216 protein-coding genes, 3 tRNA genes and 2 pseudogenes (1 of these 221 only partly in view) are annotated in these 226,596 nt (G+C 70.9%); 131 read left to right on the top strand and 90 right to left on the bottom strand.

Annotated elements, in window-relative coordinates; genetic code table 11:
* Together ABZ406_RS01105 and ABZ406_RS01100 are read left to right on the top strand one after the other, a co-directional pair.
* Positions 1 to 906: the 3' portion of a glycosyltransferase gene (locus tag ABZ406_RS01105; protein ID WP_357754954.1), read on the top strand. The gene continues 105 nt to the left of window position 1, outside the view; 906 of the gene's 1,011 nt are visible here — the last part of the coding sequence; its start codon lies beyond the left edge, outside the window; its stop codon occupies positions 904 to 906.
* A gap of 60 nt (positions 907 to 966) precedes the next feature.
* Positions 967 to 1,695, top strand: coding sequence for a Clp protease N-terminal domain-containing protein (locus ABZ406_RS01100; RefSeq protein WP_357754951.1), 729 nt, complete (start codon positions 967 to 969; stop codon positions 1,693 to 1,695).
* Between the two features lie 10 nt (positions 1,696 to 1,705).
* Here ABZ406_RS01100 and ABZ406_RS01095 read toward each other — a convergent pair whose 3' ends face one another.
* Both ABZ406_RS01095 and ABZ406_RS01090 read right to left on the bottom strand, forming a co-directional pair.
* Entirely contained in the window at positions 1,706 to 2,224 is a 519-nt protein-coding gene (locus ABZ406_RS01095) for a hypothetical protein (protein WP_357754948.1), read from the bottom strand.
* 120 nt (positions 2,225 to 2,344) lie between these two features.
* Positions 2,345 to 2,536 carry a DNA repair protein gene (locus tag ABZ406_RS01090; protein WP_357754945.1) on the bottom strand — a complete coding sequence of 64 codons (192 nt, stop codon included), beginning with the start codon at positions 2,534 to 2,536 and terminating at the stop codon, positions 2,345 to 2,347.
* A gap of 170 nt (positions 2,537 to 2,706) precedes the next feature.
* Between ABZ406_RS01090 and ABZ406_RS01085 the strand changes: the two genes are divergently transcribed.
* A complete protein-coding gene (locus tag ABZ406_RS01085; RefSeq protein ID WP_357754942.1) occupies positions 2,707 to 3,369 on the top strand; it encodes a GNAT family N-acetyltransferase in 663 nt (220 codons plus the stop codon).
* A gap of 364 nt (positions 3,370 to 3,733) precedes the next feature.
* Here ABZ406_RS01085 and ABZ406_RS01080 read toward each other — a convergent pair whose 3' ends face one another.
* From ABZ406_RS01080 to ABZ406_RS01065, 4 genes are all read right to left on the bottom strand, one after another.
* Positions 3,734 to 4,432 carry a TetR family transcriptional regulator gene (locus tag ABZ406_RS01080; RefSeq protein ID WP_357754939.1) on the bottom strand — a complete coding sequence of 233 codons (699 nt, stop codon included), beginning with the start codon at positions 4,430 to 4,432 and terminating at the stop codon, positions 3,734 to 3,736.
* Positions 4,395 to 4,889, bottom strand: coding sequence for a DCC1-like thiol-disulfide oxidoreductase family protein (locus ABZ406_RS01075; protein WP_357754936.1), 495 nt, complete (start codon positions 4,887 to 4,889; stop codon positions 4,395 to 4,397). Before ABZ406_RS01075 ends, ABZ406_RS01080 begins: the two co-directional genes overlap by 38 nt.
* The gene (locus tag ABZ406_RS01070) at positions 4,886 to 5,446 is read right to left on the bottom strand and encodes a hypothetical protein (protein WP_357754933.1); all 561 of its coding nucleotides are present in this window, start codon (positions 5,444 to 5,446) and stop codon (positions 4,886 to 4,888) included. Before ABZ406_RS01070 ends, ABZ406_RS01075 begins: the two co-directional genes overlap by 4 nt.
* Positions 5,447 to 5,602: 156 nt before the next feature.
* A complete protein-coding gene (locus tag ABZ406_RS01065; protein ID WP_357754930.1) occupies positions 5,603 to 7,057 on the bottom strand; it encodes a glycoside hydrolase family 3 N-terminal domain-containing protein in 1,455 nt (484 codons plus the stop codon).
* Between the two features lie 169 nt (positions 7,058 to 7,226).
* Here ABZ406_RS01065 and ABZ406_RS01060 point away from each other — a divergent pair, with 169 nt between their 5' ends.
* Positions 7,227 to 8,402 carry an ROK family transcriptional regulator gene (locus tag ABZ406_RS01060; protein ID WP_357754927.1) on the top strand — a complete coding sequence of 392 codons (1,176 nt, stop codon included), beginning with the start codon at positions 7,227 to 7,229 and terminating at the stop codon, positions 8,400 to 8,402.
* A 124-nt stretch (positions 8,403 to 8,526) separates the two neighbouring features.
* Here ABZ406_RS01060 and ABZ406_RS01055 read toward each other — a convergent pair whose 3' ends face one another.
* A complete protein-coding gene (locus ABZ406_RS01055) occupies positions 8,527 to 9,540 on the bottom strand; it encodes an ABC transporter permease subunit (RefSeq protein WP_357754924.1) in 1,014 nt (337 codons plus the stop codon).
* A complete protein-coding gene (locus ABZ406_RS01050) occupies positions 9,537 to 10,535 on the bottom strand; it encodes an ATP-binding cassette domain-containing protein (RefSeq protein WP_357754921.1) in 999 nt (332 codons plus the stop codon). The genes ABZ406_RS01055 and ABZ406_RS01050 overlap by 4 nt, the downstream gene beginning before the upstream one ends.
* 131 nt (positions 10,536 to 10,666) lie before the next feature.
* Here ABZ406_RS01050 and ABZ406_RS01045 point away from each other — a divergent pair, with 131 nt between their 5' ends.
* Positions 10,667 to 11,509, top strand: a complete 843-nt coding sequence (locus ABZ406_RS01045) for an ABC transporter ATP-binding protein (protein WP_357754918.1) — start codon at positions 10,667 to 10,669, stop codon at positions 11,507 to 11,509.
* 24 nt (positions 11,510 to 11,533) lie between these two features.
* Complete coding sequence (locus ABZ406_RS01040; RefSeq protein ID WP_357754915.1) at positions 11,534 to 12,430, top strand: ribokinase; 897 nt, start codon at positions 11,534 to 11,536, stop codon at positions 12,428 to 12,430.
* A 46-nt stretch (positions 12,431 to 12,476) separates the two neighbouring features.
* Here the strand turns inward: ABZ406_RS01040 and ftrA are convergent, their stop codons facing one another.
* Entirely contained in the window at positions 12,477 to 13,502 is a 1,026-nt protein-coding gene (gene ftrA / locus ABZ406_RS01035; RefSeq protein WP_357754912.1) for a transcriptional regulator FtrA, read from the bottom strand.
* Between the two features lie 70 nt (positions 13,503 to 13,572).
* Here ftrA and ABZ406_RS01030 point away from each other — a divergent pair, with 70 nt between their 5' ends.
* Positions 13,573 to 14,031: a rhodanese-like domain-containing protein gene (locus ABZ406_RS01030; RefSeq protein WP_357754908.1), complete on the top strand. Its 459-nt coding sequence runs from the start codon at positions 13,573 to 13,575 to the stop codon at positions 14,029 to 14,031.
* Between the two features lie 35 nt (positions 14,032 to 14,066).
* On the opposite strand, the gene ABZ406_RS01025 is transcribed toward ABZ406_RS01030, so the two are convergent.
* The 4 genes from ABZ406_RS01025 to ABZ406_RS01010 all read right to left on the bottom strand — a co-directional run bounded on the left by ABZ406_RS01025 (position 14,067) and on the right by ABZ406_RS01010 (position 17,049).
* Complete coding sequence (locus ABZ406_RS01025; protein WP_357754905.1) at positions 14,067 to 14,795, bottom strand: hypothetical protein; 729 nt, start codon at positions 14,793 to 14,795, stop codon at positions 14,067 to 14,069.
* Between the two features lie 46 nt (positions 14,796 to 14,841).
* On the bottom strand, positions 14,842 to 15,231 hold the full coding sequence (locus tag ABZ406_RS01020) for a hypothetical protein (protein ID WP_357754902.1): 390 nt from the start codon (positions 15,229 to 15,231) through the stop codon (positions 14,842 to 14,844).
* Positions 15,231 to 15,710: a DUF6232 family protein gene (locus tag ABZ406_RS01015; RefSeq protein WP_357754899.1), complete on the bottom strand. Its 480-nt coding sequence runs from the start codon at positions 15,708 to 15,710 to the stop codon at positions 15,231 to 15,233. Before ABZ406_RS01015 ends, ABZ406_RS01020 begins: the two co-directional genes overlap by 1 nt.
* An 859-nt stretch (positions 15,711 to 16,569) precedes the next feature.
* Positions 16,570 to 17,049: a DUF6232 family protein gene (locus ABZ406_RS01010; RefSeq protein WP_357754897.1), complete on the bottom strand. Its 480-nt coding sequence runs from the start codon at positions 17,047 to 17,049 to the stop codon at positions 16,570 to 16,572.
* Between the two features lie 98 nt (positions 17,050 to 17,147).
* On the opposite strand from ABZ406_RS01010, the gene ABZ406_RS01005 reads away from it, so the two are divergent.
* The gene (locus ABZ406_RS01005) at positions 17,148 to 17,921 is read left to right on the top strand and encodes an enoyl-CoA hydratase-related protein (protein ID WP_357754895.1); all 774 of its coding nucleotides are present in this window, start codon (positions 17,148 to 17,150) and stop codon (positions 17,919 to 17,921) included.
* Between the two features lie 82 nt (positions 17,922 to 18,003).
* Entirely contained in the window at positions 18,004 to 19,626 is a 1,623-nt protein-coding gene (locus ABZ406_RS01000) for an acetolactate synthase (protein ID WP_357754892.1), read from the top strand.
* Positions 19,627 to 19,677: 51 nt separating this feature from the next.
* Here the strand turns inward: ABZ406_RS01000 and ABZ406_RS00995 are convergent, their stop codons facing one another.
* Genes ABZ406_RS00995 through ABZ406_RS00985 form a run of 3 tightly spaced genes read right to left on the bottom strand, consistent with a single transcriptional unit; the run spans position 19,678 to position 20,804 of the window.
* On the bottom strand, positions 19,678 to 20,082 hold the full coding sequence (locus ABZ406_RS00995) for a PLD nuclease N-terminal domain-containing protein (protein ID WP_357754890.1): 405 nt from the start codon (positions 20,080 to 20,082) through the stop codon (positions 19,678 to 19,680).
* A gap of 27 nt (positions 20,083 to 20,109) precedes the next feature.
* Positions 20,110 to 20,415 (bottom strand): DUF202 domain-containing protein, encoded by a 306-nt coding sequence (locus tag ABZ406_RS00990; protein ID WP_357754887.1) that lies wholly within the window; start codon positions 20,413 to 20,415, stop codon positions 20,110 to 20,112.
* Positions 20,412 to 20,804 (bottom strand): DUF202 domain-containing protein, encoded by a 393-nt coding sequence (locus ABZ406_RS00985; protein ID WP_357754884.1) that lies wholly within the window; start codon positions 20,802 to 20,804, stop codon positions 20,412 to 20,414. The genes ABZ406_RS00990 and ABZ406_RS00985 overlap by 4 nt, the downstream gene beginning before the upstream one ends.
* Positions 20,805 to 20,846: 42 nt before the next feature.
* Here ABZ406_RS00985 and ABZ406_RS00980 point away from each other — a divergent pair, with 42 nt between their 5' ends.
* The 4 genes from ABZ406_RS00980 (at position 20,847) to ABZ406_RS00965 (ending at position 23,995) form a co-directional block, all read left to right on the top strand.
* Positions 20,847 to 21,644, top strand: coding sequence for a GNAT family N-acetyltransferase (locus tag ABZ406_RS00980; protein WP_357754881.1), 798 nt, complete (start codon positions 20,847 to 20,849; stop codon positions 21,642 to 21,644).
* On the top strand, positions 21,641 to 22,054 hold the full coding sequence (locus ABZ406_RS00975; protein WP_357754880.1) for a hypothetical protein: 414 nt from the start codon (positions 21,641 to 21,643) through the stop codon (positions 22,052 to 22,054). The genes ABZ406_RS00980 and ABZ406_RS00975 overlap by 4 nt, the downstream gene beginning before the upstream one ends.
* 187 nt (positions 22,055 to 22,241) lie before the next feature.
* Positions 22,242 to 23,021: an electron transfer flavoprotein subunit beta/FixA family protein gene (locus ABZ406_RS00970; RefSeq protein WP_357754878.1), complete on the top strand. Its 780-nt coding sequence runs from the start codon at positions 22,242 to 22,244 to the stop codon at positions 23,019 to 23,021.
* 14 nt (positions 23,022 to 23,035) lie between these two features.
* Positions 23,036 to 23,995 (top strand): electron transfer flavoprotein subunit alpha/FixB family protein, encoded by a 960-nt coding sequence (locus tag ABZ406_RS00965; RefSeq protein ID WP_357754875.1) that lies wholly within the window; start codon positions 23,036 to 23,038, stop codon positions 23,993 to 23,995.
* Positions 23,996 to 24,088: 93 nt separating this feature from the next.
* Here the strand turns inward: ABZ406_RS00965 and ABZ406_RS00960 are convergent, their stop codons facing one another.
* Together ABZ406_RS00960 and ABZ406_RS00955 are read right to left on the bottom strand one after the other, a co-directional pair.
* On the bottom strand, positions 24,089 to 24,946 hold the full coding sequence (locus ABZ406_RS00960) for an anti-sigma factor (RefSeq protein ID WP_357754872.1): 858 nt from the start codon (positions 24,944 to 24,946) through the stop codon (positions 24,089 to 24,091).
* The gene (locus tag ABZ406_RS00955) at positions 24,900 to 25,502 is read right to left on the bottom strand and encodes a sigma-70 family RNA polymerase sigma factor (protein ID WP_357754870.1); all 603 of its coding nucleotides are present in this window, start codon (positions 25,500 to 25,502) and stop codon (positions 24,900 to 24,902) included. Before ABZ406_RS00955 ends, ABZ406_RS00960 begins: the two co-directional genes overlap by 47 nt.
* A 230-nt stretch (positions 25,503 to 25,732) precedes the next feature.
* Here ABZ406_RS00955 and ABZ406_RS00950 point away from each other — a divergent pair, with 230 nt between their 5' ends.
* The 7 genes from ABZ406_RS00950 to ABZ406_RS00920 all read left to right on the top strand — a co-directional run bounded on the left by ABZ406_RS00950 (position 25,733) and on the right by ABZ406_RS00920 (position 32,279).
* A complete protein-coding gene (locus ABZ406_RS00950; RefSeq protein WP_357754868.1) occupies positions 25,733 to 26,563 on the top strand; it encodes a DUF4397 domain-containing protein in 831 nt (276 codons plus the stop codon).
* Positions 26,560 to 27,225: a class F sortase gene (locus ABZ406_RS00945; protein ID WP_357754866.1), complete on the top strand. Its 666-nt coding sequence runs from the start codon at positions 26,560 to 26,562 to the stop codon at positions 27,223 to 27,225. Before ABZ406_RS00950 ends, ABZ406_RS00945 begins: the two co-directional genes overlap by 4 nt.
* A gap of 104 nt (positions 27,226 to 27,329) precedes the next feature.
* Positions 27,330 to 28,505, top strand: coding sequence for a cysteine desulfurase family protein (locus ABZ406_RS00940; RefSeq protein WP_357754863.1), 1,176 nt, complete (start codon positions 27,330 to 27,332; stop codon positions 28,503 to 28,505).
* Between the two features lie 218 nt (positions 28,506 to 28,723).
* A complete protein-coding gene (mnmA, locus tag ABZ406_RS00935) occupies positions 28,724 to 29,794 on the top strand; it encodes a tRNA 2-thiouridine(34) synthase MnmA (RefSeq protein WP_357754860.1) in 1,071 nt (356 codons plus the stop codon).
* A gap of 37 nt (positions 29,795 to 29,831) precedes the next feature.
* Positions 29,832 to 30,836: a methionine synthase gene (locus tag ABZ406_RS00930; RefSeq protein ID WP_357754857.1), complete on the top strand. Its 1,005-nt coding sequence runs from the start codon at positions 29,832 to 29,834 to the stop codon at positions 30,834 to 30,836.
* A 36-nt stretch (positions 30,837 to 30,872) separates the two neighbouring features.
* Positions 30,873 to 31,238 carry a VOC family protein gene (locus ABZ406_RS00925; protein WP_357754855.1) on the top strand — a complete coding sequence of 122 codons (366 nt, stop codon included), beginning with the start codon at positions 30,873 to 30,875 and terminating at the stop codon, positions 31,236 to 31,238.
* Positions 31,239 to 31,265: 27 nt separating this feature from the next.
* Complete coding sequence (locus ABZ406_RS00920) at positions 31,266 to 32,279, top strand: ADP-ribosylglycohydrolase family protein (RefSeq protein ID WP_357754852.1); 1,014 nt, start codon at positions 31,266 to 31,268, stop codon at positions 32,277 to 32,279.
* A gap of 192 nt (positions 32,280 to 32,471) precedes the next feature.
* On the opposite strand, the gene ABZ406_RS00915 is transcribed toward ABZ406_RS00920, so the two are convergent.
* Positions 32,472 to 33,008, bottom strand: coding sequence for a type II toxin-antitoxin system PemK/MazF family toxin (locus tag ABZ406_RS00915; RefSeq protein WP_357754849.1), 537 nt, complete (start codon positions 33,006 to 33,008; stop codon positions 32,472 to 32,474).
* Positions 33,009 to 33,293: 285 nt separating this feature from the next.
* Between ABZ406_RS00915 and ligA the strand changes: the two genes are divergently transcribed.
* The 6 genes from ligA (at position 33,294) to ABZ406_RS00885 (ending at position 42,267) form a co-directional block, all read left to right on the top strand.
* On the top strand, positions 33,294 to 35,429 hold the full coding sequence (gene ligA / locus ABZ406_RS00910; protein ID WP_357754846.1) for an NAD-dependent DNA ligase LigA: 2,136 nt from the start codon (positions 33,294 to 33,296) through the stop codon (positions 35,427 to 35,429).
* Between the two features lie 157 nt (positions 35,430 to 35,586).
* The gene (locus ABZ406_RS00905) at positions 35,587 to 38,232 is read left to right on the top strand and encodes an EAL domain-containing protein (protein ID WP_357754843.1); all 2,646 of its coding nucleotides are present in this window, start codon (positions 35,587 to 35,589) and stop codon (positions 38,230 to 38,232) included.
* Between the two features lie 145 nt (positions 38,233 to 38,377).
* Complete coding sequence (gene gatC, locus ABZ406_RS00900; RefSeq protein ID WP_357754840.1) at positions 38,378 to 38,683, top strand: Asp-tRNA(Asn)/Glu-tRNA(Gln) amidotransferase subunit GatC; 306 nt, start codon at positions 38,378 to 38,380, stop codon at positions 38,681 to 38,683.
* Between the two features lie 76 nt (positions 38,684 to 38,759).
* Entirely contained in the window at positions 38,760 to 40,235 is a 1,476-nt protein-coding gene (gene gatA / locus ABZ406_RS00895; RefSeq protein ID WP_357754837.1) for an Asp-tRNA(Asn)/Glu-tRNA(Gln) amidotransferase subunit GatA, read from the top strand.
* 11 nt (positions 40,236 to 40,246) lie between these two features.
* Positions 40,247 to 41,638, top strand: a complete 1,392-nt coding sequence (locus tag ABZ406_RS00890; protein ID WP_357754835.1) for an AAA family ATPase — start codon at positions 40,247 to 40,249, stop codon at positions 41,636 to 41,638.
* Positions 41,638 to 42,267, top strand: a complete 630-nt coding sequence (locus tag ABZ406_RS00885) for a DUF4276 family protein (RefSeq protein ID WP_357754832.1) — start codon at positions 41,638 to 41,640, stop codon at positions 42,265 to 42,267. Before ABZ406_RS00890 ends, ABZ406_RS00885 begins: the two co-directional genes overlap by 1 nt.
* On the opposite strand, the gene ABZ406_RS00880 is transcribed toward ABZ406_RS00885, so the two are convergent.
* Positions 42,252 to 42,815 (bottom strand): hypothetical protein, encoded by a 564-nt coding sequence (locus tag ABZ406_RS00880; RefSeq protein WP_357754829.1) that lies wholly within the window; start codon positions 42,813 to 42,815, stop codon positions 42,252 to 42,254. The genes ABZ406_RS00885 and ABZ406_RS00880 overlap by 16 nt on opposite strands.
* A 153-nt stretch (positions 42,816 to 42,968) precedes the next feature.
* Between ABZ406_RS00880 and gatB the strand changes: the two genes are divergently transcribed.
* Both gatB and ABZ406_RS00870 read left to right on the top strand, forming a co-directional pair.
* Positions 42,969 to 44,468, top strand: coding sequence for an Asp-tRNA(Asn)/Glu-tRNA(Gln) amidotransferase subunit GatB (gene gatB / locus ABZ406_RS00875; protein ID WP_145785165.1), 1,500 nt, complete (start codon positions 42,969 to 42,971; stop codon positions 44,466 to 44,468).
* A gap of 127 nt (positions 44,469 to 44,595) precedes the next feature.
* Positions 44,596 to 46,953 (top strand): pyruvate dehydrogenase, encoded by a 2,358-nt coding sequence (locus ABZ406_RS00870; RefSeq protein WP_357754826.1) that lies wholly within the window; start codon positions 44,596 to 44,598, stop codon positions 46,951 to 46,953.
* A 48-nt stretch (positions 46,954 to 47,001) separates the two neighbouring features.
* Here the strand turns inward: ABZ406_RS00870 and ABZ406_RS00865 are convergent, their stop codons facing one another.
* The 3 genes from ABZ406_RS00865 to ABZ406_RS00855 form a co-directional block, all read right to left on the bottom strand.
* Positions 47,002 to 48,594 carry a metallophosphoesterase gene (locus tag ABZ406_RS00865; protein WP_357754823.1) on the bottom strand — a complete coding sequence of 531 codons (1,593 nt, stop codon included), beginning with the start codon at positions 48,592 to 48,594 and terminating at the stop codon, positions 47,002 to 47,004.
* A gap of 60 nt (positions 48,595 to 48,654) precedes the next feature.
* Positions 48,655 to 49,827 carry a PQQ-dependent sugar dehydrogenase gene (locus ABZ406_RS00860; RefSeq protein WP_357754821.1) on the bottom strand — a complete coding sequence of 391 codons (1,173 nt, stop codon included), beginning with the start codon at positions 49,825 to 49,827 and terminating at the stop codon, positions 48,655 to 48,657.
* Positions 49,828 to 49,918: 91 nt separating this feature from the next.
* On the bottom strand, positions 49,919 to 51,736 hold the full coding sequence (locus tag ABZ406_RS00855) for a GAF domain-containing SpoIIE family protein phosphatase (protein ID WP_357754818.1): 1,818 nt from the start codon (positions 51,734 to 51,736) through the stop codon (positions 49,919 to 49,921).
* A 185-nt stretch (positions 51,737 to 51,921) separates the two neighbouring features.
* Between ABZ406_RS00855 and ABZ406_RS00850 the strand changes: the two genes are divergently transcribed.
* Positions 51,922 to 52,848: a 2-hydroxyacid dehydrogenase gene (locus ABZ406_RS00850; RefSeq protein WP_357754815.1), complete on the top strand. Its 927-nt coding sequence runs from the start codon at positions 51,922 to 51,924 to the stop codon at positions 52,846 to 52,848.
* Here the strand turns inward: ABZ406_RS00850 and ABZ406_RS00845 are convergent.
* Positions 52,842 to 53,234, bottom strand: a complete 393-nt coding sequence (locus ABZ406_RS00845) for a PH domain-containing protein (RefSeq protein WP_357754812.1) — start codon at positions 53,232 to 53,234, stop codon at positions 52,842 to 52,844. The two genes, ABZ406_RS00850 and ABZ406_RS00845, sit on opposite strands and share 7 nt — an antisense overlap.
* A gap of 217 nt (positions 53,235 to 53,451) precedes the next feature.
* On the opposite strand from ABZ406_RS00845, the gene ABZ406_RS00840 reads away from it, so the two are divergent.
* Positions 53,452 to 55,788: a GGDEF domain-containing phosphodiesterase gene (locus ABZ406_RS00840; RefSeq protein WP_357754810.1), complete on the top strand. Its 2,337-nt coding sequence runs from the start codon at positions 53,452 to 53,454 to the stop codon at positions 55,786 to 55,788.
* A gap of 6 nt (positions 55,789 to 55,794) precedes the next feature.
* Here ABZ406_RS00840 and ABZ406_RS00835 read toward each other — a convergent pair whose 3' ends face one another.
* Positions 55,795 to 56,814, bottom strand: coding sequence for a LacI family DNA-binding transcriptional regulator (locus tag ABZ406_RS00835; RefSeq protein WP_357754808.1), 1,020 nt, complete (start codon positions 56,812 to 56,814; stop codon positions 55,795 to 55,797).
* 111 nt (positions 56,815 to 56,925) lie between these two features.
* Here ABZ406_RS00835 and ABZ406_RS00830 point away from each other — a divergent pair, with 111 nt between their 5' ends.
* Positions 56,926 to 59,376 carry a glycoside hydrolase family 2 protein gene (locus ABZ406_RS00830; protein ID WP_357754807.1) on the top strand — a complete coding sequence of 817 codons (2,451 nt, stop codon included), beginning with the start codon at positions 56,926 to 56,928 and terminating at the stop codon, positions 59,374 to 59,376.
* A gap of 152 nt (positions 59,377 to 59,528) precedes the next feature.
* Here the strand turns inward: ABZ406_RS00830 and ABZ406_RS00825 are convergent, their stop codons facing one another.
* A complete protein-coding gene (locus tag ABZ406_RS00825) occupies positions 59,529 to 60,920 on the bottom strand; it encodes a stress response protein (RefSeq protein WP_357754805.1) in 1,392 nt (463 codons plus the stop codon).
* Between the two features lie 348 nt (positions 60,921 to 61,268).
* Here ABZ406_RS00825 and ABZ406_RS00820 point away from each other — a divergent pair, with 348 nt between their 5' ends.
* Positions 61,269 to 61,826: a hypothetical protein gene (locus ABZ406_RS00820; protein ID WP_357754803.1), complete on the top strand. Its 558-nt coding sequence runs from the start codon at positions 61,269 to 61,271 to the stop codon at positions 61,824 to 61,826.
* A gap of 198 nt (positions 61,827 to 62,024) precedes the next feature.
* Here the strand turns inward: ABZ406_RS00820 and ABZ406_RS00815 are convergent, their stop codons facing one another.
* From ABZ406_RS00815 to ABZ406_RS00790, 6 genes are read right to left on the bottom strand one after another with little or no spacing between them, the layout of a single operon-like run.
* The gene (locus ABZ406_RS00815) at positions 62,025 to 62,768 is read right to left on the bottom strand and encodes a copper homeostasis protein CutC (RefSeq protein ID WP_357754801.1); all 744 of its coding nucleotides are present in this window, start codon (positions 62,766 to 62,768) and stop codon (positions 62,025 to 62,027) included.
* A gap of 53 nt (positions 62,769 to 62,821) precedes the next feature.
* Positions 62,822 to 63,805, bottom strand: coding sequence for an asparaginase (locus ABZ406_RS00810; RefSeq protein WP_357754799.1), 984 nt, complete (start codon positions 63,803 to 63,805; stop codon positions 62,822 to 62,824).
* On the bottom strand, positions 63,802 to 64,671 hold the full coding sequence (locus ABZ406_RS00805; protein WP_357754797.1) for an amino acid ABC transporter permease: 870 nt from the start codon (positions 64,669 to 64,671) through the stop codon (positions 63,802 to 63,804). Before ABZ406_RS00805 ends, ABZ406_RS00810 begins: the two co-directional genes overlap by 4 nt.
* Complete coding sequence (locus ABZ406_RS00800) at positions 64,668 to 65,312, bottom strand: amino acid ABC transporter permease (RefSeq protein ID WP_357754795.1); 645 nt, start codon at positions 65,310 to 65,312, stop codon at positions 64,668 to 64,670. Before ABZ406_RS00800 ends, ABZ406_RS00805 begins: the two co-directional genes overlap by 4 nt.
* A gap of 16 nt (positions 65,313 to 65,328) precedes the next feature.
* A complete protein-coding gene (locus tag ABZ406_RS00795) occupies positions 65,329 to 66,297 on the bottom strand; it encodes a glutamate ABC transporter substrate-binding protein (RefSeq protein ID WP_357754793.1) in 969 nt (322 codons plus the stop codon).
* Between the two features lie 19 nt (positions 66,298 to 66,316).
* Positions 66,317 to 67,045, bottom strand: coding sequence for an amino acid ABC transporter ATP-binding protein (locus ABZ406_RS00790; RefSeq protein ID WP_357754791.1), 729 nt, complete (start codon positions 67,043 to 67,045; stop codon positions 66,317 to 66,319).
* A gap of 163 nt (positions 67,046 to 67,208) precedes the next feature.
* Here ABZ406_RS00790 and ABZ406_RS00785 point away from each other — a divergent pair, with 163 nt between their 5' ends.
* The 4 genes from ABZ406_RS00785 (at position 67,209) to ABZ406_RS00770 (ending at position 73,069) form a co-directional block, all read left to right on the top strand.
* Entirely contained in the window at positions 67,209 to 68,393 is a 1,185-nt protein-coding gene (locus ABZ406_RS00785; RefSeq protein WP_357754789.1) for an ROK family transcriptional regulator, read from the top strand.
* A 154-nt stretch (positions 68,394 to 68,547) separates the two neighbouring features.
* Complete coding sequence (locus ABZ406_RS00780) at positions 68,548 to 68,931, top strand: nucleotide pyrophosphohydrolase (RefSeq protein WP_357754786.1); 384 nt, start codon at positions 68,548 to 68,550, stop codon at positions 68,929 to 68,931.
* A gap of 182 nt (positions 68,932 to 69,113) precedes the next feature.
* The gene (locus ABZ406_RS00775) at positions 69,114 to 70,952 is read left to right on the top strand and encodes a DUF2075 domain-containing protein (protein WP_357754784.1); all 1,839 of its coding nucleotides are present in this window, start codon (positions 69,114 to 69,116) and stop codon (positions 70,950 to 70,952) included.
* Positions 70,953 to 71,062: 110 nt separating this feature from the next.
* Positions 71,063 to 73,069, top strand: a complete 2,007-nt coding sequence (locus ABZ406_RS00770; RefSeq protein ID WP_357754782.1) for a DNA/RNA helicase domain-containing protein — start codon at positions 71,063 to 71,065, stop codon at positions 73,067 to 73,069.
* A gap of 129 nt (positions 73,070 to 73,198) precedes the next feature.
* Here the strand turns inward: ABZ406_RS00770 and ABZ406_RS00765 are convergent, their stop codons facing one another.
* From ABZ406_RS00765 to ABZ406_RS00720, 10 genes are all read right to left on the bottom strand, one after another.
* Positions 73,199 to 74,035 carry a hypothetical protein gene (locus ABZ406_RS00765; protein WP_357754779.1) on the bottom strand — a complete coding sequence of 279 codons (837 nt, stop codon included), beginning with the start codon at positions 74,033 to 74,035 and terminating at the stop codon, positions 73,199 to 73,201.
* A 220-nt stretch (positions 74,036 to 74,255) separates the two neighbouring features.
* A complete protein-coding gene (locus ABZ406_RS00760) occupies positions 74,256 to 74,681 on the bottom strand; it encodes a hypothetical protein (RefSeq protein ID WP_357754776.1) in 426 nt (141 codons plus the stop codon).
* Entirely contained in the window at positions 74,668 to 75,321 is a 654-nt protein-coding gene (locus ABZ406_RS00755) for a hypothetical protein (protein WP_357754774.1), read from the bottom strand. Before ABZ406_RS00755 ends, ABZ406_RS00760 begins: the two co-directional genes overlap by 14 nt.
* Positions 75,318 to 75,578, bottom strand: coding sequence for a hypothetical protein (locus tag ABZ406_RS00750; RefSeq protein WP_357754772.1), 261 nt, complete (start codon positions 75,576 to 75,578; stop codon positions 75,318 to 75,320). The genes ABZ406_RS00755 and ABZ406_RS00750 overlap by 4 nt, the downstream gene beginning before the upstream one ends.
* A 15-nt stretch (positions 75,579 to 75,593) precedes the next feature.
* Positions 75,594 to 75,857 (bottom strand): hypothetical protein, encoded by a 264-nt coding sequence (locus ABZ406_RS00745; protein ID WP_357754770.1) that lies wholly within the window; start codon positions 75,855 to 75,857, stop codon positions 75,594 to 75,596.
* Positions 75,858 to 75,949: 92 nt separating this feature from the next.
* On the bottom strand, positions 75,950 to 76,381 hold the full coding sequence (locus ABZ406_RS00740; protein ID WP_357754768.1) for a hypothetical protein: 432 nt from the start codon (positions 76,379 to 76,381) through the stop codon (positions 75,950 to 75,952).
* On the bottom strand, positions 76,329 to 77,039 hold the full coding sequence (locus tag ABZ406_RS00735; protein ID WP_357754765.1) for a hypothetical protein: 711 nt from the start codon (positions 77,037 to 77,039) through the stop codon (positions 76,329 to 76,331). Before ABZ406_RS00735 ends, ABZ406_RS00740 begins: the two co-directional genes overlap by 53 nt.
* The gene (locus tag ABZ406_RS00730; RefSeq protein ID WP_357754763.1) at positions 77,036 to 77,296 is read right to left on the bottom strand and encodes a hypothetical protein; all 261 of its coding nucleotides are present in this window, start codon (positions 77,294 to 77,296) and stop codon (positions 77,036 to 77,038) included. The genes ABZ406_RS00735 and ABZ406_RS00730 overlap by 4 nt, the downstream gene beginning before the upstream one ends.
* Positions 77,297 to 77,383: 87 nt before the next feature.
* Entirely contained in the window at positions 77,384 to 77,578 is a 195-nt protein-coding gene (locus ABZ406_RS00725; RefSeq protein WP_357754761.1) for a DUF397 domain-containing protein, read from the bottom strand.
* On the bottom strand, positions 77,571 to 78,455 hold the full coding sequence (locus ABZ406_RS00720) for a helix-turn-helix transcriptional regulator (RefSeq protein ID WP_357754759.1): 885 nt from the start codon (positions 78,453 to 78,455) through the stop codon (positions 77,571 to 77,573). Before ABZ406_RS00720 ends, ABZ406_RS00725 begins: the two co-directional genes overlap by 8 nt.
* Before the next feature lie 207 nt (positions 78,456 to 78,662).
* Here ABZ406_RS00720 and ABZ406_RS00715 point away from each other — a divergent pair, with 207 nt between their 5' ends.
* From ABZ406_RS00715 to ABZ406_RS00695, 5 genes are all read left to right on the top strand, one after another.
* Positions 78,663 to 78,956 carry a DivIVA domain-containing protein gene (locus ABZ406_RS00715; protein ID WP_357754757.1) on the top strand — a complete coding sequence of 98 codons (294 nt, stop codon included), beginning with the start codon at positions 78,663 to 78,665 and terminating at the stop codon, positions 78,954 to 78,956.
* The gene (locus ABZ406_RS00710; protein ID WP_357754755.1) at positions 78,953 to 79,204 is read left to right on the top strand and encodes a hypothetical protein; all 252 of its coding nucleotides are present in this window, start codon (positions 78,953 to 78,955) and stop codon (positions 79,202 to 79,204) included. The genes ABZ406_RS00715 and ABZ406_RS00710 overlap by 4 nt, the downstream gene beginning before the upstream one ends.
* The gene (locus ABZ406_RS00705) at positions 79,201 to 81,225 is read left to right on the top strand and encodes a hypothetical protein (protein WP_357754753.1); all 2,025 of its coding nucleotides are present in this window, start codon (positions 79,201 to 79,203) and stop codon (positions 81,223 to 81,225) included. The genes ABZ406_RS00710 and ABZ406_RS00705 overlap by 4 nt, the downstream gene beginning before the upstream one ends.
* A gap of 117 nt (positions 81,226 to 81,342) precedes the next feature.
* On the top strand, positions 81,343 to 82,257 hold the full coding sequence (locus tag ABZ406_RS00700; RefSeq protein ID WP_357754751.1) for a DNA-processing protein DprA: 915 nt from the start codon (positions 81,343 to 81,345) through the stop codon (positions 82,255 to 82,257).
* A 172-nt stretch (positions 82,258 to 82,429) separates the two neighbouring features.
* Complete coding sequence (locus tag ABZ406_RS00695) at positions 82,430 to 82,990, top strand: phosphoribosyltransferase (protein ID WP_357754749.1); 561 nt, start codon at positions 82,430 to 82,432, stop codon at positions 82,988 to 82,990.
* A 70-nt stretch (positions 82,991 to 83,060) separates the two neighbouring features.
* Here ABZ406_RS00695 and ilvD read toward each other — a convergent pair whose 3' ends face one another.
* Positions 83,061 to 84,908, bottom strand: a complete 1,848-nt coding sequence (gene ilvD, locus ABZ406_RS00690; protein WP_357754747.1) for a dihydroxy-acid dehydratase — start codon at positions 84,906 to 84,908, stop codon at positions 83,061 to 83,063.
* A gap of 110 nt (positions 84,909 to 85,018) precedes the next feature.
* Here ilvD and ABZ406_RS00685 point away from each other — a divergent pair, with 110 nt between their 5' ends.
* The 5 genes from ABZ406_RS00685 (at position 85,019) to serA (ending at position 92,963) form a co-directional block, all read left to right on the top strand.
* Positions 85,019 to 87,391, top strand: coding sequence for an EAL domain-containing protein (locus ABZ406_RS00685; RefSeq protein WP_357754745.1), 2,373 nt, complete (start codon positions 85,019 to 85,021; stop codon positions 87,389 to 87,391).
* A 188-nt stretch (positions 87,392 to 87,579) separates the two neighbouring features.
* Positions 87,580 to 89,460: an acetolactate synthase large subunit gene (locus tag ABZ406_RS00680; protein WP_357754742.1), complete on the top strand. Its 1,881-nt coding sequence runs from the start codon at positions 87,580 to 87,582 to the stop codon at positions 89,458 to 89,460.
* Positions 89,460 to 89,975 carry an acetolactate synthase small subunit gene (ilvN, locus tag ABZ406_RS00675; protein ID WP_124815780.1) on the top strand — a complete coding sequence of 172 codons (516 nt, stop codon included), beginning with the start codon at positions 89,460 to 89,462 and terminating at the stop codon, positions 89,973 to 89,975. The genes ABZ406_RS00680 and ilvN overlap by 1 nt, the downstream gene beginning before the upstream one ends.
* A 94-nt stretch (positions 89,976 to 90,069) precedes the next feature.
* The gene (gene ilvC, locus ABZ406_RS00670; protein WP_357754739.1) at positions 90,070 to 91,083 is read left to right on the top strand and encodes a ketol-acid reductoisomerase; all 1,014 of its coding nucleotides are present in this window, start codon (positions 90,070 to 90,072) and stop codon (positions 91,081 to 91,083) included.
* 281 nt (positions 91,084 to 91,364) lie between these two features.
* On the top strand, positions 91,365 to 92,963 hold the full coding sequence (gene serA, locus ABZ406_RS00665) for a phosphoglycerate dehydrogenase (protein ID WP_357754736.1): 1,599 nt from the start codon (positions 91,365 to 91,367) through the stop codon (positions 92,961 to 92,963).
* 75 nt (positions 92,964 to 93,038) lie between these two features.
* Here serA and ABZ406_RS00660 read toward each other — a convergent pair whose 3' ends face one another.
* Positions 93,039 to 93,395 carry a hypothetical protein gene (locus tag ABZ406_RS00660; protein ID WP_091393184.1) on the bottom strand — a complete coding sequence of 119 codons (357 nt, stop codon included), beginning with the start codon at positions 93,393 to 93,395 and terminating at the stop codon, positions 93,039 to 93,041.
* 328 nt (positions 93,396 to 93,723) lie between these two features.
* Positions 93,724 to 94,566 carry an FAD:protein FMN transferase gene (locus ABZ406_RS00655; RefSeq protein ID WP_357754734.1) on the bottom strand — a complete coding sequence of 281 codons (843 nt, stop codon included), beginning with the start codon at positions 94,564 to 94,566 and terminating at the stop codon, positions 93,724 to 93,726.
* 228 nt (positions 94,567 to 94,794) lie between these two features.
* Between ABZ406_RS00655 and ABZ406_RS00650 the strand changes: the two genes are divergently transcribed.
* Entirely contained in the window at positions 94,795 to 95,826 is a 1,032-nt protein-coding gene (locus ABZ406_RS00650; RefSeq protein ID WP_357754732.1) for a 3-isopropylmalate dehydrogenase, read from the top strand.
* Positions 95,827 to 95,979: 153 nt separating this feature from the next.
* Complete coding sequence (locus tag ABZ406_RS00645; protein ID WP_357754730.1) at positions 95,980 to 97,077, top strand: branched-chain amino acid aminotransferase; 1,098 nt, start codon at positions 95,980 to 95,982, stop codon at positions 97,075 to 97,077.
* A 51-nt stretch (positions 97,078 to 97,128) separates the two neighbouring features.
* On the opposite strand, the gene ABZ406_RS00640 is transcribed toward ABZ406_RS00645, so the two are convergent.
* The 3 genes from ABZ406_RS00640 to ABZ406_RS00630 form a co-directional block, all read right to left on the bottom strand.
* Positions 97,129 to 97,902, bottom strand: coding sequence for a tyrosine-protein phosphatase (locus tag ABZ406_RS00640; RefSeq protein WP_357754727.1), 774 nt, complete (start codon positions 97,900 to 97,902; stop codon positions 97,129 to 97,131).
* A gap of 55 nt (positions 97,903 to 97,957) precedes the next feature.
* Positions 97,958 to 98,416, bottom strand: a complete 459-nt coding sequence (locus ABZ406_RS00635; RefSeq protein WP_357754724.1) for a PRC-barrel domain containing protein — start codon at positions 98,414 to 98,416, stop codon at positions 97,958 to 97,960.
* 142 nt (positions 98,417 to 98,558) lie between these two features.
* Entirely contained in the window at positions 98,559 to 99,089 is a 531-nt protein-coding gene (locus ABZ406_RS00630) for a carboxymuconolactone decarboxylase family protein (protein WP_357754721.1), read from the bottom strand.
* A 375-nt stretch (positions 99,090 to 99,464) separates the two neighbouring features.
* On the opposite strand from ABZ406_RS00630, the gene cimA reads away from it, so the two are divergent.
* Positions 99,465 to 101,048 (top strand): citramalate synthase, encoded by a 1,584-nt coding sequence (gene cimA / locus ABZ406_RS00625; protein WP_357754719.1) that lies wholly within the window; start codon positions 99,465 to 99,467, stop codon positions 101,046 to 101,048.
* Positions 101,049 to 101,205: 157 nt separating this feature from the next.
* Here cimA and ABZ406_RS00620 read toward each other — a convergent pair whose 3' ends face one another.
* The gene (locus tag ABZ406_RS00620; protein ID WP_357755452.1) at positions 101,206 to 102,138 is read right to left on the bottom strand and encodes an endonuclease/exonuclease/phosphatase family protein; all 933 of its coding nucleotides are present in this window, start codon (positions 102,136 to 102,138) and stop codon (positions 101,206 to 101,208) included.
* Positions 102,139 to 102,524: 386 nt separating this feature from the next.
* On the opposite strand from ABZ406_RS00620, the gene ABZ406_RS00615 reads away from it, so the two are divergent.
* The 7 genes from ABZ406_RS00615 (at position 102,525) to arfB (ending at position 108,040) form a co-directional block, all read left to right on the top strand.
* Positions 102,525 to 103,034, top strand: a complete 510-nt coding sequence (locus ABZ406_RS00615; protein WP_357754716.1) for a hypothetical protein — start codon at positions 102,525 to 102,527, stop codon at positions 103,032 to 103,034.
* A gap of 210 nt (positions 103,035 to 103,244) precedes the next feature.
* Entirely contained in the window at positions 103,245 to 104,294 is a 1,050-nt protein-coding gene (locus ABZ406_RS00610) for a MoxR family ATPase (RefSeq protein WP_357754712.1), read from the top strand.
* Complete coding sequence (locus tag ABZ406_RS00605) at positions 104,291 to 105,304, top strand: DUF58 domain-containing protein (RefSeq protein WP_357754710.1); 1,014 nt, start codon at positions 104,291 to 104,293, stop codon at positions 105,302 to 105,304. Before ABZ406_RS00610 ends, ABZ406_RS00605 begins: the two co-directional genes overlap by 4 nt.
* On the top strand, positions 105,301 to 106,260 hold the full coding sequence (locus ABZ406_RS00600) for a VWA domain-containing protein (RefSeq protein ID WP_357754707.1): 960 nt from the start codon (positions 105,301 to 105,303) through the stop codon (positions 106,258 to 106,260). The genes ABZ406_RS00605 and ABZ406_RS00600 overlap by 4 nt, the downstream gene beginning before the upstream one ends.
* A gap of 39 nt (positions 106,261 to 106,299) precedes the next feature.
* Positions 106,300 to 107,184 carry a trypsin-like peptidase domain-containing protein gene (locus tag ABZ406_RS00595; RefSeq protein ID WP_357754703.1) on the top strand — a complete coding sequence of 295 codons (885 nt, stop codon included), beginning with the start codon at positions 106,300 to 106,302 and terminating at the stop codon, positions 107,182 to 107,184.
* Between the two features lie 219 nt (positions 107,185 to 107,403).
* Positions 107,404 to 107,580 carry a hypothetical protein gene (locus tag ABZ406_RS00590; RefSeq protein ID WP_357754700.1) on the top strand — a complete coding sequence of 59 codons (177 nt, stop codon included), beginning with the start codon at positions 107,404 to 107,406 and terminating at the stop codon, positions 107,578 to 107,580.
* Positions 107,581 to 107,614: 34 nt separating this feature from the next.
* On the top strand, positions 107,615 to 108,040 hold the full coding sequence (gene arfB / locus ABZ406_RS00585) for an alternative ribosome rescue aminoacyl-tRNA hydrolase ArfB (protein WP_357754697.1): 426 nt from the start codon (positions 107,615 to 107,617) through the stop codon (positions 108,038 to 108,040).
* Between the two features lie 6 nt (positions 108,041 to 108,046).
* On the opposite strand, the gene ABZ406_RS00580 is transcribed toward arfB, so the two are convergent.
* Both ABZ406_RS00580 and ABZ406_RS00575 read right to left on the bottom strand, forming a co-directional pair.
* Positions 108,047 to 108,913 carry a 3-methyladenine DNA glycosylase gene (locus ABZ406_RS00580; protein ID WP_357754695.1) on the bottom strand — a complete coding sequence of 289 codons (867 nt, stop codon included), beginning with the start codon at positions 108,911 to 108,913 and terminating at the stop codon, positions 108,047 to 108,049.
* A gap of 35 nt (positions 108,914 to 108,948) precedes the next feature.
* Entirely contained in the window at positions 108,949 to 110,391 is a 1,443-nt protein-coding gene (locus ABZ406_RS00575; protein ID WP_357754693.1) for a hypothetical protein, read from the bottom strand.
* A gap of 174 nt (positions 110,392 to 110,565) precedes the next feature.
* On the opposite strand from ABZ406_RS00575, the gene ABZ406_RS00570 reads away from it, so the two are divergent.
* From ABZ406_RS00570 to ABZ406_RS00555, 4 genes are all read left to right on the top strand, one after another.
* Positions 110,566 to 111,369, top strand: a complete 804-nt coding sequence (locus ABZ406_RS00570) for a fumarylacetoacetate hydrolase family protein (RefSeq protein WP_357754690.1) — start codon at positions 110,566 to 110,568, stop codon at positions 111,367 to 111,369.
* Between the two features lie 108 nt (positions 111,370 to 111,477).
* Positions 111,478 to 111,549 (top strand) — tRNA-Gln (locus tag ABZ406_RS00565).
* 132 nt (positions 111,550 to 111,681) lie between these two features.
* Positions 111,682 to 111,754 (top strand) — tRNA-Glu (locus ABZ406_RS00560).
* Positions 111,755 to 111,908: 154 nt separating this feature from the next.
* Positions 111,909 to 111,981 (top strand) — tRNA-Glu (locus ABZ406_RS00555).
* A 175-nt stretch (positions 111,982 to 112,156) separates the two neighbouring features.
* On the opposite strand, the gene ABZ406_RS00550 is transcribed toward ABZ406_RS00555, so the two are convergent.
* Positions 112,157 to 112,843, bottom strand: coding sequence for an IclR family transcriptional regulator (locus tag ABZ406_RS00550; protein ID WP_357754688.1), 687 nt, complete (start codon positions 112,841 to 112,843; stop codon positions 112,157 to 112,159).
* Between the two features lie 49 nt (positions 112,844 to 112,892).
* Between ABZ406_RS00550 and leuC the strand changes: the two genes are divergently transcribed.
* The 4 genes from leuC (at position 112,893) to ABZ406_RS00530 (ending at position 117,891) form a co-directional block, all read left to right on the top strand.
* Positions 112,893 to 114,338: a 3-isopropylmalate dehydratase large subunit gene (leuC, locus tag ABZ406_RS00545; protein ID WP_357754686.1), complete on the top strand. Its 1,446-nt coding sequence runs from the start codon at positions 112,893 to 112,895 to the stop codon at positions 114,336 to 114,338.
* Positions 114,339 to 114,352: 14 nt separating this feature from the next.
* Entirely contained in the window at positions 114,353 to 114,940 is a 588-nt protein-coding gene (leuD, locus tag ABZ406_RS00540) for a 3-isopropylmalate dehydratase small subunit (protein WP_357754684.1), read from the top strand.
* A gap of 172 nt (positions 114,941 to 115,112) precedes the next feature.
* On the top strand, positions 115,113 to 115,796 hold the full coding sequence (locus ABZ406_RS00535) for an HU family DNA-binding protein (RefSeq protein WP_357754681.1): 684 nt from the start codon (positions 115,113 to 115,115) through the stop codon (positions 115,794 to 115,796).
* A gap of 163 nt (positions 115,797 to 115,959) precedes the next feature.
* Positions 115,960 to 117,891 carry an endonuclease/exonuclease/phosphatase family protein gene (locus ABZ406_RS00530; RefSeq protein ID WP_357754679.1) on the top strand — a complete coding sequence of 644 codons (1,932 nt, stop codon included), beginning with the start codon at positions 115,960 to 115,962 and terminating at the stop codon, positions 117,889 to 117,891.
* Between the two features lie 28 nt (positions 117,892 to 117,919).
* Here the strand turns inward: ABZ406_RS00530 and ABZ406_RS00525 are convergent, their stop codons facing one another.
* From ABZ406_RS00525 to cofC, 5 genes and pseudogenes are all read right to left on the bottom strand, one after another.
* On the bottom strand, positions 117,920 to 118,798 hold the full coding sequence (locus tag ABZ406_RS00525) for an NUDIX hydrolase (RefSeq protein ID WP_357754677.1): 879 nt from the start codon (positions 118,796 to 118,798) through the stop codon (positions 117,920 to 117,922).
* The gene (locus ABZ406_RS00520) at positions 118,786 to 120,306 is read right to left on the bottom strand and encodes a CYTH and CHAD domain-containing protein (protein WP_357754675.1); all 1,521 of its coding nucleotides are present in this window, start codon (positions 120,304 to 120,306) and stop codon (positions 118,786 to 118,788) included. Before ABZ406_RS00520 ends, ABZ406_RS00525 begins: the two co-directional genes overlap by 13 nt.
* Before the next feature lie 24 nt (positions 120,307 to 120,330).
* Positions 120,331 to 122,646, bottom strand: a pseudogene (locus ABZ406_RS00515) (RNA degradosome polyphosphate kinase); the annotation flags it as partial.
* Positions 122,647 to 122,751: 105 nt separating this feature from the next.
* Positions 122,752 to 122,949, bottom strand: a complete 198-nt coding sequence (locus tag ABZ406_RS00510; protein ID WP_030335323.1) for a hypothetical protein — start codon at positions 122,947 to 122,949, stop codon at positions 122,752 to 122,754.
* Between the two features lie 52 nt (positions 122,950 to 123,001).
* On the bottom strand, positions 123,002 to 123,649 hold the full coding sequence (cofC, locus tag ABZ406_RS00505; RefSeq protein WP_357754673.1) for a 2-phospho-L-lactate guanylyltransferase: 648 nt from the start codon (positions 123,647 to 123,649) through the stop codon (positions 123,002 to 123,004).
* Positions 123,650 to 123,776: 127 nt separating this feature from the next.
* On the opposite strand from cofC, the gene ABZ406_RS00500 reads away from it, so the two are divergent.
* From ABZ406_RS00500 to ABZ406_RS00480, 5 genes are all read left to right on the top strand, one after another.
* Entirely contained in the window at positions 123,777 to 124,514 is a 738-nt protein-coding gene (locus tag ABZ406_RS00500) for a lysophospholipid acyltransferase family protein (protein WP_357754671.1), read from the top strand.
* A complete protein-coding gene (locus ABZ406_RS00495) occupies positions 124,511 to 125,518 on the top strand; it encodes an NAD(P)H-dependent glycerol-3-phosphate dehydrogenase (RefSeq protein ID WP_357754669.1) in 1,008 nt (335 codons plus the stop codon). Before ABZ406_RS00500 ends, ABZ406_RS00495 begins: the two co-directional genes overlap by 4 nt.
* An 8-nt stretch (positions 125,519 to 125,526) precedes the next feature.
* On the top strand, positions 125,527 to 126,645 hold the full coding sequence (locus ABZ406_RS00490) for a cystathionine gamma-lyase (protein ID WP_357754667.1): 1,119 nt from the start codon (positions 125,527 to 125,529) through the stop codon (positions 126,643 to 126,645).
* Positions 126,642 to 127,427 (top strand): putative protein N(5)-glutamine methyltransferase, encoded by a 786-nt coding sequence (locus ABZ406_RS00485; RefSeq protein WP_357754665.1) that lies wholly within the window; start codon positions 126,642 to 126,644, stop codon positions 127,425 to 127,427. Before ABZ406_RS00490 ends, ABZ406_RS00485 begins: the two co-directional genes overlap by 4 nt.
* Positions 127,428 to 127,654: 227 nt before the next feature.
* Positions 127,655 to 128,704, top strand: a complete 1,050-nt coding sequence (locus ABZ406_RS00480) for an ROK family protein (RefSeq protein WP_357754662.1) — start codon at positions 127,655 to 127,657, stop codon at positions 128,702 to 128,704.
* A gap of 42 nt (positions 128,705 to 128,746) precedes the next feature.
* Here the strand turns inward: ABZ406_RS00480 and ABZ406_RS00475 are convergent, their stop codons facing one another.
* Both ABZ406_RS00475 and ABZ406_RS00470 read right to left on the bottom strand, forming a co-directional pair.
* A complete protein-coding gene (locus ABZ406_RS00475) occupies positions 128,747 to 128,947 on the bottom strand; it encodes a DUF397 domain-containing protein (RefSeq protein ID WP_357754659.1) in 201 nt (66 codons plus the stop codon).
* A 5-nt stretch (positions 128,948 to 128,952) separates the two neighbouring features.
* Positions 128,953 to 129,798 (bottom strand): helix-turn-helix transcriptional regulator, encoded by an 846-nt coding sequence (locus ABZ406_RS00470; protein ID WP_357754657.1) that lies wholly within the window; start codon positions 129,796 to 129,798, stop codon positions 128,953 to 128,955.
* A gap of 278 nt (positions 129,799 to 130,076) precedes the next feature.
* Between ABZ406_RS00470 and ABZ406_RS00465 the strand changes: the two genes are divergently transcribed.
* The gene (locus tag ABZ406_RS00465; RefSeq protein WP_030335309.1) at positions 130,077 to 130,295 is read left to right on the top strand and encodes a hypothetical protein; all 219 of its coding nucleotides are present in this window, start codon (positions 130,077 to 130,079) and stop codon (positions 130,293 to 130,295) included.
* Positions 130,296 to 130,491: 196 nt separating this feature from the next.
* Positions 130,492 to 131,592 (top strand): D-alanine--D-alanine ligase family protein, encoded by a 1,101-nt coding sequence (locus ABZ406_RS00460; RefSeq protein WP_357754656.1) that lies wholly within the window; start codon positions 130,492 to 130,494, stop codon positions 131,590 to 131,592.
* A 54-nt stretch (positions 131,593 to 131,646) separates the two neighbouring features.
* Here the strand turns inward: ABZ406_RS00460 and ABZ406_RS00455 are convergent, their stop codons facing one another.
* Complete coding sequence (locus ABZ406_RS00455; RefSeq protein WP_357754653.1) at positions 131,647 to 132,339, bottom strand: DUF3515 family protein; 693 nt, start codon at positions 132,337 to 132,339, stop codon at positions 131,647 to 131,649.
* Positions 132,340 to 132,573 carry an Lrp/AsnC ligand binding domain-containing protein gene (locus ABZ406_RS00450; RefSeq protein WP_030335303.1) on the bottom strand — a complete coding sequence of 78 codons (234 nt, stop codon included), beginning with the start codon at positions 132,571 to 132,573 and terminating at the stop codon, positions 132,340 to 132,342.
* A 96-nt stretch (positions 132,574 to 132,669) separates the two neighbouring features.
* On the opposite strand from ABZ406_RS00450, the gene ABZ406_RS00445 reads away from it, so the two are divergent.
* Both ABZ406_RS00445 and ABZ406_RS00440 read left to right on the top strand, forming a co-directional pair.
* The gene (locus ABZ406_RS00445) at positions 132,670 to 133,659 is read left to right on the top strand and encodes a thiamine-phosphate kinase (protein ID WP_357754651.1); all 990 of its coding nucleotides are present in this window, start codon (positions 132,670 to 132,672) and stop codon (positions 133,657 to 133,659) included.
* Between the two features lie 29 nt (positions 133,660 to 133,688).
* Complete coding sequence (locus tag ABZ406_RS00440; protein WP_357754647.1) at positions 133,689 to 134,150, top strand: GNAT family N-acetyltransferase; 462 nt, start codon at positions 133,689 to 133,691, stop codon at positions 134,148 to 134,150.
* Between the two features lie 116 nt (positions 134,151 to 134,266).
* Here the strand turns inward: ABZ406_RS00440 and rpmB are convergent, their stop codons facing one another.
* Positions 134,267 to 134,458, bottom strand: coding sequence for a 50S ribosomal protein L28 (gene rpmB / locus ABZ406_RS00435; protein WP_007456456.1), 192 nt, complete (start codon positions 134,456 to 134,458; stop codon positions 134,267 to 134,269).
* 353 nt (positions 134,459 to 134,811) lie between these two features.
* Here rpmB and ABZ406_RS00430 point away from each other — a divergent pair, with 353 nt between their 5' ends.
* On the top strand, positions 134,812 to 136,425 hold the full coding sequence (locus tag ABZ406_RS00430) for a DAK2 domain-containing protein (RefSeq protein WP_357754644.1): 1,614 nt from the start codon (positions 134,812 to 134,814) through the stop codon (positions 136,423 to 136,425).
* Positions 136,422 to 138,620 (top strand): ATP-dependent DNA helicase RecG, encoded by a 2,199-nt coding sequence (gene recG, locus ABZ406_RS00425; RefSeq protein WP_357754641.1) that lies wholly within the window; start codon positions 136,422 to 136,424, stop codon positions 138,618 to 138,620. Before ABZ406_RS00430 ends, recG begins: the two co-directional genes overlap by 4 nt.
* A 603-nt stretch (positions 138,621 to 139,223) precedes the next feature.
* On the opposite strand, the gene ABZ406_RS00420 is transcribed toward recG, so the two are convergent.
* Positions 139,224 to 140,186 (bottom strand): LPXTG cell wall anchor domain-containing protein, encoded by a 963-nt coding sequence (locus ABZ406_RS00420; protein ID WP_357754638.1) that lies wholly within the window; start codon positions 140,184 to 140,186, stop codon positions 139,224 to 139,226.
* A 229-nt stretch (positions 140,187 to 140,415) separates the two neighbouring features.
* The gene (locus ABZ406_RS00415) at positions 140,416 to 140,547 is read right to left on the bottom strand and encodes a hypothetical protein (protein ID WP_357754636.1); all 132 of its coding nucleotides are present in this window, start codon (positions 140,545 to 140,547) and stop codon (positions 140,416 to 140,418) included.
* Between the two features lie 34 nt (positions 140,548 to 140,581).
* On the opposite strand from ABZ406_RS00415, the gene rsmD reads away from it, so the two are divergent.
* From rsmD to ABZ406_RS00370, 9 genes are all read left to right on the top strand, one after another.
* Entirely contained in the window at positions 140,582 to 141,145 is a 564-nt protein-coding gene (gene rsmD / locus ABZ406_RS00410; RefSeq protein ID WP_357754633.1) for a 16S rRNA (guanine(966)-N(2))-methyltransferase RsmD, read from the top strand.
* A complete protein-coding gene (gene coaD, locus ABZ406_RS00405) occupies positions 141,142 to 141,624 on the top strand; it encodes a pantetheine-phosphate adenylyltransferase (protein ID WP_110562457.1) in 483 nt (160 codons plus the stop codon). The genes rsmD and coaD overlap by 4 nt, the downstream gene beginning before the upstream one ends.
* A gap of 378 nt (positions 141,625 to 142,002) precedes the next feature.
* Positions 142,003 to 142,500, top strand: a complete 498-nt coding sequence (locus ABZ406_RS00400) for a hypothetical protein (RefSeq protein ID WP_196921503.1) — start codon at positions 142,003 to 142,005, stop codon at positions 142,498 to 142,500.
* Between the two features lie 109 nt (positions 142,501 to 142,609).
* Positions 142,610 to 143,173, top strand: coding sequence for a YceD family protein (locus ABZ406_RS00395; protein ID WP_110562455.1), 564 nt, complete (start codon positions 142,610 to 142,612; stop codon positions 143,171 to 143,173).
* Between the two features lie 5 nt (positions 143,174 to 143,178).
* Positions 143,179 to 143,352, top strand: coding sequence for a 50S ribosomal protein L32 (rpmF, locus tag ABZ406_RS00390; RefSeq protein WP_030335284.1), 174 nt, complete (start codon positions 143,179 to 143,181; stop codon positions 143,350 to 143,352).
* 114 nt (positions 143,353 to 143,466) lie between these two features.
* Positions 143,467 to 144,450 (top strand): phosphate acyltransferase PlsX, encoded by a 984-nt coding sequence (locus ABZ406_RS00385; RefSeq protein ID WP_357754630.1) that lies wholly within the window; start codon positions 143,467 to 143,469, stop codon positions 144,448 to 144,450.
* Positions 144,447 to 145,361 carry a ribonuclease III gene (gene rnc, locus ABZ406_RS00380; RefSeq protein WP_357754627.1) on the top strand — a complete coding sequence of 305 codons (915 nt, stop codon included), beginning with the start codon at positions 144,447 to 144,449 and terminating at the stop codon, positions 145,359 to 145,361. The genes ABZ406_RS00385 and rnc overlap by 4 nt, the downstream gene beginning before the upstream one ends.
* Positions 145,354 to 146,211: a bifunctional DNA-formamidopyrimidine glycosylase/DNA-(apurinic or apyrimidinic site) lyase gene (mutM, locus tag ABZ406_RS00375; protein WP_357754626.1), complete on the top strand. Its 858-nt coding sequence runs from the start codon at positions 145,354 to 145,356 to the stop codon at positions 146,209 to 146,211. The genes rnc and mutM overlap by 8 nt, the downstream gene beginning before the upstream one ends.
* Before the next feature lie 219 nt (positions 146,212 to 146,430).
* Positions 146,431 to 148,650: an MMPL family transporter gene (locus tag ABZ406_RS00370; RefSeq protein ID WP_357754624.1), complete on the top strand. Its 2,220-nt coding sequence runs from the start codon at positions 146,431 to 146,433 to the stop codon at positions 148,648 to 148,650.
* 206 nt (positions 148,651 to 148,856) lie between these two features.
* Here ABZ406_RS00370 and ABZ406_RS00365 read toward each other — a convergent pair whose 3' ends face one another.
* On the bottom strand, positions 148,857 to 149,699 hold the full coding sequence (locus ABZ406_RS00365; protein WP_357754622.1) for an endo alpha-1,4 polygalactosaminidase: 843 nt from the start codon (positions 149,697 to 149,699) through the stop codon (positions 148,857 to 148,859).
* 119 nt (positions 149,700 to 149,818) lie between these two features.
* A complete protein-coding gene (locus ABZ406_RS00360) occupies positions 149,819 to 151,051 on the bottom strand; it encodes a CAP domain-containing protein (protein ID WP_357754619.1) in 1,233 nt (410 codons plus the stop codon).
* Positions 151,052 to 151,425: 374 nt separating this feature from the next.
* Between ABZ406_RS00360 and ABZ406_RS00355 the strand changes: the two genes are divergently transcribed.
* From ABZ406_RS00355 to ABZ406_RS00345, 3 genes are all read left to right on the top strand, one after another.
* Entirely contained in the window at positions 151,426 to 151,620 is a 195-nt protein-coding gene (locus ABZ406_RS00355) for a hypothetical protein (protein WP_007456482.1), read from the top strand.
* 352 nt (positions 151,621 to 151,972) lie between these two features.
* On the top strand, positions 151,973 to 155,587 hold the full coding sequence (gene smc / locus ABZ406_RS00350) for a chromosome segregation protein SMC (RefSeq protein ID WP_357754616.1): 3,615 nt from the start codon (positions 151,973 to 151,975) through the stop codon (positions 155,585 to 155,587).
* Positions 155,587 to 156,207 (top strand): HAD-IA family hydrolase, encoded by a 621-nt coding sequence (locus ABZ406_RS00345; RefSeq protein WP_357754613.1) that lies wholly within the window; start codon positions 155,587 to 155,589, stop codon positions 156,205 to 156,207. The genes smc and ABZ406_RS00345 overlap by 1 nt, the downstream gene beginning before the upstream one ends.
* Positions 156,208 to 156,214: 7 nt before the next feature.
* Here the strand turns inward: ABZ406_RS00345 and ABZ406_RS00340 are convergent, their stop codons facing one another.
* From ABZ406_RS00340 to ABZ406_RS00320, 5 genes are all read right to left on the bottom strand, one after another.
* A complete protein-coding gene (locus ABZ406_RS00340; protein ID WP_357754610.1) occupies positions 156,215 to 156,736 on the bottom strand; it encodes a DinB family protein in 522 nt (173 codons plus the stop codon).
* Between the two features lie 44 nt (positions 156,737 to 156,780).
* Positions 156,781 to 157,275 (bottom strand): universal stress protein, encoded by a 495-nt coding sequence (locus ABZ406_RS00335; protein WP_357754607.1) that lies wholly within the window; start codon positions 157,273 to 157,275, stop codon positions 156,781 to 156,783.
* Between the two features lie 9 nt (positions 157,276 to 157,284).
* A complete protein-coding gene (locus ABZ406_RS00330; RefSeq protein WP_357754604.1) occupies positions 157,285 to 158,904 on the bottom strand; it encodes an MDR family MFS transporter in 1,620 nt (539 codons plus the stop codon).
* A 157-nt stretch (positions 158,905 to 159,061) separates the two neighbouring features.
* A complete protein-coding gene (locus ABZ406_RS00325) occupies positions 159,062 to 159,502 on the bottom strand; it encodes a MarR family transcriptional regulator (RefSeq protein WP_357754600.1) in 441 nt (146 codons plus the stop codon).
* A gap of 10 nt (positions 159,503 to 159,512) precedes the next feature.
* Positions 159,513 to 161,240, bottom strand: a complete 1,728-nt coding sequence (locus tag ABZ406_RS00320) for an alkaline phosphatase D family protein (RefSeq protein WP_357754597.1) — start codon at positions 161,238 to 161,240, stop codon at positions 159,513 to 159,515.
* Positions 161,241 to 161,423: 183 nt separating this feature from the next.
* On the opposite strand from ABZ406_RS00320, the gene ftsY reads away from it, so the two are divergent.
* The 21 genes from ftsY (at position 161,424) to ABZ406_RS00215 (ending at position 181,559) form a co-directional block, all read left to right on the top strand.
* A complete protein-coding gene (gene ftsY, locus ABZ406_RS00315) occupies positions 161,424 to 162,605 on the top strand; it encodes a signal recognition particle-docking protein FtsY (protein WP_357754594.1) in 1,182 nt (393 codons plus the stop codon).
* A 6-nt stretch (positions 162,606 to 162,611) separates the two neighbouring features.
* Positions 162,612 to 163,475 (top strand): aminoglycoside phosphotransferase family protein, encoded by an 864-nt coding sequence (locus ABZ406_RS00310; protein WP_181539524.1) that lies wholly within the window; start codon positions 162,612 to 162,614, stop codon positions 163,473 to 163,475.
* 275 nt (positions 163,476 to 163,750) lie between these two features.
* Positions 163,751 to 165,163 carry an ammonium transporter gene (locus ABZ406_RS00305; protein WP_357754591.1) on the top strand — a complete coding sequence of 471 codons (1,413 nt, stop codon included), beginning with the start codon at positions 163,751 to 163,753 and terminating at the stop codon, positions 165,161 to 165,163.
* 25 nt (positions 165,164 to 165,188) lie between these two features.
* The gene (locus tag ABZ406_RS00300) at positions 165,189 to 165,527 is read left to right on the top strand and encodes a P-II family nitrogen regulator (RefSeq protein WP_172862163.1); all 339 of its coding nucleotides are present in this window, start codon (positions 165,189 to 165,191) and stop codon (positions 165,525 to 165,527) included.
* 17 nt (positions 165,528 to 165,544) lie between these two features.
* Positions 165,545 to 167,875 (top strand): [protein-PII] uridylyltransferase, encoded by a 2,331-nt coding sequence (locus tag ABZ406_RS00295; RefSeq protein ID WP_357754588.1) that lies wholly within the window; start codon positions 165,545 to 165,547, stop codon positions 167,873 to 167,875.
* 316 nt (positions 167,876 to 168,191) lie between these two features.
* Positions 168,192 to 169,346 (top strand): sensor histidine kinase, encoded by a 1,155-nt coding sequence (locus ABZ406_RS00290; protein WP_357754585.1) that lies wholly within the window; start codon positions 168,192 to 168,194, stop codon positions 169,344 to 169,346.
* Positions 169,343 to 169,999, top strand: coding sequence for a response regulator transcription factor (locus tag ABZ406_RS00285; RefSeq protein WP_357754582.1), 657 nt, complete (start codon positions 169,343 to 169,345; stop codon positions 169,997 to 169,999). Before ABZ406_RS00290 ends, ABZ406_RS00285 begins: the two co-directional genes overlap by 4 nt.
* A gap of 110 nt (positions 170,000 to 170,109) precedes the next feature.
* Positions 170,110 to 171,669: a signal recognition particle protein gene (gene ffh / locus ABZ406_RS00280; RefSeq protein WP_357754578.1), complete on the top strand. Its 1,560-nt coding sequence runs from the start codon at positions 170,110 to 170,112 to the stop codon at positions 171,667 to 171,669.
* A 91-nt stretch (positions 171,670 to 171,760) separates the two neighbouring features.
* Positions 171,761 to 172,840, top strand: a complete 1,080-nt coding sequence (locus tag ABZ406_RS00275; RefSeq protein WP_357754575.1) for an amidohydrolase family protein — start codon at positions 171,761 to 171,763, stop codon at positions 172,838 to 172,840.
* A 307-nt stretch (positions 172,841 to 173,147) separates the two neighbouring features.
* Positions 173,148 to 174,554: a proline--tRNA ligase gene (gene proS, locus ABZ406_RS00270; protein ID WP_357754572.1), complete on the top strand. Its 1,407-nt coding sequence runs from the start codon at positions 173,148 to 173,150 to the stop codon at positions 174,552 to 174,554.
* A 49-nt stretch (positions 174,555 to 174,603) separates the two neighbouring features.
* Complete coding sequence (locus tag ABZ406_RS00265) at positions 174,604 to 175,224, top strand: DUF402 domain-containing protein (protein WP_357755451.1); 621 nt, start codon at positions 174,604 to 174,606, stop codon at positions 175,222 to 175,224.
* Between the two features lie 229 nt (positions 175,225 to 175,453).
* Positions 175,454 to 175,993 (top strand): 30S ribosomal protein S16, encoded by a 540-nt coding sequence (gene rpsP / locus ABZ406_RS00260; RefSeq protein ID WP_357754568.1) that lies wholly within the window; start codon positions 175,454 to 175,456, stop codon positions 175,991 to 175,993.
* The gene (locus ABZ406_RS00255; RefSeq protein ID WP_186718042.1) at positions 175,968 to 176,228 is read left to right on the top strand and encodes an RNA-binding protein; all 261 of its coding nucleotides are present in this window, start codon (positions 175,968 to 175,970) and stop codon (positions 176,226 to 176,228) included. Before rpsP ends, ABZ406_RS00255 begins: the two co-directional genes overlap by 26 nt.
* A complete protein-coding gene (gene rimM / locus ABZ406_RS00250) occupies positions 176,228 to 176,866 on the top strand; it encodes a ribosome maturation factor RimM (RefSeq protein ID WP_357754565.1) in 639 nt (212 codons plus the stop codon). The genes ABZ406_RS00255 and rimM overlap by 1 nt, the downstream gene beginning before the upstream one ends.
* Positions 176,867 to 176,877: 11 nt before the next feature.
* Entirely contained in the window at positions 176,878 to 177,651 is a 774-nt protein-coding gene (gene trmD / locus ABZ406_RS00245) for a tRNA (guanosine(37)-N1)-methyltransferase TrmD (protein ID WP_357754562.1), read from the top strand.
* Between the two features lie 143 nt (positions 177,652 to 177,794).
* Positions 177,795 to 178,151 (top strand): 50S ribosomal protein L19, encoded by a 357-nt coding sequence (gene rplS, locus ABZ406_RS00240; protein WP_357754559.1) that lies wholly within the window; start codon positions 177,795 to 177,797, stop codon positions 178,149 to 178,151.
* A gap of 181 nt (positions 178,152 to 178,332) precedes the next feature.
* Positions 178,333 to 179,202, top strand: a complete 870-nt coding sequence (gene lepB / locus ABZ406_RS00235; protein ID WP_357754556.1) for a signal peptidase I — start codon at positions 178,333 to 178,335, stop codon at positions 179,200 to 179,202.
* Between the two features lie 10 nt (positions 179,203 to 179,212).
* On the top strand, positions 179,213 to 179,848 hold the full coding sequence (gene lepB / locus ABZ406_RS00230; RefSeq protein WP_357754554.1) for a signal peptidase I: 636 nt from the start codon (positions 179,213 to 179,215) through the stop codon (positions 179,846 to 179,848).
* Between the two features lie 54 nt (positions 179,849 to 179,902).
* Positions 179,903 to 180,433: an NUDIX domain-containing protein gene (locus ABZ406_RS00225; RefSeq protein WP_357755448.1), complete on the top strand. Its 531-nt coding sequence runs from the start codon at positions 179,903 to 179,905 to the stop codon at positions 180,431 to 180,433.
* The gene (locus ABZ406_RS00220) at positions 180,427 to 181,239 is read left to right on the top strand and encodes a ribonuclease HII (protein ID WP_357754552.1); all 813 of its coding nucleotides are present in this window, start codon (positions 180,427 to 180,429) and stop codon (positions 181,237 to 181,239) included. Before ABZ406_RS00225 ends, ABZ406_RS00220 begins: the two co-directional genes overlap by 7 nt.
* Positions 181,236 to 181,559 (top strand): DUF2469 domain-containing protein, encoded by a 324-nt coding sequence (locus ABZ406_RS00215; RefSeq protein ID WP_007075222.1) that lies wholly within the window; start codon positions 181,236 to 181,238, stop codon positions 181,557 to 181,559. The genes ABZ406_RS00220 and ABZ406_RS00215 overlap by 4 nt, the downstream gene beginning before the upstream one ends.
* 62 nt (positions 181,560 to 181,621) lie before the next feature.
* Here the strand turns inward: ABZ406_RS00215 and ABZ406_RS00210 are convergent, their stop codons facing one another.
* Entirely contained in the window at positions 181,622 to 182,764 is a 1,143-nt protein-coding gene (locus ABZ406_RS00210) for a sulfite oxidase (protein ID WP_357754548.1), read from the bottom strand.
* Between the two features lie 150 nt (positions 182,765 to 182,914).
* Here ABZ406_RS00210 and ABZ406_RS00205 point away from each other — a divergent pair, with 150 nt between their 5' ends.
* Positions 182,915 to 183,358, top strand: a complete 444-nt coding sequence (locus ABZ406_RS00205; protein ID WP_357754546.1) for a DUF4240 domain-containing protein — start codon at positions 182,915 to 182,917, stop codon at positions 183,356 to 183,358.
* Positions 183,359 to 183,487: 129 nt separating this feature from the next.
* Positions 183,488 to 184,189, top strand: a complete 702-nt coding sequence (locus ABZ406_RS00200; protein WP_357754544.1) for a M23 family metallopeptidase — start codon at positions 183,488 to 183,490, stop codon at positions 184,187 to 184,189.
* Here ABZ406_RS00200 and ABZ406_RS00195 read toward each other — a convergent pair.
* Positions 184,110 to 185,300 (bottom strand): aminotransferase class V-fold PLP-dependent enzyme, encoded by a 1,191-nt coding sequence (locus ABZ406_RS00195; RefSeq protein WP_357754541.1) that lies wholly within the window; start codon positions 185,298 to 185,300, stop codon positions 184,110 to 184,112. The genes ABZ406_RS00200 and ABZ406_RS00195 overlap by 80 nt on opposite strands.
* On the opposite strand from ABZ406_RS00195, the gene ABZ406_RS00190 reads away from it, so the two are divergent.
* Genes ABZ406_RS00190 through ABZ406_RS00180 form a run of 3 tightly spaced genes read left to right on the top strand, consistent with a single transcriptional unit; the run spans position 185,208 to position 186,789 of the window.
* The gene (locus tag ABZ406_RS00190; RefSeq protein ID WP_357754538.1) at positions 185,208 to 185,966 is read left to right on the top strand and encodes a helix-turn-helix domain-containing protein; all 759 of its coding nucleotides are present in this window, start codon (positions 185,208 to 185,210) and stop codon (positions 185,964 to 185,966) included. The genes ABZ406_RS00195 and ABZ406_RS00190 overlap by 93 nt on opposite strands.
* Positions 185,963 to 186,595, top strand: coding sequence for a DUF2637 domain-containing protein (locus tag ABZ406_RS00185; RefSeq protein ID WP_357754534.1), 633 nt, complete (start codon positions 185,963 to 185,965; stop codon positions 186,593 to 186,595). Before ABZ406_RS00190 ends, ABZ406_RS00185 begins: the two co-directional genes overlap by 4 nt.
* Positions 186,596 to 186,606: 11 nt before the next feature.
* Entirely contained in the window at positions 186,607 to 186,789 is a 183-nt protein-coding gene (locus tag ABZ406_RS00180) for a hypothetical protein (protein ID WP_357754532.1), read from the top strand.
* 37 nt (positions 186,790 to 186,826) lie between these two features.
* Here the strand turns inward: ABZ406_RS00180 and ABZ406_RS00175 are convergent, their stop codons facing one another.
* The gene (locus tag ABZ406_RS00175) at positions 186,827 to 187,015 is read right to left on the bottom strand and encodes a hypothetical protein (RefSeq protein ID WP_357755473.1); all 189 of its coding nucleotides are present in this window, start codon (positions 187,013 to 187,015) and stop codon (positions 186,827 to 186,829) included.
* A gap of 89 nt (positions 187,016 to 187,104) precedes the next feature.
* Between ABZ406_RS00175 and ABZ406_RS00170 the strand changes: the two genes are divergently transcribed.
* The gene (locus ABZ406_RS00170; protein WP_357754530.1) at positions 187,105 to 187,458 is read left to right on the top strand and encodes a hypothetical protein; all 354 of its coding nucleotides are present in this window, start codon (positions 187,105 to 187,107) and stop codon (positions 187,456 to 187,458) included.
* Here the strand turns inward: ABZ406_RS00170 and ABZ406_RS00165 are convergent.
* The 11 genes from ABZ406_RS00165 to ABZ406_RS00115 form a co-directional block, all read right to left on the bottom strand.
* Positions 187,451 to 187,600, bottom strand: a complete 150-nt coding sequence (locus tag ABZ406_RS00165) for a hypothetical protein (protein WP_357754528.1) — start codon at positions 187,598 to 187,600, stop codon at positions 187,451 to 187,453. The two genes, ABZ406_RS00170 and ABZ406_RS00165, sit on opposite strands and share 8 nt — an antisense overlap.
* A gap of 617 nt (positions 187,601 to 188,217) precedes the next feature.
* Positions 188,218 to 189,360 carry a phage portal protein gene (locus ABZ406_RS00160; RefSeq protein WP_357754525.1) on the bottom strand — a complete coding sequence of 381 codons (1,143 nt, stop codon included), beginning with the start codon at positions 189,358 to 189,360 and terminating at the stop codon, positions 188,218 to 188,220.
* A gap of 65 nt (positions 189,361 to 189,425) precedes the next feature.
* Positions 189,426 to 190,607, bottom strand: a complete 1,182-nt coding sequence (locus ABZ406_RS00155; protein WP_357754522.1) for a phage major capsid protein — start codon at positions 190,605 to 190,607, stop codon at positions 189,426 to 189,428.
* A gap of 114 nt (positions 190,608 to 190,721) precedes the next feature.
* The gene (locus tag ABZ406_RS00150; RefSeq protein WP_357754520.1) at positions 190,722 to 190,892 is read right to left on the bottom strand and encodes a hypothetical protein; all 171 of its coding nucleotides are present in this window, start codon (positions 190,890 to 190,892) and stop codon (positions 190,722 to 190,724) included.
* A gap of 1,068 nt (positions 190,893 to 191,960) precedes the next feature.
* Positions 191,961 to 192,338 (bottom strand): hypothetical protein, encoded by a 378-nt coding sequence (locus ABZ406_RS00145; protein WP_357754517.1) that lies wholly within the window; start codon positions 192,336 to 192,338, stop codon positions 191,961 to 191,963.
* Positions 192,339 to 192,364: 26 nt separating this feature from the next.
* On the bottom strand, positions 192,365 to 192,517 hold the full coding sequence (locus tag ABZ406_RS00140; RefSeq protein ID WP_357755446.1) for an HNH endonuclease: 153 nt from the start codon (positions 192,515 to 192,517) through the stop codon (positions 192,365 to 192,367).
* 1,058 nt (positions 192,518 to 193,575) lie between these two features.
* Positions 193,576 to 195,069, bottom strand: a complete 1,494-nt coding sequence (locus tag ABZ406_RS00135; protein ID WP_357754514.1) for a recombinase family protein — start codon at positions 195,067 to 195,069, stop codon at positions 193,576 to 193,578.
* A gap of 180 nt (positions 195,070 to 195,249) precedes the next feature.
* The gene (locus tag ABZ406_RS00130; protein WP_357754512.1) at positions 195,250 to 196,275 is read right to left on the bottom strand and encodes a tyrosine recombinase XerC; all 1,026 of its coding nucleotides are present in this window, start codon (positions 196,273 to 196,275) and stop codon (positions 195,250 to 195,252) included.
* A 354-nt stretch (positions 196,276 to 196,629) separates the two neighbouring features.
* Positions 196,630 to 197,841, bottom strand: coding sequence for a DNA-processing protein DprA (dprA, locus tag ABZ406_RS00125; protein ID WP_357754510.1), 1,212 nt, complete (start codon positions 197,839 to 197,841; stop codon positions 196,630 to 196,632).
* Positions 197,838 to 199,358, bottom strand: coding sequence for a YifB family Mg chelatase-like AAA ATPase (locus ABZ406_RS00120; RefSeq protein ID WP_357754508.1), 1,521 nt, complete (start codon positions 199,356 to 199,358; stop codon positions 197,838 to 197,840). The genes dprA and ABZ406_RS00120 overlap by 4 nt, the downstream gene beginning before the upstream one ends.
* A 30-nt stretch (positions 199,359 to 199,388) precedes the next feature.
* Positions 199,389 to 199,748 (bottom strand): YraN family protein, encoded by a 360-nt coding sequence (locus ABZ406_RS00115; protein WP_357754506.1) that lies wholly within the window; start codon positions 199,746 to 199,748, stop codon positions 199,389 to 199,391.
* Between the two features lie 350 nt (positions 199,749 to 200,098).
* On the opposite strand from ABZ406_RS00115, the pseudogene ABZ406_RS00110 reads away from it, so the two are divergent.
* From ABZ406_RS00110 to ABZ406_RS00075, 8 genes and pseudogenes are all read left to right on the top strand, one after another.
* A pseudogene (locus ABZ406_RS00110) lies at positions 200,099 to 201,137 on the top strand (hypothetical protein).
* Between the two features lie 378 nt (positions 201,138 to 201,515).
* Positions 201,516 to 202,442 carry a 30S ribosomal protein S2 gene (gene rpsB / locus ABZ406_RS00105; RefSeq protein ID WP_357754504.1) on the top strand — a complete coding sequence of 309 codons (927 nt, stop codon included), beginning with the start codon at positions 201,516 to 201,518 and terminating at the stop codon, positions 202,440 to 202,442.
* Between the two features lie 134 nt (positions 202,443 to 202,576).
* Positions 202,577 to 203,404, top strand: coding sequence for a translation elongation factor Ts (tsf, locus tag ABZ406_RS00100; RefSeq protein ID WP_357754501.1), 828 nt, complete (start codon positions 202,577 to 202,579; stop codon positions 203,402 to 203,404).
* Between the two features lie 160 nt (positions 203,405 to 203,564).
* Positions 203,565 to 204,332: a UMP kinase gene (gene pyrH / locus ABZ406_RS00095; protein ID WP_030335195.1), complete on the top strand. Its 768-nt coding sequence runs from the start codon at positions 203,565 to 203,567 to the stop codon at positions 204,330 to 204,332.
* Between the two features lie 70 nt (positions 204,333 to 204,402).
* Positions 204,403 to 204,960: a ribosome recycling factor gene (frr, locus tag ABZ406_RS00090; RefSeq protein WP_357754498.1), complete on the top strand. Its 558-nt coding sequence runs from the start codon at positions 204,403 to 204,405 to the stop codon at positions 204,958 to 204,960.
* Positions 204,961 to 205,402: 442 nt separating this feature from the next.
* Entirely contained in the window at positions 205,403 to 206,785 is a 1,383-nt protein-coding gene (locus ABZ406_RS00085) for a phosphatidate cytidylyltransferase (RefSeq protein WP_357754496.1), read from the top strand.
* Positions 206,786 to 206,889: 104 nt separating this feature from the next.
* Positions 206,890 to 208,047 (top strand): 23S rRNA (adenine(2503)-C(2))-methyltransferase RlmN, encoded by a 1,158-nt coding sequence (gene rlmN, locus ABZ406_RS00080; protein ID WP_357754494.1) that lies wholly within the window; start codon positions 206,890 to 206,892, stop codon positions 208,045 to 208,047.
* Between the two features lie 31 nt (positions 208,048 to 208,078).
* Positions 208,079 to 209,242 (top strand): DivIVA domain-containing protein, encoded by a 1,164-nt coding sequence (locus tag ABZ406_RS00075; RefSeq protein WP_357754491.1) that lies wholly within the window; start codon positions 208,079 to 208,081, stop codon positions 209,240 to 209,242.
* A gap of 83 nt (positions 209,243 to 209,325) precedes the next feature.
* On the opposite strand, the gene ABZ406_RS00070 is transcribed toward ABZ406_RS00075, so the two are convergent.
* Positions 209,326 to 209,547: a DUF2631 domain-containing protein gene (locus ABZ406_RS00070; RefSeq protein WP_036412111.1), complete on the bottom strand. Its 222-nt coding sequence runs from the start codon at positions 209,545 to 209,547 to the stop codon at positions 209,326 to 209,328.
* Between the two features lie 197 nt (positions 209,548 to 209,744).
* Here ABZ406_RS00070 and ABZ406_RS00065 point away from each other — a divergent pair, with 197 nt between their 5' ends.
* On the top strand, positions 209,745 to 211,325 hold the full coding sequence (locus ABZ406_RS00065) for a Rieske 2Fe-2S domain-containing protein (protein ID WP_357754488.1): 1,581 nt from the start codon (positions 209,745 to 209,747) through the stop codon (positions 211,323 to 211,325).
* Positions 211,326 to 211,421: 96 nt separating this feature from the next.
* Here ABZ406_RS00065 and ABZ406_RS00060 read toward each other — a convergent pair whose 3' ends face one another.
* Both ABZ406_RS00060 and ABZ406_RS00055 read right to left on the bottom strand, forming a co-directional pair.
* The gene (locus tag ABZ406_RS00060) at positions 211,422 to 213,017 is read right to left on the bottom strand and encodes an NAD(P)/FAD-dependent oxidoreductase (protein ID WP_357754486.1); all 1,596 of its coding nucleotides are present in this window, start codon (positions 213,015 to 213,017) and stop codon (positions 211,422 to 211,424) included.
* A gap of 111 nt (positions 213,018 to 213,128) precedes the next feature.
* Positions 213,129 to 213,974 carry a YhjD/YihY/BrkB family envelope integrity protein gene (locus ABZ406_RS00055; protein WP_357754484.1) on the bottom strand — a complete coding sequence of 282 codons (846 nt, stop codon included), beginning with the start codon at positions 213,972 to 213,974 and terminating at the stop codon, positions 213,129 to 213,131.
* 51 nt (positions 213,975 to 214,025) lie between these two features.
* On the opposite strand from ABZ406_RS00055, the gene ABZ406_RS00050 reads away from it, so the two are divergent.
* Both ABZ406_RS00050 and ABZ406_RS00045 read left to right on the top strand, forming a co-directional pair.
* Positions 214,026 to 214,577, top strand: coding sequence for a GNAT family N-acetyltransferase (locus ABZ406_RS00050; RefSeq protein ID WP_357754481.1), 552 nt, complete (start codon positions 214,026 to 214,028; stop codon positions 214,575 to 214,577).
* A gap of 450 nt (positions 214,578 to 215,027) precedes the next feature.
* Entirely contained in the window at positions 215,028 to 218,999 is a 3,972-nt protein-coding gene (locus tag ABZ406_RS00045; RefSeq protein WP_357754478.1) for a CARDB domain-containing protein, read from the top strand.
* A gap of 177 nt (positions 219,000 to 219,176) precedes the next feature.
* Here the strand turns inward: ABZ406_RS00045 and ABZ406_RS00040 are convergent, their stop codons facing one another.
* Positions 219,177 to 219,620, bottom strand: a complete 444-nt coding sequence (locus ABZ406_RS00040) for a hypothetical protein (protein ID WP_357754476.1) — start codon at positions 219,618 to 219,620, stop codon at positions 219,177 to 219,179.
* A gap of 14 nt (positions 219,621 to 219,634) precedes the next feature.
* Between ABZ406_RS00040 and ABZ406_RS00035 the strand changes: the two genes are divergently transcribed.
* From ABZ406_RS00035 to ispG, 5 genes are read left to right on the top strand one after another with little or no spacing between them, the layout of a single operon-like run.
* Entirely contained in the window at positions 219,635 to 220,081 is a 447-nt protein-coding gene (locus ABZ406_RS00035; protein ID WP_357754474.1) for a hypothetical protein, read from the top strand.
* A 41-nt stretch (positions 220,082 to 220,122) separates the two neighbouring features.
* Entirely contained in the window at positions 220,123 to 220,785 is a 663-nt protein-coding gene (locus ABZ406_RS00030; RefSeq protein ID WP_357754472.1) for a Uma2 family endonuclease, read from the top strand.
* A 44-nt stretch (positions 220,786 to 220,829) separates the two neighbouring features.
* Entirely contained in the window at positions 220,830 to 222,041 is a 1,212-nt protein-coding gene (gene dxr, locus ABZ406_RS00025; protein ID WP_357754469.1) for a 1-deoxy-D-xylulose-5-phosphate reductoisomerase, read from the top strand.
* Positions 222,041 to 223,291, top strand: a complete 1,251-nt coding sequence (locus ABZ406_RS00020; protein ID WP_357754466.1) for a site-2 protease family protein — start codon at positions 222,041 to 222,043, stop codon at positions 223,289 to 223,291. Before dxr ends, ABZ406_RS00020 begins: the two co-directional genes overlap by 1 nt.
* Positions 223,292 to 223,300: 9 nt before the next feature.
* Complete coding sequence (gene ispG, locus ABZ406_RS00015) at positions 223,301 to 224,473, top strand: flavodoxin-dependent (E)-4-hydroxy-3-methylbut-2-enyl-diphosphate synthase (RefSeq protein ID WP_112588507.1); 1,173 nt, start codon at positions 223,301 to 223,303, stop codon at positions 224,471 to 224,473.
* Positions 224,474 to 224,552: 79 nt separating this feature from the next.
* Here ispG and ABZ406_RS00010 read toward each other — a convergent pair whose 3' ends face one another.
* A complete protein-coding gene (locus ABZ406_RS00010) occupies positions 224,553 to 225,140 on the bottom strand; it encodes a PadR family transcriptional regulator (RefSeq protein ID WP_357754464.1) in 588 nt (195 codons plus the stop codon).
* Positions 225,141 to 225,455: 315 nt separating this feature from the next.
* On the opposite strand from ABZ406_RS00010, the gene ABZ406_RS00005 reads away from it, so the two are divergent.
* Positions 225,456 to 226,295, top strand: a complete 840-nt coding sequence (locus ABZ406_RS00005; RefSeq protein WP_357754462.1) for a GNAT family N-acetyltransferase — start codon at positions 225,456 to 225,458, stop codon at positions 226,293 to 226,295.
* Positions 226,296 to 226,596: the final 301 nt, after the last annotated feature.

The following is a 226,596-nucleotide window of genomic DNA, read 5'->3' as shown; positions in this document are numbered from 1 at the left end:
GGCCCGGAGGTGCACGCGCCGCTCGCCGCGCACGGTCTGCGGCCGTTCCGTCCCGGCGACGCCTTCTACGAGGTGTACGCCGAGGATCTCGAACCGGAGTTGGCGCGGCTGCGGCCCGACCTGGTGGTGCACGAGTGGGGGCTGCCGGGAGCGGCAGTGGCGGCTCAGCGGGCCGGAATCCCGGGCCTCTGGCACGGGTTCGGCCGGATGCTTCCGGAGGGCATCGGCCTGGAACGTCCGACCGGGAACGCCGAGGTCGTCGGCCGGCCGCACCTGGACATCTGGCCGCCCTCGTTGCAGGACAAGGATTTCCTCGCCACGGAACGTCGGATCGAGCTGCGACCGGTCGCCTTCTCGACCCCGGCCCGGCCGCCGGTACGGGTGAGCCGTCGTACGTCCCGACCGTTTGTCTATCTGACTCTCGGCACCGCGTTCGGCACGCCGGAGCTGCTGCGCGCCGCCCTCGCCGGTCTGGCGGCGTTGGGCGCCGAGGTGGTGGTCGCGGCGGGCCGGGTGCCGGTGGAGCAGGTGGGTGAGGTCCCGGACCACGTCAGCGTCCACCAGTGGGTGCCGCAGGCGGAGCTGTTGCCGCTCGTCGACCTGGTGGTGCACCACGGAGGTAGCGGTACCACCCTCGGCGCGCTCGCGGTCGGCGTACCGCAGCTGCTGCTGCCGCAGGGTGCCGACCAGTTCGCCAACGCCGAGACGCTCGCCGTCGCCGGTGTCGCAGTGCGGCTCCTTCCCGGAGAGGCGGACGCGGGAGCCATCGCCGAGCAGGCAGACCGGCTGCTACCGCGGCATGGCAACCCCGAGCAGCGCGAGGCGGCTCGCCTGATTGCCGAGGAGATCGCCGGTATGCCCTCGCCGGCGGCCGTCGCCCGGCTCCTGCCGGAGTACGCCACCTGACCGCGAGGAGTTCGTCAACTCAAGGTTGACGAATCAGATGCGTCAACCTATGGTTGACGCATGACAGATCCTCTTCAGATCGGTAACACCGTCAAGCTCGACGACCTGATCCAGGCGATCAAGAAGGTGCACACCGACGCACTCGACCAGCTCACCGACGCGGTCATCGCCGCCGACCACCTCGGCGAGGTCGCCGACCACCTGATCGGGCACTTCGTCGACCAGGCCCGGCGCTCGGGCGCCTCCTGGACCGACATCGGCCGCAGCATGGGGGTCACCAAGCAGGCCGCGCAGAAGCGCTTCGTGCCGAAGGCGACCGACGCTGCCACGCTCGACCCGAACGCCGGCTTCGGTCGGTTCACCCCCCGCGCCCGCAACGTGGTGATGGCCTCGCAGGAGGAGGCCCGCGCCAGTGGCAACGCCGACATCGGCCCCGAACACCTGGTACTGGGCCTGCTGGCCGAGCCGGACGGGCTGGCCGCCAGGGTGATGGCTGGCCGTGGTGCCACCGCCGAGGTGGTACGGGAGGCGGTCGGTGCCGTCCTTCCACAGCGGGTCGAGCAGGTTCCGGCCCTCATCCCGTACGACGCGCGGGGCAAGAAGGCCCTCGAACTGACCTTCCGGGAAGCGCTGCGCCTCGGGCACAACTACGTCGGCACCGAGCACATCCTGCTCGCCCTGCTGGAGCAGGAGGACGGCGACGGCGTGCTCACCAACCTCGGCCTGGACAAGGCGACGGTCGAAGGCGACCTGGACGCCGCCCTCGCCGCCGCCGTCGGCAACAAGTGAGAACCCGAGGTCAGGAGACGTCGGGAAAGCCGTAACGCAGGGCGTGCTCCGGATCGGCCGGGTCGATCTGGCGTACGCCCGCGTCGGCGAGGCGCTTGTTGACCTCGTCGAGCTGCTCACGCACCAGGCGGGCCTCCTCCTCGGTGACCCGGCCCCGGTGCGGCCTGCCGGCATGCTCCAGCGTGCCGTAGTCGATCTTCTCGGTGGTCTTGCGGGCCTTGGGCGGGCGAACCCGCTCGGCCGTCCTCAACAGTTGCGCCATCGGCACGTCGGTGGCCATCGCGTCGAACTCACTGGCGGTCAACACCACCCGGCGGGGCTCGCCACCACCGTGCCGGTCGTGGACCTCCACCACCGCCACGTCCAGCGCGGCGTCGTCGATGTTCTCCACCTCGCCCGGGGTGGCGTCCAACTGCACGGGCCCGGCGACAAGGTCCGGGTGCTCCAGCACGACGATGCGGACCACCTCGTCGTCCTGCTGCAGAACCGTGCCGGTGAAGTCGGAGACGTGGATCGTCTTCTTGCCCATGCGGGGAGCTTCTCCTGTCGTGGGCCGGGATGGCGGACCACAAGAAATTACCCGACAGGTGTGCGAAAGCAGCCGCTGGACCTCCTCCGGTGTGTCGCCCCGAACGAGACCGTCAGCGCGTCAGTGGGTGTTCAGGCGGTGCCGACTGGAGCTGCCGATCGGTAGCTTGTTCAGCCCGGCCCACGACAGATTGCCGCCGAACGTCCGGGGATTGCGGTAACGCGGCTGGGGCGGATTGCCGCCGACGGCCTCTGCCGCCTGCCAGAGTCGCTCGGGGTCCTGCTGATAGTGGTCGCTCGGCTGAATCGGCATGCGTTCACCGTCCCAAATAAAGGTGTCCAGATATGGAAATACATATGACGGTCGATTTGTGTGGTTGGTCTCCGTACCCCTCGCCCGCCCAGCCCTGACGTATCCCACGCCCGGCCCGGCCGTTCGGGCGTACCGTGATCCACGACGGTTCGGGGTGACGGGAGGTACGCGTGCTCGACCGGCGGCTGCACCTGCACCTGGCCACCTGGCTCGGCCAGTGGCCGGCCGGGCCGGGGTTGCACGTGGTCGCCTCGCACCGGCGGGCCGAGCCGGCCTGGGATCGTCGGCTGCGCCCAGCGCTCGCCGTGGACACCGGGAAGAGCACCGTGCTCTCGGTGGCGCCGGCCCACGTGGCGGCGGTTCGTGCGCTGATCCGTCGTACGCCGTCTCGGCTGCTCGCCGCGCTGCCGGAGGCCGTCGGCCGGCCCGAGTTCTGCGTACACGACGGCGCCTTCCGGTGGAGCCTGGCGCCCGCGCCGCTGCCCGACGTGGGGGAGTGGACCGAGCCGACCGCCCCCGGGCTGCCGCCGTGGCTGCGACTCTTCGACCGGCCGGTGCTTGTGGTTCGTGACCCGGACGGCGCCTACCTGGCCGGAGCCGGGATCAAACGGCACGACGCGTACGGCAACGAGTTGGCCATCGGCACCGTGCCGGCCGCCCAGGGGCGCGGTCTCGCCCGCCGGCTGGTGGCCCAGGCGGCACGGCGGGTGCTCGACGAGGGGGCGGTCCCCACCTACCTGCACGAGCGCGGCAATCACGCCTCGGCCCGGGTCGCCGCAGCAGCGGGCTTTCCGGACCGTGGCTGGCGCGCGTTCGGCGTCTACCCACGCTGAGCGCCACCAGAGCCCCGCGATCTTGCACTTTCTGTCGCGACACAGCGGACATCCCACTCATCTCGACAACCGAAACTGCAAGATCCTCGAGCCGAGCCGAGCCGAGCCGAGCCGGGGCGGAGCGAGTCGGGGTGGGGCTGGGAGCGGTTTGGGCGCGGACCGTGGATCCCGGGCCGGATCCACGGTCCGCAACCTCCCCCCAGGCCCCCGGTTGCGGGTGTAACGAGCGCCGCTGTGGGCGGGCCGCTACGTGTCGATCACGCTACGTATCTAATCCGCTCGGGGCAAGGTGGAAGCTGTCGATTCGGAGTGTCGAAAAGTGGACTTGACCTGCTTGTTAGCTCGTCGAGGGGTGCCGGGACCGTTAGTGACGGAGCGTGCGAATCAGGTCGAGCACCTGTCGGGTCACCGGGCGGAGGACGCGGAGCCGGGACAGCGCCACGAGCCGGTCGACAAGTGGTACGGCCCCGTCGATCAGCTGGCGGGTCTTGGTCTGGCCCGGTGATCGGTCGTGTACCCAGTAGAGGATCACGCCCATGTACGCGAGCCAGAGCAACTCGGGCAGTTGTGGGCGCAGTTCGGCGTCGACAGTGGCAGTCGAGCCGGTCAACACCTCGCCGAAGAGGTCGATGGCGGCCTGCCGGGGCCCGGAGGACTCTGCCGAGAACGGGCTCAACGGCGAGGTGGGCTCGGCCGCCGTCTTGAAGAAGGTCGCCGCGAATCCGTGTGATGGTGTCAACACGTCGATCCCCGCGTGCAGCACCCCGGCGAACCGGGGGCCGAACGCCGCCTCCCGGTCGAGCACCGGCTGCGCGGCGGCCCGGTGCTCGACCTGGGACTGGGCGTAGAACTCCTGGATCAGGTGGTCCTTCGAACCGAAGTAGTAGTAGGCGTTGCCGACCGCCACCCCGGCTTCCTGCGCGATCGCCCGCATCGTGGTCTGGGCGTAGCCACGTTCGCGGAACAGCCGCATGGCGGTGTCCCGGATCAGCTGCCGGGTCTGCTCGCCCCGGGCCGTGGCGGGGTCACCCGCAGTGGTCGTCGGCGCAGGCTGCTCGGTCATCGGGGTCACCGTATCCCGCCGGTTCGTCGGTCGGCTCGGCCCGCGCGTCGCGGACCCGCTCCCGGATCGCCGAGGCGGCGGCCACCGTCTGCCGGGCGAGGGGAAGCAGGGCCGGTCGGGCCAACCGCTCGGCCGTCGACCGGTGGTCGGCGAGCGCCCAGAGGCAGGCGAACCAGGCGCCGTCGCCCGCGTACACCTCGCCGGTGTCGGCGATCACGGTGAGGTCGCGCAGCGTCGCGTCGTGGTCCAGGTCGGGGAAGCGCCGCCGGGCCTCGGCGGACCCGGCCGGCACGAACTCCAGGGGTACGAGTTGGGTGCGGGACGACAGCCAGCGGCGGGCGGCCCGGCACAGCGGGCAGGCCGCGTCGAACAGGACGGTGAACCCCCGGATCCCACCGCCGGATTGAGCGGTGGGATCCGGGAGCCGACCGACGCCACCGGCCGGGGGCACTGTCATCGGGTCGGCGGCTTGCTCGTCGGGCCGGCGCCCGGCTGCGGTCCGGTCTGCTGCGGTCCGGCGCCCGGCTGGGGGCCAGCCTGCTGTGGTCCGACCGGGTAAGTGCCGGCCTGCTGTGGTCCGCCCGGGTACGCGCCGACCAGCTGCGATCCGGGTGGGGTGGACGGCATGGGAAGTCGGCCGATCGGGGCGAGCGGGGGGTGCGTGGCGAACTGGCGGAGGCGGTTCCGGCGGTAGCGGCCGAGTGCGAAGACGTTGAAGAAGTGCAGCGCGCCGAGCACCAACAGCACCAAGCCGATTTTGAGCGACAACTCCTCCATGGCTCGGCTCGTCGACTCCACCGGGTCGGAGTGCTTCATCGCCACCGTGACGTACCCGAGGTTGAGCAGATAGAAGCCGACCACCAGGAGGCTGTTGACGGCTCGGGCGAGTCGTTCCTCGGCGAACACCTCCTCCAGGAAGACCTGCCCGTTGCGGGAGAGTGCTCGCGCCACCCAGATGGTCAGGCCGATGCTGACCGCGAGGTAGATCAGGTACATCCAGACCTTGATGTCCATGCGGACGCCCCTTCTTGAACGTGTTCAACTACCGACGTCGTCAGCCTAGGGCGGATATTGAACATGTTCAAGAAGGGGCGACAGGTGACTGTGGACACTGTGGCGCGACGAAGCGGTGTGTTCTCCGGCCGAGCCTGCGGCCCGGCCGGAGAACGCTCAGCCGGCCAGGCCCAGCACCTCGGCCGCCGCGCGACCGTTGGCGTGGCTCGCGCCGTAGGTGGTGACGAAGGCGCGCACGCCCGCTGGTCGCCACCGCGACGGCCAGCCCATCTCGACCACTGTCACCGGGTGCGCCGCCGCCAGGTCGGTGATCAGCTCCGGGCCACCGGGCAGCCGGTGCAGGTGTCGCCCGACCAGCACGATGGGACGCTCGCCGGCCAACCCGCGCAGCGTGGCCGGATCCGTCTCGGTGGCGATCACCCGAATCTCCGGGACCCCGTCCAGGTGCGGGCCGAGGCCCCACGGCACCCGCCCCTCGGCGATCGTCGACTCGGTGTGCAGGTGCACCACAAGGGGCTGGTCCAGGCCGGTGAGCAGACCGTCCACCCGGACCGCGCGGCGCGCTGCGGCGTACCCCAGTTCGGTGTCGGCGGTGGCCGGCGACCCGCCGGCGGCCCGGGTCCAGGCGGCGAGGTCGGCGGCGCGGCCGGCGGCCTCCTCGACCCGAGCCCTCGCCAGCCGGCCGTCGCTGAGCGCGTCGACGATCTCGGCGGCCACCCGCTCGACCAGTTCGGCGTCGACGGCCGCGCCGATGCAGAGCAGGTCGGCGCCCGCGCTCAGGGCCCGGACGGCGGCGGGCCCGACCCCGCCGGCAGCGACCGCGGCTCCCTTCATCTCCAGCGCGTCGGTGATGACGGTGCCGGTGAAGCCGTACTCGGTGCGCAGCAGGTCGACGAGGACGGCCCGGCTGAAGGTGGCCGGGTCGGCGCCGGTGAGCGCCGGCACCCGGATGTGCGCGGTCATCACGGCGCGCGCCCCGGCGGCGACGACGGCCGCGAACGGCGGTAGGTCCCGCTGGCGGAGCAGGCTCAGCGAGGCGTCCACTGTGGGCAGCTCGTGGTGGGAGTCGGTGACAGTGGCGCCGTGCCCGGGGAAGTGCTTGGCGCAGGCGGCCACACCGGCGGCCTGGAGGCCGGCCACGGCGGCGGCCGAGTGGGCGGCCACCCGCACCGGATCCGCCCCGAAGGACCGGGTGCCGATCACCGGATTGTCGTCGGCGGTGTTGACGTCGACGGTGGGGGCGAGATTGACGGTGATGCCGAGCGCTGCCAACTCCGCGCCGATCGCCTGGTAGACCCGTCGGGTGAGGGCCACGTCGCCGATCGCGCCCAAGGCGGCGTTTCCGGGGTACGGGCTACCGGTGGCGTGGGCCAGCCGGGTCACGTCGCCACCCTCCTCGTCGATGGCGATCAGCGCGTCCGGCCGGCCGGCGCGCAGTGCGGCGGTGCTCGCCGCCACCTGCGCGGGGTCGTGCACGTTGGTGCCGAACAGGGTGTGCCCGGCCAGCCCGTCGGCCAGCAGGTCGACAGCCCAGTCCGGTGGGACCGGGCCCGGGTACGCGGCGAGCAGTGTGCCGAACGCCAGCCGGCGCAGTCCTGGATCCAACCGCACGTGATCTCCCCCTTCGGTGCCCCACGGGTACGAGACGTCGTACCGGTTGGTGGTCTTGGCCCTGCCGACTCGGCCGAGCGTCCCACCGTCGGGTGACCGTTACGCTACGGCTACCCGTTCGCAGGTCGGTTTACAGTTAGCAAAGTTTACTAAAACTAGAGGACGTGTCATGAGTGCGACCCGGCTGCCCGGCACCCCCCGCCTGTTGCGGGCGCTCAACGACCGTGCCGCACTGGAACTGCTCCTCGAGCGAGGCCCGCTGACCCGGGCCCGGCTCGGCGAGCTGACCGGCCTGTCCAAGGTCACCGCCTCCCAACTGGTCGAGCGGTTGGAGGAGCGCGGCCTCGTCGCGCGGGTCGGCGAGCAGGCCGGCGGACGAGGGCCGAACGCCCAGCTCTACGCCGTCCGCCCCGGCAGCGCGCACGTGGTGGGCGTGGACGTCGGGCCGGACCGGGTGGTGGCCGCCTGCTCCGACATCACCGGTGCGGTCCTCGGCCGCGTGGAGCAGTCGACAAGGGACACCGACGACCCGGTGGGCGTGGTGCACAACGCCGTCGTGCAGGCGGCGAGCAGCGCCCAGGCGCAGCTCAGCAGCGTACGACGGATCGTCCTCGGCACGCCGGGTCTGGTCGATCCCGGCACCGGCGACATCACCTTCGCCTTCAACCTGCCCCGCTGGCACAGCGGTCTGCTCGCCGCGCTGCGGGACGACCTGCACACGCCGGTGGTCTTCGAGAACGACGTCAACCTGGCCGCCGTCGCCGAGGCGCAGTCCGGTGCCGCGCAGGGGTTGGCGGACTTCGTGCTGGTCTGGGTGGGCGCCGGCGTCGGCCTGGCGATCATGCTGGGCGGGCGGTTGCACCACGGCAGCAGCGGAGCGGCCGGTGAGATCGGCTACCTGCCGGTCCCCGGCGCGCCCATCCCGCGCGACGTCTCCCGTCGCGCCAAGCCGGCGTTCCAACAGTTGGTCGGCGCGGACTCGGTGCGCGCGGTGGCCCGCGAGCACGGCTACCCGGACGCCGACGCCGCCGAGGCGGTCCGCGCGGCCGTCGCCGCCGGCGCCGACGGGGGCCCGATGCTCGACGAGCTGGCCCGTCGGCTCGCGCTCGGTGTGGCAAGCACCTGCGTGGTGCTGGACCCGCCGCTCGTCGTGCTCGCCGGCGAGGTGGGGCAGGCAGGTGGCGCGGCGCTCGCCGACCGGGTGCAGCAGGAGGTGGCGGCGATCACCCTGGTCCAGCCGCGAGTGGTGCCGACCGGGCTGACCGAGGAGCCGATCCTGCACGGCGCGCTGCGTACCGCCCTGGACGCGGTGCGCGACGAGGTGTTCGGCTCCACCGTCGGCTGAGCCCGCTGCCTGGGACATGTGAAGGAATATTTCACCGCTCACCCACGGCTTGCAAGCTCTTGCCGGGCAGTGGTCCGGCCCGGTCCGTCGGGCCGCCCGGACCGGGCGACCCGACGGCCTCCACTCAGATCAGGTCACGGCGACGGAACACGGCGAACGCCGCAGCGGTCAGTCCGCCGGTGAGAACCAGCAGCACCAGCAGCGCCGTTGGCCAGTTCAGACTGTAGAAACTCTCGCAGTAGTCGGTGCCCGCGCTGCCCGCACACAATTCGGGGTCGAAGAATCGCGCCCCACCGCCGAGCCACGCGCCGATGTGGCTGGAGAGCATCAGCTGGTCCGGCCGCCGGGCGTCGACGATCTCCAACACCAGCCGACCGCCCAACTCCCACACCACCGCGTACGCCGCCACCGCCCCCAGCGCCGCCGAAGTGTGCCGACCCAACGTGGCGATCGCGAAGCCCGCGGCCGAAGCGAGCAGCACCAACACCACGCCACGCCCGTGCACCGCCGCGAGTGAACTCCAGAAGTCGTCGTCCAGTCGGCCCGGCAACCCGGCGGTCTGCCCGATCACCCAGAACGCGGTGAGGTAGGCCACCGACGCCAGCAGAGCCAGAACCAGCACCCCGCCGAGCAGGGTGCCCAACTTGGCCGCGAGCACCGTCAACCGGCGCGGTCGCCAGAGCAGCAGGTTCACCACGCCGCCCGAGGTCAGATCCGCGCCGATGTAGGAGGCGCCGACCAGGAACCCGAACAGCACCAGGAACGCGATGAGGAAGTACAGCAACGGCCGGGCCTGTTCGGCGAAGTTGAACACACCAGGCAGATAGTCGGCGGGAATCGGCAGCCGATCCTGCCGAATCGGGTCGATCGCCGAGCAGTCGCTCGGGAACATCTGCTCCGTGTCAGCCGGGACGGCCGACTCCTGGCGGGCCAGGCACTGCTGGTGCGTGATCTCCATGCTCCGCCGCGCCTCGGCGGCCTGCTCCCGCGCCGAGTTCAGTTCACTGGCTGTCGGCTTGTGGGAGCCGGCCATCGTGGTCGCCGCGGTGACGGCGAACGCCAACACCAACAGAACCACCATGAGCTGCACGAAGCGACGCGCGGACAGTCGCTCCAACTCGGCACGCACCAGGTTCACGCGTCCACTCCCCGATCGAGATCGATCACAGCTTCGCCCTGCGGCACCGACGAGTCGCCGACCTGCCGGGGCACCGACGGATGCTCGTACGCGCCGGTCAGCTCCAGGAAGACGCTCTCCAGATCCGGCCGCAGCGGTGTCAACTCGCCCACCCACAGACCCTGCTCACCCAGCGCCCGGCTGACCACAGTCGGGTCGCTCACCCCGCCCACCACCAACGCGTCGCCATCCACGACCGCCGTCAACCCGGCCGTGTGCAACACCTCGACGGCGCGCTCCGGCTCGGCCACCCGAACCAGGAACTCGTGCCGATCGTGACCCGCCAGCACCTCGTCCACCCGACCGGTCGCGACCCGCCGACCCTGCGAGATGATCGTGACGTGGTCGCAGATCAGCTGGATCTCGCCCAGGATGTGGCTGGACACCAGCACTGTCACCCCGCTGGCCGCCAGCGACCGCATCAGGTCCCGCATCTCCCGGATGCCCGCCGGGTCCAGCCCGTTCGCCGGCTCGTCCAGGATGAGCAACCGCGGGTCCTTCAGCAGCGCGGACGCCACCGCGAGGCGCTGCTTCATGCCCAGCGAGTAGCCCTTCACCCGATCGTCACCACGGTCGTCCAGGCCCACCAGCTCCAGCACCTCGTCCACCCGCGAGACCGGCACCCCACCCGCGCGGGCCAGCAACCGCAGCGTCCGGTAGCCAGTGAAGTTTCCGAAGAACTGCGGGCTCTCCACGATGGCGCCGACCTGACCGGCCACCCGGGTCAGCAACTCCGGCGACGGTTCACCGAGCACAGACATCCGGCCGCTGTCGGCGCGGACCAGCCCGAGCAGGGCCCGCAGCGTCGTGGTCTTGCCCGAGCCGTTCGGGCCCAGGAAGCCGTGCACCTGGCCCGCCTCGACAAGCATGTCGAACCCGTCCACCGCCACCCGTCGGCCGCTGCGCAGACTGTGGAAGGTCTTGCGCAGACCCTCGATCTCGATGACCGCGCTCATCCGCGCGGCTCCGTACGACGACGGGGCATGAGCCGTCCTTCTCGCTTGGTGATCAACGACACGGCGCCTAACCCTATGGCTGAGGTGCCGCCCATGGGGGGCGCCCCGGCGCTGCGTGGTTGGATGGAGCGGTGACTGGTGACCTGATCCCCGGCGCTGCCGGCGCCGCGCCTGCCGCCGCTCCCGTGGACCCGGATCTGGTGGTCAGCCTCGACGGCGTCGGTGTACGCCGCTCTGGCACCGCCCTCCTGGAGGACCTGACCTGGCGCGTCGAGTTGGACGAGCGGTGGGTGGTGCTCGGCTCCAACGGCGCCGGCAAGACCACACTGCTCAACCTCGCCGCCGGCCGGCTGCACCCCACGACCGGTGTCGCGCACGTGCTCGGCGAGCGGATCGGCCGCACCGACGTCAACGAGCTGCGTACCCGGATCGGGCTCACCACCGCAGCCATCGCCGAACGGCTCCCCGCCGACGAGCGGGTCAGCGACGTGGTGGTGACCGCCGCCTGGTCGGTGGTCGGCCGCTGGCGGGAGAACTACGACCGTGGCGACGAGACGCGGGCGCGGGCACTGCTGAGCCAACTCGGCGTCGGTGGCCTCGCCGAACGCCGCTACGGCACTCTCTCCGAGGGCGAGCGCAAGCGGGTGCAGATCGCCCGTGCCCTGATGACCGACCCGGAGCTGCTGCTCCTCGACGAGCCCGCCGCCGGGCTCGACCTGGGTGGTCGGGAAGACCTGGTCGCCCGGCTGGCCGAGCTGGCGTACGACCCGGACGCCCCGGCGATGGTGCTGGTCACCCACCACGTCGAGGAGATCCCGCCCGGGTTCACCCACGCGCTGCTGCTGCGCGAGGGCGGAGTGGTCGCCCAGGGTCTGCTCGCCGAGACGCTCACCGGTGACAACCTCTCCAAGACCTTCGGGTTACCCCTGGTGGTCGAGCGGTCCGGCGACCGCTTCACAGCTCGCGCCGCCTGAGCGTCGGACCGGCGGGAGACGACAGTGCCGCAGACCCGCGTCGCAGTGGTGGGCAGCGCCAACATGGATCTGGTCGCGATGGCACCCGCCCTGCCTCGGCAGGGTGAGACCATCCTCGGCACCGACTTCGTGATGGTGCCCGGCGGCAAGGGCGCCAACCAGGCAGTGGCCGCGGTCCGGGCCGGCGCCTCCTGCGTGTTCCTCGGTGCGATCGGCTCGGACGCCTTCGGCGTCACCCTCAAGGCCCGGATCACCGCGGCCGGCGTGGACACCAGTCAGCTTCGCGTGGTCTACGGAACCTCCGGGGTGGCGCTGGTGTTGGTCAACGCGCAGGGTGAGAACGCCATCGTGGTCACCCCGGGCGCGAACGACGCCCTGGTCGACCTCACCGAGGATGAGCTGGCCACGGTACGCGGGGCCGACGTCCTGGTCGCCCAACTGGAAATCCCGGTGCCGACGGTGACCGCCGCCGCGGTGGCCGCCCGCGAGGCCGGCACCACTGTCATCCTCAACGCCGCCCCGGCGCGGGACCTCCCACCCGAGCTGCTCGCCGCCGTGGACCTGCTCGTCGTCAACGAGGGCGAGGCGCAGGCACTGACCGGCCGAGGTCGGGACGAGCCCCGCGCGCTGCTCGACCTGACCCCCCGGGCCGTGCTCACTCTCGGCGATGCGGGCGCCTGGTACGTCGACCGAAACGGCGTCGAGGTGCACGTGCCAGCGGTGCCTGTCAACGTGGTCGACTCCACCGCCGCCGGTGACGCGTTCACCGCCGCGCTTGCCGTCGGCTGGGGCGAGGGGCGCGACGTCGTCGACGCGGTGCGCTGGGCGGCGGCCGCTGGCGCTGCCTGCGTCCGCAAGCTCGGCGCGTCGGTGGCGCTCCCGCGACGCGCCGAGATCGACGAGCTGTACGTACCGGCCTGAGCGCGTCCCGCGCTGCGTCTGCCCCAGCGCGTCCCGACGCTGACTGTTACCGCTGGCCCGCCCCGGTGCGGAAGGCTCGGCGGTACGCCGACGGTGAGGTCAGCATGACCCGGCCGAAGTGGTGCCGATAGGTGACCGGGGTGTCGAAGCCCACCGCGCGGGCGACCTGCTCGACCGGGACGTCGGTCTCCTCCAACAAGGTCAGGCTCGCGCGGACCCGCTGTTCGATCAGCCAACGGATCGGGCTGGTCCCGGTGGCGCGGGCGAAGTGCCGCAGGTAGGTGCGCGAGGACATGTGCGCCCGCCCGGCGAGCTGGGCCACGCTCAGCGGCTCGGCGAGACGGGCGAGAGCCCAGTCGATGCTGCTCGCGATACGGTCGTCGTCCGGGTCGGCGGACACCGGCGCCTCGACGAACTGGGCCTGCCCGCCGTCGCGGTGTGGGGGGATCACCAGCCGTCGGGCGACCGCGTTGGCGATCGCCGCGCCGTGGTCGCGCCGGATCACGTGCACGCAGAGGTCCAGCCCGGCCGCGCTGCCGGCACTGGTGAGCAGGTCACCGTCATCGAGGTAGAGCACATCGGCGTCCACATCGATCCGCGGATAACGCTGGGCCAGCAGGTCCGCGTACCGCCAGTGGGTCGTTGCCCGTCGACCGTCCAGCAGCCCCGCTCCGGCCAGCGCGAACGCGCCCGAGCAGATCGACATGATCCGCGCACCGCGCCGGTGCGCCTGACGGAGCGCGGTGACCAGCTCGGGTGACGGGTCAGCCGTGACGTCCGGCACGCCGGGCACGATCACCGTCCGCGCCGCCGCCAGCTCGACCAGGCCGTACGGGGTGTGCAGGCTGGCTCCACCGACCACCGGCACCGGCCCTGGCTGCTCCGCGCAGAGCACCAGGTCGTACCAGTCGACGTCGAACTCGGGTCGGGCCAGCCCGAAGACCTCGGTGACGATGCCGGTCTCGAACACCGACATTCCTGGGTACGCGAGCACGGCGACCCGGTGCGCGGCCGCCGGTCGTCGGGGCGCCGGCAGCGGGTGCGGACCGGTCGTCGTTGCCGCTGTCGACATGGCGGGATGTTAGCGCAGCACGTCGTTCGCGCCACTCGTCTCGAGGTGGCGTGCCGGCGACGATCGGTGCATGACCTTCGCCTTCGCCGTTCCACCGGCCGATCCGGCCACCGCCGCCGCCTACTTCCACACTCGGCTCAGCGTCGAGACCGACGTCAGTGACGTACACACCGACCTGTCGGTCCGTACCCCGGGCGTGGTGGTCGTCGACTCCCGGGGCGCGGCCGCCTGGGCGCAGGGGCACCTTCCCGGCGCGGTACACCTGCCGACCGCCGAGATCGCGACCCGGGCGGCGGACCTGGTCCCGCCGGGCTCGGCGGTGGTGACCTACTGCTGGGGTCCGGGCTGCAACGGCGCGACCCGGGCCGCGCTGGAATTCGCCCGGCTCGGCTATCGGGTGAAGGAGATGCTCGGCGGGTTCGAGTACTGGGCGCGAGAAGGGCTGCCGGTGGTGACGGAGGCCGGGCTGACCCGGCGACCGGTCGACGACCTGACCGCGCCCCGTACGACGATCACCTGCGACTGCTGAACCACAGCCGCGCGAGGGATCAGCCGGGCCGGGACTCAGCCGACCGGCTCGTCGGCGAGTTTCTCGCCGCGTCGGCGCAACATGCCCAGGCCGGGGATGCCGGCCACGGCAAGCTTGAGGTCGCGCGTCACGTCCAGCAGGTCGTGCAGGTCGGGGCCGACCCGGTCAAGCGTGGCCAGGATCGGCAGGATGTCCGCCGTCAGGTGTTCCTTGAGCTTGGGTAGCTCGTCGACCAGGTGGATCGCCGCGCTGATCTCCTCGTGACTCAGCTCCTCGACGAACCGCGCGGCCATCGGCGCGGCCCGGCGCAGCGCCGGCTCGTACGCGGCCAGCAGCTCGGCCGCCGTGGCGGCGGCCTCCGTCGCGGTGCCCACGGTGCCGGCGGCGCGGCTCGCGACCCGATCGGCCTCGGCGACCACGGTGCCCGCCGCCCGGGAGACCCGGTCGGCCTCGGCGACGACCACGGCGGCGACGGTGGCCACCTCGGTGGCCGTGTCGATGGCGGTGGTAGCGGCGGCGCTGATGACTGCCACCTCGCGGACCGCCGCCTCGGCGTCGGTGAGCACCTGGTCGGTCCGGTCCAGTGTCGTCTCGATCCGGTCGACGACGCCGTTGATCCGGGCCAGCAGCGCCTCCACCCCGTCCAGCACCGCGAACGCGCGGGCGGGCAGGGCGGCCATCGAGGCGGCCGAGCCGAGCGCCTGGTCGAGAGCGGAGCGGGTCAGGCCGACCACGGCGGTCGGGGTGGGGGGGGGAATCGCCATGGGTCAAGTGTGCGTCGGCCCTGCCACAACCGCCCGACGGAGCAGGTCAGCGTGATCGTCGATCGGCGCTGTCGGCGCTGGCCACCCGCAGCGCCCACCAGATCAGCGGCACCTGCAACGGCACCCGGCCGTAGGCGATGGCCCGCTTCGTCGGGCGTCGGTGCCGCCAGTCCACTGCCATCTTGACGTTCGCCGGCAGGACGGCCACGAAGAGCGCGGCGGCGGCCCGACCTCCGGCCCGCCGGGTGGCCGGGTGCGCCACCGCCGCCGCCACCGCAAGTTCGGCAACCCCGCTGGCGTACGTCCAGAACCGGGCCGGCCCGGGCAACGCGCGCGGCACGATCGGGTCGTAGACGCCGGGGCGTACCAGATGGGTGACGCCGGCCGTGGCGAGCAGGCCGGCCAGGGCGACGGCCTCGCCGCGTCGGGTGGTCATCAATGATCCCCTTGCTGTTCGACGGCGCGCTGCACGGCCCGGTAGATCTGCCCGAACCGTAGCGCGTCCGGAGTGCGCACCAGCAGGTCCTCCCGGCCGTGGTGTTGCACCCACAGTTCGTGCACGTGGCTGCCGCGCTCGTAGGAGCGGTCCAGCCAGCCGAGCGGGATCTCCAGGAACGGTGCCAAGGCCAACGCCCCCACCGCGCAGGCCGCCAGAATGATCAGCGCCAACTGCCAGTTGCCCCGGTCCTGGGCCGACCACGCCAGGGACAGCACGCAGACCACGGCGACCAACGGCGGCAGCGAGAGCAGCAGCACCAGGACACCGCGCCCCAGCACACGGCCCCGCACGGCGAGGGTCTTCTGCCCCCGCGCGTGCCAGACGAACGTCACGTCGGACAGGGCTATCACCTGCCCGCCCGCCCGGATCGACTCGGAGGTCACCTGCACCGCGTCGTCCCGGTAATAGAGGGTCATCACTAAGCCTAACCACCGACAGGCAACCCTCGCCCCGCTCGGACCACGGCACTTCGGCCGCCTTCCCAGCCGATCAGCCCCCGCCGGACGCGTCGACGACGGCGATCCGGCCGGTGGGGGCGGCGGCTGGCGGGTGGTGCGGCGGCGCGGCGGGTGGGGACGGCCGCGGCCCGGCTGGCGGGTGGTGCGGCGGCCCGGCCGGTGGGGGTGGCGGCAGCCCGGCGGGTGGTGCCGTGGCGCGGCGGGTGGAGGGCGGCCCGCCCGGCGGGGGCGTGGCGGGGGCGTGGCGGCCTGGCGGGTGGTGCCGCCGCGCGGCGGGTGGGGGGCGGAGGCGCGGCGGTTGGAGGTGACGGCGGCCGTCCGCTGGTAGAGGTAGTGGTGCGGTGGTCCTTTAGAGCTGAATCGTCTACGACATCACGCCCCACCCCTCTCCCACCCCCCACGCCTCGCCGCTGCGCCTGCCGGGCCGCTGCGCCATGCCGCGCCGCCTCGCCGCCGCCTCGCCGCCGCTTCGCCGACGTCCCGCTCGCGGTCCCGGTCTGATTCGTTGGCGCTATCAGCTCCAAAGGCGCTGCAGCAACAATGGCCACCGGCGACTCCGGGCGACCATCAGCAACGCCGGCAGCAGCAACAACCGCCCACGCTGCGCCCGGGGTCACCCTGCGCCCGGGGTCACCCTGCGCCCGGGCCACCCTGCGCCCGTGGGGGCATGCTGCGCCCGGGGCCTGTGCCGACGGACACGTTGCGTCGGGGGGCACGCCGCGCCTGGGAGGCGCGCTGGCGGGCGCATTCGTTGTGCAGGTCCGGTCGCGGACGACCGGCCCCGGTCAGGTCGGGACGTGAGGCGGAACCAGGTCGGCTAGCGGCGGACGCCGGGGCGGGCCGGTTGGCTGTGCTCCACGGCGCGCTGCACCGCCCGGTAGATCTGCCCGAAACGCAGCGCGTCACCAGTGCGGAGCAGCCGCACCGGTTGACCCCGCCAACGAGCCCAGATCTCCAGTTGGCGACTGCCCCGGGCGTAGGAGCGGTCCAGGTGTTCGAAGAGAAAATCGGCGACCGGCCCGACAGCCAGGCCGACCAGCACCGACGCACCGACGATCGCGATCGTCACGGTGGGGGAGCGGTGCAGCCAGACGGCCACGCCGATGCCGAGCACCGCCGCGACCAGCGGGCCGGCGAGCGCGGCCCCGATCGCGCCCCGACCCACCAGGACGCGCCAGGACCGGGTGCCACGGCGGTGCCAGATCATGGTGATGTCGGCGAGCGCGTAGCTGCGACCGTCGACGCGAAGAGTGGTGGAGGTGACCTGCACCGACCTGTCGTCGTAATAAGTGATCATGGCTGGACTCCCGCCCACGGGGCTGACACCACACTACTTACCCAAACGAGCCGGGTCGTAAGGTTGGCACGCGACTTCGACGAGGAAGTGAGGGCAGCGTGGGCGAGTTCGTTCGGCTGGAGACCACTGACGGCATCGGCACGATCCGGCTGGAGCGGCCGCCGATGAACGCGCTCAACACCCAGGTTCAGGAGGAGTTGCGCGCCGCCGCCACGGCGGCCACCGCCGATCCCGAGGTCCGCGCCGTCATCGTGTACGGCGGGGAGAAGGTCTTCGCGGCCGGCGCCGACATCAAGCAGATGGCCGAGATGTCCTACGTGGACATGGCCGACCGGGCAGCGAACCTGTCCAGCGCGCTCGGCGCGATCGCCCGGATCCCCAAGCCGGTTGTCGCCGCGATCACCGGGTACGCGCTCGGTGGTGGCTGTGAGCTGGCGTTGGCCTGTGACTGGCGGGTCGTCGCCGAGGACGCGAAGCTCGGCCAGCCGGAGATCAAATTGGGCATCATCCCGGGTGCGGGCGGCACCCAGCGGCTGGCCCGTCTGGTCGGCCCGGCCCGCGCCAAGGACCTGATCATGTCGGGGCGGATGGTGGACGCGCAGGAGGCGCTGCGGATCGGCCTGGCCGACCGGGTCGCCCCGGCCGCCGAGGTGTACGACACGGCCGTCGCGCTGATCACTCCGTACCTCAGCGGGCCGGTGCAGGCGCTGCGCGCGGCGAAGGTGGCTGTCGACGGCGGCCTCGACATGGATCTGAGCTCGGGTCTGGCCTGGGAGAGTCAGCTCTTCGCGGCGCTGTTCGCCACCGACGACCGGCGGGAGGGCATGGCCGCCTTCGTCGAGAAGCGCAAGCCGGACTTCACCGGCCGCTGACGATTAGTCGAGAACGGTTCACATTGTTCCTACCGGCCAGTAGCGTGAGGCCTCGGTCATGAGGAACGAAGGGGAGCGGCGAATGACGGAGCGGATCGAGGGTCACGGCGGCGAGTTGGCGCTCGCGGCCCTACGCGCGCACGGCGTACGGGAGATGTTCACGCTGTCCGGCGGGCACGTCTTTCCGCTGTACGACGCCGCGTACAAGACCGACTTTCCGATCTACGACGTCCGGCACGAGCAGTCCGCGGTGTTCGCCGCCGAGGCGGTGGCCAAGCTCCAGCGCCGCCCCGGCCTCGCGGTGCTCACCGCCGGGCCCGGTGTCACGAACGGCATCTCCGGCATGACGAGCGCGTTCTTCAACGCCTCGCCGGTGCTGGTGCTCGGGGGCCGGGCGCCCGCGTTCCGCTGGGGCTCCGGCAGCCTCCAGGAGATGGACCACCTGCCGCTCGTCGCCCCGGTCACCAAGCACGCCGAGACGGTGTTCAGCACCGACGACATTCCTCGTGCGGTTGGTGCCGCCCTGAACGCCGCGCTCACGCCGCACCGCGGCCCGGCCTTCCTCGACTTCCCGTTGGAGACGGTCTTCTCGGTCGCCGAGGCCGAGTTGCCCACCGTGACGGGAGTCGACCCGATCGCGCCGGATCCGGAGGAGGTGGGCCGCGCCGCACTGCTCATCGCCGGGGCGCAGCGGCCCGTCATCATCGCGGGCTCCGACGTGTACGCGAGCGACGCTGTCGCCGCCCTGCGCGAGGCGGCCGAGGCGTTGCAGGTGCCGGTCTTCGCGAACGGCATGGGTCGCGGTTCGCTCCCGCCGGAGCACCCGCTCGCGTTCGCCAAGGCCCGCCGCGCCGCGCTCTCCGGCGCCGACGTGGTCGTGGTGGTGGGCACCCCGTTGGACTTCCGGCTGAGCTTCGGTGACTTCGGTGACGCCAAGGTGGTGCACATCGTCGACGCGCCCAGCCAGCGGGCGACGCACGTGCAACCGGCCGCCGCCCCCGCCGGCGACCTGCGCCTCATCCTCTCCGCGCTCGCCGACCACTCCGGTGACCGGGCCGACCACGCCGACTGGATCGCCGACCTGCGCGTCGCCGAGGACGCGGCGAAGGCCCGGGACGCCGCGGAGATGGCGGCCGAGACCGACCCGATCCGCCCGGCTCGGATCTACGGCGAGCTGCGTCGGGCGCTCGCCCCGGACGCGATCACCATCGGCGACGGCGGCGACTTCGTGTCGTACGCCGGGCGGTACCTGGAGCCGGCTCAGCCCGGCACCTGGCTGGACCCGGGCCCGTACGGCTGCCTGGGCACCGGCATGGGTTACGCGATGGGCGCCCGGGTCAGCCACCCGGACCGGCAGATCTGCGTGCTGATGGGCGACGGCGCGGCCGGCTTCTCGCTGATGGACGTCGAGTCGCTGGTCCGCCAGAAGCTGCCGGTGGTCATCGTCGTCGGCAACAACGGCATCTGGGGGTTGGAGAAGCACCCGATGCGGGCCATGTACGGCTACGACGTGGCCGCCGACCTTCAGCCGGAGCTGCGGTACGACACGGTGGTCAGCGCGCTCGGCGGGGCGGGGGAGACGGTCGCCAAGGCGGCCGACCTGGGCCCGGCGCTCCAGCGCGCGTTCGACTCCGGAGTGCCGTACCTGGTGAACGTGCTCACCGACCCGACCGACGCGTACCCCCGGTCGTCGAACCTGGCCTGAGTCGCACCCGTCACCGCCGCCGTCGCTCGAGCGCCGGCGGCGGTGGCGTGTTCACACCTCGGGCCGGTCACCCTCGCGCGGCGGCTCACCGTCGCGGCGCAGGTCGTCCTCGCGGCGGCGCAGGTCTTCCTCCCAGCGTCGGAAGAGCTCCTGGTCCTCGTTCTTCGCGCGGTCCTGCATCGAGCTGAGGAATTCCGGGTCGTCGTCGGGGGCGACCGGCCGGGGGCGTTGCCGTTCGGTGCCGCCCGGCCAGCCCTTGCGGGCACCGGGGCTGGTCTCCCGGCCGACGATGAACCAGGCTATCGAGCCGACCAGCGGGAAGAACAAGATGATCAGCACCCAGGCGATCCGGGGCAGGGCGCGGATCTGGCCCTCCTCGGCGGAGAGACAGCTGATCAGCGCGCAGACCGCGAGGACGATCTGCACCAGGAAGAGGAGTACGCCAAGCCGGGCCATGCACCCATCATGGCTCACCGAATCCCGTCACCACAGTCCGCTGAGCACCAGCAGCACTCCCAGTAGCGCCAGCGCCACTGTCCCTGCGGTGACCAGGGGCAGTGTCCGACCGCCGGTGCGGGCGGGACCGGTGCCGGTGCCACGCGGCCAGCAGAGCACCAGCAGGGCTCCCCACACCAGTACGGCCCCGCCGGCGACGAGGGCACCGGTCGGGTCGCCGGTCGACGCCAGCCGGACGGCGAGCACCGTCACCACCGTCACACTGAGCAGGGTCCGCCGCCAGGCCAGCCGTGTCCGCTCCGGTTGCAGCCCGGGGTCGCGTCCGGTGCTCACCGCCCGCCGATCGCCCGGAGCAGGACGGCGACCACCAGGAGTAACGCGCCGACGCCGACGGCGAGCGCCAGGATGGCGGGGAACCGTGACGCGGGCAGCTCCCGTCCGAGCCGGATGGCCCGTTCGGTACGCGCCCAGTGGTCCACCGCGCGGATGGCGACCGCCGCACCGAGCAGCAGCAACGACACCGCGATGACCTCCCGCAGGTGGCTCATCGGCAGGGGTGGCAGGAACTGCGCGGTGGCCAACCCGCCACCGACGAGTGCCAAGCCGGTGCGCAGCCAGGCCAGGAAGGTCCGTTCGTTGGCCAGGGAAAACCGGTAGTCCGGCGTCTCACCGACGGCGCGTGCCTCCGCCGGGTCGAACCACCGCCTGATCGCCTCCCACACAGTGGGAGAATATCCGCTTCCCCTGCCGCTTAGCCTGGTCCGGTGACTGATCTCGACGTACAGACGCTGCGCGACGCCTACGACAACCAGATTCGCCCGGAGATCCCGGACCCGGTTCCGGCCGGTGTGACAGTGGAGCGGGACGGGCCGCTGGTCCGCATCATCGGGCTGGACGCCGGTGGTTTCCTCACGTACCGCGACCTGGGCGGGTTGACCGGTGCCGCGCTGGACGAGTTGATCGCCCGGCAGGTGCAGTTCTTCCGCGAGCGTGGCATGTCGGTCGAGTGGAAGCTCAACGAGCACGACGAGCCGGCTGACCTGGCGGACCGCCTGCGCGCCGCCGGCTTCGTGCCGGAGGACCGGGAGACCGTCGTGGTCGGGCCGGTCGCGCCGCTGGCCGCCGCGCTCCCGGTGGTTCCCGAGGGGGTACGCCTGCGTGAGGTGACCTCTCTGGAGGACCTGAAGCGGATCGCCGCGATGGAGGAGGAGGTCTGGCAGCAGGACCGCTCGCACCTCGTGACGGGCCTCGCCAAGGAGATCGACGCCGACCCGAACTCGATCACAGTGGTGGTGGCCGAGGTGGACGGGGTGGTGGTGAGCGCCGGCTGGGTGCGGTACCTGGCGAACACCGGCTTCGCCACGCTCTGGGGCGGTTCGACACTGCCGCAGTGGCGGCGCAAGGGCATCTACCGGGCGTTGGTCAACTACCGGGCGCGGCTGGCCGAGCAGCGGGGTCGGACGCTCATGCAGGTCGACTGTTCCGAGGACAGCCGGCCGATCCTCGAGCGACTCGGCCTCGTCGCGGTCACCACCACCACCCCGTACGTCTACACTCCGTGATCATGGAGCAGCGGTTGACGGACGAGGAGCGGCTGACCCTCAAGACCGGTGCCTTCGGCGCCGTCTTTCTGGTCTCCAACGCCGACCCGGGAATCCTGGGGGTGATCCGGGAGAGCATCGCCGCGTCCGGCGCGTTGGCCGGTGCCAGTGGCACTGTCAAGGAGGCGTTGACCACCGGCCCGCTGCCGCACCTTCCCCGGGACTCGCAGTTGGAGATCGAGTCGGTGGTGCTGCCGGCGCTCGGGCGGGCGGTGCGGATCCTCCGCGAGAAGTCACCGCGGGACGTGGACGCGTACCGCGAACTGGTGTTGGTCGCCGCGGACCGGGTGGCCCGGGCGCACGACGGGGTGGCACCCACCGAGGCGGCGGCCATCGACCAGATCCGGGTCGCGTTGGCCGAGCCGGCCTGACCGGCCGCGCGTCGGTGAGCTGTGTCACTCTGTGTGCTGCGGGAGCGCAACCTACTGGCAGGTAACATTGCGTCGTGGGCAACCGCACAACCGCCCGCGGTTGACCTGACGTCGACCGACGCGCGACGCTGCGCCCCAGACCGGGCGAGCGAATCGCAACACCACACAGGAGGGTCGTCGAAGCGCGATGAACATCGTCGTACTCGTCAAGCAGGTGCCTGATTCGGGCGCGGACCGCAACCTGCGCAATGACGACAACACAGTCGACCGCGGTTCGGCGAACAACGTGATCAACGAGATGGACGAGTACGCCATCGAGGAGGCCCTGAAGGTCAAGGAGGCGCACGGCGGCGAGGTCACCATCCTGACCATGGGTCCGGACCGGGCGACCGAGTCGATCCGCAAGGCGCTCTCCATGGGCCCGGACAAGGCCGTGCACGTGCTCGACGACGCCCTGCACGGCTCGTGCGCCGTCGCCACCTCGAAGGTGCTCGCCGCCGCGCTCGGTCAGCTCGGTGCCGACCTGGTCATCTGCGGTGCCGAGTCCACCGACGGTCGGGTCCAGGTCCTGCCGCACATGATCGCCGAGCGGCTGGGTGTCGCGGCGCTCACCGGTGCCCGCAAGCTCACCGTCGACGGTGCGACGCTCACCGTCGAGCGGCAGACCGAGGAGGGCTACGAGGTGGTCACCGCCGCCACCCCGGCCGTCATCTCCGTCTGGGACACCATCAACGAGCCGCGCTACCCCTCCTTCAAGGGCATCATGGCCGCGAAGAAGAAGCCGGTGCAGACGCTGTCGCTGGCCGACCTCGGGGTCGCTGCCGACGAGGTGGGCCTCGCCGGTGCCACGAGCGCCGTCGTCGAGCACACCAAGCGCCCTCCGCGCTCCGGCGGCGCCAAGATCACTGATGAGGGCGAGGGCGGCGTCAAGCTCGTCGAGTTCCTCGCCACCGAGAAGTTCGTGTGAGAGGGGGATCTGACATGTCTGAGGTTCTCGTCGTCGTCGAAGCCACCAAGGAATTCGGCGTCAAGAAGGTCACCCTGGAAATGCTCACCCTCGCCCGCGAGCTGGGCACCCCGAGCGCTGTCGTGCTCGGCGGCGCCGGCGCCGCCGAGGCGTTGAGCGGCAAGCTGGGCGAGTACGGCGCGGAGAAGATCTACGCCGCCGAGGGTGACGAGATCGACGGCTACCTGGTGGCCCCCAAGGCGACAGTGCTGGCCGAGTTGGTCAAGCGGGTGCAGCCGGCCGCCGTGCTGCTGGCGTCGGCCCAGGAGGGCAAGGAGATCGCCGCCCGGCTCGCCGTCAAGCTCGACAACGGCATCCTCACCGACGTCGTCGGCCTGGACGCCGACGGCACCGCGACCCAGGTCGCCTTCGCCGGCTCCACGATCGTCAAGTCCAAGGTCACCAAGGGCCTGCCGTTGGTCACCGTCCGGCCCAACTCGGTCACCCCCGCCCCGTCGGCGACCACCCCGGCGATCGAGCAGCTCACCGTGTCGGTCACCGACGCCGACAAGCTGGCCACCGTCGTTGAGCGGGTCGCCGAGCAGAAGGGCTCCCGCCCCGAGCTGACCGAGGCCGGCGTGGTCGTCTCCGGCGGCCGGGGCGTCGGCAACGCCGACAACTTCAAGCTGGTCGAGGAGTTGGCCGACCTGCTCGGCGGTGCCGTCGGCGCCTCCCGCGCGGCAGTCGACTCCGGCTTTTACCCGCACCAGTTCCAGGTGGGCCAGACCGGCAAGACGGTCTCCCCGCAGCTCTACGTCGCCCTCGGCATCTCCGGTGCCATCCAGCACCGGGCCGGCATGCAGACGTCGAAGACCATCGTCGCGGTCAACAAGGACGGCGAGGCGCCGATCTTCGAGCTGGCCGACTTCGGGGTGGTCGGCGACCTGTTCAAGATCGTTCCGCAGGCCGCCGAGGAGATCCGCAAGCGCAAGTGACATGCCAACACGTCAGTGGCCGCCCGTTCGCACGGGCGGCCACTGCCGTTGGGGAGCTGATCGGCGAGCCGGGGAGCTGAGCCGGCCCGCCGATCAGCCCGTCAGGGAGCCCCTCAGCAGGCTGTCGCCGGAGTGGCGGGTGTTGTTGTCGTACTGCTCGGCGGACACGTCGACCACCGAGTAGGTAGTGAGGTCGACATTCGGGGGCAGGGGCAGCAGCGCGTCCGAGCCTCCACCCAAGGTGCCCACGGAGAACATCTCCATCGTCGTCGGATTGATGAGCCAGACCTCGTAGTACCCAGGGACGCGCGGGAGATTCGCCACATGCAGATGTAGTTGGCCGTCCTGGAAGACCCGGGCGTCACCAGTGGCCGCCGGCGGTGTCGCCCCGTACGCCGCCAGCGGTGCGCTCGCCACCACCACAGGCGTCGGAGTGGGCGTCGAGTCGTCCGGTCGGAGCACCGAGACGGTGCCCACCACCCCGACCGCCGCGGCGGCAGCCACGGTCACCGCGGTGGCCGCCCAGCGGGACCAGCCACGACCCCGACGGGATCGCCGCCCCGGGTCCAGACGGGTCACCGTCGACTCCGCCACCGCCCCCGGGGCCTGCCCGGCCGTCGAGGTGCCGGACTGCTCGGGGACCGCGCCAGGGGCCTGCCCGGCCGTCGTGATGTCGGCCTGCTCGGGCACCCGGTGTCGGCGTTCATCGGTCAGCAACGGGCCGGCCTCCGCAGCCCTGACCTCGGCTTCGATGGCCTGCCAGAGGTGCTCCGGCGGGTCGGGCAGATCGGCCAGACCCTGCGTCTCGCTGCCGAGCCCCGCCACCTGCCGAAGGCTCGAGACCTCCGCGCGGCAGAGCGCGCAGGTGTCGAGGTGGGTGCTCTCCCCGTTGTCCGCCTCGCTCTCACCGAGTGCCAGAAATACCAGCCGGTCGTGGTCCAGGTGCTGCACCGTCCACCTCCCATCTGCGCTTCAAGCTCGCCATGCCGCGTCGGATGTGACTCTTCACGGTGCCCAGTGGCACACCGGTCACAGTGGCTATCTGCTGGTGTGTCAGGTCGTCGTAGAAGGCCAACTCCAGCATCCGTCGCTGGTCGTCCGGGAGACGGGCCAGCTCGTCCGCGATCACCAACCGGTCCACCACGCGGTCCGGGTCCGGCTCGGTCTGCGCCGGATCGGGCAACTGTCGGACCGTCTCCACCACCCGGGTCTCCCGGGCCGAGGCGCGCATCCGGTCGATCACCTTCCGCCGGCCGATGCCGAGCAACCAGCCGACGAGCGACCCCTTGGCCGGGTCGAACGTGTCGCGACCCAGCCAGGCGGCGACGAACGTCGCCTGGGTGACGTCCTCCGCGTCGCTGCGGTTCGCCAGCATGGACGTGGCCAGGTGGAGCACGGCACGACCGTAGCGGTCGTACGCCTCGCGGAGCGCCACGTCGTCGCCGTCGCGGAACCTGCGGTCGAGGTCGTCCACCGGAGGGTCCGGTTCCTGTCGTAGCGCCGTCATCGGGCGGCTCGCCTTCGATGGGGCATGCCCGACTGTAGCTGCCACAGTCTCCGCCCCACTTCCCCGGTCGATGTCATCTCACCAGCTCTTCGCTCCTGGACCCCGTTCCGGATGCGGTTGGGGCCGAAAAAGAAAAGTGCCTCCGGGGCGCATCCGTCCGTCCGAGAGCCGGCGTAACCAGTTCTGCACAGCAGGCCTGACGAATCAGCACCAATCACCAGGAGGCAGACATGCAGCTCTCGTACTTCCGTCGGGTCGCCGCGGGCGGCGCCGTCGCCGCGCTGGCCTTTGCCAGCGTCGGTGCCCTCACCGCCACCCCCGCGTACGCCGCCACGTCGAAGGTCTCCGTCGTGCACGGCATCCCGGACACCCCCGTCGACGTCTACGTCAACGGCAAGAAGACGCTGGAGAACTTCAAGCCCGGCGACGTCGCCGGCCCGCTGAACCTGGAGGAGGGCGACTACGACATCGCGCTCACCAAGCCGGGCGAGCCGATCGGCAGCGCGATCCTGAAGGTTGACGACGCCGCGGTGCCGGGCGGTGCGAACATCAGCCTCGCGGCCCACCTCGACGCCGCCGGCAAGCCGAAGATCACCCCGTTCGTGAACGACGTCTCGAAGGTCGACGCCGGTAAGGCCCGGCTCATCGTCCGGCACACCGCCGCCGCCCCGGCGGTCGACGTCCGCGCCGGTGGCACCCCGGTCTTCAAGAACCTCACCAACCCGAACGAGGCCAAGGGCGACGTCGACGCCGGCGAGGTGAAGGCGGACGTGGTGCTGGCCGGCACCGACACCGTGGCCATCGGCCCGGCGGACCTCAACCTGAAGGAGGGCACGGCCACGATCGTCTACGCGATCGGCTCCGCCGAGGGCAAGACCCTCGACGTGGTGGCCCAGACCATCACCGGCCTGCACTCCGCCCCGGGCGGCGTGCCCAGCGGTGACGGCGGCCAGGCCGGCACGGGCGTGAACACCTGGTGGTACGTGCTCACCGGTGCCGGCGTACTCCTGTTGCTCGGTGGTGGGGTGCGGATGGCGACCGCACGGACGGGCCGCAAGTGACGGTGCGCAACCGCGGCGCGCTGGCGGCGGTTGCCGCCGGCGTTGCCGCGCTCACCGCCGCCGCCCTGGTGGCGTGCGCCAACCAGCCGGCCGAGAACGTGGGCGCCGACGAGGCGGCCACCCTGGCCAGTGCCACCCCGACCCCGTCGGCCAGCGCGGCCGAGGGTCCGTCGGTTCCGGTGGTCGTCGGTGAACTGCCGGCCGGCGCCAAGATCGTTCCGCCAGTCAAGCTGGTGATCTCGGGCATCGACGTCACCGCCACTGTCAACGCGGTGGGCATCAACAAGCGGACCAACGAGTTCGAGGTCCCGCCGAGCGTCGACCAGATCGGCTGGTACCAGTTTGGGCCGGGCCTGGAGGCGACCTCCGGTTCGGTGGTCATCGCCGGGCACGTGGACAGCGCCAAGCAGGGCAAGGGGGCGTTCTACCGGCTGCGCGAGCTGGACCAGGGCGACTCCCTCACGGCGACCGGAAGTGACGGCAAGGCCCGGCAGTATCGGGTCGTCGCCCGGGAGGAGTACCTGAAAACCAAGATCCCGCTGGACCGGTACTTCGCCCGCGACGGCAAGCCACGGCTGACCCTGATCACCTGTGGTGGGCCGTTCGACGCCAAGGCGCGCAAGTACCGCGACAACATCGTCGTCACGGCGGTGCCCGCCTGACCAGGACCGCGCGCATACGGCCGGGGTGGAGTTCCACCCCGGCCACCGCGTGCGGTCCCCTCCGGCATCCGGGCCCCAAGGTGTCGGCCGTACGCTGAACGACGATGGCTTACCTGGATCACGCGGCGACGACTCCGATGCTCGATGAAGCACTGGAGGCGTACGTCGCTACCGCCCGCGAGGTCGGCAACGCGTCCTCCCTGCACGCGTCGGGCCGTCGTGCCCGCCGCCGGGTCGAAGAGTCACGTGAGCAGGTGGCCGCGGTGCTGGGCGCCCGGCCCTCTGAAGTGATCTTCACGGGTGGCGGCACCGAAAGCGACAACCTCGCCGTCAAGGGCATCTTCTGGGCCCGCCGAGAAGCCAAACCCGACCGCCGCCGGGTGGTGTCCAGCGCCGTCGAGCACCACGCGGTGCTGGACGCGGTCGACTGGCTGGCCCAACACGAAGGCGCCGAAGTCGGCTGGCTGCCAGTGGACGCCGTCGGTCGGCTCGACCCGCAGACCCTGCGCGCCGAGTTGGCCGCCCACGCCGACCAGGTGGCAGTCGTCACCGCGATGTGGGCGAACAACGAGGTCGGCACCGTCCAACCGGTGGCCGAACTGGCCGCCGTCGCCGCCGAACACGGTGTGCCCTTCCACACCGACGCCATCCAGGCCGTCGGTCAGGTGCCCGTCGACTTCGGGGCCAGCGGAGTCGCCGCGCTGACCGTCACCGGCCACAAACTGGGCGGCCCCACCGGAGTCGGCGCGCTGCTGCTCGCCCGGGACGTGCCGGCCACCCCGCTGCTGCACGGCGGCGGCCAGGAACGCGACATCCGCTCCGGCACCCTGGACACCGCCGGCATCGTCGCCTTCGCCGTCGCCGTGGAATCGGCGGTGAAGGGCCAGCAGGAGTACGCCGCCCGGGTGGCCGCCCTCCGCGACGACCTGATCGAGCGGGTGCGCCAGGCGGTACCCGAAGTGATCTACAACGGTGACCCCACCGACCGGCTGCCCGGCAACGCGCACTTCTCCTTCCCCGGCTGCGAGGGCGACGCGCTGCTGCTCCTGCTCGACGCGCAGGGGATCGCCTGCTCGACCGGCTCCGCCTGCTCAGCCGGAGTGGCCCAGCCGTCACACGTCCTCCTCGCGATGGGCGCCGACGACGACCGCGCCCGCTCCTCGCTGCGCTTCTCCCTGGGCCACACCAGCACCCAGGCCGACATCGACGCCCTCATCGCAGCCCTCCCGGCAGCAGTCGACCGAGCCCGCCGAGCCGCAGCCCTCCGCACCCCCCGCTAGCTCGCCCCCGGCCCGGCCCTGATTCGGCGATCTTGCACTTTCGGTCGGTGATTTGTGCCTTGGGTGGCATATGTCGGCGCAGAAAGTGCAATATCGCGCGGGCCGCTCGCGGGCCCGGGTCAGGGCGTGTGTGGGTGGGCGCGGGTTCTCGGGTTTTCGGGGCTGGTGGATAGGCTTGTTGGTGGGGGACGGGGTGGGGACAGGGAGAGGGAGTTCTGGTGAGGGTTCTGGCGGCGATGTCGGGTGGGGTTGACTCGGCCGTGGCGGCGGCGCGGGCGGTGGAGGCCGGGCACGACGTGACAGGCGTGCACCTGGCGTTGGCCCGCAACCCGCAGACCTATCGCACCGGTGCGCGTGGCTGCTGCACCCTCGAGGATTCCCGGGATGCCCGGCGGGCGGCCGACGTGATCGGCATCCCGTTCTACGTGTGGGACATGGCGGACCGCTTCCACGAGGACGTGGTCGACGATTTCGTCGCCGAGTACGCGGCCGGCCGTACGCCGAACCCCTGCCTGCGCTGCAACGAGAAGATCAAGTTCGCGGCGGTGCTGGATCGGGCGGTGGCCCTGGGCTTCGACGCGGTGGTGACCGGGCACCACGCCCGCCTCGGCGCGGACGGGCTGTTGCGGCGCAGTGTCGACCTCGCCAAGGACCAGTCGTACGTGCTGGCCGTGCTCACCCGCGAACAGCTCGACCGGTCGATCTTCCCGCTCGGTGATTCGACGAAGGCGCAGGTGCGCGCCGAGGCCGCCGAGCGCGGTCTGGCCGTGGCCGACAAGCCGGATTCGCATGACATCTGCTTCATCGCCGACGGGGACACTCGCGGCTTCCTCGCCGGCCGGCTCGGTGAGGCGCCCGGCGACGTGGTGGACGCCACCGGCGCTGTCGTCGGCAGTCACACCGGCGCGTACGCGTACACCGTCGGGCAGCGGCGCGGGCTGCACCTGGACCGGCCTGCCCCGGACGGTCGGCCACGGTACGTGCTCTCCATCACCCCGAAGACCAACACGGTGACCGTCGGCCCGGCCGAGGCCCTGGAAGTGTCCGACGTGCACGCCCTGCGTCCGGTCTGGACCGGCGGTGCCCGTCCGGACGCGCCGGTCGAGTGCGAGGTGCAGTTGCGCGCGCACGGTGACGTGGTGCCGGCGACCGTCGCCCTCGACGGTGACCGGTTGCACGCCGAGCTGCGCCGACCGGTACGCGGTGTCGCCGCCGGTCAGGCCGTCGTGGCGTACCGACCGGACCCGGCCGGCGACGTCGTCCTCGGCTCCGCGACCATCACCGGCTGACCGCACGGCCCGGGTGTTCGCGGGATAGCCTTCGCCCGTGACAGATCAGGTTTGGCCCTGGCCGGCCGGCGCGGCAACCGGAATTGGTTCGCTGCCCGGCACCGACATCGGCGAGGCTCAGCGGGTGGTCCTGGGTGAGCTTCCCGAGCTGCCCCACCTGCCCGAATTGCCGGCCCGTGGCCCCGGAGCGGACATGATCGGCCGGTCCGCCGGGCTGCTCGTGGAGATGCCCGTCGAGGTGTACGCGGGGCGGTGGCGGGTCGCCCCACGCCCGGGCCGCGACCTGCGCCGGGCCCGTGACCTGATGGAACGCGACCTGGACCAGCTCGCCGAGCAGGCCGAGGGGTACGCCGGGCCGATCAAGGTGCAGGCCGCCGGCCCGCTCACGCTGGCCGCGTCAGTGGAGTTGCCGATCGGTGGTCGGCTGTTGCGCGACCCCGGCGCGGTCCGCGACCTGACCGGTTCCCTCGCCGAAGGGCTGCGCGCGCACGTCGCGGCGGTCGCACGCCGGTTGCCCGGGGCGTCGGTGCTGCTGCAACTTGACGAACCGTCACTGCCGACAGTGCTGGCCGGGCGGGTGCCGACCGAGAGCGGGCTGGGCGCGTACCGGGCGGTCGAGTCGGTGGACGCCGCCGCCCTGCTGCGCACGATCGTCGAGGCGGTGGGCGTACCGACGCTTGTGCACTGCTGCGCCCCGGACGTGCCGTTGGAACTGATCCGCTCCACCGGTGCCGTCGCGGTTGCCCTCGACCTGGACCTCGTCACCAAGCTCGACCCGCTGGGCGAGGCGCTCGACGCCGGCCTCGGGTTGTTCGCCGGGGCCGCGCCGACCCGGCCGCCGTCGGCCGGTGGCGCGCCGACCTCCGCGCAGATCGCCGATCGGGTACGCCAGGTCTGGGACCGCCTGGGCTTTCCCCGTCGGCAGCTCGCCGAGCAGGTGGTGGTCACCCCGGCCTGCGGTCTCGCCGGTGCCACCCCGGAGTACGCGCGCGCGGTGCTCGCCGCGTGCCGGGACGCCGGCCGGCGGCTCGCCGAGGTCTGAGGTTTCCTGTCGTACCGGGTGGGCAGGATGACGGTCATGATTGGACAGCTGCGTTCAGTGGTGATCGACTGCCCCGATCCGCGGGCATTGGCGGCGTTCTACGCCGAGCTGCTCGGCGTCCCGCTCGCCGAGGGCGACTTCGACGACGACTGGGTGGTGCTCGGCGGCCCGCCCGGTCACCAGCCGCGCCTCGCCTTCCAACAGGCGCTCAACCTGCGTCCGCCCGCCTGGCCGGATCCCGAGCGCCCGCAGCAGTTCCACCTCGACGTGACGGTGGACGACATCGAGGCCGCCGAGAAGGCGGCACTCGCGCTGGGGGCTCGGCGGCTGCCAGGTGAGGGCGAAGGCTTCCGCGTCTACGCCGATCCGGCCGGCCACCCCTTCTGCCTCTGCTGGGACTGAGCCCGCCGTGGGTTGCGGCGGCCGGGCATGATGGCCGCCGTGATCCACACTCCCGCGCTGCGCGCCTCCGGTTCGCTCTTCGGCCTCGCCTACGGTGACGCGCTGGGCAAGCCGACCGAGTTCCTCACCGTCGCCGAGATCGAGCGCCGGTACGGCCCGGCCGGGCCGCGCGAGTTGTCCGGCGACCCGGCGTTGGTCACCGACGACACCCAGATGGCGCTGGCGGTGGGCTGGGCGTTGCACGAGGCGCCGTCGCTCACCCCGGAGGCGGTGGAGCCGCTGCTCCGGCGACGCTTCCTGGCCTGGGCGGTCAGCCCGGACAACAACCGTGCCCCCGGGATGACCTGCCTGCGCGCCTGCGCCGAGCTGAGCCGTGGGGTCCGCTGGCAGGAGGCGACGGTGGTCGGCTCGAAGGGCTGCGGGGCCAACATGCGGGTCACCCCGGTCGGCCTGCTCGACGAGGATCTCGACACGCTCGCCGGGTTGGCCCAGTTGCAGGCCGGGTTGACCCACGGCCACCCGACCGGGCTGGCCGCCAGCGAACTCACCGCGTACGCCGTCTTCGCTCTGCGCACTGGCGTCGCGCTGCCCGATCTTCCGGCGGTGCTCACCGAGCGGGCACTGTCCCAGCGCCTGGTCTACCGGGAGTGGTGGCTGGGCGACCTCTGGCAGCGCGCCGGTTCCGGCTCCCCGGAGGAGTTCATCGCCAACGGCTGGGACGAGTGCCTCACGGTGCTGGGCCGGTTGACCAACACGCTGGCCCAGCCGGACGACGGCGGTGACCCGTGTCTGGCCACCGGGGAGGGCTGGGTGGCCGAGGAGGCGCTGGCCACCGCGCTGCTCTGCGCCGTACGGCACGCCGACGATCCGGTCGCTGCGCTGGCCCGGGGCGCGACGACCGCCGGTGACTCCGACTCGATCGCCGCCCTGGCCGGCGCCTTCGTGGGCGCGGCCACCGGCATGGCCGCCTGGCCGCGCGAGTGGGTCGACCGCATCGAGTACGCCGACCAGTTGGCCACGCTCGGCGCGGCCTGGGACTGACCTGGCCTGGTCCGGCTCGGCCGGTCTGCCAGCGGCCCTTTCGGTCTGATCGACTCGGGGTTCAGGAAATCGGGGTGTCCGAGAGCGTGGGACACCGCGACTTTCAGGAACGCGAGTCGATCAAGGCCGGCGGCCTGCCCCGAGGGCGGCCGGGGACGGTCGAGGGTGGTCGGGAGTGGCCGGGGGTGGTGTTCAGGCGGTGGGGAGGTGGCGCAGGCTGCGCACCTTTCGCCACAGGTCCGCGTCGCAGCGGCCGGCGCGGTCGGCGAAGGCGGCCGAGTCGAGCCGGATCGGTTCGGTGAGGCTGAGGTAGCTGTCGTGCTCCGCGCCCGGGTCCCAGTCCCGGGTGGGGATCCGGACGTGGTCGTCCCTGTCGCTCTTGTCCTGGCTGGTGATCTTCAGGACGTCGGCGCCCCGGGAGTCGGCGCGCAGAACCAGGCACGGGCGAACCTTCGACCCGGTCCCGTCGGCGTAGGGCACGTCCGCCCACCAGATCTCGCCGGGCGCCGGGGTGTCGTCGCGCCGGTCGGTGTCGCGCGAGCGGGGTTTGGTCGACGGGCGTTCGGCGCCACGCGGTCGTGGTGGGGCGGAACGACGGCCGCCGGTGCTGCCCCGACCCGGCCCGGTTCCCGGACGCCTGTCGGCCACCCGGTGCCGCCAACTGTTCCACGCCCAGCCGGCGGCCACCGCCAGCAGGATCGCCACCGCCCAGAGCAGTGCCTCGGGCATCCGTACCTCCGCGTGTCGGCGACCCGCCGGTCGCACCGTCCGGCGATCCTTGCACGCCGCCGCCCGTGCCGCCCGCCAACCACACCGCGGGTGCCTACCGCCCCCGGGCACTCGACGGTCGGCCGTGATCGGCCCGTCGACGACCACCGACAGTCGTCTGATCACCGGATGCGGCCGAGGGCGAGGTCGCCCGGGCGCGGGTGGGCGACGGATTGTCCCACCGGCCCGATACCGTGCCGGAGTAGCGTGATCAGGGAGGTCGCAGGCGTGTCCGAAGGTGGCGGTGTGTCCGAGGAGCAGATCGGTCAGCAGGTCAGCGCGGCGCAGGAGGCGGCGGCCGGGGCTGAGCCGACGCCGCAGGCCCGGGAGCGGCATGCCGCGCTCAGCCAGGAGTTGACCGAGCACCAGTACCGCTACTACGTCCTGGACACGCCGACCATCCCCGACGCGGATTTCGACAGGCAGTTGCGCGAGTTGGAGGCACTGGAGGAGGAGTTTCCGGCGCTGCGGACGCCCGACTCGCCGACCCAGCGGGTGGGCGGCACGTTCTCCACCGACTTCACACCGGTCACCCACGCCGAACGGATGCTCTCGCTCGACAACGCCTTCGCCGACGAGGAGTTGTCGGCCTGGTCCGACCGGGTCGAACGGGACGCGGGCGGTCCGGTGCCGTACCTGTGCGAGCTGAAGGTCGACGGGCTGGCGATCAACCTGACCTACGAGAACGGCCGGCTGGTCCGGGCCGCCACCCGGGGCGACGGGCGCACCGGTGAGGATGTCACCGCGAACGTGCGCAGCATTCGCGACGTGCCGAGTCAGCTCGCCCCGTCCGCCGAGTTCCCGGACATTCCCGAGCTGGTGGAGGTCCGGGGCGAGATCTACTTCCCGATCGCCGCGTTCGCCGATCTCAACGCCGGTCTGGTCGAGCAGGGCAAGGCACCCTTCGCCAATCCTCGCAACGCCGCCGCCGGCAGCCTGCGACAGAAGGATCCTCGGATCACTGCCACCCGGCCACTGCGCCTGGTGGTGCACGGCATCGGCGCCCGTCGGGGGTTCCAACCCAGGGCGCAGTCCGAGTCGTACGCCGCATTGAAGTCGTGGGGTTTGCCGACGAGCGACAGGTGGCGGGTCGTTCCGGACCTGGCCGGCGTGGCCGGGTTCATCGCCTACTACGCCGAGCACCGGCACGACGTCGAGCACGAGATCGACGGTGTGGTGGTCAAGGTCGACCCGGTCTCCATCCAGGGTCGGCTCGGGTCGACGAGTCGTGCGCCGCGCTGGGCGATCGCCTTCAAGTACCCGCCGGAGGAGGTCACCACCAAGCTGCTGGACATCGACGTGAACGTGGGGCGTACCGGCCGGGTCACCCCGTTCGCCGTGCTCGAGCCGGTGCGGGTGGCCGGTTCCACAGTCGCGCTTGCCACCCTGCACAACGCTCGCGAGGTGGAGCGCAAGGGCGTGCTGATCGGCGACACCGTGGTGCTGCGCAAGGCCGGCGACGTGATTCCCGAGGTGCTCGGCCCGGTGGTGGACCTGCGGCCCGCCGATGCCCGGCCGTTCGTCATGCCGACCAGTTGCCCCGCCTGCGGCACCCCGCTCGCCCCGTCGAAGGAGGGCGACGTCGACATCCGTTGCCCCAACACCCGTAGCTGCCCGGCGCAGTTGCGGGAGCGGGTGTTCCACCTCGCCGGCCGGGGCGCGTTCGACATCGAGGTGCTCGGCTACAAGGGCGCTGGCGCCCTGCTCGAAGCGGAGATCATCAGCGACGAGGGGGACCTGTTCCACCTCGACGCCGAGCAACTGTCCCGGTCGCCGTTCTTCGTCAACAAGGACGGCAGCCTGGGCAGCAACGCCACCAAGTTGCTGGACAATCTCGCTGTCGCCAGGGAACGGGACCTGTGGCGGGTGTTGGTGGCGCTGTCCATCCGGCACGTCGGCCCGACCGCCGCCCAGGCCCTCGCCCGGCACTTCCGCTCGATGGACGCCATCGACGCGGCCACCGAGGAGGAGCTGTCCTCAGTCGACGGGGTCGGGCCGACGATCGCCGCCAGCATCCGCGAGTGGTTCGCTGTGGACTGGCACCGCGAGGTGGTTCGCAAGTGGGCCGAGGCCGGCGTACGGATGGCCGAGGAGGCGGTGGACGAGGGGCCGCGCCCGCTGGAGGGGTTGACAGTCGTGGTGACCGGCACCCTCGCCAGTTTCTCCCGCGACCAGGCCGCCGAGGCGGTGCAGAGCCGGGGCGGCAAGGTCAGCGGGTCGGTTTCCAAGAAGACGAGCTTCGTGGTGGTGGGGGACAACCCCGGGTCGAAGGCCGACAAGGCCGCCAGCCTCAAGGTGCCGGTGCTCGACGAGGACGGGTTCCGGCTCCTGCTGGACGCCGGCCCGGACGCCGCCCGGGAGGTCGCTCAGCTGAGCGGGTGACCCGGCCGGCGGTCGGGCGTGACGACTGGCCGCGTATACCAACTTAATTACGACTACGACCGATTCGTGACTGTCATACCGGGAAACTGGGGGCCGAGGGCGTTTCATTGGGTCACGGCGCGCGCACCGGCACGCCGATTGTCGGTCGGGAGGTGTGGTGGAGGTCGCCGACCCACGCAACTCGCTTCCTGCGGGACGGGTCGCACCGTTCGCCGCCTTCGTCGCCGGCATCCTGGCGGTCGCCGCGCTGACCGCCGCCGTTCCCCTCGCGAGGCTCCCCGGCGAGTTGTCCGAGTTGCCGGTGGCGTTCTGGACGATGGCCGCGCTCGCCGTGATCTGCGACGCGCGTCCGTTCGTGCCGCCGGGGCGCCGGCAGACGTCGGCGGTGTTCCCGTCCACCTGCTTCACCTTCGCCATCCTGCTCGGCTGGGGTCTCGGCCCGGCGGTGGTGGTGCAGGCCGTGGGCGTCGTGGTGTCCGGCTGGCGGATGCGGCACGCCGCCTGGCGTACTGCCTTCAACGTCGGCCAGTACGCGTGCGCCCTCGCCGCCGCGTACGGGGTGATCCAACTCGGCTCGGGCACCATCTTCTCCGGTGGGCGGCTGCACTGGACGGACGTGGCTGCCGTCGGCGGCGCCGCGCTGGCCTGGTTCGTCGTCAACTACGGGCTGGTCAGTTGGGCGGTACGGCTGCGTTTCGGGGATCGCTGGTGGCCCACGGTGCGCCAGGGCCTCGGCTTCGAGTTGCTCTCCACCGGCTCACTGCTGCTGCTCGCCCCGGTGCTCGTCGCCGCGGCGCGGGTGAGCGCCGCACTGATCCCGTTGGTGCTGGTGCCGCTCTTCGCCGTGTACCGGATGGCCCGGTTGACGAACGAACAGCAGCATCTCGCTGCCGCCGACCCGCTGACCGGGCTGCCCAACCGCAAGGCCCTGTTGGCCGAGGTGGCGGAGCAGGTGCACCTGCACGCCGAGCGGACCGCCCGCGGTGAACCCGACGGGCAGTTGGCGCTCCTGCTGATCGACCTGGACCGCTTCAAGAACGTCAACGACGCCCTCGGGCACGCGGTGGGTGACCGGCTGCTGGTCGAGGTCAGCGCTCGGCTCACCGACGTGCAGCCCCGACCACAGATGATCGCCCGGCTCGGCGGTGACGAGTTCGCCATCGTGATGACCGGGCTGACCGACGTCGCTGAGGCGCGGGAGTTGGCCGACCGGGTGGTCGAGGCGCTGGCCGAGCCGGTGCCGCTCGACGGGCTGCCGTTGGACGTGGGCGGGTCGATCGGGATCGCCCTCTTCCCGGAGCACGGCGAGGATTTCGCCACCCTGATGCGCCACGCCGACGTGGCGATGTACGACGCCAAGCACCGCAACGACACGGTCGCCGTGTACGCCCCGGAGTCCGACCACAACTCCGCCGAGCGACTCGGCCTCCTCGCCGACCTGCGCCGCGTCCTGGAGGCCAGCCCGTCGGCCGAGGTGCCGTTCGGTGCCGACGCCGACGGTCAGGGCCAGGGCGAGGGACAACCGGTGGCGCAGCCGGACGGGGACGGTCGGCACGGCGTATCGAACGACCCCGAGCGGACGCTCGACGTACCCCTCGGTGCGTCGGCGGAGGTCCGCGGCGGTGACGGCGCCGCGCTGCCCACCGCTGCCCCGGGCCGCTCGGTGCCAGCGGCGGACCCGGTGCCGACGGTCGCCGCGGCACCGCCGGGAGTTGGTAGGTGGTGGGCTCGTCGTCGGCGCTCCGACGGCGAGTTGACGCACCCCGATGAGCTGATCAACCGGATCGCCACCGGAGCCGACCCGATCCGGGGGCGCAACGCCCGTGCCACTGTCGCCGGCACCCGTTCCGCCCCGACCCCGGAGCGGCGCGCCGGGGGCGGGACCGGTCGGCGGTCCCCGAACGGGAGCGCGGTGGGCAAAAACCGCCCCGGCGGGCGGCGGGAGGTCGGGCCGGGTACGCCTGCCCAGCCCGTCGAACCGACCGGGTGGGCGCACGCGGACGACGGCCCGGTCGACGACGTCGGGGCGATCACCATGTACTACCAGCCGCAGATCGCCATCGCGACCGGCGAGGTGGTCGGCGTCGAGGCGTTGCTGCGCTGGCGGCACCCCCGGCGGGGCATGGTCGACCCGGAGGAACTCATCCGGGTCGCCGAGCAGAGCGCCGTGATGCGGCTGCTCACCCGTCGCGTCGTCGACGACGTGGTGGAGCAGCTCGCCAGGTGGTCGGCGGCCGGCATCGTCCTGCGCGCGGCGCTGAACGTGAGCGTTCGGGACCTGCACACCGGTGAGATCGCCGACCAGATCGCCGACCGGCTGGCCCGCTACGGGGTGCCCGCCGAACGGCTCCAGGTCGAGATCACCGAGGGCGCGTTGATGGCCGACCCGCGCCGGGTGCTGGCGACCATCTCGCGGCTGCACCAGATCGGGGTGGCCATCGCGCTCGACGACTTCGGCACCGGCTACTCCTCTCTCCAGCACCTGCGCCGCCTGCCGTTGTCCGAGGTGAAGGTGGACCGCTCGTTCGTTCTCGGCATGGCCGAGGACGCCGACGACGCGGCGATCGTCCGCTCGATGATCGAGCTGGCCGGCGCGTTGGGGCTGCGGGTGGTCGCCGAGGGCGTCGAGGACGAGCGGACCTGGCGGATGCTGCACGCCGCCGGCTGCGATGCCGCGCAGGGCTGGTTCTACGCCCGGCCGATGCCGGCCGAGGAGTTGGTCACCTGGCTGGCCCGGTACCGGCCGGTCCGCCCGACCGGCGGGCTCCCACAGCCGGATGTCGCCCGCCGCCCCACCCGCTGACCCGGCGCGAGGGCTGTCGGAGGGGGAGTCGGGGACGCGGCACCGGAGCGGAACAATAGACTCGCTCCGGTCACCGCGTGTCACGCTCCACCCGTCGCGCGGCCGGCACACCGCCCGACCAGCAGGAATTCAGAAGGGGGCACGGATGGCCGCCATCTCCCGCGAGGAGGTCGCGCACCTGGCGCGCCTGTCGCGGCTCGCCGTCACCGAGGAGGAGCTGGACACGTTCGCCGGCCAGCTCGACGTGATCCTCCAGGCGGTCGCCCAGGTCGGCGAGGTCGCTGCCGCGGACATCCCGCCGACCTCACACTCGGTGCCGCTGACGAACATCTTCCGCGAGGACGTCGTCACGCCGTGCCTGACCCCGGAGGAAGCGCTGTCGGGCGCGCCCGACGTCGAGGACCAGCGGTTCCGCGTACCGCGGATCCTGACCGAGGATGTGGCCTCATGAGTGAGCGCCAGCGAGCGAATCAGCAGTGCAGCGCCGTGGTGCCTCATGGCGTCGCGGAGCGAAGCGGAGTGACGGCATGAGCGATTTGACCAAAATGACCGCGACGGAGATCGCGGCCCTGGTCGCCGGGGGCGAAACCTCGGCCGTCGAGGTGACCCAGGCGCACCTGGACCGGATCGCCGCTGTCGACGACCGGGTGCACGCCTTCCTGCACGTCGACACGGACGGCGCGCTCGCCGCGGCCCGCGCGGTGGACGAGCGCCGCGCCGCCGGTGAGGCGTTGGGCCCGCTCGCTGGTGTGCCGGTAGCGGTCAAGGACGTGCTCGCCACCCGGGGCATTCCGACCACCGTGGGGTCGAAGATCCTGGAGGGCTGGCGTCCGCCGTACGACGCGACGATCGTGCAGCGGCTGCGCGACGCCGGCACGGTGATGCTCGGCAAGACCAACATGGACGAGTTCGCGATGGGCTCCTCCACCGAATACTCGGCGTACGGCCCGACGCACAACCCGTGGGACCTGAGCCGGATTCCGGGTGGCTCGGGTGGTGGCAGCGCTGCCGCGCTGGCCGCGTACGAGGCGCCGCTGGCGATCGGCTCGGACACCGGCGGCTCGATCCGCCAGCCCGGCGCCGTCACCGGCACCGTGGGCGCGAAGCCCACCTACGGCGGCACCTCCCGGTACGGCCTGGTGGCCTTCTCGTCGTCGCTGGACACCCCGGGCCCGTGCGCCCGTAACGTGCTCGACGCGGCGCTGCTGCACCAGGTGATCGGCGGGCACGACCCGCGTGACTCCACCTCCATCCCGCAGCCGGTGCCGGACGTGGTGGCGGCGGCGAAGCTCGGCGCTACGGGTGACCTGACCGGTGTGCGGCTGGGCATCGTGAGCGAGTTCGTCGGCGAGGGTGCCGAGCCGGGTGTGATGGCCGCCTTCCGTGAGTCGGTGGACGCGCTGACCAAGATGGGTGCCGAGGTCGTCGAGGTGTCCTGCCCGACGTTCGCGTACGCCCTGCCGGCGTACTACCTGATCGCCCCGAGCGAGTGTTCCTCCAACCTGGCCCGGTTCGACGGTGTCCGGTTCGGCCTGCGGGTCGGCGACGACGGCAACCGGTCGCTGGAGGAGGTCATGTCGCTGACCCGCGAGGCCGGCTTCGGCCCCGAGGTGAAGCGCCGCATCATGATCGGCACGTACGCGCTGTCGTCGGGTTACTACGACGCGTACTACGGGCAGGCGCAGAAGGTCCGGACGCTGATCACCCGCGACTTCACCGCCGCGTTCGAGCGGGTCGACGCGTTGATCTCGCCGACCACGCCGTCGGTGGCGTTCCCGATCGGCGCGCGGACCGCCGACCCGTACCAGATGTACCTGGCCGACCTGTACACGATCCCGACGAACCTGTACGGCGGGCCGGGCATCTCGGTGCCCTGTGGCCTCTCTGAAGGGCTGCCGGTCGGTCTCCAGGTGATGGCCCCGACGATGGCCGACGACCGGATGTACCGGGTCGCCGCGGCGTTGGAGTCCGCCGTCGGCACGTTCACTCCACCAGCGCTCTGAGGGCGGGCGGGATGCTAACACGGATCGAGATAGACGGGTTTAAGTCTTTTCGTGATTTCTCGTTGAACATCCCGCCCTTCCTGGTCATCATCGGACGGAATGCGGCAGGCAAGTCAAACTTGTTCGACGCTATTCAGTTTCTCAGTCGGCTGGCCGGCGACCCGGTACTTGAAGCAACCCAGCACATGCGTGGCGACATCGTGGATCTGTTTCACAAACACACCGACGGATCCTCGGTCGATGTGATGACATTTGCCGTGGAAGTGCTGCTGGATAGGTCTGTTACCGATGCGTTTGGTGACACTGCCGAAGTCATCCACTCGCGGCTTCGCTACGAGTTGACTCTTGAACTCAGGTCAACCGGACACAGTGGGACGCAGCGGCCCTACGTCGTCCGTGAGTCAGTTCGGAGGATCCGGCGGGCGGACGACACGTGGGTGGCCCGGTTCGACGCCGCGCAGCGTAAGCGGTTGGCGGCTTACCGCACCGGGGCCGATCCGTTGGAGACGGAGCAGGACGAGCAGGACCGGCCGGTCTTCAGCATCAGGCAGCAGGGCAATCAAGGGCGTAAGCGTCGGCTTCCTGCAACGGCTGCCACCGCGACCGTCCTGTCCAGCCTGACCACGGCGACTGACTTCCCTCTCCTGTACGCGCTCAAGCGGGAGATGCAGTCGTGGCGTCTATTACATCTGGATCCCAGTGCGCTGCGGGCCCCTGACTCCTACGACGACCCCGATGGCCTCGCGGCTAACGGCGGTCACCTGGCGAACACACTGCGACGGTTGGCAGATGAGACCGGTAATGACGACAGGCCGGAAGGGGCGCTGAACGACCTTTCCGCTGACTTGGCCGCCGTCATACCGGGCGTCATCCGGGTTCGCCTTGCTGAGGACGAGGCCCGCCGGCAGCGACAGGTGGAGGTGCTGACCCGAGAGGAGGCGCCGTTCTCCGCCAGAGTGGCCTCGGATGGCACGCTGAGGGCGATCGCCCTTCTGGCGGCACTCTACGATCCAAGAGGCGCCGGACTTATCTGCTTCGAAGAGCCTGAGAACGGCATTTTCCCGCAACGGCTTGCCCAGTTCGTCAGATACCTTCGCAACCTCGTGGATCGGGCCATCGACGCTAGAACCGACGGTGCCGCTCTGACTCAGCTCATCTTGAGCAGTCACTCGCCGGCGATCCTGCGAGCGCTGGAACCCGCTAACGCCCGGCTACGAACCGATGCAGTCTTCATGGACGTCGTTAGTCGTGTCCAGCGCGGCCAAGCCCGTAGTCGGATCAGTCGGTGGAGGGCAATTGCAGGGGCGCAGCAGCTCACAATCGATGACGAGTTGGATGTCGGAAGTGTGGTAAGCCCCAGAGAAATTGCTGAGTTCGAGGTCATGGCGGAGTTGGACAACTGATGCGGTATCTAACCTCTGCGTTGGTTTCCGAGGGCGTCACCGATGACCAGTTTCTTCCGAGGTTGCTGGCCAGGGCATTGACCGAGATCTGCTTGACCGAATTCGAGGACGCAGTCGACGTTGCTGACGTTCAGCCGTTACGTGACCGAAGAGGCCCGTGCTCGATACCTGATGTCATCGGGCTTGTCGAACAGAATCCGGCAAGCTTCTCCCTGATCTTCTTTCATCACGATCAGGGCGCCAACCGGGAGCGGACTGCTGCGGAGTGGCTGCGACCGCTGCGCGAGTTGTGGGGGGAGCGTGCGGAGAAGCTCGTAGCAGTGGTTCCGGTACGCGAGACAGAGGCGTGGCTTCTTGCGGATGGTGACGCACTGAGAAGTGCGCTCGGCGTCAGATGGACCGATGCCGAAATGGGACTGCCTGCACAGCCACGAATGGTGGAGCGCATTGCCGACCCCAAGAGCACGCTTAACAGCGTCATGGACCGGGTGAGCCGCTCAACTACCGACCACTACGGCCAACTTGGCGAGTTGGTCTCGCTGGCCCGTCTGCAGGAAGTGCCTGCCTACCAACAATGGTGGAGTGACACCTGCGACGCGCTGGTACGACTGGGTTACCGCGTAGCTTGACCTAAAGCTGGACCGGCGAGGTAGCGACGGGCCCGCTGGGTGACGCGCCACTGCTGGTAGAGCACCAACGCCCAGGCCATCGCCCCCAGTCCGGCTGTCCAGCGGGTGGCCGTCCGGTCGGTGCTGATGGCATGCAGCACTTGCATCGCCAGGACCACCCCGAGGGCCCAGGGCAGCCACCGCCGACGTACCTGCTGCTCGGCCTCCTTGCGAGCTAGCGTGTCGAGACGAGGGTCGTCGGTGGAACCGTCGCGCAGCGCCCGCCCGATCCGCCGCCTGGTCGCCGGGTCGGCACCCGCCGTCCGGGGCAACCGCTTGATCAGCCTGCGGCCGAACACGAGGGCAACGATCACGCCGACCAGCGGCGGGATCAGCATCAGCGCGAACGAGGCGAGGAGGTTGGACCACCCGGTGTCACCGTCGACAATCGCGGCGGTGCCCATCGCGGCGGCGCTGACAACGACGATTGCGGCGACTACGTACGTGCCGCGGCGGTCGCGTCGCTGCGGCACCTGCTCATCGGAGATGAACCGTCCCTCGGTGGTCACGGCTGCTTCCGACAGTCTCCCCGTATTCGTCATTGTCGCTTCGTACCCTGCAGTCGGTGACGCCACGCGCCCCTGACGAAACCCGGCCGAGGATTGATCGGACAACCCCATTAGGCTGGACAGGTTCTGTCCGGATCGCGCCTGGAGCGTCTCATGACCACGACACTGCCCGCGTACGACGAGGTCGTTGCGCGCTTCGAACCGGTGATCGGCCTGGAGACCCACGTCGAGCTGGGCACGAACACCAAGATGTGGTGCGGCTGCCCGACCGACTTCGGTGGCGAGCCGAACACCCGGGTCTGCCCGGTGTGCCTGGGCCTCCCGGGGTCGCTGCCGGTGGCCAACAAGGCGGCCATCGAGGCGATCATCCGGATCGGCCTGGCCCTGAACTGCTCGATCGCCGAGTGGTGCCGGTTCGCCCGGAAGAACTACTTCTACCCGGACATGCCGAAGAACTTCCAGATCAGCCAGTACGACGAGCCGATCTGCGTCGACGGTTACCTGGACGTCGAGGTGGGCGGCGAGACGGTGCGGATCGAGATCGAGCGGGTGCACCTGGAGGAGGACACCGGCAAGACGCTGCACGTCGGTGGTGCCACCGGCCGCATCCACGGTGCGACGGAGTCGCTCGTCGACTACAACCGGGCCGGGATTCCGCTCGTCGAGATCGTCACCAAGCCGATCACCGGCACCGGTGCGCTCGCCCCCGAGGTGGCCAAGGCGTACGTGGCCGAGCTGCGGGACGTGATCCGCACGCTGGGCGTGTCGGACGTGCGGATGGAGGAGGGTTCGCTGCGCTGTGACGTGAACACCTCGCTCAACCTGCCGGGAGCGGAGTGGGGCACCCGCACCGAGACGAAGAACGTCAACTCGCTGCGCTCGGTGGAGCGGGCGGTCCGCTCGGAGATGCTGCGGCAGGCGTCGGTGCTCGACGCGGGCGGCCGGATCACCCAGGAGACCCGGCACTTCCACGAGGACACCGGCGACACGACCCCGGGTCGCTCGAAGGAGACGGCCACCGACTACCGGTACTTCCCGGAGCCGGATCTGGTGCCGATCGCTCCGGACCCGGCCTGGGTCGCCGAGTTGAAGGCCGCCCTGCCGGAGCTGCCCCGGGTGCACCGGCGTCGGCTCCAGGAGCAGTGGGGCCTGTCGGACCTGGACATGCAGTCGGTGCTGAACGCCGGCGCGGTCGAGCTGATCGAGGCCACGGTGGCGGCCGGCACCACCCCGGCGGCGGCCCGCAAGTGGTGGCTGGGTGAGTTGTCCCGCCGGGCCAACGAGAGCGGCGTGGAGTTGGCCGAGATCGGTGCCACCCCCGCCCAGGTCGCGGAGCTGCAGGGGCTTGTCGACGCCGGCAAGCTCAACGACAAGATGGCCCGTACGGTGCTGGAGGGCGTGGTCGACGGTGAGGGTTCGCCCACCGAGATCATGACCAGCCGGGGCCTGGAGGTCGTGTCGGACACCGGCGCGCTCACCGCGGCCGTGGACGAGGCCATCGCCGCGAACCCCGGCATCGCCGACAAGATCCGCAGCGGCAAGGTCGCGGCGGTCGGCGCGCTCGTCGGGGCGGTCATGAAGACCACCCGGGGTCAGGCCGACGCGAAGACCCTGCGGGAGCTGATCCTGGAGCGCCTCGGCGTCCAGGGCTGACCCGCCGCCCAGCGTCGATCATGAGGTTGACGGTGGTCTGACGATCGACGACCACCGTCAACCTCATGATCAACATGTACCGCACCCCTTGTGAGGGCGTCAACGGCGACGCCTGGATGGAGTTCCCGTGGCCCGGCACGACCTTGACGTTCTTGACGAGATCCAGCGGCGGGTGCTCTGGCTCGCCACCCGGATCGTGGACGCCGCCAACCACGACCGGGCCACCGGCGACGGGGTGAAGGTCGGCGGCCACCAGGCGTCCAGCGCCTCCCTGGTCACCGCGATGACCGCCCTCTGGTTCGCGCACCTGGACGCCGAGGACCGGGTCGCCGTCAAGCCGCACGCGTCCCCCGTGTTCCACGCCATCCAGTACCTGCTCGGCAACCTGGACCGCTCGTACCTGCCCCGGCTGCGGGCCCGGGGCGGCCTCCAGTCGTACCCGTCGCGCACCAAGGACCCGGACGCTGTGGACTTCTCCACCGGTTCGGTGGGCCTGGGCGCGGCGGCGCCGCTCTTCGCCGCCGCCACCCGCCGCTACGTCGACGCGCACTTCGGGGCCCGCCCGCACTCCCGGTTCGTGGCGCTGATCGGCGACGCCGAGCTGGACGAGGGCAACATCTGGGAGGCGGTGGCCGACCCGGCGACCACCGGGCTGGGCAACGTCATGTGGCTCGTCGACTTCAACAGGCAGTCGCTGGACCGGGTGGTCCCCGGCATCCGGATCAACCAGTGGCGGGGCCAGTTCGAGGCGGCCGGCTGGCACGTCGTGGAGGTCAAGTACGGTCGCCGGCTCGCCGAGGCGTACGCCCGGCCGGGCGGTGCGGCACTGCGCGACTGGATCGACGCGATGCCCAACGAGCAGTACCAGTCGCTGTTCGGGCTGACCGGTCCGGTGCTGCGCAAGCAGTTCCTGGACGGCGCGCCCGCCGGCATCGAGGAGCTGATCGCCCACGTCGACGACGAGGAGTTGGGCCCGCTCGTCACCGACCTGGGCGGGCACGACCTCCAGGCCATGCTCGACGCGTACGCCCAGTGCGACGCGGTCACCGACCGGCCCAGCGTCGTCTTCGCGTACACGGTGAAGGGTTGGGGGTTGCCCATCGCCGGCAATCCGCGCAACCATTCCGCGCTGCTCAGCTCGGAGCAGGTCGACACGCTGCGCACCGCGCGGGGTTTGACCGCGGAGACCGAGTGGGACCGCCTCGACCCGGCGTCACCGGCCGGGATCCAGGCCAGCGCCCGCCGGGAGGCGCTGTCCCGCGCGCCCCGCGAGCGCGCGCTGGGGGTCACCGTCCCGGAAAGCACCGGAGTACGCGCAACCAAGCCGATCTCCACGCAGGAGGCCTTCGGTCGGGTGCTCGTGGACCTGGCGCGGGACCGGGAGGTGGGCCGCTACCTGGTCACCACCGCCCCGGACGTGGCCACCTCCACGAACCTCGCCGGGTTCATCAACAAGACCGGGGTGTTCGCCCCCACCGAGCAGCGCTCCTGGACCGAGGACCGGATGCTGCGCTGGACGGAGAGCCCCGCTGGGCAGCACATCGAGCTGGGCATCTCGGAGATGAACCTCTTCCTGCTGCTCGGTCAGCTCGGGCTGTCGTGGGACCTGTCCGGGCAGCCGCTGCTGCCGGTGGGCACCGTCTACGACCCGTTCGTGCTGCGCGGCCTCGACGCGTTCCTGTACGGCACGTACTCCGGCTCCCGGTTCGTGGTGGCCGGCACCCCGTCGGGCATCACCCTCGCCCCGGAGGGCGGCGCCCACCAGTCCACGATCACCGCGTCGGTCGGTCTGGAGCTGCCCGGGGTGACATTCGTCGAGCCGGCGTACGCGGCCACCCTGGACTGGCTGCTCTGCGACGCGCTCGGTCAGATCGCCGGCGGGTCGGCACCGGCCGCGACCGCCGCACCCGCCGAGGACGGCGCGTACTACTTCCGGTTGAGCACCCGACCGCTGGACCAGGCACCGTTCGAGGCGGCCCGCGCGCGGCTCGGCGACGCGGTGCTGCGACGGCAGGTGGTCGCCGGGGCGTACCGGCTCGTCGACGCGCACCAGGCGTACCCGCACCTGGTCGACGCCCCGGTGGTGCAGTTGGCCGCCTCCGGCGCGGTGCTGCCCGAGGTGCTTGCCGCCGCGGCGGAGCTGGCCGACGAGGGCATCGCCGCGCACGTGGTGGACGTGACCTCGCTGGACCGGCTCTACCGGGCCTGGCAGCGCACCCTGCGCCAGGGCGTACGGACGGCAACGGTGCCCAGCGTGCCCGGCGCGCTGCGCTCGGCGTTCGTCGATCGGGTGCCGGTGGTGACAGTGCACGACGCCGCGTCGCACGCGATGGCCTGGCTCGGTTCGGCGGTCGGCGCGCCTGCGGTGCCGCTCGGCGTGGACGAGTTCGGCCAGTCCGGCAGCGTCGCCGAGCTGTACGAACTGCACGACCTGTTGCCGGGCAGCATCGTCAACGCCGCCCTGGCCGCCATCGCCCTGCGCTGACCCGTCAACGTCCGCCCGCGCTGCCTGTTGGCCGGTGCCGGCGTCGGCTCAGCCGGTAGGTGTGGGCGTGGGCGTCGGGGAGACAGCGCCGGTCGGTGTGGGTGTGGGCGTGGCGGTCGGGTTCTCCACCAGGCGTCGTTCCAGGTTGACCTGGGCCTGCCCGGTGCCGCCGACGGTGATCGTGTCGTACGCCTGGAGCAGCTTCTGCTGGTCGAAGTAGAGCACGCTCATCGACAGCGGGGTGGGCTTCTCGCCCTCCAGGCCGCGCAGTCCGGCGCCGCCGGTGGAGCCCTCCACCATCAGCGTGGTGCGCTGCTGCCCGGGTGTCTCCGGCAGCTCGGAGACCTGCCGGGCGTGGGTGTGCCCGGCCAGCACCAGCGGGCAGGTGCCGGCGAGCGGCCCGGCCGACGCCGGGTCGTGCACGAGCGCGATGTTCACCGGTCGCGGTGATTGGCGGATCGTCGCGGCGAGCTGGTCTCCAGCTCCGATCACCTGGTCTTTCACCTGCTGGGTCAACCCGCTGCCGGCCGGGGAGGTGTTCTTGTCCGGGGTGAAGCGTGGGTCGCCGATGCCGGCGATGGTCAGCCCGGCGACAGTGGTGGTGGTGTTGTTCAAGACGATCGCGTTCGGTTGGCGGGCCACCGCGGCGGCGGTCTTACCGGAGTCGTGGTTGCCTCGGATGAAGACGTACGGCTTCTTCAGCAGGCCGATCGAGCCGACGAAGGAGGCCTCCGGCTCGCTGCCCCAGTCGGTGATGTCCCCGGTGTCGATCACCACGTCGATGCCGAACTGTTCCACCACCGTCCGGATCAGTTGCCAGCCGGTCGGGTTGAGGTGCATGTCGGACACGTGCAGCACCCGTGTGGTGCCCGGGGTCGGCTCCAGCAGCGGTAGCGCCGAGACGGTGGTGTAGAGCTGGCTGACGTTGCCGACCAGTCGCTGCAACTGCTCCGCGTACTTGGTGTAGTCGTTGGCGATCCGTCGGGCGTCACCGACGATGGCCGGCGCGTTGACCAGCAGCCCTTCGTAGCGGGGCTCCTCGATGGCCTGCGGACGCAGTGTCGCCGCCGCGGTGCCGAGGCTGCCGGCGGTGACCAGCAGTGCCAGCCCACCCGACCAGGCGGTGCGCCGGACGTCGCGGAAGATCAACCCGGCCAGGATCAACGTGACGAGCACCGACGCGCCGAGAGTGCGCAGGCCGAGGCGCATCACCCCGGAGCGGACGTCCTCGACGGCGCTCTGGCTGGCCCGGCTGATGCTGGCCGGGTCGTCGATGAGCGCCTCGGTGCGCCCCTGGTCGAGCGCGCCCAGTCGGACGGTGAGGTGGGTCGGCCCGTCGTGGCTGTCGAGCAGCAGCGCGCCGAGCGGCGGGATGTCGACGGTGGTGCCGCCGTCCCGGGCGGGGGAGATGCTGAGGTTGGCCCGGAACGGGCCGATGTCGGTGCTCACCCGACCACCCGCCAGCACCCCGAGCACCGCCCCGGCGAGGGCCACGGCGAGAACGGCGACGATCAGCCCGAGGCGGCGCAGTGGGCCCCTCGCGCCGACCCGCCAACCCGCCGGGCGCGGACGATCGTCGCCGGTCACCGGGGCGTCCCGGTCATCGGCGTCGTCGTGCCGCTCGTCGCGTTGGCCGTCCATGCTGAAAGTCTGACCTGCCCGTCGAAAGATCTTGGCAAACCTGAACGGATGGTGCCGGAATCAGCTGCGCCCGCCGTCGCCGCCCGCGAAGACCACCCGCAGGAGCCGGTCGTCGTCGCCCGCCGGGTTGCCCCGACCGTCATGGTTGGAGGTGCTCACCCAGAGCGACCCGTCCGGTGCGGCGGCCACCGCGCGCAGCCGACCGTAGCGGTTGGTCAGCAGCTCACTGGGCTGACCCAGCAACGTGCCGGTGTCGGTCAACTCCATCACCCAGAGGCGCTTGCCGCGCAGGCAGCCGGTGACCAGCAGCCGGTCCGTGGCGGCCAGACCGGAACAGGACGCGTCCGACGTCGCCCACTGTGCGATCGGGTCGGTGAACCGCTTGTCACCGGCCTGACCCTCGACCTCGGGCCAGCCGTAGTTGCCGCCCTTGGTGATCTGGTTGACCTCGTCCCAGGTGTTCTGGCCGAACTCGACGGCGTACATCCGCTTCGCGGCGTCCCAGGCGAAACCCTGGACGTTGCGGTGCCCCAGGGACCACACCGGGGAGTTGGGGTACGGGTTGCCGGCGGCGGGCCTGCCGTCCGGGGTGATCCGGAGGATCTTGCCGCCGAGGCTCTTCGCGTCCTGCGCGAGGGGGCGTTGACCAGCGTCACCAGTGCTGACGTAGAGCTGTTTGTCCGGGCCGAAGCCCAGCCCACCGCCGTTGTGCACATTGGCCTTGGGGATGCCGGTGAGGATCGGGGTGGGCTGCCCGCCGAGTCGCAGCCGGGCGACCCGGTTGTCCCGCTCGGTGGTGTAGTAGACGAACACCGTCTGGTCCCGGGCGTAGTCGGGGGAGACGGCGATGCCGAGCAGGCCACCCTCGCCCGCCGCCGCCACGTCGGGGATGGTCTGGAGCGGGCGGACCCGCAGCCCGTCCGGCCCGGACTCGGGCCCGACCTGGAGGACCCGGCCGTTGTCCCGTTCGGTGACGAGCGCGCCGCCGTTCGGCAGGAAGGCGATGGCCCAGGGCACCCGCAGCCCCTTGGCGAGCACTGTCGCCACCGCCTGCTGGCCGGCGCCGCCGGGGCCCGCCGACACGGACGGGGTCGGCAGGTTGGGCGGTTCACCGGCCGGGTCAGGGTCCGGCTCGCCGAAGCTGCAACCGGAGGCGACGAGCAGCGCCGCGCAGGACGCTGCGAGGGCCACCCGGAGGCGGCGGATGCGAGGGTACGGGGGACGGGCGCTCACCCGGCCCAGGGTAGCCCGCCGCGCGGCCCGGCCGGGCCCGTCGAGATCCAACGGCTGCCGATGCACCCGCCCGATGTCCCCGGTGGACCGCTCACCGGGCCCGTACGGCCAGCAGCGCGGTGTCGTCCTCACGGTCCCGGATCGAGGCGAGCAGCAGGTCGCACAGGTCGTCGAGGGCCAGCGTGTCGGTGCCGGACAGCCGGCCCGCCAACTCGGCCAACCCCTCGTCGATCGAGCGGTCCCGCCGTTCGATCAGCCCGTCGGTGTAGAGCAGCAGGGTGTCGCCGGTGGCCAGGCTCGTCGAGTGGCTGCTCCGCGGCGACGGACGGGCCAGCCCGAGCAGCGGCTCCGGTGTGCCCTGGAGAACCTCGACGGCCCCGCCGCCGCGGACCACCAGGGCCGGCGGGTGCCCGGCGTTGGACCAGGTCATCTCGTGCACACCGGCGCGCTGCGGACAGATCCGGACCAGCGTCGCGGTGGCGGCGATGGGCAGCCGCAGACCGCGGATGGCACCATCCAGGTCGCTCATGAGTGACCCGACCGTGTCCGGCCGGCCGAAGGCGTTGCCGCGCACCAGGTTGCGCAGCTGGCCCATGGTCGCCGCCGCCTCGATGTCGTGCCCGGCCACGTCCCCGATCGCGACGATCACGTCCCCGTCGGGCTGCTCGAAGGCGTCGTACCAGTCACCGCCGACCTCCACCCGGTCGGCCGCCGGCTGGTAGCGGGCCGCCAGCTCCAGCTCTGCCACCTCGGGCAGCCGGGGCAGCATGCTGTGTTGCAGGACCTCGGCGACGTGCCGCTGCTCGCCGTACATCGAGCTGTTGCCGACCGACTGGCCGGCCCGGCGGCCGATGTCAACGGCGGTGAGCAGGTCCCGGTCGTCGAACTGCTGACGTTGGGCGCCATTGACCAGGGTGATCGCCCCCAGCACGGTGCCGCCGGCGCCCCGCACCGGCACGCTCAGGTACGAGGCGATGCCCAGCCGGCTGGCGATGGTGGCCATCTCCGGGTCGGTGGTGCCCCGCGTCACGTCGGCCAGGGACGCCACGCTGCCGAGCCGGGGCTGGCCGGTCCGGAGCACCGCCCGGATGCTCGACTCCGGGCTCAGCCCGGTGCGCAGCAACTCGCCGAAGCGGTCGACGTCCGCCGCGCGGGCCGGATCCCGGTGCACCGAGACCACCTCGCGGGGCAGGCCGGTCGGCCCGATCAGGGTGAGCAGGCACCAGTCGGCGAGCAGCGGCACCATGGTGGCGGCGAGCCGCCGCAGCGCGATGCCCACGTCCAGGGTGTCGGCGAGCGTCTCGCTCACCCCGGCCAGCAGCTCCAGCCGCTCGTGCGCCTGCACGGCCCGCCGCCGGGCCTCCTGCGCGCCGTCGAGCGCGATCCGCAGTCGCAGTTCCGACGAGCAGGCGGCGGCCAGGTCGGCCAGGGTCCGCAGCTGCGCGGCAGTCCAGGCGCGGGGTTTGTTGTCGATGGCGCAGAGCGAGCCGAGCACCCGCCCGGAGAGGTCGGTCAACGGCATCCCGGCGTACGCGACCACGCCGAGGTCGTCGATGGCGAGGTTGTGCCGGACGCGGGGGTAGAGCCGGGCGTCCGGCAGCACCATCGGCATCTCGATGTCCACCACGTGCTGACAGAACGAGTGGCTCAACGGGGCCTGCCGGCGCTGTGACCAGGGCTCCGGCAGACCGACGGCGCCCGGGAAGAACTGCCTGTCCGCGGAGACCAGGGAGACGAGCGCGACAGGCACGTCGAGCAGGTCACTGACCAGCCGGGCGAACCGGTCCAACGCCTCGTCCGGGACGGCGTCCAACCCGGTGTCGGTGAGCGCGCGCAGTCGATCCGGGTCGCCGAGCGCCGAGGGTGGCGGGATCGAACGCCGGGCGTGGCCGGGGGAGCCGTCGGTCATCGCGCACCTGTCTGCCGGGGCGGAGGACGACGGCCCTCCGACCCTTCGTTATACATCGTTGAGGTGGGAGTCGAACATCTGTGTGCCGAGTCTCGCCCGCCCCGGCCCGGCGCGCCAGCCCTCGTTCCGCCGTTTCGCCGCCATGCCTCCACCGGCCGCCACGTCGGGGACTATCGTCGGCGGACGTGAAGGTATGGATTCCGCACCAGGCCGGCCTGAACCTCCTGGGTGAGCTGCCCGCGGACGTGACGGTCGAGGTCTTCGAGCACATCGACCGGATGCCGTCCGAGGCGGCCGGTGTCCGCTTCTGGGTGCCGCCGTTCCTGGGTGGCTCGGACGGGACGGCGCTGCTGCGGGAGTTGCCCGATCTGGCGGTGGTGCAGTTGCTCTCGGCCGGGGCGGACGCCTGGGCCGGCCGGACGCCTCCAGCGGTGACGCTCTGCGACGCCCGGGGTGTGCACGACCCGTCCACCGCCGAGTGGGTGGTCACCGCGATCCTCACCCAGCTGCGGGCGTTCCCGGCGTTCGTCCGCGCGCAGGCCGAGCGGCGCTGGGCGTACGCGGAGAACGCCCCGACCGACGAGCTGACCGGCAAGCGGGTGCTCATCATCGGTGCCGGCTCGATCGGCGCCGCGGTGCGGGACCGGCTCGCCCCGTTCGACGTGAGTTTCACCCTGGTCGCCAGGACGGCCCGCCCAGAGCAGGGGGTGCACGCCGTCGAGGAGTTGCCGCGGCTGCTGCCGGACGCGGACGTGGTGGTGGTGATCGTGCCGCTCACCGACCAGACCCGTGGCCTGATCGACGAGAAGTTCCTGGCCGCGATGCCGGACGGGGCGTTGCTGGTGAACGCCGCGAGGGGCCCGGTGGCGCACACCGAGGCGCTCGTCGCCGAGTTGGGCACCGGCCGGATCTCGGCGGCGTTGGACGTCACGGACCCGGAGCCGCTTCCCGCCGACTCGCCGCTGTGGGACATGCCGAACGTGCTGCTCACCCCGCACGTGGGTGGGTCGGTGCGCGGGTTGCTGCCGCGGGCCTACCGACTGGTGGGTGATCAGGTACGCCGGTTCGCCGCCGGGCAACCGCTGATCAACACGGTGGTCGACGGCTACTGACCGGGCGCGTCCGCCGGAGCGTCGGGCAGCGGCTGGCCGGTCGCCGCGACCAGTCGGGGCAGGTCCACCCCCCGGACGGCCGGCAGGGTGACCTGGTGGCCGTCGTCGAGCCGGGCGACGGCGCGCCCGCGCTTGTCGGTGGCCAGTTCGAGGACCTGGTCCCAGTCGATCCGACGCTGCCCGGCGAGCGCCCGGATGCGCAGCTCCCGCGCGTCGGCGTCGGTGCCGGCCCGCCAGGCCCACACGGCGACGGCCAGCGGGACCAGCAGCACCGGCAGCAGGTACGCCGAGGCGTTCGCCAACGGCAGGGCGCCGACGAAGGCGATGATCGCGGCCACCAGGATGGCTTGGTTGTACCGGAAGCGGACCGTGTCGGGCTTACTCACCCTCCGATGATCCCACCCGGGGTTGTTTCGGCTCGCGGGGGGCGGTGCCAGCAGGCGGCGTCACGCCGTACAGTGACACCTGTCGTTGTCTCGCCTGAGTGACCGGCAAGTAACCAATTCGGCCGTCCATCGTTGCCAATCGTGGGTAGCGGACTCGTCACGTCCGATGTCCCGCACCGCCGCACCGCCCCCGTGCCCCCTCACGAAGGCGACCGCCGTGCTCCTCGCGTACCCGTTCCGCGTCCTCGTCCCCCGCCGTGCGGCACCCGAGGCCGCCACGTCCACGGCGGTGGCGCTGCTGCTCCTCGCCGGTGCCGCCGACCTGGTCCCGACGTCGGTGGTGATCGCGCTGGCCGCCGGTGCCGGCGCCACACTCGCCGGCCTGCGCCTCTCCCGGCTGGCCACCCGGCGCGGCACCGATCCGACGGCGCGTACGGCGGGCGTACTACTCGACGCCGCGGTGGTCGCGGCGGGCCTCACCGCCGTCGTGCTGCCCCTGACCGGCCTCGGGCACACCCTTGTCGTGCTGGTCGGGTCGCTTGTCGTGGCGGCCCTCTCGACGACGGGTCTGTACCGGCTCCCCGGCCGCCCCCGGCCGGCCGCCTCGGTCCGGCTGCGTGAGCTGGTCGAGTCGGCAGGTCCGGCTGTCGGTCTGGCGCTCGCCGCCTGGCTGCTGCTGCCCGGGGACGGTCTGGCGGTCCCGGTTCGGCTGGTCTGCGCGTTGGCGCTCGGCGGGCTGGGCATGGCGGCGCTGAACGCTTTCGCCGGGCCGTGGCGGCGCTCGAGTGCGGCGGTCTGCCGGGGCGGTGTCCTGCTCACAGTGGGTGGGTTGGTGTTGCTGGCCACGGTGCCGTCCACGCCGGTCGGGCGGGTGGCCCTGCTGGCCGTACCCCCGTTGGTGTTCGGGATGTTGCTCGTCGCGGTCGGTGCGGCGGATGCGGCGGAACCGGCCGAGCCGGTCGCCGCCGCCTGGCCCCGGTCGGTGCTCCCGGCGGCGGTGCTGCTGCTGGCGTCGGGTCTGCACCTGGCGGCCGGCCGTGCACCGGACCCGACGAGTGTGCTGCTGGCCCTGGCGGCGGTGCCGCCCCTGGTGCTGCGGGAGCTGCTGCGGGCGAAAGACGCGCCGACGTCCGGTCGGCGGGCCGCTCACCGGCGACCGACCGGCCGGTCGCTGCGGCACCTCCGGGCGGCCCCGGGGCGCTGGCCGGGCATACCGGAGCGGGCGACGGGGGCCCCGGAGGGCGCGATGGGTGGCGACTCGACCTGGTCTCCCGATCACTCCTCGGCGTGGTCGGGGCTCAACCGGCGACCCGCAGCGGCGAGCCCCGGCGACCGGGCCGCCCTGCTGGACGCCCTGGCCGCGATCGGCGACGTTCCGGCACCGGCCGGCGCGTTGCTGCTCGTTGACCTGCACGGCACCGAGGGGATCGGCCCGACGGCCCGGGAGGACGTGCTCGCCGAGGCGGTGCACCGGGCCCGCGCGGTCGTCGCCCCCGACGATCTGGTCACCGGCTGCGCCGGTGCCGGCTTCGCTGTGGTCACCACCGCCGGCCCGGTGCTGGCGTACGCGCTGGGCACCCGACTGTTGAGCGCGCTCAGCCCGCCCTACCGGCTGGCCGGGGCGATGCTCCGGGTGCAGACGAGCATCGGGTTGGCAGAGGTCGGCGGCGCCGGGCCGGCGGACGTGCTCCGGCAGGCCGAGCTGGCCCGACGACGGGCCGTGCAGCTCGGCCGGGACCGGGTCGAGTGGTACGACGCGTTCCTGGAGGAACAGCTCGTGCGCCGGCTCGACCTGGAGCGCGAGCTGCCCGGTGCGGTGGCGCGCGGTGAGCTGGACCTCGTCTACCAGCCGGTGGTCGACCTGGCCGACGGTCAGCCGGTGGGCGCGGAGGCGTTGCTGCGCTGGCGCAGCCCGGTGCTCGGGACGGTCCTCCCGGCCGAGCTGCTGCCGGTCGCCGAGGACCTGGACCTGGTGGGCGAGTTGGAGTGGTGGGTGCTGGACCGGGCCTGCCGGCAGCTGTCCAACTGGTCGGTGGGCGTCCGGGAGCTGTGGATGGCCGTCAACGTGACGACCCGGGAGCTGACCACCCCCGACTTCGTCCAGCGGCTCGCGGCAGTGCTCGCCGCGTACGGGGTGCCGCCGGAGCGCCTGGTGGTGGAGGTGAGCGAGCCGAGGGTCGCCGGTGACCTGCCGACTGTGGTGGCTCGCCTGGCCGGGCTGCGGTCGCTCGGCGTACGCACCGCGTTGGACGACTTCCGGGCCGAGCACGCCTCACTGGCTCAGCTTCGCCGTCTGCCCATCGACCTGCTGAAGGTGGGCCCGGAGTTGGTGGGCGCCCGACCGGACGGGCAACCGCCGCTCATCGACGTGGTGGTGAATGTGGGTGAGCGGCTGGGCGTCGAGATCGTCGCCGAGGAGTTGGAGTCGTCGACGCAGGTCGAGGGGGCACGCCGGGGTGGCTGTCGGTACGGGCAGGGGTTCGCGGTGGCCCGACCGGCGACGGCCGAGCGGGTCGAGGCGTACTTCGAGGAATTTCCCTCAGCGTCCCGCTGAACCGGTTCATCTGCTGCGGGGTGGTGCCGTGCTGCCGCGCGGGGTGAGATGGGGCGTCTCATCCTGCACCCGGCCGGCCGGCTGCCCGGCGACGACGGCGAGCAGGTGCCGGGCGGCGTGCGCGCCGTACGCCGGGATGTCCCGACCCAGCGCGGTCAGCGGCGGGTGCACCAGGCGGCACAGTGGCGAGTCGTCCCAGGCCACTATGGACAGGTCACCGGGCACGGTGAGGCCCATCTCCTGGGCGACGGAGAGCCCGGCGATGGCCATCACGTCGTTGTCGTAGATGACAGCGGTGGGCCGCTCGGCCGAGCTGAGCAACCGGCGGGTGGCCCGGCCGCCCTCCTCACCTGTGTAGTCGGACCAGACGGTGACCGCCTCGACCAGGCCGAGCCGCTGTCGGATCGCCGCGAACGCGTCGGTGCGGATCTCGGTGTGCCGCAGGTCGGGCAGGCCGGCCACCCGGGCGATGCGCCGGTGCCCCAACGCGACCAGGTACTCCACCGTCTCGGTCAGCGCGGCGGCGTCGTCGGACCAGAGACTCGCCAGCTCACCGGTGCCGCCGGGGCCGCCGATCACCACCGCCGGCAGTTGCAGATGTTCGAGTGCCGGGATGCGCCGGTCGTCGGTGCGCAGGTCGCAGACGAGCACCCCGTCCACCCGTCGTTCGCCCCACCAGCGCCGGTAGACAGCGATCTCGGCGTCGTGGTCGGCCACCACCTGAAGGGTCAGCGCGTACGAGCGGGCGGAGAGTTCGGCCTCGACGCCACTGATCAGCGCCATGAAGAACGGCTCCACGCCCAGGGTCCGGGCCGGTCGGCACAGGGCCAGGCCGATCGCCCCGGCGGCGGCGGCCGACAATGCACGGGCGGCGCTGCTGGGGCTGAACCCGATCTCGGTGGCGATGGCCAGGATGCGCTGCCGGGTGGCCTCGGAGACGCCCGGCTGCCCGTTCAGCGCGTACGACACGGCGCCCTTGGACACCCCGGCGCGTTGGGCGACGTCGGCGATTGTCGGCCGCTTCACCGGCGTGCTCCTTCGCTCTCTGACCGTTGACAGCCCGAATCCCGAACCGTACGGTGGCTCAGCTTATCCGGTTCAGTCAGCATCTTTCGATGCAGAAGGTGCGGGGACATCGTGAGCCGACAGGCACTCTACGACGGTTGGACAGTGCGGGCGGTTCCCGGAGCGCAGGTGCCCGAAGCGGTCGCCGGCCGGGCCGTCCCGGCGACGGTGCCCGGCTGCGTGCACACCGATCTGCTCGACGCGGGGCTGATCCCAGACCCCTACCTGGACGCCAACGAGCGGGCGGTCGCCTGGATCGGACGCACCGACTGGGTCTACCAGACCACATTCGTCCACCGGGCGGGCGACGACGAACGCGTCGACCTGGTCTGCGCCGGCCTGGACACCGTCGCCACGCTCACCGTCAACGGGGTCGAGGTCGGCCGCACCGCGAACATGCACCGCGGCTACCGCCTCGACGTCCGACAGGTGCTGCGGGACGGGGACAACGACCTGACCGTCACGTTCGACTCCGCGTACCGCTACGCCGAGGCACAGCAGGAGCGGCTGGGCGACCGGCCGAACGCCTACCCGGAGCCGTTCCACTTCATCCGCAAGATGGCCTGCAACTTCGGCTGGGACTGGGGGCCGACGCTCGTCACCGCCGGCATCTGGCAGGAGATCGGCCTGCACGCCTGGTCGACGGCCCGGCTGGCCACCGTCCGTCCACTCGTCACGATGGACGGTCCCGACGGCCGGGTGGAGGTGCACGTCGAGGTCGAGCGGGTCGCCGACGTCCCGCTCACCGTCCGCGCCGCCGTGGCCGGGGTCCGCGCCGAAGTGGTCGTCCCGGCCGGGCAGCGCACCGCCGTGCTGACCCTCACCGTCCGCGAGCCCGCGCTGTGGTGGCCACGGGGGTACGGGGACCAGGCACGCCACCCGATCGAGGTGACCCTTCACGCACCCGACGGCGGCACATTGGACGACTGGTCGCACCGGATCGGCTTCCGCTCGGTACGGCTGGACACCACACCCGACGAGCACGGCACCCCGTTCGTGTTGTCGGTGAACGACGTCCCGCTCTTCGTCCGCGGGGTCAACTGGATCCCCGATGACGCGTTCCCCACCCGGATCACCAGGGAGCGGCTGGCCGAACGCTTCGACCAGGCCATCGCTGCCAACGTCAACCTGCTGCGGGTCTGGGGCGGCGGCCGGTACGAGTCCGCGGACTTCTACGACCTCGCCGACGAGCGCGGCCTCCTCGTCCAGCAGGACTTTCTCTTCGCCTGCGCCGCGTACCCGGAGGAGGAACCGTTCGGCACCGAGGTCGCCGCGGAGGCCGCCGAGCAGGTGACCCGGCTCGCGCCGTACCCGTCGCTGGTGCTCTGGACCGGCAACAACGAGAACATCTGGGGCTGGCACGACTGGGACTGGCAGCCGGCCCTCGCCGGGCGCACCTGGGGGCGCGGCTACTACCTCGACGTGCTGCCCCGGATCGTCGGCGAGCTGGACCCGACCCGCCCGTACTGGCCAGGCAGCCCCTGGTCGGGCAGCGAGACGATCCACCCCAACGACCCAGCGCACGGCACCACCCACATCTGGGACGTGTGGAACACCGACGACTACACCAGATACCGGGAGTACGTCCCGCGCTTCGTCGCCGAGTTCGGCTACCAGGCCCCACCCGCGTACGCGACGCTGCGCCGCGCGTTGAGCGACGAACCCCTGGCGCACGACTCACCGGGCATGGCGCACCACCAGAAGGCGGCCGGCGGTGACGCCAAACTCCAGCGGGGCCTCGACGCGCACCTGCCCGCCCCGCAGAACTTCGACGACTGGCACTACCTGACACAGCTCAACCAGGCCCGGGCGATCCAGCTCGGCGTGGAACACTTCCGCTCCCACCGGGACGTCTGCGCCGGCACCATCGTCTGGCAGCTCAACGACTGCTGGCCGGTGACCTCCTGGTCGGCCGTCGACGGCGACGGCCGCCGCAAACCCCTGTGGTACGCGCTGCGCCACGCCTACGCCGACCGGCTGCTGACCGTGCAACCCCGCGATGGCGGGCTGGCGGTGGTCGCCGTCAACGAGACAGCCGAGGCCTGGACCGCACCCGTGGCGGTCACCCGGTTCACGCTCACCGGGGAGCCGAGGGCGAAGACCTCGGTAACCCTCGACGTCCCGGCGTACTCCTCGGTGGTGCTGGTCCTGCCGGCGGACCTCGCGCGGCCGGACGATGCCCGGCGCGAGCTGTTGGTCGCGGAGGCCGGTGGCACCGCGGAGCGCGCCCTGTGGTTCTTCGCCGAGGACCGGGAGATCGACTGGCCTCCGGCGGCCTGGGACGCCACTGTGGAGCTGGTCGACGGCGGGCAGCGGGTCCGGGTGACGGCCCGCACGGTGCTCCGCGACCTGACCCTCTTCCCGGACCGGCTGGACGCCTCCGCCTCCGCGGACAAAGCCCTGATCACCCTGCTGCCCAACGAGTCCACAACCTTCACCGTGCAGGCTTTCGGGCCGCTGGACCCGGCGGCGCTCACCACCCGCCCGGTGCTGCGCTGCGTCAACGACCTGACGTCGAGCTAGCGCACCGGCCGCTATGGCGGGCCGGTGGTCGGGGCCATTGTTGTGTTGAGCGCTATACCTCAGAGGAATATTTATACCTTTGAGGCATAGCGCTCAACGCGAAGAGGGAGCCGTCATCGTGTTCCGATGTCACGCCTCCGCTGGCTCAGTCGCTAGCTTGGTGAAACATGCTGGCCTTCGGCGCCTTCCTGAATGCTCGGCATGGGAAATTCTGGACTGTCTTGAGATGAGATAGCTGTTGACACCAGGCTTGTCGCAACCGGCTGCGTAGGTTGGACGTCCTCAGGGGAACGAAGTCGTGGGGGCGTGGGCATCCAGGGCTTGAGGTTCTGGATGACCTGTTCGTAGAAATCGTCAACGGCGTTGAGGACCGAGTCGATAAACGCTCCCCGACCGGTGCCGCGTTTGGTCCCGGCGCTGGTGCTCCGGGCGATCCGGAAGGCACGCAACTCCCGCCCAGGGTCGCTGATCAGGATCGCAGGATCTTCGCGGACCGCCCGAAGGAGATCTGCCGTGCCGCCGCGGGCGTGCATGGCGAAGGCCTCAATCCGTGTGGTCTCAGGCGCGTCCTTCAGCTGTCGTACCAGCCAGTTGATCCTGGTCGTCGCTTTTCCGGTGCGCGGCGCATCGATGTCGACGTGGCAGGTGATCTGACCAGCGCGTAGGTCAGCGGTGATGTGCAGCGATCCGATCGAGCCGGGGATTCTGATTCCCCCGGTCAGCGTCCCGCCGGAGGTCAGCTGGCCGACGAGGGATTGGGTTCGTGCGGCCGGGTCGGCGAGGTCGCGACGGCTCAGGGCCGGGGTTACCTCGGTGCCGAGTCGTCTGCCTAAGCGCAGACATACATAGCGCAGTAGTGCGTCGAAGCGCCCGGCTATGGCTTGGGCGCTGCCGTCGGCTGCTCGTAGCGTGCCAGCAGCCACCGCCTCACGAACCGGCACCCATGCTGGCCCCATGTCGCTGAACTCCATCGCCCCTGACCGAGGATGCTCCAGGTACCGGATCAGCTCGCCGAGAACCCAAGCCTGATCCGGGTCGGCTACACCACGGTATTCCTTCTGAATCACCGCCTGCGTGAGAATTTCGGTCCACGGCAGGTGAAATAGCGCGACTTTCCTGAGCTTCCGCCTGTCGATCGGAGTGGGGTGTTGGCCTGCCATCGGGGCGATCTCGTTCGAGATGGTGATGAGGGCGTCGAAGCCTTGCTCACGGGCGATATCGAGGTACGCCTCAAGTTGCTCAGTCTGCAGCAGGTTGCTGCCGGTTTTGACTTCTACCAGGGCGGTCCACTGGCGTTGGCCACGACTCACGCGGATGAGGCCGTCGGGAAACAGTTGCTGGCTGCCAAGTTTGAACGGAACCTCTATGAACGTCTGCACGTTCCCGGCTGGTGCTCCGATGGACTGAGTCAGTACACGCCCGAATTCTCGCACTGCGCTCATGACCGCTAGGACAGCTGATGTTGCCCGGCGTTCCTGTTCCTCTGCTCCGTTGATGCCGGACGTGGGAATTAGGCGGGCGGCGAGCCAGGTCTCCTCTGACATCCAAAACTCCTTGTAACGGTAGTTCTACGAGAAGTTACCTTTTCTTCGCGCGGAAACAGGACTCATGCAGCGGCACGACTGATCAGAAAGAGTTGCCTGACTGTCAGGTCGCTCCAACCGTGCGGCCTGCGGATTGCATTGGCCGGTTGGTCACTGGTCCGTAAACCGGCTAGACATACGTCAACGGGCAAGTTCTGTCGCGCAGGCGACTGCGACTCCGCCGGGCACGTCTTATCGGAATCGTCCTCGCCTCAGCATCTGCCGACCACGGAAGGTCGACGTCCACTTCTGTCGCCTTCCGGATAGCAGGGCCCCTGGCTGCCGGGCAGGGCCGGTTCAATGGCAGGTATGCGGTGGATCAGCGGCACGGCAGTGGCGAAGGCACTCATCCTGGTGGCCATTCCCGTTGGTGCGGTCGGCTTCGTCGTCACGGACCGGTGGGCGCTCGGCGCGATAGTGGCGAACCTCGTGCTGCTCGGCGGCGGCGGTGGCCTGTGGTGGCGGGCGGTCCACCCGAGGCGAAGCTTCTCGCACCTGCGGCGGACCGGCGTCTACCTCACCATCGAACCGCTGCCCGATCCGGACGACGACGGTGACCTTGGCGACGTTGCCGACGACTTCGGGGATCCGGAGCCGCCGGGGTTCGGGTCACGTCGCGTTCGCAGGCATCAGCTGACGTTGTCGTCGTCGAGCCGGCTTCGCCGTTACGGCATGCGGCGGTCGCTCGCGGGCGAGCACGCCGACGGCGGCCCGGACCTGATGATGATGGCGAACACCCTGACCGACATCCAGGGCGGCCTTCAGTCGGCACAGCGAAGGGCCCGGCGGGAGCAACTGTGGTGGTTGGTCGCGGGGCTCGCGGCGTCCATCCCGATCGGCGTCGCCATCAACCTCGCCACCGGTTAGCGGCGCGCCCCGAATAGTGGCCCGAGCGCGGCGCGAGCGGTGGTCACCAAGGAGCCGATTTTCCATGATCGCGCCCGAACAGTGAAGTAGTGGCCTCCCCAGCGTGGGACGCCACTACTTCATGGATCGAGCACGATCAGCACGCCTTCGGGCGCAATTCCGCGTGGATCGGGCGCCCGCCGGGCGCGATCGGGCGGGTCAGGCGCGGGCGGCGGCGAGCACCTGGCCGACCAGGGTGCCCGAGGTGCCGGAGCGCTCGTACTCGGGCCGGCTCAGGCTGCCGCCCATCAGCGGTGCCGGGTTGCGGTGCACAGCCGGGCTGTCCGAGCTGACCAGGGCCGCGAAGTGGTACTCGTCGGCGCCGGTCGCCTTAACGATCCGGGCGATGTTGCGCGGGGTGATGCCACCGCCGGGCATGACGACGATCCGGCCGGCGGCCCGGCGCACCAGGTCGGCGATGAGCGGGGCGCCCTCCAGCACGCTCACCTCCTGACCGGAGGTGAGCACCCGGTGCACGCCCAGCTCGATCAGCTGCTCCAGCGCCGCGTGCGGGTCGCGGGTCATGTCGAACGCCCGGTGGAAGGTGATGCTGGTGTCGCCGGCGGCGGCGATCAGCCGGCTGGTGGTCGGCACGTCCACGTCACCGTCGGCCGTCAACGCGCCGATCACGATGCCCTGCGCGCCGGCCGCCACAGCGGCCCGCACGTCCCGCTCCATGGCCTCGACCTCGTACGACGAGTAGATGAAGTCGCCGGCCCGGGGTCGGACGATCACGTGTACCCGGATCCGGTCGACCGCGCGCAGTGTCGTCTCGATGGTGCCCAGGCTGGGGGTGAGCCCGCCGTCGAAGAGCGCGGAGCACAACTCCACCCGGTCGGCGCCGGCCTCCTCGGCGGCGACGGCCCCCTCGACGCTGTCGATGCAGATCTCGAAAGTGTTCATGATTTTTCCTTCTCCGTGCGAGGCGATGCCGCTTGCGTGCGAGACGATGCCGCTCAGGTGCGAGGCGACGCTGTGGTCCAGTCGATGAGGGCCGTGACGGCGCCGACCGGTACGCCGCCGCCGAGCACCGGCACCTGGCGGAGCGCGTCGGCTCCACCCACGGGTACGCCCACGGCGTCGAGGGCGGCCAGGGCGATGGCGGTGGTGGCTCGGGGCGAGCCGTCGATCGCCTTCACCGCCACCGCGTGACCGTCCGGTGCGGCCACCGCGAGCACGCCTTCGGCCCCGCCCTTGGCGAGGACGCCGGGCAGCGCCCGCATCAGGTCGGTGTTCGGGTGCCCGTGCCAGCCGCCGACGTACTCCGGGTGTTGGCGCATTGCCTGCGCGACACGTGCCTCGTCGCTCCCGGCGGGCGCGGTGACCAACGCCTGGAAGGTGCGGGCGAGGCCGGTCAGCGGCAGGCCGAACAGCGGTGCGCCGCAGCCGTCGACCGCGTGGTGCGTGACCGGCGTGCCGGCCAGTCGGGCGACGGCCGTTGCGGTTTCCCGCTGGAGTGGGTGGTCCGGGTCGAGGTAGTCGTGGGTGCTCCAGGACCGGGCGACGCAGGCGACAAGCATCGCGGCGTGCTTACCGGAGCAGTTCATCCGGATCCGGTCGCGTTGTCCACCGGCGCGGATCAGCCGGTCGCGGGTCGCCTCGTCCTCCGGCCAGTCCACCGGGCAGCCGAGCGCGTCCTCGGTCAGGCCGGCCCCGGCCAGCATCGCCCACACCACAGCGACGTGCCTGTCGTCGCCCGTGTGACTGCCGGCGGCGAGGGCCAGCGCCGTGCCGGTCAGCTCGTCGCCGGCGGCGACCCGGCAGGCCAACGCCTGCACCGGCTTGAGGGTGGAGCGGGGGAGCACCGGTTCGTCGGGTACGCCTGCGGAGAGGGCGACGGTCCCGTCCGGGGCGAGCACCACGACGCTGCCGTAGTGCCGGCTCTCGACGAAGCCGTTCCGGACGACCCGGGCCAGTTCGGCGTAGCGGGAGATGGTCACCGGGGGGTGTTCCCTTCGAGAAGCGGTGGGGGCAGCTCGGCGGTCCGCCGTCCGCGCCGGCCGCCGAAGCGGCCGTTGCGAGCCTGGAGTACGCGGGCGAACTTCGACAGCGACGCGTTGACCACCAGGTAGATCAGCGCCACCACCAGGAACGTCTGAATCAACAGATGGGTGTACGAGGCGAGCACCTGCCCGCTGTAGAGCAGCTCGGTGTAACTCACCACGAAACCGAGCGAGGTGTCCTTGAGCAGCCCGACCAGCTGACTGACCAGTGACGGGGCGAGTTGCAGCAGCGCCTGCGGCAGGACCACGAGCGCCATCACCTGCCCACGGCGCAGCCCGACGGCGAGGCCCGCCTCGGTCTGGCCACGGTCCAGCGCCAGGATGCCGGAGCGGAAGATCTCCGCGAACGCCGCCGAGTTGGAGACCACGAGCGGCACCACGAGCTTCCAGAACAGCGGGAAGTTCAGCCCGTACTGCGGTAGGGCGAACAGCGTCACGTAGATCAGCAGCAGGGTGGGTACGGTCCGGAAGACCTCGACGTACGCGCCGGCCAGCCAGCGCAGCGGTCGATGCGTCGACAGCCGGCCGAGCGCCAGCAGCAGCCCGAGCGCGGCGCTGAGCACTGCTGTCGCGGCGGCGGCGCGCAGCGTCGCCCACAGGCCGACGAGCAGGTACCGCCAGATCGGCCAGGTGGTGAACGGTTCCCACCGGGCGGCTGCCAACTCGCCGTGGCTGGCGAACTGGTGGACGGCCGCGACCACGCCACCGGCCAGGAGGATCACCCCCAGCACTGTGGCGATCCGGATCCGCCGTTGGGCGCGAGGGCCGGGCTCGTCGAAGAGGATCTGTTGCGTCTTGTTCATCGGACGATCGCCAGCCTTCGTTCGAGCAGGCCGGTGACCTGACCGATGATCAGTGCCAGCAGCATGTAGGCGAGGCCCGCGCCGGTGAAGACGGCGATCGGTTGGGCCTCGACCAGGTTCACATTGTTCGCCGCCTGGGTCAGCTCGACCACGCCCACGGCGGCGGCCAGCGAGGTGTTCATCAGCAGCGCGATGCAGATGTTGCCGATCGGCTGGATCACCGCCCGGAGTCCCTGCGGCAGGATCACGTGCCGCAGGGACTGGCCGAAGGTGAGCCCGATGGCGCGAGATGCCTCAGCCTGGCCCACACCTACCGTGTTGATCCCGGCGCGGATCGCCTCGGCCAGGTACGCCCCCTCGTACACCGCTATGACGATGGCGGCGGAGGTGAACAGCGGGAACGTGATGCCGATGGTCGGCAGCGCGAACACGAAGAGCACCAGCAGCGCCAGCAACGGCAAATTCTGGAACACCTCGACGTACGCGGTGCCGATGGCACGCAGCAGCGGCACGGGGGCGATCCGCAGAGTGGCCACGACGATGCCCAGCAGCATCGCGCCGACGGTGGTCACGACTGTCAGTTCGACAGTCGTGACCAGGCCGTGGCCAAGCTGACTCAGGTGGGCGGTGAGGGCTTCCATCGGTACGGGAGACTGCTCAGGAGCCGTCGGCGGAACCGAGGGCGGGCGGGGTGGGCGCGCCACCCTCCACCACCGAACCGAGGGTGCCCTCCCAGACCTTCGCCCACGTACCGTCGGCCTGGATCTTCTTCAGCCAGTTGTTGACGAACTCCTTGAACTGGGCGTCCTCCTTGTTGAGGCCGATGCCGTACGCCTCGGTGGTGAACGGCTCGCCCACCACCTTCATCCCCGGGTTCGCCTTGGCGCCCGAGGCGAGCAGCGTGAAGTCCTGCACGTACGCGTCGCCGCGCTTCTGCAGCAGCGCCTGCAACGCCTGCGGGTCGGTGCCGAAGGCGATCTGCTTCGAGCCGGGCGCGGCCGAGGGAAGCGCCGTCACGGCGGGGGTGTTCGCCCCGACGATCACGGTCTTGCCGGCGAGGTCCTTGACGCTCTTGATCGCGGTGTCGTCCTTGCGGACCCCGACCGCCAGGCCGGAGGTGAGGTACGGCCCGGCGAAGGCGACCTGGGTGGCCCGCTGCGGGGTGATCGTGTACGTCTGGAAGACCGCGTCGACCGACTTGGCCTGGAGCATGGCCTCCCGGGTCTGGGTGCCGATCGTCGTGGTCTTCACCTCGGGCTTGCCGATGATGTACTTCGCGAGCAGCTTCGCCATGTCGGCGTCGAAGCCCTCGATGGTGCCGCTGACCGGGTTCTGCTGGGCGAGCAGCGGCGCGTCCAGGGAGCCGCCGATGTTCAGGTAACCGCGCTTGCGGATCGCCTCCATGGCCGAGCCCGCCGGGATGTCCGCGTCGGTGGCGACCGGTGCGGCGTCGTACACCGACTGGGCGATCACGCCGTCGCCGCCCAGGCCGGGGTTGCCGGGCAGCGCCGGAGTGCTGCCGCCGCCGTCGCCGCCGCAGCCGGCCGCGGCGAGGGTCACCGCCACCGCGGTGGCGGTGAGGGCGAGCGACCGCCGCCCGGTGAAGCTCATCTTGAGGATTGACATGACACCCTCCCGTTGGGGGCTAGTGCTGGAGGATCTTGGATAGGAAGTCGCGGGCCCGCTCAGTGCGCGGAGCTGCGAAGAAGTCGTCTGGAGTGCCGGATTCGACGATCCGGCCGTCGTCCATGAAGACCACCCGGTCGGCGGCGCGACGGGCGAACCCCATCTCGTGGGTCACCACGATCATGGTCATCCCCTCGGCGGCGAGGGCGACCATCACGTCGAGCACCTCGTTGACCATTTCCGGGTCGAGGGCGGAGGTCGGCTCGTCGAAGAGCAGCACCTTCGGCTGCATGGCCAGGGCCCGGGCGATAGCGGCCCGCTGCTGCTGCCCACCGGAGAGTTGGGCCGGGTGGTGGTCGGCCTTGTCGGCGATACCGACGCGCTCTAGCAGAGCCATCGCCTGCTGCCGTGCCTCGGGTCGAGCGATCCGGCGGACCCGGGTGGGGCCGAGGGTGATGTTGTCCAGCACCGTCTTGTGGCCGAAGAGGTTGAAGGACTGGAAGACCATGCCGACGTCGGCGCGCAGTCGGGCCAGGGCGCGGCCCTCGGCGGGCAGCGGCTCACCGTCGATCTCGATGCTGCCCTGCCCGGCCTTCTCCAGCCGGTTGAGGCAGCGGCACAGGGTCGACTTGCCGGAGCCGGAGGGCCCGACCACGACCACCACCTCGCCGGCGGCAACAGTGAGGTCGATGTCCTTGAGCACGTGCAGCGGACCGAACCACTTGTGCAGGCCGCGTACCGACACCATCGGTCGGTCCGCACCCGTTGTCTCCGGTGCCACCACGCGGCCTCACTTTCTTCGACCACAGAACTAAGTCGGCTTCATATCGAACGAACAGCGCCATCTAAAGGTAGCCAGCAAACTAAGTCAACCGGTTGCTTGAATAAACTTCGGGTGCTAAGAAGCTGACGTGACGATTGATGACGCGCCACGCGAAGCCCTCCGGGGCGGCCCCCGGGAGCTACTACGCTGGGTGGCCACCGGTGCGGCAGTCAGTCGGGCCGACCTGTCCCGCCTCTCCGGGCTGTCCCCGTCGACGGTCTCCCAGCGGGTCGAGGCGTTGATCAGCCAGGGGTTGTTGGAGGAGACCGGCGCCGGGCGGTCCCGGGGCGGACGGCGGCCCCGCCAACTCGCCGTGCCCACCGGCGGTGCCGTGGTCGGCGCCATCGACCTCGGCGCGCACCACGCCCGCGTCGGCACGCTGGACCTCTCTGGGCGGGTGGTCCAGGCCCGCACCCTGCCGGTCCGCATCGAGGACGGCCCGGAGGCGGTGCTCGGCACGCTGCTGACCGAGGTGACGGCGTTGGCCGCCTCTTCCGGCGCCACCACGTCCGCGACCGGCTCGACGACGGCCGACGCCCTGCGGGGCATCGGCATCGGCATTCCCGGCCCGGTGCAGCACGCCACCGGACGGATCGTCAGCCCGTCACGGATGCCCGGGTGGAACGGCTTCGACGTCGCCGCGTTCTGCGCCGGCCGCATCGAGGTGCCGGTCATCGTGGACAACGACGCCAACCTGATGGCGCTCGGCGCGCACCGCACCGCGCATTCCGAGTTGGATCACGCCGTCTACATCAAGGCTGGCACCGGGATCGGCTCCGGTGTGATCTCCAGTGGACGGTTGCACAGGGGTGCGCAGGGCTCGGCCGGCGACATCAGCCACTGCCGGGTGGTGGCCGATCCCGCGCCCCCGTGCACCTGTGGAAACTCCGGTTGCCTGGAAGCGGTGGCCAGCGGCGCAGCACTCGTCACCGCGCTCCGTGGTCAGGGCGTACCGGTCGACGACCTGACCGGTGTGATCCGCCTGATCGACGACGGCGACCGGCAGGCCACCGCCCTCGCCCGCCAGGCCGGCCGCGCCGTCGGCGAGATCCTGGCCGTGGTGGTCAACTTTTTCAACCCGCAGGTGGTGGCCATCGGGGGTCGGCTCGCCGACTGTGAGCCACTACTGGCCAGCATGCGGGCCACCCTCTACGAGCGGTGCCTTCCGCTGGCCACCCAGACCCTGCTCATCGAACGGGTCGCCGCCGGCCAGGACGTCGGCATCACCGGCGCCGCCCACCTGGTGATCGACCACGTCGTAGCGACCGCCTGACCTCGATCGCCCGCTTCGGCGGCGCAACGCGCGTGATCAACACGAGTTCATTGATGACGCGGCTTCCGGGGCGACAGGAAACCCCGACATCCCGGAAGTCGAGTTGATCGAGCGGCGCGGCGGGGCCGCCGCCCCGCCATGTGATGATCTGAGCATGGGCAGCCCATCCGATGCGGGATCCGCCGTGCGAGGTGTCAGTCAGCTAGCCGCAGAACTCCGGCGTTTCGCCGAGGAACGCGAGTGGCAACAGTTCCACACCCCGAAAAACCTGGCGATGGCGCTCTCCGGCGAGGTGGGCGAGCTGCTGGCAGAGCTGCAGTGGCTGACGCCGGAGCAGGCGGCCCAGGTAATGGCGCACCCCGAGGCAGGCGCGCGGGTACGCGCCGAGATCGGCGACGTCATGATCTACCTGACACGGCTCGCCGACGTCCTCGACATCGACCTCGTGGACGCCGCGACTGACAAGCTGGCGGATTCCGCCCGGCGCTACCCAGTGGCGACAGCGAGAGGGTCCGCGGCGAAGGCGCCGCGGTCGTAGCCGTTGGTTGATCTCCTCGATACAGTCATGGCCGTAAGGCGGTCCGACGGGCTTCCGAGGTAGGGACATGCCCCCCATCCGCACGATCATTTCGTGCTGCCCGGGGGCACCTCTCGATGTCGGCGTACCGTACGTCAGCTGCTGGTCTGTTGCGTCTCGCTAACGATGGTGCCCTCGTCGAAGTGCTGACCGAGCGGCTTCGCCATGGCGGTCACGGGGTCAGCCCCGCCGAGAAACGATCATGGGCGCGCAGCCTTCCGGTACTCGCGCAGGATCTCGCCGACGCGGGTCTGTCCGATGTCGAGGTGCTCGTCGAGTACCAGCTTCCGTTGACCAGCCGTCGGGTAGATGCGGTCCTGGCCGGTGTCGACCCGCGAACCGGCGATGACTCCTATCTCGTCGTCGAGCTCAAGCAGTGGTCTCATGTCACGGCCTACGAGGACTCCGACACCCTCGTCGCCGTCGAACAGGCGCCTGGACCACGGTTGCACCCCGGCGTCCAGGTGGAGGACTACTGTCGCTATCTCAACGACTTCCTGGGAGTGCTGGGCCGCGATCAGAAGCTGCTGCGCGGTGCCGCCTACCTGCACAACGCGGTGGATCGCGACGTGGTCGATCTGTTCGACCGACCGGCCACGGAACAGAGCCGGATCTTCACCGGGCAGCGTCGTGGGCAGTGGCTCGACCACCTGCGGAGCCGGTTCGCACCCGCTTCGGGAGCTGGCCCGGCAGACCGGTTCCTGACCAGCACGGTACGTCCCAGCCGGCACCTGCTCGCGTATGCCGCAGCCGAGCTGAAGGAACGGTCGCACTTCACCCTGCTCGACGAGCAGCACGTGGCCTACGAGCTGGTCATGCACGCCGTCGAGCGGGCCCGGACGGCGAACCACAAGCGCGCGGTGGTGGTGGCGGGCGGGCCGGGCAGCGGCAAGAGCGTCATCGCCCTCGCGGTCCTCGGGGAGTTGGCCCGCCGGAACAGGCCGGTGCTGCACGCCACCGGCTCCCGGTCCTTCACCCAGACGCTGCGTCGCTATGCGGGCCGGGGATCGACCCGGGTGCAGAGCCTGTTCAAGTACTTCAACAGCTTCATGGACGCCGATCCGAACGACATCGAGGTGCTCATCTGCGACGAGGCGCACCGCGTGCGGGAGACATCGGTCAACCGCTACACGCCCAAAGCGCGCCGGGATGTGGCACGCCCGCAGTTGGAGGAACTCATCTCCGTCGCCCGCGTACCGGTCTTCCTCCTTGACGAGCACCAGGTGGTGAAGCCCGGCGAGATGGGCAACGTGGACGTCATCTCCTCTTACGCGAAGACACTCGGTGTGGAGGTCGACGTAGTGTCCCTTCACGACCAGTTCCGTTGCGGCGGCAGCGAGGCGTACGAGGAATGGGTCCTTGACCTGCTCGGCCTCGACGGCGGCGAGCCCACCGTCTGGTCCGGTGACGGCCGGTTCGACGTGCGGGTCGCCGAGGCCCCGGAGGAGTTGGAGGCGTACCTTGCCGACCGTCAGGCGGCGAGCGGCACGGCCAGGATGTCAGCCGGCTACTGCTGGCCGTGGAGCGACCCGAGGCCGGACGGCACGTTGGTGTCCGACGTGACGATCGGCGCCTGGGCGCGGCCATGGAACGTCAGGAGCGAGCGCAGTATCGGCTCGGCGCCGGGCAGCGCCTTCTGGGCCACCGACCCGAACGGCTTCGGCCAGGTCGGCTGCGTCTACACGGCTCAGGGCTTCGAGTACGACTGGTCGGGAGTCATCATCGGGCCTGACCTGGTGGCCCGCGACGGTCAATTGGTGACCCGCCGCGACGAGTCGAAGGATCCGGCTTTCCGCAGTCGTAAGTCGCTCAGCGACGGGGAGGCGGACCGGCTGATCCGCAACACCTACAAGGTGTTGCTGACCCGGGGCATGCGCGGCACGGTGCTCTACGCGACAGACTCGGAGACGCAGGACTACCTGCGGAATCTGGTGCGTGTCCGGCTGCCCCCGGAGATCACCTTCGAGACCGAAGCCGGGTAGCGGCAACCACACAGTGTCGATACTGTGACGGCCAGTTCAGCGGATCGACGGGCTTCCTTCGACGGACACGCCCCCACCGCACGAGATCTTCGTGCCTCGGGGGCCTGCCAGTGCTGGCGTTTCGCACCACACCTAACGAGATACTCATCCTGCATCAGGAAGGGCGCCTCGACAGGGAGATCGCGAACTTCCTGCGGCGCGCTGGCTATGACGTTCGGCCTGCCGAAAAGCGATCATGGCGAGAGAGCCTGGGGGAGCTTGCCCGGCATCTCACCGAGGCGGGGCTTGGTGGAATCGATGCGCTTGTCGAGTACCAGATGCCGCGCAGTAGCCGGCGGATCGACGTGATACTTGCCGGAATCCACCCGGTCACCGGCCGGGATGCCTACCTGGTGGTGGAGCTGAAGCAGTGGAGTTCTGCGGTCAGTCTTGACCACGCGGCAGGTCTGGTCAGCGTACCCGGGCTGGTTGGCCCACAACTCCATCCTCGCCTGCAGGTGCAGGGGTACTGCGACTACCTCACGGACCATCTGACGGCCCTCTGGGATTGGCCGGACGCTCTGCACGGCGTGGTCTACCTGCATAACGCGCCCAGGGAGAAGGTCTCCGACCTCGTCGTTGGAAAGTGGACGTATCAAAATCTCGTCTACACCAGGGAGCGCAGGCAGAAGTTCAACAGCTACCTGAGGGGCCGCTTCGCTCCTCGAGGCGGCACGCGAGCAGCGGACCGTCTCCTGAACTGTGCGGTGCGGCCGAGCCGCCAACTGCTTGCGCACGCTGCCGCAGAACTCGGCAGCCGGCGCATTTTCGTACTGCTCGACGAGCAGCGCAGGGCATATGAATTGGTGGCACAAGCGGTCAGGGAGTCCAGACAGGGCAGGAAGAAGCGTGCCGTCATCATTACGGGCGGTCCGGGGAGCGGCAAGAGCGCCGTCGCCCTGTCGTTGCTGGCTGATCTCGCGGGCGAGGGCAGGCTGGTGGCCCACGCAGCCGGTTCCAAGGCGTTCACCCTCAGCTTGCAGCGCTACGCCCGCAAAGACCCGCGGAACCCGAGACAGCGGACTCGCCCGCTGTTCAGCTTCTTCCGCGACTTCATGGATGACGAACGGGACAATCTCGATGTCCTCGTGTGTGATGAGGCGCACCGCATTCGGAAGCACTCTGACAAGGGCGGTCGTACAGGCGACATTCCCCAGGTGGACGAACTGCTATCGGCAGCGAAGGTGCCGGTCTTCCTGCTCGACGACCACCAGGTCGTGCGCCCGGGCGAGGTCGGCGGGGCCGACATGATCGAGAGGGCCGCTCGCCGACAGGGATATGACGTCGACCTCGTCCACCTCGATGCCCAGTTTCGGTGTGGCGGAAGCGCGAAGTACGACGAGTGGTTGTTGCGTCTGCTGGGCATGACCGATGCCGGCCCGTACCCGTGGCCGGGAGACGATCGGTTCGAGGTCGGCATGGTCTCCTCGCCCGAGGAGATGGAGGCCATCCTCCGGGCCCGGGAGCAGGCAGGTGAGACCGGCCGAATATCCGCTGGCTTCTGCTGGCCTTGGACGAGGCGTCAGAACAAGGACGGGAGTCTTCCCCTCGATGTGCGAATAGGTTCGTGGGCCAAGCCCTGGAACGCGGCACCGGAACGACCAATCGCGGGAGTCCCGGCCAGTTCCTACTGGGCCACAGATCCTGCAGGGTTCGATCAGGTCGGTTGTATCTACACCGCTCAGGGCTTCGAATATGACTGGTCCGGCGTGATCATCGGCCCGGATCTCGTCGCTCGGGGCGGACGGCTCGAAAGCGATCCCCGGAAGTCGCGCGATCGAGCGCTGACCCACCCCGAGCGGCCGATGAGCCGCGAAGAGGCGGACCAGCTCATCCGGAACACCTATCGCGTTCTGCTGACACGAGGGCTTCGTGGCGTGCTGTTCTACTCAACGGACGACGCGACACGGCAATACCTGGCCGACTTCGTTCCGTCGGCGATGGCTGGGTTCAGGCCCGAGAGCGCAGGCGTCCACCGCGCTGTCCAGCCGATTCATGCGCAGCAGCGAGCACCCGTCGCGGAGGTGCCTGTTCACGAGGATGTGTCGAGGCGCGGCGTCGAAACGGGCGGAAGCTGAGTGCCGATATGGGACGGGCTCCGGGCGAACGCGGCGCTGGGCAGCCTCTGTTGAGGGCTGCCAGGTCCTGAGACGGCACTGCCCGACCAAGCGAGTCTCCTCACCAGCCGGGCAGCACTCCGGGTCCGTTCAGTTGGCGGTGTTCAGACCCTGCAGACCCTTGAGCATCTCGGCGAAGTCGGTGGTCTCCGCCGGCGGCGGCGTCTCGACGGTCACCGCCTTGCCGTAGTCGGTGTAGTCCACCACCATGTCACCCATCGCGCCCATGACCAGGCCAGCCCGGCGCGGCCGGTACTGCTCGTCGACCCACAGGTCGATCTTCAGCTCCTTGACCCCCTGTGTGGCCAGCGTCCGCTCGGTGGCGTCACGGCGCATCGCATCGATCTGCTTGAGGTAGGTCGCCACGGGAGTGGTGACGGTGTAATGCACCGTCGGCACCCCATTCACCGTCTCCTGGCCGACCACCGTCGTGCCGTCGAGGGCGAGCAGCGTCTTGACCTGCTTGATCGGGTCGACGTCCTCGAACTGCTTGGTGAAGCCCGTGCCTGCCATTCCGCTCAGACCGGTCAGGTCCATCTTCATCCAGCGCTTCCCGCCCGTACCCGTGCGGTTCTCCGCTGGAATCTCGGCGAAGATCACGGCACCGATCATCCGGACAGTGGTCTTGTCGCCCTTCGGATCGGTCATCGTCATCTCGGCCTTGAGCGGGTCACCCAGATCCAGGGCACCCTGCATCGAGATCTTCTCGCCGCCCATCGTGCCCGTCATCGTCACGGTCACCGAGCCGGTCTTGTCGGTTGCCTCGGCCGTCTTCAGCAGTGACCCCTTGAGATCACTGGCCAGCATCTCCAGGACGGTGGGCTGCTTCGGCTCGTCCGATGCGCCGGACGTCACGCCGCAGGCGGAGACAGCGAACGCGGTGAGCGCCGCGACCGCAGTCAGAGCCGGCCTCTTCCAAAGTGACACGTACACGCCTTTCCCTGTACGACTCTGGGGCGATCCCCAGTAGACCGACGACACGCTAGCTCACCCGGTCGCCTCGAGGGCACCACGTTTTCGCCGATCGGTGTGCGGTGCCTCCCGCCGGCTACCAGCCAGACACTGTTGATTGAACGGGTAGCCGCCAGCCAGGACGGCGACACCCCATGTGCCGTTCACCTGGTGATCGGCCACGTAATAGCCGAGGCTATACGCGGCGGGCGAGTGCTGCCGAATCGGCAAGCAGCGCGTTCAGTTCGTCGTCGTCAACAGCGCCACCGCCCAGCACTTTCAGAATCACAAGACCCTGAATTCGTCCGGCCATCTGCGGATCGATGGCCGTATCAACATCGGGATCCACCGCAGCTCGGATCAGCGACTCAGCCGCGTGAACGTCGATTTCGGGGGTGCCAACTGGGCTGCTTGCCCGCATCTCGGCAACGAATCGCATGATCTCACCAGGAGTCGTCGCCGCGTTGAAGTGCCGGTTGACCGCGAAGTAGAAGACTGCGCCGAGCAGGGTAGGGAAGCCACCCCAACCGAGTTCGTCGAGGCGGGCTTCGATCCGATCGTTGGAATCGTGATCGCCTTTTACCATCGTGCGGATGTAATCGACCATCTCAGGGTTGATCATCAAATCGCTTCCTCTCGCGGCGCTTCTTGACCATGTTCCACACACCTCGAAGTCCTACGACTACTGCACCAGCGGCCATGATGACCGACGTGGCCGGGTGCTCCAACTGGGGACGGTCAACCGGCGTGCCGGGGTTCGTCGAGGTAGACGCTGTGCTGCCACTCGACCCGCCGCCCTTGAGGCTCTTTTGTAGTTCGCGAAGGCCCGTGGTGACAGCCTGTTCGGTCTGCTTGAGGGTGTCCTCGGAGTCGTCTGCCTTTCTGACATGCCGGCGGAGGAAGGCTTCAGCCTTGCGGCTACGTGCCTCTGCCTCTTCTACGAGGCGTTCCCCGGAAGGCACTGTTGCATCTCCTGCTTCAGAGGACGCGGCACCGGGGGCGATGGTGTTGACGTATGCGGTGATGTGTCGGGCGGCCACGGCCAGGAGGCGGGCGTAGCGGCCGGCCTTGTCGCGGGCCACCTCCGCGTCCGTGGCAGCGGCACGCAGCAGCCTGTCGTCACTGCCTTTCCGCACCGCGGTCAGATGTGTCAGTGCCTGCTCCGCGTCCGTCTGGGCGCGCAGCGCCGTGACGGCTGCGGCATCAAGCTTTCCGCGTACGGCGAGAAGTTGCGCGACCAGTTCGCCGATGCTGCTGCTCATCCGAGTTGCTTGAGGTAGCGGGCAGTGTGCTTGGCAGTGTTGACGAATCGGCGGCGGGTCGGCTCGACCTCTGCGCCGGCAGCGATGAGTGCCTGGTGGGCGGCTGACACGTCCTCGTCTCGGCTGTCGTTGAGGATGGCGTCTGCCGCTGCGGTCGCTGCCCGCGCTTCGGCAGAGGCCCGATCGAAGACTTCCTCTCCCCGTTGGGCCGCTTCGATGGCGGCGCGGAGAGCCACCTTGACCTCGCCGATGCTCATCGTGAAGGTCGGTGCTCAGCCGAGGACGCTGATGTAGCGGCGTGCAGCCTCCGAGCTGCCCTGCACGAGGGTCATTGCTTCGGCCAGGCGCTGCTTGCTCTGCTCGCCCCGGGCGATGGCTTCGGCGATCGTCGGGTGGCCGGTGCCGGCGGCGATGGCGCGCAGCCGGGCCAGCATCTGTTCGGTGTTGTCGGCGGCGGCACGTATCTGGGTGATCGTCGCGTTGCCCTGTTCGGCAGCCTGCATCAGCGCCGCCTTGACTTCCTCGATGCTGGCCATGCCGCCCTCCGTCTGACGATCGCGCAACGAGTTCACGTCTGCGTGGTCGGACGGACACTATCCGACAGGGAGTCGGCACGCAGCCCCGCTGGCTAGAGGTATTCGGCGGCTGTCCGCTCCACGTCGACGATGAAATCCTCCAACTGCGCCTCGCTGGGATCGCGGTCCTGAAGCAGTTTGCCGAGGAAGACAATCTGCATCTGGAGGGCCGTCTCGGGGCTGAGATTCTCGATCAGGCCGACCTCGCCGAGGGCCGCGCGGACGAGCCCTTCCATCTCCAGCGTGGGCAGCGACTCCGTGCCCGGAAACTGCGCGCGAGTTTCGGCGACGAAGCGGGCGACGTCGGTGGGGGAGTGGCCGGCGGCGAAGCGGTCGTTGATCGCGATGGCGAACGCAGCACCGATCACCTGGTTGCCGCCGCGCCAACCGGAAGTCTCTAACCCGTCCAGGAGTTGGTCCACCGTGCCCCAGTCACGTCGTGCCATCGCGCGGATCAGGTCGCTGAACTCGGTCCGTACGCTCACGATCTCGTAACCTCGCTATTCCCTTGCGGATTGATTGAACGGAGCGGTGGAGGGCGATGCTCGCCACCAGCCCCACCACGACGAGATGCCCGGCCGCGTCCGGTGCTTCGTTGAGGAGACGCTGCCCTACCGTAGGGCCAACCGTCGGGGATGTGGTGCCGGCTTGCTGCGGCCCTGGTGGACCCTGCGGACCTCGAATGATCGTGAAAGCTTCCCTGGCCGCTGCAACCGACTTCTGGGTGTTTTCCTGGACGTCCTCAACCTTCCTGGTCATCGTACTCAGGAAGGATGCGACGTTCTTTCGTGCGGAATCGCGCTCGGCGGTCTCGGCGAGCAGATCCTCACCGGACGGTGTGGCTGATTCGGATGGCTGCATGTTCGGGGCAGAGCCGGGAGCGACGGCATTGGAGTAGGCGCCTACGCTGTCGGCCGCCTCGCTGATCAGGCGCGCGAGTTTGCCGGCCTTCTCGCCAGCGGTCCTGCTTTCGGTCACAGCGCCGGTGAGTTCGGGATGCGTGCTGCCCTGCGCCGCATCGGTGAAATGCGCATTGGCCTGTCCCGCGTCAGCCTGAGCGCGCCGCGCCACAACGGCGGCGCTGTGGAGGGTGTCGAGGGCGCTTCTCAGTTGGGCGACAACTTCGCCGAGGCTTCCGCTCATCCGATGGTGGCGAGGTAGGCGGCAGCATGGTCCTTGGCGGCCTCGATGCGGCGAAGGACCAACTCGACCTCGTCGGCAGCCTCACGGAGGGCCTGGCGGGACTGCTCCGCCTCGCCGCGTTCGCTGTCGTGCAGGGCAGCGATTGCCAGAGCGGTCGCGTCGGCGAGCTTGGCGCCGGCCTTCTCGATGCTCATGCGAGCGTTGTCGAGCGCGTGATCGCCCTTCCGGATCGTCGCCTTGACATCGCCGATGGTCACTGCCGCACGTTAACCGAACTCGGTCGTCGAACGCAGCCCTCGCAGCGGGTGGGTGTCCCAGGAGACCCCGAGACACCCACCGAAGCCTCAGCGGGAAATGCGGGTCGAACGCACGAAGCTTGCCCAGGTGGTGGGGGAGAAGGTGAGTGCCGGGCCGTGCGGGTCCTTGCTGTCGCGTACGGCGACCACGCCGGGCAGGTTGTCGGCAACCTCGATGCACTCACCTCCGTTGCCCGCGCTGCGGGTGCTCTTACGCCAGGCAGCGCCCGTCAGGTCAACCATGGTGAACCTCCCCGATGATCTTGTTGATCAGTTGGAACGATTGTCCCTCATCAAGAGCGAGTGACAGCAGGCTCGACCAGACCTTCTCATAGGTCGCGAACTCGTTGGGACGGTCGAGGTAGAGAGCGCCGGTGATCGCCTCGCTGTAGACCAACGGCGGCTCAGGCGTGCTTCGATTGCCGAGCGGGAAGTCCAGGAGCACGAACTCTCCGGCGACGGTGCCGTGGTGGGGCCCTGCGGTCAGGGGCAACACGCGAATCGAGATGTTCGGCAGGTGGGCCAGCCGTAGCAGGTTGTGAAGTTGACCGGCCATGGTCTCGGCGTCTCCGACCGGTCGGAGCAGCACCGACTCGCAGAGCACCACCTGCACCTGCGGTGCTCGTGGCAGGCGGCGGGCCAGTAGGGACTGTCGTTGCAGGCGAAGCTCGACGGCGCGTTCCCGGTCGTCGTCGTTCATGTCGGGCTGGTCGATGCGGTAGATGCCCCGGGCGTAGTCGCGGCTCTGAAGGATGCCGGGCACGAGACTGTTCTTGAAGAAGCGAAGCTTCGACGCGGCGGATTCGAGGCCGACGTACAGCTCGAACCATTCGGGGACGGCGTCGCCGTACGCGTGCCACCAGCCCTTCGCCTTCGTCTCGCCGGCCAGGGAGATGAGCGCCCGGGTCAGCTCGCTCGTTGCCCCGTACAGCTCGCACATCGCTCGGACGTCGACGCCGCGCACCGAGCCGAGCCCGCTCTCGATCCGCCAGACCTTCTGGCGGCTGCACTCCAGCGCCTCGGCGACCGCGTCGAGGGTCGCCCCGGCCTCGGTGCGCAGGTCACGTAGCGCCCTGCCGAGCTGGCGTCGGGGCACCGTCGAGCCCATGTCATCGGCCACCCGGCTCTCCTTCCTGTTGAGTTTTGCAACATCCCGACAGCCGTTCTGCAACACAGGAATGGTGCGTACAAATAGCAGAACAATATGACGGGACATTCATTGCGATACCGCCTCCGACCCTACAATATTGGGCCGACAAAGGCGATGGACGCGCAATTCCCGCGCCGGTGAGTGTCGACCAAATGCCAGGAAGGGTGGTGCTGCTTCGTGCGCACGTTTCTCCGTCATCTTCGGGCCGAGCCACCCCGGCCGGCGTTCTATCGGGCGGGCAGCTACGTACCCCTGAAGCCCTGGCAGGTTCGTGAGCGCACGTTCACCAGACGCGGCCGGCGTGGCGTGGACGCCGTGGAGGTGGCCGAGTTCCTGAACCGTGTCGCCGACGATCTGGCCGAGGTGTACGCGGCGTTGGGCAGCAGCCGGCGGGACACCGAGCGGATCAAGGACGCGTTGAGGTGCTGGCAGTCCCGTCACGCCCGCGAGGACCTGGCGGCCCGCCGGTGACCGCCCGGTGGGTGGCGCACCTGCCGTTCACCGCGGCCGACCTGCCGGCGGCCCAGCAGTTCGCCGGCACCCTGGCCCGTTCGTTGAGCTTCCTGTCCGAGGTGGACGCGGGCGAGACCACTGTGTCGGCCGAGGACGCGCAGGGCGTACGCCATCGGGTGTTCTGCGACCTGCCGCTCGACGGCGGCCGGCGGTGCGTGCGGCGGGTGGGGCACGACGGTGGCTGCGCGGCCCGGCGGTGTCGGTGACCAGCGTGCCCGTCGTCGTCTGCCCGGACTGCGAGGGCACGACCTTCATGCTGCGACAGTGCCGGTGCACCGCCTACGGCGACCGGTTCCTCGCCGACCACGACGTGCTCGGGCCGCGTCGGGAGGCGTACCGGAGCTGCGAGCAGTGTCGCGGCGCGGGCACCGTCGCGTACCCCTGCCATCGCTGCGGTCAGCGCGGCCGGCGGCGGGCGCAGCTCGTGGTCAGCGTCGCCAACCTGGACACCGGCGCGATCGCTTCCCACCAGGTCGTGCCGGGCGGCCTCGACCCCCACCGCGACCCGGCGGGTGCCTGGGTGGTCGACCTTTCTCCCCGGGTACGCGAACTCGCCGCCACCGTCGGCGCGGCCGTGGACGAGGCCGACGCGCCTTCGCTGTGGCTGGACCGGCAGTGGCGACCCGACCTGCCCGCAGCGGTGCGGCACGAGCTGGAGGCCCACGCCGTCCTGCGGGCCGATCACACCCCCTGGCGGCTGGTGCTGGGCCGAACCGCCGCCCCGCCGGCCGTCGACCCGGCCGACCGACTGACCCGGCTGTGCGCGTTGGCCGACCTGCTGCTGCTCGACCTGGTCGTCGAGGCCCGCCGGCAGGACGCGGGGTTCTGCTGGGCCATCCGGTACGAGGTGCCCGGCTCCCCGGTGCCGTTCGGGTCGCCCGGCTGGTGCCGGGACCTGCCGGAGGTGTTGGCTGGCACCGACGTGGCCAAGGCGCTCAGCGGCCTTGCCGAGCGCGGGCTGACCGCCCCCGCCCGGCTGCTGCGCCCCGACTCGCCGCGCCCACCCGCTGCTCCGAACGTGGACGTCGACCAACTCGAACGACGCGTCCTCGCCGACTGCGTCGACGCGGTCGGCGGCGACGAGCTGCCGGGTGCGCAGGCAGTGTGGCGTGACGGCCGCTGGTGGCACACGACTCTGCGGTCCGGTGCGCCGGAGGAGATCCTCACCGAACAGCCCACCGGTCAGGTGGTCCGCCGTGTGCGGGTGCCGGTGAGCCGCGGCTACGAACCACCCGACCCGTCCTGGCTGGGTGAACCAGTGGACGGGCGGCCCTGCCCGGACTGCCGGCCACGCAGCCGGCTACGCGCCTGCGACTGCCGGCTCGGCGGTTGCGCCGCCGACCCCGACTGCCCGCACTGCAGCGGCGCCGGCCTGCGCCCGTCCGCGCTGCACTGCTACACCTGCGGCGACACCCAGCGTCTGCATCAGACCGTGTCGGTCACCATCACCGACCTGCGGCACCGGGTGGTGCACCTGGCCTGGCAGGTCGGTACGCCCGAAGTCGCACTGCTGGTCGCCACCCAACCGGGCGGCAAGCCCGTCGTCCAGCTTCCGGACCGTTACCGGCTCGGCTCCTGGGCGGCTGTGCTCGGCGCGCGGCCCGACGACCTCGCCGACATCGACGGCGGGCAGCAGATCAGCAAAGACCTCCGTGACGGTCACGTGACCCTGCCCTGGGCCGGGGCCGACCCGGTCGGGGAGCACGTCCGCAGCGCGGGCCGGGGTACGCCGGCTGGGCGTCTGATCATGGTGGCGGCACCTCCCGACGCGCCACCGCTGGCCGAGTTGCTGCGGCTCGCCCTCGGCCTCGACCTGGCCCTCGTGGTGGCCGTGTGCGACCTGCGGCACAACGCCGCAGACCCACTGTTGGCCGACGGAGTGCGTTGGTCGGTCGAGGTGAAGCCGCCTGACGCACCCGTTCGCCCCGACGACTTCCCCTACCAGCCGAGCCTGGCCGCCGCGCTCGCCTGGTGCGTCGAGTGCCTGACCGACGCCGTCGCCGGGGCCGCCCCGACCGACCCGACAGCGCCGATTCCGGTGCCCCGCTCGAGGCCGCGGGACGTCGCCGACCCCGAGCAGGACCTGGTGCGCCTGGCGGCCCGGCACGCCGGGCAGGTGATCACCGTGCGCTTCACCCGCGCCGGCTGCAACGTGCACCTGCACGACGACGACGGCGTAGAGCTAGTCGCCGCTGTCCCCGACCTGCGCGATCTTCGGTTGACCTGAGGGCTGAGGGAACATATGTTCGATCACGTGGGGCGATCTGAGATGCGCCAGGCTTCTCTGCCGGCTCCGCGTGGCCGGTGGGCCGGGCGGCCGGCAGTTGCCTCTACGATCAGGGGCATGGACCGGGTGTTGGTGGAGCGGGCTGCGCTGATCGCGCTGCTGCGGCAGCCAGACCTCGGCTGGTCTGACGTCGTGCACGACATTCAAGATGTCGGCACCGCGCTGGCAGTCCTGCGTCGGGTCGTCGGGCAGACCGACACGCTTTTCCCCGACACCCGCTCCGTCGACTCACTGATCGAGGCGGCGGCCGGCGACCTCGCGGGCTGGCGGGCCGAGGGCATCACAGTGCGGGCCTTCTTCGACGACGACTACCCCTCCCAGTTGCGTGACATCCGCGAGATGCCGCCAGTGCTCTTCGCCCGAGGCGAGTCGCGCCCCGACGCTCGGGCCATCGCTGTGGTCGGCAGCCGCGAAGCGAGCGATCGAGGCGTCGAGATCGCCAGCTCGGTATCAGAATCGCTGGCCCGCCGTGGGGTGACGGTGGTCAGCGGTCTGGCGAAGGGGATCGACACCGCGGCCCACCAGGCGGCACTCGCGGCTGGGGGCCGCACCGTCGCTGTCATCGGCACCGGAATTCGTCACCCCTACCCGACGGTCAACCGCGCGCTCCAGGAGCACATCGCAGAGGTCGGACTGGTGCTCAGCCAGTTCTGGCCCGATGCCGCCCCGACAAAGCAGAGCTTCCCCATGCGGAATGCGGTGATGAGCGGCTACGCGGCTGCCACCGTGGTCATCGAAGCCGGTGAACGCAGTGGAGCCCGGATCCAGGCGCGGCTCGCTCTTCAGCACGGTCGGCCCGTGGTGCTCACCAGCCAGGTGATGCGACACGACTGGGCACGCGCCTTCGCCGCCCGGCCCGGCGTCCACGTCGCACACGGGACGATGGACCTGGTGGAGGCGGTCGACGCCATTCTCGACCGTTCACCGGCTGCGGCCGAGCTGGGGGGCTTTCCTGATTTCGCCAGCCTCTGACCCGTGGGCCAGGGTCCGGGAGTACGTCGAGACCCAGCGGAACTTCCTTAGAAATCCCCTGCCCGCCCTTCCGTGGATCTGCCCGACGTGTCGCGGTGTCCGCACTCCTGGGTTCGACTACTGCTACCCCTGTCAGGAACACCACACTGCGTCTGGTGGCCTGCTCGCCGACGTGATCGCTCCAATCGCTTACTCGCCGCGTACCGGTCAGCATCACCACCACCTGCGCTTGTACAAGTCCACGCCGGGGTCGGCCCAGGCTAGATGGAATCTGCTCGCACTGCTGCTGCTGTTCCTGCAGCGGCATCTCGACTGCATCGCTGACCGGATGGGCGGTGCGCCGACGCACGTGGTGGTCGTGCCGAGCACCCGGGGCCAGTCTCACCCGCACCCCCTGCAGGATCTGATCGGCGATCGTCTTGGACTGCCGTGGCTCGCGGCGCTGTCCAATCCCCGCTACGGATCTGAAACGCGGACCTTCCAGCGCGACTGGTTCACCGTCCAGCTTCCGGTCGAGAGCGTCAGCGTTCGGCCACTGATCCTGGACGACACCTGGACGACCGGCTCCCGGGCACAGTCGCTGGCATACGCGTTGAAGAGCGCTGGCGCGTCGTCGGTGGCGGTCGTGGTGCTCGGGCGGCACATCAGGCCGGAGCATGTGGCATCCCGACCGCTGCTGAAGGCGATCGAGGATCCGATGTTCGACCCGGCTAGGTGCGCTGTAGAACGTTGATGTCGGGGTGTCCCGTCCGACGGGATACCCCGACATCACGGATGTCGGCCGTGCAGGCGGGAACGGGTGGTTACTCCGGGACGCGGCGGTAGGCGCCGTCGCTGGCCGAGGTGGCCATCGAGGCGTACGCGCGCAGCGCCGCCGACACCGGCCGCTGCCGATCAGTGGGGGTGTACGGCTTGTCGCGCTTCTCCTCGGCCACCCGTCGCGCCTCCAGCTCCTCGGCGGGCACGTTCAGCTCGATCGATCGGCTCGGGATGTCGATGACGACCTCGTCGCCGTCGCGGACCAGGGCGATCAGCCCGCCGGAGGCCGCCTCGGGGGAGACGTGCCCGATGGACAGCCCGGAGGTGCCGCCGGAGAACCGGCCGTCGGTGAGCAGCGCACAGGAGCGGCCCAGACCGCGTCCCTTGAGGAACGAGGTGGGGTAGAGCATCTCCTGCATGCCGGGGCCGCCCTTGGGCCCCTCGTACCGGATCACCACGACGTCCCCGGCGACCACCTGCTTGGCGAGGATCGCTGTCACCGCGTCGTCCTGCGACTCGTAGACCTTCGCCGGGCCACGGAACGTCAGGCAGTCGTCGGGCACGCCGGCGGTCTTCACCACGCTGCCCTCGGGTGCCAGGTTGCCGTGCAGGATGGCCAGCCCGCCGTCGGCGGAGTAGGCGTGCGCGCGGTCCCGGATGCAGCCGCCGGCCGCGTCGGTGTCCAGCGACGACCACCGGTTGGTGGTGGAGAACGGCTCGACGGTACGCACCCCGCCGGGGGCGGCGTGGAACAGCTCGACCGCCGTCGGGGTGGGGGAGTCGCCACGCACGTCCCAGTCGGTCAGCCACTGCGCCAGCGAGGGGGAGTGCACGGCGTGCACGTCCCGGTTGAGCTGCCCGGCCCGGTCCAGTTCGCCGAGGAGCGCCGGGATGCCGCCGGCCCGGTGCACGTCCTCCATGTGGTAGTTCGGCGAGTTCGGCGCGACCTTGGCCAGGCACGGCACCCGCCGGGAGATCGCGTCGATGTCGGTGACGCCGAAGTCCATCTCGGCCTCGCGGGCGGCGGCGAGCAGGTGCAGCACGGTGTTGGTGGAGCCGCCCATCGCCACGTCGAGGGCGACGGCGTTCTCGAAGGCGGCCTTGGAGGCGACGGTACGCGGCAGCACCGACTCGTCGTCGCCGTCGTACCACCGCTTGGAGATCTCCACGATGGTCCGGCCGGCCTCGACGAACAGCGACCGGCGGGCGGCGTGGGTGGCCAGCGTCGAACCGTTGCCGGGCAGCGCGAGCCCGATCGCCTCGGTGAGGCAGTTCATCGAGTTGGCGGTGAACATGCCGGAGCAGGAGCCGCAGGTCGGGCAGGCGGAGCGTTCGATCTCACCGAGCTGCTCGTCGGTGACGGCCTCGTTGGAGGAGGCGATCATCGCGTCGATCAGGTCGATCTTGCTGTGCACGACGCCCTCGATCGCCATCGTCTTGCCGGCCTCCATCGGGCCGCCGGAGACGAAGACGGTGGGGATGTTGAGCCGCATCGCGGCCAGCAGCATCCCCGGCGTGATCTTGTCGCAGTTGGAGATGCAGACCAGGGCGTCCGCGCAGTGCGCGTTGACCATGTATTCGACAGCGTCGGCGATCAGCTCACGGCTGGGCAGCGAGTAGAGCATGCCGCCGTGGCCCATCGCGATGCCGTCGTCGACGGCGATGGTGTTGAACTCCCGACCCACCCCGCCGGCCTCGGCGACCGCGTCGGCGACCAGGCCACCCATGTCCTTGAGGTGTACGTGACCAGGCACGAACTGGGTGAAACTGTTGGCGATGGCGACGATCGGCTTGCCGAAATCGTCGTCGGTCATCCCGGTGGCCCGCCAGAGGGCCCGGGCGCCGGCCATCGTCCGACCGTGTGTGGAAGTCCTCGACCGCAGCTCAGGCATGCATACCAGCATGACACCGCCGCCCGGCACTGCCACCCGGGTATCTCCCGTGTCCCAACAGATGCACACTCAGCCCCCCATGGCGTGCGCCCATCCGGCACTCTTGGGGGGTGCATCTTCCACCGGGCATGGTCGCCGTCGCGGCGCTCAGCGGCCTCGTCGCCGCGGTGGCCGCCGTGCTGCTGACCCTCGTCGCCCGGCGGCGCACGAGGCCACGTCGACCGGCGCACGTGCTGCTCGCGGCGGCCGCCGGGGTCGCCCTGCTCAGCCTCCTGGCCGGGGTGCTCGCCGCGCTCAGCGCCAGCGACCACTGGGCCCACGAGCAGGGTCAGCGCACCGGCTGGGCGACAGTGGTGGCGATCGGCACGGCGGTGGCCGGGCTGGCTTTCGCCGCCGGCCTGCTCCGGCTGCCCGGGGTGGCCGCCACCGCGGCGGGCACCGCCCGGCTCGCCCTGGACGGGTTGGTCATGGCGGCGGCGCTGTGGTTCGTCGGCTGGGTGCTCTTCTCGGAGCCCACCCGCCTGCTCGGTCCCGCCACCCCGATGGCCTGCCCGGCGATTCTGGTGGCCACGGTGAGCGCGGCGCTCGGTGCCGGGCTCGTCGTGATCGTCGTCTTCCGGGCCGCCGCACCGCGTCGACGGCTGGCCGCGCTGGGCGCCGGCATCAGCGCGGTGACCTTCGGCGGGCTCGGGCTCAGCGCCGGGCTCTGCCAGGCCGGGCCGACAATGGCGCTGACCGGCGCGGTGGTGCTCGCCGCCGGCCTGCTGACCGTGGCGCTCGCCGTCTACCGGGCCGACCGGCCGGGGCAGGTCGACCTGGACCTGGTCGGCAGCGACGGCGAGTACGCCATCGCCCCGATGCTGGCGATGGCCGCCTCGGCGATGTACCACCTCGTCCAGGACGGCCGGTTCACGGCGGCCGGCATCGTGGCCGGCAGTGTGGAGGGCTTCGCCCTGGTGGCACGTCAGTACCTCACCCTTCGCGACGTCCGGGGGTACGCGGGTCGGCTGGCCGAGCGGGAGGCGCACTTCCGTGAGCTGGCGCACACCGATCCGCTGACGTCGTTGGCCAACCGGCGCGGGCTGCTCCGAGCCCTGCACCAGAACGCCGCCGACCGCAACCCCTGCGTGCTGCTCGGCCTCGACCTGGACGGCTTCAAGAACGTCAACGACATGCGCGGCCACGACGTGGGCGACGCCGTCCTGGCCGAGGTGGGCCGGCGGCTGCGCGGCAACCTGCGCCCCGGCGACGTGGCCGCCCGGCTGGGTGGCGACGAGTTCGCCGTACTCATGCGGGGCCGCTCGGTCGAGGCGGACCGGGTCGCCGAACGGCTCCTCGGGGTGCTCAACCGGCCGTACGACCAGCCGGAAGGGCCGGTCTTCCTGTCGGTGAGCATCGGCGTGGCCGACTGGGCCGACGAGCCGGACGTGGAACTGCTGCTGCGCCACGCCGACCTGGCGCTGCGCTACGCCAAGCAGCGCGGCAAGAACCGGATCGAGCGGTACGACGCCGCGTACGACCAGTTGCTGCGCCGCCGTACGACTGTGGAACACGAGCTGCGCGGGGCGATCGACCGCGACGAGCTTCGGTTGGCGTTCCAGCCGGTGGCGTCGCTGCCGTCGGTGCGGCCGGTCGGCGCCGAGGCACTGCTCCGCTGGCACCATCCCGAGCTGGGCAACGTGCGTCCGGACGAGTTCATCCCGCTCGCCGAGGAGTGCGGCATGATCGCCCCGCTCGGCGCCTGGGTGCTGCACCAGGCCTGCTACCAGCTCTCCCGGTGGCTGGCGGACGGGCACGACGTCTGGGTGTCGGTGAACGTCTCGCCGCGCGAGCTGCACGCCCCGGAGTACGTGGTCCAGGTCGCCGAGGCGCTGCGCGCCCACCACGTGCCGCCGCAGCGGTTGGTGCTGGAGGTCACCGAGCACGCGGTCGCCACCGACCTGGACGAGCTGATCCGGCGGCTCACCGCGCTGCGGCTGACAGGTGTCCGGATCGCGCTCGACGACTTCGGGGCGGGCTACTCGTCGCTGGGGCAGTTACGCCGGCTGCCGATCGACATTCTCAAGATCGACCACAGTCTGGTCGCCGAACACGAGCCGGTCCACCCGGTCGGCCAGGACGGCCCGGCGTTCGCACCGATGGTCGACATCGTGATGCGGCTGGGCCACCAACTGGGGTTGGAGGTGATCGCCGAGGGGGTGACCACGCCGACCGAGCTGGCCGCGGTGGTGGCCGCCGGTTGCCGGTTCGGCCAGGGCGCCCTCTTCGGCTGGGGCGTGCCGGCCGAGCACCTGGAGGCGATGCTGGAGGCGGCCACGTCCCCGGGTGCGCGCCCCGCTCAGGTGCCCGCTCCACGTCGCGTTCCGGGCGGGTCCGGGCAGGTCATCCCGCCTGCTGATGGCGCGTCTCCGGCCGACGCGCCGGCCTCCGTTAACCAACATGTGGGATCAGTTGACTCATCGCGTGAGATGCGTCAGGCTTAGCCGCATGTCGTCGTACCGGTCGCTGCGAGTACTTACCTGAGCGCACTCTCCCTCATCGAGAGTGCGCTGGCCCCGTGCATCTGCACGAGGGCCGTTTTTATTGCCATCGGAACCTGGCGAGGCGGGCCCCGCCCGCATCGCATCGCTTGACTAGCCACCAGCCACTCCAGCCGAAGGCCAGAACCACCATGACGAGACCCACGCCCGAGACCCTCGCCCACACCGCCCGCCGGGCCCGCGCGGCCGCCGACCCGACCGTCGACGGCGACCAGGCCGCCCCACGCACGGCCACCCCGGCCGTCCCGGCGGTACGGTCCGCCGCCGCGACCCCGATCTCCGGGGCCAGCTCGCTCGTGCGGTCCCTCGAGGCGCTCGACGTCGACGTCGTCTTCGGCATTCCGGGCGGCGCGATCCTCCCGGCGTACGACCCGCTCTACGACTCGACGGTCCGGCACATCCTGGTGCGGCACGAGCAGGGCGCGGGGCACGCGGCGACCGGCTACGCGCAGGCCACCGGCAAGGTCGGCGTCTGCATCGCCACCTCCGGCCCGGGCGCGACGAACCTGGTCACCCCGATCGCCGACGCGTACATGGACTCGGTGGCGATGGTCGCGATCACCGGGCAGGTGGCCAGCCCGTTGATCGGCACCGACGGCTTCCAGGAGGCCGACATCCAGGGCATCACCCTGCCGATCACGAAGCACAACTTCCTCGTGCAGAACGCCGAGGAGATCCCCCGGATCCTGGCCGAGGCGTTCCACCTGGCCAGCACCGGGCGACCCGGCCCGGTGCTCGTCGACATCCCCAAGGACGTGCTCCAGGCGTCGACCACCTTCTCCTGGCCGCCCACGTTGGACCTGCCCGGCTACCGGCCCACCCTGCACCCGCACGGCAAGCAGATCCGGGAGGCGGCGCGGTTGATGGCCGCGGCCCGGCGGCCGGTCCTCTACGTCGGTGGTGGAGTGCTCAAGGCCGGTGCCACCGACGGGTTGCGCCGGCTGGCCGAGCTGACCGGCATCCCCGTCGTCACCACGCTCATGGCGCTCGGCGCGTTCCCCGACTCGCACCAGCAGCACCTGGGAATGCCCGGCATGCACGGCACTGTCGCCGCTGTCTACGGACTGCAGAAGGCGGACCTGATCGTCGCGCTCGGCGCACGCTTCGACGACCGGGTCACCGGCAAACTGGACTCGTTCGCCCCGGACGCGGCAGTGGTGCACGCGGACGTCGACCCCGCCGAGATCGGCAAGAACCGGCACGTGGACGTGCCGATCGTCGGCGACGCCAAGCACGTCATCGACGAGCTGATCACCGCGGTCACCGCCGAACGGTCGACGGGGCGCACCACCGACCTCAATGACTGGTGGACGCAGCTCGACGACCTGCGCAACCGGTACCCGCTGGGCTACGACGAGCCGATCGACGGCACCCTGTCCCCGCAGTACGTGATCAAGCGGCTGGGCGAGATCGTCGGCCCGGACGCGATCTTCGTGGCCGGGGTGGGCCAGCACCAGATGTGGGCGTCGCAGTTCATCTCCTACGAGAAGCCGTACACCTGGTTGAATTCCGGCGGCCTCGGCACGATGGGCTACGCGGTCCCGGCGGCGATGGGCGCCAAGGTCGGCAAGCCGGACACTGTGGTCTGGGCGGTGGACGGGGACGGCTGCTTCCAGATGACCAACCAGGAGTTGGCCACCTGCGCGTTGGAGGGCATCCCGGTCAAGATCGCCGTCATCAACAACGGCAATCTCGGCATGGTCCGGCAGTGGCAGACGCTCTTCTACAACGAGCGCTACTCCAACACCGAGCTCGGCACCCACAAGCACCGCATCCCCGACTTCGTCAAGCTCGCCGAGGCCCTGGGCTGCGTCGGGCTGCGCTGCGAGACGGCGGCCGACGTGGACAAGACGATCGCCGCCGCCATGGAGATCAACGACGCGCCCGTGGTGATCGACTTCGTGGTCGGCAAGGACGCGATGGTCTGGCCGATGGTCGCCGCCGGCACCAGCAACGACGAGATCATGTTCGCCCGTGACGTCCGCCCGGTCTTCGACGAGGATGATATTTAATGACGATGCACACACTGTCCGTGCTGGTGGAGAACAAGCCGGGCGTGCTCGCCCGAGTCTCCGGCCTGTTCTCCCGGCGCGGGTTCAACATCGACAGCCTCGCCGTCGGCGAGACGGAGAACCCGGACGTCTCCCGGATCACCATCGTGGTCAACGCGGAGTCGTCCCCGTTGGAGCAGGTCACCAAGCAGCTGAACAAGCTGGTGAACGTACTCAAGATCGTTGAGCTGGATCCGCAGGTCTCGGTTGCCCGGGAGCTGCTGCTGGTGAAGGTTCGCGCCGACCGGTCCGCGCGGTCGCAGGTGCTGGAGACCGTCAACCTGTTCCGGGCCCGGGTGGTCGACGTCGCACCCGACACGCTGACCATCGAGGCCACCGGCACCCCTGACAAACTCGACGCGCTCCTGCGCGACCTCGAGTCCTTCGGCATCAAGGAAATGGTGCAGTCCGGGCTGGTGGCCATCGGGCGTGGCTCGCGTTCGATCACCGCCGGCCCCGCGCTGCGGGCCGCCTGACCTGCCACCGGTCGGCCCCGGCGGGCCGTCCGGCGAAACCATCCGCACAGACCACGACGGGCCGTCCCGGCCGTCGTACGAAAGGGAAGTTCTCATGACCGTTGAGGTGTACTACGACGACGATGCCGACCTCGGCCTGATCCAGGCCAAGAAGGTCGCGGTGATCGGTTACGGCAGCCAGGGCCACGCCCACGCGCTGTCACTGCGGGACTCCGGCGTCGACGTGGTGATCGGTCTGCCGGAGGGCTCGAAGAGCCGGGCCAAGGCCGAGGAGCAGGGCCTGCGGGTCGTCACGCCGGCGCAGGCGTCCGCCGAGGCTGACGTGATCATGGTGCTCGCACCGGACACCGCCCAGCGCGGGATCTACACGGAGTCGATCGCCCCGCACCTCGCCCCCGGCAAGGCGATCTTCTTCGGCCACGGCTTCAACATCCGGTACGGCCTCATCAAGCCGCCCGCCGAGGTGGACGTCGCGATGGTCGCGCCCAAGGGCCCCGGCCACCTGGTCCGCCGCCAGTACAGCGACGGTAAGGGTGTGCCCTGTCTCGTCGCCGTCGAGCAGGACGCCAGCGGCAACGCGCTCGCGCTCGCCCTCGCGTACGCCAAGGGCATCGGCGGCACCCGGGCCGGCGCGATCAAGACCACCTTCACCGAGGAGACCGAGACCGACCTCTTCGGCGAGCAGGCGGTGCTCTGCGGCGGCGCCTCGGCGCTCGTGCAGACCGGGTTCGAGGTGCTCACCGAGGCGGGCTACGCCCCGGAGGTCGCCTACTTCGAGTGCCTGCACGAGTTGAAGCTGATCGTCGACCTCATGTACGAGGGCGGCATCGCGAAGATGCGCTACAGCATCTCCGACACCGCCGAGTACGGCGACCTCTCCCGCGGCTCGCGCATCATCGACTCCCGGGTCAAGGACGAGATGCGCAAGATCCTGGGTGAGATCCAGTCCGGCGAGTTCGCCCGCGAGTGGGTCGCCGAGGACGAGGCCGGCCGGCCCAACTTCACCAAGTGGCAGGCCGAGGGTGCGGCGCACCCGATCGAGGAGACCGGCAAGAAGCTGCGCGGCATGATGAGCTGGGTCGACCGCCCGATCACCGAGACCGCCTGACCCGTTCGGCTCGTCCGCACGATGTGGTCGAAGGCCCCGGCGCGCGCTCCCGAGTGCGCCCGGGGCCGTCGACTGGGCGCGTTTCCGGCCGGTGAACGGTCGATGTCCACGCGTGTGAGGGCACTCACCCCGAAGACCGGAACACGCCGACGAGCGGGGCCCCTACGATCGCCTGTAGGTGCAGCAGCCGGCACCTGACGGCCACGGCACGGATCAGCGCGGGGCGCAGTGCGGCGCCCCGCGGCCCGGGCCGATCGCAAACACGACGTCTACGAGGACCGATGAATCCTGTCGTACTGATCGCCGAAGAACTCGCCCCCGCCGCCATCGAGGTGCTCGCCCACGACTTCGACGTCCGTCACGTCGACGGCACCGACCGTCCGGCCCTGCTCTCGGCGCTCTCCGAGGCCAACGCCGTCATCGTGCGCAGCGCGACCCAGATCGACGCCGAGGCGATCGCCGCCGCGCCGCGACTCAAGGTGGTGGCCCGGGCGGGCATCGGGCTGGACAACGTCGAGGTGCCGGCCGCCACCGCGCGGGGCGTCATGGTCGTCAACGCGCCCACCTCCAACATCGTCTCCGCCGCCGAGCAGGCCGTCGCGCTGCTGCTCGCCGTCGCGCGCAACACCGCCAGCGCCAGCTCCGCGCTCAAGGCGGGGGAGTGGAAGCGATCGAAGTACACGGGCGTCGAGGTGCAGGGCAAGACCGTCGGCGTGGTCGGGCTCGGTCGTATCGGGGTGCTCTTCGCGTCTCGCATCGCCGCGTTCGGCACCCGGCTGATCGCGTACGACCCCTACATCCAGCCGGCTCGTGCGGCGCAGCTCGGCGTCCGCCTGGTCGGGCTGGAGGAGCTGCTGCGGGAGAGCGACTTCATCTCCATCCACCTGCCGAAGACGCCGGAGACGGTGGGCCTGATCGGTGAGAAGGAGCTGGCGATCGTCAAGCCCGGCGTCCGCATCGTCAACGCCGCCCGTGGTGGGCTCGTCGACGAGCAGGCGCTGGCGGACGCTATCGCCGAAGGTCGGGTCGCCGGCGCCGGCGTCGACGTGTACAGCAAGGAGCCGTGCACCTCGTCGCCGCTGTTCGCCTTCGACAACGTGGTGGCCACCCCGCACCTGGGTGCCTCCACCCACGAGGCGCAGGACAAGGCCGGTCTCGCCGTGGCCAAGAGCGTCAAGCTGGCGTTGCAGGGCGAGTTCGTCCCGGACGCGGTGAACGTGCAGGCCGGCGGTGTGGTCGCCGAGGACGTGCGGCCGCTGCTGCCGCTCGCGGAGAAGCTCGGCCGGGCTTTCACAGCGGTCGCCGGTGGGATCGCCGCCAGCGTCACCGTCGAGGTCCGCGGTGAGATCGTCAGCCACGACGTGTCGGTGCTCAAGCTCGCCGCCACCAAGGGCCTGTTCAGCTCAGTGGTCGAGGAGCAGGTCACCTACGTCAACGCCCCGCACCTGGCGGCCGAGCGCGGCGTCGAGGTCACCCTGGCCACCCTGGCCGAGACGGCCGAGCAGTCGACCCTGGTCACGGTGCGCGGCGCCCTGCCGGACGGTCGGACGGTGAGTGTCTCCGGCACCGTCACCCACTCCGGTGCGCGGGACGTCCTGAAGCTGACCGAGGTGGACGGCTTCGACGTGGAGATCGGCGCGGAGGGCATCCTGCTGTTCCTGCGCTACGTCGACCGGCCCGGTGTGGTGGGCACCGTCGGCACCCTGCTCGGCGAGGCGGGCATCAACATCGCCGCCATGCAGGTGGCTCGTCGGGAGGCGGGCGGTGAGACGCTGATGACGCTCACCGTCGACCAGGCGCTCGGCGCCGACCTGCTCACCTCGGCCGCCGAGTCGATCGGCGCCACGGCGGCCAGCGCCGCCGACCTGCGCGACGAGTAGGAGACGACCGAACACCGTGGGGGGCCTGGCGATTCGCCGGGCCCCTCGTCATTTCCCTGTCGTACGCCGCCGGGGTCAGCCGGGCAGCCGCGCCGGCGGCGGGTAGACCGAGCCGTCCTGCGGGTCGAACAGCATCAGCCCGTGCTCGCCGGCCAACCGCTCGATGTCCAGGAGCACCTGGTCCGCGCAGGTCGGGTGCAGGTTCAGCTCGACATGGTCGTGGGCCGCGTGCAGCGGCGCCACCGCCCACGGGCTGTTCGGGCCGGGGTGACGGTCCGGATAGGAGGCGGTGATCGCCCGGTAGAAGCTGACCACCCGCGGGTCGGGGTAGCGGTCCACGTGCCGTCCCTGCCGGCAACCGTTTACCGCTGTCCGCACGTCCTCGGGCGTCGCCCCGTCCTCCAGGGCCCACACGCTCAGATCGAAACTCACGGCGGATAGCGTGCCATCCGCCGTTCACCATGTCGAAACTGCCTCGCCGCCGGTGAACCACCGGTCTTCGCAGCCTCCGGTGATGACGGTCCGGTGTGGAGACTCTTGCGTCGAGTTGCGTCGATTCGCTAGCGTACGCACTGCGGTCACTGGCCGAGTTCGAGGCGCCGGCCCGTCTTCGGGTGGCGCGGTCGACGTCCGGCCCGACCGGTCCGCACCCCTCGGTTGTGCGAGCCACGCGCACTCGTCGCTGACCGGCCCCCACTGTCGTTGCCGAGACCGTGGGGGCCGATCGCCGCCCGACCGGGCCCGAGGGCTGACGTTTCGCTCAGCGACGGTGTGCGAAGAGCGCGCGATAGTCGGAGTTGCCGCGGAACCACGCCAGGCCGGTGGGGCCTGCGGCGTAGAGCGCTGTGGCGTAGGCGTCGGCGATCGTCAGGTCGGGGCCGACCACTGTGGCGGCGACGAGGTGATCGGCCGGCTCGCCGGTGTGCGGGTCCACCACGTGTCCCTGCCGCCCGGTCACCCCGGAGGTGCCGACCGCACCGGCGGTCATCTCCAGCACCAGCGGCGCGCGCTCGGGCGCGGTCGGGTGGTGCACGGCGACCCGCCAGGGCCCGCCGTGCGGCGCGCGGCCCCGGACGACGAGGTCAGCACCGGCGAGTACGGCATAGTCGTGGATGCCGGCGGCGCGCAGGCGCTCCGCGGCGCGTTCCACCGCCCAACCGCCGAGCAGTCCGCCCGGGTCGAAGCCGCCGGGCACCGCCCAGGCGTCGAACCACCCGTCGGTGGCCGCGCGCATCGCGGCGCAGCGGTCCACCAGGTCGGCCAGCGGCGGGTACGACTCCGGGCTGATCTCGCCCCGACGCAGCCGGGAGACCAGGCTCTCCGGTCGGTTGGGGCCGTAGGTGAGGTCGATGGCGCGCAACTCGGCGACGCTGTCCCGCAGTGCCTCGCCCACGCCCCGGCGGCCGAGCCACTCGGGGGCGTTGAGCAGCAGGGTGTACTCGGCGGTCGCGGTGCGTACGGTGTGCTGCACGGCGATCCGGCCCTCGATGGCGGCAGCCGTGTCGATCCGGTGCCGGCGGCTGCCGAGGCGGAGGTCCGGCCGGCGGTTGCGGAACGCGGACGGGTCCGGCCAGCGGGTCCGTGGCTGCTCGTCGATGCGCATCGCATCCGCCCCCTCGCACGTGGTGCCGCGTCGTCGCGGCCCCGTTGGTCAGCAGGCCCGCGCGACCCACTGAGCACTACCGTAGGCAGCGGAGATGACCGCCCCATGAGTCCCAGCTGAGAGGGTGCTGTGCATTCCCGCTTCCCAAATCGTGGACGCGGCGTACCGGGAAGCGGGACGGCGACGTACCGTTGCCGGAACGGAACCGTTGAGCAGAGGAGTGCGGTCGTGGCGCGGATCGCGGTGGTGGCCGGAGACGGCATCGGGCCCGAGGTGGTCGCGCAGGCCCGCAAGGTCCTCGACGCGGTGCTGCCCGACGTGCAGGCAACCGAGTACGACCTCGGAGCCGCCCGGTGGCACCGTACCGGAGAGGTGCTGCCCGACTCGGTGCTGGCCGAGCTGGCCGGGCACGACGCGATTCTGCTCGGCGCGGTCGGTGACCCGACGGTCCCGCCGGGTGTGCTGGAGCGAGGGCTGCTGCTCAAGCTCCGCTTCGCCTTCGACCAGTACGTCAACCTGCGCCCGTCCCGGCTCTGGCCCGGGGTCGCCGGCCCGCTGGGCGCCGTGAAGCCGGGCGAGGTCGACCTCGTGGTGGTGCGCGAGGGCACCGAGGGGCTCTACGCGGGTGCCGGTGGTTCCCTGCACCGGGACACCCCGGCCGAGGTCGCCACGGAGGAGAGCCTGAACACCCGGCACGGCGTGGAGCGGGTGATCCGCGACGCGTTCGCCCGCGCCGGCCGCCGGGAGCGGCGCAAGGTCACCCTCGTGCACAAGACGAACGTGCTGACCCACGCCGGGTCGCTGTGGGCGCGCACGTTCGACGCGGTCGCCGCCGAGCACCCGGACATCGCCACCGAGTACCAGCACGTCGACGCCGCGGCCATGTTCCTGGTCACCCAGCCGCAGCGCTACGACGTGGTGGTCACCGACAACCTCTTCGGCGACATCCTCACCGACATCGCCGCGGCCGTCACCGGCGGCATCGGGCTGGCCGCCAGCGGCTGCATCAACCCCGAGGGGGCGTACCCCTCGATGTTCGAGCCGGTGCACGGCTCGGCTCCGGACATCGCCGGGCAGGGCATCGCCGACCCGGTCGCCGCAGTGCTCTCCGCCGCGTTGCTGCTGGAGCAGCTCGGGCACGGCGAGTCCGCCGCGCGGGTCAACGCGGCGGTCGCCGCCGAGCTGGCCAGCCGGGTTCCGGGCGTGACGCTGCGTACCGAAGAGGTCGGCGACCGGCTCGCCGCCCACGCCGTAGCCTGATCCTCCCGACCCGGCCCCGGGCCGGTCCGCCCCGGGGCAGACCGGCTCGCCGGACCGGCCCTACCGGCTGAACGACCGTTCGGGGTAAGTTTCTGGCACAGCCATGTCGGTGTGCGGTCCCGCATGCCGTTGTTCCGCAGGGAGGTCAGCGCGATGAGCGGTGGTGACAAGCTCGACTTCGAGATCCGTCCGAATGTTGCGCCGGTATCCGCCGCCGATCGGGGCGCCCTGATGGCCAACCCCGGGTTCGGCCGCGTCTTCACCGACCACATGGTCACCGTCCGCTACGCCGACGGCAAGGGCTGGTACGACGCCCGGGTGGAGGCGCGAGGCCCGATCCCGATGGACCCGGCCAGCGCTGTCCTGCACTACGCGCAGGAGATCTTCGAGGGGCTCAAGGCGTACCGGACGGCCGACGGTGGCGTGACGATGTTCCGGCCGGACGCCAATGCGGCCCGCTTCGCCACCTCCGCGCAGCGGATGGCGATGCCGGTGCTGCCGCCGGAGGTGTTCGTCGACTCGCTGCACAAGCTCATCGAGATCGACCGGGAGTGGATCCCCACCGGCGAGGACGGCAGCCTCTACCTGCGGCCGTTCATGTTCGCCAGCGAGGTCTTCCTCGGCGTCCGCCCGGCCAACGAGTACCTCTACCTGGTGATCGCCTCACCGGTCGGGGCGTACTTCACCGGTGGCGTCAAGCCCGTCACCGTCTGGGTCTCCCCGGACTACACCCGCGCCGCGCCCGGTGGCACCGGCGCCGCCAAGTGCGGCGGCAACTATGCCGCTTCGCTGGCGGCCCAGGCCGAGGCCATCGAGGCCGGCTGCGACCAGGTGGTCTTCCTGGACGCGGTGGAGCGCCGGTTCGTCGACGAACTGGGCGGCATGAACGTCTTCTTCGTCTACGACGACGGCACAGTGGTCACCCCGCCGTTGACCGGCACGATCCTGCCGGGCATCACCCGCGACGCCGTCCTCACGCTGGCCGGCGCGGCCGGGCACCCGGTGGAGGAGCGGCCGGTCAGCTTCGCCGACTGGCAGGCCGACGCCGCGAGCGGTCGCCTGCGCGAGGTGTTCGCCTGCGGCACCGCCGCGGTGGTCACCCCGATCGGTGGGGTCCGTTCCCCGGACGGCGAGTTCCTGATCGGTGGTGGCGAGCCCGGCCGGGTCACCATGGCTCTGCGTCAGCAGTTGGTCGACATCCAGCGGGGCAAGGTGGCCGACCCGTACGGCTGGGTGCAGCGGGTCTTCTGACCTCCGTCGGCGCGCCGGCCCGTCCACCCGGACGGGCCGGCACCGCCGGTCCTACCCGTCGGTGGGTTCCGCCTCCGTGGGCTCGTCGAGCAGGTGGTCGCGTAGCGCGGCGAGCTGCTCGTCGGTCACCCCGGCGTGGCGCAGGTACGCCTCGACCGAGCCGTGCCCCGCGCGCAGCTCGTCCAGGAAGATCTGCATCGCCTCGGCGGGTGAGCTGAGGAACGGCGCCGGCACATCCACCCCGCCGCCCGGGTTGACGGAGGCCAACCAGGCGCTGTAACGGGCCGACGCCGCACTGCTCAACGCGTAGTCCGCGGTGATGTCGTCGTCGTCGACGCCGAGCACGGCGAGGGTGAGCGCGCAGACGATGCCGGTGCGGTCCTTGCCGGCGACGCAGTGCACCACCACCGGGGAGTTGGCGGCGTCGGCGATCAACCCGACGGCCTCGGCCAGCCCCGCGGTGCCGGTCTGGGCCAGGTCCGCGTACCGGTCCGCGAGGTAGCGGGCCAGGCTCGCGCCCTCCTCGTGCGGCGTACCCGCCCAGTCGGCGTGCTCCGGGTGGATGTGCCGGTAGGTCAGCCCCTGGTACGCCGGCACCCGGCCGTCCCGCTCCACCTCGGTGGGGCGGCGCAGGTCGATGACTGTGCGGATGCCGATCGCGGCGAACGCGTCCCGGTCCTGCTCGGTGAGGCGGTGCAGCGAGTCGGAGCGGTAGAGCCGGCCTCGACGAATGGATCGGTCGTCGTGGCCGAGGTAGCCGCCGACGTCGCGGAAGTTGAAGGTGGCGGGGAGCGAGAGCTGGGGGTTGTTCTCGGTGACGTCCACGTTCACACGGTAACGGCCGGTGGGACCACGTCCCACCGGCCGTCGGGTCGAACCGTCAGCGTGCGGTGCCCGGCGGGAGCGCGCCGTAGGTCTCGTCGTAGTAACCGCCCAGCTCATCCCGGTAGCTCGGGTCGCTGTGGCTCGTCTCGTCGTACTCGGGGGCGGCCTTGATCTGGTCCCGGGTCCGGTCGATGGAGACGGTGCGCTGGTCGTGGTCGACCTGGTTGACGGTGCCGGCCGGCAACATCACCTTCTTGCCGAAGACCCAGGGCCCGGTGTCCACGACCAGGTAGCTGCCGCCGACCTCGTGGCTGGCGCTGTCGATCTTGCCGATGCCACCGTCGGTGGCCTCGACCTTGTAGCCGACCAGGTCGGCATCGGCCACGCCGGCGTTGTCCCGGTAGCGCCAGGGGTCGAACGTGCCGGCCGGCGCGCCGCCGGGCACAGCGCCCTGGTCGCCGCCGCGCAGCGGGTCCGGCCCGGCGTGGGTGGCGTGCGGATCGATCCTGTCCATGCCGTTCACTCCTGACTGTCGCCGGTCGTCTCGGCGTCGGTGGGTGCTTCACCGCAGGAGCTACCCGGCCGCCGGGGGCCGGAAACGGCGGCAGCCAGGGGTTGCGGTACGGCGCGACGTGCGGGCATCGGCTCGTCCCCGCTCAGGCCAGTGCGGCCTCGGCGTCCAGGGTGACCGCCGCCGCGTGCACCACGGCGGAGATCCGCAGGGCCTCGTGCAGCTGCACCGGGGTGAACCCGCTGGCACGCAGCTTCTTCTCGTGCAGCTCCAGGCACACCTCGCAGCCGGCGATGGCGGACACGGCGAGGCACCAGAGCTCGAAGTCACCCTTGTCCACCCCCGGCCTCGCGATGATCCGCATCCGCAGGCGGGCCGGCATCGAGGCGTACTGCTCGTCGCCGATCAGGTGCTTGGCCCGGTAGTAGATGTTGTTCATCGCCATGATCGCCGCAGCGCCCTTGGCCGCCTCGACGCCCTGCGGCCCGAGGTGCCCGAGCGCCTCGGCCGCGATCTCCCGCAGCACCACCGGGTTGCGGGAGGTCACCGCGCAGGCCAGCGCGGTGCCCCAGCTCTGCGCCGGTGTCAACGCCGGGTTCGCCATGGTGGAGCCCAGGTTGAGGGCGATGTCGGCGGCGTACGCGGGCAGGGCCGCCGTGATCGCGTCCAGGCCCATCGTCAGACCCCCTCGGCGGCGAGGGCCTCAGGTAAGCGGTCACTGACGGTGAGCACAGGTCCCCCTTGCCGACGGCACGGTGGCCGCCACTGGATTCGTTGCTGATGCTTCCGCACGGCTGTTCCTGCCGATGAGGGCCCTGGTGGCTTGTGAGGCCGATCACGAGCGGCGGTCCGGGGTGAACGAACCCTCAGTAACTGTCCCGCCATGTGGATTGATCCTCCCAAAAGCAGCCGAGGGGTGGCAGAGTGGCCACCGTGACCAGCACCGCCCTGATTATTGCGACCTAGCGCGCCGGCTCTCCCCTCTGCCGAGCGCGCAGACCTCCCGCATCCGCGGGAGGTCTTTTTGTTGCTGCTCCGAGAAAGGATCCTGATGACGTTCCAGGTCTTCGACACCACGTTGCGCGACGGCGCCCAACGCGAGGGGCTCACCTACTCGGTGGTCGACAAGCTGGCCGTGGCGCGGCTGCTCGACGAGTTCGGCGTGGGCTTCATCGAGGGCGGCTGGCCGGGCGCGGTGCCCAAGGACACCGAGTTCTTCCGCAGAGCCCGCACCGAGCTGGACCTACGGCACGCCGTGCTCGTCGCGTTCGGCGCCACCCGCAAGGTGGGAGTCCAGGTCGCGGACGACCCCCAGGTGCGCGCCCTGCTGGACGCGCAGACACCGGCGGTGGCCCTGGTCGCCAAGGCGGACACCCGGCACGTCGAGCGTGCGCTACGCACCACCGGCGCCGAGAACCTCGCGATGATCCACGACACCGTGAGCCACCTCGTCCGCGAGGGCCGGCGGGTCTTCGTCGACGGCGAACATTTCTTCGACGGCTACCGGCACGACCCCGCGTACGGCGCGGCAGTGGTGCAGACCGCGCTCGCCGCCGGCGCCGAACGGATGGTGCTCTGCGACACCAACGGCGGCATGCTGCCGTCGCAGGTGACCGCCGTGATCCGCGACCTGACCGACCGGCTGGGAATCGACGCCGGGCTGCTCGGGATGCACGCCCAGAACGACACCTCCTGCGCGGTGGCGAACACCATCGCCGCCGTGGAGGCGGGCGTCCGCCACGTGCAGGGCACCGCCAACGGGTACGGCGAACGCCCCGGCAACGCCGACATCTTCGCTGTCGTCGCCAACCTTGAACTCAAGCTCGGCATGCCCGTCCTACCGGAGGGCTGCCTGGCGCAGATGGTGCGGGTCTCGCACGCCATCGCCGAGATCGCCAACATCGCCCCCGACACCCACCAGGCGTACGCCGGGGCCGCTGCCTTCGCCCACAAGGCGGGGTTGCACGCGAGCGCGATCAAGGTCGACCCGTTGCTCTACAACCACGTGGACCCGTCGGTGGTGGGCAACGACATGCGGATCCTGATCACCGAGATGGCCGGTCGGGCCAGCGTCGAGCTCAAGAGTCGTGAGCTGGGCCTGGACCTGGCCGGCAGCCCGGAGGCGCTGACCCGGGTCACCAAGCGGGTCAAGGAGTTGGAGGCTGGTGGTTGGTCCTTCGAGGCGGCCGATGCGTCCTTCGAGCTGCTGGTCCGCTCCGAACTGCCGGAGGGTGGCCCGGCCCGACCGTTCACGCTCGAGTCGTACCGGGTGTTGGTCGAGCACCGCGAGGACGGCGCGGTGGTCTCCGAGGCGACCGTCAAGATCCGGGTTCGCGGTGAACGGGTGATCGCCACCGCCGAGGGCAACGGCCCGGTCAACGCCCTCGACGAGGCGCTGCGGGTGGGGCTGGCGCGGCACTATCCGCAGCTACGCGACTTCGAGCTTGCCGACTACAAGGTGCGCATCCTGGAGGGCAGTCACGGCACCGGCGCGGTCACCCGGGTCCTGCTGGAGACCTCGAACGGCGACGGCCGCGACTGGACCACTGTCGGCGTCCACCCCAACGTGGTCGAAGCCAGCTGGCACGCCCTCGTGGACGCCCTCACCTACGGCCTGGCCCCCACCCCGGTGTAACCCGAAACCCCACCCGTCCCGCCCCCGCCCTTCTTTCCCGCGATCTTGCACTTTCTGTTGGCGTTCTGCGGCTTTTGTCGCTGATGCCACGACAGAAAGTGCAAGATCGACGGGGCGGAGGCGGGGTGGAGGCGGGGAGGGGCGGGGAGAGGCGGGGCTAGGGGAGGGTCAGGGTGGTTCGGACTGGGCGGTGGTCGCTGCCGGGGAGGCTCAGTACCTGTACGGAGCGGACCGCTATCCGTTTGTCGACGAGGATGTGGTCGATGGTGACGGGCGGGATGAGGTCGCCGTCGTACGGACCCCAGGTGCCGGTCAGGCCCCGCCCCGCGGCGTCGGCGGCGTCGACGTAACCGGTGCGCAGCAGGGCCCGCAGTGGGCCGTGGTCGAGTGTCGCGTTGAAGTCTCCGGCGAGGATCCGCAGGCCACCGTCCGGGGTGGCCGGTGGTTGAGCGGTCAGGTCGGCGCGCCACGCGCCCACCTGGTCCAGTGCGTACGGCGCCGAGGGGTGGGCCGACTCGACGCGGACCGGGGGTCCACCGGGGACGGAGACCGTCGCGTACGCCTGGTTGAAGCCCCAGCCCTCGAGGTTGTGTCGGACGCCGCCGTCGCTGATCGGCCACCGCGAGTACAGCCCGGAGCCGGCGGTGCCGATCTCCGGGTTGAGCTGCCGGTGCGGCAGCAGGGTGTCGAGGCCGAGCTGATCCAGGGCGGCCTGCGCGTCCGGGGTGAACTCCTGCACGGTGAGCACGTCCACCTGGTGTCGGCGGACCAGTTCCACGAGCGTCCGCGCGTCACCGGCGCCGGCGAGCAGGTTGGCGGTGAGGAGCCGCACTGTCGGCCCGGTCGCCGTCGGCTGTGGGCCGGCCAGCGCCCGAGGCGTGACGGTGCCGAGCAACGCCACCGCCGCCACTGCCGCGACCGCCGCCGGCCACCAGCGCCGCAGGGCGAGCGCGAGGGCCAGGACCAGCACGCTGACGCCCGCGACGTACGGCGTGAAGGCGAGCGCCTGCACCAACGGCCCCCGGTCCAGGCCGAGCAGTCGGGCGACTGCCCAGAGCGCTGTGGGTACGACGGCAAGCCAGCAGAGCACCGTTGCGAGCCGGGCGTTCCGGCGCGTGGGCGGAGCGTCGACGATCACGGCGATGATCCTAGTGGGGCCCGGCGAATCCATTTCGTGAATGGTGGCGCGCTCACATTTCACAATTGTCTGACGGCTGGTTGACACCGCGAAAAAGCGAGATCAACTATTGACTGCCGGCTTTTTCCGGTGCTACGTTCCATCTGGCTTAAACGACGCAACTCTGAGTAGTAACCGCAGCTCAGAGGGGATGCAGATTGTTAGAAAATCAATCTCGTCGGGTGTGAGCGAAGCAGCTTTACCCCGTCCAGTTGTCGTCGTACGCCTATTTGTTGGCAGTCATCCGTCCCGCCCCGCGGGTCGGCCGAATTCACACGGTCACACAAGGGGGACCTGTCATGAGAACATCCTTCCGACGTAAGGTGGCGGCGGTCGCGTTCGCCGTCCTGGGGCTCAGTCTCGCCGGCGGGGGCATCGCTATCGCCCAGCCGTCGGCGAAGGCGCCGCAGGAAGCCGCCCAGCCGGCGGCCCGCGGCACCAACGCCCAGCCTCCGGTGAGCGCCGAGTCGGCGCGCATCGCGAAAGCCGCGCTGAAGGCGAATGCGGCCACTCCACTGGTGGCCACGAACGTCTACACCGTCGTCAACTCCAACGGCACCAAGGCGCGCGGCGCCGGCACCGTGGTCAAGTACGGCGTCGGGGAGTACGAGGTGATCTTCGGCTACAACGTGTCCGCTGGTGCGTTCCTGGCCACCCTCTCCCTGTCCGGCTCCTGCTGCATCCCGCCCGGCGGTGAGGTCTCGGTCGCCCCGCGGCTGCTGACGCCCAACGCGGTCTTCGTGCAGACCCGCAACTCGGCCGGTACGCCGGCCAACCTGGGCTTCACCCTGCTCACCCACACTCCCTGACCGAATCGCGACCGGCCCCCGCGCCTCGTTGCGCGGGGGCCGCTCCGTGTCGTGTTCGGCGTACCAGTGGTCGAACCAGTTGTGCCCACCTCTGCCAGCTCGCGCCTGTCGTCACCCTTCCGTGCAGCTCATCCCTATTCGGGATACTTCGGGGTCGTCCGCCCCGCACAATCCGACGTTTGTCGGGCGTCTGCCCGGGAAGCAAGCACCGTGACGGACATCTCGGACACCCTGGCCAGCATGCCCACCCCGGTCGATCCGGAGCCGACGGGCATCGAGCTGGAACAGACCCTCTTCGAGGTCAAACGCGTGATCGTCGGGCAGGATCGCCTCGTCGAACGCCTGCTCACCGCCCTGGTCGCCAACGGACACTGCCTCCTCGAAGGGGTGCCCGGCGTGGCCAAGACACTTGCCGCGCAGACCCTCGCGACAGTGGTCGGCGGCACCTTCTCCCGGATCCAGTTCACCCCGGACCTGGTGCCCTCCGACATCGTCGGCACCCGCATCTATCGGGCGTCGAAGGAGACCTTCGACATCGAGCTGGGCCCGATCATGGCCAACCTGGTGCTGGCCGACGAGATCAACAGGGCCCCCGCCAAGGTGCAGTCGGCGCTTCTGGAGGCGATGGCCGAACGCCAGGTCTCGATCGGTGGTCGCAGCTGGCCGGTCCCGGAGCCGTTCCTGGTGCTGGCCACCCAGAACCCGATCGAGTCCGAGGGGGTCTACCAGCTCCCGGAGGCGCAACGGGACCGGTTCCTGATGAAGGTGGTGGTCGACTACCCCAGCGACGCCGACGAGCTGGCCATCCTCTACCGGATGAGCGCCGACCGGCCCACCCCGCGACAGGTGCTCGACGCCCAGCGGCTGCGGGACCTCCAGATCCACGCCGAGCGGATCTTCGTCCACCACGCGTTGGCCGAGTACGTGGTGCGGCTGATCCTCGCCACCCGTGACCCGAGCCGGTTCGGGCTGCCCGAGATCGCCCCGCTGCTGGCGTACGGGGCCAGTCCGCGGGCCACCCTGGGCCTGGTCGCGGCCGCCCGGGCCCAGGCCCTGCTGCGAGGGCGGGAATACGTGCTGCCCGAGGACATCAGGGAGCTGGCCGTCGACGTCCTCGCCCACCGGCTGGTGCTCTCCTTCGACGCGGTGGCCGACGGGGTGTCGGCCGAGAGCGTCGTGCGGCGGCTCGTCGAGGCCGTGCCGCCACCCCGGCTGGCCGCCGGACACCCGCAGCAGACGCCTGACCTGGCGGCGGCATGAGACGCGCCACCGCCACGACCGCCGACCCCGGTCTGGCCGAACTGGCCCCCGACCAGCGCCTGCGCCGGCTGGAACTGACTGTCACCCGCCGCCTGAACGGCCTCCTGCACGGCCAGTACCGCGGTCTGCTGCCCGGTCCGGGCAGTGAACCGTCAGGCAGTCGTGAGTACCGGCCGGGCGAGGACGAGGTCCGCCGGATGGACTGGGCGGTGACGGCACGCACCGCCGTGCCACACGTCAGGCAGGTCGACGCCGACCGCGAACTGACCACCTGGCTGCTCGTCGACGGCAGCGCCAGCATGGAGTTCGGCACCGCCGAGCTGGACAAACGGGAACTGGCGGTGGCCGCCGTCGCGGCCGTCGGTTTCCTCACCGCCGGCGTCGGCAACCGCCTCGGTGCCCAGGTGCTGCGCGCCGACGGGGTACGCCGCTTCCCCGCCCGCAGCGGGCGTACCCATCTGCTCGCCCTGCTCCGCGCGCTGCTCGCCGCCCCGCGCGCCACCGCGCCCACCGACCGGCCGGGGCGCGGGCCGGAGGCCCGACCTCCCGACCTGGCCGACGGCCTCGACGCGCTGCACCGGATCGCCAACCGGCGCGGGCTGGTCGTGGTGGTCTCCGACTTCCTCGACGGACTGCCCGACGATCCCGGCCAGGCGGCGCCCTGGGAACGGACCCTGCGCCGGCTGGCCGTCCGACACCAGGTGCTGGCGATCGAGGTGACCGACCCGCGTGAGCTGGAACTGCCGGACGTCGGCCTGATCACGCTCGTCGACCCGGAGACCGGCCGGCACCGCGAGGTGTGCACATCGGACCGTGGGCTGCGCGAGCGGTACGCCGAGGCCGCCGCCGCCCAGCGCGAACAGGTTCACCAGGCGTTGCGCCGCAGTGGGGCCACCCACCTGGCGCTGCGCACCGACGGCGACTGGAGCGCGGACATCGTCCGGCACGTGCACGCCCAGCGTCGGTTGGCCGCCGCGCCGGCCCGCCAGCACCTGGGGGGTGCCGCGTGATCTGGGAGTCGCCGCTGCGCCTCTGGCTGCTGCTCGGCGTGCTCGCACTCGTCGTCACGTACCTGGTGATGCAACGGCGACGCAGCCGGTACGCGGTCCGCTTCACCAACCTGCGACTGCTGGACCGGGTGGCGCCGCAGCGACCCGCGTGGCGTCGGCACGTACCGGCCGGGCTCTTCCTGGCCATGCTGGCGCTGCTCGTGGTCGGCTTCGCCCGCCCGAGCGCCGAGGTCCGGGTGCCCCGGGAACGGGCCACGGTGATGGTGGCGGTGGACGTTTCCACGTCGATGCTCGCCACCGACGTCGAACCGGACCGGTTGGCCGCGGCGAAGGAGGCCGCCCGGCGGTTCGTCGAGGGCCTGCCCGACGAATTCAACGTGGGCCTCGTGGCGTTCGCCGGCAGCGCCGCCGTGCTGGTGCCCCCGGGAACCGACCGTGGCGCCCTCGACGAGGGGATCACCAGGCTCGCCGAGGGCATCACCGGAGTGCAGGGCACCGCGATCGGCGAGGCCATCAACACCTCACTCGGCGCGGTCAAGAGCCTGGACAGCAACGCCGCGAAGGAGACCCCGCCGGCCCGGATCATCCTGCTCTCCGACGGCGCCAACACCTCCGGGATGGACCCGATGGAGGCCGCCGCGGAAGCGGTGAAGGCGGAGGTGCCGGTCCACTCGATCTCGTTCGGCACCCCGTCCGGGTTCGTCGACCGTGGTGGCCGGCCGATCCAGGTGCCGGTGGACGGCCAGACCCTCAAGGAGGTCGCCGAGGAGACCGGCGGCATGTTCCACGAGGCCAGCACCACCGACGAGCTGCGCGCCGTCTACGACGACATCGGCAGCTCGGTCGGCTACCGCACCGAGCGGCAGGACGTGTCGGCCCGGTTCATCGGCCTCGGACTGGTGTTCGCCATGGGCGCCGCCGCAGGCTCGATGCGCTGGTTCTCCCGACTGCCCTGACCTTCGCGCACCACCCGACGTCGACAGTGAGGAGTACGCATGGCAGTGCAGACCGGACTGGGCGAACCGCGCGGTCCCTGGTTCATCTCGCCGGAACTCGACCCGGACGGGCGCGGGTGGTGGGACGCGCCCGAGCGCGACCCGGGCGGACGGCGACCCGGGCGGCTGCTCGCCGTACTGGGCGTGGTGGCGGTCTCGGCCGTCTCCGGTGCCCTCGCCGGTGGTGTGGTCGCCAGCCGGGACGGGGCCGCTGGCCCGGCTGCGGCGTCCGCCGCCCCGGTGCCCGCCGAACTGGTCACCGCGGCCGAGCGGACCGTTCCCGGTGTGGTGTCGGTGCTGGCCGGGGGCACGACGAGCGGGTCCGCGACGAGCGGGTCCGCGACGAGCGGGTCGGCTACCGGCTCCGGCTTCGCCGTGGACGACCAACAGCATCTGATCACCAACGACCACATTCTGGCCAAGGCGGGCGGCGGGCCGGTGACAGTGGAACTGCCCGACGGCCGCCGGTTCGCCGCCCAGGTGGTCGGACGGGAACCGCGCAGCGACCTGGCGGTGCTGAAGGTACCGGCATCGGCCGGTCTCACCCCGCTGCCCCTGGCCAAGCCGGGCGCCACCCGCGTCGGTGAACCGGTGCTCGCTGTGGGTTCGCCACTCGGTCTGGCCGGGACTGTCACCGCCGGCATCGTCAGCGCGCTGGACCGGCAGGTGCGCCTCGGCAACAACCGGCACACGGCGGTGCAGACCGACGCGTCCATCAACCCCGGCAACTCCGGAGGGCCACTCGTCAACGCGCGCGGCGAGGTGGTCGGAGTGAACACCGCCATCGCCACCATCGACGGAAACGGCTCGATCGGCATCGGGTTCGCCATCCCGATCGACCAGGTGCAGCAGACCGCGGACACGATCATCGGCAAGGGTGGCTGAGCTGCTCGAACGCCCCGAACCGGGGCTGCCACTGTCAGATATCCGGCCGGACGGCATTGGACCATGGAAATATTACGCTCCGTATGGATACTGGCGGAGGTGGAGCGTCCTCTTCTCACGGTCCTCCTGCTGGTGGGCCTGATCATCGGATGTGCAGTGGGGTCTGCGTACGCCCGGGCACGACGAGGGTGGAACGATTACCAGACCGTCAGGAAATCGGTGCCAGGTGCCCGCCGGGGCGCCTGGTCGCTGATCCGCGGTGTCGCCGTGAAGGCCGCGGTGATCGGGGTGCTGCTCTTCGGCGCGGTGGCGTACGCGGCCGTCGGCTCCGACGAGGAGACCGCCGGACCGGCGCCCAGCCAGTCCCCGACGCGGAGTGAGCCCGCGCACCGATGACCCTCGGCGGCTCGTCGCGGGTTAGCCTCGGGGCGTGGACGACGGACTGCGGGTGACCGACCGGTGGGTCGTCCCCGCCGGAGAGCTACGGGAGCGCTTCTCCCGCTCGTCGGGGCCGGGCGGGCAGGGCGTGAACACCGCTGACTCCCGGGTCGAGCTGAGCTACGACCTGGCCAACTCCCCAAGCGTGCCCGAGTGGCTGCGGCCGCGGGCGCTGGCCCGGCTGGCCAACCGCCTCGTCGACGGGGTCCTGACGATCGCCGCCAGCGAACACCGGGCCCAACTGGCCAACCGGGAGGCGGCCCGGGCACGGATGACGGCCCTGCTGCGCGAGGCCGCGGCGCCCCCACCGCCCGCCCGCCGAGCGACCCGCCCGTCCCGGGGGGCCAAGGAACGCCGGCTCGCCGAGAAGAAGCGCCAGTCCCAGCGCAAGCGGGACCGCCGCGCCGACGACGACTAGAGCGCGCTAGTCCGGGACGGCGGCGAGCAACCGGTCGCGCAGCACCCCGGCCCGCTCGGCGAACCCGCGCTGCGCCGCCGCGTACTCGGCCCGGCCGTCCGAGGTCTCCACCCGCACCGGCGGGTAGCCGAGTGCCGCCAGGTCGTACGGGCTGGCCCGCATGTCGAGCGTGCGGATGTCCCGGGCCAGATCGAAGGTGTCGGCCACCAACTCAGAGGGGACCAGCGGGGACAACTTGTACGCCCACTTGTACAGATCCATGTTGGCGTGCAGGCAGCCCGGCTGCTCGTTCGCGTGCTGCGTCTCCCGGGTCGGGTTGAGCAGGTTCAACGGGCGGGCCGGCGGAGTGAAGAACCGGAACGCGTCGAAGTGGCTGCACCGCACGCCGCGCTCCTCGACGACCTCGGCGGTGCGTTCCGCGCTCAGCCGCAGCGGCCAGGCGTTGTGCCGCAGCTCCTCCCGGGTCTGCCGGTAGACCATCGCCCACTCGTGCATCCCGAAGCAGCCGAAGTGCGGGGCCCGTTCCCGCGTCGCCGCCAGCAGGGAACGGATCCACGCGATCGACTCGCCGCGGCGCCCGCGTACCCCCTCGGTGTCGAGGGTGACCCCGGCGGTGCCGGCGCGGTAGTCGCGGCCGAACTCGGCCGGATCGGCGTCCCGCAGCTCGACACCGGGCCCCGGATGCCAGCGACGCAGCTGGGCCGGACGGTGCGAGTAGTAGGTGAACAGGAAGTCGGCCACCGGATGCCGCTCACCGCGTCGCCGCCGGGCCAGGTGCGGGGTCAGCCAGACGTCCACCCGCTCCTCGTGGGCCCGCCGGCGGGCCTGCCACTGCGCCACGTCGAGCACGGCGGGGGCGAGGGCGGCGGTCACGCACCCCAGGGTACGACCGCCGCCCCGCACGCCGGTCAGGGCATCTGCACCCGGACGCCCGCGGAGAACACCCCGCTGCGCAGCTCCAACTGCCGGGGCGGGTCCCGACCGTCGACGGTGAAGACGAGCGGGAACACCATCCGGGTGCCCGCCGCCATCGGGTCGGCGAAGACGTCCCGACCCAGGTTCGCCGACCGGGTGGCCAACTCGTCGGTGCTCACCCAGCGGCCGCCCGGCAGGTACGCCCGTTGCAGCTCGCTGTGCCACGGCTGGTGGTCGCCGGTGACGTTGCGCACGCCCACGGTGGCCTCGCAGCGTCGACCGTTGGACGGTGCGGCACCGCCGCCTGCGGCCTTCCCGGCGGTGCCCGGCGCGCCGCAGGTCATCCGGTACACGGTGAACTCGAACGCCGACTCGCGCAACGGCACGCCCAGCGACCCGGTCACCGCGGAGCCCACCCACGCGCCGCTCGTCGGTTGCTTCTGCGTGTCGATCGACGCTACCTGCCGGGTCGCCGTCCACCCCGCGGTGCCGACCACGGCGGCCAGCGCCACGACGGCGGCACCCACCAACACCCAGACCGGCGGGGTACGCCGACGCCGCACCGGGCTCGGGGCTGCCGGCCGGGGATAGACGGTCCCGCGGCCACCCTCGGCCCCGCCGCCGGTGGAGAGTGCGGCGGCTGTCACCCGACGCCCGCGCCGACGTCGCCACACCCACACCAGGGCGGCGCTGATCACCAGCAGAACCGCCAGCCCGGCGAGCAGCACCGGGTAGCGACGCCACGGCGGTGCCTCGGTCACCTCGGCTGCCGGCGCGGCTGCCGCCTGCCAGGTCGCCGAGGCGCAGTCGTACGGTCGGCTGCCATCGCTGGTGAACGCGCAGGTCGGCGCGGTCAGCGGGCGGCCCGGCGCGGTCGCGGCGAGCGCGGTGCCCAGCGTGGTGGTGCTGTGTGCGGGCAGCCGCAACCGCCAGGTCACCTCGGTGGTCGACCCGCCGGCCGGGGTGGAACGGCCACCACCGCTGATCGCTGTCGTCGACGAGCCCGGCGGCAGTTCCTGACGCACGGTGGTCTCCAGCGGCGAGTTGCTCACGTTGCGCACCTGGATCCGGTACCTCGGTGCCGGGCTGGTCTCCGTGGCGACAGCGACGGTGACCTGTTGCGCGGGCGCTGATGCCGGCGCTCGGGACGGCGGTGCGATCGCCGGTGGCGCGGACGGCGGGGTGGGCTCGGTCACCCGGGCGACCATCGCCACCGGTGGCCGGGTGACCACTGGTCCTGGTGCGGCCCCCGTCGGTGCTGGTGCGCCGGCCGGTGCCAGTGGTGCGGCGGCCGTTGGTTGTGGCGTGACGGCCGGTGGTCGTGGCGCGGCCGCCGCCTCCGGGGCCGCCGTCGGCAGGGCCGGCACGGCGGCGAGGATGCCGAGGCAGTGCACGAACACTGCGAGGGCTCTGTGGTGTCGTGTCGATGCAGGCATACGAACGAACCTCCGGAGCCGACGCTAGGGGCGAGCCGCCACCGTGCGGGTACGAAGTCGAGAAGTCCGCCCCACTCACCTCCAGCTCCGCTAAGGTGCCGCGCGGTGACGGGTTGAGCACACCCGGCCGCCGGTCCTGGCCGGTCGGGGGGTCGGCGGGGCTAGATTGTCCGGGTGCGTATCGCTCGTTTTGCCCATGCCAAGGGAATGTCGTTCGGTGCCGTCGAAGGCGAAGCGGAGGCCGGGCCGCAGGGCCTGACCATCGCCGAGATCGAGGGCCACCCGTTCGGCCAACTCACCTTCAGTGGGGCCCGCTGGGCCCTCTCCGACGTCCGGCTGCTCTCGCCGATCCTGCCCAGCAAGGTCGTCTGCGTCGGTCGCAACTACGCCGACCACGCCGCCGAGCTCGGCAACGAGGTGCCCAAGGAGCCGCTGCTCTTCCTCAAGCCGTCCACCTCGGTGATCGGCCCGCGCGACGCCATCCGACTGCCGATCTTCTCCAAGCAGGTCGAGCACGAGGCGGAGCTGGCGGTCGTGATCGGGGCGCCGGGCGCGCGCCGCGCCGACCGGGCCGCCGCCGAACGCGCCATCTTCGGCTACACCTGCGCCAACGACGTCACCGCTCGGGACCTCCAGCGTTCGGACAACCAGTGGACCCGGGCCAAGGGCTTCGACTCGTTCTGCCCCATCGGCCCGTGGATCACCACCGGGCTGGACGTCTCCGACCTGGAGATCCGCTGTGAGGTGGGTCGCAACCCGGAGGAGATGGAGGTACGCCAGCTCGGCCGGACGAAGGACATGGTCTTCGACGTGCCGGGTCTGGTGTCGTACATCTCGCACGTGATGACCCTGCTGCCCGGCGACGTCGTTCTCACCGGCACTCCGGCCGGGGTTAGCCCGCTTCTCGAAGGGGATACGGTCACCGTGCGGATCGACGGCATCGGCGAGCTCACCAACCCGGTGGTTCCCGTCGCCTGAGCCGTCTGATGCCCCTGTTTCCGCAGCTCACGGGTGGTTCGGGGGGATCGGATTTGGCCTGCTGGCACCGGGAGGGTAAAGTTCACCCCCGGCGCCGCAAGGGGCCAATGGGGTATGGGGTAATTGGCAGCCCGACTGATTCTGGTTCAGTTAGTCTAGGTTCGAGTCCTGGTACCCCAGCGCTGCTGGAATTCGCGAGAATGTCCAGACGCTGGATTCTGACGGAGTTCGACTCCGCCCCTCCGGGGGCGGAGTGGTCTTCGGAAGAGTGCAGCTCCTCCGCCGCTGAGGTGGGGGAGCAAAAGTTTTCCTGGCCCCGTCGTCTAGTGGCCCAGGACGCCGCCCTCTCAAGGCGGTAGCGCCGGTTCGAATCCGGTCGGGGCTACAGTGTGCACAGCCCGTCTCACCTGGTGAGGCGGGCTGTTTCGTGTCCGCAGTTCGGTGCTCGGGTGCGCCGGGAGGCCCCGCGCTCGTGCCCGGGTACGGTGCCGCTAGACTACAGTCGTACCGCCCGCGAGGGTGGTGAACGGAAAAGTTCTGGCCCCGTCGTCTAGTGGCCCAGGACGCCGCCCTCTCAAGGCGGTAGCGCCGGTTCGAATCCGGTCGGGGCTACAACCAAAGGCTCATCTCGCTTCCGCGAGATGAGCCTTTCTCGTACCCACCCCCTTCGGCTGCGGTGATCAAGGGGTTTGCGTCACGACACGCCGAGGGCGCTGACGCAAACCCCTTGATCAACGGGGGCCAGGGGGGTGGGGCAGGGGGCAGGGGGCAGGGTAGGGGTGGGGGGTTAGAGGCCGGATAGGCGTTGGCCGGCTCTCACCACGGCCATGGCGTGGCGTTCGCCGGGGCGGCGGCCCAGGCGCTCGATCGGACCGGAGATGCTGACCGAGGCGATGACCCGGCCGGTGCGGTCGCGGATCGGGGCGGAGACGCTGGCCACACCGGGCTCCCGTTCGGCGACGCTCTGCGCCCAGCCACGGCGGCGTACCTCGGCGAGGGTGCGGCCGGTGAACTTGCTGCGCGGCAGGAGCGGCATCACCGCCTCCGGTGGCTCCCAGGCGAGCAGGATCTGCGCCGCGGAGCCGGCCGTCATCGGCAGCACCGAACCGACCGGGACGGTGTCCCGGAGGCCGCTGGCGCGCTCGGCCGCCGCCACGCAGATCCGCTCGTCCGCGCGGCGGAGGTAGAGCTGTGCGCTCTCACCGGTGGCGTCGCGCAGCGCGGCCAGCAGTGGCTCGGCTGCGGTCAGCAGAACGTCCGGTGCGGCGTTGGCCAGCTCGCCCAGGCGGGGGCCGGGTCGCCACCTGCCCTGGGTGTCGCGGACCAGCATTCGATGGATCTCCAGGGCCTGGGCCAGGCGATGTGCGGTGGCCCGGGGCAGCTTGGTGCGTTCAACGAGTTCGGCCAGGCTGGCGCCATCCACGCAGGCGGCCAGGATGACCACCGCCTTGTCGAGAACGCCGACACCGCTCATACTGTGTCCCACAAGCCGAAACTTACCTCCCAGAATTTAGGATGTCCAGATGGTGGGAGTCACTCCTGAGCCGAGGACCCTGGCCGAGAAGGTCTGGGACGCGCACGTCGTACGGTCCGCCGCCGGTGAGCCGGACCTGCTCTTCATCGACCTGCACCTGCTGCATGAGGTGACCAGCCCGCAGGCGTTCGACGGGCTTCGGCTCGCCGGGCGTCGGGTGCGTCGTACCGACCTGACCCTCGCGACCGAGGACCACAACACCCCGACCGGGTACGCCGACCCGGCGTTCCGCCTCCGCCGTGGTGACCTGCTCACCATCGAGGACCCGACGTCGCGTACGCAGATCGAGACGCTGCGCCGCAACTGCGCCGAGTTCGGGGTGCGGCTGCACCCGCTCGGCGACGACAACCAGGGCATCGTGCACGTGATCGGCCCGCAGCTCGGCGTCACCCAGCCGGGCATGACGATCGTCTGTGGCGACTCGCACACCGCCACCCACGGCGCGTTCGGCGCGCTCGCCTTCGGCATCGGCACCAGCGAGGTGGAGCACGTCCTCGCCACCCAGACGCTGCCGCAGAGCCGGCCGAAGACCATGGCCGTGAACGTCACCGGCCGCCTCGCCCCCGGCGTCACCGCCAAGGACCTGGTGCTCGCGCTGATCACCCAGGTCGGCACCGGCGGGGGTCGCGGGCACATCGTCGAGTACCGCGGTGAGGCGATCCAGGCCCTCTCCATGGAGGGGCGGATGACGATCGCCAACATGTCGATCGAGTGGGGCGCCAAGGCCGGCATGATCGCGCCGGACGAGACGACGTTCGCGTACCTCAAGGGCCGCCCGAACGCGCCGCAGGGCGCGGACTGGGACGCGGCCGTGGCGTGGTGGCGGACGCTGCCCACCGACGAGGGCGCGCCCTTCGACGCCGAGGTGACCCTCGACGCCAGCCGGATCACCCCGTTCGTCACCTGGGGCACCAACCCCGGGCAGGGCGCCCCGCTGAGCGCGCCGGTACCAGACCCGGAGGAGTTCCTCACGGACGCGGAGCGCACCGCCGCCCGCCGGGCCCTGGAATACATGGACCTGCGCCCCGGCACCCCGTTGCGGGAGCTGCCCATCGACGTGGTCTTCGTGGGGTCCTGCACCAACGGCCGCCTGGAGGACCTGCGGGCCGCCGCCGACGTGCTGCGCGGCCACCGGGTCGCCGCGGGCGTGCGGATGCTCGTCGTGCCGGGTTCCGCCGCCGTGCGCGAGGCCGCCGAGGCCGAGGGGCTGGACAAGGTCTTCGCCGACGCCGGGGCCGAGTGGCGGTTCGCCGGCTGCTCGATGTGTCTGGGCATGAACCCCGACACGCTGAAGCCGGGCGAGCGCTCCGCCTCCACCTCGAACCGCAACTTCGAGGGCCGTCAGGGCCGTGGTGGGCGTACCCACCTGGTCTCGCCGCCGGTGGCCGCCGCCACCGCAGTGGTCGGCCGGCTGGCCGCCCCCGCCGACCTGTAGAAGGGACCGACGAGATGGACAAGTTCACCACCCACACCGGCACCGCCGTGCCGCTGCGCCGGTCCAACGTGGACACCGACCAGATCATCCCCGCCGTGTACCTCAAGCGGGTGACCCGGACGGGCTTCGCCGACGGCCTGTTCAACGCCTGGCGGGAAGATCCGACATTCGTGCTCAACGATGAGAACTATTCCGGGGCGTCGATCCTCATCGCCGGCCCGGAGTTCGGCACCGGCTCCTCCCGGGAGCACGCCGTCTGGGCACTACGGGACTGGGGCTTCCGCGCGGTGGTGGCCCCACGCTTCGGCGACATCTTTCGCGGCAACTCCCTCAAGGAAGGTCTGTTGCCGGTCGAGTTGGAATTGAAAGCCGTCGAAGAGTTGTGGGACCTGGTCGAGTCCGATCCGACCACTCCGGTGACCGTCGACCTGACCGCCCGTCAACTGCGGGCGGGGGATGCGAGCTGGTCGTTCCCGCTCGACGACTTCAGCCGTTGGCGCCTCCTGGAGGGCCTCGACGACATTGGACTCACCCTCCGCCACGCCGACGACATCGACTCCTACGAGGCGCGCCGACTGCCGTTCCTGCCCTCTGTGGCATAGCCGTTAGGCCGCTCGCGCAGCGGATTTCACCCCCATCGGGCCATCCGGTGGGGGTGAATCCGTTACGACACAAGGGCTTTTTTCTACCGAATGTTTGTGTCCCGGCAGCACAGGGCATACCGTGCGCGCAGAATGGCTCGCGACGAGTCAGTTGCACAATCGGGAGGAAGTCGTGAACAAGGCCGAGCTCATCGAGGCGCTCGCCGTTCGCCTGGGGGACCGGAAGATGGCGACGGCCGCGCTCGACGCGGTCCTCACCGAGGTCCAGGCGGCGGTCACCAAGGGCGAGAAGGTGGCGATCACCGGATTCGGAGCGTTTGAAAAGCGTGTGCGTGGCGCACGAACAGCGCGCAACCCGCGTACCGGCGAGGCGGTGAAGGTCAAGAAGACGTCAGTCCCGACCTTCCGTCCCGGCGCCGGGTTCAAGGAGATGGTGGCCAGCGGCAAGGTGCCGAAGGCCACGGTGGCCACGAAGAAGGCCACCACGAGCACCGCCACGGCCAAGGCGGCGGGCACGAAGGCGACCGGCACCAAGGCGGCCACCGCCAAGGCGGCGGGCACCAAGGCGACCACGGCGAAGGCGGCCAGCAAGAAGACCGCCCCGGCCAAGGCGAGCAAGACCGCCACGGCGACCAAGACGGCCGCCAGCAAGAAGACCGCCCCGGCCAAGGCGAGCAAGAGCACCACGGCGTCCACGACGGCCGCCAGCAAGAAGACCACCGCGGCGAAGAAGACCACCGCCGCGACCCGGTCGACCGCGGCGAAGAAGACCACCGCGGCGGCGAGCAAGAGCACGGCGGCCAAGAAGGCGCCGGCGAAGAAGGCTCCGGCCAAGAAGGCGGCCAGCAAGCGCTGACCGACCGGCACCGAAAGGGCGTCCACCCGTGGGGTGGGCGCCCTTTCGGCGTACCGGGACGGTCTTTCGGCGTACGGGGACCGTTGACCGGGTTGCCGCGCTCGCGCAGAATCGCCGTGCCGGCCACCCCTGGGCCGGACCGTCGACGGGAAATGGGGCGCCGGTGCGCTACCGCCAGCTCGCCACCGGCACGCTCGCGCTGGGCGTGCTCCTGCTCATCGACGTGCTGCGGGTCTGGCTGCCCGGCATCATCACCATATTCGGTCAGGCGGCGTCCACCCCGGCCGAGCTGATGGGGGCGTTCGCCCTCGGCTGGTTCGTGCTCGCGATGGGCGCACCCGCAGTGGTCCGCCGCGTCGGAGCCCGCCCGGTCACTGTCGTCGCCGCCGTCGCGCTCGCCGTCGCCCGGCTCGCGCTGACCGCCGCCCCCGGCGGGCGTACGCAGCTCTGGTTGGCCACCGCCGGGTTGCTCGCCGGGCTGGTGTGGCTCGTCGGCGTCGCCGTCGACACCGATCGCCCGGTCCCGGGGCTGGCGTTGGGGTTGGCGCTGAACGCCGCTCTGCACGGGGTGCTGGACACCGTCGACCTGGTCTGGCGGGGTGACTGGGTGGCCTGGCTGCTCAGCGCCGGCACGGTGGCGGTGTTCCTGGCCGCCACGGCGCGCTCCGGCCGGCGCGTGGATGCGGAGAACGCCCCCGCTGAGGCCCCTCACGCCCCCGCTGACGCCACTGCGGGCACCGCTGGTGCCCGGGCCTGGCTGCTGGCCGGGCCCGCGCTCCTGCTGGCTGGAATGGTGGCGCTCTCTCCGGCACTGGCCCGGACCGGGATGTCGTACCTGGTCGCCGGGGACGGGGTCGCTCGTTCGCCGCTGTTCGGCCTGGCGCCGGTACCGGTGGCGGTGGCGGGGTTCCTGGGCACCGCGTTGACGCGCCCACCCCGTGGGTGGGGCCGGGCGTACGGGCCGGTGGCCCTGCTCGCCGGCGCGGTGCTGTTCGCCCTCGACCGGGGCGACCTGCTCCTGCCGGCCATCCTGCTCGCCGCGATCGGCCTCGGCGCCTGCCTCGCCCTGACCGACGACGCCAACGAGTCAGCCAGCGGCACCGAAAGCGCCTCCCGGCGGGGGTACGCGGTCGCCGCCGGGATGCTCGTCTTCGCGGTGGGGGCCGTCGGGTACTACTCGGCCTACGACCTCGGCTACCCCAACGCGGCGGTGCCAGTGGTGGTGGCCGTGCTGGTCGCCGCCGTGGCGTTCACCGCCCGTCCCGTCGTCCACCGGCTTGCCGGGCCGTTCCCGCCGCTCCGGGCCGCCGCACTGGTCACCGCGCTGGCCCTGCTGGCGCCCGTACTGGCCGACGAGGTGCCGGTGGCCAGCAACCGGGAGGGCCCGCCGGAACGGTTGACTGTGGTGGCGTACAACATCCGGATGGGGTTCGGTCTGGACGGTCGGTTCGACCTGACCGGCCTCGCCGAGGTCGTCAACCGGCAACAGCCCGACGTGGTGCTGCTCAGCGAGGTCGATCGGGCCTGGCTGCTCAACGGCGGGCACGACACCCTGGACCTGTTGGCCGACCGGCTCGGCATGCCGTACGTCTTCGGGCCTGCCGCCGACCCGGTCTGGGGTGACGCGGTGCTCAGCCGTTGGCCGGTGAGTGATCCGCGCACGCTGCCGCTTGCCGCCGTCGGCGCACCGACCGGAGCGCAGGCCCTCGCCGTCACGCTGGACCTGAGCGACGGCGTCAGTGCCGCTGTGGTCAGCACCCACCTGCAACCGCCGCCCGGCCGGGGTCCGGTGGTCCAGGCCCGCGCGGTCGCCGAGTTCGCCATCCGGTACGCGGCCGGTCGGCCGTTGGTGGTGGCGGGTGACCTGAACACCGAGCCGGGCGACGAGGCGTTCGCGGAGTTCACCAACGCCGGCCTGGTCGACGCGTTGGCGGCGGCCCGACCGCTGCCCACCAGCCCGGCGGACGACCCGCGTCAGCAGATCGACCACATCTTCGTCTCGTCCGGCCTGACCCCCAGCGACCCGGTGGCGCCGCGCAGCACTGCCAGCGACCATCTGCCGGTCGCTGTGACAGTGACCCTGCCGCCCCGCTGACACAGCGGCTGCGGAGCGGACACGGGCTCTACAGACGGTCGGCGGCCAGCAACCGGTCGGTGCCGAAGGCGAGCAGCCAACCACCGCCCTTCGGCGTGGTGAAGTCCTCGTCGGTGCGGCCGGTCAGCCGCTCCAGGGCACCCGGCAGGACCTTGCCCTGGCTGCACACCGCCGACTGCCCACCGGCGCCGGCCAGCTCCAGCAGCCGGGCGGCGGTGGCCAGGATCCGCTCGTCGCCCTGCTGGCCGGGTTGTGGCTCGTCCAGGTCGCCGCAGACCTCGATCGGCAGGTCGAGCAGCGTGGCGGCCGGGTCGAGCGTCTGCACGCACCGTCGCGGCGACGCGGACACCAGCCGGGCCGGTCGGATCAGCGCGATCAGCCCGGCCAGCGTGCTCGCCTGGGCCCACCCCTCGGCGTCCAGGGGGCGTCCGACGTCCGGCCCGGACCAGGTGGCTCGCTTGCCGGCGTGCGCGTGCCGAACCAGCGCGACGGTCGCCGTGACCAACGGCAGCGCGGCGAACGCCGCCAGCACCTCGGCGTCGTGGGGGTAGCTGACCAACCGGATCGCGTCGTCCACAGCGAGCCAGCGGATGTCGTCCACCTCGGTGCCCGGTTGGAAACCGCCGCTGGCCACCGCGAGCATCGACCAGTAGTCGACCAGCTTGGGTTGCCCCTCGCTGCGGTACCGCACCGACGGCAGTCGCATCTGCGGCACGCCCCGCACGTCGGACTCCTCGGCCACCTCACGGACCGCCGCCGCCAGCGGGTGCTCGCCCGGCTCCAGCTTGCCCTTCGGCAGCGTCCAGTCGCCGTAGCGGGGGCGGTGCACCACGCAGACCTGTACGCCGTCGGCGGTCGGCCGCCAGGCCACCCCGCCGGCCGCCCGGATGCCCGTCACGGCAACCAACCGGTGCGGCGTCGTCGGGTGGCCTGATGCCAGGCGGCCGGCAGGAGACCCCGTGTGCGGCGGACCGACAGGCGTTCCCGCTCGGCCAGCCGCCCGGCGGTCACCGCCAACTCGTGGTCGTCCGGTCGTTCGGCGGCGATGTCCAGCCAGGTGTCCGCCGCCACCGCCGCGTCCTGGTGTTCGCCGAGCACGTCCTGCACCTGGGCGAGGGCGCGGGACAGCCGGCGGGCGCCCTTGCCGACCGTCGGGGCCACCGCGTTGACGGCGTACCGGGCCTGCTTGGCCTCCTTGCGTACGGCGTGCCAGCGGTCGTCCGGCGACTGCGGGTCGAGCCCGTCGACGCCGTCCGGCCCGCTCAACCGCCGCCAGGGGCGCGCCACCAGCGCGGGTAGCGCCTCCGCGGCGGGGGCGGCGGCCCGGCGGGTGAGTCGAGGGGCCCGGGCTGCCAGCACCAGGGAATCCACCAGGGCCAGGTAGCGCGCGGAGCGCAACGCCTCGTCGATGGCGGCGACCGCCCGCCGCTGTCGTCCGGCCAGCACCTCGTCGAGCCGGTCCACAGCGCCCCGGTCGAGCGGGCTCAGCGGATCGGCGTCGGCGGTACGACGCAGCCGCGCGCGCAGCACCTCGGCGTCGCGGGCACCGCCGAGCACACCCGCCAACCAGCGCAGCTCGTCGCGCAGCGGCCGGGACCAGGTCTTGCGCAGCAACGGCTTGAAGGTACGCAGATCACTGCGCAGACGTCGACAGGCCACCCGCATCTGGTGCACAGCGGTGTCGCCACCGTCGGCTGGGGCGCGCAGCCGGAACAGCGGGTCGTGCGCCACCAGTCGGCGGATCTCCTTGCGGACCGCCTCGGTCACCACGTCCCCGGCGGTCGGCTCAGCGGGCAGCCCGGCCGGCCCGACCAGATCCGGATCGGCCTGCGCCGTCGCGCCCAGCGCCCGGACGTGCTTCGGTGTGAACGACCCGCCCCGGGCGCCGGCCCCGCGCAGCACCTCGCCGACCCGGTCGAGCAGCTTTCGGTCGCCGGCCTTCAGCTCCACCTCCACCTCGCGGAACGTGTCGGTGGTGGTGCCGGCGTCGTCGAGCACCGTCACCCGGTCGTCCACCACCTCGGCGAGCACGGTGCCGGCCCGGTCGCACACCTCGTACGCGTGCCGGACCGTCCGCACCACAGTCACCGGGGCCAGCGGCGCCCCCCGGTGCAGGACGGTGACCAGGTCCACCAGCTCCGCCGGAGGCTGGCCCTTCGGCCCGGGACGGGAGATCTCGTGCCGGACGCCCGGCGTCCCGGTCGGGAGTTTGACCGTCCAGGGCAGCTCGTCGCCCCGCCGGTGGCGTAGCGAGGCACCGGCCCGGGCCAGCCGCAGGTCGACAGTGTCGAGGTAGCGGGCGACAAGCGTCACGGCCGGCAGTGACCGGACCCGACCACCGGCCGGGGCCGTGCCGGCCAGGTCCGGCAGCACGTAGGCATCGTCCACCTCGTACTTCTGCTCTTCCTCGACCATCAGCTCAGCCTATGCGCTACGCGGTCAGCCGGCCGTGCCACCGACGCGGCGCAGCAGCAGTTCCTGCAGATGGGCCCGGACGGTGTCGTCACCGCCGGTACGCCGGGTCCAGGTGCCGTCGCCGGCCAGCTCGAACGCGTCCACGTCGGGGCTCATCGCGGCGGTGAGCACATGGTCCAGCTCGGCGCGGGCGATCGGGTCGCTCACCTGCACCAGCGCCTCCACCCGCCGGTCCAGGTTGCGGTGCATGAGGTCGGCCGAACCCATCCAGAACTCGGCCTCACCGTTGTTGCCGAACCGGAAGACCCGGGAGTGTTCCAGGAACCGGCCCAGGATCGAGCGGACCCGGATGTTCTCCGACAGCCCGGGCACCCCGGGGCGCAGTGTGCACATGCCCCGGATGAGCAGGTCGACGTGGACGCCGGCCTGGGAGGCGCGGTACAGCGCGTCGGTCACCCCCTCGTCGACCAGGGAGTTGACCTTGAACTGGACCAGGCCGGGCATGCCCAGGCGGACATGCGAGATCTCCCGCTCGATCCGCTCGATGAGGCCGCTGCGGATGCCCTGCGGGGCGACCAGCAGCCGCCGGAACGCGGTCTGCCGGCTGTACCCGGTGAGCACGTTGAACAGGTCGGTGAGGTCGGCGCCGACCTCCGGGTCGGCGGTGAGCATGCCGAAGTCCTCGTACAGTCGGGCCGTCTTGGGGTGGTAGTTGCCGGTGCCGATGTGGCAGTAGCGACGGATTTGGTTGCCCTCCTGCCGGACCACGAGCGCGGTCTTGCAGTGCGTCTTCAGGCCGACCAGGCCGTACACCACGTGGCAGCCGGCGCGTTCCAGGGTGCGGGCCCAGCCGATGTTGGCCACCTCGTCGAAGCGGGCCTTCACCTCCACCAGCACCACCACCTGCTTGCCGGCGGCGGCAGCGTCGACGAGCGCGTCGACGATCGGGGAGTCACCACTGGTCCGGTACAAAGTCTGCTTGATGGCCAGCACGTTCGGGTCGGCGGCGGCCTGCTCGATGAAGCGCTGCACGCTCGTGGCGAACGAGTGGTACGGGTGGTGCACCAGGATGTCCCCGTCGCGCAGTGTGGAAAAGACGCTGCGCGGCACCTCGCCCTCCGCGAGCCGGGGATGGGTGGCCGGCACGAACGGCGGGTCCTTCAGGTCCGGCCGGTCGGCCTCGCCGTAGACCTGCCACAGCGCGGACAGGTCCAGCAGACCCGGCACCCGCAGCACGTCCTGGTCGTCCATGTCCAGTTCGCGGACGAGCAGCTCCAACATGTGGTCGGAGATGGACGCGGCGACCTCCAGGCGGACCGGGGGGCCGAACCGTCGCCGGGCCAGCTCCCGCTCCAGGGCCTGGAGCAGATCCTCGTCGCGGTCCTCGTCGACCTCCACCTCGGCGTTGCGGGTGACCCGGAACAGGTGGCACTCGACCACCTGCATGCCACTGAACAGTTGCCCCAGGTGCACCGAGATCAGGTCCTCCACCGGCAACATCCGGACGCCCGGCTGGTCCCGGTCCACCCGAACGAAACGGGGGACGTTGTTCGGCACCTTGACCCGTGCGAACAGCTCCGAACCGCCGTCCGGGTCCCGGACCGCCACCGCCAGGTTCAGCGACCGACCCGAGATGTACGGGAACGGGTGCGCGGGGTCCACCGCGAGCGGGGTCAGCACCGGGAAGATGTGCTCCCGGAAGTAGGTGCGCAGCCGCTCCCGCTCGCCGTCGCCCAGCTCACCCCAGCGCAGGATCCGGATGCGCTCGTCGGCCAGCTTGGGCAGCACGTCGTCGACGAAGCAGGCAGCGTGCCGGGCGCCCAGGGCGGCGGTCCGCTCGGCGATCAGCTCCAGCTGCGTCCGCAGCGGAAGCCGGTCCCCACCGCGCACCGGCAGGCCGGCCGAGAGTCGCCGCTTCAGGCCGGCGATGCGCACCATGTAGAACTCGTCGAGGTTGCTCGCGAAGATCGCCAGGAACTTCGCCCGTTCCAGCAGCGGGGTGCGCTGGTCCTCGGCCAGGGTGAGCACCCGGGCGTTGAAGTCGAGCCAGGACAGCTCCCGGTTGAGGAAGCGGTCCTCCGGCAGCGGCGGGGCCACCGGGGGCTCGTCGTCGTCATCCTCCGCCGCGGCGCCGGTCGGCAGGTCCGCCGGCAGGACCGGGTGGACGTCACCGGCGGCCGGGCCGTCCGCAGCGACCGTCGGCGCGGGGTCGATGACCTCGTCCAGCCCGGAGGAGGCGGCGCCGGGATCGTCGGCGAGCGTGTCGGCGCGGGCGGCACCGGCACGTTCGGCGCGGGACGGGCGGAAGCGCCCATCGGTGCCGCGCGTACGGGAACCGTTGCGGAGGTCGGTGGCGGGTGGGCGGGCCGGTTGCTCGCGAGGGGTGCTCACCCGCTCATAATCACCCGATTACGGTAAACGCAAAATGAACTTGGGCTCGCCGGGTCAGATCATCGTCGGCAATGTCACCCGGACAACCTCGCCGTCGGGATCGGTGTCGATGCGAACCCGCTGGCCGAGCCGGAGAAGTCGCAGCCCGGAGGCGTCGAAGGCCCGGGCGGGGAAGCGCATCTCGGTGCCGTCGTCGAGCAGCAGGACACCGCTGCGCGTCGCCGCGTCGTAGCTGGCCACCGTGCCCTGCATGCTGGCACCGTACACCCGGGGGTTCCGCCCGGGCAGGCTCGGCCGGGCACCGTCAGCCGGCGGCGCGAGCGGGGCGGCCGGCGGCCACGAGCGCGGCGGTGCGCGGCCCCAGCCCGAGGCGGGCGGCGGCGGCCAGGTCCGCCGCGGTGTCCACGTCCCGGCGCAGGCTGGGCCAGTCACCGTCGAGCGGCAGCGCGCCGCTCGCCACGTGCGCGACCGCCGACCCCACCCCGAAGCGCGGATCCAACGGCACGCCCGGCCCGGCGGCGAGCAGCACGGTGCCCCCGCCGGGGGCGTCCGGCAGGAACCGGCGTACCCCCGGTCGACCGTTCTGGGCCGCGAGCAACGCGCCGGCCAGCTCGGCCGGGCGCAGCGCCGGCACGTCAGCCGTGATCCCGGCCACCCACCCGGCGACGGCCCCGGCCGCCCCGTGCCGGAACGCGGCGTTCAGGCCGGAACCCGGCTCGTCCGGCAGCACCCGCGCGCCGGCGGCCCGCGCCGTCGCCGCCACCCGGACGTCGTCGGTGACCACCAGAACCTCGACGACCGCCGGGCAGGCCAGCACCGCGCGGAGCGTGTCGGCCGCCAGGGCCAGCGCCAACTCCTCATGCGGTACGCCGGGCAGCGCGCCCCGCAGCCGGCTCTTGCCCACTGTCAGCCGCTTCACCGGCACCACCACGGCCCACCTCGGCTGACTCACGTCTGCAATCCTGCCAGCCGGACGACAGGCCCCTCGCTGGCCGTACCGGGGGCGAGCAGGCATGATTTCCGCTGCGGGTGTCGCGGGTGGGTTTCGCGGCGGGCTTGGGGCGCGACGAGGAGGCACAGTGGCACGGCGGAGGCTGGGGTTCTGGCAACGGTTCGCCGTGGGGCTGGTCAAGCCGGTGATGACCGTCTGGACCCGGCGTACCTGGCGTGGTCAGGAACATCTCCACCGCGACGGCGGCGTGATCATCGTGGCGAACCACATCTCGCACGCCGACCCGCTGGTGTCCGCGCACTTCATCTACGACTCCGGGCGCTGGCCGCAGTACCTGGGCAAGGCCAGCGTGTTCCAGGTGCCGGTGGTCGGCTGGATCCTGCACCGGTGCCGGCAGATCCCCGTCGACCGGAGCAGCGCGGACGCCGTCCGCTCGCTCGACGCACTTGTCGCCGCGCTCGACGATGGCGGCGCTGTGGTGATCTACCCGGAGGGCACCACCACCCGACAGCCGGACCTCTGGCCGATGAAGGCCAAGACGGGTGCCGCCCGGCTGGCCCTGGCCACCGGCGCCCCGGTCGTCCCGGTGGTGATGTGGGGTCCGGAACGGATCTTCGACCCGCGGACGACCCGTGTCAGCCTGCGCCCCCGGATCCCGGTTACCGTTGCCGCCGGGGAGCCGATCAACCTGAGCCGGTGGGCCGACGCCCAGCCGACCCGGGCCACCCTCGAGGAGATGACGGACACCATCATGTTGCGGCTGCGGGACATGCTCGCCGAGATCCGTGGCGGTACCCCGCCGCCGCTGTGGGAGCGACCGGCCCGGTCCTCCGTCGGCCGCGAGCAGCGGGACGAGGCGGCATGAGCGGTCATGTCGCGGTGCTCGGCGCTGGTTCCTGGGGCACCGCATTCGCCAAGATCCTCGCGGACGCGGGGCGGGACGTGACGGTGTGGGCCCGCCGGGCGCCGGTCGCCGAGTGCATCCGGACCGAACGCCGCAATCCGGAGTACCTGCCCGACCTGGTCCTGCCGGCCCGCGTCACCGCCACCGCCGACGCCGCCGAGGCGATCACCGGCGCCGAGGTGGTGGTGCTGGCCGTGCCGTCGCAGACGCTGCGCGGCAACCTCGCCGAATGGGCCCGGCACCTGCACCCGGACTCCACCCTGGTGTCGCTCATGAAGGGCATCGAGCTGGGCACCACCAAGCGGATGAGCGAGGTCATCGTGGAGACCGCCGGGGTCGCCGCGGACCGGGTCGTGGTCGTGTCCGGCCCGAACCTGGCACCGGAGATCGCCGCCGAGCAACCCGCCGCGACAGTCGTCGCCGGGACGAACAGCGCCCGCGCCACCCTCGTCCAGTCGTCGATCCGGACTCCGTACCTGCGCCCCTACACCAACGACGACGTGATCGGCTGTGAGCTGGGCGGGGCCGTCAAGAACGTGATCGCGCTGTCGTACGGCATCGCCACCGCGATGGGTTTCGGCGACAACACCCGGGCCATGCTGATGACCCGTGGGCTGGCCGAGACGGCCCGGCTGGGCGTGGCGCTCGGCGCGGACCCGATCACCTTCGCCGGCCTCGCCGGCATGGGTGACCTGGTCGCCTCCTGCTCGTCCCCGCTGGCCCGCAACCGCACCTTCGGCGAGCACCTGGGCCGGGGCGAGACGTTGGAGCAGGCCCAGGCCGCCACCCGGCAGACCGCCGAGGGCGTGAAGAGTTGCCTGGCGATCCGCGACCTGGCCCGGGCGCACGGCGTGGAGATGCCGATCACCGAGCACGTCGAGCGGATCTGCCACGAGGGGATGGACCCGCGCCTCGCCGTGGACACGCTGATGAGCCGCACCGCCAAACCCGAGTCGTACGAGTGAGGAACCCGATGAGCGAGTGGGGCGACGGCACCCGCTGCGTACGCGCCGGTCTGCCCGAGCCGGCACCGGGAGATCCGTTCCTGCCCGGGCCGGTCTTCGCCGCGCCGTACCACCTCGACCCGTTCGAGGGTCAGGGCACCTCGCCGAACGGCTACGGCCGCCCCGACAACCCGACCCGCCGGCTGTTGGAGGCGGCGGTGGGCGAGTTGGAGGGTGGTGACTGCCGGGTCTTCGCGACCGGTCAGGCGGCCATCACCGGCCTGCTGCTCACGCTGCTGCGGCCGGGGGACACCGTGGTGCTTCCCTCCGACGGATACTTCCCGGTCCGGGCGTTCGCCACGAATGTGCTGGAGGCCATCGGCGTCCGGGTGCTGTTCGTGCCGACGGTCGGGCCGTACCCGTCGTTCGAGGGCGTCCGGCTGGTTCTCGTGGAGACGCCCGCCAACCCGGGCCTGGACGTCGTCGACGTGGCTGCCCTGGCCGAGCGGGCGCACGCCGCAGGCGCGTTGCTCGCGGTGGACAACACCACTGCCACCCCGCTCGGTCAGCGCCCGCTGGATCTCGGTGCCGACCTGGTGGTCGCCTCCGGCACGAAGGCGCTCACCGGTCACTCCGACCTGCTGCTGGGCTACCTGGCCAGCCGGTCCGCCGAGTTGATCGACGCGGTGACGACGTGGCGTACCACCACCGGGGCGGTGCCGGGCGCGTTCGACGCCTGGCTGGCCCACCGGTCACTCGCGACTCTCGACCTGCGGCTGGCCCGGCAGAGCGCCAACGCCGCCGCCGTCGTCGACCTGCTCGCCGGCCGGTCGGACGTGACCGGCCTGCGGTGGCCGGGGCGGCCCGACGACCCCGCGTACCCGGTGGCCTCGGCGCAGATGCGCCGGATACCTGGCGTGCTCTCGTTCGACCTGGGCGACGCCGACCGGGTGGGTCGTTTCGTCGAGGCCGCCCGGCTGGTGGCGGCGGCGACCTCGTTCGGTGGCCTGCACACCACCGCGGACCGGCGGGCGCAGTGGGGCGACGACACCGCTCCCGGCTTCGTCCGGCTCTCCTGCGGCGCGGAGGACACCGCCGACCTGGTGGCCGACATCGCCGCCGCGTTGGACGTGGCGGGACCGGTTTGACGTCTCCTTCCCCCTCCGAGCGGGCCGCTCTGGTGGGCCGGTTGCGGGCCGCCGGTTGCGTCTACGCCGAGGACGAGGCCGAGTTGCTGCTGGCCGCTGCGGTCAGCCCGGCGGCGTTGGCCGAGCTGACCGACCGCCGGGTGGCCGGTGAACCGTTGGAGTACCTGCTCGGTTGGGCCGAGTTCTGCGGCCTGCGGATAGCCGTCGACGAGGGTGTCTTCGTGCCCCGGGCCCGGACCGCCCTGCTGGTCGAGGTGGCGGCCGAACTGACCGGCGCGGCACCGGCCGTCGTCGACCTCTGCTGTGGCTCGGGGGCCACCACCGTCGCCCTGGCGCACCGGCTCACGCCGCGCTGGCTGGCCGCCGCCGACATCGATCCGGCGGCGGTGGCCTGCGCGCGCCGCAACGTCGCCGGGTTGGACGCCGAGGTGTACGAGGGTGACCTCTTCGCGCCGCTGCCGCGACGGTGGTGGGGTCGGCTGGACCTGGTGGTCGCCAACGCCCCGTACGTGCCCACCGACGCGGTCGCGCTGATGCCTCCGGAGGCACGACTGTACGAGGCCCCGGTGGCGCTCGACGGTGGCCCGGACGGGCTCTCCGTGCTGCGCCGGGTGGGTGTCGAGGCTGCCGGCTGGCTGGCCACGGGCGGCCACCTGGTGGTGGAGGCCGGCACCACCCAGGTGGAAGCGCTCTGCGACGCGTTCCGCGAAGCCGGCCTGATCCCCACGGTCCACCACGACGAAGACCTGGACGCCACAGCGCTAACCGCCCGCCGCCCCTGACCCCTCTGACCCCTGATCCGCGCCCGCCCCTGACCTGCGTCGATCATGGAGTTGTGGTGCCCGGTTGCTGCTATCTCATGTCATTTGTCCACCAGCACAACTCCTTGATCGACGCGGAGGGGCAGCGCTCGGGTCCGGGTTGGGCTGGGCGGGCGGGCCGGGAATGGCGGGGGAGGGGGGTTGGCACTAGCCTCGGCTCACACTCATGACGGCAGGAGGCGGTTTCGGTGGGCAGCGCAGGGGTGCCTGTGGTCGTCGGGCTGGACAACGGCGGCACCAGCAACAACGCCACCGTACTGACGGTGGACGGCCGCTTCCTGGTGGACGGGCTGCTGGAGATCCCCAGCGAGGTGCGGGCCGGGCCGGAGGCGGCGATCGAGGCGTTGGCCCGGGCGCTGGACGGTGCCCTGGCCCAGACCGGTGTGCCGCGCGACCTGGTCCAGGCGGTCGGGTTGGACACGCCCGGCCCGGCCAGTGCCGAGGGTGTCATCTCGTCGCGGGGTTCCACCAACTTCTCCCAGCCGGCCTGGCGTGGCTTCGACGTGCGCGGTGCGCTGGAGCGGCGGCTCGGCCTGCCGGTGATCTACCACAACGACGGCAACGCGGCCGCGCTGTACGCGCACCACATCCATTTCGGCGCCGACGCGATGAACCGCTCGTCGGTGTCCGCGATCGTCGGCACCGGTCTCGGCGGTGGTGTGGTCGAGGGTGGTCGGGTGATCGCCGGGGCAGCCGGGATGGCGGGGGAGCTGGGCCATGTGCACATCCCGCTGGGCGGGCTGCTCGGCCCGGGCCAGCCGGAACCCACCTGCGCCTGCGGCTTCACCGGGGACGTCGAGAGCGTCGCCTCGCTCACCGGCATCGAACGCAACCTGTTGCCGTACTGGCTGACCCGCTACCCCGACCACCCGCTCACCGCCGAGCCGTTGGCCCGCGCGGCCAAGCTGGTCCGGGGGTACGGCGAGCGGGGGGACGCCCTCGCGCGGGACCTCTTCACCCAGCAGGCGGCGGCGTTGGGGCGGCTGTTCACAGTCGCCGCGAACTTCACCGACCCGCACGCGTACTTCGTCGGCGGTGGGGTGGTGGAGGCGGCACCGGAGTTCCGCGACTGGTTCCTGGCGACGGTTCGCGAGCACACTGTGCTCCGCGAGGAGCAGGCGGCGGTGGCCACCTTCGCGTTGGTGCCGGACCGGGACATGGCCGGTGCCCGTGGCGTCGCGATCGCCGCACTGGAGGCGTTGCGCGCCGTTCCGGAGCCCCGCCCGCTGGTCGCCTGAGCCGGCGCGGGCCACGACCCGCGCCGGCTCGGCGTCCTCTTCTCAGCGCTCAGGCGGCGCCTGGGCGAAGGCGGCCCAGGCCGCCGGTGGGAACAGCAGGGCCGGGCCGGCCGGGTCCTTGGAGTCGCGGACGGCCACCAGCCGCGGGATCGCGGCCACCTCCACGCAGGCGCCCTCGTCGCCGCTGTGGCTGCTCTTACGCCACGGCGCCGCGGCCAAGGCCGCTGTCATCATCGGGGTCATCGGTCCTACCGTCCCTTCAGGACTGACAGGAGCATCTCGCGGCTGTCCGCCGGGCTGAGCGCCACGCTTCGGAGATGCTCCATGATCTTGGTGCAGGTACGCGTCTCGCCGGCGCGGTCAAGGATCATCTGACCCGCGACGGTCTCCACCGACGCGATGATCGGGTCCTCCGGGTCGGCGAACTCGAGAATGTGCAGGGAACCCCGGGTGCCGCGGTGGTAGCCGGCGGAGAGCGGGATCACCTGGACGCTGATGTTCGGCAGCTCGGCCATCTTGACCAGGTGCCGTAACTGCCCGTCCATCACCGACTGCTCGCCGACCGGGCGTAGCAGCGCGCCCTCGTCGATGATCGCGTCGAAGATGGGCGGCTGGTCGGCGGTGAGGCGCTGTTGTCGGTCGAGCCGGGCCTTGACCCGCTGCTCCACCAGGTCGTCGCCGAGGGTGTGCGGCCCGCCGCGCATCACGCCCCGGACGTAGTCGGCGGTCTGGAGCAGGCCGGGCACCACCGAGGGCTCGAAGTTGGCGATGGCGGTCGCCTCGGCCTCCAGTGCGATGAAGTCGATGGTGCGCCGGTCCAGCACGTAGGAGTACGACACCCACCAGCCCGGCTTGCGGGCGTCCTTGGCGAGCTGCACCGCGTCAGCCACCTCCTCGGTGCTCACCCCGTACGAGGTGAGCAGGGCGCGCACGGTGGCGGGCGTGATCAGGGTCTGGGCGTTCTCGTACCGGGAGAGGGTGCTGCGGGTGCTGTTGATCTCGTCCGCCGCGGTCTCCAGCGTCAGCCCGGCGGCTTCCCGGTGGTGACGCAGGGCGATGCCGAGCCGGCGGGCACGGGCGGTCTTCGGGGCCATGCATCGATGGTCGCACACATTTGCGGGAACGTCTGCATGAGAGAACGTCTATGAGAGTTGCATTCACGGCTGTACACGTGTCAATCTGTTATGGCGTCCTCACCGCCGGTTGTCGTGGCGACGGTGGTGGTGAGCGACCGGAGGGGATGGGGCGCGCGGCGATCGGGTTTCTCCCCCGTACCCGATCGTCGCGTGCCGCCCCGCCATCCCGGCCCGCCGGAAGGAGACGACGTGCGAACCCGCCCGGAGCCCCCCGCCGTACCCTCTGGCGGCACTCGATGACCCGCTTCCTCGTGGTGCTCACCGACGTACGCCCCGTCGAGGGAGTCAACCGCAACGAGCGGGTCGCCCCGGAGCGCCGCCGGCAGGTCGTCGGCGCCAGCAGCAGGGAGGCCGCCGACCGCATCGCCGGTGCGTTCATGGCCCTCGGCATGGTGCGGGCCGGGCGGCAGCGGGTGAAGGTGATAGCGGTCGGCCGCCGGCACTCCCGGGACTGAGCAGACCGAGGGTGGCCGGCCGTCGGCGCCACTGTCGTCCGATCACGCACCGTATATCCGCTGATGACCGATTGCCGTGTCGCGCCGTGGCTCGCCGGGTATCGCCTCGCCCTGTGGCCACGCACAGTAAGGTCAACCGGGTGAGCGCCACCGGCGAGCACGAGCAGCCGCAGTCGCGTACGAAGAGGTGACCGGAGTGACCACCCCAGGCAAGACCCGCGTGGCGATCGTCTTCGGCGGCCGCAGCCCGGAGCACGGCATCTCCTGCGTCAGCGCCGGCAGTGTGTTCGGCGCACTCGACCCGGACGAGTTCGAGGTGGTGCCGGTCGGCATCACCCGGGCCGGCCAGTGGGTGCTGACCAGCGGTGACCCCGCCCAGCTCGCGATCAACGCCCGTCAGCTACCGGAGATCACCGCCGACTCCGGCGACGACATCGTGCTGCGGGCCGACCCCACCGGCAACGGGCTGATGGTGCTCGACCCGACCGAGGGTCCCCGCGTGCTGGCCGACGTGGACGTGGTCTTCCCGGTGCTGCACGGCACGTACGGCGAGGACGGCACCATCCAGGGAATGCTGGAGATGGCCGGCATCCCCTACGTCGGGGCGAACGTGTTCGCCTCCGCGGCCGCCATGGACAAGGAGTTCACCAAGAAGCTCTGCGCCGTCGAGGGCATCCCGGTCGGCACGTACGCCGTGCTGCGCAACGGCATGACCCTCAGCGAGCAGGACAAGGAGCGGCTCGGCCTGCCGGTCTTCGTCAAGCCGTCCCGGGCCGGGTCGTCGTTCGGCGTCAGCAAGGTCAGCGACTGGGCGCAACTGGACGCGGCGGTCGCCGCCGCCCGGCAGTTCGACCCGAAGGTCATCATCGAGGCCGCGATCATCGGCCGCGAGATCGAGTGCGGCGTGCTGGAGGGCGAGGCCGGTGGCGCGCCCGAGGCGTCCGTCCTGGCCGAGGTGCGGGTCGTCGCCGACCACGACTTCTACGACTTCGAGGCGAAGTACCTCGACGACTCCTGCGAGTACGACATTCCGGCCAACCTTCCGGAGAAGGTGACCCGCCAGGTGCAGGAGTACGCGGTCCGCGCGTTCACCGCGCTGGACTGCGCCGGCCTGGCCCGGGCCGACTTCTTCGTCACCCCCGAGCTGGACGTCTACCTCAACGAGATCAACACCATGCCGGGCTTCACCCCGACGTCGATGTTCCCGCGGATGTGGGCGGCCTCCGGCCTGGAATACCCGAAGCTGGTCAACCGACTGATCCGTACCGCCCAGCGGCGCGGCGTCGGCCTGCACTGAACCACCCGATCCCGCCCGCGCCGGTCAGCCGGCGCGGGCGCAGTCGGTGCCGAGTCAGTGCCGGCAGCCGGACGGGATGGCGCCGCCGGAGGGCACGCTCGCCACGATCGTGCTGGAGATCGCCGGCAACCACTGCAACGGCTGCTCGTACGAACGCGGGACGCGCACGGTGATCAGCGTCTCCCGGTCGACGGTGGAGAGGACCGCCGCGTCGGTCTGCTCGGCCAGATGCCAGCAGACCTGGTTGACCGTCCAGACCTCGTCGGTGCTGGCGAAGGTGGGCTCGGTGCCGCCGCAGGCGACTGTGAGGGCCGGGTCGCCGTACGCGGCGTTCTGCTCCGGACCGGCGGTGACCGGCCGCTGGGCCAGGTCACGGATGCTCGCCGGAAGCTGGGACAGCAACGCCCGGCAGACAGTGGCCGGGCGGGCGGCCAGCGCCGGGGCGGCCATCTCCACCGGAGTGGTGGACTGCACCCGGGCGGTGGTCGCCGACGGTGTCGGCGCGGCGGCCGGCGTACCCGGGCTGAGCTTGCTGAAGGCCAGCGCGGCCACCAACAGCGTGATCGGCAGCGCGATCACCGTGGCGAGCAGGGCCGCGCCCCGCATGGTCCGATCGCGGCCGGCCGGCGCGGCGGCCGTGGAATCGCTCGACGCACGGTTACCGTCGGCCGGCTCGGGCGTCCCGTCGGCCGCGTCGCGCGCCCCGTCGTCGTCCAGAGCGGAGGAGGAGGTCGTCATCTCGTCCACTTACAGCCGCACCACCGAACACGTGAGGGTGCGGGTGATGCCGGGCACCATCTGCACCTTGCTGACGATGAGTTTGCCGAGCTCGTCGACGGTGTTCGCCTCGGTGAGGACGACCACGTCGTACGGCCCGGTGACGGCGTCGACGCGTACCACGCCGGAGATGTCCGCGATGAGACCCGCCACGTCACGTGCGCGGCCGACCTCCGTCTGGATGAGGATGTACGCCTGGACCACGACTCGACCTCCGTCCGTCGCCGCCCGGGAGCGGCCCGAAGGGTGAAACTACCTTACGCAGCAGGTCCGATCCCTATCGGTGGTCAAGGAGCAGCAGTGAGCGAGCACGGCGGAGCCGGGCAGCACGGGCGGAACACCGGCGGTGGCGTCGGTGTGTCCGGGATCGGGGAGTTCGGGCTGATCGGAAAGATCACCGCCCGGCTGTCGTACGGGCCGACGACCCTGCTCGGCCCGGGCGACGACGCGGCGGTGGTGGCCGCGCCGGACGGCCGGGTGGCGGCCTCCACCGACGTGCTCGTCGACGGGCGGCACTTCCGGCGGGACTGGTCCTCGGCCCGCGACGTCGGGCACCGGGCGGCAGCGGCCAACCTGGCTGACATCGCGGCGATGGGTGCCACCCCGACCGCCCTGCTCGTCGCTCTCTGCATGCCAGCGGACCTCGACACCGCCTGGGCGGAGGAGTTGGCCGACGGGCTCGCCGCGGAGGCGGCGACGGTCGGCGCGAGCGTCGTCGGTGGCGACATGTCGGCGAGCCCCACCCTGACCGTCGCCGTCACCGCGCTGGGTGACCTGGCCGGCCGTCCGCCCGTGCTGCGCTCGGGAGCCCGCCCCGGGGACGTGCTCGCCCTGGCCGGGCGCACCGGGTACGCGGCAGCCGGGCTGACCGTGCTGACCCGGGGCTTCCGTACCCCCCGGCTGCTGGTCGAGGCGTACCGGCGGCCGGAGGTGCCCTACCTGGCCGGCCCGCAGGCCGCCCAGCTCAGCGCCACCTCCATGATCGACGTGTCGGACGGGCTCCTCGCCGACCTCGGGCACGTCTCGGCGGCCAGCGGGGTGGCGATCGACGTCCGCCGCGACGGCTTCGAGGTGCCCCGGCAGATGGCCGACGCGGCGCAGGCACTCGGCGTCGACCCGTACACCTGGATCCTCGCCGGTGGCGACGACCATGCGCTGGCCGCGACCTTCCCCCCGGCGGTGGCGCTGCCGCCGGGCTGGCGGCAGATCGGCCTGGTCACCGACGGTGCCGGCGTGACAGTCGACGGCGTCGCCCACGACGGCCCGGCCGGCTGGGACCACTTCCGGTGAGGCCCGTGCGCCGCCGTATTCTGGACACCGTGAGTGAGATCGAGATCCGGGCGGTGCGGTTCGACGCACCGGTGGCGCAGCACCTGATCCATGCCGCACTGGCCGACCTCGGCGCCCGCTACGGCGGCTCCGGCGACGACACCCCGGTCGACGCGGCCGAGTTCGAGCCCCCGGACGGCGCGTTCCTCGTCGCCTACCTGGCCGGCGAACCGGTCGGCTGCGGTGGCTGGCGCAGCCACGGTGCGGACACCGCTGAGCTGAAGCGGATGTACACGGCACCGGCGGCGCGGGGGCGGGGGGTGGCCCGCGCGGTGCTGGCGGCCGTCGAGCGCTCAGCCCGCGAGCAACGCCGCAAGCGGGTGGTCCTGGAGTGCGGCGACAGGCAGCCCGAGGCGATCGCCATGTACGGCTCCGCCGGGTACGAGCGGATCCCGAACTTCGGCTTCTACAAGGACGCGGAGGGCTGCGTCTCCTTCGGCCGCACCCTCTGACCTGCCGCTCCGCGCCGACGCGGCAGATGTGCGGCGGCGTCTACCCGGACACGACAGAGCCGGCGGACCCTCGGGGCCCGCCGGCTGAGCCGTACGAGAAGGTGGGTGCTGCCGCGTCAGGCGCGGGTGACCTTGCCGGCCTTGATGCACGAGGTGCAGACCTGCAACTTCTTGGTGTTGCCGCCACCGGCCGGGGTACGCACCGACTGGATGTTCGGGTTCCAGCGGCGGTTGGTCCGCCGGTGCGAGTGGGACACGTTGTGGCCGAAGCCCGGTCCCTTGCCACAGACGTCGCACACGCTAGCCACGGGATACTCCTGGGATTGATACGTTCATGAGGTCGCCGGCAGGTGCTGCCCGGGCAACCTGGTCAGGTTACCCGATGACTCGCCGACCCGGCCAACCGGCCCGGTCCGGCGCTCGCCCGTGCCCCGGCTCACGCCTGGTCGTGGGCCCGTCCGCCCGACGGTGGGCCGGCCCGGCGGCAAGGGTACCGGAGCCGTTGGTCCTCCCTACGGCCAGCGGCGGTCCGGGGCGTGGAGGAGCTGCGGGCGGCGCCACCCCGCGCCGGCGAGGAGCGGTGGCCGGCGGCGGTCCGGGGCGTGGAGGACACGCCGGACGAGTCCGACGGGTGTCGGTGCGCGCCAGTAGGCTTCTGCCCGTGCTGGACACCCTCGACGCCGCCGCGGTCCGCCGCTGGTGCGCGAGCGGGTTGGCCGCACTGAAGCGCCACCAGGGCGAGATCGACCAGCTCAACGTCTATCCGGTGCCCGACGGCGACACCGGCACCAACCTGGTGCTCACCCTCACCTCGGCCCAGCAGGCCCTCGCCATGGATCTGGACACCCTCCCCGACAGCGGTCCGACCGCGCACGGGCACGCCCTGCGGCTGATCGCCCAGGGCGCGTTGCTCGGCGCGCGGGGCAACTCCGGGGTGATCCTGTCGCAGATCCTGCGGGGTTTCGCCGACCAGGCCGCCGGGGTGCCCGCGGTGCGCGGCCGTGCGCTGGCCGCCGCGCTGCGGTCCGGTGCCACCGCCGCGTACACGGCGGTTTCCCGGCCGGTCGAGGGCACGGTGCTCACCGTGGTCGCGGCCGCCGCCGCGGCGGCTGAAGCCGCGGACACCGACGACCTGCCGGCGGTCGCCGGCGTCGCGGCCCGGGCAGCGGCCGAGGCGCTGGCCCGGACCCCGGAGCAGCTGCCGGCGCTGGCCCGCGCGGGCGTCGTCGACGCCGGCGGCCGAGGGCTCTGCGTGCTGCTCGACGCACTGGTCGAGGTGCTGACCGGGGAGCACGCGGCCCGGCCCGCGCCGCCACCGCGCTCCGCCCGCCCGGCGGCCACCGTCGCCCGCGAGACCGGTTCCGACGAGTACGCCTACGAGGTGCAGTTCCTGCTCGACGCCCACGCCGAGGCGGTCGACGGCCTGCGGCGGGCACTCGACACCCTGGGCGATTCGCTCGTCGTCGTCGGCGACGGGCGTGAGCCGGTAGGCACCTGGAACGTGCACGTGCACGTCAACGACGTGGGCGCCGCGGTCGAGGCCGGTGTCGCCGCCGGCCGCCCGTACCGGATCTCGGTGACCCGTTTCGCCGACCAGTCGGAGTCGCCCTCCGGCCCGGTGGTGGCCGGCCGGGCCGCTGTGGTCGTGGCCACCGGTGGCGGCATCGCCGACCTGTTCACCGCCGAAGGCGCCACTGTGGTGCCGGGCAACCCGTCCACCGGTGAGTTGCTGGACGCCGTCCGCAGCACCGGCGCCGCCCGGGTGGTGGTGCTGCCCAACGACGCCAACACCGAGGCGGTGGCCAGCGCCGCCGCCCGCGAGGCCCACCGCTACGGCATCAAGGTGAGCGTGGTGCCGACCCGCTCGCCCGTGCAGGCCCTGGCCGCCCTCGCGGTCCGCGACGGTGACCGTCGCTTCGAGGACGACGTGATCGCGATGGCCGAGGCGGCCGGCGCCTGCCGTTACGCCGAGGTCTGCCACGCCAGCCGGGAGGCCCTGACCATGGCCGGCCCGTGCCGTCCCGGTGACGTGCTGGCGCTCGTCGAGGGGGAGGTGCACCTCATCGGCACCGACCTCACCGACACCTGCGCGGCAGTCGTCGACCGGATGCTCGGTGGTGGCGGCGAAATGGTCACCCTGCTGGCCGGGGTGGACGCCCCGGCCGGGCTCACCGACGCCGTCCGCGCGCACGTCGCGCGACGCTGGCCGTTCGTCGAGGTGCACGCGTACCCGGGCGGTCAGCCGTTTTATCCGCTCCTGGTAGGGATCGAATGAGCGAACCAGCCACGGTGGACACTCCGCTGAAGAAGCTGGTCGGGGACAAGACAGCCAAGGCGCTGGCCTCGCACCTCGACCTGCACACAGCGGGTGACCTGGTCTACCACTTCCCGCGTCGCTACGACGAGCGTGGCGAGCACACCGACATCCGTTCACTGGACGTCGGTGAGCAGGTCACCGTGATGGCCCAGGTGCAGCGCACCACGGTTCGTCCGATGCGGCAGCGGCGGGGCAACCTGCTGGAGGTGACCGTCGGTGACGGCTCCGGCGGGGTGCTGACGTTGACCTTCTTCGGCAACCAGGCGTGGCGCGAGCGGGAGCTGCGCCCCGGCCGGTGGGGTCTGTTCGCTGGCAAGGTCACCGAGTTCCGGGGCAAACGGCAGCTCAACGGCCCGGAGTACGTCCTGCTCGGCGAGGGTGGCGACGGTGAGGCGGCGGTCAGCGACGACATCGAGGAGTTCGCCGGGGCGCTGATCCCCGTCTACCCGGCCGCCGCGGCCGTGCCGACCTGGGTGATCGCGCGCTGCGTGCGCGTCGTCCTGGACACCTTCACCCCACCCGACGATCCACTGCCGACCGCGGTACGGGCCGGCCGCAAACTGGTCGGCCTGGGCGCCGCGCTGACCGAGATCCACCGCCCGTCCAGCAAGGAGGCGCTGCACAAGGCGCGCCGACGACTCAAGTGGGACGAGGCGTTCGCCGTCCAGGTGACCCTGGTGCAGCGCAAACACCGGGCCGCCGACTGGCCGGCCCGGCCGCGCCCGGCACGCCCGGGAGGGCTGCTGGAAGCCTTCGACGCCCGACTCCCGTACGAGCTGACAGCCGGTCAGCGCGACGTTGGCGTGGAGATCGCGGCAGACCTGGCCACCCCGCACCCCATGCACCGCCTGTTGCAGGGCGAGGTGGGCTCGGGCAAGACGGTGGTGGCACTGCGGGCGATGCTCCAGGTGGTCGACGCCGGCGGGCAGGCCGCGCTGCTGGCGCCCACCGAGGTGCTGGCCGCCCAGCACCACCGCGGCATGCTCGACCTGCTCGGGCCGCTCGGGCGAGCCGGTGAGCTGGGCTCCGCCGAACACGCCACCCGGGTCGAGCTGGTCACCGGCTCGCTGGGCGCGGCAGCCCGCCGCCGGGCCCTCGGCGAGGTGGCCAGCGGCGCGGCCGGCATCGTGCTCGGCACCCACGCCCTGCTTTACGAGGGGGTCGACTTCGCCGACCTCGGCCTCGTGGTGGTCGACGAGCAGCACCGCTTCGGCGTGGAGCAACGCGACGCCCTGCGGGCCAAGGCCGACCAGCCGCCACACGTCCTGGTGATGACGGCCACCCCGATCCCCCGCACCGTGGCGATGACCGTCTACGGCGACCTGGAAATCTCCACGCTCTCCCAGCTGCCCCGGGGGCGGTCGCCGATCGCCTCGCACGTGGTCCCGGCCGCCGAGAAACCCGCCTACCTGGAGCGGGCCTGGCGTCGGCTGCGCGAAGAGGTCACCGCCGGCCACCAGGCGTACGTGGTGTGCCCGCGCATCGGTGACGGTCCGGCGAGCGACGAGGAACCGCCACCCGAGGACGACAACGGCCGTCGGCCGCCGCTGGCCGTGACCGAGGTGGCACCGCTGCTGGCCGAGGGGCCGCTGCACGGGCTGCGGATCGGGGTGCTGCACGGTCGACTCCCCGCCGACGAGAAGGACGCGGTGATGCGGTCGTTCGCCGCCGGCGACCTGGACGTACTGGTGGCGACGACAGTGATCGAGGTCGGCGTGGACGTGCCGAACGCCACCGTCATGATCGTGTTGGACGCCGACCGGTTCGGCGTCTCCCAACTGCACCAACTGCGCGGTCGGGTGGGCCGGGGCGCCGCCGCCGGGCTGTGCCTGCTGGTCAGCGAGGCGGCCGAGGGCTCGTCGGCGCGAGAGCGGCTCGACGCGGTGGCGTCCACGAGCGACGGTTTCAAGCTCGCCGAACTGGACCTGGAGCAACGCCGCGAGGGCGACGTGCTGGGAGCCACCCAGTCCGGGCACCGCTCGCACCTGCGGTTGCTGTCCCTGCGCCGCGACGCCGACCTGATCCGCGACGCCCGCGCCGAGGCGATCACAGTGATCGAGGACGACCCGGAGCTGATCCGTAGCCCGGCGCTGGCCGCCTCGGTGGCCGCCCTGGTGGACGAGGAGCGCGCGGAGTACCTGGAGAAGGGCTGACCACACGCCGCCCGCCCTCGGTCGTGTCGGTCACGTCGGCCGCCTCGGTCGCCTCGGTCGTCTCGGTGGCCTCGGTGGTCTCGGTGGTTTCGGCCGCGTCGGTCGTCTCGGCGGCCTTGGGCGCCTCGCGTGGCCCTGGGCGCCTCGCGTGGCCTTGCGCGGCCTTGCGCGCTGATCGACTCGGCTTCCTTGAAACCGGGGTCTCCCGCTGAGGCGGACACCGCAGTTTCAAAGATGTCGAGTCGATCATTCAGCGGCGTCGGGACCCGGGAGAGAGGCGGCCGTGCCGCGTCGGCCATCACACGGCGGAGGGCGCGCCACATAGCGGAGGCGCGCCATATAGCGGAGGCGCGCCACATAGCGGAGGCGCGCCACATAGCGGAGGGTGCGCCACATGGCGGAGGGTGCGCCACATGGCGGAGGGTGCGCCACATGGCGGAGGGTGCGCCACGCAGCGGAGGCGCGCCACGCAGCGGAGGCGCGCCACGCAGCGGAGGCGCGCCACCTGGCGGAGGGCGCGCCACCTGGCGGAGGGCGCGCCACACGGCGGAGGGCGCGCCGACCGGGTGGTCGACGCGCCCTCAGCTGTCAAAGCGGGTTGTCTCAGGCGGTGAAGCGAACCCGACGACGGCGGGACACCACGAACAGGGCGGCACCGGCGGCCAGCAGCACCACGGCGCCGGCGATGATGCCGCCGGTGGCGGCACCGGTCAGCGGCAGGGCCGGCTCGTCCTTGCCGCCACCCTGACCGGGGGCGCAGTCGGCCGGCTTCTCCCAGGCGATCGGCTCGGTGTCGTCGAGGCCCTCGGCGGCCGGCGTGACGACCAGACCCTCGGTCGCCTCGAAGGAGACGGAACCAGTCTCGCCCGGCTTGACGACGAGCGTCTTCACCTCGCCCTTGTTCGGGGTCAGGGTGAGCGTGACGGTCTCACCGTCGGCGGGGTTCTCGATCGTGAACGTGAGCTTGTCGCAGGTCGACTCGACCGAGCCCACCGGCTCGGCCGGAGCCGGGGTGGCAGTCGGGGTCGGGGTCGGGCTCTGGGTCGGAGGCTGGCTCGGCGACGGAGAGGCGACAGTGGGGGTCGGCGTGGGGGTCGCCGACGGAGTCGGCGTCGGGTTGCTCGGCGAGGGGGTGGCCTCTGCCGCGCAGGTGCCCACCGGCTCGGCGGCCACGGTGCGCTCCTCGGTCACGATCCGGTCGGAGCGCACCCACCGCGCCTCGACGGTCAGCTCGATCGTCGGCCGCTTCTGGTCGAAGCGGTGAGCCTGGGTGCCGGTGAGGAAACCCGCACCCTTCGCCGGGAGAGTGGCGTCCATCGCCAGGCCACCAGTGAAGTCGGCCGGGACGGTCGACTCGAGCTTGACGATCTTCGCGTCGATGTTCTCGCTGTTGCCGACCGTCCAGGTCACCTTGACCTGGCCGTCGGAAGTCAGGCAGTAGGTGCCGGAGGGCTCGGGGTGGTGGGCACTCGCGGGGCTCGCGAGGACGCCGACGCCGGCAATGCCGATCAGCGCGCCAGCGGCGATGGCCGCGACGCGCCGGAACGGAGACTTGGGAGGGTTCACGCCTGCTCCTGGTGAGGGGGTACGGATCGCGTGGCGGGAGGCCGGGAGGCATCGTGACCGGGGAGTCACTGCTCACCGGGGCGTCGCGCGACGCGGTGGTGTTCCCGCTGCGAAAGCGGGGACAGGGGGAGACTGTACTGATGGGCGGTTAATGAGGGGAGTTCAGATCATTGCCCTCCGGCAATGTAATCGATTCGTGATCTTTGATGAGCTGGCGGTGTCGATCCGGTCACTGGGGACGGTTCATCCGCTGCTGCTCCACTGTGGACGTCAGCGCGTCGGCGCAGTTCAGACGCTCCGCGTCGTCGCCGACCGGCCGGCTCCCCGGATCCGCGCCGTCCTGACCTGGTCCGCGCCGCATCGCGTAGCGTCGCGGGCATGAGCAGGAGGAAACGGTGACCCGGATCGTGGCCGGGACGCTCGGTGGCCGGCGGATCGTCGCACCGCCCGGCGCCGGCACCCGACCCACCTCGGACCGGGTTCGGGAGGCGCTGTTCAGTGCCGTCCAGGCCGAGGTCGATCTCGACGGCGCCCGCTTCGCCGACCTGTACGCAGGCTCCGGAGCGGTCGGGCTGGAGGCGCTCTCCCGGGGGGCCCGGCACGTGTTGCTCGTCGAGTCCGATCCGCGGGCGGCACGGGTTATCCGGGAGAACGTGGCGACCCTCCGCGCCGGCCCGGCGGCCCGTCTGGTCACCGGCAAGGTGGCGACGGTGCTGGCCGCCGGACCGGACGGTGAGCCGTACGACGTGGTCTTCGCCGATCCGCCGTACGCCGTGCCGGACGAGGAGATCACCGCGCTGTTGGGCGCGCTCGTCGGCGGGGGCTGGCTCGCGCCCGACGCGCTCGTGGTGGTGGAGCGGTCCCGCCGGACCAGGGAGTTCGACTGGGTGGAGGGGATCACCGCCGAGCGCAGTCGCCGTTACGGCGAGACCACCCTTTGGTACGGTCGCCGATCATGAGACGTGCGGTGTGCCCCGGTTCGTTTGACCCGGTCACCAACGGACACCTCGACATCATCGGGCGGGCCAGTCGGCTCTTCGACGAGGTGATCGTCGGTGTGCTGGTGAATCAGTCGAAGAGTGGCCTGTTCACCGTCGAGGAGCGCATCGACATGCTCCGCGAGGTGACCTCGTCGTACGGCAACGTGCGGGTCGAGTCGTTCCGCGGGCTACTCGTGGACTTCTGCCGGGCCCAGCAGGCCAGTGTGCTGATCAAGGGTCTGCGGGCGGTCAGCGACTTCGACTACGAGTTGCAGATGGCCCAGATGAACATCGGTCTGGCCGGTGTCGAGACGCTCTTCATGCCGACCAACCCGCTCTACTCGTTCCTCTCGTCGAGCCTGGTCAAAGACGTGGCCAAGTGGGGTGGCGACATCTCCGCCCACGTCCCCGACCCGGTCCGCGAAGCCCTCCAGGCCCGCCTGGGCCCCCGCCCCTAACCCCCGCCCGGCCCCTAACCCCCGCCTGGCCCCCAACCCTTCTCGCCCCGCGATCTTGCACTTATGGTTCCCGACTCGCCCCTTTTGGCCCGTTCTAGCGCAACCGAAAGTGCAAGATCGGCGCGCGCGGGAGGGCGCGGGGAGGCGCGGCGGGAGGGCGCGGGGGAGGGCGCGTGGGAGGCGCGGGAGGTGCGGTGGGAGGGTGCGAGGAGGCTCGGTGTGGGGGTGTGGGGGAGCAACGGGTGACTATGTCGCGACTCGCCGGGTTGGGGTGAGTGGGGCGGCGGTGGGGCGGGCACGACATGATTGGTGGCGCGGGGAACGGCCGTAGCCCGCATCATTGTGGTCGGCCGAGGAACGACAGGAGTGAGGTAGCCGGTGGACCCGCTCGATCGCATCGACGAACTGATCGCCATCCTGGAGCAGGCGCGCTCCGTCCCCATGTCGCGCAACAACTGCATGGTCGACCGGGGTGAGATGATCGCTGCCCTCGATGAGATGCGTGCCGATCTCCCCGCCGACCTGCGTCGCGCCGCCGCGCTCCTGGAGGAGCGCGACAAGATCATGGACGCTGGTAAGCGCGAGGCGGACCGGATCATCAGTGAGGGTGAGGCAGAACACGCCCGCCTGGTCTCGGTGAACGAGATCACTGTGTCGGCCGAGCACGAGGGTGCCCGGATCATCGGCGAGGCCCGCGCCGAGGCGCAGCGCCTGCGTGAGGAGGTCGACGACTATGTCGACACCGCGCTGGCCAACTTCGAGCAGTTCCTGACGCGGGCGCTGGCCTCGATAGAGCGCGGCCGGGACAAGATGCACGCGCTGCGGGAGATCGGCACCTTCGCTGGGGATGAGGCGGAACGCCCGCTACCCTTCTGAGCGGCACCTCACCAGCCGACTTCTCAGGCGGGCGTCGCCCCCGGTTCGACGGTCCGGCGGTCGTCCAGGTAACCTTTTTTGTCGGCCTCTCACCGGCCGGAGTCTAACTATGCCCAAGCACTCGCCATCGACACTCAACCCCAGGTCGCCGTTGGTCCTCGACACGAGAGACCTCCCGCGTCGCCCTGGCGCGTTGCGTGAGGTCCAGCGGGTCGTGCCGGCACCGGCGGACCTCGGTGTGGAGTTGATCGGCGTGCCGGAGGGCGCAGACCTCGACCTCGATCTGAGGTTGCAGTCGGTGTCCGAGGGCGTGCTCGTCTCCGGGACCATCACCGGTCCCGTCCGGGGCGAGTGCGGCCGTTGCCTGCGCGAGATCAACGACTCGATGGGCGTGACGATCCAGGAGCTGTACGCGTACGAGGACAGCACCACGGACGCCACGACCGACGAGGACGAGGTGGGCCGGATGCAGGGCGATCTGATCGACCTGGAGCCGGCGCTGCGGGACGCGTTGGTGCTCACGCTGCCGACCAACCCGCTCTGCCGGGAGGACTGCCCAGGACTGTGCCCTGAATGCGGGGCGCACTGGGACGATCTGCCGGCCGACCACAGTCACCAGCAGATCGACCCGCGTTGGGCGGGCCTGTCGCAACTGACCGTTACAGAGGAGTAAGAACCGTGGCCGTCCCGAAGCGCAAGATGTCGCGCAGCAACACCCGGTCCCGCCGGGCGAACTGGAAGGCGACAGTGGTCGCGACCGTTGCGTGCCCGCAGTGCAAGTCCCCGAAGCTGCCGCACGCTGCCTGCTCCGTCTGCGGCACCTACAACGGCCGCCAGGTTCTCGAGGTCTGACCTGGACGCCGAGTGACGCCCCCGACCCCAGGTCGGGCGGCGCGCGCATCCTGGCATTCGCCCGGTGCTCCGGCTCCCTCCGCCGCCGGCCGGCTAAGTCCGGCCGGCGTTCCGGTGGAGCCGGGCGCCGCGCGGATCGCCGTTGACCTCCTCGGCGGGGACGACGCTCCCGCCGTCGTGGTTGACGGCGCTCTGCGGGCCATGCGCGCCGACCCTGACCTGCATCTGCTTCTCGTCGGTCCGACCGAGGTCGCCGACGAGCTGATCGCTGCCCTCGATCCGGAGCAACGCGCCCGCATCACGGTGCGGCCCGTCCGTGATGTCGTCGGCATGGCCGATCACCCCAGCGCCGCCCGCGCCGAGAGCACCGTCCGGGCCGCGGTCACCGCCGTCCGGGACGGGACCGCAGACGCCCTGGTCTCCGCCGGCGCCACCGGCGCTACTGTCACCGCCGCCGTGCTTGGTCTGGGCCGGTGGCCGGAGATTCGCCAACCCGCTCTGGTCGCCACCCTGCCCGCTGTGGCGGGGCCGGTCGTGCTGCTCGACGTCGGCGGTTCCCTGGAACCCCGCCCGGCCACCCTTGCCCGCCACGCCGTGCTCGGCGCCGCGTACGCGGCGGTGGCCCACTCGATCGCCGTACCCCGGGTGGGGCTGCTCTCGGTCGGCACGGAGGCCGGCAAGGGCGACCGGGTGCGCCGCGCCACCGACCCCCTGCTCGCCGTCGAACCGCTGCCCGGTGGGGCGCGCTACGTCGGTCTGGTCGAGGGGTACGACGTGACCCTCGCCGCGCGCGCCGATGTGGTCGTCACCGACGGCTTCACCGGTAACGTGCTGCTCAAGGCCATTGAGGGCGCGTACGCGATGGCCGGCGGCCCACCTGCCCAGGGCGGCGCGCCACGCGCTGCGGCCCTGTTGGGCGTCGCGGGGACGGTGGTCGTCTGCCATGGGTCCGCCCGTGCCGACGACGTCGCCTCCGGCATTGCTCTCGCCGCCCACCTGAGGCGGCGACGCGCCACCGATCTGGTCTCCGCGTTGCTCGACCGCGACGCCGCGACGGATCGCACCGATCGCTCCACCGACACCGAGGTACGCACATGAGCAACGACAAGCGGCGGCGGGCGTCCGTCGGTCACCTGGAAGCCGCCTTCGGAGTGAGCTTGGAACCCGAGCTGCTCCAGCGCGCGTTGACCCACCGGTCGTACGCGTACGAGAACGGCGGGCTGCCGACGAACGAGCGGCTGGAGTTCCTCGGCGACTCGGTGCTCGGGGTGGTGATCACCACAGCGCTCTTCCACAACCACCCTGACCTGCCCGAGGGCCAGTTGGCCAAGCTGCGGGCCAGCGTGGTCAACATGCGGGCGCTCGCGGACGTGGCACGCGGCCTGGGCCCGGACGGGCTCGGTGCGTACCTGCTGCTCGGCAAGGGTGAGGAGACGACCGGTGGCCGGGACAAGGCGAGCATCCTCGCCGACACGTTGGAGGCGCTGCTCGGCGCGATCTACCTCCAGTATGGCCTGGACACCACGGGGATCGTCATCCACCGGCTCTTCGACCCGTTGATGGCCGAGTCGGCGGGTCGCGGGGCCGCCCTGGACTGGAAGACCAGCCTGCAGGAGTTGACGGCGGCGCTCGGGCTCGGCGTTCCGGAGTACCGGATCGAGGGCACCGGCCCGGATCACCTCAAGACGTTCACGGCGTGGGTGGTGGTGGCCGGCAATCGGTACGGCGGCGCCGAGGGGCGCAGCAAGAAGGAAGCCGAGCAGCGGGCCGCCGAGGCCGCCTGGCGGACGCTCGCCGAGCAGAACGGCCGGGCCGGCAACGAGGGCCAGGAGGGCCGCGGCAGCGACGAGGGCCCGGACGGCCGGGACGACTCGGTCGACCCGGACGAACCGTTCGGTCCGCTGGAGCGCGCCGAGCGGGCGGCCCAGGCCGAGCAGGCCGACCACCTGGCGCAGGCGCTGCCGGCCGGGGGTGCCGACGGCCACGAGACGGGTCAGCGGCGTGCCTGAGCTGCCCGAGGTGGAGACCGTCCGGAAGGGGGTGGCCCAGTGGGTCGTCGGTCGGCGGATCGCCTCGGTCGAGGTTCGTCACCCGCGTGCGGTCCGCCGACATGTTCCGGGGGACGTGCACTTCGCCGACGTGCTCGCCGGCCGGACGGTGCTGGACGCCCGCCGTCGCGGCAAGTACCTGTGGCTGCCACTGGACAGCGGCGACGCGATCATCGGACACCTCGGGATGTCGGGTCAGCTGCTGCTCCAACCACCCGGCACTACTGACGAAACCCACCTGCGGGTTCGGTTCCGGTTCGACGACGACGGCCCGGAGCTGCGTTTCGTCGACCAGCGCACGTTCGGCGGGCTGTCGGTGAGCGAGGGCGGCGCCGAGTTGCCCGACGAGATCGCGCACATCGCCCGCGACCCGATGGACCCGGAGTTCTCCGACGAGGCGTTCGTCGCGGCGCTGCGCCGCCGACACACCGAGGTGAAGCGGGCGCTGCTCGACCAGACCCTGATCTCCGGTGTGGGCAACATCTACGCCGACGAGGCGCTCTGGCGCGCCAAGCTGCACGGCGGGCGGCCCACCGACGCGTTGACCGGCCCGGCCGCGCAGCGCCTGCTCGGCCACGTCCGCGACGTGTTGACGGAGGCGATCAGCGAGGGCGGCACCAGCTTCGACGCCCTCTACGTGAACGTCAACGGTGAGAGTGGCTACTTCGACAGGGCGTTGAACGCCTACGGCCGCGAGGGCGAGCCGTGCCGCCGGTGCGGTGCGCCGATCCGCCGCGAGGCGTTCATGAACAGGTCCTCGTACAGTTGCCCGCACTGTCAGCCGCGGCCCCGGGGTTCCCTTCGGGGATGACCCGGAGCCGGCTCGGGGCGATGCCGGCGGGTCGCGGCCTGTCGCTCCGGGCAGGACCCGGGGGTACGTCCCCATCGCGGCCTGCCGTCCGACGACCGCACCCCACACCCGCTCCGGTGGTTCCAGGGTGAGCCCGGGTCGATCCCCGATGTGACCGGGTCGTCACGCACCTAGCGTCAGCACCGTTGACAGGGGGTTGACGTGACAGGGGGACCCGAGATGGGGAAACGACCGGTGACGGTGCGGTTGGCGCGGTGGAGCGCCGAGCACCCGTGGCGGGCGATCGCACTGTGGGCCGTGTTCGTGGCGGTGTGCTTCGTCGGCGGCAACGCCGCCGGACTCAACGAGGCCACGAGCGGCGACCAGGCGATCGGCGAGGCGGGGCGGGCCGGCCTGATCGTGGACGCCGGTGACTTCGACGACCCGGCCACGGACAACGTCCTCATCACCTCCCGGGGTGGCGCGTTGGACCCGGCCGCGGCGAAGGCGGCGGCCGACGACGCGGCGGCCCGGCTGCGTACGGTCACCGGGGTGGCCGCGGTGGGCCAGCCGGTCACCGCGCGGGACGGCTCGGCGCTGCTGCTGCCGATCACCATGTCGGGTGACCCGGAGACGGCCTCGGAGCGGGTGCGGCCGTTGCGGGACGCCACGGCCACCGTGCAGGCCGCACATCCCGGGCTGCGCGTCGAACAGGTCGGCGGGCCGTCGATCGGCCAGGCCCTCGACGACACCCTGGGCAAGGACTTCAAGCGCGCCGAGCTGCTCAGTCTGCCGGTCACCCTGGCGATCCTGATCATCGCGTTCGGTGCGCTCATCGCCGCGAGCGTGCCGGTGCTGCTGGCACTCTCCTCGGTCGCCGCCGCGATGGGTCTGTCCACTCTCGCGTCGCACCTGGTGCCCGCCACCGACACCACGGCACCGGTGATCCTGCTGATCGGCATGGCGGTCGGCGTCGACTATTCGCTGTTCTACATCCGGCGGGAGCGGGAGGAACGCGCCAAGGGCCGGTCCGGTCTGGACGCGGTGGAGATCGCCGCGGAGACCTCCGGGCACGCCGTGGTGGTCTCCGGCTTCGCGGTGATCATCTCGATGGCCGGGTTGCTGCTCGCCGGTGACGTGGTCTTCTCGTCCCTCGCCATCGGTTCGATCCTCGTGGTGGCCGTCGCGGTGACCGGTTCGCTCACCGTCCTTCCCGCCCTGCTGGCCCGGCTCGGCCGTTGGGTGGACCGGCCCCGGGTGCCGCTGCTCTGGCGACTGACCGCGCCGCGTACCGGCCGCCACGGTGAGCCGCGCGCACCCCGGCTGTGGCCGGCGGTGCTCCGGCCCGCGCTGCGTGCGCCGGTGGCGACGCTCGTCATCTCGGTCGGGCTGCTGCTCGCGCTGGCCGCGCCCGCGCTCGGCATGAAGCTGAAGTTCCCCGGCATGGAGGACCTGCCCCGCACGACTCCGGCCATGCAGGCGTACGACCGGCTCACCGCCGCCTTCCCGAGCGCCGGCACCAATCACGTGGTGGCCGTCCGGGCGCCCGCCGACCAGGCCGACCGGGTACGCGCCGCCCTCACCGACCTGTCCACCCGGGCGGCCGGCGATCCACTCTTCGCCCCGGCCGAGGCGGACGGCCCGAAGATCGAGGTGTCGGCCGACAGGCGGGTCTCGGTGCTGGACGTCCCCACCCCGTACGCCAGTCGGGACGACCGGTCGGTGCAGTCGTTGGAGAAGCTGCGCGGAGACCTGGTCCCGGCCGAGCTGCGCGGCATCCCCGGCATCGAGTACGCGGTGGGCGGCGGCGTGGCCGACAGCGAGGACTACGCCCAGCACGTCCGGGACAAGTTGCCGCTGGTCATGGGTTTCGTGCTGGTACTGACGTTCCTGGTCATGGCGTTCACCTTCCGGTCGGTGGTGATCGCGGCCAGTTCGATCGCGCTGAACCTGCTCTCCGCCGGTGCCGCGTACGGCCTGCTGGTGTTGATCTTTCAGGGCGAGTGGGCGGAGGGACTGCTCGGCTTCACCTCGATGGGCGCGATCGTGTCCTGGCTGCCGCTGTTCCTGTTCGTGGTGCTCTTCGGCCTCTCGATGGACTACCACGTCTTCGTGGTCAGTCGGATCCGCGAGGGTGTCCGCTCCGGCCTGCCCAACCGTGACGCCGTGTCCTACGGCATCACCTCGTCGGCCGGGGTGGTGACCAGTGCGGCCATCGTGATGGTCGGAGTGTTCTCGATCTTCGCCACGCTGAGCACGATCGACATGAAGCAGCTCGGTATCGGTCTGGCGGCGGCGATCCTGCTGGACGCCACGATCATCAGGGGAGTGGTACTGCCGGCGTTGATGACCATGCTCGGCGACGCCAACTGGTGGGCCCCGCGCTTCCTGCGCCCCCGCCCGGCCCCCACGCCCACCGACCCACCCGCCGTCGCCCCACAACTGGTCCCGGTCCCCTAGTCCCAAGCCTCCCGCCCTAGCCCGGCCGCGCCTCCCGCCCCGACCTGCAACACCAGCCCTCCGCCCTTATCCCCGTCGATCTTGCAGTTTCTGTCGCGACAAAGCGGAACTAAACCGACACATCGACGACCGAAAGTGCAAGATCGACGGGGACGGGGCAGGGCGAGGGCGGGGCGAGGGCGGGGCGAGGGCGAGGGCGAGGGCGGTTAGGGCAGGGGGCAGGCTTCGCGGGATGCGTCCAAGCTGCGGTCCTTGCGGATCGACGCGAAGCCGTAGCCGACGGTGGTGACACAGAAGTCGTCGGGCGAGCCGGTGTACTCGACGTGGAAGACCGGCTTGCCGGCGTCGCTGAAGGGCAGCAGCTTGGCGCACTGGGCCAGCCGGACGCACTCCTCGTTCACCGCGAAGTCGAAGTCCGGGGCCAGTGCGGCGAGCTGCGGCACGTCGTTGACCAGACCGGGGCTGAGGCTCACCGAGCGGGCCAGTTCGGCCAGCCGGCGGTTGAACAGCAGTTGGTCGTCGAAGTCGAGCGGGAAGCCGGTGCGCGCCGCGTACCCGTCGGCGTCGACGAGCGCCACCGCGCCGAAGCTCTTGCCCCGGCAGAGCCGGAACCGGTCGGCGAGCACCGGCCGGAGGGCGTCCCAACTTCGGACGTCCAGCCACCGGCTGCCGGGTCGACGCCCGGCCGCGCCCCGGACGATGTCCGGGAACCGGTTGGCGTCCGGGTCGTCGGAGCGGACCGACCCCACGTTCACCTGGCAGATCAGCCGGCGGTTCCGGGAGCGCAGCTCGGCGGTCTGCGCGGCGGTGGTGGCCACCGGGTCGAGCAGGAAGACATCGGCGTCCACAGTCGGGTCGAGCGGGCCGCTGAGCTGCCACTGCCACTGCCAGTGCCGGGCCTGCGCCGCTGGCCAGGCGGTGGGTGCCCCGGGCGGGGTGAGCGCGGGCCGGCACGCGTATGCCGGGACCACGAGCACGAGGGCGATGCCGGCGGACAGGACACGGCGCAGTGGGCGTACGGCGACACGTCGCCGCGGCCGGATCCGCATCGGCAGCTCCCGGGTCCCGGACGGCCGGTTGCCGTCCGCACCGGTACGCGGACCGCGCGCTCCGGCCCGACGTACCTCACCGGGTCAAACGAGCGCGGGGGCGGGAACGACGCGCGCGGTCAGCGCGGCGCCGCGAAGACCTGCGTCCAGTACGGCCCGTTGCCGTTGGCGATGCCGACGCCGATCTCGGTGAACGCGCAGTTCAGGATGTTGGCCCGGTGGCCGGAGCTGTTCATCCACGCGTCCATCACGGCGGCCGGGGTCTGCTGGTTCCAGGCGACGTTCTCGCCGTACGTGCGCCAGGCGTAGCCGACCCGGTCGAGCCGGGTGCCGGCGTTGCTGCCGTCGCTACCGGTGTGCGACATGTTCTTGTGGTCGGCCTGGTCCTGGCTGTGGTTCTGGGCGGCGGTCATCAGCTTGGCGTCGATGCTCAGCGCCTTGCAGCCGGCCTTGGCCCGCTCGGCGTTCACCAGGTCGACCACCTCGCGGGCCTGGGCGCTGACGGTGCCGCTGGAGCCGGTGGAACCGGTGGAGCTGCCGGTGTTGCTCGGCGCGTTGCTGCGCGGGACGCTGCGGCGCGACGCGGCGGTGCTCCGCGACGACGCCGGCGTGGGCTTGACGACCTTGCTCGGCGACGGGCTCGGAGATGCCGGGCTGAGGATGGCGGACGGGGAGGGCGCGGCGAGGGTGTCCAGCGCCGGTTCCTCGGTCGGTGCGGCCGACGCGGCGAAGGTGTCGTCGACGGCCGCCGGCTGCGCGGCCCCGTCGTCACCGCCGGGCAGGGTGAGCGCGCCGACGCCGAAGCTCACGACGAGGGTGGCGGCTGCGGCGGCGCCTCCGATCATCAGGGGGCGGCGCCAGCGGCGGGGGGAGCGGTGCCGCCCCTCGCCGGGCCGGTCGGTCTCGGCGGCGCCGCGCCAGCCGACGGTGGTCTCCGGCTCGGTGTCGGTGTGCCAGCCGCCGGGTGCCTCGGTGCGCCGGCCGTCGGTGGTGTCCCGGGCCGGGCGGTCGTTGCCCCAGCCGGTCGTGCCCTGGGCGGCGCGGTCGTCGACCCAGCCGGTCGTGCCCTGGGCGGCGCGGTCGTCGACCCAGCCGTCGGTCTCGCTCTGCGGCTGGTGGGCCGGCCAGGCGGCGGTGTGGGCGTCGGCTGCCTCGGCGGGGATCCCCGGGGCGGACTGCCGGCCGCCGGTGGGCTGCTGGTGCCATTCGTCACCCGGCTGACCGGGTTCGTCGCCGAAGAGGTAGGCCGAGCGGGGCTCCGGGCGGTCGTGCAGCCAGGCCGGCTCGTCGGTCGGTCCCTCGGCGCGCCGGGGTGCGCCGTTCGGGTCCATCGGATCGGTCCAGCCGTGCACGCCTATGCCTCCAGGGGTCGGTTGCGGGCCGAGGTGACGCTACGGCGCGCCTACGACCTGCGGCAACGTGGCTAAGAAAGAGTTAAGGGGAAGTCGGACGCCAGGGTGCGGACTTCCGCAGATCCGGGCGTACAGTAAAGGCGTCCGGACAGAGAGTGTCCGTGCCTTGCGGCAGCCCCCCCGACAAGTGGACAGGTCGACGTGGAGATGATCTACGGCCTGCGAGAACTTGACGAAGGAGGGGTTTGCGGCTCAATATATAGGTGTCGCCAGTCGCGCCCGGTCATGCCCAGATACAACCTGGAATGACAGCCGCGTACAAATTGGGCGCGCGTTTGGCCGGCCTTTCCGGCAGCGCATATCAAGGAGTCAGCATGGCGAAGGCCCTCTACGGCCACGTAGGTGCAGCGCCCGATCGGCGTCTGCTCGACGAAGTCACCCGGCTGCGTGCCAGGGTGCAGGCACTGGAGTTCGAGATCACGCGTCTGCGTGCCGACAATGATCGGCTCGCGGCGGCTGCGGCGGAGGCGGACGATCTGCTCCGTCTGGCCGAGCCGGCGCTGACCTGATCTTCAGGTCGTAAAACTGAATCGCACCATCGCAAAAATGCGCGCCGACACCTCTGTGCCGGCGCGCAACACTGTCCGGAGCTCTTTCCGCGCCGACGATTCATGATCATGCAGCTGATCGTGCGGGATGCGCACCTCACAGTTACCGAAAAGCGCGTCGGCGGATAAGCCGATCATGAAAGGCGCTTGTCTTTCTCGCTGCGGTAGGAACAACAGCGCGCCCACTGTCGACGCGACGCGACGCGGGGCGGGTCGCGTGCCGGCCCGCTCCCACCGCCGGGTTAGTCTGCGGGTTCACCCAGGTCCCCACAGCCGGCGACGGTACGGCGGCCACCGGACGAGGATCGAGTAGGTGTATCTCAAGAGCCTGACGGTGAAGGGGTTCAAGTCCTTCGCCTCCGCGACGACGTTGAAGCTGGAGCCCGGGATCACCTGTGTGGTGGGCCCGAACGGCTCGGGCAAGTCCAACGTCGTCGACGCCATCGCCTGGGTCCTCGGCGAGCAGGGCGCCAAGGCCCTCCGTGGCGGCAAGATGGAGGACGTCATCTTCGCCGGCACCGCCGGCCGGGCACCGCTGGGTCGCGCCGAGGTCACCCTCACCATCGACAACACCGACGGCGCGCTGCCGATCGAGTACACCGAGGTGTCCATCACCCGCCGGATGTTCCGCTCCGGCGAGAGCGAGTACGAGATCAACGGCAACTCCTGCCGGTTGCTCGACATCCAGGAGTTGCTGTCCGACTCCGGCATCGGCCGGGAGATGCACATCATCGTCGGGCAGGGCCGGCTCGACGGCATGTTGCACGCCAAGCCGGAGGACCGCCGGGCGTTCATCGAGGAGGCGGCCGGCGTCCTCAAGCACCGCAAGCGCAAGGAAAAGGCGCTGCGCAAGCTCGACGCGATGCAGGTCAATCTCAACCGCCTCACCGACCTCACCGCCGAGCTGCGCCGTCAGCTCAAGCCGCTGGGCCGGCAGGCCGAGGTGGCCCGCCGCGCCGCCGCGATCCAGGCCAACCTGCGCGACGCCCGGCTGCGCCTGCTTGCCGACGACCTGGCCACGCTGCGGACCACCCTGAACCGGGAGATCGCCGACGAGACCGCTCTACGTGAACGGCGCGAGCAGATCGAGGGTGAGCACGTCGAGGTGCAGGGCCGGCTCGGCGAGTTGGAGGCTGCCCTCGCCGAGGACGCGCCGCTGCTCGCCGCCGCCCAGGACACCTGGTACAAGCTCTCCGCCCTGCAGGAACGATTCCGTTCGATCGAGCAGTTGGCCCGGGAGCGGCTGCGGCACCTCAGCGCCACCGGTGACGACGAGCGTCCCGGCCGCGACCCGGACCAGTTGGAGGCCGAGGCCGAACGCGTCCGCGAGCAGGAGGAGGAGCTGCGCGGCGCGCTCACCGACGACCAGATCCGCCTCGCCGAGGCGGTCGAGCACCGCCAGGAGTTGGAGCGGCAGCTCGCCGCCGCCGAGCGCGAGCTGGTCGCCGCGGCGAAGGCCATCGCCGACCGGCGGGAAGGGATGGCCCGGCTCACCGGTCAGGTCAACTCGGCCCGGGCCCGGACCACCAGTGCCGGCGAGGAGATCGAACGTCTCGCTGTCGCGCACGCCGACGCGCTGGGCCGTGCCGAGCAGGCGCAGGCCGAGTTGGACGCTGTCGCCGCCCAGTCCACCGAGGCGGACCGGGACAACGCGGACCTGGACGCCCGGCACGCCGAGGCGGTCGCCGTGCACGAGCGGGCGCAGGCCAGCGTCCGGTCGCTGGCCGACGCCGAGCGGACGGCGGAGAAGGATGCCGCCACCTGGAAGGCCCGGGAGGAAGCCCTCGCCCTGGGGCTGCGGCGCAAGGACGGCGCCGGGGCGCTGCTCGCCCGCGCGGGAGACGTGCCCGGCCTGCTCGGCAGCCTCGCCGGCCTGCTCACCGTCGCGCCGGGCCACGAGGCGGCGCTGGCCGCCGCGCTCGGGGGCCTCGCCGACGCGGTCGCCGTCAGCGGGGTGGACGAGGCCGTCGAGGCGATGCGGCTGCTGAAGATCTCCGACGCCGGCCGGGCTGGTCTGCTGGTCGGCAGCCCGGCCGGGCCCGGCATGACCGGTTCCGCGGACGCGCTGCGCCCGAAGCTGCCCGACGAGGCCCGGTGGGCCCCCGACCTCGTGGAGTGCAGTGCCGAGCTGCGTCCGGCGGTGCACCGCGCCCTGCGGGACGTGGCGCTCGTCGACGACCTGGCCGCCGCCGCCGAGCTGGTCGCCAGCAACCCCGAACTGCGGGCGGTCACCCCCGACGGTGACGTGGTCGGGGCTTACGCGGCGGCGGGTGGCTCGGCCAAGGCCCCCAGCTACATCGAGGTGCAGGCCGCCGTGGAGGAGGCCCGCGTCAACCGGCTCACCGCCGAACGCGCCGGCCTGGAGCTGCGTGACCAGTTGGTGGAGGCGCGCGCCGAGGTGGCCACCGCCAAGGAGGCCGTCCAGCACGCCGCCGCCGAGAAGCGCGAGGCGGAGAGCCACCGCAACGCCGCAGCCCGGCGGCTGGCCGAACTGGGCGCGGCGGCCCGGTCCGCGAAGGCCGAGACCGACCGGCTCGGAGACTCCCGCTCCCGCGCCGAGGCCGCCCGGCAACGGGACCTCACCGCCCTCGCCGAGTTGGCGGAACGGCTGCGGATGGCCGAGGAGACCCCTGTCGACGCCGAACCCTCCAGCGAGGAACGCGACCAACTGGCGGCCATGGTGCCGCAGGCCCGGCAGAACGAGATGGAGGTTCGGCTCGCCGTGCGTACCGCCGAGGAGCGGGTCTCCTCGATCGCCGGCCGCGCCGACTCGCTCGCCCGGCAGGCCACCGCGGAGCGGGCCGCCCGGGAACGCGCTGCCGCCCGGCGGGCCGCCCGCGCCCGGGGGGCGGGCATCGCCCGGTCCGTCGCCGGGGGCGCCCGGGAGGCGCTGACCCGGCTCACCACCTCGATCGCGACGGCCGAGGAGCACCGCGACGCGGTCGCCCTGGAGCGCGCCGCGCGCGAGGCCGAGCTTCAGGAGGTACGCGGGGCGGCCAAGCGGCTCGGCGCCGAGTTGGAGCGGCTGACCAGCCAGGTGCACCGCGACGAGGTGGCCCGGGCGGAGCAGCGGTTGCGCATCGAGCAGTTGGAGGCGAAGGCCGCCGAGGACTTCGGGCTGAACGTGGAGACGCTCGTCGCCGAGTACGGCCCCGCCCAGCCCGTCCCACCGACGCCTGTCGACGTCGCGGCTGCCGAACGTGACGGCCTGCCGGTGCCCGAGCCGGTGCGGTACGAGCGGCCGGTGCAGGAGAAGCGGGCGGCGAAGGCGGAACGCGAACTCGCCCTGCTCGGCAAGGTCAACCCGCTCGCGCTCGAGGAGTTCGCCGCGCTCGAGGAGCGGTTCAAGTTCCTCTCCGAGCAGCTGGAGGACCTCAAGGCCACCCGTCGGGACCTGCTCACAGTGGTCAAGGACGTGGACGAGCGGATCCTGGAGGTCTTCGCCAGTGCCTTCGAGGACACCGCCCGGGAGTTCGAGCAGGTTTTCGACGTGCTCTTCCCCGGCGGCGAGGGGCGGCTGATCCTCACCGAACCGGACGACCTGCTCACCACCGGTGTCGAGGTGGAGGCCCGCCCGCCGGGCAAGAAGATCAAGCGGCTGTCGCTGCTGTCCGGCGGCGAGCGTTCGCTGACCGCTGTGGCCATGCTGGTGGCGATCTTCCGCGCGCGGCCCAGCCCGTTCTACATCATGGACGAGGTGGAGGCGGCCCTGGACGACGTCAACCTGGGCCGGTTGATCACCTTGATGGCACAGTTGCGGGAGAAGAGTCAGCTGATCGTCATCACGCACCAGAAGCGGACGATGGAGATCGCCGACGCGCTGTACGGCGTGACAATGCGCAGTGGGGTCACCCAGGTGATCAGCCAACGGCTCAACCGGGCCGACGAGGACGACAGGCGGCACGGCCGCGGCGAGGAGAACGGGTAGTGGCTCGGGAACGCGCGACGGCGCTCCTGCTGGACTTCGACGGCGTACTGCGCCGGTGGGATCCGGAGGTGGCCACCGTTGTCGAGCGGGAGTACGGCCTCTCCGAGGGGGTGCTCGGCGAGATCGCCATGCAGTGGGGGCGGCTCCAACCGGTGCTCACCGGCCAGGTCAACCACGCCGAGTGGATGAGCAGTGTGGCGGACGCCCTGACCGACTCGGTGGGCAGCCCGGAGCGGGCCCGCGCCGCCGTGCAGCAGTGGCAGAGCTATCGGGGCGAGGTCGACCAGGAGGTGCTGACGTTCGTCCGGGAGGTCCGTGCGGCGGGCATCCGGGTCGGGCTGGGCACCAACGCCACCGACCTGCTCGACGCCGACCTGGCCGCGCTCGGCCTGGTCGACGAGCTGGACGTGGTGGTCAACTCCTCGGTGATCGGCGTGCACAAGCCCGCACCGGAGTACTTCCGGGCCGCCTGCGTGGCCCTGGCCACCCCACCGGCCCGGGTTCTCTTCGTCGACGACGAGGACTGGGCCGTGCGGGGTGCCCGCGCCGCCGGGCTGTCGGCGCACCGCTGGGGCGGCCACGCCGATCTGCGCTACCTGCGGGCCGCCCTGGACTACTGAACGCCGGTCACTCGCCGGTGACGCCGTCGATGCGTTCCCGGATCAGGTCGGCGTGACCGTTGTGCCGGGCGTACTCCTCGATCATGTGGACGTACACCCAGCGCAGGTTGAAGGTGCGCTTCTTCGCGCCGACCTCGGTGAACGTCTCGTCGAGCGAGTGGCCGGCGGCGGCCTCGCGGGCCAGCGCCACCTCGCTGTGGAAGGTGGCGAAGTCGGCAGCGGCGTCGGCGGCGCTGACGTCGTGGTCGGCGTCCGGGTTCTCCGGTGTGAAGTACGGGTAGTCGACGGGCGCGGCGGCGAAGTTCTCCCGGAACCACCACGCCTCGACCTCGGCCAGGTGCCGGACCAGCCCGAGGAGGGTCAGCCCGGACGGTTCCACGCTCGGTGTCCGCAACTGCTCCTCGGTCAGGCCGGCGCACTTGAGCAGCAGGGTCTGTCGGTGGTAGTCGAGCCAGCCGTCGAGCATGGTGCGCTCGTCGCCGACGTACGGTTCGGGGTTCCGGGTGATCTCCGGCGCGGTCCAGGTCATGCCGCGCATCCTGCCGGTTGCGTCGGACACTTTGCGACGGGTTATCAGGGCACCACGACGACGGGCCAGCGGCCGGCCCGGACCAGCCGGGTGGCGACCGAGCCGACCAGTCGGTGGCCTGCCTGCTCCGAGGCACCCACCACGAGCATGTCGGCCTGGAACTCGTCGGCCGCCGCGCGCAGCTCGCCGTACGCGTCGCCGCGCCGGACCAGCAGGGTCACCGGGATGCCCCACTGCTCGGCCCCGCGCCGGCACTCCCGGCGCAGCTCGTCGGCCAACTCGTCGTGGGTGCGCTGGACCGCGCCGGCGTCCATCCCGGGCACCAGGGCGGTCAGCCCGCTCGCCGAGCTGACGAAGACCACCACCAGGGCGGAGCCCTGTCGGCGGGCCAGACCGGCGGCGTAGGAGCCGGCCCGTTCGGAGGTACGGGTACCGTCGATGCCGACCATGATCACCCGAGGGCCGTCGGTGCCGCGCTCGAATGGCAGCGATCGGGTCTTCGGTCCGTACTCCTCGCGGTCCGGTGCTCCCACGCCCATCGGTCTACCTCACCTCTGCTCGCCGGTACGGAGCACGGCCGCGCCAGCGCCGGCAGCCACTGTCGATTCCCGCTCGACCTCGGCGGAAACCGGGCTGTCGTTGTGCTGACGCAGCGGCACCTCCTTGATGAAGAGCACCGCGATGAACGCGATGAGCGCGAACGGGGCGGCGGCCAGGAAGATGTCGCCGGCGCCGTGGCCGTACGCGCCCTCCACCACCGCGCGCAGCGGGCCCGGCAGGGTGTGCACGTCGGGCAGTGTGCCGCCGCTTCCGGAGCTGGAGGCGGGGATGCCGAGCTGGGCGAGCCCGTCGGCCGTGTAGTCCTTGACCTTGTGGGCCAGCACCGCACCGAGGGCCGCGACGCCGATCGCGCCACCGAGGCTGCGGAAGAACGCCACCACGGAGCTGGCCGCGCCGAGCTCGTGGGTGCCGACGGTGTTCTGCACGGCGAGGACCAGGTTCTGCATTGTCATGCCCAGGCCGAGGCCGATCAGCGCCATGTACACGCTGAGCAGTGGGAAGCTGGTGTCCGCGCGGAGCGTACCCATCAGGGCGAAGCCGATGGTGAGCAGCGCCGTGCCGATCACCAGGTACCGCTTCCACCGACCGGTCTTGGAGATGACGCGCCCGATCACTGTGGAGGCGATCAGCAGGCCGAGGATCATCGGCAGGGTCATCAGGCCGGACCTGGTCGGGCTCTGGCCACGGCTGATCTGGAAGTACTGACCGAGGAAGATCGACGCGCCGAACAGAGCCACACCGACCGCGACGCTGGCGACCACGGCGAGGGTGATGGTGCGGTTGCGGAACAACCGCGGCGGGATCACCGGCTCGGCGGCCCGGGTCTCGACCCGGATCGCGAGCGCACCGAGGAGCACGGCTCCGACGACCATGGCTGCGGTCTGCCAGGAGCCCCAGGCGAACTGGTCACCGGCGAGCGAAACCCAGATCAGCAGGACCGAGACAGCAGCGGTGATCAGGGTGGCGCCCCACCAGTCGATCTGCGCCTTCCGCTTGACCACCGGCAGGTGCAGGGTCTTCTGCAACACGATCAGCGCGATGATGGCGAACGGCACGCCGACGTAGAAGCACCAGCGCCACCCGAGCCAGGAGGTGTCCACGATCACGCCGCCGATCAGCGGGCCGCCGATGGTGCCGACCGCCATCACGGCGCCGAGGTAGCCGCTGTAACGGCCCCGCTCGCGGGGCGCGATCATCGTGGCCATGATCACCTGCGCCAGTGCGGTCAGACCGCCGGCGCCGACGCCCTGCAACACGCGGCAGGCGATCAGCTCACCGGTGCCCTGGGCAAGGCCGGCCAGGACCGAGCCCAGCACGTAGATCCCGAGGGCGAGCTGGACGAGCGTCTTCTTGTTGGTGAGGTCGGCCATCTTGCCCCAGATGGGGGTGGTTGCGGTGGTCGCGAGCAGGGCCGAGGTCACCACCCAGGTGTACGCGGACTGGCCGCCGTGCAGTTCGGTGATGATCCGCGGCAGCGCGTTCGAGATGACAGTGGAAGAGAGGATCGCGACGAACAGCCCCAGCAAGAGGCCGGAGAGCGCTTCCAGAATCTGCCGGTGGGTCATGTCGACGGCGGCCGCCCGGCTGGGGATTGTGGCCTGGCTCATCGTGAGGTGCCTCCGAGCGGAGTGAGGTGGAACGGCGGCGGGCTGACGCGCACGGGCCGCCTGGGAGTTGCCTGAAGCAACCGTATGCCTTGGTTGCCTGAAGCAACAACTTGTCGGACCGGCCCGTTATTCCCCGCCCGAATCCCACCGGACGCTGCTACTGCCAGGAGTCGTTGAACAGGCCAAGCAGCCGGGCGAACTCCTCGACGTCCCGCTCCGGCCAGCCGTCCAGGGCGCGCAGGAACTCGCCCAGCCGAGCCGAGCGGGCCACGTCGAACCGGCGCTGCCCCTCCTCGGTGAGGCTGATCTGAGCGGCCCGCCGGTCGCTCGGATCCGGGTCACGGTGGACCAGGCCGAGAACCTCCAACGCGTTGATCTGGCGGCTCAGCGTCCCCTTGCCCACACCCAGTCGCGCCGCCAACTCGGTCAACCGGATCGACCCACTGCGGCGCAACCAGAGCAGCAACCCGTAGGTGTTCGGCTCCAGGTTCGGGTGCACCTCCCGGGCGATCTCCCAGGAAACTGCCCGGCCACGGCGCAACAGGGCGGTCAGTTCATGCTCGACCGCCCGGATCGGCTCCGACAGGTGCTCGCCCACGGCGTAGAGACTACGGCGCGGTCGGCTCGCCGTCGCCGGAGAGTCGACGCCGCATCACCGGGCGTAGGTGCCCGTCCTTCGTGGTGCCCTCGATGATCACGTCGGCCCCACGCCCCTCATGCGTCAAAGTGGCCACAGCGTTACCGAAGTACGGGCCGGCCAGCTTGCGCCAACGCACCCCCGGCCGCCGCACGCCCGCCGAACGGGCCAGAGCCCGGGTGGCCCCGGCCGGACCGGGTGACCAACCCAGTTTCATCAGCGGACGGATGCCCGCCGGCACCTGGTTGTGGATCGGCGAACAGGTGAGCTGGTGCACCGGAGTGACCACCGCCGGGTCGGCGAACCGGGCCCGCGCCACATACGAGTGGTGCACGTCACCGGACAGCACGCTGATCGACGCCGGTGGGGCGTACGCCGGACCCGCGCCGACCCGCGCGCCGGACGCCTTGGGGGTGCCGGTGCCGATCCGGGCGAAGGTCTCCGCGAGTGCCTCGAACGAGCGCCGGAACGCCGCCCAGTGCTCCAGATCCAGGGCGCGGCGCAGCTTCTCCGCCCCGCGCGCCACCCACGGTCGGCGTGAGTCCGCCAGTTTCTCGTTCCACGCCTCGATGTGGTGGATGCCCTGCGGCAGCAACCAGGGCAGCGAGGCGCCCACCACCAGGTGGTCGTAGACCCCGTGCGCCTGGTCGAGGAACCAGGCCCACTCGCCGGGCGGCAGCATCGCCCGGCTGGTCGGTTCGAGCACCCGGCTGCACCTGTTGTCCAGCATGACCAGCCGGGTCCGGCCCAGGTCCAGGGCGTAACTCCACTGGTACTGCACCGCGCGCCACCGCTCGGTGTCGTGCGCCAGGTCGGACTCCTGGTCGACCCGGTGGCCGAACTCGCGCAGCACGCTCGTGGCGTCCTCGGCGGCGACGACCTTCGCGAAGACCGGGTCGGCGACGATCTCGTCGGGGGAGAGGTTGCCCAGGTGCTGGTAGACCCAGTAGGAGGCGAGCCCGCTGCCGATCCGCTCCGCCCACCACGGCTGCTCGCGCACGTCGGCCCGCCACGTCGCCGAGGTGTTCCAGTCGTCGATGATCTCGTGATCGTCGAAGATCATCACGCTGGGCACGGTGGCGAGCAGCCAGCGGATCTCCGGATCACGCCACGACTCCAGATAGAGCTTCGTGTACTCGTCGAAGCTCACCACCTGGTCGGCCGGCGCGCCCTTCGGCCGCCGCCGCCGGCGCCGCAACAGCCGGCGCACCGTAGGCGAGGTGACGTCGGCGTAGACCTGGTCACCGAGCAGCACCAGCAGGTCGGGAAGCGGGTTCGACAGGGGGTCGGCCATCAACCGCCTGGCGTACGCGTCGAGAGCGTCCGGAGGCAGCTTGCGGGTGGTGGCGTGCTGCGTGGTCTCCCGGCACGAGCCGAAGATCAGCGTGACCGGTTGGTCGCGATCGTCGGCGGCCCGGGTGCGGATCACGCTCGGCGGGAACCCGCTGCTCGGCACCGGCCAGACGATCTCGTCGTCGACGAGCACCTCGTAGGTGGTCTCGCTGTCCGGAGTGAGCCCCTCCACCACGACGAGGGCGTAGTGGTGGTCGTACGCCGAGAAGGTGGCCGCGCTGCCGGTGGCGCCGCTCGCGGTGCGGACGGTGACCACGGCGGGCCCGGCGGTCTCCACCCAGATGGTGGCCCGGGTGTCCACGACTCGCCGCAGGAGTGGGCCGATGAGGAGGTGGGCGGCGGACATGGCGCGAGCCTACAGTCGGTTTCGCCGCACCTGCCCGGGGCCGTGGCGGAGACCCCGGGCACGGCATCGGGGGCCGTGACTGAGACCCAGGGCACGGCATCGGGGGCCGTGGCGGAGACTCCGGGCACGGCATCGGGTGCGGTGGCTGGGACGCCGTCGCTCGCATCTGACAGGATTCCGGGCATGGCGGAATATCTCGTCCTCGTTCTGGTCCTCCTTGGTGTGCTGATCGCGGGCACGGTGGGGCTCGTCGTGCCGCGTCTGCGGCGGCGGCCCGAGCCACCGCTGCCGCGCACCGAGGTCGACACCAGGGCCGAGGAGGATCTCGCCGGGCCACCGGTCGAGGCACCGGAGTCCGATCTGTCCACCGGCGTCCTGGTCGAGCCGCCACCCGTGCTCGAACCGCAGGTCGAGGTCCCCGAGCCGACCGCCGGGCGGCTGGTCCGGCTCCGCTCGCGGCTGTCCCGCTCGCAGAACGTGTTCGGCAAGGGCCTCCTCGGCCTGCTCGCCCGTGACCACCTCGACGAGGACGTCTGGGAGGAGATCGAGGACAGCCTGATCACCGCCGACGTCGGCGTCGACGCCACCCGCGACATCGTCGACCGGCTCCGCGAGCGCACCCGGGTGCTCGGCACCCGCTCGGCCTCCGAGCTGCGGGCACTGCTCGCCGCCGAGCTGGTCAACGCGCTCGACCCGAGCCTGGACCGCTCGTTGCGGACCGCCCCCAAGGACGGCGTGCCGGCGGTGGTCCTCGTGGTCGGCGTCAACGGCGCCGGAAAGACCACCACCTGCGGCAAGATCGCCCGGGTGCTGGTGGCCGACGGTCGCAGCGTGCTACTCGGCGCGGCGGACACCTTCCGGGCCGCCGCGGCCGACCAACTGGAAACCTGGGGCTCGCGCGTCGGCGCGGAGACCGTCCGGGGGCCCGAGGCCGCCGACCCGGCAAGCGTCGCCTTCGACGCCGTCAAGCGCGGCATCGACACCGGCGTGGACACCGTCCTCATCGACACCGCCGGCCGCCTGCAGAACAAGGTCGGCCTGATGGACGAGCTGGGCAAGGTCAAGCGCGTGGTGGAGAAGCAGGGCCCGATCGACGAGACACTGCTCATCCTGGACGCGACCACCGGGCAGAACGGCCTGGAACAGGCCCGGGTCTTCACCGACGTGGTCAACGTGACAGGTGTGGTGCTGACCAAGCTCGACGGCACCGCCAAGGGCGGCATCGTCATCGCCGTACAGCGCAAGCTCGGCATCCCCGTGAAGCTGGTCGGCCTCGGCGAAGGCAAGGACGACCTGGCCCCGTTCGACCCGGCGCAGTTCGTCGACGCGTTGCTGGGGACCGAGGCCACCGGCCGGGACGCGTAGTCTCGGGTGACCACCGACGATCGCGCGTACGCGGGCTGGCGCGACCCCGGCCATCCCTCGCAGCGCCTCGGGAGACCGTACGTGACTTCGCAGGAGATCCCGCTGCACGGCGGCAACGTGAGCACAGTTGTCCGCGTGGGTGACACCGTCCGGCGCAACGCCGGACCGTGGACCCCGTCCGTGCACGCGCTGTTGCGCCACCTGGAGTACGTCGGGTTCACCGGCGCCCCCCGGGCGCTCGGGATGGACGAACGCAACCGTGAGGTGCTGTCGTACCTGGAAGGGGAGTGCGGGGAATATCCGCTCGCCCCGCACTGGGTCACCGACGAGGCGCTCGTCACCGTCGCCACCATGCTGCGGATGTTCCACGACGCGCAGTACGGCTTCACCCCTCCGCAGGCGGCGGTCTGGCGCTCGTTCGGGCCCCCACCACCGGACACCGAGGTGATCTGTCACCACGACGCCGCGCCGCACAACGTGATCTGGCGTCCGGACGGCACCCTCGGGCTCATCGACTTCGACCTCGCCTCGCCCGGGGCGCGGATCTACGACGTGGCGTACGCGGCCTGGACCTGGGTGCCGATCTTCGCGGACCGTGACTCCATCACCCTCGGGTGGAAGCACCCGGACCGGCCCCGCCGACTCCGGCTCTTCGCCGACGCGTACGGGCTGATCCCCCGGGACCGGCACCGGTTGATCCGGACCATCCGCAAGCGGATCGTGGACCACGTCGAGGGGATCCGCCGGATGGCGGCAGCGGGTGAGCCGGCGTTCGTCCGGATCGTGCACAAGGGCCACCTGCGTCGGCCGATGCGCGATCTGCGGCTGCTCGACTACGAGCGGCACGCCCTGGAGAACGCCCTCCGCTGAGCGCCTGTCGGTCGATGCCTGGCCGGTCCCGTCACGCGCACCGGTCGATGCGGTTGACCGGTCAGCCATCGACGTCCACCGTCCGGTTGATCCACACTCGTCCATGCTGCTGACTGTGCGGACTTCGTGACACGTACGAAACAACCCGTCACGAAACGGAAACCCGCACGGGACCCAAAGTGAAACAGCCGGCCGCGAAGCTTCCGCGCAACCGGCCTACGGGCGACGCTGCCCCGGAAAGCCGCGAAGGAGGACTTCACCTTTAGGAGGCCAGCGTGCCTGAAGCACCGACGATCGACGGCGCCAATACTACGTGGCTGCTGGTTTCGACCGCGCTCGTGTTGCTCATGACCCCCGGACTGGCGCTGTTCTACGGCGGCCTCAACCGGGCCAAGGGCGTACTCAACATGATGATGATGAGCTTCTCGGCCATCGGGCTCATCTCTATTCTGTGGTGGTTCTACGGATTCAGCGTCGCCTTCGGGACCGACGTGAACGGCTTCTGGGGTGACCCGGGCGCGTACCTCGGCACCAAGACGTTCCTCGCCGAGACCGACCTGTGGGGTGCCACGGCGGAGAACCCCAGCGGCATCGGGATTCCGCTCTACGTGTTCATGGCCTTCCAGATGGTCTTCGCGGTGATCACCGTCGCGCTGATCAGCGGTGCCATCGCCGACCGGGCCAAGTTCGCCGGCTGGCTGCTGTTCGCCTTCGGCTGGGCCACCCTGGTCTACTTCCCGGTCGCCCACTGGGTGTGGGGTGGCGGCATCATCGGCGCTGACATCCACGCGTTGGACTTCGCCGGTGGCACCGCGGTGCACATCAACGCCGGTGCGGCAGCCCTGGCCGTGGCCCTCGTCCTCGGCAAGCGGCTCGGTTGGCCGCGGGAGGGCATGAAGCCGCACAACATCCCGCTCGTCGCGCTCGGTGCCGGTCTGCTGTGGTTCGGGTGGTTCGGGTTCAACGCCGGCTCGGAGCTGACCGTCGACTCGGTCGCTGGTCTCGCCTTCATCAACACCCAGCTCGCCACGGCGGCTGCGGTGCTCGGCTGGATCGCTGTCGAGTGGGTCAAGGACCGCAAGCCGACGATGGTCGGTGCCTCGTCCGGCGCCGTCGCCGGTCTGGTCGCCATCACCCCGGCCTGTGGCTTCATCGCCCCGTGGGCGTCCGTCCTGCTCGGCATCGTCGCCGGCGTGGTGTGCGCGCTCGCCGTCAGCCTGAAGTACAAGCTCGGCTACGACGACTCCCTCGACGTGGTTGGCGTGCACTTCGTCGGCGGTTGGATCGGCTCGCTCTGGCTCGGCCTCTTCGCCACCAACTCGGTGAACGCGGCCATCACCGACGTGGTGGGTGCCTCCGACGGCCTCTTCTACGGCGGCGGTGCGACCCAGCTCGGGCGGCAGGCCCTCGCCGGCCTGATCGTCACCGCCTGGTCGTTCGGTGTCGCCTGGGTGCTCGCCTTCGTCATCGAGAAGACGATCGGCTTCCGCGTCAAGGGTGAGGCCGAGGTCGAGGGCATCGACATCGCCGAGCACGCCGAGAGCAGCTACGACCTGTCCCCGGCCGGCGGCGGCACGGGCGGCGCATTCGCGATGGCCGGCATCGGCACCCCCGGTGGCGGCACGACGAGTGGTGCCAAGCCGGAGGCGGAGTCCGCCGAGCCGGTAAGCGAAAAGGTCGCCGGTTAACGTTCCTGGGATGGAGGGGTTGGACATGAAGCTGGTGACCGCAGTCATCAAGCCGTACCAACTGGACGCGGTGAAGGAGGCCCTGCACGCCCTCGGGGTGGCCGGGCTGACCGTCAGCGAGGTTCAGGGGTATGGACGGCAGAAGGGGCACACCGAGGTCTACCGGGGTGCCGAGTACACGGTCGAGTTCCTGCCCAAGATCCGGGTAGAGGTGCTCACCGACGAGATCGACGTCGACAAGGTCGTGGACGCCATCGTCGGAGCGGCCCGCACGGGCAAGATCGGTGACGGCAAGGTCTGGGTCACCGGTGTCGAAGAGGTCGTCCGGGTACGTACCGGCGAGCGCGGCCTCGACGCCCTCTGACCGCGACTACTACTGACATGACCTCGTTGATCAAGAAGAACGCGTCAGGACCCGGCGATGACGGTGACGCGAACGTCTTGATCAACGAGGTCGTCGGCGTTCCCGGGGGGATCGGGGAAGCGTCCCGACGGGGGCGGGCTGACGCCTACGACACGTTCCTGCGCGGGTTGCTGCCAGCCCGGGACGGTCTGGCGCTGCTGGCTGTCGGAGGGTTGGGTCGACGGCAGTGCGCCCCGTACAGCGACCTCGACCTGGTGCTGCTGCACGCCGGGGTGCCCGGCACCGACGAGGTGGCCGCCAAGGTCTGGTACCCGATCTGGGACGCGGGCCTGCGGCTCGACCACTCCGTACGCACCGTCGCCGAGGCGCTCTCGGTGGCGCAGGACGACGTCAAGGTCGCCCTCGGGCTCCTCGACGCCCGGCTCGTCGTCGGGGACCAGGCGCTTGCCGACGCGCTGATCCGCACCGCCGCCGACCACTGGCGGCGCACCGCCGTCCGGCACCTTTCCGGCCTGCGCGAGGTCACCGAGACCCGTTGGCAGGCCCACGGCGAGTTGGCCTTCCTGCTGGAAGGCGACCTCAAGGAGGCCGCCGGAGGACTGCGCGACGTGGGGCTGCTGCGGGCGATCTCCGCCGCCGGCATCACCGACGCGCTGCGACCCGCCGTACGCGCCGCCCACCTACGCCTGTTGGACACCCGCGACGCACTCCACCAGCAGGTCGGCCGCCGGGTCGACAGGTTGGTCGCCCAGGAACGCGACGGAGTGGCCACCCTGCTCGGCCTACGACAACTCCAGCCCGGCGCGTCTGACGCCGCGCGGCAGCCTGGAGCCGTCGTGGAAGACGGTGACGCGCTGCTGCGCCGGGTCGCCGGTGACGCCCGTACCGTCAGCCACGCCCTGGACGACGCCTTCCGGGCCGCCGACCGGCTGCGCTCCGGGCGCTCCCGAGGCGGAAACGGCCGCCCGGCCCGTCGCCCGGTCGCCCGCGACGTGGTGGAACACGACGGCGAGTTGGTGCTCGCCCGCACAGCGATCGGCGCACGCCCCGACCCGAGCCTCTCACTGCGACTCGCCGCCGCGTCCGCCACGACCCGAATCCCCATCGCGCGAGCCACCTGCGAGTGGCTGGCGGCGTACTGCCCGCCGCTGCCCGCGCCCTGGCCGGCCGAGGCCCGGGCCGCGCTGATCACCCTGCTCGGCGCCGGCGCCGGCCTGGTGCCGGCCTGGGAGACCTGCGACAGGTACGGGCTCGTCGACGGCTGGCTGCCCGAATGGACCCGGCTGCGCAGCCTGCCGCAGCACAACCCGGTGCACCGCTTCACCCTCGACAGGCACCTCGTACAGGCCGCCCACGAAGCCAGCCGACACACCCGCGAGGTGGAACGCCCCGACCTGCTGCTGCTCGGCGCCCTCCTGCACGACATCGGCAAGGGCCTTCCCGGCGACCACAGCACCGTCGGTGTGCCAGTTGCCCAGGCGGTGGCCACCAGGGTCGGTCTGCCCGCCCCGGAGGTCGAACTGATCGGCAAGATGGTCCGCTTGCACCTGCTGCTGCCCGACGTGGCCACCCGCCGGGACCTGAGCGACCCCGTCACCATCGCCTCGGTGGCCGAAGCGGTCGGCGACACCGGCACCCTCGACCTGCTGCACGCGTTGGTCCGCGCCGACGCGGCGGCGACCGGGCCGGCAGCCTGGTCCGACTGGAAGGGCCGACTCGTCGCCGAACTGGTCGCGCGAGTGCGCACCGCACTGGACACCGGCGTACTCCCCGAACCGCCCGCCCCGGACCCGGAGCTGCTGGCCGGGCCCCTGCCGGTCGTCCACCTGACCGGCGACCGGGTGTCCGTCGCGGCAGCGGACCGGCGGGGACTGCTCGCCACGGTGGCCGGGTGCCTGGCGCTGCACCGGCTGGAAGTCATCTCCGCGGACGCCTCCGCCGTCGACGGCCGAGCCCTTGTCGAATGTCGGGTACAGCCCCGCTACGGCCTCCCCCCGGACCCGGTCCCGCTCCGCGCCGACCTGCGCCGTGCGGTCGCCGGCGACGTTTCGGTCACCCAACGGCTACGCGGCCGTGCGCTCGCCAGCCGGGGCGGCGGCGCGGCTCCCCGGGTGGTCTGGCACCGCGAGGCGGCCACCGACGCCGTGCTGCTGGAACTGCGCGCCGCCGACGCCGCCGGGTTGCTCTACCGGGTCACCTGCGCGCTCGACGAGGCCGGTGCCCTGGTCCGCGCGGCCCGCATCTCCACCCTCGGCGCCGACGTGGTCGACGCCTTCTACCTCGTCGGCGGTTGGCCGGACGACGCCACCCGAGCCCGCCTGGAAGCCGCAGTCCTAGCCGCCGTCTAACCCTTCCCGCCCGTCGCCCTCCTGCTCTAAGGCTCTGCGCCCGCGCTCACCCGCGCCCCTTCCGCCCCTCCTGCTCCACTTCCGCGCCTTTCCGTGCCTGTCACCCCGCTCTCGCGCGTTCCCGCCCCACTTCCCCGCCGATCTTGCACTTTCTGTCCCCGCATACTGCGCAAAAGCCACATCTCGACAACACAAAGTGCAAGATCGGCGGGGGCAGGAGGGACGGGGCCGGGGGGTGGGGTACGTCGGGGGGCGTAGGGGCGGGGCCGCTTGTGGGCGCACGTCGGGGGGCTTCGGCGCGGGCAGAATGACCACCATGCGACGAGGTGGGCACTGGCGGCGGCCAGCGGTGGCGGCGGATGCCGTGCTCGCCCTGGTGCTGCTCGGGTTCGGGCTGCTCGCCACCGGTCTGGCCGGGGACAATCAGCCGGGGTCGAGGCCGGTGGACGCCGCCTCTCGGGTGCTGATCGCCGTCGCCGCGTTGGCCCTGCTGGTCCGGAGGCGCGCCCCGGTCGTCACCCTGGCCGTGGTCACGGTGGCCACCTCGACGTACCTGCTGAGCGGCTACCCGTACGGGCCGATTCTCGTCACGTTCCTGGTCGCGGTGTACACCGTGGCCGTCCGGCTGGCGGTGCGTCCGGCGGCGCTCGCCACCGTGGGCGCGTTCGTTCTGTTGTTGGCGCATGTCTTCTTCGGTCGGGGGCCGGCGCCGGGTTGGACGGGAGTGCTGCCCGCGTCGGCGTGGGTGGTCGTACCGTTCGCGGTGGGGGTGGTGGTACGGGTGAGTCGTGAGGCGGCGGCGCGTACCCGTGCCGAGGAGGCCCGCGGTCGTGCCGAACAGGCGCGCCGGCAGGCCGACGAGGAGCGGCTGCGCATCGCGCAGGAGGTGCACGACGTGGTGGGCCACGGGCTCGCCGCGATCAGCATGCAGGCGGAGATCGCCCTGCACCTGTTGCCGAAGCGGCCGGAGCAGGCGGAGGTGGCCCTGACCGCCATCAGCCGGACCAGCCGGGAGGCGCTGGACGAGCTGCGGGTGACTCTGGGGGCGGTGCGGCGGGGTGCCGAGCGCGAGCCGGTACCCGGTCTGGCCCGACTGCCGGCGCTGCGTGACCGGCTCGCCGGGGCGGGGCTCGCGGTCGAGGTCCTCGTGGTCGGTGACCCCCGGGAGTTGCCGGCGGCGGTCGACCTGGCCGCGTACCGGGTGGTGCAGGAGGCGTTGACGAACGTGCTGCGTCACGCGGGGGTGGCGAGCGCGGAGGTGACTGTGGACTACCGCGCCGACGAGCTGACGGTCGAGGTCACTGATCGGGGGGTGGGCGCCGGGGCGACTCCGGTCGACCTGGGGGGTGGTCACGGTCTGGCCGGGATGCGGGAGCGGGTCGCGGCGCTGGGCGGGCGGTTGACCACCGGGCCGCGCGCCGGTGGCGGGTTCCGGGTGTACGCCGGGCTGCCCGTGGGGTCGGCCAGATGATCCGGGTGCTGATCGCCGACGACCAGGACCTGGTCCGGCTCGGGCTGCGTGCGCTCGTGGAGAGCGAGGACGATCTGACGTTTGCCGGCGAGGCGGCGGACGGCCTGCGGGCTGTCGAGTTGGCCCGGCGGGAGCGGCCGGACGTGGTGCTGATGGACATTCGGATGCCCGGCATCGACGGCATCGAGGCGACCCGTCGGATCGTGGCCGACCCCGACCTGACCGGTACTCGGGTGGTGGTGCTCACGACCTTCGAGGTGGACGAGTACGTCTTCGACGCGCTGCGGCACGGTGCGAGCGGGTTCCTCACCAAGGACACCAGGCCGGCGGAGCTGTTGCGGGCGATCCGGCTCGTCGCCGAGGGGGAGGCACTGCTGTCGCCGTCGGTGACCCGTCGGGTGGTGCGGGAGTTCGCCACCCGGCCGTCCCGGGTGCTCCGCCCGCACCCCCGACTGGATGCGCTGACCGATCGGGAGCGTCAGGTCGTCGGCCTGGTCGGTGAGGGACTGAACAACGAGGAGATCGCCGCACGGTTGGTGGTCAGCCCGGCGACCGCGCGGACCCACGTCAGCCGGGCGATGGGCAAGCTGGGAGCCCGGGACCGGGCCCAGCTCGTCGTCTTCGCGTACCAATCGGGGTTGGTCTCGGGGTGAGGCCCGGGCCGCCAGCGGCCCTGCGGCCGGGCGGCTACCCTAGCGGTGGCCGGACTCCGCAGTGCCGGCCGCGTTGTGCCCGCCGGAACACTGACAAACGGGATGTTCGCGTGTTTGACACCTTGAGTGACCGCCTGTCCGGGATCTTCACCAAGCTCCGCGGCAAGGGGCGGCTCACCGACGCCGACATCGACGCCACCGCGCGCGAGATCCGCCTCGCGCTGCTGGAGGCGGACGTCGCGCTGCCGGTGGTCAAGGGCTTCATCGCGGCCGTCAAGGAGCGGGCGCGCAGCTCCGAGGTCTCTCAGGCGCTGAACCCGGCCCAGCAGATCATCAAGATCGTCAATGACGAGCTGATCAACGTGCTCGGCGGCGAGGGCCGACGGCTCCAGTTCGCCAAGCAGCCGCCCACGGTGATCATGCTGGCCGGCCTCCAGGGCTCCGGCAAGACGACCCTCGCCGGCAAGCTGGCCCGCTGGCTCAAGACCCAGGGCCACCAGCCGCTGCTCGTCGCCGCCGACCTCCAGCGCCCCAACGCCGTCGGGCAGCTCCAGGTGCTCGGTGGCCGGGCCGGTGTCGAGGTGTACGCCCCGGAGCCCGGCAACGGCACCGGTGACCCGGTGCAGGTGGCCCGCGCGTCGATCGAGCACGCGAAGCGCGCCGCCCGCGACATCGTCATCGTCGACACCGCCGGCCGGCTGGGCATCGACGCCGAGATGATGCAGCAGGCCGCCGACATCCGCGACGCCGTCTCGCCGGACGAGGTCATCTTCGTCATCGACGCGATGGTCGGTCAGGACGCCGTCCGCACCGCCGAGGCGTTCCGCGACGGTGTCGGCATCACCGGTGTGGTGCTCTCCAAGCTCGACGGCGACGCCCGTGGTGGTGCCGCGCTGTCGGTCCGCGAGGTCACCGGGCAGCCGATCCTGTTCGCCTCCACCGGTGAGAAGTTGGAGGACTTCGACGTCTTCCACCCCGACCGGATGGCCAGCCGGATCCTCGGCATGGGCGACGTCCTCACTCTGATCGAGCAGGCCGAGCAGGCCTTCGACTCCGATCAGAAGGAGAAGATGACCGCCAAGCTGATGGGCGGTGAGCAGTTCACCCTGGACGACTTCCTCGACCAGCTCATCGCGGTGCGGCGGATGGGCCCGATCGCCAACGTGCTGGCCATGATGCCCGGCATGGGGCAGATGAAGGACCAGCTCGCCGAGCTGGACGACAGCCACTTCGACCGGGTCACCGCGATCATCAGGTCGATGACCCCGGGCGAGCGCACCAACCCGAAGATCATCAACGGTTCCCGCCGGGCGCGTATCGCCAACGGCTCCGGGGTCACCGTGATGGACGTCAACCAACTGCTCAACCGCTTCTCCGACGCGCAGAAGATGATGAAGCAGATGGGCGGCATGATGGGCCTGCCCGGCGGTGGCCGCCGCAAGGCGACCAAGTCGCCGAAGAACAAGCGCAAGGGCACCAAGGGCGGCGGTCGTCCGCGTACCGGCACCGGCGCCGGGATGCCCGCCGGTTTCCCGGGCGGCATGCCGCAGCTCCCGCCGGGGATGGACCCGAACGACCTCGCCGGCGGCCAGGGTCTGCCGCCGGGCTTCAAGCTTCCGAAGATCGACTTCAACAAGCTCGGCAAGGGCGGCGACAAGGGCCCGCGCTGACGTGTGTCGGTGACGGCGGGCGACTGATCCGGCGCAGCCGGAAGAACGACCTGCTCGCCCCGACGGGGAGTGATCGGGTAGGACTGTGCGCATGGCTCTTCATGTGCGCGGTGTGCTGCTCCCCGACGACGAGGTCCGGGATCTCTGGCTGGTCGATGGCCGGGTGACCTTCACCCCGGTCCCCGGTGCGGAGACCGTCGTCGACGGCGGCTTCGTCCTGCCCGGGCTGGTCGACGCGCACTGCCACATCGGCATCGCCCGAGGTGGCGCCCCGATCACCTCGCTCGACCAGGCCCGCGAGCTGGCCCACGTCGACCGGGACGCCGGGGTGCTGGCGATCCGCGACGCCGGCTCGCCGTACCCGTACCCGGAACTCGACGACGAGCCGGACCTGCCGCGACTGGCCCGTGCGGGCCGGCACGTCGCCCCGCCGAAGCGCTACCTGCGCGACATCGGCGTGGAGGTCGACGCCACCGACGTGGCGGCCACGGTGGCCGCACAGGCGCGGGCCGGCAACGGCTGGATCAAGCTGGTCGGCGACTGGATCGACCGGGGCGTGGGCGACCTCGCCCCGGCCTGGGACGCGGACACCCTCACCGCTGCCGTCCAGGCCGCCCACGACGCCGGGGTACGCGCCGCTGTGCACACCTTCTCCGAGACGGCCGTCGAGATCATGGTGCGGGCCGGCGTCGACTCGGTGGAGCACGGCACCGGGCTCACCCTCGACCTGATCGACGAGATGGCCCGCCAGGGCACCGCACTGGTCCCCACCATGATCAACATTGCCACCTTCGGGGGCATCGCCGAGCAGGCGCGGGGCAAGTTCCCCGGGTACGCCGAGCACATGCTCGCGCTGCGTGACGGCTTCCCCGAGGTGGTGCGTGCCGCCCACGAGGCGGGGGTGCCGATCTACGTGGGCACCGACGCCGGCGGCGGCATCGACCACGGGCTGGCCGCCGAGGAGATGCTGCTGCTGCACGAACGGGCCGGCATGGCACCCATCGACGTGCTCGCCGCCGCCTCCTGGGGTGCCCGCGAATGGCTGGGCTTCCCCGGCCTGGTCGAAGGCGGCCTCGCCGACCTGACCGTCTACCCCGAAGACCCCCGCAGCGACCTGCGCGTGGTCCGGGCCCCGTCCCGCACGATCCTCCGCGGCCGAGTCGTCCGCTGACCCCCCCCGCGAGCACGACACCGCCGGGCCGGGCCGAGCCGGCCGGGTCGTGCCTCGCCGCTCGGGTCGCGCGGCTTGGGTCGGGCCGTGTTGAGTCGCGCCGTGTTGGGCCGCGCCGCTCGGGCGGCGTCGGGCCGATCTCCGCAACATCGGGGATGCTGCTGCCTCCTGAGCACCTGAGGCCGCAACATCCGGGAAGTTGTGCGCGTGCGGGTGCGGACCCGGCGGCGGCGCGGGCGGGGGCGCGGCAGGGCGTGGCGACTCCCGGACGCGGTGTCCGCCCGCGTGGCGCATAGGATGTGCGGTCATGGCACGCGTGCTCACTCCCCGTGCGGAGGATTTTCCCCGCTGGTACCAGGACCTGATCGCCAAGGCGAAGCTGGCCGACAACGGCCCTGTTCGCGGCACCATGGTCATCCGACCGGCCGGCTACGCCATCTGGGAGCGTATGCAGGCTGAGATGGACGCTCGGATCAAGGCGGCGGGTGCGGAGAACGCGTACTTCCCCTTGTTCATCCCGGAGAGTTACCTCAAGCGCGAGGCGCAACACGTCGAGGGCTTCTCGCCGGAACTGGCGGTCGTCACCCACGGTGGCGGCAAGCCCCTGGCCGAGCCGATCGTGGTCCGGCCCACCAGCGAGACGGTCATCGGCGAGTTCATGGCCAAGTGGATCGACTCGTACCGGGACCTGCCGCTGCTGCTCAACCAGTGGGCGAACGTGGTCCGGTGGGAGCTTCGTCCGCGGATCTTCCTGCGTACCAGCGAGTTCCTCTGGCAGGAGGGGCACACCGCGCACGCGACCCGCGAGGACGCCCGGGCGTACGCGCGGCGGATCCTGCACGAGGCGTACGAGGACCTGATGGTCAACGTGATCGGCATCCCGGTGGTGGTGGGGTTGAAGACGGCGCGTGAGCGGTTCGCCGGCGCGACGGCCACCTACACCTGCGAAGGCATGATGGGCGACGGCAAGGCGCTCCAGCTGGGCACCAGCCACGAGCTGGGGCAGAACTTCGCCAAGGCGTTCGACATCAGCTACTCCTCCAAGGAGGGCGGCCGGGAGCACGCCTGGACCACCTCCTGGGGCACGTCCACCCGGATGCTGGGTGGCCTGATCATGGCCCACGGCGACGACAACGGTCTGCGCGTGCCGCCGAAGCTGGCACCGATCCAGGCGTACGTCATGATCGTCAAGGATGGTGACGGCGTCGGCGAGGCGGCGGCCAAGCTGCGCGACGGCCTGCGCGACGCCGGTGTCCGGGTCGCGCTCGACGACCGGACCGACACGCCGTTCGGCCGCCGGGCCGTCGACGCCGAGCTGCGCGGCTATCCGGTACGCGTCGAGGTCGGCCCCCGCGACCTGGCAGTGGGCAACGCGACGGTGGTGCGTCGGACCGACGGTTCGAAGACCCCGACGCCGGTGGCCGACGTGGTGGCCGCGGTGCTGGCCGCGCTGGAGACCGATCAGCAGGTGCTGCACGACCAGGCGCTGGCCAACCGCGAGTCCCGCACGGTGGAGGTGGCCACCCTCGCCGAGGCGATCGAGGCCGCCGCGACCGGTTGGGCACGGGTGCCGTGGTCGGCCGTGGGCGTGGCCGGCGAGGCGGAGGCCAACGGTCAGGGCGTCACGGTGCGCTGCCTGTTGCGCGCCGACGGTTCGGTACCGGACTCGGAGGACGAGTCGGACCTGATCGCCATTCTCGCCCGCGCCTACTGAGGTGCGGCCGGGCAACCCTGTCGACCGGTTCGAGCCGGGTCGGCTGATCATGCACCGCAACGTGCGGCACGGCCGGATCGGTTGGGTCCGGCCGGCCCGCGTGGTCAGCGACGACGAACGCGGTCTGCTGGTGTGGATCGCCCGGGACTCGCCGGTGGCCCACGAGGTGACCGAGGCCGGGCTCAACATGCGGGCGGTGCCGTTCGCCCAGTGGGTCTCGTCGTCCTACCGGCTGGCACACGGGCGCTGGAATGGTCCGCCGTTGCTGAAGTTTCTGCCCGCCGGGGCGGCGCACTCCGTCTGGTGGTTCCGGGACGACCAGGGCCGGTTCACCCACTGGTACGTCAATTTGGAGGAGCCCGGTGTCCGCTGGGACGACGGCCCGGTGGCCGGCGTCGACGTGGTGGACCAGGACCTGGACGTGGTGGTTCGGCCGGACCTGCGCTGGGAGTGGAAGGACGAGGGCGAGTTCGTCGAGCGGCTCGCCTTCGGCGCCGACTACTGGGTGACCGACGAGAAGGCGGTCCGCGCCGAGGGGGAGCGGGTGATCGTGCTCGCCGAGGCCGGTGTCTTCCCGTTCGACGGCACCTGGTGCGACTTCACGCCCCCGCCAGAGTGGGGCGTACCGGACGAACTGCCGCCGGGGTGGGACCGACCGCCGGTGCGGTGAGCGGTGTTCCAGGTCACCGGCGAGACGGTGTACGGGTCCGATGCGTGCGATCGGCAGCGGATCTGGCAGAATAGGTCGCTGGTATCCGGCGCGCGTCCGGCGCCCTCTAACCCGGGCACGTCGCCAGTCCACCGAGTAGTCTCCGGCCCAACCCCACGGGTCCGGTCGGCGCTCACCCATGCACACCGCCCGCCTGGGCCGGTGAGATCGCAACAGGAGCGTAACAACTGTGGCCGTAAAGATCCGGCTCCTGCGGATGGGCAAGATCCGCCACCCGCAGTACCGCATCGTCATCGCCGACTCGCGCACCAAGCGTGACGGTCGGGCGATCGAGTTCGTCGGGGTGTACCAGCCCAAGGAAGACCCCTCGATCATCGAGGTCAAGTCGGAGCGGGTCCAGTACTGGCTGTCCGTCGGCGCTCAGCCGAGCGAGGCGGTGCAGCGTCTGCTGGAGCTGACCGGTGACTGGCAGAAGTACAAGGGCCTGCCGGCCCCGCCGCCGCTCCTGGTCGCCCCCGAGCGGGCCGACCGCAAGGCGGCGTACGAGGCTGAGGCGAAGGCCGCCGCCGGGCTCGCCCCGGAGACCCCGGCCAAGCCGGCCAAGAAGGCCGCCAAGGCTGCCGAGGCTCCGAAGACCGAGGCTCCGGCTGAGGCTCCGGCCGCCGAGGCTCCGAAGACCGAGGCTCCGAAGACCGAGGCTGAGGCTCCGGCCGCCGAGGCGCCGAAGACCGAGGCCCCGGCCGCTGCCGACGCCGGTGAGCAGGCCTGACATGCCACTGCGTCCGGCGTTGGAGCACCTGGTCAAGGGCATCGTCGACCACCCGGATGACGTCCGGGTGCGGCTTGTCGATTCCCGTCGGGGCAAGCGGCTCGAAGTCCGCGTGCACCCCGAGGACCTCGGCACTGTGATCGGGCGGTCCGGCCGGACCGCCAAGGCGCTGCGCCAGGTGATCGGCTCCATCGGCGGCCGCGGGGTTCGCGTCGACATTGTCGACTCGTACTGATGCAACTCGTCATCGGCAGGATCGGCAAGCCGCACGGTGTCCGTGGTGAGGTCACCGTGGAGGTGCGGACCGACGAGCCCGAGGCACGGTTCGCCCCCGGCACAGTGCTGCGCACTGAGCCGGGGGCGACACCCCCGCCTGCGCGCCACACTGTGCCGGGCACTGAGCCGGGGGCGACACCCCCGCCTCCGCGCAACATTGAGCCAGGGGCGACACCCCCTCCGACCGCCGATGAGCCCGGGGTGCCGTTCCAGGTGCCCGCGGAGCTGACCATCGAGGAAGCGCGCTTCCATCAGGGCCGGGTGCTGATCGCGTTCGACGGCATCCTGGACCGCAACACCGCCGAGGCGCTGCGCGGGACCCTGCTCGTGGTGGACAGCGCCGACGTGGCCCCACCGGACGACCCGGAGGAGTTCCACGACCACCAGTTGGTCGGGTTGACCGTGGTGACGCCGACCGGCGAACACCTGGGCGAGGTAGCCCGGATCGACCACGCGCCCTCGTCCGACCTGCTGGTGCTGCGGCGCCCCGAGGGGCGTACCGCGTTGATCCCGTTCGTCCGGGCAATCGTTCCCGAGGTCGACCTGGCCGGCGGACGTGTGATCGTCGACCCGCCAGCCGGCCTGCTCGACCTCTAGGACCAGCCCGCATGCGCGTCGACGTCGTGTCGATCTTTCCGGAGTACTTCGCCCCGCTGGACCTGTCGCTGATCGGACGGGCGCGGGCCAACGGCGTACTCCAGCTCGCCGTGCACGACCTGCGGACCTGGACCCACGACGTGCACCGCACCGTCGACGACACCCCCTACGGTGGCGGGCCGGGGATGGTGATGCGCCCGGAGCCGTGGGGTGAGGCTCTGGACGCCCTCGCGCCGGTCGACGCCCCATCGCCGAGGCTGCTGGTGCCGTCGCCGGCCGGTGCTCCGTTCACGCAGGCCATGGCGTACGAGCTGGCGGCCGAGTCGCATCTGCTCTTCGCCTGCGGCCGCTACGAGGGGATCGACCAGCGGGTCCTGGCGCACGCCGCCACCCGGATGCCGGTCACCGAGGTGTCGCTCGGTGACTACGTCCTCTTCGGCGGTGAGGTAGCGGTCCTGGTGATGCTGGAGGCGGTCACCCGGCTGCTGCCGGGGGTGCTGGGCAACGCGGGCTCGTTGGACGAGGAGTCGCACGCCCACGGGCTGCTGGAGGCGCCGATCTACACCAAGCCGCCGAGTTGGCGTGGGCACGACGTGCCCGAGGTCCTCCGCTCCGGTGACCACGGCAAGATCGCCCGCTGGCGGCGTGAGGAAGGTCTGCTGCGGACCGCCGCCCGCCGTCCGGACCTATTGGCCGCGTTGCCGGCCGATCGGCTCGACAAACGGGACATCGCGGCCCTGGATCAGGCCGGATTTCAACCTGCACCGGGGGATGTGGCAAAGTAGGGGGGTTGCCGCATCCGTCCGCGCCCGCGGGTGGCTGCGAGGATCTCCGACCGGGGTCGGTCCGCCGATCATCACCCGGGGATCAGAATCACCCACCCGCGCACCGAGTGACGGTGCGCCGTGAGCCTTACGAGGACGCAGCGATGAACATCCTGGACGCCCTTGACGCCCAGTCGAAGCGGACCGACCTTCCCGACTTCCGGGCCGGTGACACCGTCAAGGTGCACGCCCGAGTCGTCGAGGGCAACCGGTCCCGTGTCCAGATCTTCCAGGGCGTCGTGATCCGCCGCCAGGGTGACGGTCTGCGCGAGACCTTCTCGGTCCGCAAGATCAGCTTTGGTGTCGGCGTCGAGCGGACCTACCCGCTCAACGGCCCGGGCATCGACCGGATCGAGATCGTGACCCGCGGTGCCGTGCGTCGCGCCAAGCTCTACTACCTGCGCGAGCTGCGCGGCAAGAAGGCCAAGATCAAGGAGAAGCGGGAGAAGCAGCCCAGCTGACTTCCCGCTCGCCACGCCGCCCGAGCTGCGCGGATGCCGTACCGACCAGAGCGCACTACCCTGGTCGTACGGGCGCAGCGAGGCGGCGGTCCCGCCAACCTGGCGGGCAGCTGTCCACTGCCGCCCGTGGAGCCTCGACGAGGCTCCCGGGCGGTGGTGTTTCTGCGGACCGGGGAGTGGCGTGGTGCAGACGCTTGACGAGGACGGCACCGTCGATCCGTGGCGCCGACGGGCTCGCCGCACCCGCCGGCAGATGCCGCTCTGGCAGGAGCTGCCGCTGCTGCTTGTTGTCGCGTTCTGCCTCGCGGTGCTGATCCGCACCTTCCTGCTCCAGGCGTTCTTCATCCCGTCCGGCTCGATGGAGGACACCCTCCTCGTCGGTGACCGGGTGCTCGTCAACAAGGTCGTGTACGACGTTCGGGACCCGCTGCGGGGCGAGGTGGTGGTCTTCCGGGGCACCGACCGCTGGGCGCCGCAGGTCGACGAGCAGCCGAAGCCCGGTGTCGCCGGTCGGCTCGCCCGCACTGTCGGCGACCTGGTCGGGGTGAGCCGCCCCGGTGAGAAGGACTTCATCAAGCGGGTGATCGGTCTTCCCGGCGACCGGGTCAAGTGCTGCGACAGTCAGGGCCGGGTGACCGTGAACGGCACCCCCCTCAACGAGCCGTACGTCCTGCGGGACTCACCACTGGACCTGCCACCCAACCCGGCGGAGTGTCGCTCCCGGCGCTTCGACGAGATCGTCGTGCCACCCGGTCAGATCTTCGTGATGGGCGACCACCGTGAGGTCTCCCAGGACGCGCGGTGCCAGGGGCCGGTGCCCATCGACAACGTGGTCGGCCGTGCCTTCATGGTGGTCTGGCCCTCGTCACGATGGGCTTCGCTGTCGGTGCCGTCGACGTTCGAGGACGTGTCCGGTCCGGCCACCGCGTCCTCCGGCGTCCCTCCGGTACGACCCACTCCTGAGGGCGGTGCGCTGCTGATGCTTCCGTTGGCAGCCGCGCTCCGTGGTTCCCGCGCGTTCCGGACGGTGCCGTCCAGCCGAGCAACGTAGGCTCCTTGGCGTGATTGACGAGCAGACCGACAAGCCGCGCAGCTCCTTCTGGAAGGAGCTGCCGATCCTGCTGGGTGTGGCGATCCTGGTCGCGGTGCTGGTCCGCGCCTTTGTGCTGCAGACCTTCTTCATCCCCTCCCCGTCCATGGAAAACACTCTCAAGATCGATGACCGGGTGCTGGTCAACAAGCTGGTCTACGACTTCCGGTCACCGCACCGCGGTGAGGTGATCGTGTTCAAGGCTCCGACCGAGTGGAGCGGTAACCCCGACGGTGAGGACTTCATCAAGCGGGTGATCGGCATCCCCGGCGACCACGTGGTCTGCTGTGACCCGGAGGAACGGTTGATGATCAACGGCAAGTCGCTCGACGAGCCGTACATCTTCTCCCTGGACGGGGTCCGCGACAAGCCCGCTGACCAGGAGTTCGACATCACCGTGCCGGAGGGCCGGCTGTGGGTGATGGGCGACCACCGTTCGGCCTCCGGTGACTCGCTGGAGCACTGGCAGCAGTCCGGGCAGAACATCACCGAGGCGACCATCCCCGAGAACGACGTCGTCGGGCGGGCGTTCACGGTGTTCTGGCCGGTCAACCGGGCCACCTGGTTGACGGTGCCCGACGGGTTCGACGGCATCCCCAAGCCGTAGGCCGACGGGGGCGTGGGCGATCCGCCGCCGGTCTGGCAGGCTGGTGCGGTGACCGTGAGCGCGAGGAGTGAGCGTGCGAGCCCCGCAGGCGCGAACAGTGCCGACCGTGCCTACACCCCTCGACGCGCGGCCCGCGTGCTGCTCGTCGACGGGGCCGGCCGGGTCCTGCTCTTCGAGGGCTTCGACCCGGCCCGACCCGGGCACCGATACTGGTTCACTCCGGGCGGTGGGCTTGATCCGCTGGAGTCCCCGGCGGCGGGTGCGGCCCGGGAGTTGGCCGAGGAGACCGGTCTGCGGCTCGACCCGGCCGAGTTGGGCGAGTCGGTCTGGTCCGACGCGACGGAGTTCTCCTTCGACGGCACCTGGTACCGCCAGGAGCAGGATTTCTTCCTCTTCCGGGTGGAGTCCTGGCAGGTGGACACCACGGGCTTCAACGACGTCGAGCGGCGCAGCATCGCCGACCACCGCTGGTGGCTGCCCGACGAGCTGGTGGCCAGCGGCGACCGGTTCTACCCGCCGGAGTTGCCCGCCCTGCTGACCCGGCTGGGGCTGTCGACCGCCGGCCGGGGCGAGGCGTCGTGCTGACCCCGCCGCGCACAGTGGTGCGCCGCGAGGCCGGCCTGTACGCCCTGGAGCGGGCATTGCAGCGGCGTGGCTTCCGACACGTCGCCGGCGCCGACGAGGCCGGCCGGGGGGCGTGCGCCGGTCCGCTGGTCGCCGCCGCGGCGATCCTGCCGGAGGGGCGGCGCGGCGAGATCGAAGGGCTGGCCGACTCGAAGCTGCTCACCCCGGCCAACCGGGAACGGGTGTACGCGGAGGTCGTGGACCGGGCGCTCGCGTACGCCGTGGTGGTCATCCCGGCCGACGAGGTCGACGCCCGTGGCCTGCACGTGTGCAACCTGGCGGCGATGCGTCGGGCGCTCGCCTCGCTCACCACCCGCCCGGAGTACGTGCTCACCGACGGCTTCGGCGTGGACGGCCTGGGTGTGCCCGGGCTGGCCGTGTGGAAGGGCGACCGGGTGGCAGCGTGTGTGGCGGCGGCGAGTGTGCTGGCCAAGGTCACCCGGGACCGGCTCATGGTGGAGTTGGACGCGGTGTACCCGGCGTACGGCTTCGCCGAGCACAAGGGCTACATCACCCCGGAGCACTCGGCGACGCTGCGGGAGCACGGGCCGTGCCGGGAGCACCGGTTCTCGTACGTCAATGTCGCAGCGGTCTCCGGCCGCGACGGCCGGCCGCCGCGCGCCCGACGGCCCGGCGGCCACGGCTCGGATGAGCCGATGGAGCGCTCGTGGGCGTCAGGGGGTACCGTCGGCGTGGCGTTGGGCGAGCAGCTTCGGCCTCCGACGTCGGTGGGGGAAGATGTGGCCATGGAAGGCGGAGTGCGATGAGCGCGGAAGATCTCGAAAAGTACGAGACCGAGATGGAGCTGCAGCTCTACCGGGAGTACCGCGACATTGTCCGCCAGTTCTCCTACGTGGTGGAGACGGAGCGTCGGTTCTACCTGGCCAATCAGGTCGACCTGCACGTGCGCAACTCCGACGGCGAGGTCTACTTCGAGGTCGAGATGCACGACGCCTGGGTGTGGGACATGTACCGTCCGGCCCGCTTCGTAAAGAACGTCCGGGTGATGACGTTCAAGGACGTCAACGTCGAGGAGCTGGAGAAGCCCGACATCTCGCTGCCCGCCGACTCCGGCTTCGGCGGCTGAGCGCACCTCAGCCGCCCGGCAGTGCCACGGGCCCCCACCCGTGGCGTGACACCCGCCGCCGATCACTCGGCCGGCACCACCACCTCGACCCGCTGCATCATGTTGTTGGCGAAGCCGCCACGGTTCCACTCCTGCTCGACCGGCTGGGTCCGGCCGGACGCGTCGGTGGCCCGCGCGCCGAGCACGTACCGGCCGGGGGTGGCGACCCACTCGTGCCGCCAGCGCCGCCAGGCGAAATCCCCCGCGCCCGTCGGGTCCAGCTCGGCCGGCGCCCAGCTCTCCCCACCGTCGGTGGTCACCTCCACGGCGATCACCGGCGCGTGACCCGACCAGGCCCGACCATCCAGGGTGCACGGCCCCGGCCGCAGCACCCGCCGGCGGGACATGAAGTCGGGGAAGCCGGGCGGGCGGACCAGGGCCCGCGGCTCGATCCGCGTCACCGGCACGCCCGGGTCGTCGGCGTCGCGGCGTACCCGGTAGGCCACCGCGTTCTGGTACCCCTCGAACGGCTCGGTCCGCAGCTCGATGGAGTGGACCCACTTCACGTGCGCCATGCCGTACCAGCCCGGCACGATCAGCCGCAGCGGCGCGCCGTGCTGTGGCAGCAGGGGAGCACCGTTCATCTCGTACGCCAGCAGCACCTCCTCGCGCAGCGCGTCGGCGACCGGAAGTGCCCGCTGGTAGTCCTGCTCGATCCCGCGCTCCACACCGTGGTCGGCGCCGGTGAAGACCACGTCCACCACGTCCGGGTCGATGCCCGCCTCGCGCAGCAGCGGAGCGAGGGGAGTGCCGGTCCACTCCGCGTTGCCGACCGCCTCGACCAGCCAGGGCTGGCTGACCGGCCGGGGGTGCAGCAGGGCCCTCCCGTTGCCGGCGCACTCCAACGTCACCTGCCGGGTGACCCGGGGCCGCTCCCGCAGGTCGGCCAGTGTGACCGTCAGCGGCCGGTCCACCGCCCCGCCGATGCTGAGGGTGTGCGTGGCCGGGTCGAGTTCCGGGATGTCGTAGTGGATCAGCAGGTAGTGCAGCCCGGCCGGGGTGACGTCGTAGCGCAGTGCCTCCAACGGGATGCCGTGGTTGCGGGCCGCGAGCTGCAACTCCTCGGCGCTTATCGTCTCGTCCGGCGCGGCGAGCCGGGACGGGCCGCTCACGTCGGCCACCGCCGGCCCGGCGGAGGACGACGTCAGGTCATCGAGAGTGGTCATGCGGGCCTCCCCGGTGCAGACGGCGGCACCCGCCGTACGCGGCCCAGCCTAGGCCCTGGGTGGCGGCGCGAAAACGGCACCGGAGGTACGGCGGCGTGGGGTCGACGGGCCGTTACCTGTCGATCCGGGCGATCATTGGGGGTTGTGATGATGGCGGATGAGGAATTCTGGCGACTCGTCGCGGTGCTGGGTGGTCGGCCCGAGGTCCAGGACGACGGGCCGTACGAGCGGTTGACCGCGATGCTGGCGGAGGAGCCGGAAGAGCGGATCATCGGCTTCGCCGAGACGCTCGCGTTCACGCTCTACCGACTGGACCGTCGGGTACTCGCTCAGACTGTCCCGCCGGATGCCCCTGAACTGTCCGATGACGGCTTCCTCTACGCGCGCTGCGCGGTGGTGGTGGCGGGGCCCACAGCGGTCGAAGCCGTGCTGGCCGACCCGGCGGCGTTCGCGCGGTTCACCAGCGTGGACGCCGCTCACGCGGAGACGATCCTCGACGTGCCCTCGAACGCTTACCAGGCGGCGACCGGGAAGGAGTGGGAGCACGTCGAGGAGTACGACTACGAGACCGGGTCCAACGAGCAATGGTGGTGACCTCGCCGTGAAGCGGCGGGCATAGCAGATCATCGAAGCCGTCGGGTGGTCGTCCACAGCGCCTCCGGTTGTCCACAGGACGGTCGGCCGGGCTGGCGGACGACCCGAGGTTGGCCGAAGGCTGCCGTCATGCGACAGCCATCCGCCCCTTCGATCCGCCGTACCGTGCTGCTCTGCGCCGCGCTCCCGCTCGCGCTCACCGTCCAGCTCTGCGGCCTGGCGGTGCTGGTCGCGGCGGTGCCCGGCCAACCACCGACACCGACCATGCCGGTCGCGGCCCTGACGGTCCCGGTCGCGGGGCCAGTGCCCGCCGCGCGGTTCCGCTGGCCGGTCGACGGGCCACCCCGCCCGGTCCGCCGGTTCGACCCGCCGCCCCAACCGTGGCTCCCCGGCCATCGTGGCGTCGACCTGGCCGCCCCGGCCGGCACCGTGGTCCGCAGCGCCGGGCCCGGCACCGTGCTCTTCGCCGGCCCGGTGGCCGGTCGACCGGTGGTCACCGTGGGGCACGCCGACGGGCTGCGGACCACCCACGAACCGGTCCAACCCGCCGTCCGCGCCGGCCAGCCCGTCGCCGCCGGCGCCCCGCTGGGCGAGCTGCTGCCCGGGCACCCGGGTTGCCCGAGCGAGGCGTGCCTGCACTGGGGTCTGCGCCGGGGCGAGGACTACCTCGACCCGCTGGCCCTGCTCGGCCTCGGCCCGGTGCGCCTGCTCCCGGTCGACAGGGTCTCGCTCTCCGCTCCCGGCCGTCCGGTCAGCGCTGCGCGAGCAGTGCCGGCAGCCGCACGCCGAGCCGTTCATACTCGTCGGCGGCGTTGTAGACCTGGCCGGTGAGCCGCAGCCACCCTCGGCCGTTCCAGCTCATCACCGCCACCTCGGCGGCGAGCCGCTCACCGATCCGCGCCTGCAACGCCTGGGCGGCGGCGATAGTGGTGCCGGTGCCGGGTGGCAGCGGGATGAGCCGCAGTGCCACCCCCGGCCCGCCGGGGTCGGGCAGGTCGGCGGGGGCCACCCCCAGAGCGTCCCCCACCACCCGCTGGCCGTACGCGGCAAGCGCGGCGTTGTGCGCCCGCACCCGGTCCACGCCGAGGCTGCGCATCGTGAACAGGCCCGCCGGGGCAGCCAGCCAGGGCGTGTAGTCGAGAGTCGCCTGCCACTCGATCCGGGCCGGGAAACCCGACTCCTGCTCCCAGGACACCACGAGTGGCTCGATCCGGTCCCGCCACTGCGGTGCCACCGCCAGCAGCGCGGTCCCGCGCGGGGCGTACGCCCACTTGTGCAGGTTGCCCACCCAGAAGTCAGCGTCGATGCTCGCCACCGGAATGGGCAGCATGCCCGGGGCATGCGCGGCGTCCACCAGGACCGGCACGCCGTGTTCCCGGGCCACCTTCACGATGGCGGCGGTCGGGAAGAGCTTCGCGGTGGCCGAGGTGAGCTGGTCGACGACGAGCAGTTTGGTCTGCCCGGGGCGCAGACCGGCGCGGATGCTCTGCACGATCTGTTCGTCGGTGGCGGCCAGCGGGATCGGCAGAACTCTGCTGACCGCTCCGGTGCGGCGACACTCACGCTGAATGGCCAGGCTCACCGCCCCGTACCCGTGGTCGGTGCTCAGCACCTCGTCACCGGCCCGAAGGCCCACCGACTGGAGGACCACGGCGACGCCTGTCGTGGTGTTGCCCACCAGGGCGCTGCCGTCCGGGTCGGCGCCCAGGAACCCGGCGAGGTGCCGGCGGGTGTGCGCTATCCGGTCCACCAGCCCTTTGGTGAAGAAGCGCAGCGGGTTCGCCTCCATCTCGTCGCGCAGCCGCTGCTGGGCGCGTTGCACGCCGATCGGCGCCGCGCCGAACGAGCCATGGTTGAGGTGGCTGACCGCCGGGTCGAGCGAGAAGCATTCCCGAATGTTGTCCCACCCGACGGAAACGCCCTCAATGATCTGCCCCGACATGAGGGAAGCCTACAAAATGGCTCCGGCGCGGTCTGCCAACCGCCCGGAGCCCCGGCCGGGAGGAACCCCGACATGCACGACTCTACCCAGACGCCCCCCGTAGGTGGTGCCGCCGCCGTCAAGGCCGTGTTGCTGGCGTCCCGTGACCTCCGCCCCAATGAGCGGCTGGTCCTGGTGGCGATTGCCGCTCACACGAACCGCGACGGGGAAGCTTGGCCGTCCGTGGCGACGATCGCTGAGTACGCGGGCGTGTCGACTCGCACCGTGCAACGGTGCCTCGCGAAGCTCGTTCGGCTCGGCCGCCTGGTCGTGCGCCAGGTCGCCAACGTCGCCACCCGGGTTTACCGCCTGGTGACGGGACAGCCGTCCGGGGGTGACAGTGAGCACCAGGGGGTGACGAACGGGCGGCCCGGGGATGACACCCATGAGCGTCACCCGAAGGGTTTTGAAGATCAATCTAAGTTGAAGGGTCGCGCTGGCGCGCTCCGACGATTCCTCCCCGGAGTCAAGAACAACAACCCGCCGCAGCGGCAGCCGTACGGCTACCCGGAGCGGCGTGGGGCCGCTCTCCCGGTCGCCCGTGGTGAGTCCTGCCCGGTCCACCGGGGCAGCCTTCGGGGCAACTGTGGCCCGTGCCGCTCTGAGGCCCTGGCGGGTGGCCGATGAACGCCCGTCGCGTTGCCTCTCTGGCCGGAACCGTTGCGGTCACTGTGATTGCGGCTGTCGGCTCTTACGACCACATGCGCGAGCTAGCTCTCCGTGCGGGCCAAACCCCTTTGCTGGCAACGCTTCTGCCGCTGTCTGTTGACGGAATGATCCTGGTTGCCACGCTGGCTCTCAACGACGGACGGCGGTCCCGTTGGTCCGCCTGGTTGGCGTTCCTGGTCGGGGTGGCCGCTTCCCTCGCGGCCAACGTCCTAGTAGCGAAACCTGACGCCGTGTCCCGGGTTGTGTCCGCGTGGCCGGCTGTCGCGCTGTTGCTCACCGTGGAAGTGCTCGCCCGGTCCGGGCGTGCCGCCGTTGTTCCGGCGGAACCTGTTGTGACGCCTCAGAAAGCCCCGGAACCTGCCGCCCAACCCCAGGGGCCGGAGGTGACCCCGGAGGGCCCCAGCGACCCGCACAGCGGGCCGGACAACCCGGAACCTGAACAGCCCCGGCGGAAGCGTCGCCCAGTAGCGGAAACCCGCCGCCTAGCTGCCGCCATGCTGGCGGAACCTGGCAACAACCGTGAGAAGGTGGCTGCCGCCCTCGGCATCACCCCCCGTCGCCTCCGTACCGTCCTGAACGCCGCTTAGGAGCACACCCCTTGAAGATCACCGAAGAAACCCTGGGCCAGTTCATTGCAGTGCTGGACATGCCGGTCACTCCGGCGGACCTGACGGAGCTTGCCGCCCAACTTCCGGCGGATGCTGTCTGCACCCACCTAGAGGTTGACGGCGACAGCGTTTACACGACGTGGGAGCTTCACCGGGTTGTGCCGGTCGACTGACCGCAACAGCAGAGGGGCCCCGGTCATCCGGGGCCTCTCACTCTGCCAATTCTGGCCGGTGCTCTTTGATCCACTTGTCAACGTCGGTGCGTCGCCAAATCTGGCCCATCTTGAGCACCTGATACGGGGCGGGGAAGTCTCGCCGGGATGCGATCACGGACGCCCTGGCGCGCGACACGCCACCGAGCATGTCCCGTATCTCACCGATCCCAACGAACTCGTCCACGGGGTTGACGGTAGGTACTGCCGATAGTCCGACGATCGGGAACAGCGATCGGGGTTGACGATCGGTAACAGCGGCAGCACGATCGGGGGATGACTGCGCCGAACGCCTCACCCGTCCATGGCCGTCAGCCGTTGAGCAACCTTCACCCGGTGCACCAGCACCTACCGCGCCGGCCGTCGTGGCTCTGCCGGGTCTGCGCCGGCACCTGGCCCTGCCCGCTTGCCCGGATGCTGCTGCGGGTGGAGTACCGGGCCAACCGGGTAAACCTGTCGGTCTACATGGCGGGGATGCTGTTTGATGCCACCGCGGATTTGATGAAGCTCAATCCCGAGCCGGCCCCAGACCCGGGGGAGTTGTTCGACAGGTTCTTGGCCTGGACATCGCGCCAGGATGCAAGCGAGCGGGGCCCGGATGAAGTCGGGCCCCGCTCCGCCGCTACTTGAGGACGAGGGCCAACACGGTGCCTGTGGCGATCATCAGTGCGGCCAACCCTTGCAGGATCGGCGGCAAAAGCTCCAGCCAGTGCTTTCGCGGGTGATCGCGGTCCGTTGTGTTGACGCTTTCCTCGTCGGGGGCTACGGTCACGTTGGCTCTCCCAAAACACGCGATTTAGAAGTGAGTAGGACTTACTTGATCAGTGTTGAGCCACCGCAGCGCCCGGGGCCGAATCCCGGGCGTTGCTTGCTTCCCGACGCGACTGCATCAGGGGTCGCTCTGCACTGCGGTTCATTGCACAGGCAACTTGAACCCGGGTCAAGTCAGGCGCACCCGGTCCACGGCCTCTGCAACTCGCCACCGAGCATTCGCAGAGGCGGGTTTGTTCAGTCGTAGTCAGTCGTAGTCCGTCGTAGTCCGTCGTGGTCAGTGACCAGCCGGAACGCCTGTCCCCGAACCGTCTTCACCATCTGCACACTCCGGCGTAACGCCTCCTCTCCTTCGGCGGTGACTGCGCCACCTTGCCGGAGAAACATTAGGCACTTCAAGCGGACACATGCAAAGCGGCCCTAACGCTGTGCCGAGAACTACTCTCCGAATTGCGCAGGAATTCCCAAGGACTTTCAATAGGAATCCCTATAGGGTTGGGTAGAGAACCCTATAGAGCTGCATGCGCGGATGACCGAAAGGATGAGTCGGCATCCACCGTTCTATTTGCACAGTTTGCACAACCTGACATGCTTAACGCTGTGCCCTCCGGTGATCCGTTACGCCCTGTTACTACCCTGGCCGTGCGGCTGCTCCTGGCCGGGGGGCAGCGGCTCACGATCCTCAAGGGCCCGCACTTCGTCAACAGACATGAAACCCGCTTCAATGGCGGTCCGGTAAGCCTGGTAACGCTCACTCGTCTTAACCCGCAGACGCGCATTCACGTTGAATTGCAGCGACTGCCCGTTAGGCAGCAGGGCCGAGAATGCTTGTTCGATACGGATAAGCCACGGCGTTAACGTCTGCTGAACAAACCACGAATGCTGTTCCTCAACACCAGAACCCCAAGAACTAGCCGTCGTCGGATCAAGCATGTATGCGGGCACCCGGAAGATGCCCGCAATAGCAAGCCGGTTAAACCGCTGCGTCTCCAAGAACTGTGCCTGTTCCGGGGTAACGCTAATCGAGGTCCACTTGGCACCGCCGGTAAGGACGCCGACAGAGTGATAATTCTTCTGGCCTCTACTCTTCTTGAGCATCCGGGCGAGGACCGCAACCTCACCCGGTTTTGGGTTGCCGGGGTGCTCGATTACGCCTGACAGAGTGGTCCCCTGAGAGAAAAACCTCGCGCCGAACTCCTGCGTAGCCAGCCCGGCACCAATGGTCTGTCGGGCAGACTCAAGCGGAGAAAGGCCGCGCAAGCTGTTTGCTTGGGCGAATCCCTTAACGTGCACAACGTCCCGGGCGAACAGGGTTGCGTCACCAATCTTGTAAAGGACGCTGCTCTGATCTTTCGTAAGCTCAACCCGCACCGTGCGAGGATCAAGCGGAATCAACGCAACCACCTTCCCCTGACCGCTACGGATCACCCGGACGAAGCTATTCCCATCCATCAAAAGGCTTGTCATGACCTTTTGCATGAAGTCGAACGGCGTATCAAACGGGTTGGGGCTGGTCAGCCATACCGGCCCGGTGGCCGACTTGCGGGTTTGACCAACAGTCCGCACAACATCAACGGGAAGGCTCGCAACAGCGTCAGCGATCAGGGAAACGCTTGTGTAAACGGCGCTAAGCGTCAGCGCCGAATCCTGAGTAACGGTGGTGCCGGACCACGTAGAGCCCTGCTGGGTGAACGCCTCAGCGAAACCGCTAGTAGGTGCTGGTGCCGCCCGACGTTCTACAATCCGATTCAAAATACCCATTAGGTAACCTCCTTACGAAGAAAAGGCCCGACCCCAAAACGGGGCCGGGCCACAATGCGGATTGGTTACTTGACGCCCGTGATGCGGACCACGGCGGACGGGTTGGGGACCAGCAGGTCACCCCGGAACTTCGCGGTGACAAGGGTCTGATCCGACGCGCCCAGGGCCCACGGATTCACCGTGTAAAGGGTGTCTTCACGAACCACGGCCCAGACCTCGGACGGGACGTAAACGTAGATCGAGTTGCACACGTTGCCCGACGTGCCCTCAGCCTCAGTAAGGGTGAGGTTCGCGGAGGTGAATACGCGACGGCCGAACAGCCGACGCTCAACACCACCCGACGCACTACCGGAAGCGTCCTGAACAACGCTGAGGTTCGAGCCGGTGGCCTGCTTAATCTTCGTGATAGCGGACCAGGTACGCGGAGGCATCACGATGACGGCGCTATCGCTGTCGGCGTTCGCGGCATCCAGCAGGGCCAGAGCGTCCGCAATCGCGTCAAGGTTAGTGATAGCCGAACCGTTGGCGGTAATCGGGAAGGTGCCGATACCGGCAACGTTCTTGAGTCCCCGAATGTCGGGCGCGGTCCCCGTGCCCTCAAACGCCGACTTGTCGTAACCCAAAGCCACCGAACGGAGAAGCGACTTAGCAGCCTGATCGAGAACGGACGGCTTAGCGTCCGCAATCACCTCGTTGTTAATGGTGGTCTGCTGAGCCCACTTCCGAATAACAGCGGTAAGACTCTCACCGTTCGGGTCAGAAATCGGCAGGGGCTGGCCCTCCGCGACCGGGGTGGCAATACCGTCACTCAGCATGTGGGGAACCACAATGCTGTCCCCGGTGGTGCGGAGAACGTTGACACCACTAGCGAACAGAACGGAGGTCTTAGCGAGGAAATCGACCGCGAAATTCGCGTTCTCAGCCGGGGTGAAAGCCGCACCCATACCGGCAGCGCCGGAAATGGCGCGTGCCTCCGCCGCGAGCAGGTCACCCGCGCGCACCTGGCGGTCACCACTAGGAACACCAACCGGGTTAGCGGCGATAGCAGAACGCTGCTCAGCCTGGACGGCTGCGCGATTCTCCACGGCCTCAACCTCGGTACGCTGCTCAATGTCGGCGGGGTTGAGGGTTTCGATCGCAGCGTTACGCGACTCAACCGGAAGGGTCGGGTTGTCAGCAATAGCAATCAGGTTGTTAACGAGCGCGGCACGATTAGCGGTCAGCGCAACATTGTCAAGAGCGGTCAAGACAGTTTCTCCAATCAACAGAAATAGCCGCCCCGGGAATCGGGACGGCTAACGGGTTGTGACGCGTATTGAGTTGTTGTGGAGTTGTCTATTCAGTTGTTCCGCTCACGGCGGTTACTTCTCCGATCGGGCATCAATGGCCGCTACCGCGATCAAGCGGTAAATGTTCGCCCATCCGTCCTTACCGTCGACAAGGCAACGGTTCATGCGCCGATAGAACTCAACAGCCATAACGTCAAGGTCGGGAGCATCAAGCTCCCGGAATGCGGTCACGAACTGATCCATGCAAACCCTCCCTTCCAACAGAGAAAAGGGGCCCGGCCGGTTGTCCGGCCGAACCCCTCACCCACTCCAGTTCTTCGCCATACGTTCTTATGCTTTAACCGGCGTGCGGGAAACTATCATAGTGGTATCCGTCTGGGAACGCCTGTAAGAAGTCCAAAACGTCAGTGGTGGCCCGGAGTACCCCCCGCGTCTTTAGGCCGCGCGTGGACCGTTTGGGGCGGCTAGAGATGCCAGCGTGACGCAGCTTCCGCAACTCGTTATCTCGGATGTCGTAGCAAGCGATAGAACACATCTCCTGAGGCCGCCCCTTCTTGGGCGGGCCGGCATCAAACTTCCGAGAGCACACGATGCAATTTCGGTAACGCTGTGCCCGGTTCCGGGACCGCTTCCATTCCTGTCGACGCTGGCTGAGCAGAGCCTCACGGACACGCAAAGCGGCCAACCAATCCGGGCAGAAATCAGCGTCTAGCGGGTGCCCGACCCGGCACCCGGTGCACCACCTGTAATCCTTCATCGGCGGACCCAGCTATTCGGGCCCGGGTAACGCGGGTCGTCCGTGAGTAGCAACATCCCTAGCCGGTCCTCGGTCTGTCCAGTGAACGGCATCGCGTCATCCCACATCTCCGAATGGTTGGCGTACTTCATCCCCCACGGTGAGTTCACGGGCTTTTCCCATAGGGGCACGTCCTGGCCGTCAACCTCAACGGGCCCGGCGGGCTTGGCCGCCTTCCCGGCATCCCGAGGTGGTGCATTCCCCGATTTCCTCGCCCGGTACGCGGCCTGCCGCTCCGCCCGTCGTCGTCGGTCGCACTCAGCACGGCCGCACGTCGCCTTTGCGTTTCCCATGCGGGTACGGGCCAAGGCCCGGCCACAGGTGCATTTCTTCAACGTCTCTCCCCTCAAGCGTTATGCGCGTGTTACGCGCGTCGTTACGGATGTTCCTTCGTTTGTGCAGCTCAAGGCATAGAAAAAGGGCCGGGAGTGCCGGCCCTGTAGACAAACGTTATGCGCGTTCAAATCCGCCTAATACAGTGGGTCCTTGGAGAGGTGTCTCAGAAGTTTCAACCTCTACCTCCGGCTGTCCGTCCAAGCCTTCACTAAGATGAAGAGCGACCCGATAAAGAACCCAAGCCATCCAGCAGCAAATGCTAGCCAAATTCGCTTCCGCCACAGACCTTCCTGTTTGACCTGGTCGAACATGGTCAGGTGAGTTACTAATTGCCAAGCCGAGGTCAAGACCAAGAGCACGGCGAGCGTGGTAACTATCCGATCGGCTGTGATGTAGCCGGCGAGCACCGCCGCCAGATAGATGACGGCAGCGGCTATCAGGTTGGCAAGGACGTTGACCAAGACGTCACGGGCGAACGAGCGACCAGGGTTGGCAGGCGGCGGGGGTGGGCCTTGGCGGCGGGCAGCGTTGACGCGCCGCCGGATGCGAGTTGTCACGACTCCAGGATGACCAGCCGCGCCACCTACGCGCGGTTGCCACGACCGTAGTTGCAGGGCCCGCATGCCGGCCGCAGGTTGGTTAGATCGTTGCTGCCGCCCTTGCTGAGCGGCAGGATGTGATCCGCCGTGGTCGCTGGCCTACGTCGGCATAGTGAGCAGACGTGCCCGGCCGCCAGGACTAGCGCCCGGTTCCGCTGATACTCGGCGGTGTAGCCCCGTTGGTGCGCTGACAGGGCATGCCGCCGCTTTGGCTTACAGCCGTCGCAGCGACTACCGCTGCCAAGCGGTATGAGCTTCCGGCACTTAGTGCAGGTAGTTGAACTGATAACAACCCCTCCCTTTTTACGGATCGGCTCTGACGGCCGATCCTTTGTTTCCTTGGCGTTTAATACTGCCGTTGCACCAGCAACGACTTAACAACCAATGGTTAACAGAGGGTTTAACTAGGGCCGGCACACCAGCCGGCCATTAGTAATTGCTGCTGGTTGGTTCCACCTTGGCAGGCTCCACCAACCCCACCACCTCAACCACGCCGGGAACCCCTCTATTAGAATAAGAGAGGTTCTGAAACCCGCAGGTCAGAGGCTTGCAACGACACAGGAAGTGTTAAGCGTTGACAGCAACTTGTGTTAGCAGACTGAAGGAACCTTCAGGATCGCTACTCTCACCAACTCAGGTTGACACTGTGCGTGTAACACCTGGCAGTGCCGTTACCGGCCCTCTTGTGGTCATCCTCGGGCAGCCACAGACACCTAACCGACGAGTGCGGCAGGATCAGACCCTTAGCTTTCGCGGTGGCGATAGCGCGGGAAACCTGCACCTTGCCGGCCCGGTCGTCCGGCACGTCAAGGATGCTCGCTAGCTGTCCTTGGGCGAACTCCGCATGACCGATCCGGTTAGCCCAGCCCTCCGCCGCATACCGCACCCGCAGCCACATCGGGAACAGGGCCGCAGAACGCGCCCGGTCCCGGGACGCATTCGTTCGGGAAGCCCACCAGGTTTCACCAGGGCCAAAGAAGATACTCGTAGGTGCCTGCGTGATCCGCTGCAACCAGCCACCCCCAAGATAGAAAAAGGGCCCACAGTGGGGCCCACGGTTCAACACGTTTTGCGGCAGTCAACTTAACGCCGCTTGCAACACCCATCATACGGCTACCCAACAGGGCAGCCAGGGCACGAAAACCCCGGCGGGCTGGGGCACCTACCGGGGTTAGTTCGCCGCTCTGCGGCGCTCTCAGGCCGTTCTAGCAGCGTGCTCTAGGACTCGTTGCTGTAGGTCGTGCGGAATCACCACAGACACCCGCCCACCCTCAAGAGGCGGCAGACCAGGCAGCAGGGACCGCGTACGCACAGGCTCGGCGTGCAGGGTCACCCGCAGCCCGGAGGCGATCAGGAACGCGCGGCGCTCCTCCACCTCCGCCAGGGCGTCCCACGCTTCCCCGTACGTCTCCCCGGTCGGAACCGACTCCCAGCGGTCCGGGGTGCTAGGCAGCCCCTCTAGCCGTTGTTGCCGTTCATTCAGTCGAGACAGCCGCTCTAGGTAACCCTGACGGTCACTCCCGTACAGCCCTAGGTCCCACTCTTCCCGTGCATCCTTCAGAGACTGCGCGACTTTCGCCAACTCTTCCGCATGATTCTCGCCCGGAACGAAACGCCGCTCCATGAACTCAAGGGCACCAACTAAAGTCAGCAGGCCGCTCACGGCCGTTTCGTCAAGGGTGGCGGCAGCAACCGGCTTGTTGCGGCAACGCTCTGGCGAATCCTTCTCCGTCCGCTTGCCCTTAGCGCGACCGGAACACACGTAGTACGAATACAACTTGCCACCGCTAACGCCCGACTGCCGGTAAAGCCGCTTACCGCACTCGCAGAAAGCAACACCTAGTAGCAGGGCGGCACCGTGCGTCCGCACCTTCTCGGCTTTGGCTCGATTGTCAAGCGTGGTTTGCAGGGTGCGCCAATCCGTGTAGGAAACGATCGGCTCGGCAATCTGCCGGGGGAGTCCGTCGGCGTCGGTGAGCGGTTTCCCCTTGTGCTCCGCCTGGCCGATGATCGTCCGGGAACGCAACACCCGGAAGGCCGCCGAGGCCGTCCAATCCGAACCCAAACGGGTAAGTACACCCCGGTCGTTGAACGATCGGCATACGGACAACACGGAGGCACCAGCGATCACCCGAGACACCAGCTCCCGAACAACCGGGGCGGTAGCCGGGTCCTGCTCAAGCTTCCAACCGTCGTCCACCTTGACCGGGTGGTACCCGTAGGGCGGGTGCCCGCCACCCCACCGGCCATGTTCGCGGAGCTTCACACGGCCGTCCATAACCCGTTCCTGGATGGCGTCACGCTCAAACTCGGCGAACATGGCAAGCACCTGTGCCATGAGTCGCCCGAAACGATCCGACGTGTCAATGGGTTCCGTAGCGGACGCAACTACCTTGCCGTGCTCTGCGGCCCACTCAAGCAGGCTGGCGAAATGCAGCAGCCGGCGGGAGATTCGGTCAACCTTCCAGCCGACCAGGGCGTCAAACTCGCCAGCTCGGTTGCGGAGCCACGGGCCGAGGTCGGGCCGATCCCATGGAGACACCGCACCGGACACGTCGATGTCTTCCGCAAAGCCGATCAACGTGTGTCCGTGCAGCTCACACCACCTGGTGACCGCCTCACGTTGCCGCTCAGGCGAGGTAGTTTCGTCCGTCTCTCGGCTCAGCCGCACAACCCCTAGAACCCGCATGGGGGCAGGGTAACAGCGTTTCAGGAACGTGTTACGCTCGCCGGGTCCAGGGAGAAGAGCAGGCGTGCGCCCGGGATCGGCTCAGGGGGATTCGGGACGCTCACGTGATGATCGTAACCGCCACGCTCGCGCGCCTGCGGCCCTTGATCAGGGCGGGCGTGCGCGCTCTCCGGCCCTTGATCAGGCGCGTGGGTGCGCCTGCCGGTACGCGGCGCGCAGCCGCTCGACCGAGACGTGCGTGTAGATCTGCGTGCTCGCCAGCGACGAGTGGCCGAGCAGTTCCTGCACGGCGCGCAGGTCGGCACCACCCTCCAGCAGGTGGGTGGCCGCGGAGTGGCGCAGATCGTGCGGGCTGGTCCGGGGCAGCCCGGCGGCCTCCGCGTACGCACCGACGATCTGACGCGCCGTCGTCGGGTTGAGCCGACCACCGCGCGCACCCAGCAGCAGCGCGTCGCCCGAGCGGGCACCCACCATCACCGGGCGGCCACGGCGCAGCCAGTCGTCCAACGCCCGCTGGGCGGGCACCCCGTACGGCACCGAGCGCTCCCGCCCGCCCTTGCCGAACACCCGGATCACCCGGCGGCCGTGGTCGACGTCGCCGACGTCCAACCCGCACGCCTCGCTGACCCGTACGCCGGTGGCGTAGAGCAGCTCCAGCAGCACCCGGTCCCGTAGCGGTACGGCCTGGGCCTCTTGGGATGCACCGAAGGTCGGCCCGGCCGCTGCGTCCGTGTCCGCTGGGTCGGGGAGGGCCGAGTGCGTGCCCGCCCGGTGGTCCGAGGGTGGCCGACTGCTGGACGGAGACTCCCGGGACGGTGCCTCGACCAGGGCGGCGGCCTGGTCGGCGCGCAGCACGGTGGGCAGCTCCCGGTGCGCGCGAGGGCTGGCCAGCGCGGCGCCCACGTCGGCGGGGAGCAGCCCGGCCCGGTGTGCCCAGGCGCTGAACGCCCGCGCCGACGCGGCCCGGCGCGCCAACGAGGTGCGGGCCGCGCCAGTGGTGCGCTGTCGCGCCAGCCAACTGCGCAGCACCGACAGGTCGAGCCCGGTGAGGTCGACGCAGCCCATCCGGACGGCGTGGTCGAGCAGCGAGACCAGATCGGTGACGTACGCGCGGACGGTGTGCGCCGACCGGTTACGAACCCGGGACAGGTGCTCGGCGAAGTCGTCGACGGCGTCGCGCAGCTCTGGCGGCAGTGCCTGGTGCATGGCCCGACTGCCCCGGTCGGCCCGGCTCAACGTGGCCCCGCCGTCGTGCCGGCCGGTCCAACGGCCCGGGCGCTCCCACTCTCAGCTGGCACGGCACCAGCCTACGGCCGGTACGGGTACGACACGGGACACGACGGCGTCAGTCTCCACAGCTGACTATCGGCGGTTGCTCCGCTGGATCAGGAACACGACAAGGCCGACGACGAGCACGGCGGTCGTGGCGAGACAACAGAGCACGCTTATGTGCCACGGCTTTATCGCACCCATGACCGGGCACGGTACCGGCACCACCGACTGACCGCGGCCCCGAGTGCGCGGGGCAGTCCGAGCCGACCCACCCGTCCGGGCATCCGCTCAGGTAGCAGCCGTCTCCGCCGCCTTCGCACGCTTGGGTTTGGCGGGCGGGGCGAGGGCGTAGCCGTCGTCGCGACGGACCACCATGGACAGTTCCTCCAACAGGGACAGTTTGCGCAGCGCGGTCCGTACGTCGACACCGGCGCGGGCGGAGAGCCGGTCCACGCCCATCGCGCCTCGACGGGGCAGCGACTCCAGCACCGACCGTGCGTCGTCGTCGAGCGCGTCGGTGGCCCGCTGCGGTCCGCGCGCCGGCGGGGCCAGGTCGGCGCCGATCCGACCCACCTCCTCCAGCACGTGCGCCACACCGGTGACCAGCCGGGCCCTGTCGGGGAACTCGCGCAGGAACTCGTGCGCGCCGACGGACATCGCCGAGGTCACCGGACCCGGCACCACCATGGCCATCCGATTGGCGTGAAGGGCCCGCCGTGCGGTCTGGGTGGCGCCACTGCGCGCCGACGCCTCCACCACGACGGTGCCCCGGGTGCCCACGGCGATCACCCGGTTGCGAATCAGGAACCGGGGCCGCAGCGGCTCGGCACCGGGCGGCCACTCGCTGACCAGCAGACCCGTCTCGGCGATCCGGTCGAAGAGCGCGGCGTTGCCCATCGGGTACGGACGGTCGAGCCCGCAGGCGAGCACCGCCACCGTCAGACCACCGGCGGTGAGGGCGCCCCGGTGGGCGGCGGCGTCGATGCCGAACGCGCCACCGGACACGACGGTCCAGTCCCGCTCCGCCAAGCCGTACCCCAGCTCGGTGGCGACGTGCTGCCCGTAACCGGTGGCCGCCCGCGCCCCCACCACTGCCACCGAACGATCCATTGCCTCGGCGAGCGGCCAGCTTCCGCGTACCCAGAAGCAGAGCGGTGGGGCGGTCTCACCGTCCACCCGGCGGCTGACGTCCGGCAGGCGCAACGTGGCCAGGTCGGCTACCTGGGTCGGCCACTCCTCGTCGTCAGGGGTGACCAGCCGGGCACCCAGTCGATCCGACCGCTCCAGGGCCTCCGCCGCCACCGCCCGCGCGTCGCCGGCCGCCAGACGTGCGGCGACGGTGGTGTGCAGCCAGCCGTCCGGGCTGCCGCCGTCGAGCAGCAGATCCAGGGTGGCCACCGGGCCGTGCCGTTCGACCAGGTGATGCACAGCGCGGGTGCCCGGCTCGGCCAACCAGGTCAGGGCGACCCGCGCCAGCCTGCGTTCCTCTTCGGCGTTCACGTCGCCTCCCCCGTCCGTAGTTGAAGCGCTTCCAGAACGTCGCCCTGGTCCGGCCGGTCACGACCGTCCAGATCGGCGATGGTCCAGGCCATCCGGATCACCCGGTCGAAGCCGCGCGCCGACAGCGAACCGGAGTCGAGCCGGCCCCGTAGCTCGGCTGTCACCCGGGCCGGTAACCGCCACGGCGGCCGGCGCAGGTGCGGGCCTTCCACCTCGGCGTTGAGCCGCCGGCCGAGGCCGGCCCAGCGGGTGGCCGCCGCCTGGCGGGCCGCCGCCACCCGGGCGGCGACCGTCGCCGAGGGTTCGATGTCGCCGTGGGTGTCCATCAGCTCGGCCGCCCGCACCGGCATCAGCCGCACCTGGACGTCGATCCGGTCGAGCAGCGGCCCGGAGAGCTTGCCCAGGTAGCGGCGGCGAACCAGCGGCGAACACTCGCAGTGCGCGTCACCGGACGGCTTCGCGCACGGACACGGGTTGGCCGCCAGCACCAACTGGGTGCGGGCCGGATAGACGGTGCCGCCCCCGCTGCGGCTGAGCTGGATGCGGCCGTGCTCCAACGGCTGGCGCAGCGCCTCCAGCGCGCCCTTGCTGAACTCGGGAGCCTCATCGAGAAACAGCACCCCTCGATGCGCCAGTGACACCGCGCCGGGTCGGGCCAGCCCGGAGCCGCCACCGACGAGCGACGGCACTGTCGCGGTGTGGTGCGGCGCCTGGAACGGCGGGCGACGCAGCAGCCGCCCACCTGGCGGCAGCAGCCCGGCGACCGAGTGCAGTGCGGTGACCTCCAGCGCCGCGTCGTCGTCCAGCTCGGGCAGGATCGACGGCAGTCGTTCGGCGAGCATCGTCTTGCCGGCGCCCGGCGGGCCGAGCAGCGCCACGTGATGGCCGCCGGCCGCGGCGACCTCCAGGGCACGCCGACCGAGCTGCTGGCCGGCGACGTCGGCGAGATCCGGCCCACCGACCAGCGGCTCCGGGTCGTCCGCCGGCGGCTCGATGAGCGGTGTCCCGTCCCGGACGAAGGCCACGAGCCGGTGCAGGGTGTCCACCGCTCGCACCCGTACCCCGGGGATGACGGCGGCCTCGGCGGCGTTGCCGACCGGGACGATCACCCGCGCCACACCGGCCTGGGCGGCGGCGGCGACCATCGGGAGGACGCCACGCACCGGCCGGACCGTCCCGTCGAGCCCCAGTTCGCCGAGGACCACCACCCCCTCCAGCGGAAGCAGCGGCAGCTCACCCGAGCCGCCCAACAGTGCCGCGGCGATGGCCAGGTCGAAGGCCGAGCCGAACTTCGGCAGCGTGGCGGGCAGCAGGTTGAGGGTGATCCGCCGGTTCGGCCAGCGCTGGCCCGAGTTGACCACGGCGGCCCGGACCCGGTCGCGGGCCTCGTGCAGGGCGGTGTCCGGCAGACCGGAGATCACCACCGCCGGCAGCCCGGCGGACAGGTCGGCCTCCACCTCGACCAGATGGCCGGTCACCCCGACCAACCCCACGCAGAGCACCTTCGCGTAGCTCACCGCGCACCACCGATCCTTCGGGTATGCATGTCAGAACGCGCCCTTGAGGTGATCGACCTGCGCCGGTCCGGCGTCGGGCAGCCGCACCGACAGCACGTCGAAACGCACCTCCTCGGCTGTCGTACCGGTCTCGCTCAGCCACCGGGCGGCGAGCCCGCGCAGTCGGCGGGCCTTGGCCGGCACGACCGCCTCGGCCGGGGTGCCGAAACTCTCACCCCGGCGGGTCTTGACCTCGCAGAAGGCGAGCACCGGCCCGTCCCAGGCGATGATGTCGATCTCCCCGGCCGGGCAGCGCCAGTTTCGGGCGATTGGGCGCAGTCCCGCCTCGGTCAGGTGCCGGGCGGCGCACCGCTCGCCGTACGCGCCAACCGCCTGGTTCCGCTTCGTCATGGCCGGGACGATGCCGGCCGACGGGCGGTCGCCGCGACCCGGCGGCGGCCGAACTGTGGACAACGGGGTCGCTGTGGACAGTCAGACGATCATGCTCACGGTGTGCTAGTGCCGTTCGCCGAACCCGGTGCGGCCATGCCTCCAGGTCTGCCCACGGACATTTGCGCCGAGCTTGCAGTTTCGGCGGTTCGAATGAGTGGGATGCCCCTTCTGTCGGGACAGTAGGTGCAAGATCGCGCTGAGGGCTCGCGCAACGGCGTTCAGGAACAGGGGGAGTCGGTGCGGGGTGCGCTGTGCTGAATACGGTGACCGGGCTGGCTCAGCCTCTCGACGGCGTCCGCCGGGCTGAAATGGCGTGGGCGTGGCCCGTCGCATACGGTGCCTGACGTGGACGGACGACGGAGTTTTCCGGAAGATCAGGAGTCGCGCTGGTACCCCGACGAGCGGGGTCGCGGTTACGGCGATTCGGAGTGGCGCGGCGCGGGCGAATCGCGATACCGGGACACCGAGATCCCCGAGCAGCGCGGCGCGGAAGACGGCCGATCCGTCGAGGACACCGGCGTCGGACGCCGCCGCGAGTCGGACTCGGGACGCTTCGGCGCCGTCGACCCGGGCCGGTTCGGTGGCGCGGAGCCGGACTCGGGTCGCTTCGGTGCCCTGGACGATCAGGCTGGTCGGTTCGGGGCGAGTGAGGCGGATTCGGGGCGTTTCGGCGCTGTCGACCCGTTGGGTGCCGCGCGGCCGGAGGTGGACGGTTACCGGGCCACCCGGTCGCGGCGGGCGGACCGGGACCCCTCGGAGATCTCAGGTGAGCTGCCGGGTCGCCGGGCCGCCCGGGAGACGACTGCTGCGGTGGCCGGCGCGGCGGCGGAGACGTCCCGCGACAGCACGTCGGGAGCGCCGGCCGGCGTGCTCGCTGACCAGGTTCGTCCCGCTCCGCTTGCCGGGTACCCGATCATCGAGCCGACCCGGGGCGGCGGCGACGCACCGCACCCCCTGGAGATGCCGACCGGCCCGATGCCGGGGATCGGTCCTCGACCTGACCTGCCCGCAGTCGAGTCGCCGGTGTATCCGCCGGCCGCCGACGGTGTCTATCGGACCCGTCGGCCGGTGCTGGCCGTACTCTTCGCTTTGCTGGTGTTGATCTTCGAGGTCCCCGCGCTGCGGGTGTTGCTGGCGGGCGTGACCGGCGACCCGGTGGACGCCGGCAACGTGGTGGTGGGTATCGCCCTGGTTGCCGGGCTGCCGATCTTCGCGACCGGCTTGTACGGGCTGCGCACCGGAGGTCTGGCGCTCGCCGACAACGGTCGGGGCTGGCTGCGCCCACCGACTGCCTACCTGACCGTCGGCCTGGTGCTCTTCGTGGCCGCCGCGCTCGCCGCCGGCTGACCCGGCCCGACGTGCCGTCGGCTGGCGGGCGGCGAAGATTCGGACAACAACCGGGAAACAGTGGCCTCCGGCGACGCTGAGGCCACTGTTTCCCCGAAGTGGCGCGATCTTCCCGCACCTCGCGCAAGGGAGCCCGGAAGCGCGGAGCAGCACGCCACGCGCACCCCGGGGCGGCTGAACGGGTGAGGGGCGTACACTGGCCAACTGGCGACCGCCTCGTGCGGTCGACCTCGCGCGCCCTCTTCACGAATCGTCGTGGAGCGACGGCCTCCCTGGTCCCGATCTTGATCGGGTCCACCATGGGTCGGCGACCAGGCGCCAGGACGCCCGGCCACCGGCCGGGCGTGACAACCAGGGACCTTGAGGAGTACCCCCACCATGGCCGTCGTGACCATGCGTCAGCTGCTGGAGAGCGGTGTCCACTTCGGGCACCAGACCCGGCGCTGGAACCCGAAGATGAAGCGCTTCATCATGACCGAGCGCAACGGCATCTACATCATCGACCTGCGCCAGACCCTCGAGTACATCGAGAAGGCGTACGAGTTCGTGCGTGGGACCGTCGCCGAGGGTGGCAGCATCCTGTTCGTCGGCACCAAGAAGCAGGCCCAGGAAGCGATCGCCGACCAGGCGACCCGGGTCGGCCAGCCGTACGTGAACCACCGCTGGCTCGGTGGCATGCTGACCAACTTCCAGACCGTGTACAAGCGGCTCCAGCGGATGAAGGAGCTGGAGGGCCTGGGTGACCTCAGCGGCACCGCCGCCGGTTACACCAAGAAGGAGACCCTGCAGCTCTCCCGCGAGAAGATCAAGCTGACCCGCACCCTCGGTGGCCTGCGGGACATGCAGAAGCTTCCCGCCGCGGTCTGGATCGTCGACACCAAGAAGGAGCACATCGCCGTCGACGAGGCCCGCAAGCTGGGCATCCCGGTGATCGCGGTGCTGGACACCAACTGTGACCCGGACGAGGTCGACTTCCCGATCCCGGGTAACGACGACGCGATCCGGTCGGCCGAGCTGCTGACCAAGGTCGTCGCCGCCGCCGTCGCGGATGGTCTGATCGCGCGTTCCGGCCGTCGCCGGGGCAACGACGAGAAGCCCGAGGGTGTCGCGAGCGACGAGCCGCTGACCGAGTGGGAGCGCGAGCTGCTGGAGCCGAAGAAGGCCGACGAGTCGGCCGCCCCGGCCGAGCAGCCCGCCGCTGCCGCCGCCGAGCAGCCGGCCGCCCCCGCCGCCGAGCAGCCCGCCACCCCGGAGCAGCCGGCGCAGGCCGCCACCGAGCAGCCGGCGGCCGCTACCGCGGAGTGATCGCACCGTCGCTGCCCCGCCGTCCGTTTTCGCGGACGGCGGGCAGCGACGGTACGCCGGGCACGATCAGCCCGGATCCGGGTAACCGGCACCTCTGACCATCCACACGCCGTCTCAACATCGAAGAGAGAGCCATGTCCCAAATCACCGCCGCGGACGTCAAGAAGCTCCGCGACCTCACCGGCGCCGGCATGATGGACAGCAAGAAGGCGCTGACCGAGGCCGAGGGCGACTTCGACAAGGCCGTCGAGATCCTGCGCGTCAAGGGCGCCAAGGACGTCGGCAAGCGGGCCGGCCGTACGGCCGCCAACGGCTTGGTCGCCCACTCCGGCAAGGCCCTGCTCGAGCTCAACTGCGAGACCGACTTCGTCGCCAAGACCGAGTCGTTCATCGCGCTGGGCCAGCAGCTGGTCGAGCACGGTGAGCGCGCTGGCGTGAACTCCGCCGAGGAGCTGCTCGCCACCGAGCTCGACGGCAAGGTCGTCGCGGACCTGATCCAGGAGCAGTCCGCCAAGATCGGCGAGAAGCTGGTGCTCAACCGGTTCGCCCGGGTCGAGGGCACCACCGCCGTCTACCTGCACCGCAAGGCCCAGGACCTGCCGCCGGCCGTCGGTGTGCTGGTGTCGTACACCGGCAAGACCGACGAGGCCGGCGACGCCGACGCCCGTGGTGTCGCGATGCAGATCGCCGCGATGCGGCCGAAGTACCTCACCCGGGACGAGGTTCCGGCTGACGTCGTCGAGTCCGAGCGGCGCATCGCCGAGCAGACCGCCCGCGAGGAGAACAAGCCCGAGGCGGCCCTGCCGAAGATCATCGAGGGTCGGGTGAACTCCTTCTTCAAGGACTTCGTCCTGATCGAGCAGTCGTCCGTCTCCGACAACAAGAAGTCGGTGAAGCAGCTGCTGGCCGAGGCCGGCATCGAGGTCACCCGCTTCGTGCGGTTCGAGGTCGGCCAGGCCTGAGCCGCCACCGGGCGCCTCGTGCGCCAGTGGCAGAAGACGTCAACGAGGAGGCCGCCGGTGTACGTGACAGGCACCGCGGCCTCCTCGTCACATAGGGTCGGCAGCGGCAGGTTCGCGGTACGCGCCGCACGGGGCGTGCGCGTGGGGAAGGGCGGGGCGGATGACGCAGGTTGTGAGTGACCGGACGCTGGAGCTGGACGATCCGACGGCACCGCCGCCGGGGCGCGCCCGCCGGGTGGTGCTGAAGCTCTCCGGTGAGGTCTTCGGTGGCGGCGCGATCGGCGTCGACCCGGACGTCGTCCAGGCCATCGCCCGGCAGATCGCCACTGTGGTCCGCCGCGGCGTGCAGGTTTCCGTGGTGGTCGGCGGCGGTAACTTCTTCCGCGGCGCGGAGCTGCAGAAGCGTGGGATGGATCGCGCCCGCGCCGACTACATGGGCATGCTCGGCACCGTGATGAACTGCCTCGCCCTCCAGGACTTCCTGGAGAAGGAGGGCATCGAGACCCGGGTGCAGAGCGCCATCACGATGGCCCAGGTCGCCGAGCCGTACATTCCACTGCGGGCCATCCGGCACCTGGAGAAGGGCCGCGTGGTCATCTTCGGTGCCGGCGCCGGGATGCCGTACTTCTCCACCGACACGGTGGCCGCCCAGCGTGCGCTGGAGATCCGGGCCGACGTGGTGCTGATGAGCAAGAACGGCGTGGACGGCGTCTACACCGCCGATCCCCGGATCGACCCCACCGCCAGCAAGCTCGACTCGATCACCTTCTCCGAGGTGCTGCGCCGCAACCTGCGGGTGGCCGACGCGGCGGCGTTCAGCCTCTGCATGGAGAACGGCCTGCCGATGCTGGTCTTCGGCGCGCAGGGTGACGACACCATCATCCGCGCTGTGGGTGGCGACAAGATCGGCACCCTGATCACCGCCTGAGCACGGCGACGGCGGTCCTGACGACTTTCAGCAGAGCCCACCACGAGCATAGAAGGAGGCGAGGAGACCGGTGATCGACGACACCCTCCTCGAGGCCGAGGAAAAGATGGAGCGTGCGGTTGAGCACGCCAAGGAGGAGTTCGGCGCCATCCGTACCGGTCGCGCCAACGCCGCCATGTTCTCCAAGGTCATCATCGACTACTACGGCACGCCCACGCCGCTGACGCAGATGGCGTCCATCGCGGTTCCCGAGCCGCGGATGGCCATCATCAAGCCGTACGACAACTCGCAGATCAATGCGATGGAGAAGGCGATCCGCGACTCGGACCTCGGGGTGAACCCCAACAACGAGGGCAACCAGTTGCGCATCCTGCTCCCGCAGATGACCGAGGAGCGCCGCCGCGACATGATCAAGGTGGCTCGGAACAAGGGCGAGGAGGCCAAGGTGGCGATCCGCAACGTCCGCCGCCGTGGCAAGGAAGAGCTGGACCGGATCGTCAAGGACGGCGAGGCCGGCGAGGACGACGGCCGCCGCGCCGAGAAGGAACTCGACGACCTGACCCAGCGGTACGTGGCCAATATCGACGACCTGGTGAAGCACAAGGAAACCGAACTGCTCGAGGTGTGACCCGCCGGTTGAGCTGTGCCGAGGCCCGTTCCCGACGTCGGGAGCGGGTCTCGTTCGTCGGCGCTCACCGGAGGATCCGGACGGGTCCCGGTGGCGACGTCGGCCGGTGTCCGGGTCGCCGGGCCTGACGGGGGCGGTGGCCCTGGATCGCGCGACCGACGGGTCCCGATCGACGGCTGCGGATCGACGGCGGTCCGTCGTACCGGATGGGTAGCCGTCGCTGGCCGGTAGCCCGGTGGCGGAGGTGACGTCCGTCGGCGTGCCTCGTCCGCCGTGCCGGTTCGGCGTGTGCAGTAGGCTCGGCAGGATTCCCGGCCACCGGGTGGTGAACACCGGGGATCGACCGACCGTCGGGGCGGTCAATCGGAGGAACATCGCACGTGTAGGGGATGCTTGTGGTCTTGCGTCATGTGGTGGTTCTCGTGCCCCGTCGCGGTGCGTGATGTCCCACTCCGACCCCTACGGCAGCGAGCCTCGCGGCGGCTGGGACCAGCCGGAGCGCCCGGTGGCGCTGCCCTGGCCGGAGCAGGAGTTGGAGGCCGGCCAGTGGAGCCGCCGTCCGGCCGCCGGCCCTGAGCTGTACGCCGACCCGCACACCCGGCCGTACGCCGACCCGCGCCCCGCCGACCCGTACGACGAGCGTGCCCGCCCGGCCCGTCCGGACGACCGCTTCGACGACCGGGACCGGCACGACCGTTTCGACGACCTGGACCGGCACGTGGACGACCGTAACCAGCCCGACCGGTACGACGACCGGGGCCGCGGTGACCGGTTCCCCGACCGACCTCCCGCTCCTGGCGGCGGTCCGCCCCGTTACGAGGGTCCGGACCGTGGGCGCCTCGACGAGCCGGGCCCTCCCGCCCGCCTCGACGACCCGGGGTACCCGACCGAGCAGCTTGCGCCGGTCCGGGCCGAGGTGGTGCCGGACGAGGCTTCGACGACCGCCCGTCGGTCGAAGGGACGCCGTCGGGCCAGCCTCGACCGACCGGCCACCCAGCAGGTGGGCACCGGGCGGGCCGGGCGCAACCTTCCCGCGGCGATCGGGGTCGGGCTCGGCCTCGGCGCGCTGATCGTGGTGCCGCTCGTGGTCTATCCGTTGGCGTTCCTGCCGGTGATCGCCGCCGCGGTGGCGATCGGCATGTGGGAGATGGCCCGCGCGGTTCGCCGCAGTGGCGCGCACCCGCCGCTGGTGCCGCTGATCGCCGGTGGCGTGTTGACAGTGGGCCTGGCCTGGTTCGCCGGCCCGGACGCGCTGAGCCTGGGGTTGCTGGTCACGGTGCTGGGCACCATGATCTGGCGGTTGGGTGACGGGCCGGCTGGTTTCCAACGGGACCTCACTGCGGCGACCCTGATCGCCGTCTACGTGCCGTTCCTCGCCGGTTTCGCGGCGTTGCTGGCGGCGGCGCCGGACGACGGCCGTCTGCGCGTCCTGGCCACCCTGATCGGGGTGGTCCTGTCCGACACCGGTGGGTACGCGGCCGGTGTCTCCTTCGGCCGGCACCCGATGGCCCCGTCGATCAGTCCGAAGAAGTCCTGGGAGGGCTTCGCTGGCTCGGTCACCGCGGCTGCTGTGGGCAGCGCGGTGCTGCTGTGGCTGATGTTCGAGGTGGCTCCCTGGTGGGGTGCGCTGTTCGGGGTGGCCGTCTCCTGCGCGGCGGTCCTCGGCGACCTGGCCGAGTCGATGATCAAGCGGGATCTCGGCGTGAAGGACATGAGCAACCTGCTGCCCGGCCACGGCGGCCTGATGGACCGGCTCGACTCGGTCCTCTTCGCGGTGCCGACGGCCTACCTGCTGTTGGCGGTCCTCGTGCCGGTGGTGAGTTGAGGCATGAATCACGGCGACCTGGTCATCCGGCTCCGGCGGTCGCGGCCCGTTCGGCACCTCCGGACCGGCGGGTGCAGCCGGCGGCGTGACACACTGGACCAGCCATGACGAGCCTGCCCCTGATCCCCGCCATCTCGGTCGCCCCCGCCGCGCGCCGGGCCTCGATGCCCCCTCAGCACCTCGCTGACCTGGACCTGGCCGGCCGCCAGGCGTTGGTCACCGGGCTGGGTGAGCCGGCCTTCCGCGCCAAGCAGATCTCCAACCACTACTTCGGGCGGTTGGTCCGCGACCCGCAGGCGATGACCGATCTGCCTGCCGCTACCCGGGAGCGGCTGGCCGACCAGTTGCTGCCGACGTTGCTCAACCCGGTGCGTGAGCTGGCGTGCGACGACGGCGCGACCCGCAAGGCCCTCTGGCGGCTGCACGACGGTGCGCTGGTGGAGAGCGTGCTGATGGGCTACCCGGACCGGGTGACCGTCTGCATCTCCAGCCAGGCGGGCTGCGGCATGGCGTGTCCGTTCTGCGCGACCGGTCAGGCCGGGTTGACCCGTAACCTGTCGACGGCGGAGATCGTCGACCAGGCCGTGTACATGGCCGGGGTGGCGGCCTCCGGCGTGGTGGCGGGTTCCCCACCGAGGTTGTCGCGTGTCGTCTTCATGGGCATGGGCGAGCCGCTGGCCAACTACAACCGGGTGATCGCGGCGATCCGTCGGCTGGTCAGCCCAGCACCGGAGGGGCTCGGTCTGTCCCAGCGGCACATCACCGTTTCCACGGTCGGCCTGGTTCCGGCCATCCACCGACTGGCCAGCGAAGACCTCTCTGTGACCCTTGCGTTGTCGTTGCACGCGCCCGATGATGATCTGCGCGACGAACTCGTGCCGGTGAACCAGCGCTGGAAGGTAGCCGAGGTGCTGGACGCAGCGTGGGACTACGCCGCCCGGACGGGCCGTCGCGTGTCCATCGAATACGCGATGATCAAGGACGTGAACGACCAGCCGTGGCGAGCCGACCTGCTCGGGCGGCTGCTGGCCGGCAAATTGGCCCACGTGAACCTCATTCCGCTCAATCCGACGCCGGGCAGTCGCTGGGACGCCAGCCCGAAGCCGGTCGAGCGGGAGTTCGTCCGGCGGTTGCGCGACGCCGGGGTGTCCACCACAGTTCGGGACACCCGAGGTCGCGAGATCGACGGTGCGTGTGGCCAACTCGCCGCCGCCGAGGACAACGACACCAACACCGACCGCGCCGGAGAGGCACCGGCGTGACCGGGCGTGGCGAACGAGACCAGGAGACATAGTGGCGAGTCAGGGTCAGCGTTTCCGGCGCAAGGCGCTCCGCCGGGGATACAAGGTCGACGAGGTGGATGCCTTCCTCGACCGGGTCGAGGCGACGCTCGACGGCCGGCAGGTCGGTGCCCCGGTGGCCTCTCAGGAGGTTCATGACGTCGTCTTCCGGGTCCGCTTCAACGGCTACGACGAGTGGCAGGTCGACCTTCACCTGGACCGGGTCGAGCGGCAGTTGGCCGAGTTGGAGGAGCGCAACAGCGCCGGGCGCGGTGGCGACCCCCGGATGGGTGACCGGATGGGCCCACCGGACCGGATGGGCCCGCCGATGCGCGACGACCGGGGCATGGTTCCGCAGCCGATGCCGCCCCGGCCGATGCCCGCGCAGGCCGGCCCGCCCTACGGTCGCTACGACGAGCCGACAGGTGCCTTCGCCGGCGGCTACGAAGCCCCCCGCGGTGGTGGTTACGACGCGCCGCGTGGCCCGGCCGGCCCGCCGATGGGTCCCGGTGGCCCGATGGGTCCCGGTCCGATGGGTGGCCACGGCATGCCGCAGCGCGGCCTTCCCGCCGGCCCCAGTGGGTACGGCCCGCCCGACGACCAACGCTCACCCGGTGGGTACGGCCCGGATGACCAGCGCGGCGGGTACGGCCCCGACGACAAGCGCGCGCCGGGCGGTTATCCGCCGCCGCCGGAGGAGCCGCGTTTCGACGGCTTCGAGGCCGGGCGGCACGGTCGCGCCGACATGACGGCCGAGATCCGGATGCCGGAGCGGGACCTGCGCGACATGCGCCGTGGTCCGGCCGGTTCGCCTCCGATGCCGCAGCAGGGGATGGGTGGCCCGCCGATGGCCGGCCCGCCCGCCGTGGCCGGCCCGCCGATGGGTGGTCCCCCGATGGGTGGCCCGCCGATGGCCGGTCCGCCCGGCAGCGACCTGTACCGGGTCGACCAGATCCGCCGCAGCTTCCAGGTGCGCCGGTTCGGCAGCGGGTACGACCCCGACCAGGTGGACCGTTTCTTCGACACGCTGCTCGGTGGCATGCAGCGCCGCAACCCGATGCCTGTCGACCCGAAGGACCTGGACACTCTCCGGTTCGGCCTGGTGCCGGGCGGCTACTTCGAGGCCGAGGTCGACGCCGCTCTCAAGGACGTGCAGGACATCCTCTTCGGGCGCTGACCTCGGCGCGTACGGACGAGGGCCCGTCCCCTGGTGGGGCGGGCCCTCGGCGTTTTCGGCCGGTCGTCCGGCGGTGGGTCGGGTCAGGAACGCAGACCGCTGCGCCGCAGCACGATGTCGCCGATCACGATGATCAGCAGCAGCGCGGCCAGGCCGATCAGCCAGATGTCCTCGACCCTGCCCTCGTGGTTGCCGCAGATCATCGCCAGCAGCGCCAGTGCGGACAGCACAGCGCCGATCTGCCCGGCCTTGCGGTGCCCGGGCTTGTGCTGGTCTGGCGACGTTACCGGCTCGCTTCCTGCCACTGTCGGTCCTTCCCTCGCGATCGGATCTTTGGTTAGTCTGGCACGCCTCGTACGGGGTGCGGTGGGGTGGGGGTTTCCTGCCCGTCGGCCCTGCCAGCCTGGGCTGGGCGGCACTACCGGCGTCGCGGGGTGGCGGTCAGACTCGCTCCGGTAGCGTTTGGCGTACACCTGATTGTCTGTTTGAGGGGGACTGTGCGGTGCGAGTGACCGGAACCGGGCACGCCAGCATGCGGATCGACACGGCTGCGGGCAGCATCCTGTGCGACCCGTGGGTGAATCCGGCCTACTTCGCGTCGTGGTTCCCGTTCCCGGACAATTCCCTGCTGGACTGGGAGAGTCTGGGTCAGGTCGACTACCTGTACGTCTCCCACCTGCACCGGGACCACTTCGACGCGAAGCACCTGCGCGAGTTCGTCTCCAAGGACGCCACGGTCCTGCTTCCGGAGTTCCCGACCTCGGAGATGGAGGACGAGTTCCGGGCGTTGGGCTTCACGAGGTTCCTGAAGGCGCCGAACGAGCAGGTGGTGGAGCTGCCCGGCGGCTTGAAGATCATGATTCAGGCGCTGACCAGTCCCACCGACGGGCCGATCGGCGACTCGTCGCTGTGGGTCGAGTACGAGGGTGTGCGGCTGCTCAACCAGAACGACGCCCGCCCCACCGACCTGACCGTCTTCGCCGAGTTGGGCCATGTGCACGCCCACCTGCTCCAGTTCTCCGGTGCGATCTGGTACCCGATGGTCTACGAGTTGCCGCAGGCGGCGAAGACCGCGTTCGGCAAGCAGAAGCGGGACCGGCAGTTCGACCGGACCTGGCGGTACATCGACGACCTGAAGGCGTCGCACGTCTTCCCGATCGCCGGTCCGCCGTGCTTCCTCGACGACGCCCTGTGGCAGTTCAACGACATCCACGGCGACGAGGGCAACATCTTCCCCGACCAGTCCGTCTTCCTGTCGGAGTACGCCAAGGTCGGCGGCACGAACGGGATCGTGCTGCTGCCGGGCAGCGTCGCCGAGGTCACCACCGAGGGCGCGAGCACCACCCACCCGGTGCCGGTGGCGGAGTTCTTCGCGGACAAGGTCGCCCACCTGGAGGAGATGCGGGAGCGTAAGCGCCCGATCATCGAGGCGGAGAAGGCATCCTGGCGGCACCCCGAGGTGGACGTGCTCGGCGAGATGAAGCGTCGGATCGAGCCGCTGCTCGACGAGTCGATCTACCTGGCCAAGGGTGTCGGCGGCCCGGTCCGTTTCGACCTGGTGGGGTACGACGGTGAGAGCGTCGAATCCATCGTGGTGGACTTCCCCGGCAAGGAGGTCCGACCGTACGCGGACGAGAAGGTGCGCTACCGGTTCCGGATGGAGCGGTCGCTCATCGAGCATCTGCTCTTCGTCGACGAGGTGGACTGGGTCAACTCGCTCTTCCTGTCCTGCCGGTTCTCGGCGGCCCGGATCGGCCAGTACAACGAGTTCGTCTACGCGTTCTTCAAGTGTCTGTCGGAGGAGCGGCTCCAGTACGCCGAGGGCTGGTACGACGAGCACGAGCGCAGCACGGACGCCGAGGACGTCACGTTGGGCGACTGGGTGGTGCAGCGGCGTTGCCCGCACCTGAAGGCGGACCTGACGCGCTTCGGCATCGTCGACGGTGACCAGCTCACCTGTCAGCTGCACGGTTGGCGTTTCGACCTTCCGAGCGGCCGTTGCCTGACGAGCGTCGGTCACAAGGTGCGGGCCCACCGCGTGGACGCGGAAACTCCGGCCCCGGCCGGCGAGGCCGTGATCTGACCCCGCGCACCACCGCGATCTCGCACTTCCTGTTGCGCCAGAGCAGGGCGCAACGCCCACAGCGGCGACAGAAAGTGCAAGATCGCGGGAGTTCGGTCAGCGGCCCAGGTCGGTGAGGACGCGGCGGGCGGCGTTGTGGCCGGCCGCGCCGATGACGCTGCCGGCCGGGTGGCAACCGGCGCTGCCCGCGTACACGCCGGCGACGCCGGTGGCGTAGGGCATCCGGTCGGTGAACGAGACGGTGTTGTCGACGTGGTGGATGTGCCCGCCGGTGATGCCGAAGTGCTCCTCGATGCCGGGCGGTGGCAGCGGCACCGCGTCGGCGATCAGGTCGGCGGTTCCCGGGGCGTACCGCTCCACGATCCCGATGAGCCGATCGACGTAGCCGGGCAGCTCCGCGTCCCAGGTCGTGCCGGCCAGCTCGTAGGGAACGGACTGGACGAACAGCGCCGACGAGTGGTGCCCGGCGGCGTCGGAGAGCGACGGGTCGACAGTCGTGTGCAGGTACCACTCGATGGTGGGCTCCGCCGGCAGCAGCCCGGCCTGCACGTCCGCCCACATCGCGCGCAGCGCGGTCATCGGTGACGCCTCCGCCCCGCCGACCGACGACGCCGAGCCGGGCAGCAGGTGGATGGTCGAGCCGAACGGGCTCGGCGTGCCGTCCGGCAGGCAGGAGAACCGCGGCAGCCCGTTGAGGGCCAGGTTGAGCTTGAGGGTGGTGCCGGGCCGGCGGACCGCCGCCATCCGTTCGCCGAGCCGCGCCGGCAGCGCGCCGTCGGGCAACAGGTCCATCAGGGTGTACGGGTCACACGCGCCGAGCACCACCCGGGCGGCGACCTCCCGACCGTCGGCCAGCACCACTCCGCTCGCCGCGCCGCCGTCCAGCGTCACCCCGCTCACCGGCGTACCGGTCAGGATCGTCGCCCCGGCGGCGCGGGCGGCCTCGGCGAACGTCCGCGAGACGGTGCCCATCCCACCCTCGGCGATCATCCAGGTGCCACCGGAGCCGGGCAGTCGGCACATGTTGTGAACGAGGAAGTTGTGGCCGGTGCCGGGGTCGTCCGGGCCGGCGTTGAGCCCGGAAAGCCCGTCGGTGACCGCGTACATGCTGACCAGCAGCTCCGAGCGGAACTCGAACCGGGCCAGGTAGTCCGCCACGGAGCCCTGCACGAGGTCGACGAAGGTCTGGCGCAGCGCCGGGCGGACGTGCCGCTCGGCGGTCTCCTGGACGCTCAGTGGCTCCGCCAACCAGGCCGGGGCGAGGTCTTCCCGCAGCGCGGCCAGCTCGGCCTGCATGGCATCGTCGGCGGCCACGTCGGCGGGGGAGAAGAACTCGGCAAGCTGCGCGCGGGTGGCGGCGGTGTCGCTGCCGAACAGCAGGTACGGGGAGCCGAGGCCGCCCGGGGTGGGCAGGAAGTAGTGCGGGTCGCGGCGCAGGACCGGAATCCGTACGTCGAGCGTGGCGAGCAGTTCCGGGGGCATCAGCCCGAGCAGGTACGAGCCGGTGGAGTGGCGCAGCCCCGGCACCTTCGGGAACGGGTTCTCGGTCCGGGTCGCGCCGCCGATCACGTCGGCGGCCTCCAGCACGAGGACGTCCAGGCCAGCGCGCGCCAGCAGGACCGCGGAGACCAGACCGTTGTGGCCGGCCCCGACGATCACCACGTCGGCGCGAACCGGAATCTCACTGCTCATGCCGCCGCAGCCTAGTCCGCCCACCTCACCAGGTCACCCCTCCCGCGCCCGTCCTCGTTGATCACGGGGTCTGCGTCACCAGAGGGCCCTCGGGTGACGCGAACTTCGTGATCAACCCGGTGGGGTGGGGGTGGCGCGGGTGGTGCGCCAGTTGGAGAGGGCCAGGGTGGCGGAGTAGCCGGCCAGGACGATCACATGGAACAGGTAGAGCCAGAGGAGTACGGCCACGCCGGCGCCGATGTCGTCGAAGCCGCCGAACGGCACCCCGAGGTCCAGCGGAAGCGAGGCGAAGAGCACGAAGCCGTGCAGGAAACCGGAGAGGTTCGCCGCGGTGAACGACCCGATCCCGAGGGTGGAGAGCCAGTCCGGTGAGGCCGGCCCGACGACCCGGAACACCCACACCAGCACCGGCGTGAGCACCAGCCACACCGCCAGGAACGACAGCACGATGCCGAGCACGCCGAGCCAACCGCCCTCGCGTACGAGGCGGGTGGTGAGCGGGAGCGCCAGCAGGATCGACAGCAGCAGCGCGGGGGCCGGCGCGAGCAGCGGCAGCAGCAGGAGCCGGCCCCGCCAGCCGACCAGGTGCTCGTCGCTGCGGGGCGCGGCCACCGAGACGAACGCCCGGCGCAGGCCCTCGCCGTACAGCGAGGCGGGCAGCAGGGAGGCCAGCGCCAGCAGCGGGGTCAACCCCACCCCGGCCTCGACCAGCGCCTCGACCGCCCGGGGCGCGCCGATCGCGGTGGGCAGGGCTTCCACGGCGTACGAGGTGAGCCGGCGCACCCGGTCGGCCCCTGCCATGAGTGTGGTGAGCCAGATCGCCAGCAGGGCGACCGGCACCACGGCGATCGCCCCGTAGAAGGTGATCGCGGCGGCGTGCAGCGACAGGTCCCGTCCGCGCACCGGGCGGAACGCGGCACTGGTGATCCGTTTCGCGCGCTGCCATCCGTTGCCCATCGTGTCCTCCTTCCCTGCCGGCGGGGCCGTCACTCCTTAAGATCGCCGATCATGACTGTTCTCACCACCGAACGCCTGATCCTGCGTGACTGGACCGATGATCCGGCCGACCTGGCTCGGATCTACGACATCTACCGCCGCCCAGAGATCAGCCGTTGGTTGGGGGTCGCGCCGGGTCTGCCGATGACCGACCCGGGCCAGGCCGTCGAGCGGCTTCGGCTCTGGCAGGACCGGCACGCCAACGACCAGGGTCGGTACGGCACCTGGGCGGTCGAGGTCCGCGAGACCGGTCAGGTGGTCGGGACGGCGCTGCTCAAGCCGCTGCCGGGGCGGGACGAGGCGGTGCGTACCGAGGACATCGAGGTGGGCTGGCACCTGCACCCGGACTTCTGGGGTCACGGCTACGCCACCGAGGCCGCCCGCGGGATGCTGGCCCGCGAGTTCGCCGCCGGCACCCGGGAGATCTACGCGGTCGTGTCGCCGGGTAACGAGCCGTCCATCGCGGTCGCCCGGAGGCTGGGCATGACCCACGTGGGGCAGCGCACCGACTGGTACGGCGGAGAGGTGCTGGAGACCTTCGTCCTGGGGGCACCAGATGCCTGATCGTTCCGGTACGACCTGACGCAAGATCCGCGCAACTTCGGGGAAGGTGTGGCCTCCGGTCGTCGGTAGGTGGCACCTTCCCCGAAATCGTGGGCAGGTCAGCAGGTGTGGACGTCGGCAGAGCAGACAAGTCCGTCAATAGTCACGGTGGTCGAAGTGTTGACGCTCCCGTAGCACGTCAGTAACCTTTGGGCCAAAGTAACGCAAGATTTCGACAAAGGCGTGCGCGGTTCTGCGCATGCTCTCGGAAGATTCAACGGGCCTCCTGGGGAGGCCCGTTGATGGTCGTACCCACCTGGTGTTTCCACCACGAGCGGTGCCCCCGCGCCGCCCGTGCCACAGCCGTCTCTCTCGACACCGGCCCGCTCGCGTCGGCCGGCGCTGCACCGCCGCACCCCCACCCCGTGGTCCCGCCACCGCGGCAACCGTCCCCCGACGACAAGGACAGTGATGAGACGAACGAATCTGTTCAGGATGGTGGCGGCCACAGCCGCCGCCGCGCTGATCGCCACGGCCGGGGCGACCGCCGTCGCGATGCCGGCCGCCGCCGCCCGCCCCGCCGAGCCGGCAGCAGCACCGGGCAGCGGCTTCGCCGTGGCTGCCACCAACCTCGCCCAGGGCCGTCCCACCCAGGAGAGCGGCCACGCCGACGTCTACGACTCGTCGAGGGTCGTCGACGGCAACGCGGGCAGCTACTGGGAGAGCGTCAACAACGCGTTCCCGCAGTGGGTGCAGGTCGACCTCGGCTCATCGCAGAGCGTCAACCAGGTCGTCCTGAAGCTGCCGACCTCCGGTTGGGGCACCCGGACGCAGACCCTGAGCGTGCGGGGCAGCACCAACGGCTCGTCCTTCACCGACCTGGTCGGGTCGCAGACGTACACCTTCGACCCGGCGAGCGGCAGCGCAGCCACGATCAACTTCAGCTCGGCCTCCACCCGCTACGTCCGGATCACCATCACCGCCAACAGCGGCTGGCCGGCCGGGCAGCTCTCCGAACTGGAGGTGTACGGCAGCGGCGGCACCACCCCGGACACCACCGCGCCGAGCGTTCCGAGCAACCTCTCGTACACCCAGTCCGGCACCACGATCAGCCTCAACTGGGTCGCGTCGACCGACAACGCGGGCGGCAGCGGCATCGCCGGCTACGACGTCTACCGCAACGGCACGTTCCTCCAGTCCGTCGGCACCGTGACCACCTTCAACGACACCCAGCCGGCCACGGCGACGGTGTCCTACCACGTCCGGGCCCGCGACGCGGCCGGCAACCTCTCCGGCAACAGCAACACGGTGACCCGCACCGGCAGTGGTGACACCACCGCGCCGAGCACCCCGGGCACCCTGTCGCAGAGCACGTCGGGCAGCACGATCACGCTCACCTGGGGGGCGTCCACCGACTCCGGTGGCAGCGGGCTCGCCGGCTACAACGTCTACCGGGGCGGCAGCCTGATCGCCACGCTCGGCACCGTCCTCACCTACCAGGACACCCAGCCGGCTACTGCCACCGTCTCGTACTACGTCCGGGCCCGCGACGGGGCCGGCAACCTCTCCGGGAACAGCAACACCGTCACCCGTACCGGCAGCAACCCGCCCGCCTGCACCAACGTGGCGCAGGGCAAGAGCATGACGGCGAGCGGCTCCACCTTCAGCTTCACCCCGGACAAGGCGAACGACGGGCAGCTCTCCACCTACTGGGAGGGCGCGGCGAGCTACCCGCAGAACCTGACAGTGGCGCTGGGCGCGAACCACTCCATCTCCGCTGTCACTGTGAAGCTCAACCCCGACTCGTCCTGGGGCACCCGTACCCAGAACATCCAGGTCCTCGGCCGCGACCAGGCGTCGTCCTCGTACACCAGCCTGGTGTCGGCGGCGGCCTACCAGTTCACCCAGGGCAGCAACGTGGTGACGATCCCGGTCACCGCGACCACCGCTGACGTGCAGTTGCGGTTCACCGGCAACACCGGTGCCCCGTCCGGTCAGGTGGCCGAGCTCGAGGTGTGCGGCACCCCGGCACCCAACCCGGACCTGGTCGTCAGCTCGGTGACCTGGTCGCCCACGTCGCCGAGCGAGGTCTCCGCGGTGACGCTCTCCGCTGTGGTGCAGAACGTCGGCTCCGCCGCCGCCGGTGCGACCACTGTGAACTTCAGCCTGGCCGGCGCGGTCGTCGGCAGCGCCTCGGTGGGCGCGCTCGCCGCGGGGGCATCGACCACCGTGTCGTTCAACGCCGGTACCCGACCGATGGGCAGCTACGCCGTCTCGGCGGTGGTCGACCCGGCGAACACGGTCGTCGAGCAGAACAACGGCAACAACAGCCTCACCGCGGCGTCGCCGCTCGTGGTGTCGCAGGCCCCGGGCCCCGACCTCCAGGTGCTCAGCATCGCCTCGAACCCGCCGAACCCGGCCGTCGGGGCGTCCGTCACCTTCACCGTGACGGTGCGCAACCGGGGCACCACCGCGACCGGCGCGACGACTGTCACCCGGCTGGTGGCGGGCAGCACCACGCTCAACACCAACACCGCCTCCATCGCCGCCGGCGCGACCGTCACAGTGGCCGTCAGCGGCAGCTGGACCGCCACCAGCGGCGGCGCCACAATAACCGCCACCGCCGACGCCACGAACGTGGTCACCGAGACCAACGAGACGAACAACGCGTTCAGCCAGTCGATAGTGGTCGGCCGGGGGGCTGCCGTCCCGTACGTCTCGTACGAGGCGGAGGCCGGTCGCTACTCGGGCACCCTGCTGGAGCCCGACGCGCTGCGGACGTTCGGGCACACCAACTTCGCCAGCGAGTCCTCGGGGCGCAAGTCGGTACGGCTCACCAGCACCGGCCAGTTCGTCGAGTTCACCTCGGCCAACCAGGCGAACTCCATAGTGGTGCGCAACTCCATCCCGGACGCGCCCGGTGGTGGCGGCATCGAGGCGACGATCAGCCTCTACGTCAACGACGTCTTCTCCCGGAAGTTGACACTGTCGTCGAAGCACAGCTGGCTCTACGGCAACACCGACGGGCCGGAGGCGCTCACCAACACCCCGCAGGCCGACGCCCGACGGCTCTTCGACGAGTCGAACGCCCTGCTGGCGCAGTCGTACCCGGCCGGCACCCGGTTCAAGTTGCAGCGCGACTCGGGTGACACCGCTTCGTTCTACGTCATCGACATGATCGACCTGGAGCAGGTGGCCGGGCCGGCGAGCCAGCCGGCCGGCTGCACCTCGATCACCTCGTACGGTGCGGTGGCGAACGACGGGATCGACGACACCGCCGCCATCCAGCGCGCGGTGACCGACGACCAGAACGGCGTCATCAGCTGCGTCTGGATCCCGGCCGGGCAGTGGCGGCAGGAGCAGAAGATCCTGACCGACGACCCGCTGAACCGGGGTACGCACAACCAGGTAGGCATCAGCAACGTCACCATCCGGGGCGCCGGCATGTGGCACTCGCAGCTCTACACGCTGACCGAACCGCAGAACGTGGTGGGCGGCATCAACCACCCGCACGAGGGCAACTTCGGCTTCGACATCGACAAGAACACGCAGATCTCCGACATCGCCATCTTCGGCTCCGGCCGGATCCGCGGCGGCGACGGCAACGGCGAGGGCGGCGTCGGTCTGAACGGTCGCTTCGGCACCGGCACGAAGATCAGCAACGTCTGGATCGAGCACGCCAACGTGGGTGTCTGGGTCGGTCGCGACTACGACAACATCCCCGACCTGTGGGGGCCGGCCGACGGGCTCGACTTCAGCGGCATGCGGATCCGCAACACGTACGCCGACGGCATCAACTTCAGCAACGGCACGCGCAACTCGCGGGTGTTCAACTCGTCGTTCCGTACCACCGGCGACGACGCCCTCGCCGTCTGGGCCAACCCGTACGTCAAGGACCGCAGCGTCGACATCGCCCACGACAACCACTTCGTCAACAACACCATCCAGCTGCCCTGGCGGGCCAACGGCATCGCCATCTACGGCGGCTACGACAACTCGATCGAGAACAACCTGATCTACGACACCGCCAACTACCCGGGCATCATGCTGGCGACCGACCACGACCCGCTGCCGTTCTCCGGCACGACGCTGATCGCCAACAACGGGCTCTATCGCACGGGCGGGGCGTTCTGGAACGAGGACCAGGAGTTCGGTGCCATCACGATCTTCCCGGCCACCCGGGACATCGTCGGGGTCACCATCCGGGACACCGACATCATCGACTCCACCTTCGACGGCATCCAGTTCAAGAACGGTGGAGGCAACATCCCGAACCTCGCGATCACCAACGTGCGGATCGACAAGTCCAACAACGGTGCCGGCATCCTCGCGATGAGCGGCGCACGCGGCAACGCCATCCTCACCAACGTGACGATCACGAACTCGGCCGACGGCAACATCGTCATCCAGCCGGGCTCACAGTTCGTCATCACCGGCGGCTAGTTCGCCGCTTGATCAACACGGTTCTAGTGAAATCGGGGTGTCCGCGAGCTGCGGACACCCCGAATTCCACGAACCCGATTCGATCACCGAGCGAACAGCCCGCGCCCGTGGTTGCTCGGCACCGCGCTCACGGCACGTCACCACCGCGGTGGCCGGGCCGACGTGGGCCAGCCCCGATCAGGCTTTCGGCACCAGCGCCAGAGCTGCCGCGAGGGCCTCGGCGTTCTTCTTGTCCACCCGCGGGAAGGTCAGGCTGACGCCGTCCCCCGCACCGCCGAAGGCGAGGCGGAGCAGGCTGACGAGGCCGATCTTCGCCTCGGCGAGTGCGACGTGTTCCCGGGGCACCTCGCCGAGAACACCAGTGCCGGGCCCGCCCAGGAAGGTCTGCGGCAGAAAGATCAGCCGCTGGTCGGTGAGGACGACGAACTGCTTCTTGGTCCGCGTCAGCGCGGCCCCGGTCGTTCCGGCGGCGGCCTGGATCAGCCCCTGCGTGACGGCCGTCCCGAGCCGACTGGCCGAGAAGGCTCCGACCATCGCTCGGGTCGCGTTGACCGGCTGTTCCCCCGGCTTCAGAATCGACGCCACCCGCTCGAACGCGCGGGCCTGGAGTTTCTCGTTCATCGTGTCCCCCGTCTGTGGCTGTGATCGCCGCTGATGTTACGGAGCGCGACGCCCAGGGCTATCCGTCGATCGGGCCCATGATCATCACACTTGGTCATGATCAGCACCCGGTCGTCGGACCCCGGTTCGACGACCTCACCGGTGTCCAGGCACCGACGACGTCCTGGTTGATGCAACGCCACAGAGACCTGGTGCCCGCCTGGACCAACCCGGCCCTGGTGCTGCTGTCCCTGCTGGCCGTCTATTGCGTCGGCGTCGCGGTGTGGCTGGCCGTCCTGGGGCGACGGGCCACGACGGGTCAGGTGCCGGCCCGCAGATATTTGGACACTTTCCGTTCTGCGGTGACGGGAACTGTCAAGATCTCCAGGTCGCCGGGGGCGGAGGCGTCAGCGCGCCGCATTTCTCTTGCGGATAGACGGACCCGGTGTGCGATCACGCGCTTCTGGGGCTGCGATGGCTAGGCTGAGCTGAGCAGGATGGTCCGCTGAGGGGGTGAGCCCGGATGGCCCAGGCAGCGTTCGCGCCGGAGCCGGCGCCGCAGCACACCGAGCCGTCGTTCGACGTGCTGCGGTGGCACGACGAGCCGTGGACCGCGCAGCTCGCCCTCGATCTGTTGCCGGAGACCAACGGCCCCAAGGTCGAGGTCCTGAGCGGAAGCGTGATCGTGACACCACATGCCGGGTACGACCATCAGGACGCGGAGCTGGGTCTGGCCTATCTCCTCAGGCAGGCGGCCCGTCGGGCGAAGCTGTGGCTCTATCTTGAGACGAACATCGTCTCTGGCGAAGACCTCTTCATCCCGGACGTCGTCATTCTCGACGCTCCCGGTGGCGGTCGAACGACGATGAACATCAGACACGCAGTGCTTCTCGGGGAGATCGTCTCGCCGGGGAACCGGCGCAAGGACATCATCGATCGTCCGCGTGAGTACGCCGCCGCCGGCGTGCCCTTCTTCCTCCGAGTTGACCTGCGTAATCGGGTGCCCACCATTGCGTTGTACGAGCTGACCGAGGGTGAGTACCGGCCGGTGGCTGCCGCTGCGGCGGGGAGCACCTTCGCGATGCGGGAGCCGTTCGAGTTCACCATCGACCCGGCCGACCTGCTCGGCGAGGAGGCGCCGCCCGAGGATGAGCCGGCGGAAGCCACGGTGGAGGGGGAGGGCTGAGGCTCCCAGCGGGCGTGCAGCGGGGGTGGGGAAGAATAGGTCTCGTGACTTCCCCCCGCGATCTTGTCCTGCTCGGGTCCACCGGTTCGATCGGTACGCAGGCCATCGACATCGTCCGGCGTAACCCGGACCGGTTCCGGGTGGTGGCGGTGGGTGCCGGCGGCGGAAACATCGAGCTGCTCGCCGCACAGGCCCTCGAGTTGGGCGTCGAGGCGGTCGGGGTGGCCAAGGCGTCCGCCGCGCAGGATCTCCAGCTCGCGTTCTACGCGGAGGCGAGCCGGCGCGGATGGGCCACCGGCGACTTCAAGCTTCCCAAGATCGTGGCCGGGCCGGACGCCATGACCGAGCTGGCCCAGTGGCCGTGCGACATCGTGCTCAACGGGGTGGTCGGCTCGCTGGGCCTCGCTCCTACGCTGGCCGCGCTGCGCGGTGGTCGTACCCTCGCGCTTGCCAACAAGGAGTCGCTCGTGGCCGGCGGCCCGCTGGTCAAGGCCGCCGTGACGCGGCCGGGGCAGATCGTGCCGGTCGACTCGGAGCATTCGGCGCTGGCCCAGTGCCTGCGAGCCGGTGCGCGCGGCGAGGTGCGTCGGCTGATCGTCACCGCGAGCGGCGGCCCGTTCCGGGGCCGGAGCCGCGACGAGTTGACGCAGGTCACGCCCGAGCAGGCGCTCGCGCACCCGACCTGGAACATGGGGCCCGTCGTCACGATCAACTCCTCCACGATGGTCAACAAGGCGCTGGAGGTGATCGAGGCGCACGAGTTGTTCGACGTGCCCTACGCCGACATCACCGTGATGGTGCACCCGCAGTCGGTGATCCACTCGATGGTCGAGTTCGTCGACGGCTCGACCATCGCCCAGGCCAGCCCACCTGACATGCGGCTGCCGATCGCTGTCGCGCTGGGCTGGCCGGACCGGGTTCCCGAGGCTGCCGCCGGGGTCGACTGGACGACCTCGCACACCTGGGAGTTCGCCCCGCTCGACGACGAGGCGTTCCCGGCCGTCGCACTGGCCAAGGCCGCCGGGGAGGCCGGCCGCAGCCGCCCCGCGATCTACAACGCCGCCAACGAGGAGTGCGTCGAGGCGTTCGTGGCGGGCCGGCTGCCGTTCCTCGGCATCGTCGACACCCTCGAACGCGTGTTGGAGGAGGCTCCGGACTTCGGCGAACCAGGTACCGTCGAGGACGTGCTCGCGGCCGAGTCGTGGGCGCGCGCGCACGCGCAGGAGATCATCGCGGGTTCGGTGGAAGGAGCTTGATGTCGTACCTGCTCGGGGTGGTCCTCTTCGCCCTGGCCATTCTCATCTCGGTCAGTCTGCACGAGGCGGGTCACCTGCTGACCGCCAAGGCGTTCGGGATGAAGGTCACGAAGTACTTCGTCGGTTTCGGCCCCACCATCTGGTCGTTCCAGCGGGGTGAGACCGAGTACGGCCTCAAGGGCATCCCGCTCGGCGGTTTCTGCAAGATCGTCGGTATGACGCCGCAGGACGACGACGTCGAGCCGGGCGACGAGTCGCGCGTGATGTGGCGCTACCCGGTCTGGAAGCGGACGATCGTGATGGCCGCCGGGTCGATCACGCACTTCGCGCTCGCACTGGTCACCATCTGGATCCTCGCCGTCTCCGCCGGCCTGCCCAACCCCGACTTCCCGACCACCGACGCGCAGGCCCGCCAGGAGCCCGCAGTCATCCAGCTCAGCCAGTGCGTGGTCCCGGAGAACGCGGTACGCGCCTGCACCACCGCCGACGCCGCCAGCCCGGCCGCGCAGGCGCAGTTGAAGAACGGCGACCGGATCACCTCGATCAACGGCACCCCGGTCAACTCCTACGGTGACCTGCTCACCACGCTGCGCGGGCTCAAGCCGGGCGCCACCGCGCAGATCGCGTACGTCCGCGACGGGCAGCCGGCCACCACCAGCACGGTGCTCGCGCAGACGCAGCGTCCGCCGCTGGACAACCCCAACGGTGCCGCCGCCCCGGTGGCCGCGCTCGGCGTCGGGCTCGTCCCCAGCACCCCGACCCGCGTGACGTACGGCCCGGTCGGCGCCTTCGGCGCCACCGCCGACTTCACCGGTCAACTGGCCGTCGGCACCGTCCAGGCACTTCAGCGCCTCCCGCAGAAGGTCCCCGCCCTGTGGACCGCCCTCAGCGGCGGCGAACGGGACATCGACACCCCGATCAGTGTGGTCGGCGCCAGCCGACTCGGCGGCGAGGCGGTGGAGAACAACGCCTGGCTGGTCTTCTTCATGCTCTTCGTGTCGCTGAACTTCTTCATCGGCGTGTTCAACCTGCTGCCGCTGCTCCCGGTCGACGGTGGCCACATCGCCGTCGCCTGGTTCGAACGAGCCCGCTCCTGGGTCTACGCGCGGATCGGCCGGGCCGACCCCGGCCGGGTGGACTACCTCAAACTGATGCCCTTCACGTACGCGGTGATCCTGATCGGTGGCGCGTTCACGCTGCTGACCATCGCCGCGGACGTCGTCAACCCCATCACGCTCTTCTCAAGGTGAGTGCCTGAAGTGACAGCTATCAGTCTCGGTATGCCCGCCGTACCGCCCCCGCCGCTCGCCCCCCGTCGGGCCAGCCGCCAGATCATGGTCGGCTCGGTGCCGGTCGGTGGTGGTGCGCCGGTGTCGGTGCAGTCGATGACCACGACCCTCACCTCCGACATCAACGCGACCCTCCAGCAGATCGCCGAGCTGACCGCGTCCGGCTGCCAGATCGTCCGGGTGGCCGTGCCCTCCCAGGACGACGTGGAGGCGCTGCCCGCGATCGCCAAGAAGTCGCAGATCCCGGTGATCGCCGACATCCACTTCCAGCCCAAGTACGTCTTCGCCGCGATCGACGCCGGCTGCGCGGCCGTCCGGGTCAACCCGGGCAACATTCGGCAGTTCGACGACAAGGTCAAGGAGATCGCCCGCGCCGCGGGGGCGGCGGGGGTGCCGATCCGGATCGGCGTCAACGCCGGCTCGCTGGACAAGCGTCTGCTGTCGAAGTATGGCAAGGCCACCGCGGAGGCGCTCGTCGAGTCGGCGCTGTGGGAGTGCTCGCTGTTCGAAGAGCACGGCTTCCGCGACATCAAGATCTCGGTCAAGCACAACGACCCGGTCGTGATGATCCGGGCGTACCGGCAGCTCGCCGAGCAGTGCGACTACCCGCTGCACCTCGGCGTCACCGAGGCCGGGCCGGCGTTCCAGGGCACCATCAAGTCGGCGGTCGCCTTCGGCGCGCTGCTGGCCGAGGGGATCGGCGACACGATCCGGGTGTCGCTGTCCGCCCCGCCGGTCGAGGAAATCAAGGTCGGCAACCAGATCCTGGAATCCCTCGGCCTGCGCGAGCGGGGCCTGGAAATCGTCTCCTGCCCGTCCTGCGGGCGGGCCCAGGTGGACGTCTACAAGCTGGCCGAGGAGGTCACCGCCGGCCTGGAAGGGCTGCCCGTGCCGCTGCGGGTCGCCGTCATGGGCTGCGTGGTGAACGGTCCGGGCGAGGCCCGGGAAGCCGACCTCGGCGTCGCCTCCGGCAACGGCAAGGGCCAGATCTTCGTCAAGGGGCAGGTCGTCAAGACGGTGCCCGAGGCGCAGATCGTCGAGACCCTGATCGAGGAGGCGCTGCGGATCGCCGACGAGATGGGCGCCGAGCTTCCCGAGGAGCTGCGCGGGCTGGTCACCGGCCCGACCGTCACCGTGCACTGATCTTCCAAGTGGAAACAGCGGCCGTTCCCCGTACGGGGAACGGCCGCTGTGCGTTCGTGCTGATCCACGCGGGCGGGCGTCACTCGGATTCGGCGAGGATCGCGTACAGCTTGCGTCGGGTCTCGTCGAGCACCTGGGCGGCCCGCTCGCGCTGGTCGTCGGTGCCGTTCATCATCACCTGGCGCAGCGCGTTCATCGCCTGCGCCCCGGAGTCGCGGATGTCGTGCCAGCTGGTCACCGTGCCCTGGGCGACGTCCGCCCACGGCGGGGTCTGCGCGGCCTCGGTGGCTTCGGCCTGACCGGCCTCGGTGACAGTGAACCGCTTCCGCCCACCACCGGATTCCTCGGTGCTGGCGACGATCACGCCCTCGTCCTCCAGTAGCTGGAGCGTGGGGTAGATCGAGCCCGGGCTCGGCCGCCACGCACCGCCGGTGCGGGAGTCGATCTCCTGGATCATCTCGTAGCCGTGCATCGGCCGCTCGGTGAGCAGGGCCAACACCGAGGCGCGGACGTTGGGGCGACGGCCCCGGCCTCGTCCGCGGCCCCGGCCGCCCCAGGGGCCGCCGTGTCCGTGCTCGTGACCGTGCGGACCGGGCGGGATCGGCGGAAAGCCGAAGCCCCGCATCCGGGCCTCGTGCATCGGGTGGTGCTGTCGGTGGAACCTCATCGGTTCTTCCTTCCTTAGGACTATCGCTGATGCATCAACGATATATCGGCAATGCATCGGCGACAACCCCTGATTTACCAACCGTACGTACGTCTTTTGGCGTGTCTCTGGCGTGCGTCCTCTACGCCGCGGCGACCAGCCTCGCTCCCGGATGGGCGTACCGGGACGGCTTGTGCTCGATGCCCTGTTTCTCCTGCTCGGAGCCCTGGTGCCCCCGGCCGTCCGCTCGGCCGGCCATACCCCGCCGCGCGGAACCGGTGCCGGCCTTGTCACTCGACCGGCGAAGCAGGGTGCTGATCTGGCAGGCTGATAGTCGTGCTGACGGTGCCGGTACGCCAACTGGGGGAATCGGAGCGCCGCGCGGTCGAGCGACTGCTCGACCATGACCCGTTCGCGGGTGCGCAGGTCGCCGAGCGCATTGCCGCGCGCGGACTCTCCTGGTGGCGGGCCGAGGGCAGAATCCTGGGGTACGGGGCCCGCCGCAACCTCGAATCACTCTGCTGGCTCGGCGGCAACCTGACCCCGGTGCTGGCCAGCGACGCTGCGGTCGCCGCCTTCGCCGACCTGCTCGCCGGTGAGGAGCGGCTCTGCTCCTCGATCGTCGGCCGGGCCGACGCCGTTCTCGGGCTGTGGGACCGGCTCTCCGACACCTGGGGGCCAGCGCGAGACGTCCGCCCCAATCAGCCACTACTGGTCACCGACACGCTGCCACCCGTACCGGCCGACCCCGAGGTACGCCAGGTCCGGCCCGGCGAGGTCGACAGGCTGTTCCCGGCGGCAGTGGCCATGTACACCGAAGAGGTGGGCGTCTCCCCGCTGGCCGAAGACGCCGGACGCAGCTACCGCCGGCGGGTCAACGACCTGGTCCGGGCCGGTCGCGCGTACGCCCGCATCATCGACGGCAAGGTCGTCTTCAAAGCCGAACTGGCAGTGGTCACCAAACGGACCGCGCAGATCCAGGGCGTCTGGGTGGCACCGGAGTGGCGCGGCAGGGGAATCGCCACCGCGGCCATGGCAGCCGTCGTCCGCGACGCGCTGCTGCGGGTCGCCCCCACCGTCAGCCTGTACGTGAACGACTTCAACCTCCCGGCCCGCCGCGTCTACGAGCGGTGCGGCTTCCAGCCGATCGGCACCCTCGCCACCGTCCTCTTCTGACGGGTTGGCCGCTGATCGGCCACGTTGCATCCGTGCAGATCTAGGACAGTTTCCGTTAGCGCAGCAGAACGGGAACTGTCCAAGATCTGCGGGGAGCCACTGATCGAGTCGTGCGGCATCCGCTTGCGCCGTGCACCGGGCGTGTGGGCGCGCCCATCGGCGCTCGGTGACCGGCGTGCCAGACGCCTGGCGTGCGGGAACGGATGTGCCGCTGGCCGGCACCCGGGTTGCGGGTGCCGGCCAGCGGTGCGTGGGGGGTTGTGCGTGGCGTGGTTGTGTGGTGGGGTGGTGGGGTGGGGGT

Source organism: Micromonospora sp. NPDC005710 (assembly GCF_040630995.1).
Classification (GTDB): domain Bacteria; phylum Actinomycetota; class Actinomycetes; order Mycobacteriales; family Micromonosporaceae; genus Micromonospora.
This window is presented reverse-complemented; position numbering and strand designations above follow the sequence as displayed.

Coding starts and splice junctions, on each gene's coding strand:
- ftsY (WP_357754594.1), top strand. CDS start 161,424: ATGGCGGAATATCTCGTCCTCGTTCTGGTCCTCCTTGGTGTGCTGATC.
- ABZ406_RS00680 (WP_357754742.1), top strand. CDS start 87,580: ATGACGAGACCCACGCCCGAGACCCTCGCCCACACCGCCCGCCGGGCC.
- ABZ406_RS00630 (WP_357754721.1), bottom strand. CDS start 99,089: ATGGGCCTGGACGCGATCACGGCGGCCCTGCCCGCGTACGCCGCCGAC.
- coaD (WP_110562457.1), top strand. CDS start 141,142: ATGAGACGTGCGGTGTGCCCCGGTTCGTTTGACCCGGTCACCAACGGA.
- ABZ406_RS00495 (WP_357754669.1), top strand. CDS start 124,511: ATGAGCGGTCATGTCGCGGTGCTCGGCGCTGGTTCCTGGGGCACCGCA.
- ABZ406_RS00510 (WP_030335323.1), bottom strand. CDS start 122,949: ATGCAGGGCACGGTGGCCAGCTACGACGCGGCGACGCGCAGCGGTGTC.
- ABZ406_RS00865 (WP_357754823.1), bottom strand. CDS start 48,594: ATGGACGGCCAACGCGACGAGCGGCACGACGACGCCGATGACCGGGAC.
- ABZ406_RS00995 (WP_357754890.1), bottom strand. CDS start 20,082: ATGGCCCGGCTTGGCGTACTCCTCTTCCTGGTGCAGATCGTCCTCGCG.
- ABZ406_RS00290 (WP_357754585.1), top strand. CDS start 168,192: ATGCGACGAGGTGGGCACTGGCGGCGGCCAGCGGTGGCGGCGGATGCC.
- recG (WP_357754641.1), top strand. CDS start 136,422: ATGAGCGAACCAGCCACGGTGGACACTCCGCTGAAGAAGCTGGTCGGG.
- ABZ406_RS00395 (WP_110562455.1), top strand. CDS start 142,610: ATGCCCAAGCACTCGCCATCGACACTCAACCCCAGGTCGCCGTTGGTC.
- ABZ406_RS00820 (WP_357754803.1), top strand. CDS start 61,269: ATGCGGTGGATCAGCGGCACGGCAGTGGCGAAGGCACTCATCCTGGTG.
- ftrA (WP_357754912.1), bottom strand. CDS start 13,502: ATGTCGACAGCGGCAACGACGACCGGTCCGCACCCGCTGCCGGCGCCC.
- ABZ406_RS00755 (WP_357754774.1), bottom strand. CDS start 75,321: ATGAGCAGCAGCATCGGCGAACTGGTCGCGCAACTTCTCGCCGTACGC.
- ABZ406_RS00020 (WP_357754466.1), top strand. CDS start 222,041: ATGTCGTACCTGCTCGGGGTGGTCCTCTTCGCCCTGGCCATTCTCATC.
- ABZ406_RS00490 (WP_357754667.1), top strand. CDS start 125,527: ATGAGCGAGTGGGGCGACGGCACCCGCTGCGTACGCGCCGGTCTGCCC.
- ABZ406_RS00575 (WP_357754693.1), bottom strand. CDS start 110,391: ATGCCTGCATCGACACGACACCACAGAGCCCTCGCAGTGTTCGTGCAC.
- ABZ406_RS00055 (WP_357754484.1), bottom strand. CDS start 213,974: ATGGGCAACGGATGGCAGCGCGCGAAACGGATCACCAGTGCCGCGTTC.
- ABZ406_RS00700 (WP_357754751.1), top strand. CDS start 81,343: ATGGACCGGGTGTTGGTGGAGCGGGCTGCGCTGATCGCGCTGCTGCGG.
- rnc (WP_357754627.1), top strand. CDS start 144,447: ATGAGCAACGACAAGCGGCGGCGGGCGTCCGTCGGTCACCTGGAAGCC.
- proS (WP_357754572.1), top strand. CDS start 173,148: ATGGCACGCGTGCTCACTCCCCGTGCGGAGGATTTTCCCCGCTGGTAC.
- ABZ406_RS00115 (WP_357754506.1), bottom strand. CDS start 199,748: ATGACGAAGCGGAACCAGGCGGTTGGCGCGTACGGCGAGCGGTGCGCC.
- ABZ406_RS01030 (WP_357754908.1), top strand. CDS start 13,573: ATGACCTTCGCCTTCGCCGTTCCACCGGCCGATCCGGCCACCGCCGCC.
- ABZ406_RS00275 (WP_357754575.1), top strand. CDS start 171,761: ATGGCTCTTCATGTGCGCGGTGTGCTGCTCCCCGACGACGAGGTCCGG.
- ABZ406_RS00160 (WP_357754525.1), bottom strand. CDS start 189,360: ATGGGTATTTTGAATCGGATTGTAGAACGTCGGGCGGCACCAGCACCT.
- ABZ406_RS01100 (WP_357754951.1), top strand. CDS start 967: ATGACAGATCCTCTTCAGATCGGTAACACCGTCAAGCTCGACGACCTG.
- leuD (WP_357754684.1), top strand. CDS start 114,353: ATGGACAAGTTCACCACCCACACCGGCACCGCCGTGCCGCTGCGCCGG.
- ABZ406_RS00135 (WP_357754514.1), bottom strand. CDS start 195,069: ATGCGGGTTCTAGGGGTTGTGCGGCTGAGCCGAGAGACGGACGAAACT.
- ABZ406_RS00265 (WP_357755451.1), top strand. CDS start 174,604: ATGCACCGCAACGTGCGGCACGGCCGGATCGGTTGGGTCCGGCCGGCC.
- ABZ406_RS00645 (WP_357754730.1), top strand. CDS start 95,980: ATGAGCGGTGGTGACAAGCTCGACTTCGAGATCCGTCCGAATGTTGCG.
- ABZ406_RS00825 (WP_357754805.1), bottom strand. CDS start 60,920: ATGTCAGAGGAGACCTGGCTCGCCGCCCGCCTAATTCCCACGTCCGGC.
- ABZ406_RS00195 (WP_357754541.1), bottom strand. CDS start 185,300: ATGTCGGGGCAGATCATTGAGGGCGTTTCCGTCGGGTGGGACAACATT.
- ABZ406_RS00465 (WP_030335309.1), top strand. CDS start 130,077: ATGACCCGCTTCCTCGTGGTGCTCACCGACGTACGCCCCGTCGAGGGA.
- rpsB (WP_357754504.1), top strand. CDS start 201,516: ATGGCCGTCGTGACCATGCGTCAGCTGCTGGAGAGCGGTGTCCACTTC.
- ABZ406_RS01020 (WP_357754902.1), bottom strand. CDS start 15,231: ATGACCACCCGACGCGGCGAGGCCGTCGCCCTGGCCGGCCTGCTCGCC.
- ABZ406_RS00330 (WP_357754604.1), bottom strand. CDS start 158,904: ATGAGCCAGGCCACAATCCCCAGCCGGGCGGCCGCCGTCGACATGACC.
- ABZ406_RS00085 (WP_357754496.1), top strand. CDS start 205,403: ATGTCCCACTCCGACCCCTACGGCAGCGAGCCTCGCGGCGGCTGGGAC.
- ABZ406_RS00750 (WP_357754772.1), bottom strand. CDS start 75,578: ATGAGCATCGGCGAGGTCAAGGTGGCTCTCCGCGCCGCCATCGAAGCG.
- ABZ406_RS00965 (WP_357754875.1), top strand. CDS start 23,036: ATGTCTGAGGTTCTCGTCGTCGTCGAAGCCACCAAGGAATTCGGCGTC.
- ABZ406_RS00780 (WP_357754786.1), top strand. CDS start 68,548: ATGGGCAGCCCATCCGATGCGGGATCCGCCGTGCGAGGTGTCAGTCAG.
- ABZ406_RS00335 (WP_357754607.1), bottom strand. CDS start 157,275: ATGGGCGTGGGAGCACCGGACCGCGAGGAGTACGGACCGAAGACCCGA.
- ABZ406_RS00010 (WP_357754464.1), bottom strand. CDS start 225,140: ATGAGGTTCCACCGACAGCACCACCCGATGCACGAGGCCCGGATGCGG.
- leuC (WP_357754686.1), top strand. CDS start 112,893: ATGGTGGGAGTCACTCCTGAGCCGAGGACCCTGGCCGAGAAGGTCTGG.
- ABZ406_RS00415 (WP_357754636.1), bottom strand. CDS start 140,547: ATGCGGCGCGGACCAGGTCAGGACGGCGCGGATCCGGGGAGCCGGCCG.
- ABZ406_RS00550 (WP_357754688.1), bottom strand. CDS start 112,843: ATGAGCGGTGTCGGCGTTCTCGACAAGGCGGTGGTCATCCTGGCCGCC.
- gatC (WP_357754840.1), top strand. CDS start 38,378: ATGGCCGCCATCTCCCGCGAGGAGGTCGCGCACCTGGCGCGCCTGTCG.
- ABZ406_RS01000 (WP_357754892.1), top strand. CDS start 18,004: ATGACGGAGCGGATCGAGGGTCACGGCGGCGAGTTGGCGCTCGCGGCC.
- serA (WP_357754736.1), top strand. CDS start 91,365: ATGAATCCTGTCGTACTGATCGCCGAAGAACTCGCCCCCGCCGCCATC.
- gatB (WP_145785165.1), top strand. CDS start 42,969: ATGACCACGACACTGCCCGCGTACGACGAGGTCGTTGCGCGCTTCGAA.
- ABZ406_RS00170 (WP_357754530.1), top strand. CDS start 187,105: ATGACTGCGCCGAACGCCTCACCCGTCCATGGCCGTCAGCCGTTGAGC.
- ABZ406_RS00745 (WP_357754770.1), bottom strand. CDS start 75,857: ATGGCCAGCATCGAGGAAGTCAAGGCGGCGCTGATGCAGGCTGCCGAA.
- ilvC (WP_357754739.1), top strand. CDS start 90,070: ATGACCGTTGAGGTGTACTACGACGACGATGCCGACCTCGGCCTGATC.
- ABZ406_RS00050 (WP_357754481.1), top strand. CDS start 214,026: ATGACTGTTCTCACCACCGAACGCCTGATCCTGCGTGACTGGACCGAT.
- ABZ406_RS00955 (WP_357754870.1), bottom strand. CDS start 25,502: ATGACGGCGCTACGACAGGAACCGGACCCTCCGGTGGACGACCTCGAC.
- ABZ406_RS00320 (WP_357754597.1), bottom strand. CDS start 161,240: ATGTCCGCCGCCCACCTCCTCATCGGCCCACTCCTGCGGCGAGTCGTG.
- pyrH (WP_030335195.1), top strand. CDS start 203,565: ATGACGCAGGTTGTGAGTGACCGGACGCTGGAGCTGGACGATCCGACG.
- ABZ406_RS00060 (WP_357754486.1), bottom strand. CDS start 213,017: ATGAGCAGTGAGATTCCGGTTCGCGCCGACGTGGTGATCGTCGGGGCC.
- ABZ406_RS01050 (WP_357754921.1), bottom strand. CDS start 10,535: ATGAGCGCGGTCATCGAGATCGAGGGTCTGCGCAAGACCTTCCACAGT.
- ABZ406_RS01015 (WP_357754899.1), bottom strand. CDS start 15,710: ATGACCCTCTATTACCGGGACGACGCGGTGCAGGTGACCTCCGAGTCG.
- ABZ406_RS00200 (WP_357754544.1), top strand. CDS start 183,488: ATGCGACAGCCATCCGCCCCTTCGATCCGCCGTACCGTGCTGCTCTGC.
- ABZ406_RS00030 (WP_357754472.1), top strand. CDS start 220,123: ATGGCCCAGGCAGCGTTCGCGCCGGAGCCGGCGCCGCAGCACACCGAG.
- rplS (WP_357754559.1), top strand. CDS start 177,795: ATGAACATCCTGGACGCCCTTGACGCCCAGTCGAAGCGGACCGACCTT.
- ilvN (WP_124815780.1), top strand. CDS start 89,460: ATGACGATGCACACACTGTCCGTGCTGGTGGAGAACAAGCCGGGCGTG.
- ABZ406_RS00470 (WP_357754657.1), bottom strand. CDS start 129,798: ATGGCCCCGAAGACCGCCCGTGCCCGCCGGCTCGGCATCGCCCTGCGT.
- ABZ406_RS00735 (WP_357754765.1), bottom strand. CDS start 77,039: ATGAGCGGAAGCCTCGGCGAAGTTGTCGCCCAACTGAGAAGCGCCCTC.
- ABZ406_RS00285 (WP_357754582.1), top strand. CDS start 169,343: ATGATCCGGGTGCTGATCGCCGACGACCAGGACCTGGTCCGGCTCGGG.
- ABZ406_RS01095 (WP_357754948.1), bottom strand. CDS start 2,224: ATGGGCAAGAAGACGATCCACGTCTCCGACTTCACCGGCACGGTTCTG.
- ABZ406_RS00045 (WP_357754478.1), top strand. CDS start 215,028: ATGAGACGAACGAATCTGTTCAGGATGGTGGCGGCCACAGCCGCCGCC.
- ABZ406_RS00920 (WP_357754852.1), top strand. CDS start 31,266: ATGATGGCCGCCGTGATCCACACTCCCGCGCTGCGCGCCTCCGGTTCG.
- trmD (WP_357754562.1), top strand. CDS start 176,878: ATGCGCGTCGACGTCGTGTCGATCTTTCCGGAGTACTTCGCCCCGCTG.
- ABZ406_RS00295 (WP_357754588.1), top strand. CDS start 165,545: ATGACCTCGTTGATCAAGAAGAACGCGTCAGGACCCGGCGATGACGGT.
- ABZ406_RS00040 (WP_357754476.1), bottom strand. CDS start 219,620: ATGAACGAGAAACTCCAGGCCCGCGCGTTCGAGCGGGTGGCGTCGATT.
- ABZ406_RS00725 (WP_357754761.1), bottom strand. CDS start 77,578: ATGGTTGACCTGACGGGCGCTGCCTGGCGTAAGAGCACCCGCAGCGCG.
- ABZ406_RS00340 (WP_357754610.1), bottom strand. CDS start 156,736: ATGACCTGGACCGCGCCGGAGATCACCCGGAACCCCGAACCGTACGTC.
- ABZ406_RS00215 (WP_007075222.1), top strand. CDS start 181,236: ATGAGCGCGGAAGATCTCGAAAAGTACGAGACCGAGATGGAGCTGCAG.
- rimM (WP_357754565.1), top strand. CDS start 176,228: ATGCAACTCGTCATCGGCAGGATCGGCAAGCCGCACGGTGTCCGTGGT.
- ABZ406_RS00365 (WP_357754622.1), bottom strand. CDS start 149,699: ATGCGGATCCGGCCGCGGCGACGTGTCGCCGTACGCCCACTGCGCCGT.
- ABZ406_RS00925 (WP_357754855.1), top strand. CDS start 30,873: ATGATTGGACAGCTGCGTTCAGTGGTGATCGACTGCCCCGATCCGCGG.
- ABZ406_RS01075 (WP_357754936.1), bottom strand. CDS start 4,889: ATGACAGTGCCCCCGGCCGGTGGCGTCGGTCGGCTCCCGGATCCCACC.
- ABZ406_RS01070 (WP_357754933.1), bottom strand. CDS start 5,446: ATGGACATCAAGGTCTGGATGTACCTGATCTACCTCGCGGTCAGCATC.
- ABZ406_RS00815 (WP_357754801.1), bottom strand. CDS start 62,768: ATGAACACTTTCGAGATCTGCATCGACAGCGTCGAGGGGGCCGTCGCC.
- ABZ406_RS00355 (WP_007456482.1), top strand. CDS start 151,426: ATGGCGAAGGCCCTCTACGGCCACGTAGGTGCAGCGCCCGATCGGCGT.
- ABZ406_RS01010 (WP_357754897.1), bottom strand. CDS start 17,049: ATGATCACTTATTACGACGACAGGTCGGTGCAGGTCACCTCCACCACT.
- ABZ406_RS00300 (WP_172862163.1), top strand. CDS start 165,189: ATGAAGCTGGTGACCGCAGTCATCAAGCCGTACCAACTGGACGCGGTG.
- ABZ406_RS00635 (WP_357754724.1), bottom strand. CDS start 98,416: ATGGACAGGATCGATCCGCACGCCACCCACGCCGGGCCGGACCCGCTG.
- ABZ406_RS00190 (WP_357754538.1), top strand. CDS start 185,208: ATGGTTGAGGTGGCTGACCGCCGGGTCGAGCGAGAAGCATTCCCGAAT.
- ABZ406_RS01060 (WP_357754927.1), top strand. CDS start 7,227: ATGAGTGCGACCCGGCTGCCCGGCACCCCCCGCCTGTTGCGGGCGCTC.
- ilvD (WP_357754747.1), bottom strand. CDS start 84,908: ATGCCTGAGCTGCGGTCGAGGACTTCCACACACGGTCGGACGATGGCC.
- ABZ406_RS01080 (WP_357754939.1), bottom strand. CDS start 4,432: ATGACCGAGCAGCCTGCGCCGACGACCACTGCGGGTGACCCCGCCACG.
- ABZ406_RS00205 (WP_357754546.1), top strand. CDS start 182,915: ATGGCGGATGAGGAATTCTGGCGACTCGTCGCGGTGCTGGGTGGTCGG.
- ABZ406_RS00855 (WP_357754818.1), bottom strand. CDS start 51,736: ATGACCGACGGCTCCCCCGGCCACGCCCGGCGTTCGATCCCGCCACCC.
- ABZ406_RS00130 (WP_357754512.1), bottom strand. CDS start 196,275: ATGCACCAGGCACTGCCGCCAGAGCTGCGCGACGCCGTCGACGACTTC.
- ABZ406_RS00950 (WP_357754868.1), top strand. CDS start 25,733: ATGCAGCTCTCGTACTTCCGTCGGGTCGCCGCGGGCGGCGCCGTCGCC.
- ABZ406_RS00800 (WP_357754795.1), bottom strand. CDS start 65,312: ATGGAAGCCCTCACCGCCCACCTGAGTCAGCTTGGCCACGGCCTGGTC.
- ABZ406_RS00885 (WP_357754832.1), top strand. CDS start 41,638: ATGCGGTATCTAACCTCTGCGTTGGTTTCCGAGGGCGTCACCGATGAC.
- ABZ406_RS00805 (WP_357754797.1), bottom strand. CDS start 64,671: ATGAACAAGACGCAACAGATCCTCTTCGACGAGCCCGGCCCTCGCGCC.
- ABZ406_RS00790 (WP_357754791.1), bottom strand. CDS start 67,045: ATGGTGTCGGTACGCGGCCTGCACAAGTGGTTCGGTCCGCTGCACGTG.
- ABZ406_RS01025 (WP_357754905.1), bottom strand. CDS start 14,795: ATGGCGATTCCCCCCCCCACCCCGACCGCCGTGGTCGGCCTGACCCGC.
- ABZ406_RS00915 (WP_357754849.1), bottom strand. CDS start 33,008: ATGCCCGAGGCACTGCTCTGGGCGGTGGCGATCCTGCTGGCGGTGGCC.
- ABZ406_RS00475 (WP_357754659.1), bottom strand. CDS start 128,947: ATGACCCCGATGATGACAGCGGCCTTGGCCGCGGCGCCGTGGCGTAAG.
- ABZ406_RS00370 (WP_357754624.1), top strand. CDS start 146,431: ATGGGGAAACGACCGGTGACGGTGCGGTTGGCGCGGTGGAGCGCCGAG.
- ABZ406_RS00615 (WP_357754716.1), top strand. CDS start 102,525: ATGAGAACATCCTTCCGACGTAAGGTGGCGGCGGTCGCGTTCGCCGTC.
- ABZ406_RS00520 (WP_357754675.1), bottom strand. CDS start 120,306: ATGGTCGAGGAAGAGCAGAAGTACGAGGTGGACGATGCCTACGTGCTG.
- ABZ406_RS01090 (WP_357754945.1), bottom strand. CDS start 2,536: ATGCCGATTCAGCCGAGCGACCACTATCAGCAGGACCCCGAGCGACTC.
- ABZ406_RS00890 (WP_357754835.1), top strand. CDS start 40,247: ATGCTAACACGGATCGAGATAGACGGGTTTAAGTCTTTTCGTGATTTC.
- ABZ406_RS00795 (WP_357754793.1), bottom strand. CDS start 66,297: ATGTCAATCCTCAAGATGAGCTTCACCGGGCGGCGGTCGCTCGCCCTC.
- ABZ406_RS00970 (WP_357754878.1), top strand. CDS start 22,242: ATGAACATCGTCGTACTCGTCAAGCAGGTGCCTGATTCGGGCGCGGAC.
- gatA (WP_357754837.1), top strand. CDS start 38,760: ATGAGCGATTTGACCAAAATGACCGCGACGGAGATCGCGGCCCTGGTC.
- ABZ406_RS00150 (WP_357754520.1), bottom strand. CDS start 190,892: ATGGATCAGTTCGTGACCGCATTCCGGGAGCTTGATGCTCCCGACCTT.
- ABZ406_RS00655 (WP_357754734.1), bottom strand. CDS start 94,566: ATGCGCATCGACGAGCAGCCACGGACCCGCTGGCCGGACCCGTCCGCG.
- cimA (WP_357754719.1), top strand. CDS start 99,465: ATGACGTTCCAGGTCTTCGACACCACGTTGCGCGACGGCGCCCAACGC.
- ABZ406_RS00940 (WP_357754863.1), top strand. CDS start 27,330: ATGGCTTACCTGGATCACGCGGCGACGACTCCGATGCTCGATGAAGCA.
- ABZ406_RS00595 (WP_357754703.1), top strand. CDS start 106,300: ATGGCAGTGCAGACCGGACTGGGCGAACCGCGCGGTCCCTGGTTCATC.
- tsf (WP_357754501.1), top strand. CDS start 202,577: ATGTCCCAAATCACCGCCGCGGACGTCAAGAAGCTCCGCGACCTCACC.
- ABZ406_RS00185 (WP_357754534.1), top strand. CDS start 185,963: ATGAACGCCCGTCGCGTTGCCTCTCTGGCCGGAACCGTTGCGGTCACT.
- ABZ406_RS00605 (WP_357754710.1), top strand. CDS start 104,291: ATGAGACGCGCCACCGCCACGACCGCCGACCCCGGTCTGGCCGAACTG.
- ABZ406_RS00760 (WP_357754776.1), bottom strand. CDS start 74,681: ATGATCAACCCTGAGATGGTCGATTACATCCGCACGATGGTAAAAGGC.
- ABZ406_RS00210 (WP_357754548.1), bottom strand. CDS start 182,764: ATGACCACTCTCGATGACCTGACGTCGTCCTCCGCCGGGCCGGCGGTG.
- rlmN (WP_357754494.1), top strand. CDS start 206,890: ATGACGAGCCTGCCCCTGATCCCCGCCATCTCGGTCGCCCCCGCCGCG.